This window comes from Acidovorax sp. BL-A-41-H1 (assembly GCF_051942715.1).
In genome coordinates this window covers 227,663-453,349 of the sequence record NZ_JBPVJQ010000003.1, presented here as the reverse complement: position 1 = coordinate 453,349, position 225,687 = coordinate 227,663, and the positions used below count along the sequence as shown (strand labels likewise).

The 225,687-nt window shown below is 66.7% G+C and carries 192 protein-coding genes, 2 pseudogenes and 1 riboswitch (2 of these 195 only partly in view); of the genes and pseudogenes, 95 read left to right on the top strand and 99 right to left on the bottom strand.

Annotated features, from left to right (window positions below; translation table 11 throughout):
- Nucleotides 1–3,316 carry the 3' portion of a hybrid sensor histidine kinase/response regulator gene (locus ACTPOI_RS03155; RefSeq protein ID WP_440106320.1) on the top strand. Its footprint begins 119 nt before the window's first position, so 3,316 of the gene's 3,435 nt are visible here — the last part of the coding sequence; its start codon lies beyond the left edge, outside the window; its stop codon occupies nucleotides 3,314–3,316.
- Between the two features lie 9 nt (nucleotides 3,317–3,325).
- The gene (locus ACTPOI_RS03150) at nucleotides 3,326–4,288 is read left to right on the top strand and encodes a response regulator (protein WP_440106318.1); all 963 of its coding nucleotides are present in this window, start codon (nucleotides 3,326–3,328) and stop codon (nucleotides 4,286–4,288) included.
- A gap of 81 nt (nucleotides 4,289–4,369) precedes the next feature.
- On the opposite strand, the gene ACTPOI_RS03145 is transcribed toward ACTPOI_RS03150, so the two are convergent.
- Complete coding sequence (locus tag ACTPOI_RS03145; protein ID WP_440106316.1) at nucleotides 4,370–4,834, bottom strand: PACE efflux transporter; 465 nt, start codon at nucleotides 4,832–4,834, stop codon at nucleotides 4,370–4,372.
- Nucleotides 4,835–4,906: 72 nt separating this feature from the next.
- Here ACTPOI_RS03145 and ACTPOI_RS03140 point away from each other — a divergent pair, with 72 nt between their 5' ends.
- Nucleotides 4,907–5,851 carry a LysR family transcriptional regulator gene (locus tag ACTPOI_RS03140; RefSeq protein WP_440106314.1) on the top strand — a complete coding sequence of 315 codons (945 nt, stop codon included), beginning with the start codon at nucleotides 4,907–4,909 and terminating at the stop codon, nucleotides 5,849–5,851.
- A gap of 240 nt (nucleotides 5,852–6,091) precedes the next feature.
- Here ACTPOI_RS03140 and ACTPOI_RS03135 read toward each other — a convergent pair whose 3' ends face one another.
- The gene (locus ACTPOI_RS03135; RefSeq protein ID WP_440106312.1) at nucleotides 6,092–7,360 is read right to left on the bottom strand and encodes a DUF4832 domain-containing protein; all 1,269 of its coding nucleotides are present in this window, start codon (nucleotides 7,358–7,360) and stop codon (nucleotides 6,092–6,094) included.
- 731 nt (nucleotides 7,361–8,091) lie between these two features.
- Here ACTPOI_RS03135 and ACTPOI_RS03130 point away from each other — a divergent pair.
- From ACTPOI_RS03130 to ACTPOI_RS03115, 4 genes and pseudogenes are all read left to right on the top strand, one after another.
- Nucleotides 8,092–8,136 (top strand): annotated as a pseudogene (locus ACTPOI_RS03130) (hypothetical protein); the annotation flags it as partial.
- 35 nt (nucleotides 8,137–8,171) lie between these two features.
- Nucleotides 8,172–8,509 (top strand): annotated as a pseudogene (locus tag ACTPOI_RS03125) (transposase); the annotation flags it as partial.
- Between the two features lie 474 nt (nucleotides 8,510–8,983).
- Nucleotides 8,984–9,853: a PPK2 family polyphosphate kinase gene (locus ACTPOI_RS03120; RefSeq protein ID WP_440106310.1), complete on the top strand. Its 870-nt coding sequence runs from the start codon at nucleotides 8,984–8,986 to the stop codon at nucleotides 9,851–9,853.
- 239 nt (nucleotides 9,854–10,092) lie between these two features.
- Nucleotides 10,093–11,412 carry a Glu/Leu/Phe/Val family dehydrogenase gene (locus tag ACTPOI_RS03115; protein WP_440106308.1) on the top strand — a complete coding sequence of 440 codons (1,320 nt, stop codon included), beginning with the start codon at nucleotides 10,093–10,095 and terminating at the stop codon, nucleotides 11,410–11,412.
- A 299-nt stretch (nucleotides 11,413–11,711) separates the two neighbouring features.
- Here the strand turns inward: ACTPOI_RS03115 and ACTPOI_RS03110 are convergent, their stop codons facing one another.
- A complete protein-coding gene (locus ACTPOI_RS03110) occupies nucleotides 11,712–12,824 on the bottom strand; it encodes a hypothetical protein (protein ID WP_440106305.1) in 1,113 nt (370 codons plus the stop codon).
- A 405-nt stretch (nucleotides 12,825–13,229) separates the two neighbouring features.
- Here ACTPOI_RS03110 and ACTPOI_RS03105 point away from each other — a divergent pair, with 405 nt between their 5' ends.
- On the top strand, nucleotides 13,230–13,835 hold the full coding sequence (locus ACTPOI_RS03105) for a hypothetical protein (protein ID WP_440106303.1): 606 nt from the start codon (nucleotides 13,230–13,232) through the stop codon (nucleotides 13,833–13,835).
- Nucleotides 13,836–13,948: 113 nt separating this feature from the next.
- Here ACTPOI_RS03105 and trhP read toward each other — a convergent pair whose 3' ends face one another.
- The 3 genes from trhP to ACTPOI_RS03090 all read right to left on the bottom strand — a co-directional run bounded on the left by trhP (nucleotide 13,949) and on the right by ACTPOI_RS03090 (nucleotide 17,614).
- The gene (trhP, locus tag ACTPOI_RS03100; RefSeq protein WP_440106301.1) at nucleotides 13,949–15,388 is read right to left on the bottom strand and encodes a prephenate-dependent tRNA uridine(34) hydroxylase TrhP; all 1,440 of its coding nucleotides are present in this window, start codon (nucleotides 15,386–15,388) and stop codon (nucleotides 13,949–13,951) included.
- A gap of 36 nt (nucleotides 15,389–15,424) precedes the next feature.
- The gene (gene ttcA, locus ACTPOI_RS03095) at nucleotides 15,425–16,372 is read right to left on the bottom strand and encodes a tRNA 2-thiocytidine(32) synthetase TtcA (RefSeq protein WP_440106299.1); all 948 of its coding nucleotides are present in this window, start codon (nucleotides 16,370–16,372) and stop codon (nucleotides 15,425–15,427) included.
- A 177-nt stretch (nucleotides 16,373–16,549) separates the two neighbouring features.
- Nucleotides 16,550–17,614 (bottom strand): homocysteine S-methyltransferase family protein, encoded by a 1,065-nt coding sequence (locus tag ACTPOI_RS03090; RefSeq protein WP_440106297.1) that lies wholly within the window; start codon nucleotides 17,612–17,614, stop codon nucleotides 16,550–16,552.
- Between the two features lie 24 nt (nucleotides 17,615–17,638).
- Nucleotides 17,639–17,719: riboswitch (S-adenosyl-L-homocysteine riboswitch) on the bottom strand.
- Nucleotides 17,720–17,948: 229 nt separating this feature from the next.
- Between ACTPOI_RS03090 and recQ the strand changes: the two genes are divergently transcribed.
- The 6 genes from recQ (at nucleotide 17,949) to ACTPOI_RS03060 (ending at nucleotide 25,334) form a co-directional block, all read left to right on the top strand.
- The gene (gene recQ, locus ACTPOI_RS03085; RefSeq protein ID WP_440106295.1) at nucleotides 17,949–19,826 is read left to right on the top strand and encodes a DNA helicase RecQ; all 1,878 of its coding nucleotides are present in this window, start codon (nucleotides 17,949–17,951) and stop codon (nucleotides 19,824–19,826) included.
- Nucleotides 19,827–19,930: 104 nt separating this feature from the next.
- Nucleotides 19,931–20,776, top strand: coding sequence for a hypothetical protein (locus ACTPOI_RS03080; protein ID WP_440106293.1), 846 nt, complete (start codon nucleotides 19,931–19,933; stop codon nucleotides 20,774–20,776).
- A 77-nt stretch (nucleotides 20,777–20,853) separates the two neighbouring features.
- Nucleotides 20,854–22,053 carry a threonine ammonia-lyase gene (locus tag ACTPOI_RS03075; protein WP_440106291.1) on the top strand — a complete coding sequence of 400 codons (1,200 nt, stop codon included), beginning with the start codon at nucleotides 20,854–20,856 and terminating at the stop codon, nucleotides 22,051–22,053.
- A gap of 98 nt (nucleotides 22,054–22,151) precedes the next feature.
- Complete coding sequence (locus tag ACTPOI_RS03070; protein WP_440106289.1) at nucleotides 22,152–22,298, top strand: hypothetical protein; 147 nt, start codon at nucleotides 22,152–22,154, stop codon at nucleotides 22,296–22,298.
- A gap of 110 nt (nucleotides 22,299–22,408) precedes the next feature.
- A complete protein-coding gene (queC, locus tag ACTPOI_RS03065; protein ID WP_440106287.1) occupies nucleotides 22,409–23,110 on the top strand; it encodes a 7-cyano-7-deazaguanine synthase QueC in 702 nt (233 codons plus the stop codon).
- Between the two features lie 352 nt (nucleotides 23,111–23,462).
- The gene (locus ACTPOI_RS03060) at nucleotides 23,463–25,334 is read left to right on the top strand and encodes a phosphoenolpyruvate carboxykinase (GTP) (RefSeq protein ID WP_440106285.1); all 1,872 of its coding nucleotides are present in this window, start codon (nucleotides 23,463–23,465) and stop codon (nucleotides 25,332–25,334) included.
- Nucleotides 25,335–25,521: 187 nt separating this feature from the next.
- On the opposite strand, the gene ACTPOI_RS03055 is transcribed toward ACTPOI_RS03060, so the two are convergent.
- Nucleotides 25,522–25,962, bottom strand: a complete 441-nt coding sequence (locus ACTPOI_RS03055; RefSeq protein WP_440106283.1) for a hypothetical protein — start codon at nucleotides 25,960–25,962, stop codon at nucleotides 25,522–25,524.
- Nucleotides 25,963–26,189: 227 nt separating this feature from the next.
- On the opposite strand from ACTPOI_RS03055, the gene ACTPOI_RS03050 reads away from it, so the two are divergent.
- The 5 genes from ACTPOI_RS03050 (at nucleotide 26,190) to ACTPOI_RS03030 (ending at nucleotide 30,252) form a co-directional block, all read left to right on the top strand.
- A complete protein-coding gene (locus ACTPOI_RS03050) occupies nucleotides 26,190–27,149 on the top strand; it encodes a LysR family transcriptional regulator (RefSeq protein WP_440106281.1) in 960 nt (319 codons plus the stop codon).
- 71 nt (nucleotides 27,150–27,220) lie between these two features.
- The gene (locus tag ACTPOI_RS03045) at nucleotides 27,221–28,069 is read left to right on the top strand and encodes a metallophosphoesterase (RefSeq protein WP_440106279.1); all 849 of its coding nucleotides are present in this window, start codon (nucleotides 27,221–27,223) and stop codon (nucleotides 28,067–28,069) included.
- Nucleotides 28,070–28,200: 131 nt separating this feature from the next.
- A complete protein-coding gene (locus tag ACTPOI_RS03040; RefSeq protein ID WP_440106277.1) occupies nucleotides 28,201–28,623 on the top strand; it encodes a universal stress protein in 423 nt (140 codons plus the stop codon).
- 174 nt (nucleotides 28,624–28,797) lie between these two features.
- Nucleotides 28,798–29,253: a fasciclin domain-containing protein gene (locus ACTPOI_RS03035; protein WP_291516140.1), complete on the top strand. Its 456-nt coding sequence runs from the start codon at nucleotides 28,798–28,800 to the stop codon at nucleotides 29,251–29,253.
- A gap of 51 nt (nucleotides 29,254–29,304) precedes the next feature.
- On the top strand, nucleotides 29,305–30,252 hold the full coding sequence (locus ACTPOI_RS03030) for a fasciclin domain-containing protein (protein ID WP_440106274.1): 948 nt from the start codon (nucleotides 29,305–29,307) through the stop codon (nucleotides 30,250–30,252).
- 87 nt (nucleotides 30,253–30,339) lie between these two features.
- Here ACTPOI_RS03030 and ACTPOI_RS03025 read toward each other — a convergent pair whose 3' ends face one another.
- Nucleotides 30,340–30,957: a TetR/AcrR family transcriptional regulator gene (locus tag ACTPOI_RS03025; protein ID WP_440106272.1), complete on the bottom strand. Its 618-nt coding sequence runs from the start codon at nucleotides 30,955–30,957 to the stop codon at nucleotides 30,340–30,342.
- A gap of 93 nt (nucleotides 30,958–31,050) precedes the next feature.
- Nucleotides 31,051–31,965: a LysR family transcriptional regulator ArgP gene (locus ACTPOI_RS03020; RefSeq protein ID WP_069104349.1), complete on the bottom strand. Its 915-nt coding sequence runs from the start codon at nucleotides 31,963–31,965 to the stop codon at nucleotides 31,051–31,053.
- 133 nt (nucleotides 31,966–32,098) lie between these two features.
- Between ACTPOI_RS03020 and ACTPOI_RS03015 the strand changes: the two genes are divergently transcribed.
- On the top strand, nucleotides 32,099–33,436 hold the full coding sequence (locus ACTPOI_RS03015; protein WP_440106270.1) for a D-amino acid dehydrogenase: 1,338 nt from the start codon (nucleotides 32,099–32,101) through the stop codon (nucleotides 33,434–33,436).
- A 24-nt stretch (nucleotides 33,437–33,460) separates the two neighbouring features.
- On the opposite strand, the gene ACTPOI_RS03010 is transcribed toward ACTPOI_RS03015, so the two are convergent.
- Nucleotides 33,461–34,075 carry a hypothetical protein gene (locus tag ACTPOI_RS03010; RefSeq protein ID WP_440106268.1) on the bottom strand — a complete coding sequence of 205 codons (615 nt, stop codon included), beginning with the start codon at nucleotides 34,073–34,075 and terminating at the stop codon, nucleotides 33,461–33,463.
- 174 nt (nucleotides 34,076–34,249) lie between these two features.
- Between ACTPOI_RS03010 and ACTPOI_RS03005 the strand changes: the two genes are divergently transcribed.
- A complete protein-coding gene (locus tag ACTPOI_RS03005) occupies nucleotides 34,250–34,918 on the top strand; it encodes a TetR/AcrR family transcriptional regulator (protein WP_440106266.1) in 669 nt (222 codons plus the stop codon).
- Nucleotides 34,915–35,490, top strand: coding sequence for a flavodoxin family protein (locus ACTPOI_RS03000; RefSeq protein WP_440106264.1), 576 nt, complete (start codon nucleotides 34,915–34,917; stop codon nucleotides 35,488–35,490). Before ACTPOI_RS03005 ends, ACTPOI_RS03000 begins: the two co-directional genes overlap by 4 nt.
- 50 nt (nucleotides 35,491–35,540) lie before the next feature.
- On the opposite strand, the gene ACTPOI_RS02995 is transcribed toward ACTPOI_RS03000, so the two are convergent.
- Both ACTPOI_RS02995 and ACTPOI_RS02990 read right to left on the bottom strand, forming a co-directional pair.
- Nucleotides 35,541–36,785 (bottom strand): M14 family zinc carboxypeptidase, encoded by a 1,245-nt coding sequence (locus tag ACTPOI_RS02995; protein WP_440106262.1) that lies wholly within the window; start codon nucleotides 36,783–36,785, stop codon nucleotides 35,541–35,543.
- A complete protein-coding gene (locus tag ACTPOI_RS02990) occupies nucleotides 36,782–37,570 on the bottom strand; it encodes an alpha/beta fold hydrolase (protein WP_440106260.1) in 789 nt (262 codons plus the stop codon). The genes ACTPOI_RS02995 and ACTPOI_RS02990 overlap by 4 nt, the downstream gene beginning before the upstream one ends.
- Before the next feature lie 259 nt (nucleotides 37,571–37,829).
- On the opposite strand from ACTPOI_RS02990, the gene ACTPOI_RS02985 reads away from it, so the two are divergent.
- Nucleotides 37,830–38,351, top strand: a complete 522-nt coding sequence (locus ACTPOI_RS02985) for a flavin reductase family protein (protein ID WP_440106258.1) — start codon at nucleotides 37,830–37,832, stop codon at nucleotides 38,349–38,351.
- Nucleotides 38,352–38,374: 23 nt separating this feature from the next.
- Nucleotides 38,375–38,950, top strand: coding sequence for an MOSC domain-containing protein (locus ACTPOI_RS02980; RefSeq protein ID WP_440108252.1), 576 nt, complete (start codon nucleotides 38,375–38,377; stop codon nucleotides 38,948–38,950).
- Between the two features lie 39 nt (nucleotides 38,951–38,989).
- Here ACTPOI_RS02980 and minE read toward each other — a convergent pair whose 3' ends face one another.
- The 5 genes from minE to ACTPOI_RS02955 form a co-directional block, all read right to left on the bottom strand.
- On the bottom strand, nucleotides 38,990–39,256 hold the full coding sequence (gene minE / locus ACTPOI_RS02975; RefSeq protein ID WP_092951564.1) for a cell division topological specificity factor MinE: 267 nt from the start codon (nucleotides 39,254–39,256) through the stop codon (nucleotides 38,990–38,992).
- Nucleotides 39,257–39,259: 3 nt separating this feature from the next.
- Nucleotides 39,260–40,075 (bottom strand): septum site-determining protein MinD, encoded by an 816-nt coding sequence (gene minD / locus ACTPOI_RS02970; protein ID WP_440106256.1) that lies wholly within the window; start codon nucleotides 40,073–40,075, stop codon nucleotides 39,260–39,262.
- A gap of 47 nt (nucleotides 40,076–40,122) precedes the next feature.
- The gene (minC, locus tag ACTPOI_RS02965) at nucleotides 40,123–40,887 is read right to left on the bottom strand and encodes a septum site-determining protein MinC (protein ID WP_440106254.1); all 765 of its coding nucleotides are present in this window, start codon (nucleotides 40,885–40,887) and stop codon (nucleotides 40,123–40,125) included.
- Nucleotides 40,888–41,073: 186 nt separating this feature from the next.
- Complete coding sequence (locus ACTPOI_RS02960) at nucleotides 41,074–41,445, bottom strand: proteophosphoglycan ppg4 (RefSeq protein ID WP_440106252.1); 372 nt, start codon at nucleotides 41,443–41,445, stop codon at nucleotides 41,074–41,076.
- A 152-nt stretch (nucleotides 41,446–41,597) separates the two neighbouring features.
- On the bottom strand, nucleotides 41,598–42,476 hold the full coding sequence (locus ACTPOI_RS02955; RefSeq protein ID WP_440106250.1) for a hypothetical protein: 879 nt from the start codon (nucleotides 42,474–42,476) through the stop codon (nucleotides 41,598–41,600).
- Between the two features lie 245 nt (nucleotides 42,477–42,721).
- Between ACTPOI_RS02955 and ACTPOI_RS02950 the strand changes: the two genes are divergently transcribed.
- Nucleotides 42,722–43,645 carry a DMT family transporter gene (locus ACTPOI_RS02950; RefSeq protein WP_440106248.1) on the top strand — a complete coding sequence of 308 codons (924 nt, stop codon included), beginning with the start codon at nucleotides 42,722–42,724 and terminating at the stop codon, nucleotides 43,643–43,645.
- Between the two features lie 89 nt (nucleotides 43,646–43,734).
- Here ACTPOI_RS02950 and pssA read toward each other — a convergent pair whose 3' ends face one another.
- Nucleotides 43,735–44,361 carry a CDP-diacylglycerol--serine O-phosphatidyltransferase gene (pssA, locus tag ACTPOI_RS02945; protein WP_440106246.1) on the bottom strand — a complete coding sequence of 209 codons (627 nt, stop codon included), beginning with the start codon at nucleotides 44,359–44,361 and terminating at the stop codon, nucleotides 43,735–43,737.
- A 248-nt stretch (nucleotides 44,362–44,609) separates the two neighbouring features.
- Between pssA and ACTPOI_RS02940 the strand changes: the two genes are divergently transcribed.
- Both ACTPOI_RS02940 and ACTPOI_RS02935 read left to right on the top strand, forming a co-directional pair.
- Entirely contained in the window at nucleotides 44,610–46,559 is a 1,950-nt protein-coding gene (locus ACTPOI_RS02940) for an acyl-CoA synthetase (RefSeq protein WP_440106244.1), read from the top strand.
- A 76-nt stretch (nucleotides 46,560–46,635) separates the two neighbouring features.
- On the top strand, nucleotides 46,636–47,637 hold the full coding sequence (locus tag ACTPOI_RS02935) for a Bug family tripartite tricarboxylate transporter substrate binding protein (RefSeq protein ID WP_440106242.1): 1,002 nt from the start codon (nucleotides 46,636–46,638) through the stop codon (nucleotides 47,635–47,637).
- A 57-nt stretch (nucleotides 47,638–47,694) separates the two neighbouring features.
- Here ACTPOI_RS02935 and ACTPOI_RS02930 read toward each other — a convergent pair whose 3' ends face one another.
- Together ACTPOI_RS02930 and ACTPOI_RS02925 are read right to left on the bottom strand one after the other, a co-directional pair.
- Nucleotides 47,695–49,773 carry an acetoacetate--CoA ligase gene (locus ACTPOI_RS02930; protein ID WP_440106240.1) on the bottom strand — a complete coding sequence of 693 codons (2,079 nt, stop codon included), beginning with the start codon at nucleotides 49,771–49,773 and terminating at the stop codon, nucleotides 47,695–47,697.
- A gap of 111 nt (nucleotides 49,774–49,884) precedes the next feature.
- A complete protein-coding gene (locus ACTPOI_RS02925) occupies nucleotides 49,885–50,124 on the bottom strand; it encodes a DUF6139 family protein (RefSeq protein ID WP_440106238.1) in 240 nt (79 codons plus the stop codon).
- Between the two features lie 311 nt (nucleotides 50,125–50,435).
- On the opposite strand from ACTPOI_RS02925, the gene glgB reads away from it, so the two are divergent.
- The 6 genes from glgB (at nucleotide 50,436) to ubiM (ending at nucleotide 61,025) form a co-directional block, all read left to right on the top strand.
- Entirely contained in the window at nucleotides 50,436–52,385 is a 1,950-nt protein-coding gene (gene glgB, locus ACTPOI_RS02920) for a 1,4-alpha-glucan branching protein GlgB (protein ID WP_440106236.1), read from the top strand.
- Nucleotides 52,363–54,522 (top strand): alpha-1,4-glucan--maltose-1-phosphate maltosyltransferase, encoded by a 2,160-nt coding sequence (locus ACTPOI_RS02915; RefSeq protein ID WP_440106234.1) that lies wholly within the window; start codon nucleotides 52,363–52,365, stop codon nucleotides 54,520–54,522. The genes glgB and ACTPOI_RS02915 overlap by 23 nt, the downstream gene beginning before the upstream one ends.
- Nucleotides 54,523–54,538: 16 nt before the next feature.
- Nucleotides 54,539–57,904: a maltose alpha-D-glucosyltransferase gene (gene treS / locus ACTPOI_RS02910; protein WP_440106232.1), complete on the top strand. Its 3,366-nt coding sequence runs from the start codon at nucleotides 54,539–54,541 to the stop codon at nucleotides 57,902–57,904.
- A gap of 80 nt (nucleotides 57,905–57,984) precedes the next feature.
- Nucleotides 57,985–58,701, top strand: a complete 717-nt coding sequence (locus ACTPOI_RS02905) for a mechanosensitive ion channel family protein (protein ID WP_440106230.1) — start codon at nucleotides 57,985–57,987, stop codon at nucleotides 58,699–58,701.
- A gap of 248 nt (nucleotides 58,702–58,949) precedes the next feature.
- A complete protein-coding gene (locus tag ACTPOI_RS02900; protein ID WP_440106228.1) occupies nucleotides 58,950–59,378 on the top strand; it encodes a hypothetical protein in 429 nt (142 codons plus the stop codon).
- A gap of 357 nt (nucleotides 59,379–59,735) precedes the next feature.
- A complete protein-coding gene (ubiM, locus tag ACTPOI_RS02895; protein WP_440106226.1) occupies nucleotides 59,736–61,025 on the top strand; it encodes a 5-demethoxyubiquinol-8 5-hydroxylase UbiM in 1,290 nt (429 codons plus the stop codon).
- Nucleotides 61,026–61,322: 297 nt separating this feature from the next.
- On the opposite strand, the gene ACTPOI_RS02890 is transcribed toward ubiM, so the two are convergent.
- Both ACTPOI_RS02890 and ACTPOI_RS02885 read right to left on the bottom strand, forming a co-directional pair.
- On the bottom strand, nucleotides 61,323–61,652 hold the full coding sequence (locus tag ACTPOI_RS02890; protein WP_440106224.1) for a hypothetical protein: 330 nt from the start codon (nucleotides 61,650–61,652) through the stop codon (nucleotides 61,323–61,325).
- A 26-nt stretch (nucleotides 61,653–61,678) separates the two neighbouring features.
- The gene (locus ACTPOI_RS02885) at nucleotides 61,679–62,059 is read right to left on the bottom strand and encodes a hypothetical protein (RefSeq protein WP_440106222.1); all 381 of its coding nucleotides are present in this window, start codon (nucleotides 62,057–62,059) and stop codon (nucleotides 61,679–61,681) included.
- 365 nt (nucleotides 62,060–62,424) lie between these two features.
- Here ACTPOI_RS02885 and ACTPOI_RS02880 point away from each other — a divergent pair, with 365 nt between their 5' ends.
- The gene (locus ACTPOI_RS02880) at nucleotides 62,425–62,592 is read left to right on the top strand and encodes a hypothetical protein (protein WP_440106220.1); all 168 of its coding nucleotides are present in this window, start codon (nucleotides 62,425–62,427) and stop codon (nucleotides 62,590–62,592) included.
- Between the two features lie 436 nt (nucleotides 62,593–63,028).
- Here the strand turns inward: ACTPOI_RS02880 and ACTPOI_RS02875 are convergent, their stop codons facing one another.
- Both ACTPOI_RS02875 and ACTPOI_RS02870 read right to left on the bottom strand, forming a co-directional pair.
- On the bottom strand, nucleotides 63,029–63,940 hold the full coding sequence (locus ACTPOI_RS02875) for a class I SAM-dependent methyltransferase (RefSeq protein ID WP_440106218.1): 912 nt from the start codon (nucleotides 63,938–63,940) through the stop codon (nucleotides 63,029–63,031).
- Nucleotides 63,941–64,185: 245 nt separating this feature from the next.
- Nucleotides 64,186–64,938, bottom strand: coding sequence for a zf-TFIIB domain-containing protein (locus tag ACTPOI_RS02870; protein ID WP_440108251.1), 753 nt, complete (start codon nucleotides 64,936–64,938; stop codon nucleotides 64,186–64,188).
- A gap of 141 nt (nucleotides 64,939–65,079) precedes the next feature.
- Here ACTPOI_RS02870 and ACTPOI_RS02865 point away from each other — a divergent pair, with 141 nt between their 5' ends.
- Together ACTPOI_RS02865 and ACTPOI_RS02860 are read left to right on the top strand one after the other, a co-directional pair.
- On the top strand, nucleotides 65,080–66,366 hold the full coding sequence (locus ACTPOI_RS02865) for a solute carrier family 23 protein (RefSeq protein WP_440106216.1): 1,287 nt from the start codon (nucleotides 65,080–65,082) through the stop codon (nucleotides 66,364–66,366).
- A 119-nt stretch (nucleotides 66,367–66,485) separates the two neighbouring features.
- On the top strand, nucleotides 66,486–68,006 hold the full coding sequence (locus ACTPOI_RS02860; RefSeq protein ID WP_440106214.1) for an acetyl-CoA hydrolase/transferase family protein: 1,521 nt from the start codon (nucleotides 66,486–66,488) through the stop codon (nucleotides 68,004–68,006).
- Between the two features lie 375 nt (nucleotides 68,007–68,381).
- On the opposite strand, the gene ACTPOI_RS02855 is transcribed toward ACTPOI_RS02860, so the two are convergent.
- Nucleotides 68,382–69,536 carry an ABC transporter substrate-binding protein gene (locus ACTPOI_RS02855; RefSeq protein ID WP_440106212.1) on the bottom strand — a complete coding sequence of 385 codons (1,155 nt, stop codon included), beginning with the start codon at nucleotides 69,534–69,536 and terminating at the stop codon, nucleotides 68,382–68,384.
- A gap of 210 nt (nucleotides 69,537–69,746) precedes the next feature.
- Between ACTPOI_RS02855 and ACTPOI_RS02850 the strand changes: the two genes are divergently transcribed.
- Nucleotides 69,747–70,190 carry a hotdog fold thioesterase gene (locus ACTPOI_RS02850; protein ID WP_440106210.1) on the top strand — a complete coding sequence of 148 codons (444 nt, stop codon included), beginning with the start codon at nucleotides 69,747–69,749 and terminating at the stop codon, nucleotides 70,188–70,190.
- Nucleotides 70,191–70,484: 294 nt separating this feature from the next.
- On the opposite strand, the gene ACTPOI_RS02845 is transcribed toward ACTPOI_RS02850, so the two are convergent.
- Together ACTPOI_RS02845 and ACTPOI_RS02840 are read right to left on the bottom strand one after the other, a co-directional pair.
- On the bottom strand, nucleotides 70,485–71,054 hold the full coding sequence (locus ACTPOI_RS02845; protein ID WP_440106208.1) for a cob(I)yrinic acid a,c-diamide adenosyltransferase: 570 nt from the start codon (nucleotides 71,052–71,054) through the stop codon (nucleotides 70,485–70,487).
- A gap of 270 nt (nucleotides 71,055–71,324) precedes the next feature.
- Nucleotides 71,325–71,768, bottom strand: coding sequence for a hypothetical protein (locus tag ACTPOI_RS02840; protein WP_440106206.1), 444 nt, complete (start codon nucleotides 71,766–71,768; stop codon nucleotides 71,325–71,327).
- A gap of 323 nt (nucleotides 71,769–72,091) precedes the next feature.
- Between ACTPOI_RS02840 and ACTPOI_RS02835 the strand changes: the two genes are divergently transcribed.
- A complete protein-coding gene (locus ACTPOI_RS02835; RefSeq protein ID WP_440106204.1) occupies nucleotides 72,092–72,478 on the top strand; it encodes an EF-hand domain-containing protein in 387 nt (128 codons plus the stop codon).
- Nucleotides 72,479–72,650: 172 nt separating this feature from the next.
- Here the strand turns inward: ACTPOI_RS02835 and ACTPOI_RS02830 are convergent, their stop codons facing one another.
- From ACTPOI_RS02830 to ACTPOI_RS02810, 5 genes are all read right to left on the bottom strand, one after another.
- On the bottom strand, nucleotides 72,651–73,454 hold the full coding sequence (locus ACTPOI_RS02830) for an amino acid ABC transporter ATP-binding protein (protein WP_440106202.1): 804 nt from the start codon (nucleotides 73,452–73,454) through the stop codon (nucleotides 72,651–72,653).
- Nucleotides 73,438–74,091 carry an amino acid ABC transporter permease gene (locus ACTPOI_RS02825; RefSeq protein WP_440106200.1) on the bottom strand — a complete coding sequence of 218 codons (654 nt, stop codon included), beginning with the start codon at nucleotides 74,089–74,091 and terminating at the stop codon, nucleotides 73,438–73,440. Before ACTPOI_RS02825 ends, ACTPOI_RS02830 begins: the two co-directional genes overlap by 17 nt.
- Nucleotides 74,092–74,097: 6 nt before the next feature.
- Nucleotides 74,098–74,772, bottom strand: coding sequence for an amino acid ABC transporter permease (locus ACTPOI_RS02820; protein ID WP_440106198.1), 675 nt, complete (start codon nucleotides 74,770–74,772; stop codon nucleotides 74,098–74,100).
- Nucleotides 74,773–74,852: 80 nt separating this feature from the next.
- Nucleotides 74,853–75,686 (bottom strand): transporter substrate-binding domain-containing protein, encoded by an 834-nt coding sequence (locus ACTPOI_RS02815; RefSeq protein ID WP_440106196.1) that lies wholly within the window; start codon nucleotides 75,684–75,686, stop codon nucleotides 74,853–74,855.
- A complete protein-coding gene (locus ACTPOI_RS02810; protein ID WP_440106194.1) occupies nucleotides 75,683–76,471 on the bottom strand; it encodes a GntR family transcriptional regulator in 789 nt (262 codons plus the stop codon). Before ACTPOI_RS02810 ends, ACTPOI_RS02815 begins: the two co-directional genes overlap by 4 nt.
- 166 nt (nucleotides 76,472–76,637) lie before the next feature.
- Here ACTPOI_RS02810 and ACTPOI_RS02805 point away from each other — a divergent pair, with 166 nt between their 5' ends.
- The 3 genes from ACTPOI_RS02805 to ACTPOI_RS02795 all read left to right on the top strand — a co-directional run bounded on the left by ACTPOI_RS02805 (nucleotide 76,638) and on the right by ACTPOI_RS02795 (nucleotide 80,270).
- On the top strand, nucleotides 76,638–78,062 hold the full coding sequence (locus tag ACTPOI_RS02805; RefSeq protein WP_440106191.1) for an FAD-binding oxidoreductase: 1,425 nt from the start codon (nucleotides 76,638–76,640) through the stop codon (nucleotides 78,060–78,062).
- 261 nt (nucleotides 78,063–78,323) lie between these two features.
- Entirely contained in the window at nucleotides 78,324–79,283 is a 960-nt protein-coding gene (locus ACTPOI_RS02800; RefSeq protein ID WP_440106189.1) for a diguanylate cyclase domain-containing protein, read from the top strand.
- A gap of 246 nt (nucleotides 79,284–79,529) precedes the next feature.
- Nucleotides 79,530–80,270, top strand: a complete 741-nt coding sequence (locus tag ACTPOI_RS02795) for a metallophosphoesterase family protein (RefSeq protein WP_440106187.1) — start codon at nucleotides 79,530–79,532, stop codon at nucleotides 80,268–80,270.
- A 14-nt stretch (nucleotides 80,271–80,284) separates the two neighbouring features.
- On the opposite strand, the gene ACTPOI_RS02790 is transcribed toward ACTPOI_RS02795, so the two are convergent.
- Together ACTPOI_RS02790 and ACTPOI_RS02785 are read right to left on the bottom strand one after the other, a co-directional pair.
- Nucleotides 80,285–80,629 carry an antibiotic biosynthesis monooxygenase family protein gene (locus tag ACTPOI_RS02790; protein WP_440106185.1) on the bottom strand — a complete coding sequence of 115 codons (345 nt, stop codon included), beginning with the start codon at nucleotides 80,627–80,629 and terminating at the stop codon, nucleotides 80,285–80,287.
- Complete coding sequence (locus ACTPOI_RS02785; RefSeq protein WP_440106183.1) at nucleotides 80,626–80,970, bottom strand: NIPSNAP family protein; 345 nt, start codon at nucleotides 80,968–80,970, stop codon at nucleotides 80,626–80,628. Before ACTPOI_RS02785 ends, ACTPOI_RS02790 begins: the two co-directional genes overlap by 4 nt.
- 79 nt (nucleotides 80,971–81,049) lie before the next feature.
- Here ACTPOI_RS02785 and ACTPOI_RS02780 point away from each other — a divergent pair, with 79 nt between their 5' ends.
- Nucleotides 81,050–81,796, top strand: a complete 747-nt coding sequence (locus tag ACTPOI_RS02780) for an ArsR/SmtB family transcription factor (RefSeq protein WP_440106181.1) — start codon at nucleotides 81,050–81,052, stop codon at nucleotides 81,794–81,796.
- On the top strand, nucleotides 81,793–82,116 hold the full coding sequence (locus ACTPOI_RS02775) for a YnfA family protein (protein WP_440106179.1): 324 nt from the start codon (nucleotides 81,793–81,795) through the stop codon (nucleotides 82,114–82,116). The genes ACTPOI_RS02780 and ACTPOI_RS02775 overlap by 4 nt, the downstream gene beginning before the upstream one ends.
- A gap of 125 nt (nucleotides 82,117–82,241) precedes the next feature.
- Here ACTPOI_RS02775 and ACTPOI_RS02770 read toward each other — a convergent pair whose 3' ends face one another.
- Entirely contained in the window at nucleotides 82,242–83,834 is a 1,593-nt protein-coding gene (locus ACTPOI_RS02770; protein ID WP_440106177.1) for an ABC transporter substrate-binding protein, read from the bottom strand.
- Between the two features lie 384 nt (nucleotides 83,835–84,218).
- On the opposite strand from ACTPOI_RS02770, the gene ACTPOI_RS02765 reads away from it, so the two are divergent.
- The 5 genes from ACTPOI_RS02765 to ACTPOI_RS02745 all read left to right on the top strand — a co-directional run bounded on the left by ACTPOI_RS02765 (nucleotide 84,219) and on the right by ACTPOI_RS02745 (nucleotide 93,056).
- Nucleotides 84,219–85,286, top strand: coding sequence for a ligase-associated DNA damage response exonuclease (locus ACTPOI_RS02765; protein WP_440106175.1), 1,068 nt, complete (start codon nucleotides 84,219–84,221; stop codon nucleotides 85,284–85,286).
- Complete coding sequence (locus ACTPOI_RS02760) at nucleotides 85,283–86,974, top strand: ATP-dependent DNA ligase (protein ID WP_440106172.1); 1,692 nt, start codon at nucleotides 85,283–85,285, stop codon at nucleotides 86,972–86,974. Before ACTPOI_RS02765 ends, ACTPOI_RS02760 begins: the two co-directional genes overlap by 4 nt.
- Nucleotides 86,971–89,685, top strand: coding sequence for a ligase-associated DNA damage response DEXH box helicase (locus tag ACTPOI_RS02755; protein ID WP_440106170.1), 2,715 nt, complete (start codon nucleotides 86,971–86,973; stop codon nucleotides 89,683–89,685). The genes ACTPOI_RS02760 and ACTPOI_RS02755 overlap by 4 nt, the downstream gene beginning before the upstream one ends.
- A gap of 77 nt (nucleotides 89,686–89,762) precedes the next feature.
- The gene (gene pdeM, locus ACTPOI_RS02750; RefSeq protein WP_440108250.1) at nucleotides 89,763–90,446 is read left to right on the top strand and encodes a ligase-associated DNA damage response endonuclease PdeM; all 684 of its coding nucleotides are present in this window, start codon (nucleotides 89,763–89,765) and stop codon (nucleotides 90,444–90,446) included.
- A gap of 375 nt (nucleotides 90,447–90,821) precedes the next feature.
- Complete coding sequence (locus tag ACTPOI_RS02745; RefSeq protein ID WP_440106167.1) at nucleotides 90,822–93,056, top strand: NADP-dependent isocitrate dehydrogenase; 2,235 nt, start codon at nucleotides 90,822–90,824, stop codon at nucleotides 93,054–93,056.
- A 196-nt stretch (nucleotides 93,057–93,252) separates the two neighbouring features.
- On the opposite strand, the gene ACTPOI_RS02740 is transcribed toward ACTPOI_RS02745, so the two are convergent.
- Both ACTPOI_RS02740 and ggt read right to left on the bottom strand, forming a co-directional pair.
- Nucleotides 93,253–94,671 (bottom strand): hypothetical protein, encoded by a 1,419-nt coding sequence (locus tag ACTPOI_RS02740; RefSeq protein WP_440106165.1) that lies wholly within the window; start codon nucleotides 94,669–94,671, stop codon nucleotides 93,253–93,255.
- Between the two features lie 178 nt (nucleotides 94,672–94,849).
- Nucleotides 94,850–96,727, bottom strand: a complete 1,878-nt coding sequence (gene ggt, locus ACTPOI_RS02735; protein ID WP_440106163.1) for a gamma-glutamyltransferase — start codon at nucleotides 96,725–96,727, stop codon at nucleotides 94,850–94,852.
- A gap of 202 nt (nucleotides 96,728–96,929) precedes the next feature.
- Between ggt and ACTPOI_RS02730 the strand changes: the two genes are divergently transcribed.
- Entirely contained in the window at nucleotides 96,930–97,391 is a 462-nt protein-coding gene (locus tag ACTPOI_RS02730) for an Lrp/AsnC family transcriptional regulator (protein ID WP_440108249.1), read from the top strand.
- Nucleotides 97,392–97,496: 105 nt separating this feature from the next.
- On the opposite strand, the gene ACTPOI_RS02725 is transcribed toward ACTPOI_RS02730, so the two are convergent.
- A complete protein-coding gene (locus tag ACTPOI_RS02725; protein WP_440106161.1) occupies nucleotides 97,497–98,009 on the bottom strand; it encodes a DUF1993 domain-containing protein in 513 nt (170 codons plus the stop codon).
- A 115-nt stretch (nucleotides 98,010–98,124) separates the two neighbouring features.
- Entirely contained in the window at nucleotides 98,125–99,390 is a 1,266-nt protein-coding gene (locus ACTPOI_RS02720; RefSeq protein WP_440106159.1) for an MFS transporter, read from the bottom strand.
- Between the two features lie 65 nt (nucleotides 99,391–99,455).
- Here ACTPOI_RS02720 and ACTPOI_RS02715 point away from each other — a divergent pair, with 65 nt between their 5' ends.
- Complete coding sequence (locus ACTPOI_RS02715; protein WP_440106157.1) at nucleotides 99,456–100,520, top strand: AraC family transcriptional regulator; 1,065 nt, start codon at nucleotides 99,456–99,458, stop codon at nucleotides 100,518–100,520.
- Here the strand turns inward: ACTPOI_RS02715 and ACTPOI_RS02710 are convergent.
- Nucleotides 100,507–101,487: a hypothetical protein gene (locus ACTPOI_RS02710; RefSeq protein ID WP_440106155.1), complete on the bottom strand. Its 981-nt coding sequence runs from the start codon at nucleotides 101,485–101,487 to the stop codon at nucleotides 100,507–100,509. The genes ACTPOI_RS02715 and ACTPOI_RS02710 overlap by 14 nt on opposite strands.
- 521 nt (nucleotides 101,488–102,008) lie before the next feature.
- Between ACTPOI_RS02710 and ACTPOI_RS02705 the strand changes: the two genes are divergently transcribed.
- Together ACTPOI_RS02705 and ACTPOI_RS02700 are read left to right on the top strand one after the other, a co-directional pair.
- A complete protein-coding gene (locus tag ACTPOI_RS02705; protein WP_440106153.1) occupies nucleotides 102,009–103,568 on the top strand; it encodes a hypothetical protein in 1,560 nt (519 codons plus the stop codon).
- Between the two features lie 219 nt (nucleotides 103,569–103,787).
- The gene (locus ACTPOI_RS02700; RefSeq protein WP_440106151.1) at nucleotides 103,788–104,423 is read left to right on the top strand and encodes a flavin reductase family protein; all 636 of its coding nucleotides are present in this window, start codon (nucleotides 103,788–103,790) and stop codon (nucleotides 104,421–104,423) included.
- A gap of 35 nt (nucleotides 104,424–104,458) precedes the next feature.
- Here the strand turns inward: ACTPOI_RS02700 and ACTPOI_RS02695 are convergent, their stop codons facing one another.
- The 14 genes from ACTPOI_RS02695 to mnmG all read right to left on the bottom strand — a co-directional run bounded on the left by ACTPOI_RS02695 (nucleotide 104,459) and on the right by mnmG (nucleotide 120,818).
- The gene (locus ACTPOI_RS02695; RefSeq protein ID WP_440106149.1) at nucleotides 104,459–107,317 is read right to left on the bottom strand and encodes an EAL domain-containing protein; all 2,859 of its coding nucleotides are present in this window, start codon (nucleotides 107,315–107,317) and stop codon (nucleotides 104,459–104,461) included.
- A gap of 56 nt (nucleotides 107,318–107,373) precedes the next feature.
- Nucleotides 107,374–108,204, bottom strand: a complete 831-nt coding sequence (locus ACTPOI_RS02690) for an alpha/beta fold hydrolase (protein WP_440106147.1) — start codon at nucleotides 108,202–108,204, stop codon at nucleotides 107,374–107,376.
- Nucleotides 108,205–108,335: 131 nt separating this feature from the next.
- Nucleotides 108,336–109,400, bottom strand: coding sequence for an alpha/beta hydrolase (locus ACTPOI_RS02685; protein ID WP_440106145.1), 1,065 nt, complete (start codon nucleotides 109,398–109,400; stop codon nucleotides 108,336–108,338).
- Nucleotides 109,401–109,426: 26 nt separating this feature from the next.
- Nucleotides 109,427–110,389: a hypothetical protein gene (locus ACTPOI_RS02680; protein ID WP_440106143.1), complete on the bottom strand. Its 963-nt coding sequence runs from the start codon at nucleotides 110,387–110,389 to the stop codon at nucleotides 109,427–109,429.
- 189 nt (nucleotides 110,390–110,578) lie between these two features.
- A complete protein-coding gene (lpoB, locus tag ACTPOI_RS02675; protein WP_440106140.1) occupies nucleotides 110,579–111,193 on the bottom strand; it encodes a penicillin-binding protein activator LpoB in 615 nt (204 codons plus the stop codon).
- Nucleotides 111,194–111,396: 203 nt separating this feature from the next.
- Nucleotides 111,397–111,816: a YcfL family protein gene (locus ACTPOI_RS02670; RefSeq protein ID WP_440106138.1), complete on the bottom strand. Its 420-nt coding sequence runs from the start codon at nucleotides 111,814–111,816 to the stop codon at nucleotides 111,397–111,399.
- Nucleotides 111,817–111,864: 48 nt separating this feature from the next.
- Nucleotides 111,865–113,406 (bottom strand): COG3014 family protein, encoded by a 1,542-nt coding sequence (locus ACTPOI_RS02665; RefSeq protein ID WP_440106136.1) that lies wholly within the window; start codon nucleotides 113,404–113,406, stop codon nucleotides 111,865–111,867.
- Between the two features lie 369 nt (nucleotides 113,407–113,775).
- Nucleotides 113,776–114,528 (bottom strand): class I SAM-dependent methyltransferase, encoded by a 753-nt coding sequence (locus tag ACTPOI_RS02660; RefSeq protein ID WP_440106134.1) that lies wholly within the window; start codon nucleotides 114,526–114,528, stop codon nucleotides 113,776–113,778.
- Between the two features lie 481 nt (nucleotides 114,529–115,009).
- Nucleotides 115,010–115,927, bottom strand: coding sequence for a ParB/RepB/Spo0J family partition protein (locus ACTPOI_RS02655; RefSeq protein ID WP_440106132.1), 918 nt, complete (start codon nucleotides 115,925–115,927; stop codon nucleotides 115,010–115,012).
- Nucleotides 115,928–115,938: 11 nt separating this feature from the next.
- A complete protein-coding gene (locus ACTPOI_RS02650; protein ID WP_440106130.1) occupies nucleotides 115,939–116,481 on the bottom strand; it encodes an RBBP9/YdeN family alpha/beta hydrolase in 543 nt (180 codons plus the stop codon).
- A gap of 48 nt (nucleotides 116,482–116,529) precedes the next feature.
- A complete protein-coding gene (locus tag ACTPOI_RS02645) occupies nucleotides 116,530–117,351 on the bottom strand; it encodes a ParA family protein (RefSeq protein ID WP_440106128.1) in 822 nt (273 codons plus the stop codon).
- A 33-nt stretch (nucleotides 117,352–117,384) separates the two neighbouring features.
- The gene (locus tag ACTPOI_RS02640; protein WP_069104286.1) at nucleotides 117,385–117,999 is read right to left on the bottom strand and encodes a LysE family translocator; all 615 of its coding nucleotides are present in this window, start codon (nucleotides 117,997–117,999) and stop codon (nucleotides 117,385–117,387) included.
- A gap of 147 nt (nucleotides 118,000–118,146) precedes the next feature.
- Nucleotides 118,147–118,845, bottom strand: a complete 699-nt coding sequence (gene rsmG / locus ACTPOI_RS02635) for a 16S rRNA (guanine(527)-N(7))-methyltransferase RsmG (RefSeq protein ID WP_440106126.1) — start codon at nucleotides 118,843–118,845, stop codon at nucleotides 118,147–118,149.
- The gene (gene mnmG / locus ACTPOI_RS02630; protein ID WP_440106124.1) at nucleotides 118,842–120,818 is read right to left on the bottom strand and encodes a tRNA uridine-5-carboxymethylaminomethyl(34) synthesis enzyme MnmG; all 1,977 of its coding nucleotides are present in this window, start codon (nucleotides 120,816–120,818) and stop codon (nucleotides 118,842–118,844) included. Before mnmG ends, rsmG begins: the two co-directional genes overlap by 4 nt.
- 225 nt (nucleotides 120,819–121,043) lie before the next feature.
- Between mnmG and ACTPOI_RS02625 the strand changes: the two genes are divergently transcribed.
- Nucleotides 121,044–121,646 carry an NADPH-dependent FMN reductase gene (locus tag ACTPOI_RS02625; protein WP_440106122.1) on the top strand — a complete coding sequence of 201 codons (603 nt, stop codon included), beginning with the start codon at nucleotides 121,044–121,046 and terminating at the stop codon, nucleotides 121,644–121,646.
- A 90-nt stretch (nucleotides 121,647–121,736) separates the two neighbouring features.
- Nucleotides 121,737–122,009, top strand: a complete 273-nt coding sequence (locus ACTPOI_RS02620; RefSeq protein WP_440106120.1) for a YkgJ family cysteine cluster protein — start codon at nucleotides 121,737–121,739, stop codon at nucleotides 122,007–122,009.
- A gap of 20 nt (nucleotides 122,010–122,029) precedes the next feature.
- Here the strand turns inward: ACTPOI_RS02620 and ACTPOI_RS02615 are convergent, their stop codons facing one another.
- From ACTPOI_RS02615 to ACTPOI_RS02605, 3 genes are read right to left on the bottom strand one after another with little or no spacing between them, the layout of a single operon-like run.
- On the bottom strand, nucleotides 122,030–122,518 hold the full coding sequence (locus ACTPOI_RS02615; RefSeq protein WP_440106118.1) for an NUDIX hydrolase: 489 nt from the start codon (nucleotides 122,516–122,518) through the stop codon (nucleotides 122,030–122,032).
- A 47-nt stretch (nucleotides 122,519–122,565) separates the two neighbouring features.
- A complete protein-coding gene (locus ACTPOI_RS02610; protein ID WP_440106116.1) occupies nucleotides 122,566–125,076 on the bottom strand; it encodes a YbcC family protein in 2,511 nt (836 codons plus the stop codon).
- Nucleotides 125,073–126,770: an NADH-quinone oxidoreductase subunit L gene (locus ACTPOI_RS02605; RefSeq protein ID WP_440106114.1), complete on the bottom strand. Its 1,698-nt coding sequence runs from the start codon at nucleotides 126,768–126,770 to the stop codon at nucleotides 125,073–125,075. Before ACTPOI_RS02605 ends, ACTPOI_RS02610 begins: the two co-directional genes overlap by 4 nt.
- A 119-nt stretch (nucleotides 126,771–126,889) precedes the next feature.
- Here ACTPOI_RS02605 and ACTPOI_RS02600 point away from each other — a divergent pair, with 119 nt between their 5' ends.
- From ACTPOI_RS02600 to gstA, 3 genes are all read left to right on the top strand, one after another.
- Nucleotides 126,890–127,804, top strand: a complete 915-nt coding sequence (locus tag ACTPOI_RS02600) for a LysR family transcriptional regulator (protein WP_440106112.1) — start codon at nucleotides 126,890–126,892, stop codon at nucleotides 127,802–127,804.
- A 196-nt stretch (nucleotides 127,805–128,000) separates the two neighbouring features.
- Nucleotides 128,001–128,771 (top strand): class II aldolase/adducin family protein, encoded by a 771-nt coding sequence (locus ACTPOI_RS02595; RefSeq protein ID WP_440106110.1) that lies wholly within the window; start codon nucleotides 128,001–128,003, stop codon nucleotides 128,769–128,771.
- 86 nt (nucleotides 128,772–128,857) lie between these two features.
- Complete coding sequence (gene gstA / locus ACTPOI_RS02590; protein ID WP_440106108.1) at nucleotides 128,858–129,466, top strand: glutathione transferase GstA; 609 nt, start codon at nucleotides 128,858–128,860, stop codon at nucleotides 129,464–129,466.
- Nucleotides 129,467–129,577: 111 nt separating this feature from the next.
- Here the strand turns inward: gstA and ACTPOI_RS02585 are convergent, their stop codons facing one another.
- The gene (locus ACTPOI_RS02585) at nucleotides 129,578–130,816 is read right to left on the bottom strand and encodes a YbfB/YjiJ family MFS transporter (RefSeq protein WP_440106106.1); all 1,239 of its coding nucleotides are present in this window, start codon (nucleotides 130,814–130,816) and stop codon (nucleotides 129,578–129,580) included.
- An 83-nt stretch (nucleotides 130,817–130,899) separates the two neighbouring features.
- Here ACTPOI_RS02585 and ACTPOI_RS02580 point away from each other — a divergent pair, with 83 nt between their 5' ends.
- The 4 genes from ACTPOI_RS02580 (at nucleotide 130,900) to ACTPOI_RS02565 (ending at nucleotide 135,872) form a co-directional block, all read left to right on the top strand.
- Complete coding sequence (locus tag ACTPOI_RS02580) at nucleotides 130,900–132,309, top strand: cytochrome-c peroxidase (protein WP_440106104.1); 1,410 nt, start codon at nucleotides 130,900–130,902, stop codon at nucleotides 132,307–132,309.
- Between the two features lie 76 nt (nucleotides 132,310–132,385).
- Nucleotides 132,386–133,909 carry an ATP-binding protein gene (locus tag ACTPOI_RS02575; protein WP_440106102.1) on the top strand — a complete coding sequence of 508 codons (1,524 nt, stop codon included), beginning with the start codon at nucleotides 132,386–132,388 and terminating at the stop codon, nucleotides 133,907–133,909.
- Nucleotides 133,906–134,661: a response regulator gene (locus ACTPOI_RS02570; protein WP_440106100.1), complete on the top strand. Its 756-nt coding sequence runs from the start codon at nucleotides 133,906–133,908 to the stop codon at nucleotides 134,659–134,661. Before ACTPOI_RS02575 ends, ACTPOI_RS02570 begins: the two co-directional genes overlap by 4 nt.
- 107 nt (nucleotides 134,662–134,768) lie before the next feature.
- Nucleotides 134,769–135,872, top strand: a complete 1,104-nt coding sequence (locus tag ACTPOI_RS02565) for an alkene reductase (protein ID WP_440106098.1) — start codon at nucleotides 134,769–134,771, stop codon at nucleotides 135,870–135,872.
- Between the two features lie 129 nt (nucleotides 135,873–136,001).
- Here ACTPOI_RS02565 and ACTPOI_RS02560 read toward each other — a convergent pair whose 3' ends face one another.
- The 3 genes from ACTPOI_RS02560 to ACTPOI_RS02550 form a co-directional block, all read right to left on the bottom strand.
- A complete protein-coding gene (locus ACTPOI_RS02560; RefSeq protein ID WP_440106096.1) occupies nucleotides 136,002–136,580 on the bottom strand; it encodes a hemerythrin domain-containing protein in 579 nt (192 codons plus the stop codon).
- Nucleotides 136,581–136,831: 251 nt separating this feature from the next.
- Nucleotides 136,832–138,493: a methyl-accepting chemotaxis protein gene (locus ACTPOI_RS02555; RefSeq protein WP_440106094.1), complete on the bottom strand. Its 1,662-nt coding sequence runs from the start codon at nucleotides 138,491–138,493 to the stop codon at nucleotides 136,832–136,834.
- A 105-nt stretch (nucleotides 138,494–138,598) separates the two neighbouring features.
- On the bottom strand, nucleotides 138,599–140,797 hold the full coding sequence (locus tag ACTPOI_RS02550; protein WP_440108248.1) for a heavy metal translocating P-type ATPase: 2,199 nt from the start codon (nucleotides 140,795–140,797) through the stop codon (nucleotides 138,599–138,601).
- Between the two features lie 274 nt (nucleotides 140,798–141,071).
- Between ACTPOI_RS02550 and ACTPOI_RS02545 the strand changes: the two genes are divergently transcribed.
- Both ACTPOI_RS02545 and cueR read left to right on the top strand, forming a co-directional pair.
- Nucleotides 141,072–141,272, top strand: coding sequence for a heavy-metal-associated domain-containing protein (locus ACTPOI_RS02545; protein ID WP_069104272.1), 201 nt, complete (start codon nucleotides 141,072–141,074; stop codon nucleotides 141,270–141,272).
- 5 nt (nucleotides 141,273–141,277) lie between these two features.
- A complete protein-coding gene (cueR, locus tag ACTPOI_RS02540; RefSeq protein WP_440106092.1) occupies nucleotides 141,278–141,799 on the top strand; it encodes a Cu(I)-responsive transcriptional regulator in 522 nt (173 codons plus the stop codon).
- A 24-nt stretch (nucleotides 141,800–141,823) separates the two neighbouring features.
- Here cueR and ACTPOI_RS02535 read toward each other — a convergent pair whose 3' ends face one another.
- Both ACTPOI_RS02535 and ACTPOI_RS02530 read right to left on the bottom strand, forming a co-directional pair.
- Entirely contained in the window at nucleotides 141,824–142,525 is a 702-nt protein-coding gene (locus ACTPOI_RS02535) for a TetR/AcrR family transcriptional regulator (RefSeq protein WP_440106090.1), read from the bottom strand.
- 85 nt (nucleotides 142,526–142,610) lie between these two features.
- Entirely contained in the window at nucleotides 142,611–143,660 is a 1,050-nt protein-coding gene (locus ACTPOI_RS02530; RefSeq protein WP_440106088.1) for a recombination-associated protein RdgC, read from the bottom strand.
- Nucleotides 143,661–144,044: 384 nt separating this feature from the next.
- Here ACTPOI_RS02530 and ACTPOI_RS02525 point away from each other — a divergent pair, with 384 nt between their 5' ends.
- Nucleotides 144,045–144,677 (top strand): Spy/CpxP family protein refolding chaperone, encoded by a 633-nt coding sequence (locus ACTPOI_RS02525; protein ID WP_440106086.1) that lies wholly within the window; start codon nucleotides 144,045–144,047, stop codon nucleotides 144,675–144,677.
- Nucleotides 144,678–146,191: 1,514 nt separating this feature from the next.
- Here ACTPOI_RS02525 and ACTPOI_RS02520 read toward each other — a convergent pair.
- Nucleotides 146,192–151,087, bottom strand: coding sequence for an EAL domain-containing protein (locus ACTPOI_RS02520; protein ID WP_440106084.1), 4,896 nt, complete (start codon nucleotides 151,085–151,087; stop codon nucleotides 146,192–146,194).
- Between the two features lie 467 nt (nucleotides 151,088–151,554).
- Between ACTPOI_RS02520 and ACTPOI_RS02515 the strand changes: the two genes are divergently transcribed.
- Both ACTPOI_RS02515 and ACTPOI_RS02510 read left to right on the top strand, forming a co-directional pair.
- A complete protein-coding gene (locus tag ACTPOI_RS02515) occupies nucleotides 151,555–152,010 on the top strand; it encodes a MerR family DNA-binding transcriptional regulator (protein ID WP_440106082.1) in 456 nt (151 codons plus the stop codon).
- Nucleotides 152,011–152,081: 71 nt separating this feature from the next.
- Nucleotides 152,082–152,498, top strand: coding sequence for a PaaI family thioesterase (locus ACTPOI_RS02510; RefSeq protein ID WP_440108247.1), 417 nt, complete (start codon nucleotides 152,082–152,084; stop codon nucleotides 152,496–152,498).
- Nucleotides 152,499–152,513: 15 nt separating this feature from the next.
- Here the strand turns inward: ACTPOI_RS02510 and ACTPOI_RS02505 are convergent, their stop codons facing one another.
- The 13 genes from ACTPOI_RS02505 to dinG all read right to left on the bottom strand — a co-directional run bounded on the left by ACTPOI_RS02505 (nucleotide 152,514) and on the right by dinG (nucleotide 166,970).
- Nucleotides 152,514–153,617, bottom strand: a complete 1,104-nt coding sequence (locus ACTPOI_RS02505) for a 3-deoxy-7-phosphoheptulonate synthase (protein WP_440106080.1) — start codon at nucleotides 153,615–153,617, stop codon at nucleotides 152,514–152,516.
- A gap of 542 nt (nucleotides 153,618–154,159) precedes the next feature.
- Nucleotides 154,160–154,663: a C40 family peptidase gene (locus ACTPOI_RS02500; RefSeq protein WP_440106078.1), complete on the bottom strand. Its 504-nt coding sequence runs from the start codon at nucleotides 154,661–154,663 to the stop codon at nucleotides 154,160–154,162.
- A 158-nt stretch (nucleotides 154,664–154,821) separates the two neighbouring features.
- Complete coding sequence (locus ACTPOI_RS02495) at nucleotides 154,822–156,813, bottom strand: putative bifunctional diguanylate cyclase/phosphodiesterase (RefSeq protein WP_440106076.1); 1,992 nt, start codon at nucleotides 156,811–156,813, stop codon at nucleotides 154,822–154,824.
- Nucleotides 156,810–157,361: a YfiR family protein gene (locus ACTPOI_RS02490; RefSeq protein ID WP_440106074.1), complete on the bottom strand. Its 552-nt coding sequence runs from the start codon at nucleotides 157,359–157,361 to the stop codon at nucleotides 156,810–156,812. Before ACTPOI_RS02490 ends, ACTPOI_RS02495 begins: the two co-directional genes overlap by 4 nt.
- Nucleotides 157,362–157,486: 125 nt before the next feature.
- Nucleotides 157,487–159,520, bottom strand: coding sequence for a TonB-dependent receptor plug domain-containing protein (locus tag ACTPOI_RS02485; RefSeq protein ID WP_440106071.1), 2,034 nt, complete (start codon nucleotides 159,518–159,520; stop codon nucleotides 157,487–157,489).
- Between the two features lie 264 nt (nucleotides 159,521–159,784).
- Nucleotides 159,785–160,318 carry a reverse transcriptase-like protein gene (locus ACTPOI_RS02480; protein WP_440106069.1) on the bottom strand — a complete coding sequence of 178 codons (534 nt, stop codon included), beginning with the start codon at nucleotides 160,316–160,318 and terminating at the stop codon, nucleotides 159,785–159,787.
- A complete protein-coding gene (locus tag ACTPOI_RS02475) occupies nucleotides 160,318–160,581 on the bottom strand; it encodes a DUF3297 family protein (protein WP_440106066.1) in 264 nt (87 codons plus the stop codon). The genes ACTPOI_RS02480 and ACTPOI_RS02475 overlap by 1 nt, the downstream gene beginning before the upstream one ends.
- Nucleotides 160,582–160,740: 159 nt before the next feature.
- Nucleotides 160,741–161,322 carry an NnrU family protein gene (locus ACTPOI_RS02470; RefSeq protein ID WP_440106064.1) on the bottom strand — a complete coding sequence of 194 codons (582 nt, stop codon included), beginning with the start codon at nucleotides 161,320–161,322 and terminating at the stop codon, nucleotides 160,741–160,743.
- A 252-nt stretch (nucleotides 161,323–161,574) separates the two neighbouring features.
- Nucleotides 161,575–162,186: a 3'-5' exonuclease gene (locus tag ACTPOI_RS02465; protein ID WP_440106062.1), complete on the bottom strand. Its 612-nt coding sequence runs from the start codon at nucleotides 162,184–162,186 to the stop codon at nucleotides 161,575–161,577.
- Nucleotides 162,187–162,305: 119 nt separating this feature from the next.
- Nucleotides 162,306–163,574 (bottom strand): extracellular catalytic domain type 1 short-chain-length polyhydroxyalkanoate depolymerase, encoded by a 1,269-nt coding sequence (locus tag ACTPOI_RS02460; RefSeq protein WP_440106060.1) that lies wholly within the window; start codon nucleotides 163,572–163,574, stop codon nucleotides 162,306–162,308.
- Nucleotides 163,575–163,806: 232 nt separating this feature from the next.
- Nucleotides 163,807–164,058 (bottom strand): hypothetical protein, encoded by a 252-nt coding sequence (locus ACTPOI_RS02455; RefSeq protein WP_440106058.1) that lies wholly within the window; start codon nucleotides 164,056–164,058, stop codon nucleotides 163,807–163,809.
- Between the two features lie 77 nt (nucleotides 164,059–164,135).
- A complete protein-coding gene (locus tag ACTPOI_RS02450) occupies nucleotides 164,136–164,639 on the bottom strand; it encodes a pyridoxamine 5'-phosphate oxidase family protein (protein ID WP_440106057.1) in 504 nt (167 codons plus the stop codon).
- A 168-nt stretch (nucleotides 164,640–164,807) separates the two neighbouring features.
- Nucleotides 164,808–166,970, bottom strand: a complete 2,163-nt coding sequence (dinG, locus tag ACTPOI_RS02445) for an ATP-dependent DNA helicase DinG (protein WP_440106055.1) — start codon at nucleotides 166,968–166,970, stop codon at nucleotides 164,808–164,810.
- Nucleotides 166,971–167,164: 194 nt separating this feature from the next.
- Here dinG and ACTPOI_RS02440 point away from each other — a divergent pair, with 194 nt between their 5' ends.
- Nucleotides 167,165–168,067 (top strand): BRO family protein, encoded by a 903-nt coding sequence (locus tag ACTPOI_RS02440; protein ID WP_440106053.1) that lies wholly within the window; start codon nucleotides 167,165–167,167, stop codon nucleotides 168,065–168,067.
- A gap of 224 nt (nucleotides 168,068–168,291) precedes the next feature.
- Entirely contained in the window at nucleotides 168,292–168,594 is a 303-nt protein-coding gene (locus ACTPOI_RS02435) for a hypothetical protein (RefSeq protein WP_440106051.1), read from the top strand.
- Between the two features lie 142 nt (nucleotides 168,595–168,736).
- Here the strand turns inward: ACTPOI_RS02435 and ACTPOI_RS02430 are convergent, their stop codons facing one another.
- Nucleotides 168,737–170,605, bottom strand: a complete 1,869-nt coding sequence (locus ACTPOI_RS02430; protein ID WP_440108246.1) for a B12-binding domain-containing radical SAM protein — start codon at nucleotides 170,603–170,605, stop codon at nucleotides 168,737–168,739.
- 194 nt (nucleotides 170,606–170,799) lie between these two features.
- The gene (gene pdxR, locus ACTPOI_RS02425) at nucleotides 170,800–172,266 is read right to left on the bottom strand and encodes a MocR-like pyridoxine biosynthesis transcription factor PdxR (protein ID WP_440106049.1); all 1,467 of its coding nucleotides are present in this window, start codon (nucleotides 172,264–172,266) and stop codon (nucleotides 170,800–170,802) included.
- Between the two features lie 107 nt (nucleotides 172,267–172,373).
- Between pdxR and ACTPOI_RS02420 the strand changes: the two genes are divergently transcribed.
- Nucleotides 172,374–172,868, top strand: coding sequence for an OsmC family protein (locus ACTPOI_RS02420; protein ID WP_440106047.1), 495 nt, complete (start codon nucleotides 172,374–172,376; stop codon nucleotides 172,866–172,868).
- Nucleotides 172,865–173,488, top strand: coding sequence for an FMN-binding negative transcriptional regulator (locus ACTPOI_RS02415; protein WP_440106045.1), 624 nt, complete (start codon nucleotides 172,865–172,867; stop codon nucleotides 173,486–173,488). Before ACTPOI_RS02420 ends, ACTPOI_RS02415 begins: the two co-directional genes overlap by 4 nt.
- 190 nt (nucleotides 173,489–173,678) lie before the next feature.
- On the opposite strand, the gene ACTPOI_RS02410 is transcribed toward ACTPOI_RS02415, so the two are convergent.
- From ACTPOI_RS02410 to ACTPOI_RS02395, 4 genes are all read right to left on the bottom strand, one after another.
- Nucleotides 173,679–175,094, bottom strand: a complete 1,416-nt coding sequence (locus ACTPOI_RS02410) for a homoserine dehydrogenase (RefSeq protein WP_440106043.1) — start codon at nucleotides 175,092–175,094, stop codon at nucleotides 173,679–173,681.
- A 523-nt stretch (nucleotides 175,095–175,617) separates the two neighbouring features.
- Complete coding sequence (locus ACTPOI_RS02405; protein WP_440106041.1) at nucleotides 175,618–176,409, bottom strand: DUF72 domain-containing protein; 792 nt, start codon at nucleotides 176,407–176,409, stop codon at nucleotides 175,618–175,620.
- 174 nt (nucleotides 176,410–176,583) lie between these two features.
- Complete coding sequence (locus ACTPOI_RS02400) at nucleotides 176,584–177,021, bottom strand: OsmC family protein (RefSeq protein ID WP_440106039.1); 438 nt, start codon at nucleotides 177,019–177,021, stop codon at nucleotides 176,584–176,586.
- Nucleotides 177,022–177,162: 141 nt separating this feature from the next.
- On the bottom strand, nucleotides 177,163–177,426 hold the full coding sequence (locus ACTPOI_RS02395; RefSeq protein WP_440106037.1) for an ATP-binding protein: 264 nt from the start codon (nucleotides 177,424–177,426) through the stop codon (nucleotides 177,163–177,165).
- A 190-nt stretch (nucleotides 177,427–177,616) separates the two neighbouring features.
- Here ACTPOI_RS02395 and ACTPOI_RS02390 point away from each other — a divergent pair, with 190 nt between their 5' ends.
- Complete coding sequence (locus ACTPOI_RS02390) at nucleotides 177,617–177,928, top strand: TIGR03643 family protein (protein ID WP_440106035.1); 312 nt, start codon at nucleotides 177,617–177,619, stop codon at nucleotides 177,926–177,928.
- A 76-nt stretch (nucleotides 177,929–178,004) separates the two neighbouring features.
- On the opposite strand, the gene ACTPOI_RS02385 is transcribed toward ACTPOI_RS02390, so the two are convergent.
- The 8 genes from ACTPOI_RS02385 to dnaA all read right to left on the bottom strand — a co-directional run bounded on the left by ACTPOI_RS02385 (nucleotide 178,005) and on the right by dnaA (nucleotide 187,006).
- Nucleotides 178,005–178,265, bottom strand: a complete 261-nt coding sequence (locus tag ACTPOI_RS02385) for a hypothetical protein (RefSeq protein ID WP_440106033.1) — start codon at nucleotides 178,263–178,265, stop codon at nucleotides 178,005–178,007.
- 101 nt (nucleotides 178,266–178,366) lie between these two features.
- Complete coding sequence (locus tag ACTPOI_RS02380; protein ID WP_440106031.1) at nucleotides 178,367–178,873, bottom strand: glycine zipper domain-containing protein; 507 nt, start codon at nucleotides 178,871–178,873, stop codon at nucleotides 178,367–178,369.
- 325 nt (nucleotides 178,874–179,198) lie between these two features.
- Entirely contained in the window at nucleotides 179,199–180,167 is a 969-nt protein-coding gene (locus ACTPOI_RS02375; RefSeq protein WP_440106029.1) for an HNH endonuclease, read from the bottom strand.
- A complete protein-coding gene (locus tag ACTPOI_RS02370; RefSeq protein WP_440106027.1) occupies nucleotides 180,164–180,550 on the bottom strand; it encodes an HIT family protein in 387 nt (128 codons plus the stop codon). Before ACTPOI_RS02370 ends, ACTPOI_RS02375 begins: the two co-directional genes overlap by 4 nt.
- 8 nt (nucleotides 180,551–180,558) lie before the next feature.
- Nucleotides 180,559–181,398 (bottom strand): DUF3883 domain-containing protein, encoded by an 840-nt coding sequence (locus tag ACTPOI_RS02365; RefSeq protein WP_440106025.1) that lies wholly within the window; start codon nucleotides 181,396–181,398, stop codon nucleotides 180,559–180,561.
- A 139-nt stretch (nucleotides 181,399–181,537) separates the two neighbouring features.
- Nucleotides 181,538–184,156 carry a DNA topoisomerase (ATP-hydrolyzing) subunit B gene (gene gyrB, locus ACTPOI_RS02360; protein WP_440106023.1) on the bottom strand — a complete coding sequence of 873 codons (2,619 nt, stop codon included), beginning with the start codon at nucleotides 184,154–184,156 and terminating at the stop codon, nucleotides 181,538–181,540.
- Between the two features lie 173 nt (nucleotides 184,157–184,329).
- On the bottom strand, nucleotides 184,330–185,448 hold the full coding sequence (gene dnaN / locus ACTPOI_RS02355) for a DNA polymerase III subunit beta (RefSeq protein WP_069104216.1): 1,119 nt from the start codon (nucleotides 185,446–185,448) through the stop codon (nucleotides 184,330–184,332).
- A 133-nt stretch (nucleotides 185,449–185,581) separates the two neighbouring features.
- The gene (gene dnaA / locus ACTPOI_RS02350; RefSeq protein WP_291517335.1) at nucleotides 185,582–187,006 is read right to left on the bottom strand and encodes a chromosomal replication initiator protein DnaA; all 1,425 of its coding nucleotides are present in this window, start codon (nucleotides 187,004–187,006) and stop codon (nucleotides 185,582–185,584) included.
- A 414-nt stretch (nucleotides 187,007–187,420) separates the two neighbouring features.
- On the opposite strand from dnaA, the gene rpmH reads away from it, so the two are divergent.
- From rpmH to ACTPOI_RS02315, 7 genes are all read left to right on the top strand, one after another.
- Complete coding sequence (gene rpmH / locus ACTPOI_RS02345; protein ID WP_005798102.1) at nucleotides 187,421–187,555, top strand: 50S ribosomal protein L34; 135 nt, start codon at nucleotides 187,421–187,423, stop codon at nucleotides 187,553–187,555.
- A 72-nt stretch (nucleotides 187,556–187,627) separates the two neighbouring features.
- The gene (locus ACTPOI_RS02340; protein WP_440106013.1) at nucleotides 187,628–188,134 is read left to right on the top strand and encodes a ribonuclease P protein component; all 507 of its coding nucleotides are present in this window, start codon (nucleotides 187,628–187,630) and stop codon (nucleotides 188,132–188,134) included.
- Complete coding sequence (gene yidD, locus ACTPOI_RS02335; protein WP_069106452.1) at nucleotides 188,134–188,433, top strand: membrane protein insertion efficiency factor YidD; 300 nt, start codon at nucleotides 188,134–188,136, stop codon at nucleotides 188,431–188,433. The genes ACTPOI_RS02340 and yidD overlap by 1 nt, the downstream gene beginning before the upstream one ends.
- Nucleotides 188,430–190,145, top strand: a complete 1,716-nt coding sequence (yidC, locus tag ACTPOI_RS02330; protein ID WP_440106011.1) for a membrane protein insertase YidC — start codon at nucleotides 188,430–188,432, stop codon at nucleotides 190,143–190,145. The genes yidD and yidC overlap by 4 nt, the downstream gene beginning before the upstream one ends.
- Nucleotides 190,146–190,214: 69 nt before the next feature.
- Entirely contained in the window at nucleotides 190,215–191,642 is a 1,428-nt protein-coding gene (gene mnmE / locus ACTPOI_RS02325; protein ID WP_440106009.1) for a tRNA uridine-5-carboxymethylaminomethyl(34) synthesis GTPase MnmE, read from the top strand.
- A gap of 95 nt (nucleotides 191,643–191,737) precedes the next feature.
- Nucleotides 191,738–192,229 (top strand): Crp/Fnr family transcriptional regulator, encoded by a 492-nt coding sequence (locus ACTPOI_RS02320; protein ID WP_440106007.1) that lies wholly within the window; start codon nucleotides 191,738–191,740, stop codon nucleotides 192,227–192,229.
- 113 nt (nucleotides 192,230–192,342) lie between these two features.
- Nucleotides 192,343–193,317: a hypothetical protein gene (locus ACTPOI_RS02315; RefSeq protein WP_440106005.1), complete on the top strand. Its 975-nt coding sequence runs from the start codon at nucleotides 192,343–192,345 to the stop codon at nucleotides 193,315–193,317.
- A gap of 71 nt (nucleotides 193,318–193,388) precedes the next feature.
- Here the strand turns inward: ACTPOI_RS02315 and ACTPOI_RS02310 are convergent, their stop codons facing one another.
- Nucleotides 193,389–193,943, bottom strand: a complete 555-nt coding sequence (locus ACTPOI_RS02310; RefSeq protein ID WP_440106003.1) for an adenine phosphoribosyltransferase — start codon at nucleotides 193,941–193,943, stop codon at nucleotides 193,389–193,391.
- 169 nt (nucleotides 193,944–194,112) lie between these two features.
- Between ACTPOI_RS02310 and ACTPOI_RS02305 the strand changes: the two genes are divergently transcribed.
- Entirely contained in the window at nucleotides 194,113–197,178 is a 3,066-nt protein-coding gene (locus tag ACTPOI_RS02305; RefSeq protein ID WP_440106001.1) for an EAL domain-containing protein, read from the top strand.
- Nucleotides 197,179–197,298: 120 nt separating this feature from the next.
- On the opposite strand, the gene dprA is transcribed toward ACTPOI_RS02305, so the two are convergent.
- Together dprA and ACTPOI_RS02295 are read right to left on the bottom strand one after the other, a co-directional pair.
- Nucleotides 197,299–198,477 carry a DNA-processing protein DprA gene (gene dprA / locus ACTPOI_RS02300; RefSeq protein ID WP_440105999.1) on the bottom strand — a complete coding sequence of 393 codons (1,179 nt, stop codon included), beginning with the start codon at nucleotides 198,475–198,477 and terminating at the stop codon, nucleotides 197,299–197,301.
- Between the two features lie 59 nt (nucleotides 198,478–198,536).
- Nucleotides 198,537–199,748, bottom strand: a complete 1,212-nt coding sequence (locus ACTPOI_RS02295) for a LysM peptidoglycan-binding domain-containing protein (protein ID WP_440105997.1) — start codon at nucleotides 199,746–199,748, stop codon at nucleotides 198,537–198,539.
- A 198-nt stretch (nucleotides 199,749–199,946) separates the two neighbouring features.
- On the opposite strand from ACTPOI_RS02295, the gene def reads away from it, so the two are divergent.
- The 12 genes from def to ACTPOI_RS02235 all read left to right on the top strand — a co-directional run bounded on the left by def (nucleotide 199,947) and on the right by ACTPOI_RS02235 (nucleotide 210,354).
- Nucleotides 199,947–200,456: a peptide deformylase gene (gene def / locus ACTPOI_RS02290; RefSeq protein WP_440105995.1), complete on the top strand. Its 510-nt coding sequence runs from the start codon at nucleotides 199,947–199,949 to the stop codon at nucleotides 200,454–200,456.
- Complete coding sequence (locus ACTPOI_RS02285; protein ID WP_440105993.1) at nucleotides 200,456–200,980, top strand: hypothetical protein; 525 nt, start codon at nucleotides 200,456–200,458, stop codon at nucleotides 200,978–200,980. The genes def and ACTPOI_RS02285 overlap by 1 nt, the downstream gene beginning before the upstream one ends.
- 217 nt (nucleotides 200,981–201,197) lie before the next feature.
- Nucleotides 201,198–202,193 carry a methionyl-tRNA formyltransferase gene (gene fmt / locus ACTPOI_RS02280; RefSeq protein ID WP_440105991.1) on the top strand — a complete coding sequence of 332 codons (996 nt, stop codon included), beginning with the start codon at nucleotides 201,198–201,200 and terminating at the stop codon, nucleotides 202,191–202,193.
- A complete protein-coding gene (locus tag ACTPOI_RS02275; protein ID WP_440105989.1) occupies nucleotides 202,190–203,026 on the top strand; it encodes an AzlC family ABC transporter permease in 837 nt (278 codons plus the stop codon). The genes fmt and ACTPOI_RS02275 overlap by 4 nt, the downstream gene beginning before the upstream one ends.
- Nucleotides 203,027–203,040: 14 nt before the next feature.
- Nucleotides 203,041–203,376, top strand: coding sequence for an AzlD domain-containing protein (locus tag ACTPOI_RS02270; RefSeq protein WP_440108245.1), 336 nt, complete (start codon nucleotides 203,041–203,043; stop codon nucleotides 203,374–203,376).
- Between the two features lie 120 nt (nucleotides 203,377–203,496).
- Nucleotides 203,497–204,693, top strand: a complete 1,197-nt coding sequence (locus tag ACTPOI_RS02265) for a phosphoglycerate kinase (protein WP_440105987.1) — start codon at nucleotides 203,497–203,499, stop codon at nucleotides 204,691–204,693.
- Between the two features lie 208 nt (nucleotides 204,694–204,901).
- On the top strand, nucleotides 204,902–205,588 hold the full coding sequence (locus ACTPOI_RS02260) for a hypothetical protein (protein WP_291517320.1): 687 nt from the start codon (nucleotides 204,902–204,904) through the stop codon (nucleotides 205,586–205,588).
- Entirely contained in the window at nucleotides 205,585–206,142 is a 558-nt protein-coding gene (locus ACTPOI_RS02255; protein WP_440105985.1) for a FlgO family outer membrane protein, read from the top strand. Before ACTPOI_RS02260 ends, ACTPOI_RS02255 begins: the two co-directional genes overlap by 4 nt.
- A gap of 143 nt (nucleotides 206,143–206,285) precedes the next feature.
- Nucleotides 206,286–207,122, top strand: a complete 837-nt coding sequence (gene pyrF / locus ACTPOI_RS02250; protein WP_440105983.1) for an orotidine-5'-phosphate decarboxylase — start codon at nucleotides 206,286–206,288, stop codon at nucleotides 207,120–207,122.
- 112 nt (nucleotides 207,123–207,234) lie between these two features.
- Nucleotides 207,235–208,131: a LysR family transcriptional regulator gene (locus ACTPOI_RS02245; protein ID WP_440105981.1), complete on the top strand. Its 897-nt coding sequence runs from the start codon at nucleotides 207,235–207,237 to the stop codon at nucleotides 208,129–208,131.
- 223 nt (nucleotides 208,132–208,354) lie between these two features.
- Nucleotides 208,355–209,347 (top strand): Bug family tripartite tricarboxylate transporter substrate binding protein, encoded by a 993-nt coding sequence (locus tag ACTPOI_RS02240; protein ID WP_440105979.1) that lies wholly within the window; start codon nucleotides 208,355–208,357, stop codon nucleotides 209,345–209,347.
- A complete protein-coding gene (locus ACTPOI_RS02235) occupies nucleotides 209,344–210,354 on the top strand; it encodes a succinylglutamate desuccinylase (RefSeq protein WP_440105977.1) in 1,011 nt (336 codons plus the stop codon). The genes ACTPOI_RS02240 and ACTPOI_RS02235 overlap by 4 nt, the downstream gene beginning before the upstream one ends.
- A 99-nt stretch (nucleotides 210,355–210,453) precedes the next feature.
- Here the strand turns inward: ACTPOI_RS02235 and ACTPOI_RS02230 are convergent, their stop codons facing one another.
- Both ACTPOI_RS02230 and ACTPOI_RS02225 read right to left on the bottom strand, forming a co-directional pair.
- The gene (locus tag ACTPOI_RS02230; protein WP_440105975.1) at nucleotides 210,454–211,422 is read right to left on the bottom strand and encodes an EamA family transporter; all 969 of its coding nucleotides are present in this window, start codon (nucleotides 211,420–211,422) and stop codon (nucleotides 210,454–210,456) included.
- On the bottom strand, nucleotides 211,419–211,862 hold the full coding sequence (locus tag ACTPOI_RS02225) for an acyl-CoA thioesterase (protein ID WP_440105973.1): 444 nt from the start codon (nucleotides 211,860–211,862) through the stop codon (nucleotides 211,419–211,421). Before ACTPOI_RS02225 ends, ACTPOI_RS02230 begins: the two co-directional genes overlap by 4 nt.
- 287 nt (nucleotides 211,863–212,149) lie before the next feature.
- On the opposite strand from ACTPOI_RS02225, the gene ACTPOI_RS02220 reads away from it, so the two are divergent.
- Entirely contained in the window at nucleotides 212,150–214,120 is a 1,971-nt protein-coding gene (locus ACTPOI_RS02220) for a methyl-accepting chemotaxis protein (protein ID WP_440105971.1), read from the top strand.
- A 91-nt stretch (nucleotides 214,121–214,211) separates the two neighbouring features.
- Here the strand turns inward: ACTPOI_RS02220 and ACTPOI_RS02215 are convergent, their stop codons facing one another.
- Together ACTPOI_RS02215 and exaC are read right to left on the bottom strand one after the other, a co-directional pair.
- The gene (locus tag ACTPOI_RS02215) at nucleotides 214,212–214,589 is read right to left on the bottom strand and encodes a DUF779 domain-containing protein (protein WP_440105969.1); all 378 of its coding nucleotides are present in this window, start codon (nucleotides 214,587–214,589) and stop codon (nucleotides 214,212–214,214) included.
- Nucleotides 214,590–214,935: 346 nt separating this feature from the next.
- The gene (gene exaC / locus ACTPOI_RS02210; RefSeq protein WP_440105967.1) at nucleotides 214,936–216,459 is read right to left on the bottom strand and encodes an acetaldehyde dehydrogenase ExaC; all 1,524 of its coding nucleotides are present in this window, start codon (nucleotides 216,457–216,459) and stop codon (nucleotides 214,936–214,938) included.
- Between the two features lie 335 nt (nucleotides 216,460–216,794).
- Here exaC and ACTPOI_RS02205 point away from each other — a divergent pair, with 335 nt between their 5' ends.
- Together ACTPOI_RS02205 and ACTPOI_RS02200 are read left to right on the top strand one after the other, a co-directional pair.
- Entirely contained in the window at nucleotides 216,795–218,801 is a 2,007-nt protein-coding gene (locus tag ACTPOI_RS02205; RefSeq protein WP_440105965.1) for a sigma-54-dependent Fis family transcriptional regulator, read from the top strand.
- 7 nt (nucleotides 218,802–218,808) lie between these two features.
- Complete coding sequence (locus tag ACTPOI_RS02200) at nucleotides 218,809–219,813, top strand: alpha/beta hydrolase (protein ID WP_440105963.1); 1,005 nt, start codon at nucleotides 218,809–218,811, stop codon at nucleotides 219,811–219,813.
- A 67-nt stretch (nucleotides 219,814–219,880) separates the two neighbouring features.
- Here the strand turns inward: ACTPOI_RS02200 and uvrA are convergent, their stop codons facing one another.
- Nucleotides 219,881–222,937, bottom strand: coding sequence for an excinuclease ABC subunit UvrA (uvrA, locus tag ACTPOI_RS02195; RefSeq protein ID WP_440105961.1), 3,057 nt, complete (start codon nucleotides 222,935–222,937; stop codon nucleotides 219,881–219,883).
- 392 nt (nucleotides 222,938–223,329) lie between these two features.
- On the opposite strand from uvrA, the gene ACTPOI_RS02190 reads away from it, so the two are divergent.
- Nucleotides 223,330–225,687, top strand: partial view of a beta strand repeat-containing protein gene (locus ACTPOI_RS02190; RefSeq protein ID WP_440105959.1) — the 5' portion only. 1,398 nt of this gene lie beyond the right edge of the window; 2,358 of the gene's 3,756 nt are visible here — the first part of the coding sequence; its start codon is at nucleotides 223,330–223,332; its stop codon lies off the right edge, out of view.

Here is a 225,687-nt window from a genome sequence, read left to right as displayed (position 1 = left end):
GCCCAAGGCCTTCCGGCGCTGGAGCGAATTCCGCGTGGCGAACACGGCGTTTGGCTCGCTGTCGTTCCTGGCGCTGGAGGCCATCGGCGGCGCCATTGCGCTGAACTACGGGTTCAGCAACGCGATGTGGGCCATCCTCACGGTGGGGCTGGTGATCTTTCTGACCGGTCTGCCCATTGCCTACTACGCAGCGCGCTACGGGCTCGACATGGATCTGCTCACGCGCGGCGCGGGCTTTGGCTACCTGGGCTCCACCATCACGTCGCTGATCTACGCGGTGTTCACCTTCATCTTCTTTGCGCTCGAGGCGGCCATCATGGCGCTGGCCCTGCAAATGGTGGTGGACTGGCCGCTGGAGTGGTGCTACATCGTTTCGTCGCTGGTCATCCTGCCCATGGCCATGCGCGGCATCACCCTGATCTCGCGCCTGCAGAGCTGGACACAGCCGCTGTGGCTGTTCCTGCTGGTGCTGCCCTTTGTCTGGATTGCACTGGCCCAGCCGCAGCTGTACCGCGACTTTGCCGGGCTGTCGGGCCTGCGCTCGGGCAGCAGCCAGTTCGACGCGCTCATGTTTGGTGCAGCAGCGGCGGTGATCTTCTCGCTGGTGGTGCAGATCGGCGAGCAGGTGGACTTTTTGCGCTTTCTGCCCGAGCGCACGGCCGCCAACCGCGTGCGCTGGTGGGGTGCGGTGCTGGTGGCCGGCCCCGGCTGGATCGTGATGGGCATGCTCAAGATGGCGGGCGGCGCCTTTCTGGCGTTTGCAGCGCTGCAGTTCGAGGTGGGCGTGCACCGCGCGGCCGAGCCCACGCAGATGTTTCTGGCCGGGTTTCAGCAGGTCATGCAGGCGCTGGGGCTGCCCGGGCTGGCGGTGGCGGTCACGGTGGTGTTCGTGGTGGTCTCGCAGATCAAGATCAACATCACCAATGCGTATGCGGGCTCGCTGGCGTGGTCCAACGTGTTTGCGCGCATCACGCGCAGCCACCCGGGCCGCGTGGTCTGGCTGGTGTTCAACGTGCTGATTGCCACGCTGCTGATGACGCTGGGCGTGTTTGGCGCACTGGAGAAAGTGCTGGCCGTCTACAGCAACGTGGCCATTGCCTGGGTGGGCGCGCTGGTGGCCGACCTCGTCATCAACAAGCCGCTGGGCTTGTCGCCCAAGGGCATCGAGTTCCGCCGGGCGCACCTGTACGACTTCAACCCCGTAGGCCTGGGCGCCATGCTGCTGGCAGCGCTGGTGGCCTGCTGTGCGTATGCGGGCCTGCTGGGCGAGGTGGCGGCAGCGTTCTCGGCCTTCATCGCGCTGGGGCTGTCGATGGTGCTGGCGCCCCTGCTGGCATGGCTGACCCGGGGGCGCTACTACCTGGCGCGCACGCCCGACACCACCTGGAAGCCCGGCGAGATGGTGCGCTGCGCGGTGTGCGAGAACCAGTTCGAGTCGGAAGACATGGCGGGCTGCCCGGCGTATGCCGCGCCGATCTGCTCGCTGTGCTGCTCGCTGGAGTCGCGCTGCCATGACCGCTGCAAGACCGGCTCGCGTGCGGCCGACCAGCTGCGCAGCGTGGTCATGGCGGTGCTGCCACCGCGCTGGGCGGCAAGGTTCAACTTTCGCTGGGGGCAATACCTGGTGGTGATGCTGTCGCTGTGCGCGGTGATGGCGTTCCTGGTCGCCGTGGTGTACGTGCAGGAATCGCGGCAGGTGCAGGCGCAGCTGCTGCAGATGCCGTTTTTGAAGGTGTTTGCGCTGCTCACCCTGCTGGCTGCAGTGTGCGCCTGGTGGGTGGTGCTGAGCACCGACAGCCGCCGCATGGCGCAGGACGAATCCGAGCGGCAGACGCAGCTGCTGCTGCAGGAGATCGCTGCCCACAAGCGCACCGACGCGGAGCTGCAGGCCGCCAAGGACCAGGCCGAATCGGCCAGCCAGGCCAAGACGCGCTACGTGGCGGGCATGACGCACGAGCTGCGCTCGCCGCTCAACAGCATCCTGGGCTACACGCAGATCCTGCTCAAGAACCCGCAGACCGAAGGCTGGCTGCGCGAGACGCTCTCGACCATGCAGCACAGCGGCCTGCACATGCACGCGCTCATCGACGGTTCGCTGGAGCTGGCCCGCATCGAGGCGGGGCGCCTGCGGCTGGACCTGGCCCCGCTGCCGCTGCCCGACCTGATCGAGAACATCGAGGCCATGCTGCGCCCGCAGGCCCAGGCCAAGGGCCTGCGCTTTGCGGTGGAGACGCTGGGCACCATGCCTGGCTGGATCCGCGCCGATGCCAAGCGGCTGCGGCAGATCCTGATCAACCTGCTGTCCAATGCCGTGCGCTTTACCGATCGCGGCGAGGTGCGGCTGCGCATGGATTTCCGGCAGCATGTCTCGCGCATCGAAGTCATCGACACCGGCATCGGCATCGAGCCGCAGGACCTGGAACGCATCTTCGTGCCGTTCGAGCGCGGCAGCGCGGGGCGCCGCGCCAGCGAGGCAGGCACAGGCCTGGGCCTGACCATCACGCACCTGCTGACCGAGCTGATGGGCGGCCAGCTCACGCTGACAAGCACGCCCGGGCAAGGCAGCACCTTCACCGTGCGGCTGTACCTGCCGGGCATTGCCGCCGACCCGAACTGGACCACCCCCAGCCGGGCTGCGCTGCGCTCGGTGATTGGCTACCTGGCGCCACGCCGCACGCTGCTGGTGGTGGACGACCAGCCCCTGCAGCGCCAGCTGCTGGCCGGGCTGCTGGTGCCGCTGGGCTTTGATGTGCGCGAGGCGGCCAGCGGCCGCGAGTGCCTGGAGATCGTGCGCCAGACACCACCCGACCTGGTGCTGCTCGACATCAGCATGGACGACCTCGATGGCTGGCAGACCGCCGCGCTGCTGCGCGAACTGCGGCCCGCATCCGAGCTGCCCATCGTGTTCGTGTCGGCCAACCTGTTCGAGCACGAGGCGGCACGCCTGGCAGCCCAGCAATGCCAGGGATTTGTGGGCAAGCCGGTGATCGAATCAGAACTGCTGCTGGCGCTGGAACAGGCGCTGCAGCTGGAATGGGTGCGGGACAACACGCCCCTGGCGGCTGCCGCTGCCGCGGGGGCCGCCCCGCCCGACCCGCATGACAGCGTGGCCACCCTGCCCGACGACCTGCGCGAAGACCTGACCCGGCTGGCGCGCTCGGGCCAGGCCGCTGCCTTGCGCGAGCGGCTGCGCAGCGCACGCGCCGAGCTGCCCCGTCACGCTACCAGCCTGGCGCTGCTGCAGGGCTGCGCCGACCGTTTCGACTTTGACGCCCTGGCCGCGCAGCTGCGCGGATCACACGCGGCGGACGCCTGAAGGAGCCTTATGCCCGCCCCCTTCCATGCCACCCCGAATAGCGCCCTGGCGGGGGCGCTGCCGACCCCCCTGCCACCCCAGCCGCCTCAGCCACAGCAACGCGTGATCCTGGTGGTGGACGACGCGCTGGACACCCTGCGCATGCTGTGCGACGCGCTCGCCGCAGAGGGCTACGCCGTGCTGGCCGCGCGCGACGCCGACGAGGCCCTGCAGCGCTTTGACATCACCGTGCCCGACGGCGTGCTTCTCGATGCCGTGATGCCGGGCATGGACGGCTTTGCGCTGTGCCGCCAGCTCAAGGCCACGCCGCCGTGGTCGCACGTGCCTGTGGTGTTCATGACCGGGCTGTCCGACACCGAGCAGATCCTGCAGGGCTTTGCCAGCGGCGGGGTGGACTATGTCGTCAAGCCGCTGCGCATCCCGGAAGTGCTGGCGCGGCTGGCCACGCATGTGCGCAACGCGCAGGCCACGCGGCTGGCCCGCGAGGCGGTAGATGTGGCCGGGCTGGGCGTGGTGGTGCTGGACGGCCAGGGCCGCGTGGCCTGGCGATCACCCCAGGCGCTGCGCTGGCTGGAGGCCGCTTTTGCCGCCGAGCCCGCGCCGCAGGACGCGGCGGCCGCGTGGCTCAACCGCGCTCAAAGTACCGGCGGCCAGACGCTGGCCCTGCCCGACGGCCGCCAGCTGCTGGCCCGCCACCTGGGCGCCAGCGGCCTGGCCGAATCGATGCTGCTGCTGAGCCAGGCCGCCGCCGAGGCCGCCGCGCCGCGCCACCTGCAGCAGGTGGCACTGACGCCCCGCGAAACCGAGGTGCTGTCGTGGATCAGCAAGGGCAAGACCAACCGCGACATCGCCGACATCCTGGGCATGAGCCCGCGCACGGTGAACAAGCACCTGGAGCACATTTTTGAAAAGCTGGGGGTGGAAACACGCACGGCAGCCGCCGCCATCGCCGGACAGCTGCTGCAGGCATGATTTCAGGCGAAATCGGCTCGGAGTCCAGTTTTTAATTGCCTGTGTTGCTATTATTTCAATAGCTAATGCAGTGGACGGCGATCAGCCGCCCTGCGCCGAGGCCGGCAAGCCGAACACCCGGTCGAACCCCCAGTTGAAGACAAACGTGTAGCAAAGGAAGAACACGATCAGCGCCAGGTCCATCACAAAGGCCTGCCACAGGCTCACGTCGAACCACCAGGCAAACAGCGGCACCAGCGTGAACACCAGCCCCCCCTCAAACCCGATGGCGTGAGCGATGCGGCGGCGCACGCTGCGGCCCCGCACCACCTGGCGGGCCTCCCAGCGCTCGAAAGCCCAGTTGAACAGCAGGTTCCACACCACGGCGATGGCCGATGCCGCCACCGCCACCACGCCGGAATGCCCGGCACCCTGCCCCGTGAGCGCTGCCAGCCCCAGTGTGGCGGCGGCGATGGCAATGAGTTCGTACAGGGTGACGTAGATCACGCGGCGCCAGGGGCCCTGCAGGCTCAGAAACAAGGGTTCGGCAAAAGAAGTGGCAGACATGCGGCCGACTTTATGTGCGTGCAGCTGATATATAAAGTCAGCTTGTTTCAGCTTTACTGACAGGACGTGGCCTTGGCTTTTTCATCCGACAGCGTGCAGGTATTTCTGGCGGCGCTCGACCACGGCTCGTTTTCCGGGGCAGCACGGGCGTTGTCGCGCGTGCCCTCGGCCGTGAGCATGACCATTGCGCACCTGGAGGCCGAGCTGGCGGTGCAGCTGTTTGACCGCAGCGGACGCGAGCCACGGCCAACGGCGGCCGCGCGCGCTCTGGAGCCCCAGGCCCGCCTGCTGGCCGGGCAGCTGCGGCAGCTCAATGCCCAGGCGCTGGCGCTCACGCAAGGCCTGGAGGAACGCCTGACCCTGGCCATTGCGCCCGAGCTGCTGGCCGCCCGCTGGACAGCACCGCTGGCCGCGCTGGCGCACGAATACCCGCTGCTGCAAGTGGAGGTGCTGGCCGCACCGCAGGTCGATGCGCTGGCCCTGCTGCACAGCGGCCGCGCGCAGCTGGCGCTGGTGTTCGAGCGGCCCAGCATCGACGGGCGCGAAGGCTTTCAGGAAGTGGGCACCGAAACCCTGGTGGCCGTGATGGCGCCCGACCACCCCGTGCTGGCTGCGGCGCGTGCAGCCGCCCAAGCACGCGGCGAAGCACCCGCCAGCGCCATGCTGCGCGAGGAGCACCTCACCACCACGCGCCAGATCGTGGTGGCCAGCCGCGACCTGGCGCAGACCGACCCGCGCTTTGTGTTTGCCCGCCACCACTGGCGCACCGACAACCACCTGGCCGCCCTGGGCCTGATCGAAGCCGGGCTGGGCTGGGGCTGGCAGCCCCGCGCGCTGGTGCAGCCGCGCATCGAATCAGGCCGGCTGGTGGAGATGCCGTTTGAGAACCTGAGCAACGGTACCGCGCTGTGGGTGGACGTGGTGTGGTCCAAGGAGCGGCCGCTGGGGCTGGGGGCACGGCGTTTTGTGGCGCTGATGAAGGATACGACGGCGGATCGTTCCAACGAGAATGATTGATGGGACCGTGGGCGCAGTTGTCGAGCCGCATTGAACTGAACGTTCAGCCAGTGCGAGACAGGAGCTGCGCAAACAAACCGGCAGCATGGCCCTTGTCATAAAGCCCACAATGAGTAGGGGCGTACCAACCGGTGCCCCTCACAGTGGACCGGGGTGCGACCCAAGCACGCGCGCATGGATTTCCTACATGCCCGGTACACCATGTCCCTGCGCCGGTGGCATGAAGCATCGCATCATGGCTCAACGGATCTCTAAGTCGCCAAGTACCGCCCAACCGCCATTCAGCCCGACGCTGGAGTCCCAACGTCCGGATATGACCGGCAAGTCGTTTGAAAAGACGACGTAGGCATTTCGGGCATTCAGCAACCACCCTGCAGCCTCTGGCATGTCCGATCGCGGCTGGATAATCCGGACGCCCAGTCGATATTGCCCGCGTGAAAAGCTGTTCACATCAAGGCCGGCCGTCAAATCCGCTGCGCTGCCTTCCCGGAGAGTGCGCGGATCGAAAGCAGACTTGAATATCGTCACCACGCTATCATCATTACGCAACAACGCAAATTGCACTTGCCATGGATAGTACATCGGTGCGACACCGATATTTTCCACAGCGAGCGAGACATTCAAACGCTGACTTGTGGAAAGGCTGCGAGCGAATGTGGCTGACTTGATCTGGAAGTTATAACCCATCCTCTTGTGCATTGCCATGTATTCCGCATAGTACTGCTGGCCACTGGTTTTTCGATAGCCTGGAGCCATGGTGCTGTAGTGACCATCGTCCAACATTTTCCGGCCCGTATCTGTTGTGTACATGAGCACGGATTCTTGAGCCTGTTGTGTAGCGTCTCGGGGCGGCGCTTCCCCACCGATGGGACCTTGAAGCCATTTGAGGCCATCTTTTATGGACTTGTCAAACTCAAGACTGTGCCCATTGCCTGGAACAAAATAGTCGTTATGAAATCCGATGTCGGCAGCCTGATTTAAAACATTTTGCCAGGGGTATCGGCCCACTATTTTGGCATTCTTGAAGTTTGATTTATACGCGCTCAATATTTTGGTGCGCGATGCATCGGATATTTCATAATTCTTCGAGCCCACCTTGAACCCGAATGTGTGCCACTCGCCCCAATAACCCAGAAGCCCGAGCTGCACAGCGAACGCTCGCGGATCGTTGTCATACATTCCCGCGAAGGCCTTGATTGCATTTTCTGCCTCCGAAAGGAAAACCGAATTGTTAAAGTCAAATATCCGTTTACCGTCGTCGCTTACCAAGCGCGGCACACCCTTTCCTTGAAGCCAAGAAGGACAAGCGGTTTCTGCGACACCATCCCATTCGCAATAAAGACGCAGCACAACGTGACGACCGCGCGAACCAGGCCGGTTGATTATTCCCTCTACAGCAGCCTTCGAGAACTGCTCGTCTGCAGGTTCAAAATCTTTCCAGGGAACATACTGGAAGCCCACTGAAGACTCGCTGTAGTCATTCCACCATGAGGCATTCCAGCCTTTCATCGGATTGATGTCAGGGCCGCCATTTTTGGGGTAGGTGCTTTCTACGGGGCTCGGCTGCCCGGGAGCCGGAGCCGGAGCCGGAGCCGGAGCCGGAGCCGGAGCCGGAGTCGGAGTCGGAGTCGGAGTCGGAGTCGGAGTCGGAGTCGGAGTCGGAGTCGGAGTCGGAGCCGGAGCCGGAGCCGGAGCCGGAGCCGGAGCCGGAGCCGGAGCCGGAGCCGGAGCCGGAGCCGGAGCCGGAGTCGGAGTAGGCGCTGGGGAAGGCGCTAAAACTGGGGGCTTGTCTGTCCCGTCGCCCCCCCCGCAACCAGCAAGCACGAGGAAGAATGCGAGAGTGCATACAGATCGACCGGGGACAAGGGTTTTATTCATTTAAATTGACCTTAGGGACGCGCTGTAAGCCCGTCCGGCATGGCTCCTGTTAAAAAAATTTCGGTACTGTCAGGCAGAACTTGTGCCAAGCACACCCAACAGTCGGCGGTGTACTTGCCACCCGATCGGGTGGCAAGTACACATTCCGGGCGACCAAGGTTTGAACCGAGCCTCGACAGTGGCGTATCTATCTGGGCCGGGAAGATCGCTCTTGCGAATTTATTAACGCATACGTTAACGAATCCCAAAGTCGAATCTACTGGTGGATACCCTTTGTTTGGCAAAGGCTGCAATGCCGACGTGAGGCCAATTTCGGTGCGTCTCGGGCCGAGTTCTGCACGCATGCTGACCAGCACAGCGCCATGGAGGCGAGGATCCGCACTGTCCATGACGAGCACAAACGATGCTACGGCTACAGACAGATCACGGCCGCGTTGTGCAATGGGATGCGTTTGGTGACGCTGGCTACCAAGGGATGGACAGGCGGTCCGATCCCAACAAGAACGTACGCTGGCATGTGGCCATGCGCCCGGGGTTGCGCCGGGCTCTGGACAAAGACAAGCCTGTGGATCCGCTGATCGACCAACTTGAACGGACCAAGGCCAGCATCCGGGCCAGGGTGGAGCACACGTTCTGAGTGCTCAAGCAGCAATTTGGGTATGTGAAGGTGCGCTACCGTGGGCTCAAGAAAAACACGGCGCAGATCGTCAGGCTGTTTGCGCTGTCAACCTGTGGATGGCAAGGCACAAACTGCTGACCTGTAGGGGACAGGTGCGCCTTCAAGGCGCGGATGCCCCGCGAAACCGGGCAAATGCCCTCGCACAGCGCCTGCTGGGGAGCCTGTGCACGAACCAAGCGGTAAGTGAGCGCTGCGGATCGGGATGGGCCGCAAGGCGCAAAACGCAGCAATAGCCGCAGCTATTGCGAGTATTTGCAACGCTGCAGACCGCCCGAGACCGCAGATGCACACGGCGCGCTGATTCGTGCAGAGGCTCTCTAGGCGTGCCCAATTCTTGAAAGCAGGTGCTGTTTACTTCGGACATCGATATGGCCCAGCCAGAACCGATTCGTGCAGAGGGTCCCTGGGGCAAATACTTTACACGTGCGATGAAGCAGGGTTCTCGAGAGCACTGTGAATTGACAGTTGCGTGCCGCTTTCGATCCGAATGACGGAAACCTGGGGCAGCTTGGATTCGCTGCGAGTCCATGGCGTACGCTGATGCACCCGGCCAGCCACCCATTGCAAGGAACACCATGCCCGACAACCCGCACGCCAATGCCGCACTGTTTGCCGCCTGCGACCAGGCCCTGTCGCCGCGGTGGACGGCATGGCAGCCCACCGGCCGCAAATCGTTTTCGCTCGACGATATCGACCCCGCGGCCAAGCCCTGGTCGCAAGGCAGCAAGTTGCAGGACAAGGTCGCTGTGGAGGCCCTGGCCGAGGATCTGGATGCGCTGCAAAACCTGTTCTACGCCGACCGCCGGCACAAGCTGCTGGTGGTGCTGCAAGGCACCGACACCTCGGGCAAGGACGGCACCATCCGCGGCGTGTTTGGCCGCATGAGCGCGCTGGGCGTGCACGCGGTGGGCTGGAAGGCGCCCACCGAGGCCGAACTGGCGCGCGACTACCTGTGGCGTATTCACCAGCAGGTGCCGCAGGCGGGCGACATCACGGTGTTCAACCGCAGCCACTACGAAGACGTGCTGGTGCCTGTAGCCAATGGCTGGATCACGCCCGAGCAGCAACGCCAGCGGCTGGGGCACATCAACGACTTCGAGCGCATGCTCAGCGAGACCGGCACCGTGGTGCTCAAGTTCCTGCTGCACATCAGCTTTGACGAGCAGCGCCAGCGCCTGCAAGAGCGCCTGGACGACCCGGCCAAGCACTGGAAGTTCAGCATGGGCGACATCGCGGTGCGCAAGCAGTGGGGCGCCTACCGCAAGGCGTATGACGCGCTGCTGAACGCCACGCATACGCCCTGGGCACCGTGGACCATCGTGCCCGCAGATTCCAAGACCCACCGCAACCTGATGATCGCCAGCATCCTGCGCGCCGTGCTGCAAAAGCTGGACCTGCGCTACCCCACCGGCGACCCGGCGCTGGGGCATTTCACGGTGGAGTGAACAAGGCGGTGCGCGGCGGCTGCGCGCATTGCGGATGCGTGCGCAGGGCCGAGGCCGTGACCTAGGGCGCTGCGATTTCAGCGCATTCATAAGCGCCGCTTTTATGGTGCATTGCGGCAATTCCACGCGATGGCAACGTTATGCGTTTGGCGCATAACCCGCAAACAGACCGGCCTTAGACAGCGCCAGAGCGCAGGCATAAGCTTCGCGGCTTGCATTGATCCCACAAGGAAATCACCATGTCTTCATCCACCGGCACCCCGGGCAACGCCCACGCAGGTTCGCCCCATCCGCTGCCCTCGTACCTGCAGGCCGACAACCTCGGCCCCTGGGGCATCTACCTGCAGCAGGTCGATCGCGTCACGCCCTACCTGGGCCACCTGGCCCGCTGGGTCGAAACCCTCAAGCGCCCCAAGCGCGCGCTGATCGTGGACGTGCCGATCGAGCTGGACAACGGCACCATCGCCCACTTTGAAGGCTACCGCGTGCAGCACAACACCAGCCGCGGCCCGGGCAAGGGTGGTGTGCGTTTTCACCAGGACGTGACGCTGTCCGAAGTGATGGCCCTGTCTGCCTGGATGAGCATCAAGAACGCCGCGGTCAACGTGCCCTACGGCGGCGCCAAGGGCGGCATCCGCGTGGACCCGAAGAAGCTGTCGATGGGTGAGCTGGAGCGCCTGACGCGCCGCTACACCAGCGAGATCGGCATCATCATCGGCCCCTCCAAGGACATCCCTGCACCCGACGTGAACACCAACGGCCAGATCATGGCCTGGATGATGGACACGTATTCGATGAACACCGGCTCCACCGCCACCGGCGTGGTCACCGGCAAGCCCGTGGACCTGGGCGGCTCGCTCGGCCGCGTCGAGGCCACCGGCCGCGGCGTGTTCACCGTGGGCGTGGAAGCTGCCAAGCTCACCGGCCTGACGCTGGACGGCGCACGCCTGGCCGTGCAGGGCTTTGGCAACGTGGGCGGCATTGCCGCCAAGCTGTTTGCCGAAGCCGGCGCCAAGGTGGTGGCCGTGCAGGACCACACCGGCACCATCTTCAACGGCAACGGCCTGGATGTGCCCGCCCTGCTGGCGCATGTGAAGGCCCGCGGCGGAGTTGGCGGCTTTGCTGGCGCCGACGTGATGAACCCCGAAGAGTTCTGGGGTGTGGATTGCGAAATCCTGATCCCGGCCGCGCTGGAAGGCCAGATCACCGAGCACAACGCCGGCCAGATCAAGGCCAAGCTGGTGATCGAAGGCGCCAACGGCCCCACCACCCCCGAAGCCGACGACATCCTGCACGACAAGGGCGTGCTGGTGCTGCCCGACGTGATCGCCAACGCCGGTGGCGTGACGGTGAGCTACTTCGAGTGGGTGCAGGATTTCTCCAGCTTCTTCTGGAGCGAAGACGAGATCAACGCACGCCTGGTGCGCATCATGCAAGACGCCTTTGCGGGCGTGTGGGAGGTGGCACAGGAGCACAAGGTGAGCCTGCGGACTGCAACGTTCATCGTGGCCTGCCAGCGCATCCTGCACGCCCGCGAAATGCGCGGCCTGTACCCTTAAGGACATCCTGCACAACTCCCTGCGGTCGGTGATCGCGCGGTCTCGGGCGGTTCGCTGCGTTGCTTTTCTTGCCAATAGCCCGCCTATTGGCTGCGAAAAGACGCCTTGCGGCCCATCCCGATCCGCACTACCACCGCCTCGCGAGGGTTATGCAGGACATCCTTAAGCCCTGCGCCCTGTCCAGTAGAACCTTGGCGACCATCGGCCCTATCGCGCCGGTGGCCCGCCCGCAAAACCGCCCGATGCCGTGACCCGGCACTGGCGGTTTTTTTGTGCGGCAAAACGCCGGGTAGCGCTGGTCAAGCCTGCGGCATCGGGCCCAGCGGCCCCACGGGCTCGGGCGGGGCGATTCCGCGCATCGCGTGGCAAAAAGGCTGCACGCACGCGGCCCGCGCGACATAGGGGCAGCCCAGGGTGTCGCACAGTTCCATGCCGCCGTTGCGCGCCCTTTCCTCTTCACGCGGCACCTGCCCGCTGGCCTGCAGCACGGCCATCTGCGTCCAGGGGTCCAGCCGCGCCTGCAGCATGTCGCGCCCGTACACCACGGCGGGCGGCAGCGGCTGAAAGTCCACCACCAGCAGCGCGCTGGTGCGCCCGCCCTGCGGTTCACCCCCCTGCAACACTAGCGCAAACACGCCCGACTGCAAGGCCTGTGGCGCGCCGGTAAACGGCAGTTGCAGAGCCCCTGAAGGTGTGCCCGCAGGCGCGGCCGGCTGCGATGCCAGCCACGGCACCGGCACGCGCAGCGTTACGGCCACTCCGCGCGGTCCGTCGGGCGTCTGCACCGTGCCCTGGCGCACCAGCCAGGTCTGCAGGGGCGGCATGTCGTCGCCCAGCGCGCCGCTCTCCAGCGATTGGGCCAGGCCCACCGGCCACGTCTGGGCAGCCACCACGCGCTGCGGCGAGGCACCTGCGGTGAGCTGTGCCACCGCCTGGCCTACCAGGCCCATCAAGGCAGCGCCCGGACCGGTAGCGGGCCAGGCCGCAGAGCCGGCTTGCGTGGCGGAACCGAGCAGCACGGCCGAGGCGGATGTGCTGGAAGGCAGCGGGCTTTGCAAGACTGGCGCAGCGCCACCCGGCGCGCCTGCGGGGCCAGAGGCGCGGGCAGCGATGCCACCGGCGCCACTACTGCCAGCACTGCGCTGCGGATCGAACCCGGCCCCCAGCTGCTCGCGCGCCTGCGGCGAAATGTGGCTGGTGTCGCCAGCGGGTGGCACCGGGGCTGCGGGCAGAGGCAGCGCCGCAGGAACGATGGGTGCCCCCTGCCCGGCAGCCGGTGGCTGCGCAGGCGTCGCACCCGGCTTGTCCAGCCCCAGCAGCGCGCTCTGACGCTGCAAAGCCGCCTCAGCCAGAAACCGTGCCACGGGCGGCAGGGCACTGGCGCTGCGGGAAGGATCAATGGGGGCGGCCATGGCTATGCGGTGTGTTGCGCGATTCTGGCGTGAATGCGGCGCCGCGCCCAGCGTGCGTGTACAAGGGCACATGCGATGGCTCGGACCACCGCGTTGTCCAAGCGGGATATTCGCTATGCTTTTTATAGCCACCAGGACAATAGCTGCTGGCGCTACAGCCGGTTTTTGCTCAAAATCCGCTTCTCAGGCGGACCGGCTGGTCGCCTTTACCGCACAGCACCGCCTTCGCAGCCCCGCCGGTCCACTTGCCAGTTGAAGGCGGGCGGCAGTCTGGTGCAGGAGGTCTGTGTGGCGAAGCCGGGCAACTGGCATCGACCGCCCACCGAACCCGTCTAACCCGTACGCACCCACAAGTACAGAAGGTACGCCATGCGCTGCTCCCGATTCCTCTTTGCATTCATCACCTTGCTGACCATGGCAATCACTGCAACTGCGCAGCCCAGGGAGTTTTCCAGTGCCGAGGCAGCGGTGGCTGCACTGTATCCAGGCCAAAAATTTTTGGAGTGGGCATCCACCACGGGTGACTGGAATGGTGATGGCATTCAGGACCGTGCGCTCGTCCTCAACGAAGTCGATGGGCGTTCCGATGGACCGATGGAGATACGGCTTGTAGTTCTGACGGGCACAAAGACTGGCCGCTACCTTCCCCTGTCTGCCTCTTCAAGCTATTGCGCGGCGCAGAAGTTCTACAACGTCGAAGCCAAGGGCACCTCGCTGTTTGTCACTGCCGTGGACAAAGCCGAAGGCGACGTGCTGGCCTCCACCACCTTGCAGTTCCGCTTCAACCAACGCCGTGGCGACTTTGAACTGATCGGCAAGGAAAACGTATGGGAGGTTGAAGGAAAGGAGTACGGCCGCAGCAGCGTCAACTACCCGGCTGGGAAACTGATCACCTACGAGCGCGTCAAGGGCCGCACCAAGTCCAGCAAGGAAAAGCGCTTTGCAGTCCCTTCCCTGGCTGTACTCAACGGGTTCAACTGCAACACCCATGACGACGGCGTGTCGCCTTGAGCAGGGGCTGACCACCCGGAACCGGCAACGCAGGTGCCTCCACGCATGCAACGGCAACCGTTGCAGCGTGCACGCCAGCATCACTCCGTGACCGCATCAGCCTCATCGAACCATCACACTGCCAACGCAGACTCAGGCGTTGCTGCAGGCGGCAGCGACTCCACCACCCGCGCCAGCAATGCCCCGCTGTACCGCGCCGGCAGCGGAATCCACACGCGCACCGGGCTGCCCTGGGCCACCTGCACAGGCTGGCCTTCCACGTTGCGCATCTGTTCCAGCCGCACGGTGATGTTGCCGCTGGGGTGCACCACTTCGATCAGGTCGCCCACGGCAAAGTGGTTCTTGGTTTCGACCTGCACCCAGTCGCCGGCCAGCCCCGCATCGGCAATGCCTTCAGCGCCCAGCACCTCGCCCACGTACTGGCTGCGCTGCGTGGCCGAGTGGCCGTTGATGTAGTTCTGGTAGTCGTTGCTGGGGCGACGCTCCAGCAGGCCGCCGGTGTAGCCGCGGTTCGATAAGCCTTCGAGCTCGATCAGCAGCTCGGGGTTGAAGGGCCGCCCGGCCACGGCGTCGTCAATGGCGCGGCGGTAGACCTGGGCGGTGCGGGCCACGTAATACAGGCTCTTGGTGCGGCCTTCGATCTTGAGCGAGTCCACGCCGATCTGCGCCAGGCGGGCCACATGCTCCACCGCGCGCAGGTCCTTGCTGTTCATGATGTAGGTGCCGTGCTCGTCTTCCATGATGGGCATCATCTGCCCGGGGCGGCCCGCCTCTTCGATCAGGTAGACCTTGTCGGCCTTGGGGTGGCGTTCGCCGTTGCCGGTGGTCGATGCGAAAGATTGTTCGGCCTTTTGCTGCGCGGCCTCGAAGTTGAAGTCGCCTTCCATTTTTTGCGCAATGGCTTCACCCGTGGTGGGGTCGATGTCGGCGTCGTGCGTGGCGTAGTTCCAGCGGCAGGCGTTAGTGCAGGTGCCCTGGTTGGGGTCGCGGTGGTTGAAGTAGCCGCTGAGCAGGCACCGGCCCGAGTACGCGATGCACAGCGCTCCGTGCACAAACACTTCCAGCTCCATGTCGGGGCATTCCTGGCGGATCTTTTCGATTTCATCCAGGCTGAGTTCACGCGACAGGATCACGCGCTCCACGCCCATCTTCTGCCAGAACTTCACAGCCGCCCAGTTGGTAGTGTTGGCCTGCACCGAGAGGTGCACCACCTGCTCGGGCCACTTTTCCTTGACCATCATGATCAGGCCCGCGTCGGCCATGATCAATGCGTCCGGTTTGCAGTCGATCACGGGCTCGATGTCGCGCAGGTAGGTGCGGATCTTGTCGTTGTGCGCAATCAGGTTGCTGGTCACAAAGAACTTTTTGCCGCGTGCGTGGGCCTCGCTGATGCCCTGGCGGATCTGCTCGAGCTTGAACTCGTTGTTGCGCGCGCGCAGGCTGTAGCGCGGCTGGCCTGCGTACACGGCGTCGGCGCCAAAGTCGTAGGCCGCGCGCATCTTGTCGAGCGAGCCGGCGGGCAAAAGCAGTTCGGGGGCTTTGAGCGTGGTCATGGGGTGGCCCAATCTAAAAATCGTCAGGAGTCAGGTTCAGCGGGGGATCAGGGGCAGGCCGCCGAGCATGCCCACGGCCTGTGCAGGCAGTTCTTCGGCATCAAACGCCTTGTCGCCATCCGCATCAGCCATGCCGTTGGGCACCAGGCCCTTGAAGTCGAACTGGCGCGGGTCCATGAAGTGCGAGGGCACCAGGTTGCGCAGCGCCACGGCCATGTTCTCGATGCGGCCGGGGTACAGCTGCTGCCAGTCGCGCAGCATCTGGCCGATCTGCTTGCGCTGCAGGTTCTCCTGGCTGCCGCACAGCGTGCAGGGGATGATGGGGAACTGGCGGTGTTCGGCCCAACGCGTGAGGTCGTCTTCAGCCACGTAGGCCAGCGGGCGGATGATGAGGTGGTCGCCCCGGTCGCTTTGCACCTTGGGTGGCATGCCCTTGAGCTTGCCGCCGAAGAACATGTTGAGGAAGAACGTCTGCAGCATGTCGTCGCGGTGGTGGCCCAGGGCGATCTTGGTGCAGCCCAGCTCATCGGCCACGCGGTACAAAATGCCCCGGCGCAAACGGCTGCACAGGCTGCACATCGTCTTTCCCTCGGGGATGTGCTCCTTGACGACGCTGTAGGTGTCCTGCGTTTCGATGTGGAAGGGCACGCCCACCTGCGTCAAATACTCGGGCAGTACATGGGCCGGAAAGCCGGGCTGCTTCTGGTCGAGGTTGACGGCAATCAGCTCGAACCTGTGGCCGTTGCGCTGCTGCAGCATGCGCAGCACGTCGAGCATGGCGTAGCTGTCTTTGCCGCCTGAGACGCACACCATGACCTTGTCGCCGTCTTCGATCAAACCGAAGTCGGTGATGGCCTGGGCCACCTGGCGCACCAGGCGCTTTTCGAGCTTGAGCGCGGCGTGGGCCGCGGCTTTCGCTTCGACTGCGGCTGCGTCGTCGCCTTCCAGGGCGGATGGGGCGGGCGGGGTAGCGGTATCAAGCATGGGTGGGCGGAGCGGAAGGCAGAAACACGGGGGCGCGTTGACTGGGGGTTGCAAGGGTGCCGCACCGGGCGCTGCCTTGCAATGGGGGGGCCGCATGGCGCCAGTGCGGCATTCACTACGTTTTTTACAGCTTCCAGTGCTTATGGGACAAGCGCCAGCAGCCGATTTGACCCAAATTCAGGCTTCTGCAGCGTAGAACATCTTGCGCGTGGGCACGTTTTCCACCGCCTGGGCAATCGCCCCGATGTGGTCAGGCGTGGTGCCGCAGCAGCCGCCCAGAATGTTCACCAGCCCCTCGGCCGCAAACTCGTGCACCAAGCGGCTGGTGATCTCGGGCGTTTCGTCGAAGCCGGTGTCGCTCATGGGGTTGGGCAGGCCGGCGTTGGGGTAGCAGCTGATGAAGGTGTCCTCGGCCACGCGGTTCAGCTCCTGGATGTAGGGGCGCATCAGCGTGGCGCCCAGAGCGCAGTTCAGGCCGATGGCCAGCGGGCGCGAGTGGCGCACGCTGTGCCAGAAAGCGGTCACGGTCTGGCCGCTCAGGATGCGGCCCGAGGCGTCGGTCACGGTGCCGCTGATGATGAGCGGCAGGCGCTGGCCGCTGTTCTCAAAGAACTCGTCGATGGCAAACAGCGCGGCCTTGGCGTTCAGCGTGTCGAAGATGGTTTCCACCAGCAGCACGTCGGAGCCGCCTTCCACCAGCGCCTCGACCTGCTCGTAGTACGCGGCACGCAGCTGCTCGAAGTCCACATTGCGCGCGCCGGGGTCGTTCACGTCGGGGCTGATGCTGGCCGTCTTGGGGGTGGGGCCCAGGGCGCCGGCCACGAAGCGGGGCTTGTCGGGCGTGCTGTACTTGTCGCAGGCGGCGCGGGCCAGCTGGGCGGACTTGAGATTCATCTCGCGCGCCAGGTCGGCCATCTTGTAGTCCTCCTGCGCGATGGTGGTCGCGCCGAAGGTGTTGGTCTCGATCAGGTCGGCGCCCGCGGCAAGATACCGCTCGTGGATGTCGCGGATCACGTCGGGCCGGGTGATGCTGAGCAACTCGTTGTTGCCCTTCACGTCGCGCGGAAAGTCCTTGAAGCGGTCACCTGCGCCGTCGGGGTCGGTGTAGCCCTCGCCGCGGTACTGCGCCTCGCCCAGCTTGAAGCGCTGGATCATGGTGCCCATGGCGCCGTCAAGGATGACGATGCGCTGGGTGAGGATGTCGGGGAGTTGCTGGGCGCGGGTGTAGATGACGGAATGCATGGTGCGGCTCACTGTGCGGGTGGGTACAAGTGAGCGCAGTTGGTGTCCCCAAGCCTGACCGGCTGCACCGTGTGGCACAACCCGGCTGCAGCGCCCCTTGGGTCGCAAGATTTTAATGCAAAGGCGCCCGGAGCCTGCCGCTGCAGGCGTGGCGCAGCCCACGGGGCGTGGGCCCCTTCATCGCATGAGCCGGCGGTGGGCCGGCCCGGAACCGGCGGGCGCACAATAAGCGCCTTTCGCCAGCGGGCCCGTGCACGGCATTTTTGCCCAAAATGCCTTGTAGCGCTTGATTCATAAGCCCCTGTTGCTATCAAATTCAGAGTATCTTTTGTCTTTGCGCTCTTCCCTTGCCCCTTCGCCCGCCCACGCCGTCCTGCAGGATGTGTTCGGCTATGAGCAGTTTCGCGGCCCGCAGCAGGCCATCGTCGAGCATGTGATTGCCGGCGGCGACGCGCTGGTGCTGATGCCCACGGGCGGCGGCAAGAGCCTGTGCTACCAGGTGCCGGCCATCGTGCGCCAGCAGCAGGGGCGTGGGGTGACCATCGTGGTGTCGCCACTGATTGCGCTGATGCACGACCAGGTGGGCGCGCTGCACGAGGCGGGCGTGAGCGCGGCGTTTCTCAATTCCACCCTGAGCTATGACGAAACGCAGGACGTGGAACTGCGCCTGCAGACCGGCGACATCACCCTGCTGTACGCCGCGCCCGAGCGGCTGAACACGCCGCGCTTTCTGGGGCTGCTGGACAGCCTGTACCAGGGCGGGCACCTGTCGCTGTTTGCGATCGACGAAGCGCATTGCGTGAGCCAGTGGGGCCACGACTTCCGCCCCGAGTACCGGGCGCTGTCGGTGCTGCACGAGCGCTATGCGGGCGTGCCTCGCATTGCGCTCACGGCTACGGCAGATGACCTCACGCGCGCCGACATCATCGAGCGGCTGCAGCTGGAAGACGCGCGCCTGTTCATCAGCAGCTTCGACCGCCCCAACATCCGCTACACGATTGTCGAAAAGAAGGATGCCACTACGCAGCTGCTGCGCTTCATCGAGCGCGAGCATGCGGGCGAGGCGGGTGTGGTGTATTGCCAGTCACGCAAACGCGTGGAGGAGCTGGCCGCCACGCTGAGCGATGCCGGTATCACCGCCTTGCCCTACCACGCTGGACTCGATACCAAAGTGCGCCAGCACAACCAGGACCGCTTCCTGCGCGAGGAAGGCATTGTGATGGTGGCCACCATCGCCTTCGGCATGGGTATCGACAAACCCGACGTGCGCTTTGTGGCGCATGTGGACATGCCCAAGAACATCGAAGGCTATTACCAAGAGACGGGCCGCGCGGGCCGCGACGGCCTGAACGCCGATGCCTGGATGGCCTATGGCCTTCAGGATGTGGTCAACCAGCGCCGCATGATCGACGAGAGCCCGGCGGGCGAGGAGTTCAAGGCCGCGCTGCGCGGCAAGCTCGACGCCCTGCTGGCCCTGGCCGAGGCCACCGACTGCCGCCGCGTGCGGCTGCTGGCGTACTTTGGCGAGGCATCCACCCCGTGCGGCAACTGCGACAACTGCATCAACCCGCCGGCCGTATGGGACGCCACGGACCCTGCGCGCAAGCTGCTGTCCACCATCTACCGCGTGCACCAGGCCAGCGGCATCGGCTTTGGCACAGGGCACATCATGGACATCCTGCGCGGCAAGAAGACCGAGAAGGTCGCGCAGTTCGGGCACGACAAGATTTCCACCTTCGGCATTGGCGCCGACCTGACCGAGCCGCAGTTGCGCGGCGTGCTGCGCCAGCTGATCGCCACCGGCGCGGTGGGCCTGCAAAAGGTGACGCTGGACAGCGGCATGAGTTTTGACACCCTGTGCCTCACCGACGGCTCGCGCGCCGTGCTCAAGGGCGAGGTGCCGGTGCAGCTGCGCGAGTCGGTCTCGTCAGCCCCCGCCAAACGCACCACCAAGGGCAGCGCCCCGCCTGCCGCCGCGGCCAACCTGGGGCCCGATGCGCAGGTGCGCTTCATCAACCTCAAGGCCTGGCGCGCCGAGGTGGCCCGCGAGCACAACCTGCCTGCGTACGTGATCTTTCACGATGCCACACTGGCGGCGATTGCCGAGCGCAACCCGGCGTCGCTGGAGGATCTGCAGGGCATCAGCGGCATGGGGGCGAAGAAGCTGGAGGCGTATGGGGTGGAGGTGCTGCGGGTGGTGTCGAACGGCTAGAGGAATCGGTTGATGATCCTCAAGGTGGCGATATTCTTTTTGTTCTGCGCGGACAACCTGGCTACATTGGATTGCTTGTGAATTTTTCATGCAAAAGGAATCCGATGTTTTTCAAGAAGCTGGCCGCATCCGCACTTTTTCTGTCTGCCATGGCCGCCCACGCGTTCTCACCCCAATCGGGCACCTGGGTAGTCAACTCCGAACTGGATGGCAAACCCGGCCGGGGGCTCGCGATCGATGTGCAAAACGACACTTTCGTGATGCAGATGTACGGCTACGAAAGCAACGGGCAACCCACTTTTTACCTCGCGACGGGAAAAGTGGTGAACGGTCAGGTCAGCGCTGCACTGAACCGCTACACCGGCGGGCGCTATCTCGGAAGCGGCCCTCTCTCCGGCTCTGCCGCAGGAAGCGCGGGAGTCGCATCGTTCAGGTTTACCAGCGGGATCACCGGGTATGTGACCCTGCCGGGAGAACCTGAGAAGGCTATTTCACGCTTCAATTTTGGCTACCCGTTTGCAGCACAGAGTCTCGTTGGCCTCTGGAGCATGCTGTCGCTGGGCTCTGAAGGTCTCTCTGCAGACGCCGTGCAACTGTCGACAAACATTGGACCGACTTCGACAGGCAATGGCCTCGTTGTCAATTCCGACAGTACGTTCGGTTGCGAACACCAGACCAGCGGCAGCCTGGCCGGCTCTGTGCTGTGCGTAAAGATCAACTCACAAGGGCAGTTACTGCGTTCGTACTATTTCGCATACAGCGTGGACGACGGCGAAGGCTATTCCCAGCGCAACGGCGGGACGCAACAAACGATGTCGGTCCGCAGACACACCAGCCCTCAGGGCGTGGGTACCGGCTTGGTGTTCAAGTCCGAAGCGCCAATGTGGGAGCACAACGTGCTGCGCGCGCACATTAGCGAAGTCGCGGCGGCAGGGCGTGCAGCGGACTAGAAGCAGCGGCAGGGATGAGCGCGGCGCCGCGTGTTAACCCTCGTAGCAGGGTTCTCGGTTCAGCCACAATCCCCCGCATGCTCACCCTCCAAGACATCCGCGATGCCGCCACCCGCCTACAAGGCCAGGTGCTGGACACGCCCTGCGTCGAATCCAGGACGCTTTCGCAAATCGTCGGCGCACAGGTCTTCCTCAAGTTCGAGAACCTGCAGTTCACCGCATCTTTCAAGGAGCGCGGGGCGTGCAACCGCCTCACGCTGCTGACCGATGCGGAGCGGGCGCGCGGTGTGGTCGCCATGAGCGCGGGCAACCATGCCCAAGGCGTGGCGTACCACGCGCAGCGCCTGGGCCTGCGGGCGGTGATCGTGATGCCGCGCTTCACGCCCGGCGTGAAGGTGGAGCGCACGCGCGGGTTTGGCGCCGAGGTGGTGCTGCATGGCGACACGCTGGAAGAAGCCCGCGCCCACGCCTATGCGCTGGCAGACGCGCAAGGGCTGACCTTTGTGCACCCCTATGACGACGAGGGCGTGGCCGCCGGCCAGGGGACGCTGGGCCTGGAGATGCTGCAGGCCGTTCCGGACCTGGACGTGCTGGTGATTGCGGTCGGTGGCGGCGGGCTGATCTCGGGCGTGGCCACGGCCGCCAAGGCGATCCGGCCCGGCATCGAGATCATCGGCGTGCAGACGTCGCGCTTCCCGGCCATGGTGAATGCGGTCAAGGGCACGCTCCATCCGCAGGGCACCTCGACGATTGCCGAGGGCATTGCGGTGGGCACCCCCGGCACGATCACGCAGGAAGTCATCAGGCGCCTGGTGGACGACCTGGTGCTGGTGGACGAAGGCGATATTGAGCAGGCCGTGCTGATGCTGCTGGAGATCGAGAAAACGCTGGTGGAGGGCGCAGGTGCTGCCGGGCTGGCCGCGCTACTGCGCTACCCCGAGCGGTTTGCGGGCAAGCGCGTGGGCCTGGTGCTGTGCGGCGGCAACATCGACCCGCTGCTGCTGGCCGCGATCATCGAGCGCGGCATGGTGCGCTCGGGCCGCCTGGCGCGCATCAAGGTGAGCGCACGGGACGTACCCGGGGTACTCGCGCGCATCACCGCCACGGTGGCAGACGCAGGTGCCAACATCGAGGAGGTGCATCACCAGCGCGCCTTCACGATGCTGGCCGCGCAGAACGTCGAGATTGAACTGGTGCTGCAGACGCGGGGCAAGGCGCACGTGGACGAGGTGTTGGAACATTTGCGCGCCGCCGGCATGCAGGCCGACCTGATCTGACCCGGCGGCCGCGTTCAGGCCCTGGTTCGCGCAGGCATTTGCAGGGATCAGGCGCTGACGCAGCTAGAATTGCGCAAGTTTTAAGCAACGGAGCCCCCATGTCTGCACCCCACACCCCGCATACCCCTGAGTCCTCGTCCAACGACCCCGTGGAAAACGTGGTGCCCCTGATGCCGGTGGTGCTGCCGGTGGTGGGTGGGATCATGATCTTCCTGCTGGCGTTCATCGCGGTCTACATGGCCTGAACGGCTGGCAACAGCCCCGGAACAGCCCCGCCCCGCGGGGCTTTTTTTCGTCCCCTGAAGGGACATGCCTGGCGGCAAGTCGGGCCCCTGCATTCACCCAAGGAGCTTTCATGAGACCCGGTCACGCACTTGTCCTGTTTTCCGGTGGGCAGGATTCCACCACCTGCCTGGCATGGGCGCTCACGCATTTTGCGCATGTCGAGACCATCGGTTTCGACTATGGACAGCGCCACCATGTGGAGTTGCAAGCCCGCCTGACGGTGCTGACGGCCCTGCGCGAGCGCTTTCCGGCCTGGAACGCGCGGCTGGGTGAAGACCACATGGTGGACCTGGCCGTGCTCGGCCAGATCAGCGATACGGCGCTCACCAGCGAAACCGAGATCCGGATGACCGAGGCTGGCCTGCCCAACACCTTCGTGCCCGGGCGCAACCTGCTGTTTTTCAACCTGGCCGCCGCCGTGGGCTACCGGCGCGGCCTGCACACCCTGGTGGGCGGCATGTGCGAGACCGATTTTTCGGGCTACCCGGATTGCCGGGACGACACCCTCAAGGCGCTGCAGGTGGCGGTGTCGCTGGGCATGGGCCAGCGGTTCACGTTCGAGACGCCGCTGATGTGGATTGACAAGGCCGAGACCTGGGAGATGGCGCAACAGCTGGGCGGCGACGCACTCACGGAGCTGATCATTGCCGACTCGCACACCTGCTACCACGGTGTGCGCGATCACTTGCACGCCTGGGGCCATGGCTGCGGCACCTGCCCGGCGTGCGAACTGCGCAAAGCCGGGTTTGAACGCTGGCGCAGCGGCCCGTAAGCGCACGCCCAAACCGCAGCGACCGCATAACCCCATGCAACTTTTGCATAGATTTAAGCCCAATCTGACAGACAGTTTGGAGCGCGATTCATAAAATCGTCATCCCAGCCGACCCGCGGATGCGTGGCCAGCCCCGGAAAGCCGGGTCTGCACTGCACGGACCGCCCGCCGACTGAGCACAGGTCAACGGGGTGTGCTGCAGCCAGGCTGATGTCTGCAACCACGCTTCGCTGCCGAAAGCCGTTTTTTCAAAGGCAGCGCTCAGCAAAGCATTCTGCGCAGGCCTCGCCGTGATCCCGCCGCCGGGGCGCTTCCTTTGAAAAAACTGTTTTTCAACTTAAGGAAGCTCCCGATGAACGCACCCACGATGCAGGGCCTGAATCTCAACGCCCCCGCTTACGTCAAAAACGCCCGGCTGCTGGCCTGGGTGGCCGACATGGCCGCACTGTGCAAGCCCGACAGCATCTACTGGTGCGATGGCTCCAAGGAGGAGTACGACCGCCTTTGCCAGCAGCTGGTGGATGCCGGTACGTTCAAGAAGCTGAATCCGGCCAAGCGCCCCGGCAGCTACCTTGCGTGGTCTGATCCTTCGGACGTGGCCCGCGTGGAAGATCGCACCTACATCTGCTCGGCCGCCAAGGAAGACGCCGGCCCGACCAACAACTGGATGGCCCCGGCCGAAATGCGCGCCACGCTGCAGCCCCTGTTTGACGGCTGCATGAAGGGCCGCACCATGTACGTGGTACCGTTCAGCATGGGCCCGCTGGGCAGCCACATTGCCCACATCGGCGTGGAGCTGAGCGACAGCGCCTACGTGGCCGTGAACCAGCGCCTGATGACCCGCATGGGCAAGGCCGTGTACGACGTGCTGGGCGTAGAGGGCGAGTTTGTGCCCTGCATGCACACCGTGGGCGCCCCCCTGGCCGAAGGCGAGAAGGACACCACCAGCTGGCCCTGCAACCCCAAGGTCAAGTACATCGTCCACTACCCCGAGACGCGCGAAATCTGGTCGTATGGCTCGGGTTACGGTGGCAACGCGCTGCTGGGCAAGAAGTGCCTGGCGCTGCGCATTGCCTCCACCATGGGCCGCGACCAGGGCTGGCTGGCCGAACACATGCTCATCCTGGGCGTGACCAACCCCGAAGGCAAGAAGTACCACGTGGCAGCCGCCTTCCCGAGCGCCTGCGGCAAGACCAACTTCTCGATGCTGGTGCCGCCCGAGGCTGGCTTTGCCGGCTGGAAGGTCACCACGATCGGTGACGACATCGCCTGGATCAAGCCCAACGCGGACGGCAAGATGTACGCCATCAACCCCGAAGCCGGCTACTTTGGCGTGGCCCCCGGCACCAACATGCACACCAATCCCAACTGCATGCGCAGCCTGGACAAGGACGTGATCTTCACCAACGTGGCCCTGACGGACGACGGCGACGTGTGGTGGGAAGGCATGGAAAAGGACACCGGCAAGCTGCCCGATCACCTGATCGACTGGCAAGGCAAGGACTGGACGCCCCAGATCGCCAAGGAAACCGGCGCCAAGGCTGCGCACCCCAACTCGCGCTTCACTGTGGCCGCCACCAACAACCCGGCGCTGGATGCCCAGTGGGACGATGCCAGCGGCGTGCCGATCGACGCCTTCATCTTCGGCGGCCGCCGCTCCACCACCGTGCCGCTGGTGACGGAAGCCCGTACCTGGACGGAAGGCGTGTACATGGCAGCCACGATGGGCAGTGAAACCACCGCGGCCGCCTTTGGCGCTCAGGGCGTCGTGCGCCGCGACCCGTTCGCCATGCTGCCGTTCTGCGGCTACAACATGAGCGACTACTTCCAGCACTGGCTGAACATGGAAGGCAAGATCGCCGCCACCGGCAAGTCGGTTCCCAAGGTGTTCTGCGTGAACTGGTTCCGCAAGGACGAGGCAGGCAAGTTCGTGTGGCCCGGCTACGGCGAGAACATGCGCGTGCTCAAGTGGATGATCGACCGCATCGAAGGCCGCGCCGAAGGCGAGCAAACGATGTTCGGCGTGGCACCGAAGTATGCCGAGATCAACTGGACGGGGCTTGATTTCAGCGCCCAGCAGTTCCAGGCGGTGACCAACATCGACAAGGCCGCGTGGAAGGAAGAGTTCAACCTGCACACCGCCCATTTCGAGCAGCTGGCCTACCACCTGCCCACCGCCCTGCTGGACACCAAGGCGCAGCTGGAGCAGCGCCTGGGAGCATGATGTCCCGCGGGCAGGCCGGCTTGGCGCTGTCTTAAGGCGCAGATGAAAAAGCAGCCTCCGGGCTGCTTTTTTTCGACCTGCGCGATCCACGCACATTCACCTGCTTGGCAGGCCGCCCGGCGAGCAGACAAAAAAGCCGTGGGGTCACCACGGCTTTGATCAGGGGCGCGGCCTGCTGGCCACGCGCTCAGTCGTACTTGCGCAGATCGTCCACGCCCGCAAGGCCCATGGCATGGTTCAGCTCCGCCATGATGCGGGGGTCGCGCATGGCCACTTGCCACGTGTGCTGGTCATCGGCAGCGCGGCGGCGGGACTCAGCCCACGACTTGGCTGCACGACGGATCACCACGCCAGCAGTACGGGCAGGCGTGGCAAACAACGCCAGCGCTGCAAACGCCACCAGCCACAGCACCATCCACGCTGCGAGCAGGTGCCCGTCGCCCCAGGTGTCAACGACCTGGTTGGCGACCACAACCAAGGCGGATACCACCGCTGCCAGCAACAGGGTGGCGGCGCCGCGTGCGCCGTCAAATTGGGCTGCTGCGCTCTTGAGCGCGGCAGCGACGTTTTCGGCGCGGACCACGCCGGGGTGTTCGGTGGGATAGTCAACGTGTGCAAAGCTGGTCATTTGGGGTGCCCCTTGTCAATCTGGACTGGCGATATGCCAGCCGATGGACGAATACTAGGGTTTACCCTTTATTGATTCAAGTTTATATTCTGAATTTGATTCATTCACATCGATGATGTATCAGTGGTGGGGGCCTTCGGTTGTTCTTGAGCACACTGATACGCGCCATAGTCGTCCCGGTTGCCCCATCCTGTTTTTTCCCACGCTACTTCCCACAAACGCCAGCCATGGCCCCCCTGAACTTTCGCTCCCTCGACCTCAACCTGCTGCGGGTGTTTGACGAGGTCATGGCCGAACGCAGCCTGACGCGCGCCGCCCACAAGCTGTCGCTGACGCAGCCCGCGGTGAGCAACGCCATGCGCCGCCTGCGCGAAGTGCTGGGTGACGAATTGATGGTGCGCAGCGGCCAGGGCGTGGAGCCCACGCCCCGCGCGCTGGCGCTGTGGCCGCCCGTGCGGGATGCCCTTTCCCAGTTGCAGCAGTCACTGGCGCCCGGCACGTTTGATGCGGCCACTGCCGAATCGACCTTTGTGCTGGCCATGGCCGATGCGACGGCGGCCACGCTGGTGCCTGCGCTGGTCGAGATCATCGAGCGCGAAGCACCGGGCATTTCGCTCCGCGTGCTCCCGCTGACCACACGCGACCCGCGGCGCCTGCTGGACGACGAGTCGGCCGACATGGCGGTTGGCTACTTCCCGGCAGCGCTTGCAGACCTGACAGCACGCGCGCAGTCAGGGGGCGTGGTGGCCTTTGAAAGCCGCCGTCTCTACGACGGCGAATACGTGTGCGTGATGCGGCAGGGGCACCCGCTGGCCAGCCAGCCCCTGACGCTCGATGCCTTTTGCGAGGCGCGCCACATGCTGGTGAGCTTTTCCGGCAGACCGTTCGGGTTCATCGATGAGGCGCTGGCCTCGCTGGGGCGCGAGCGCCGCGTGGTGCTCACGGTCAACCAGTTCTTCACCGCAGGCCGTGTGGTGTCAGGGTCGGACCTGCTGACGGTATTGCCCAGGCACTTCGTGCCGGTCACAGGCATTGCCGATGTGCTGGTACAGCGGACATTGCCCTTTGACGTGCCGCCTGTGCACGTGGACGCCCTGTGGCGCCGGCGTGGCCCCCAGCAAGAGGCCATGACGTGGCTGTTGCAGGCGCTCGCGCGGTCAGCGCGCCGAACCTTTGCCGACGATTGATGCCGCGTACCCCTGGCACTGCGGGGCCTGGCCTGGTTGGGGCATCAACGAGGCCGTAGACTGAAGTCCGCATGAACATCCAGCTCCTGTCAGACCTGCACCTGGAGGTGCATCCCCACTTTGTTCCCGAGCCCGCAGCGGGCGCTGACGTGCTGGTGCTGGCGGGCGACATCGGGTCGTACCAGCCCGGCTCGCTCCTGCAGGACGACGACTTTGGCCTGGCGCGGTTCTCGCCGCTACCGCAATATGCCGGCTGGCCCACACCCGTGCTGCTGGTGCCCGGCAACCACGAGTACGACGGGCAGGATTTTGATGTTGCCCACGTCCGGCTTCGCCGGACATGCGACCGACTGGGCATTGCCTGGCTGGAACGCGAAACGCTTTTGCTGCAGGGCGCGCGGTTTGTGGGCACCACGCTGTGGAGCGACTTCGATGCGTTGGCCGACCACGAGGGCACCACAGACCTCACCCGCCGGCTGGCGCTGCGCCACAAGGCGTTTCGGGCGGCCGACTTCTACCTGCGCAAGACCGGCACAACCCGTCTCGGTGTCCCCTTCATGGCACAAGAGGTGCGCGAACAGGCGCTGATCTGCCAGGCATGGTTGACCGAGACGCTTGCGGCACATCACCCGGCGGGACCTACCGTGGTGGTGACGCATTTCGCGCCCAGCCTGCGCAGCGCCGATCCGCGGTATGGCCTGATACCGGGAACTGCGGGCTTTTGCAACGCGCTGGATGCGCTGCTGCCCGCGACGGACCTGTGGCTGCACGGGCACCTGCACGCCCGCAGCGACTATGCGGCGCAAGGCACGCGGGCCGATGGCACTGCGTGGCGGTGCCGTGTGGTGGCCAACCCGCTGGGCTATGCACGCAAGGGCGAGCAGGATACCTTCGATCCGCAGCGTTGCGTGACCGTATGATCCCGCGCAGGCAAGCTGCTCTTGCAGCTGCCCCGTACAGCGCACGCACAAAAGCCAAAAGCATGACGAGGGTCAAGACAACAGATGTCTGCGCACGGTAGTCTGAACACGCCCTTTCCGGAGAACAAACCATGAAGATCCTGCTTGCTGTCGATGGCAGCTCCTACACCAAGAAGATGCTGGCCTACCTGGCCACCCACGAGGAACTGCTGGGTGCCACCCACGAGTTCACCGTGCTGACCGTGCAGCCGCCTCTGCCCCCCCGGGCCCGTGCGGCGCTGGGCAAGGAAGTCGTCGACAACTACCACGCCGAAGAAGCCGAGAAGGTGCTGGCCCCTGTGTGCAAGTTCCTGGCACGGCACGGTGTGGACGCACGCCGCAGCGTGAAGGTGGGGGCTGTGGGCGAAAGCATCTCCAAGCTCGCAGACTCGGGCAAGTTCGACCTGGTGGTCATGGGCTCGCACGGGCACGGCGCCATTGCCACCCTCGTCATGGGTTCGGTCGCCACCCAGGTGCTGGCCAACTGCAAGGTACCAATCCTGCTGATCCGCTGATTTCAAACTGCTCAGCAACCGCCCTGCCACAGCCGGCAGGGCTTTTTTTTGCCAAATTGAAACCAATTGGTTATTCTGAGACTGATTGGTTTACATCGAAACCGATTGGTTATATATTCGCGCCACGCCCATCCTGGCGTATGCGATTTCCCTACCAACACCCAAGGAATCACCATGAAGAAGACCCTGATTGCATTGGCCCTGACTGCTGGAGCCACCTTCTCCGCCATGGCCCAGGACATCGTCGACACCGCCGTGAAAGCCGGCAATTTCAAAACGCTGGTGGCCGCAGTGCAGGCCGCCGGTCTGGTGGACACGCTCAAGGGTCCCGGCCCGTTCACCGTGTTCGCACCCACCGATGAAGCATTCGCCAAGATCCCCAAGGCCACCCTCGACGGGCTGCTGGCCGACAAGGCTGCACTGACCAAGGTTCTGACGTACCACGTGGTACCAGGCAAGGTCATGGCCAAGGACGTGAAGGCCGGCATGGTCAAGACCGTGCAGGGCCAGGAAATCAAGGTCTCCACCACATCCGGCGTGATGGTGGACCAGTCGAAGGTCATCGCCACTGACGTGGCAGCCAGCAACGGCGTGATCCACGCCATCGACACTGTGCTGATGCCCAAGTAAGCCGCTCACCCCCGCCCATCAACCACCACCTTTGAGAGAGGAACCTCCACCATGAACAGCACCTCCCTGTTGAATCGCCGAACCATCCTGATGGCAGCCGCCGCGGGCGCCAGCGCCACGCTGCTGCAGGCGTGCGGCGGCGGCGACGATGAGCCGCAGCGCAACATCGTCGAGCTGGCCCAGTCCAATCCGGATCTGAGCATTTTGGTGGAGGCCGTGGTGGCTGCCGGGCTGGCACCGACGCTGAGCACCGGAAGTCTGACGGTGTTCGCACCCACCAATGCGGCCTTTGCCGCATTGCTGACCGAGCTGGGCGTCACCAAGGAGGCCCTGCTGGCCAACAAGACGCTGCTGACCGCCGTGCTGACTTACCACGTGCTCGGCACCACCGTGCCCCGCGCCAGCGTGCCGCTGGGCAAGGCCATCACGCCGGTGGGCGGCGGCTTCTTCAAGGTGGAGGCTGCAGGCACCGGCCTGCGCATCACCGACGGCCGCAACCGCACCAGCAACATCACCGCCACTGACATTCAGGCCAGCAACGGCGTGGTGCATCTGGTCGACAAGGTGCTGCTGCCTGCCGACAAGAACATTGTGGCAACCGCGTCCGCCCTGCCCGACTTCAGCATACTGGTCGAGGCCGTCGTAGCCGCCGGCCTGGTGCCCACCCTGCAGGGTACCGGCCCCTTCACGGTGTTCGCGCCTACCAATGCAGCGTTTGCAGCACTGCTGACGGAGCTGGGTGTCACCAAGGAAGCCCTGCTGGCGAACACGGCTTTGCTCACATCCGTCCTCACGTACCACGTCGTGCCGGGCCGGGTTCTCAAGGCCGACGTACCGGTGAACACCGCGATCACCACGGTGCAGGGCCAGACTTTCACCATCAACGCCAGCCTGGCCATCACCGACAGCCGCGGTCGCCAGAGCAGCATCGTGGCCACCGACGTGTTCACGAGCAATGGCGTCATCCACGTGGTGGACAAGGTCCTGTTGCCCCGCTAAGAGAACGCCGCGTTCCACGGACGCGGCCTTTCAAAGCAGAAGCCCGGCAGTGCCGGGCTTTTTTGTGATTCACAGGTGGACGAAAGATCAGGACCTTGCAGCCAAGCCTTCAAAGCACGTGCGCACTACCAGTTCGACGATCTCCTCGTCCGAATACTGCCCGCCTTCCTTGAGGAAGCTCACCACCGGGTCGCAGGCACGGGCGTACAGCGTGTACAGCACCACCAGGGGCGGCAGCGTCGGCGCAATGACGCCCTGCTTCTGGGCTTCCTCGATCCAGCCACCGATCTGGTCGCTGACTGCGACCAGCCCGTTGAGGTAATCCTTGTTGGCCATCAGCACGGCGCGCAGCGTGGAATTGCGGCTGGGCAACAGCGGCATCTCGTTGGTCAGCAGGCGCTCGAGCGACCAGCGCACCAGCGCGTGCAGCTTTTCGAGTGGCGGCATCTCGTCAGGCAGGCTACCCAGGTACGCTTGCACGCGCCCCAGGATCTGCACCATGGCGGCGCTGCACAGCTCTTCCTTGCTGCAAAAGTGCTTGTACAGGCTGGCCTTGGCGATGCCCACGGCATTCGCGACATCGTCCATGGTCATCGCGTCAAAGGCCTTTTCGCCCAGCAGCCGGCACGCCGACTGAAGGATGGCCTCCTCGCGCGCCTGGTGCATCTGTTCCTTGAAGGAAACTTTGGGCTGGAGGGTTTGCATGCCTCTATTTTATACAGGCCGGTAGAAAATTAAATGGTCAAGTTGCGAAATAACCATTTCGTTCACATTTTGCAGACGCCGGGCTGTGCCTTGTCAGGCGGGTTCCAGTGCCGCCTCCGCGGTGGCCGTGAGCGCAGCCGTCAGCGAATCCAGCACCGCTGATTCGAGGTTCCAGCAGTGCCAGTAAAGCTGCACGGGCAGTGAGTGGCCCGGGGCCAGGTTGACCACGCTCCCATCGGCCAGTGCGCTGCGCGCCAGCAGCTCGGGGATCACGCCCACGGCCCAGCCGGCCGACACGGCGCGCATCTGCGCCTCGGACCCCGGCACGAAGATATGGTTGAGCGCCACCCGCTTGAGCCCGAATGCCCGCGCCACAAACTCTGCCGCCATGTCGTCCTTGCGGTTGAAGGACAGGAACGGAACCTCTCGAAAATTGTGCGGTGTGAGGCCGTGCGGCAGGTGCTGAGCGGCATAGTCTGCTTGCGCCACGGCCACGTAGTGCATGGCCCCCAGCGGCACCATCTTGCAGCCGCGCAGTGCCTGCTTGAGGGTGGTCACGCAGCCCAGCACCTGGCCTGAGCGCAGCCACTCCTGCGTGAAGTCCTGGTCGTCCACGATGATCTCCAGCGGCAGCCGCTGGCGCACCAGGTCGTGCAGCGCGCCCATGGCCCAGGTGGCAATGCTGTCGGCGTTGATGGCGATGGCAATGCGCTCGTCTTCGCGGGCACCGCCTGGAGCGCTGGGCGCCAGCTCACGCAGGTCGCGCTCCAGATCAGCGCGCAGAAGTCGCATCTGCTTGGTGTGCTTGAGCAGCAACTGCCCCGCCGACGTCGGCCGCAGCGGGCGGCTGCGCACAATGAGCACCGAGCCCACCTGCGCCTCCAGCGCCCGAAGACGCTGCGACACGGCCGACTGGGTGACATTCAGGCGCTGCGCTGCACGTTCAAAACCGCCCTCTTCCACAATGGCGGCAAGGCATTCGAGGGCGGCGGGATCGTAGGTACTCATGGTGTGTGCCAGTGGGGTGCGCGCGGCAGGTTGAACAGGAAACCAGAAGCGGGCTTTCATTAGCCCCGCTGATGTTTTTGCATCAAGTTTAATTTTGCTTTTAGTGAAAAGCAATGTCGCGCACACTGCAATCATGAAAACGATTGTCCTGGGCGCCGGCATCATCGGCATCAGCACCGCCTGGCATCTGCTGGAGCGCGGCCACGAAGTCACCATTGTGGACCGGCAGGCCGACGCAGCGATGGAGACCAGCTTTGCCAACGCGGCGCAGATCTCGGTGAGCTACTGCGAGCCCTGGGCCAACCGCGAGGCGCCGCTCAAGGCGCTCAAGTGGATGTTCGACAACGAAGCCCCGCTGCTTTTCCGGCCGCAACTGGACTGGCAGCAGTGGCGCTGGGGGCTGCAGTTCCTGGCCCAGTGCAACGATGCTGCGTTCGAGCGCAACGTGCAGCAGATCGTGGCGCTGGGCGCCTACAGCCACGCCGCGCTCAAGGATCTCGTGAGCGCCACCGGCATCGAATACAACCGGCTGGAGCGCGGCATTGCGCACTTCTACACCGACCAGAAGTCGTTTGACGCCGCGGGCCACGCAGTGGAGCTGATGCGCAAGCACGGCGTGCAGCGCCGCCTGGTCAGCCGCGAAGAGCTGCTGGCCATCGAACCCGCGTTCAAGGCGTATGGCGACCGCATCACCGGCGGCACCTACACCAGCACCGACGAAAGCGGCGACGCACGCGTCTTCACCCAGGAGCTGGCGCGGCGCTGCGCGGCACGCGGGGCGCGCTTCCTGTACGGGCACGACGTGCTGCGGCTGAACAAGATTGGTGATGCTATTGATTCTGTAGCTGTCATACCAAATCAAGCGGGCGCTAGAGGCCAAAAAGACTTCATATTGAAGGCGGATGCCTTTGTGGCGGCCTGCGGCTCGTACACGGCACCGCTGCTGCGCACCGTGGGCGTCGATCTGCCGATTTACCCGGGCAAGGGCTACAGCGCCACGTTCCCGCTGCTCCGGCCCGAAGGCGCGCCCATGGTGTCCACCATCGACGACGGCAAGAAGATCGCCATGAGCCGCCTGGGCAACCACCTGCGCGTGGCCGGCACCATCGAGCTGTCGGGGTTCGATCTGAGCCTGGACAGCCCTGTGGCCCGCGCACGCTGCCACATGCTGTCGCGCCGCATCGAGGAGATTCTGCCCGGCGTGTGCGACACCCGCACGCCCGAGGAAGGTGGCGACCCGCAGTACTGGACCGGCCTGCGCCCAGCCACGCCGACCAACATCCCGTTCATCGGCCGCACCCGCGTCGGCAAGCTCTGGGTGAACGCAGGCCACGGCACGCTGGGCTGGACGCACGGGGCGGGCTCGGGCAAGGCGCTGGCAGAACTCATCAGTGGCCGCACACCCGCCATGGAATTCGGGTTTTGCGGCATGCCGGGCAGCCCGCGCGCGCTGGCAACCCGCACCGCCTGACCCGGCAGGCGCTTTTGCGGCAGGTCAGGCCGGGCCCGTGAGCACCATGCTGGCGGGCGTGGCGCGCTGGCAGCCGGCAAGCACCAGGTCCACCGGCCCCAAGCCACCGGCCAGCATGGCAACCAGGCATGCGCCCAGCACCAAGCCTGCAAGCAGCGCGCCCGCCAGCACGGGCCCCCGCACACGCTCCGCGAGATGCCAGTACAGGGCGCAGCCGACATGCGCGCCGATGGCCGCCACCGCCATGAAGTAGTACGGACCGAAGAACCATTGCCACGGCGGCGTGTGCAGGCCTGCCGCCGCAAACTGCAGATTGGTGTCGACCCCCACGCTGCGCCCGTGCAGCACTGCGGCCACGTGTACCAGGAGGAACACGCACAGGTAGGCCCCGGACACGGCCTGGAGCGAGGTCACGGCCCCACGGCGCTGCCTGTGGCCGCGCCACAGCAACATGAGCCCGCTGCCCATCTGGAAGGCGACGCAGCCCAGGAGCAATACCTCCAGCGCCGGCTGGCGGTACACCACGCGCAGCGCCTCCAGTACGGTCTGGTGCGCCGCCGCGCCAGCCAGCCCGGCGAGATGTCCCGCCAGATGCACGACCACGAACAGCGCCACCACCAATGCGGAGGTGCGGTGCATCGCGCGCAACGGGAACCGGGCGCGCGCAAGCCCTCGGGCGGGCACAGGGGGCGGGGCGCTCAGGGCAGCAGGTGAGACTTCTTGCATGGCGAATCCAGGGGGCGGAGGTGGAAACTGGCGGCAGAATAGGCAGCCGCACATTGGCTGGCTACTCGCATTGCGCTCAGGTTTTGCATGTCCAACCCACCGTCCAACCGCCCCGCCGCCCGGCGCGCACCGCGCCAGGAACGCTCCCAGTTCACCGTGGACGCGATCTTTGAAGCCGTTGCGCGCATCCTGGCGACGCAGGGCGAATCCGCACTCACCACCAACCGCATCGCAGAGCTTGCAGGGGTATCGGTCGGCTCGCTCTACCAGTACTTCCCCAGCAAGGACGCCATCCTGCTCGCCATGCTCGACAAGCACTGCGACCAGCTGATGCTGGGGCTTGATGCCATGTTTGCGCAGGCACTGGCCGAGGGCTGGACCGCCGAGCAACAGGCGCGCGCCTATGTCCGCCAGTACCTGCAGGGCTTTGGTGGCGGCCCGCCCGAGGGCCGGGCACTGGCGCGCCTTTCATGGAAGCTCGACTACCGGGCATCGATGCTGGTGTCGGTGCGCGGCGCCAGCGAGCGGCTGGCGCTACACCTGCAGCGCATGGCCCGCGACAACCAGCTCAAGGACCCCACCGCAGCCCAGCTGTTCGTGCTGACCCGCGCCTTCATGGGCGCCGTTCGGGCCGCGTCGCTGGAGCAGTCGCCCCTGCTCGACAGCGGCGAATTCGAAGAAGCACTCGTCGAGCTGTGCCTGGCGTACCTCATTCCCCGCCCGGTTGCGCCGGGCCACCACGCGACACCGTCATGACCGAACCACAGCCACCTGCATCTGCCCACTACCTCTTCCTGACTACGTCCACCCGCGAAAGCGGCCACCTGGGCAACACCGAATGGCTGGCCCGGCAGGCGGCCACCGCTCTGCCTGCAGGCACGTTACAAACCTGGCACCACCTGGCCCGCATGCAGTTGCCACCGTTTGTGGACCTACGCCACACCGTAGGCAGCTACCCTGCGCCCGAGGGCGACCTTAAAACACTGCTGGACGCCACACTCGCGGCCACGCACATCGTGTTCGTGTCGCCGGTGTATTGGTTCAGCATTCCGTCGCCGCTGAAGACCTACCTGGACCACTGGAGTGCCTGGATGCGCGTGCCGGGCCTGGCTTTCAAGGAGCAGATGGCCGCCAAGCCGCTGTACCTCATCACCACCAGCGGCGACCGCGCCAAGGCCCAGCCCATGATCGACTCGGTGGAGCTGTGCGCGAGGTTCCTCGCCATGACGTGGGGCGGCGCCCTGTGGGGCAAGGGCGGGCCGCCCGGGGCGGTGCAGGCGGATGCGGAAGCCGTATCGCAGGCTGGCAGCTTTTTGCTATCAAAATAGCAGCTATCAGTGCTTTCAGGACATGCGCCAGGGCTGCTTTTACCTAAACCTCACTCACCACCGCCACCTCGACGTTGGGCGCCGGGCGTTGGTAAGCCCGCCACAGCGTCGCCACCCTCCAGCAAACGGGTGTTCATCCACTGGCGCAGGTCGCGCCACATGGCGCGCACCTCGGCTTCGGCGGGCATGATCAGGGCGTGCTCCAGCTCGATGGTGACCACGGGCACGCCGCGGTGGAGCCCGCCGTAATGCCCCAGCGAGCCGGGGAACACGCCCAGCTTGTCCATGCGCAGGCGCCCCAGGCGGGCGGGCGGGTCGTGCGGGCCGTCGAAGTCGAGCACACCATAGGGCGCATGGATGCTGACCACCAGCTGCGGCTGAAACTGCGCCATCTGCTGGTGCAGAAACTTTGACTCGGGCTCGGACAACGGCTCGTGGCCGGGCCAGCGGCGCGGGTCTTTGCGCGTGCGCTTTTCCCAGTACACGGGCGCGTCCTGCGCCCAGCCCGGCGTGGGGAAGTTGCGGTTCAGATCCACCCCGCCGGCGTTCACACGGGTGGGCTTGGGGGCCAGCAGCCCGTCAGGGTTGAGCACGGGGATGAAGCGCCAGTGCACGGGCGCCCCTGCCGTCGCAGGGAGCCCCGCAGCACCCTCGGCCGCCGCCATGCCGATCCAGCGCAGCGCCAGCGATGCGGCCGTCAGCTCGTCGCCGTGCATGGCGCCCACCACCAGCACGCGCAGTGGCTCTGCTACGGGGCGGTTGCCGGCAATAGAAGCAGGCGCGGCGCCAGGCTGCAGCACATCGCGCCAGTACAGCGGCGTGCCCTGGCGCGACTGCGCCCCGCTGGCATGCAGCTGCGTGGCCAGGCACTCAGAGCGCGACACGCCCGGCAGGCGCGGCAGCAGCAACGCGCACGCGGCGGCTGCCTCATCCGCTGCGCGCAGGGGCGCTGCCGCCGGGGCTGCGGGCGCAGCGCTGGCGGGAGTCACGGACCGGGTCGCAACCACCGCAGGTACCGCAAGCCGTTGCGCTGCGGTACCCGCCGCAGTCGTTTTGGCAGCCCCTGAGGGGTATGGCGCGCCAGGCTGCAAGCCGTGGACCCCATGGCGAGCCGGGGACGCGGGCCACAGCTGAGCGGGCACCCACAGCACACCTCCCACCACCACGGCTGCGACCAGCCCCAGCAGCGCCCCGCGCAGGGCAGGCGACGCGCCAGGAGCTACCTCGCGCTGCACATCCACCGGCGAGGCTGCTGTGGGTGCCCGGGCCTTGTCCGCCGCCTGTACGGCAGTCAATGCAGCACCCGCCGCGCAGACAGAAAGTCGAGCAGGGCGGCATCGAAAGCCTCGGGCGCCTCCAGCTGGGGCCAGTGGCCTACCTGGGGCAGGCTCACGTGCTCGGCGTCGGGCAATACCTGGGCCAGTGCTTCCAGCGCGGCGGGCGGCGTGCAGCGGTCACTGCCGCCACCCAGCACCAGCACGGGGGCCGCAAGCCGTTGCAGCGCGGGGGCGGCGCGGTCGAAGGTGGCCAGGGCCTCCAGCGCGCGCCGGTAGGCGCCCGGGTACACGCGGGCCAGGGCGTGCACCGCCAGCTGTACCCCCTCGGGGAGCGCCCCGGTACCGATGTAACGGGGCACCAGCGTCTGCGCCAGCTGCTCCATGCTGCCGCCCGCCTCCAGGGCTTCCAGGGCGGCCTGCCGCGGGGCGATCCAGTCTTGCACGGCCTGGGCGTCCAGCGCCGGCCCGCCTGCGCACAGCACCAGCCGCCGCACCTGCTGCGGCCGGCGCACGGCCACCTCCAGCGCCACCATGGCGCCCATGCCGTGGCCCATCAGCACCACGGGGCCGGCCTGCAGGCCGTCGATCAGGGCCGAGCAGCTGGCGGCCAGCGCCTTGAAGGTGTAGGGCTCCACCGGGGCACTGTGCCCGTAGCCCGGCATGTCCCAAGCCACGGCGCGGTAGCCTGCGCCTGCCAGGCTTTCCACCTGCGGAGCGAATGTGAGGTGGTCACCGTCGGCATCGTGCAGCATCAGGACCACGGGCCCGGAGCCCAGGCTGGTGAAATGGGGGATGGAGGGCATGAAGGCTTGGAAGGCTTGGAAGGCTTGGAAGGCTTGGAAGGCTTGGAAGGCTTGGAAGGATTGGAAGGATTGGAAGGCTTGGAAGGCTTGGAAGGCTTGGAAGGCTTGGAAGGCTTGGAAGGCTTGGAAGGCTTGGAAGGCTTGGAAGGCTTGGAAGGCTTGGAAGGCTTGGAAGGCAGGTTAACCCCGCTGCAGCGCATCTGTGTGCGGCGCACCATAATGGTTACACAGTCCAACGCTGCCCAGCAGCCCCGCTTTTGTGAACCCCACCTTGCCGCGCCCCGCCCTCGCCCGCCCCCCCAGCTTCTCCACCCGCGAGTTCCGCGACGCACTGGGCATGTTCGCCACCGGCGTGACGATCGTCACCGCGCGCGATGCACAGGGTGAGTTGATCGGGCTCACCGCCAACTCGTTCAACTCGGTCTCGCTCGACCCGCCGCTGGTGCTGTGGAGCCTGTCCCGCGCAGCGGCCTCGATGCCGGCCTTTGCCAACGGCTCGCACTACGCCATCAACGTACTGGCAGCCGACCAGAAGACGCTGGCCGAGCGCTTTGCGTCCCGGGGCGTGGACCGCTGGGCGGGTGTGGAACACAGCCGCGGCATCAGCGATGCGCCCGTGCTGGCCGGCACTGCGGCCACGTTCGAATGCTTCAACCGCAGCCGCTATGAAGAAGGCGACCACGTGATCTTTGTCGGCGAAGTCGAGCGCTGCAGCCACCGCGGCGGCGTGCCGCCGCTGCTGTACCACGGCGGCAAGTTCTACACCGAGCACCCGCTGTAAGAGCCGGTTCTGACGCCGTGCAGTTGCACATCCGGAGCATCAACGTGGGCACCGCCCGCCGCCTGCGGGTGGGCGAGCGGTCCATCCTGACCGGCATCGGCAAGCAGCCCGTGCAGGGCCCGATCCCCGTCGGGCCGCTGGGCCTGCTGGGCGACGAGCAGGCCGACCTCAGCGTGCACGGTGGCCTTCAAAAGGCGGTGTACGCCTATCCGGCGGCCCACTACGCGTTCTGGCAGGCCCAGCGGCGCGAACACGGGGTGAGCCTTTTCGATGAAGTGCTGCCGCCCGGTTTTGTGGGCGAGAACCTCACGGTCGACGGACCGCAGGAGCATGAAGTCTTTGTGGGCGACGAGTGGCATTTTCCGCACTGCGTGCTGCGCGTGACCGCCCCGCGCGAGCCCTGCTTCAAGTTCAATGCCGTGATGGGCTTTGCGGGCGCAGGCCGCGCCATGGCCCTGGCGGGCAACTGCGGCTACTACCTGTCGGTGGATACGCCCGGAACGCTGGAGGCAGGCGACTGCGCAACGCTCGTGCCCGGCCTGCGCTCGCTGAGCATTGCGCAGGCGCTGGCAGGCAAGTGGGCCAAACACCGGCGCTGAGGGCGGCACACACCCCCAGCCCGCGACGCGTCTGCGCGTTCAGCGCACCGTATCCGGCAGTTCGATCTTGACCTCCAGCACCTCCAGGTTGTCCTGGCGTTCCAGCTGCACCTTGAGGTCTTCAGGATTGATCTTGACGTACTTGGAGATCACCGCCACCAGTTCGCGCTGCAGGGCGGGCAGGTAGTCGGGCTCCGAGGCGTTGCGGCCGTTGCGCTCGTGCGCCAGGATGATCTGCAGGCGCTCCTTGGCGACGCTGGCAGTCTTTTTCTTCTCGCCGAGAAGGAAGGAGAGGAAGGAAGCCATGGCTTATTTGCTCCCGAACAGGCGTTTGAAGAAGCCGGGCTTTTCCGCCTCGATGAAGCGCAGGGGTTTCTCCTGGCCCAGAAAGCGGTCGATCACGTCCTTGTAGGCCTCGGACACATCGGTGTCCTTGGCGTGGATGGCGGGCGTGCCCTGGTTGGACGACTGCAGCACCACTTCGGATTCGGGGATCACGCCGATCAGCTTGATGCGCAGGATGTCCTGGATGTCCTCCAGGCTCAGCATCTGGCCGTCCTGCACGCGGCTGGGGTTGTAGCGGGTGATGAGGAGGTGTTCCTTGATGGGATCGCCGCCTTCAATGGCGCGCTTGGTCTTGCTGCCCAGCATGCCCAGGATGCGGTCGGAGTCGCGCACGCTGGAGACTTCGGGGTTGGTCACCAGCAGGGCCTCGTCGGCAAAGTGCATGGCCATCAGCGCCCCGCTTTCGATACCGGCGGGCGAATCGCACACGATGTATTCAAAGCCCATGTCGGAGAGGTCCTTGAGGACCTTTTCCACGCCGTCCTGCGTCAGCGCATCCTTGTCGCGCGTCTGGCTGGCGGCCAGCACGAAGAGGTTGTCGCACTGCTTGTCCTTGATGAGGGCCTGGTTCAGGTTGGCCTCGCCATGGATCACGTTGATGAGGTCGTACACCACGCGGCGTTCGCAACCCATGATGAGGTCCAGGTTGCGCAGGCCGACGTCAAAGTCGATCACGGCAGTCTTGTGGCCGCGCAGGGCGAGGCCGGTGGCAAAGCTGGCGCTGGTGGTGGTCTTGCCCACGCCACCCTTGCCGGAGGTCACGACGACGATTTTGGCCATGTGTTGCAGTTCTTTTGTGGAGGGTGAAAAAGGATGGGGAAAATCGGTCAGGCCAGGGGCTCGATGATGAGCTTCTCGCCGTCCAGGCGCACCTGGGCGGGCTTGCCGCGCACGGCTTCGGGCAGCTCGGTTTCGGTGGTGCGGTAGATGCCGGCAATCGACACCAGCTGCGGCTCCAGGCAGGTGCTGAAGATACGCGCATCGGCATTGCCCCGCGCACCGGCAATGGCACGGCCGCGCAGCGGGGCATAGACGTGGATGTTGCCGTCGGCAATCACCTCGGCGCCAAAGCTCACCACGGCCATCACCACCAGGTCGGCGCCGCGGGCATACACCTGCTGGCCCGAGCGCAGGGGCTTGTCGACCACCACGGTGCCCGGCCCGGCCATGGGCACTTCGCGCACCACCTCGACCTCGCGCACCACTTCACGGACGACTTCACGCACTTCGGCATGGGCAGCGGCTTCGGCTCGGGGGGCGGGGGCATCGGGCGCCGCGGCCAGGCCTGCGCTGCGCGCGGCTTCCATCTGGGCGGCACTGCCGCCGCGCACGGCCACCGGTAGCGTGCTGTGGCTGCGCAGTGCGGCCACGATGGCGGCAAAGTCGATGGCTTCGGGGGCGTCGCGCACGGCGCTCAGGTCGATGAGGACGGGATCGTTGTCAAAGAATCCCGGTGCATCGGCCACACGCTGGGCCAGATCGCTGACAAACAGCGCGGCGTCGGTGGCCTTGAGCATCACGGCCACCACGGGCAGAGAGGCGCTCTTGAGGTCAAAGCTGGTGCGGGCCTGGGCCGCCGTGGTAAGGGCCATGAACGGTGGTGTGGGTACGCTGGGAACCGGTTTGGGAAGGCGCAAAGTGTACCGTGGGGTGGCGTAAGCACCTGTTGCCCGGCGCGGGGCTGCGGCGCGGCATGGCCCGGCGTGGTCACGATGATGCAGGGCGCAGCAAAAAGCCGGGCACTGGCCCGGCTTTCAGGGGAAGCGTGGCAATGCCGCTCAGTTGCGGTCAGCGCGCATGGGGCGGCCCGAGGTGCTGCTGCGCGTGTCGGTGCTGCCCGAGCCCATGCTGGTGCTACCACCGGAGCTGGTCGACCCCATGGAGCTGGAGGAACCGGCAGCGCCGGTGGAGCCCATGGTGGAGCCGGACGAACCGCTCGTGCCCGAGGTAGCACCCGTGGTGCCGCCCGTGTTGCTGCCGGGTGTGCCCGTGCTGCCCATGGGGGTGCTCTGCGAGCTTTGCTGACCGGCGCCTGTGGCTGCGTTGGGGCTGGTCGTATTGGGCGGGTTGCTCTGTGCGATGGCGGTGCCGACAACCGCGACGGTGGCCAGGCCTGCCAGCAAAGTCTTCAGTGGGTTCGATGCGTTCATTTCGGGACTCCTAGATCTGTGGATGGAACGGATATCGCCGGCAACGTCGCCAGCTGTTTACACCCTATGGGTTCCCGGGCGTGCCACCGTCGGCCCGTGGCTGCAGGGCGTGTGGGACATGGGCGATGCGCAACGTCAACCGCGGCGCTCCGCTACGGGCGGGCCGCCGCAGGCGACCGTTCCGCGGGCGGCGAATCGCTGTCGGGCACCGGGTAGGCACCGAACAGCGGCGCGGCCGGTTGCGTCTCGGGCAGCACATACACCACGGCGCCCGTGCCGTGCACCAGCGGGCTCAGCACGTTCTCGTAGAACGACACCGGCAGGTTGATGCAGCCAAACGAGATGCGGTTGTCGGCAGGCGTGGCCGACGCCAGGCGCTCCAGCCGGCGTTCGGCTTTCACGTTGGGGCGCACCCGGTGCATGGAGACCGCTGCGTCGTAGTCGACCCACACGATGTCTTCGCCGTTGGCATTGCGCCCCGCCTCGGCCACAAAGCGGCCGGCGGGGGTGGTGCGCTCCTCGGGCCGCACTTGCGACAAGGGCTTGTCGCCCACACCCGGCACCGTGTGGTCGCCGATGGCGGAGCCGAGCAGCGCCGGCGCGGCACCCTTGAGCGCCCCGTCTGCGCCAAATGCGAACACCCTGGCGTTCTTCTTGTCGACCACCACCACACCCCGGCGCCCGTTGTCGCCCGAGTGCAGCGCCCACTGGGCAATGTGGCGCGCATCGGCGGACGCTGGCTCGTTCCCGAACCGGGGCTGGGGCCGTTGCGACGCGACCTCCGCAGGGGTAGAAGCTGCGACCATTGAAACGGAACTCGGAAGTACGGCGGCGCGAGCGACGGGCGGTGCCGTGTTCGGTGCGGCCTGGACCGTGACCAGATGACTGGTGGCGCGCGGCCATAAGAAAACCGGGCCCAGCCCCAGTGCAATCAACAACAGGCCTGCGCCCACCAGCCAGCCGTGCCCGTGCAGCGCCGGCCAGCGGATGCGGCGGACATTGCGAGCAGTAGGCGGCAGACCGGGGGACATGGCTTCTCCTTGGGCAATTCGATCGGAGCGCGCCACGTTGCCGCTGATGTCGTGGCACTGCACGCAGTCACGAATGCCCGTGGCGCATCCCCGTCTGCACCTTAGCCGTCGCGGTACGCGTGCCCTGTGCGCCAATGCCGCGGCGCTTGTAGGACGGGCACCGCACCCCGCACGCACGGCCCTGCCAGCAAGGTGCAGTTCCCTGCGCGACGGCGCATCCGCTGTAGCACTTTCATAATCGGCCGATGCCTCTCACCCGCAAAGCCCACCTCGACGCCCTCGCCATCTCTCTCCTGCTGGGTTGCTGCATGTTCTGGGGCTTCCAGCAGGTGCTGGTCAAGGCCACGGTGGCCGAGGTGGCGCCCGTGTTCCAGGCCTTTGTGCGCTTTGCCATCGCCAGCGCGGCGGTGGCCGCCTGGTGCATCTGGCGCGGGGTGCGGCTGTCACCCGCTGCCGAGCCGCCGGGCGCCGCGCGGGCCGGACTGCTGGCAGGCGCGTTGTTTGCGGGCGAATTTGCGTGCATCTACCTGGGCCTGCAGTACACGTCGGCCTCGCGGCTCACCGTGTTCTTGTATGCGTCGCCCTTCTGGGTGGCGCTGCTGCTGCCGCGCTTTGTGCCCGGCGAGCGGCTGCAGGGCTGGCAATGGCTGGGACTGGCTGCGGCGTTCGTCGGTGTGGGGCTGGCGCTGGGCGATGGCCTGATGGGCCCGGCCAACGCCGCGCTGCCCATGGCCTGGCTGGGCGACCTGCTGGGCCTGCTGGCCGGGCTGATGTGGGCCCTGACCACGGTGGTCATCCGCACCACGCCGCTGGGGCGCATTGCCCCGGCCAAGCAGCTGTTCTACCAGGTGGGCGTGAGCACGCTGGTGCTGCCGGTGCTGTCGCTGGCGCTCGGCGAGCCCTGGGTGTGGCAGTTCAGCACCTTTGCCTGGACGTCGCTGCTGCTGCAGGCGCTGGTGGGCGCGTTTGTGAGCTACCTGGCCTGGATGTGGATGCTGGCGCACTATCCGGCCACCAAGATCTCGGTGTTCGTGTTCCTCACGCCCGTGTTTGCGCTGCTGATCGGTGCACTGTGGCTGGGCGAGCCGGTCACCACCGGGCTGGTGGTGGCGCTGGTGCTGGTGGCGGCGGGGATCGTGCTGGTCAATCGCAAACCGGCTGGGGCATGAATTTCAAGCATTTTTGCGCCCAAGCCCTTACCAAATAATGCCGGGTAGCTATATTATTTATAGCACCGGGCGCCTTGAGCGCAGCGCCGTCAGAGCTTGGGAATGCGGATCCGGCTGATCATCAGCGAGCCCGACACCGCAAACAGCAGCACCAGCGGGTGCAGCGTGAAGCCGCCGATGAGCACCTTGCCAAACCACAGCCCTTCGCGCACGGCGCCCATCCAGGCAGCCAGCGCGAGCACGCCCACGAGCACGATGGAGGTGGGAATCGGCGTGCCCTCGAAATACTTCACCTTGCCGTCCTCGCCCGACAGGGTTTCAGCGGTAACGTTGTAGCGCGCCAGGCGCGAAACGCCACAAGCCACAAAGTACGCGAGCACGATGCGGTCGTACAGGCCCTGCATGCCGCAGCCATACGCAATGATGGCCGGGGCCACACCGAACGAGATCACGTCGGCCAGCGAATCGAGTTCGCGGCCCATGGCCGAGCTTTTCTGGCGCCAGCGGGCAATACGGCCGTCCAGCACGTCAAAAATGAGCGCGGCCAGTACCAGCGCGCACGCGTAGTACACATGGCGCACGTCGCCTGTCTCGAGGAACGTCATGGCCGAGAACAGCGCCCCCACGCCGCACACGGCATTGCCCAGCGTGAACCAGTCGGCCAGATGGAACTCGCGGATCATCGAGAAACGTTTGGGCAGCTGAGGAGTGTTCATGAAAGGGGCACGGTGACAAACAACATGGTCCATTATGGGTGTGCAGGGACAGCCCCCTGGCGCTCAGAGCCGGCTGACGGTCCCGCAAGGGGCAACGCGCCCGGTCTGACATCTGCGTGACTGCTTTTGTTCCGGTACACAGACAGACTGTGGCCACATGGCGGGCGCAACGGGGTAGGAAAAGAGCGCATACACCCCGGCGCGGAAAGCCCTTTCCCCGCCTGGCACCACAGGCCCATCGAGACCCCATGACCCTTCCCTTCCTGCCAATGCCCTACGCCCCGTTCGCCCCCGCCTTCCCGGTGCGCAGCCTGCAAGACGTGCAGCGGCTGGAGGCGCGCCCGCTGGCCGAGGCATTGCCGGTGCAAAGCACCTATGAAATCTTCGTCAATTCGGCCCGGGCTTTCGGCGACAAGCCCGCGCTGACCTTCCTGCCCACGGCAGACCCGGCGCAGGAGCCCGTGCGCTGGACCTATGCCCAGCTGCTGGCCGGCATCCACCAGGCGGCCAACCTTCTGCACCACCTGGGCGTGGGCCCGCAAGACGCCGTGGCCGTGCTGCTGCCCGGCTGCCTCGAATACCACCTGGCCCTGTGGGGCGGCGAGGCGGCCGGCATCGTGCAGCCGCTCAACCCCATGCTCACCGACGAGAAGATCGCGGCCATGATGCGGCTCGCACGCGCCAAGGTGCTGATTGCCTACGGCGCCGAGGGCGACCTGGGCTACTGGAGCAAGGCCCTGCGCCTGCGCGCCCTGGTGCCCACGCTGACCACCGTACTGCGCGTCGCCCCCTACGATGAAGCGCCCGGCGCGACTGGCCCGCTGCCCGCTGGCGTGGTGGACCTGGCCGAGCGGCTGCAGCAACCCGCCGACCGGCTGGTGAGCGGCCGCCGCATTGCAGGCACCGACATCGCCGCGTACTTTCACACCGGCGGCACCACCGGCGCGCCCAAGCTGGCGCGCCACAGCCACGGCGCGCAGGTGTTCACCGCCTGGGGCTGCGTGCAGATGCAGGGCATGACACCGCAGGACGTGGGCATCAACGGCTACCCGCTGTTCCATGTGGCGGGTGTATTGCCGGGCGCCCTGGCCGCCTTGTCGGCGGGGGTGGAAACCGTCATCCCCACCACCAGCCTGTTCCGCAACCGCGAGGTGATCGCGAACTACTGGCGGCTGGTGGAGCGCTACCGCTGCACCTATGTATCGGCCGTGCCCACGGTGCTGGCTGCGCTGGCCAACGTGCCGGTGGGCGGGGCCGACATTGCCACGCTGCGATACTGCCGCACGGGCGCGGCCATTCTTGCGCCCGAGCTGGCGGCGCGGTTTGAACGGCTGTTCGGCCTGCATGTGCACGAAAGCCTGGGCATGACCGAGATGGCGGGCATCTCCACCATCACGCCGCCGGGCGTGCACGCGCCCGCGGGCTGTGTGGGCTGGCGGCTGCCGTACACGCAACTGCGCGTGGTGGCGCTGGATGGGCAAGGCAATGCATCCGACCAGGACATGCCGCCCGGCCAGCCGGGCATGGTGCTGTTCAAGTCACCCAACCTGTTCTCGGGCTTTCTGGATGCGGCCGACACCGCGAAGGCGTTCACGCACGATGGCTGGCTGGCCACGGGGGACCTGGGCTTTGTGGACGACCAGGGCCGCCTGCACCTGAGCGGCCGCTCCAAGGACCTCATCATCCGCAGCGGCCATAACATCGATCCCAAGGTGATCGAGGACGCCCTGGGCGGCCACCCTGCCGTGCAGCTGTGCGCCGCCGTGGGTGCGCCCGATGCCTATGCCGGCGAGCTGCCGGTGGTGTACGCCACGCTGGTGCCCGGCGCGCCACCGGTGACCGAGGCTGAACTGCTGGCCTTCACCGCCGAACGCGTGGACGAAGCCGTGGCCCGCCCGCGCTGGGTGCAGGTGATCGACGCCATGCCCGTGACCAACGTGGGCAAGATCTACAAGCCCGAGCTGCGCCAGCGCGCCGCCTGCCGCACGGTGCAGGCGCTGGTGGACGGCGTGTGCGAAGCATCTCCGGACCTCCCCCGCCCCCAGGTGCAGCTCGAGGGGGACAGCGCGGTGCGCGTGGTGGTGGTCGATTCCGGCGCAGCGCCCGGGCAGTGGCAGGAGCGTCTGCGCGAAGTGCTCGCGCCACTGCCCATCACCGTGCGCATCGCCACCCCCACGGGGTGCCCCCAGACCGCATAGGCCATGGCGTGACGGCCCGCCACCCCTGCACCGCATAGCCCGATCGATTTCCAACAACCATGACAGGAGACACACCATGCCCTTTTCCCGCCTGATGAACCGCCGCACCTGGCTGGGCGCCGCTGCGCTGGCGGCTGCCGCCTGCACCGGCACCACCGCCCTGGCGCAAGCCGCCTATCCCAACAAGCCCATCAAGGTGATCGTGCCCTTTGCCGCTGGTGGCGCCACCGATGTGCTGGCGCGCGTGCTGGCCGAGAAAATGGCCGTGGGCCTGGGCCAGCCCATGGTCATCGACAACAAGCCCGGCGCGGCCGGCATCATCGGCACCGACGCCGTGGCCAAGGCCGCCCCGGATGGCTACACCCTGCTGCTGGGGCTGAGCAACTCCATGCTCACCAACCAGTTCCTGTACACCAAGCTGCCCTACAGCCCCGAGCGCGACATCGCGCCGGTCTACCAGATCGCCATTGCGCCCCTGGTGCTGGTAGCGCACCCCAGCGTGCCGGTGAGCAATGGCCCCGAGCTGCTCAAGCACATCGCGGCCAACAAGGGCAAGGTGGCCTATGGCTCTTACGGCACCGGCGCCTACCCACACCTGGCCGGTGCGTACATGAGCCAGTCGCAAAACGCCGACATGAGCCACGTGGCCTACCGCGGCGAGGCGCCCATGGTGCAGGACATGCTGGGTGGACAGATCCAGATCGGCTTTGCCAGCGCGCTGCAGGTCAAGGCGCACATTGACGCCGGCAAGCTAAAGGCCCTGGGCGTGAGCGGCGAGCGCCGCATGGGCACCCTGCCCAACGTGCCCACCCTGGCCGAGCAGGGCCTGAACGATGAGGCCTACCGCGTGGCCGGCTGGCTGGCTTTCGGCGCGCCCGCTGGCACGCCGCCCGCCATCCTGGAACGCATCGCGGCCGAGGTGCGCAAGGCCACCGAGCTGCCGGACGTGGCCCAGCGCATCGCCGCCATGGGGTTTGATGTGCAAAAGAGCTCGCCCGCGCAGTTTGCGGCGGCCATGGTGAAGGAGCGGCCGGTGTGGGAGCGCCTGATCAAGGCCTCCGGCGCCACGCTGGACTGATCGGGCCGGGCCGCCAGGCGGCCCATGCGATACGCCCGTCGGGCCAGGGCGCTGCGCTCAGCCCTGCGCCGCTGCAGCCCGCTGCGTCGCAAACGCCACATACCAGTCCAGGCAGCCCGGATTGGCCATGGCGTCGCGGTTGACGACCTTGTCGATGGGCTGGCCCAGCAGCAGCTTCTTGATGGGCAGCTCCTGCTTCTTGCCGGTCAGGGTGCGCGGCACCTCGGCCACGGCAAAAATGTCGTCGGGCACAAAGCGCGGGCTGAGCGCCGTACGCACCGCGGCGTTGATGCGGCCGCGCATGGCATCGTCCAGCGCCACGCCGGCGCGCAGCACCACAAACAGCGGCATGTAGCTTTCGCGGCCCAGGTATTCCAGGTCCACCACCATGCTGTCGAGCACTTCGGGCAGCGATTCGACCGCGCTGTAGATCTCGCTGGTGCCCATGCGCAGGCCGTGGCGGTTGATGGTGGCATCGCTGCGGCCGTAGATGGTGCAGCCGCCGTTGGCCCCCACCTTGAGCCAGTCGCCATGCCGCCACACCGCACCCATGCTGGCCGGGCCGTCCCCGCCACCGGGCTGGCGGCCGTGGCCCGCCGGGTACATGTCGAAGTAGCTCGACAGGTAGCGGCTTCCATCCTTGTCGCCCCACAGGTACAGCGGCATCGACGGAATCGGCTGCGCGCACACCAGCTCGCCCACCTCGTCGGTCACGGGCAGGCCTTCGGCATTCCACGATTCCACGGCGGCACCCAGCATCCGGCACTGCATCTCGCCCGGCACCTGGGGCAGCTCGCGGTTGCCGCCAATGAAGGCGCCGCAAAAGTCGGTCCCGCCTGAAATGTTGTTCCACCAGATATCAGGCGTACCCAGTGCCTCGAACTGCGCCGTGCCCCACTGCTGCACCTCGGGCGACAGGGGCGAGCCGGTGGTGCCCAGCGCGCGGATGCGGGTGAGGTCGCCGCAGTCGGCCAGCTGCAGGCCCGACTTCATGCAGTTGGCAAAAAACGCCGCGCCTGCGCCAAAGAAGGTGACGCCCGTCTCGGCCGCAAAGCGCCACAGCACGCCCCAGTCGGGGTGGTCCTTGCTGCCGCCGGGGTTGCCGTCATAGATCACGCAGGTGGTGCCCGACAGCAGGCCCGACAGCTGCGCGTTCCACATCACCCAGCCGGTGGAGCTGTACCAGTGGTAGCGCTCGCCAAAGCTGTTGGCCGCGTAGCTGCAGCCGATGTCGTTGTGCAGCACCTTCAGCTGCAGCGCCACCAGCAGCGTGCCGCCATGGCCGTGCACGATGGGCTTCGGTAACCCGGTGGTGCCGCTGGAGTAAACGATCCACAGCGGGTGGTCAAACGGCAGCCACAGGGGCTCGAAATTGGCCGTTTCAGCATCATTTCGGCCTGTAGCGCTGGTCCAATCTGCCCATTCAGCTATTGAATTTGTAGCATCCAGATTGCTGAGCAGCACCGCGTGCTTCACGGTGGGCAGTGCGGCGCGCAGCTCCTGCAGGACGCCGGTGCGGTCGTGGTCGCGGCCGCCATAGGTCACGCCGTCCACGCCGATCAGCACGGTGGGCTCGATTTGCTGGAAGCGGTCGAGCACCGCAGCCGTGCCCATGTCGGGCGCGCAGATGCTCCACACGCCGCCAATCGCCACGGTGGCCAGCAGCGCCACCATGGCTTCGGGCACGTTGGGCAGGTAGGCGGCCACGCGGTCGCCGGGTTGCACGCCCTGCGCCTGCAGGTGCAGCGCCAGCGCCGCCACCTGCCGGCGCAGCTCGGGCCAGGGCATCTCGCGGTGCTGGCCTTTTTCGTTGCGGCTGATGATGGCCGGCAGGCCAGCGGCGTGGGCTGCATCCACATGCCGCAGGGCCTGACGCGCGTAGTTGACCTGCGCGCCCGGGAACCACTGGGCGCCCGGCATGGTGTTCCTGGCCAGCGCTGCCGTGTGCGGCGTGGGCGACTCGATTTCGAAGTAATCCCACATGGTCTGCCAGAAGGCGTCCAGCTCGGTGATGGACCAGCGCCACAGGGCGTCGTAGCTGTCGAACTGCAGGCCGCGCTGGTCGCGCAGCCAGTCCTGGTACAGGCGGATCTGCGGAATGTACGGGGGCTGGGGGGTGTTGTGGTTTGTCTCCATGCGGGTCAGGTTACCAGCGCATGGGCGCCCCTGCCAGCGGGGTCGTCCCGCAATTGACAGGGCCTGCCGGTAGCGCGCCAAGGCTGCGCGCCCTGGCGCATCTTCGCGCGGTCAGCCCGGGGTGGTCTGGTCCACGCTGGTGATGGCGTAGCCCTTGCGCTGCAGCTGCTCGCCCGGCCGCTCGATGCCGTATTCGTCCCAGCGCTCCAGCGCCTCGTCCAGCTCGGTGCCGGCTGCCTCGCCCACCCAGTCGGTGTTGGTCGCTTCCTCGGGAATGGGCTGGCCCTCGGGCACGGCCAGGTGAGAGAACTTGCCGCCGTTTTCGGGGCGGCGGTAGATGTCTACAAGCATGCAGGGGTCCTTTGAATCCGGTGAAGAAAAAGCGGACGTCTCGACACAGATGGGCGTCCACCCGACCTTCCCACTCTAGAGAAGCGTACTGCGCGCCAGCGTAGGAAAAGAGCGCCTAGGGACCACGGGACACACCCCGCCAGCGCATTCCTACAGCCCTGCAAGGCGCTGTCCCACCGGCCGTTGCGCGGCTGCCGCGCGGCCACCCACGGCCCCGCTGTGCGCCAATGAAATGGACGACGCGACCCCCACCGGCAGCGGCCACAAACAAGGCCGCCTGCATCCGGCAGAACAACGCCCGAGGAACCCCAGTGCATGCATCACCCCCACAGAACCCGGCTTTAACGACGCATGCGTTCACCGCGCATGACGCCTATCTTTTCAGGGAGGGCACGCATTCGCGCCTGTACCAGAAGCTCGGTTGCCACCTGTGGGCCGATGGGCCGGGCGCGGACCTGGCCGTGTGGGCACCCAACGCCGCGGCGGTATCGGTGATTGGCGACTGGAACGGCTGGAACCCCGACGCCGACCCGCTGCGCCCGCGCGGCGATGACAGCGGCGTGTGGGAGGGCGCTGTGGCCAGTGTCGCGCACGGCCAGGCCTACAAGTTCCGCATCGTCACGCCGGATGGACAGGTACTGGAAAAGGCCGACCCCTTTGCCCTGTGCGCAGAACTGGCCCCTGCCACCGCCTCACGGGCCTGGGCGCTGGACTACACCTGGGGCGACGATGACTGGATGGCCACGCGCGGCGCGCGCAATGCGCTCGACGCCCCCATGTCCATCTACGAGGTGCACCTGGGCTCATGGCGGCGCGAGGGCGGCGAGTTCATGGGCTACAGGGCGCTGGCCCACGCACTGGCCGACTATGTGACGGACCTGGGCTTCACGCATGTGGAGCTGATGCCCATCACCGAGCACCCGTTCTACGGATCGTGGGGATACCAGACCACCGGCTACTTTGCGCCCACCGCCCGCTATGGCACGCCGCAGGACTTCATGTACTTCGTGGACCACCTGCACCAGCGCGGCATTGGCGTGCTGCTGGACTGGGTGCCCTCGCATTTCCCGGCCGACGCACACGGGCTCGACCGCTTTGACGGCACGCACCTGTACGAGCATGCGGACCCGCGCCAGGGCTACCACCCCGAGTGGAACTCCAGCATCTTCAACTACGGCCGCCACGAGGTGCGCAGCTTTCTGGTGTCGTCGGGCATGTTCTGGCTGGATCAGTACCACCTCGATGGCCTGCGCGTGGATGCGGTGGCCTCGATGCTGTACCTGGACTATGCGCGCAAGCCGGGCGAGTGGATTCCCAACCGCCACGGCGGGCGCGAGAACCTGGAAGCCATCGAGTTCCTGCGGCACCTCAACCGCGCGCTGTACCGCGACCACCCCGACACCGTGAGCATTGCCGAGGAATCGACCGCGTGGCCGATGGTGTCGCGCCCCATCGAGATGAACGGGCTGGGCTTTGGCATGAAGTGGAACATGGGCTGGATGCACGACAGCCTGTCGTACATGAAGGAAGACCCGATCAATCGGCGCTACCACCACCACAAGCTCACGTTTTCGATGGTGTATGCCTTCAACGAAAACTTTGTGTTGCCCCTCTCGCACGACGAGGTCGTGTACGGCAAGGGCTCGCTCATCGAGAAGATGCCGGGCGACGACTGGCAGCAGTTTGCCAACCTGCGCACGCTGTTCGGCCTGATGTGGGCGCACCCCGGCAAGAAGCTGCTGTTCATGGGCTGCGAGTTTGCCCAGCGCCGCGAATGGACGCACGAGGGCCAGCTTGAATGGGACAGCGCCGGCTGGGACCGCCATACGGGCGTGCAGCGGCTGGTGCAGGCCCTGAATGGCGTGTACCGCGCCCATCCAGCCCTGCACGCGGTGGATTTTTCGGCCGAAGGTTTTGAATGGCTGGAGGCCGACGATGCCGCGCAAAGCGTGATCGCCTTCCTGCGCAAGCCCCGGCACGGCAGCGCAGATGCGCCGGTGATGGTGGTCTGCAACATGACGCCGATCCCGCGCGAGAACTACATCGTCGGCGCACCCGAGGCCGGCTACTGGCGCGAAGTCCTCAACTCCGACGCGCGCGAATTCGGCGGTGCAGGCTGGGGCAACCTGGGCGGCGTCGATTCCACACCCGTGCGCTCGCGGCGCTTCAGCCACTCCCTGTGCCTCACGCTGCCTCCGCTGTCTGTCCTCTACCTCTCGCCCACGCGGCCGCACGCCCATGACGATGATGACCACGCCTAGCCCCACCCCCATCCTGCTGCAGCCCGCCGAGGCCGCGGGCCGCACACCGCCGCGCTGGCCGCAGGACGGCCGTGCGCGTGCCGTGGTCGAAGCCGTGCTGCCCGCGGTGGACGGCGGCCGCTTTGCCGCCAAGTGCATTGCAGGCGAATCCTTTGCGGTGACGGCGCACTGCTTTACCGACGGCCACGACGCACTGCGCGTGGTGCTGCAGTGGCGCGCCGAGGGCGATGCAGTGCCCACTGAGCCCGCCGAGTTGCCCATGCAGCTGCTGGGCAACGACGAATGGCAGGCGTCCTTTGTGCCGCCCGTGCCCGGCCGCTACCACTACACGGTGGTGGCCTGGGTGGACGCGTTCGACTCGTGGCGGCGCGAGCTGGTGCGGCGCGTGGACCCCGATGACATCCGCATCGCGGCCCGTGTGGGCGCGCTGGAGATCGCGGCCGCCGCCATGCGGGCCGAGAGCGCCGACCGCGCCGCGCTGGTGGACTGGGCGCAGGCGCTGGAAGACGGGGCGCTGGCGCCCGCACCGGTGGCCCGCAACGAGGTCGGTGACAGCACCATCGACGCGGACGCAGAGCAAGCCGACGCGCTGAAGGCGCTTGCTTTGAACGAGGAATTGGCCGAACTTGCCAACCGCTACCCCGACCGTCGCCACGCAGTACGCTTTCGCACCGAACTGCCCCTGGTGGCCGACCCGGAGCGCGCGCGCTTCAGCAGCTGGTACGAATTGTTCCCGCGTTCGGCCGCGCCCGAGCCGGGCCGCCACGGCACCTTCCGCGATGTGCTGCAGCGCCTGCCTGCCATCGCGGGCATGGGCTTTGACGTGCTGTACTTCCCGCCCATCCACCCCATCGGCCGGGTGCAGCGCAAGGGCCGCAACAACGCGCTGGTGGCGCAGGAGGGCGACGTGGGCAGCCCCTGGGCCATTGGCGCGGCCGAAGGCGGGCACAAGTCCATTCTGCCCGCACTGGGCACCGCGGCCGACTTCCGCGAGCTTGTCACTGCAGCACGCGCACAGGGCCTGGAGGTGGCGCTGGACATTGCCTTCCAGTGCGCGCCCGACCACCCCTACGTGACCGAGCACCCCGACTGGTTCCGCTGGCGGCCCGACGGCACCGTGCAGTACGCCGAGAACCCGCCCAAGAAGTACCAGGACATCTACCCCTTCAACTTCGAGTGCGACGACTGGCAGGGCCTGTGGGCAGAACTCAAGAGCATCTTCACGCACTGGATCGGCGAGGGCGTGCGCATCTTCCGCGTGGACAACCCGCACACCAAGGCGTTTCCGTTCTGGGAATGGGTCATCACCGAGATCAAGCGCGAGCAGCCGGATGTGCTGTTTCTGTCGGAAGCCTTCACGCGGCCCAAGGTGATGCACGGACTGGCCAAGCGGGGCTTTTCGCAGTCATACACGTACTACACCTGGCGCAACACCAAGGAAGAACTCACCGAGTACTTCACCGAGCTGTCGGCAGGGCCGGGCACGGACTACTTCAGGCCCAACGTGTGGCCCAACACGCCTGACATCCTGCACGAACACCTGCAGGGCGGCGAGCCCGCCGTGTTCATGTCGCGCCTGGCGCTGGCAGCCACGCTGGCGGCCAGCTACGGCATCTATGGCCCGGCGTACGAGCTGCTGGAGCACCTGCCGCGCCATGCGGGCAGCGAGGAGTATCTGGACTCTGAAAAGTACCAGCTACGCCACTGGAACCTCGATGCGCCCAGCAGCCTGGCGCCCTTCATCACGCGCATCAACCAGATCCGCAAGGAGAACCCGGCCTTGCAGTCTGACGGCAGCCTGCGCTTCCTGCAGATCGACAACCCGCACCTGATGGCCTACGCCAAGCGCTCGGCCGATGGCCGCAATACCGTGGTCACCGTGGTCAACCTGGATGCGCACAACACGCAGTCGGGCTGGGTGAACCTGGATGCCAGCTGGGTGGCCGATAGCGGGGCCGACGGGGAAGCGGCTGCGCCAGCCGAGCACTGGCAGATGCACGACCTGCTGAGCCAGCAGCGCTTTGTGTGGCAGGGCGACTGGCACTTTGTGCAGCTCGATCCGCACCGCATGCCGGCCCACATCTTCGTGGTGCGCCGGCATCTGCGCCGCGAACACGACTTTGACTATTTCGAGTGAACCCGAGCAAGCACCCATGAGCGCCATTCCCGCACCCACGCACCCGCTGCCCGAAACCCAGCCCGGCATCACGCCCGAGAACCCCGAGATCGACATCAGCGACGACCCGCTGTGGTACCGCGATGCGGTGATCTACCAGCTCAATGTGAAGGCGTTTTTTGACACCAATGGCGACGGCGTGGGCGACTTCAAGGGCGTGACGGCCAAGCTCGACTACGTGAAAGAGCTGGGCGTCAACACCATCTGGCTGATGCCGTTCTACCCCTCGCCGCTGCGCGACGACGGCTACGACATCTCCGAGTACGACAACGTGCACCCGCAATACGGCACGCTCGATGATTTCAAGGAAATGCTCGACGCCGCGCACGAGCGCGGCCTGCGCGTGATCACCGAGCTGGTCATCAACCACACCTCGGCCGACCACCCGTGGTTCCAGGCCGCGCGCCGTGCGCCGCCCGGCTCGCCCGAGCGCAACTTTTATGTGTGGAGCGACACCGACCAGATCTACCAGGGCACGCGCATCATCTTCACCGACACCGAAACGTCGAACTGGAGCTGGGACCCGGTGGCCAAGCAGTACTACTGGCACCGCTTCTTCAGCCACCAGCCCGACCTGAATTTCGACAACCCGGCGGTGATGGAGGCGGTGCTGAAAACCATGCGCTTCTGGCTGGACATGGGCGTGGATGGATTCCGGCTCGACGCCATTCCCTACCTGATCGAGCGCGACGGCACCAGCAACGAGAACCTGCCCGAGACGCACGCCGTCATCAAGCAGCTGCGCGCCGCGATTGATGCCGAATACCAAAACCGCTTTCTGCTGGCCGAGGCCAACATGTGGCCTGAGGATGTGCGCGAGTACTTTGGCGATGGTGACGAGTGCCACATGGCGTATCACTTCCCGCTCATGCCGCGCATGTACATGGCGATTGCGCAGGAAGACCGCCACCCCATCGTCGAGATATTGCAGCAGACGCCCGAGATTCCCGATGGCTGCCAGTGGGCGATCTTCTTGCGCAACCACGACGAGCTGACGCTGGAGATGGTGACCAGCAAGGAGCGCGACTACATGTACACCATGTACGCCGCCGACACGCGCGCGCGCATCAACTTAGGCATACGCCGCCGGCTGGCGCCGCTGATGGAAAACGACCTCGACCGCGTCAAGCTCATGAACGGCATGCTGCTGTCCATGCCGGGCTCGCCCATCATCTACTACGGCGACGAGATCGGCATGGGCGACAACGTGTTTGTGGGCGACCGCAACGGCGTGCGCACCCCCATGCAGTGGAGCCCCGACCGTAACGCCGGCTTTTCGCGCGCAGACCCGCAGCGCCTGTACCTGCAGCCCATCATGGATGCGATGTACGGCTACGAGGCGCTGAACGTGGAGACGCAGGCGCGCGACCAGAGCTCGCTGCTGAACTGGACGCGCCGCATGCTCGCCGTGCGCAAGACCAGCCACGCGTTCGGCCGTGGCAAGCGCATATTTCTGAAGCCCGGCAATCGCAAGATCCTGGCGTACCTCAGCGAATACGAGGACGACGTGATCCTCACGGTGTTCAACCTCTCGCGCGCGGCGCAGCCGGTGGAGCTGGACCTCACCGCCTACAAGGGCCGCGCGCCGGTGGAGATGCTGGGCCGCACCACCTTCCCGCCCATTGGCGAGCTGCCCTACCTGCTCACGCTGCCCTCGTACGGCTTCTACTGGTTTCGCCTGTCTACCGACGCCGAGATTCCGCCCTGGCACCAGGACGGCCTCGATCTGCAGGAGCGCCCGGTGCTGGTGCTTTTTGACGGCTGGACCAGCTTCTTCCGCGACCAGGTCATGCCCTGGCGCATGTCCATGGCCGAGCGCATGCGCACCCAGCTGGAGACCGACACCCTGCCCCGGTTTCTGGAGGTGCAGCGCTGGTACGCGGACAAGGGCACCAGCGTGCAGCGCGCGCGGCTGGACGACCATGCCATCTGGTCGCAAGACGGTAACGAATGGATGCTGCCCCTGCTGTCCATCGACGGACCCGACGAGCCCGCTACGTACTTCGCACCGCTGGCCCTGGCCTGGGAAGATGCCGACGAAGAACGCATGAAGCGCCTGGCCCCTGGCGGACTGGCGCGGGTGCGCCAGCAGGCCAACGTGGGTGTGATGGGCGACGCCTTCCACGACGAGACCTTTTGCCGCGCCGTGGTGCGCGCGATGGGCGACAACCTCGAGCTGGGCACCGCACGCGGGCGCCTGCGCTTTCGGCCCACGGCAGAGTTTGCGGCCATCGCCAGCAATCTGGATGCGCTGCCCGTGAGCCGCCCCAGCGCGCAAAGCAGCAACACGGTGGTGACGTTTGACGACACGCTGTTCCTCAAGGGCTACCGCCGCCTGCGCCCGGGGCTCAACCCCGAACTGGAGATGGGCCGCTTTCTGACCGAGGTGGCGCGCTTTCCGCACTGCGTACCCGTGGCGGGCGCGTTGGAATACACCGCCACCGACGGCACGCAGATGACGCTAGCGCTGGTGCAGGCCTACGTGGCGAACCAGGGCGATGGCTGGGACTACACGCTGGGCTACCTGGAGCGGTTTCTGGAGGACGCCCGGATTGCGCCGCCCGATGAGATACCGGCAGCCGATGTGCACGGCGGCTACCTCGCACTGGCCAGGATGCTGGGCACGCGCACCGCGCAACTGCACCAGGCGCTGTCGCTGCGATCGGGCTACCCGTCTTTCGACCCCGAGCCGCTGACCGCGCAGGACGTGCTGAACTACCGCCAGCGTGCCGCCACGGAAGCCGCCGACACCCTGGCGCAGCTGGAGCAGCGCCTTACCGAGCTGCCCGCCGCCGCACAGGCGGACGCGCAGGCCCTGCTGGCACGGCGCGGCGCCCTGCTGGAGCGCATCCACGCAGTGCCGGGCGGCGCGCCGGGCGGTCTCAAGACGCGCTTTCATGGCGACTACCACCTGGGCCAGGTGCTGGTCACGGGCAACGACTTCATCATCATCGACTTCGAGGGCGAACCGGGCCGCAGCTTCGAGCAGCGGCGCACCAAGGGATCGCCACTGCGCGACGTGGCCGGCATGCTGCGCTCGTTCAACTATGCGCGCTGGGCCGCCCTGAAACACACCACGCAAACCACCGAAGAAGTGCTGCGGCTGGACGCTGACGTGCAGCAGTGGGAGCAGGCCACGCGTGCAGCCTTCCTGGGCGCCTACACCGCGCAGATGGCCGGCACCGAGGCCGAGCGCCGCACGGCCGAGGGGCTGCTGGCGCTGTTCGAGATCGAAAAGGCCGTGTATGAGCTCCGCTACGAGCTGGGCAACCGCGTGGACTGGGTACAGGTGCCGCTGCAAGGGCTGCTGGCGCTGGCAGGCGCCACGGCCGACGGTGCCTGACCCGCGGGCGGCTCCCTCTCTGCAGCTCACTCCTCGTCCCATCCTTCACCCCTCCTCCCCTTATCTACCGAGAGACCTTCATGGACAACTTCGGAATTCACCTGGAGCCAGCGCGCGCCATGCTCTTTCAGGTGGGCGCTTACCTGCCCCGCCTGCTGATCGCCATCGTCATCGTGGCGGGCGGCTGGCTGCTGGCCAAGGCAGCGCGCTTCGCCGTCACGCGCGGGTTGCGGGCCATCAACTTCCGCGTGCTCACCGAGCGCTCGGGGCTGGACGGCTTTTTGCGCCAGGGCGGCATGGCGGGCGACACCACCGACATCTTCGGGCTGCTGGCGTACGGGCTGGTGATCCTGGCAGCGCTGCTGGTGGCCTTCAACGGGCTGGGGCTGAGCTACGTGACCGCACTGCTCAGCCAGGTGATGTGGTTTGTGCCCAACCTGTTTATTGCGCTGCTTATCCTGGCGTTTGGCAGCTACTTTGCGCGGTTTGTGGGCAACACCGTCACGTCGTACGCACGGCGCAGCAAGCTGCAGGACGCCGCCCTGCTGGGCACGCTGGCGCAGTACGCCATCGTGGTGTTTGTGGTGCTGATCGCGCTGGACCAGCTCAAGGTGGGCGGCGACATCGTGCGCCAGAGCTTCCTCATCATTCTGGGCGGCCTGGTGTTTGCGGTGGCGCTGGCCTTTGGGCTGGGCGGCAAAGACTGGGCGGCAGAGCGCATCGAGAGCTGGTGGCCGCGTGTGCGCAAGCCGGGCCCGACGCCCGAAGCGCCGGTGGACCGCGAGCCGTTGCGCTGAGGGCCCCAGGCCCGGGGCTGGTGGCGGCCGGTGGAAGGCTGCTTGCGGCCCGCCAGGGTGCCCCAGCGGCACTTTCCAAGCATTTTTACGCGTAAGTCCAGTAAATATCATCGCCTTCAGCTATCAAAACAGGAGCGTTTGCATACCGTTGCGGCCCGGGGGTGCGCGGGGTCTATGATCCGCAGCCACCACCGCTCCCGGCCACTGCAGGCCGGGTCCCTTTCGAGCCAACCCGCGTTCCCTGCCCGATGCAACTGCTCCTGTCCGCCTGGCCTGCACTGACTTGGGCGCTGCCCGCACTGGTGCTCCTGTCCGCCGTCGTCTTTCTTGCCAAGGGCAACCGCAGCGCCTTCGGTCACCTGCTGGCCTTGCTGGCCTGCTTTGTGATCGCGGCATTGCTGATGGAATTTTTCACCTTCATGGCGGCGCGCATGGCCCGCGCCGGCAGCACCCAGGCCGACCCCGTGCTGGGCAGCGGCACGCGCCAGCTGCTGGCCACCATCGCCAACCCGCGCTCCCTCATGGCACCGCCGCTGTCGCTGCCGTGGGTGGCCGCATGGTCGGTGCCCGTGGCCTACCTGTGGCTGCTGGTGGCGTGGGTGCTGCACCTGCGCGGCAAGCGCGGCGGCAGCAAGAAGGCAGGCAAGGCACCGCGCAAGAAGGCGGCCAGGGGCTGACCTGGCTTCAAGGCAACGCTGAACCAGCATCACGCGCACGGCGCATGCATGGCTCAGCGCGGTCGCGGCGCTGCACATCCTCGTCATAGCGACGGCCGTCCCTGTGGTTTGCGCATTGCAACCCATCCCGGTCCAGGGGCCGCTCCAGCGCGGAGACTTGTTCCGCTTGGCCTCAAGGCGTTTTTGGCTGGTGGCGCTTGATTCATAAGCACTGACAGCTCGCTTTTTGATAGCACTGGCGGTGCCGCGGGTTGACCCACGGCAAAACCCGCAGGGGCGGGCGCCAGCACAATGGCCGTCCGCTCAAAACTCCTGCGGGCTGGCGCAGCGCCCGTGCGTGCCGCCCGCGCTGCTGCCATGACATCCCCTGACAGTGACGTCCTCATCGTGGGCGCCGGCCCGGCCGGACTTTCGCTGGCCATCGCACTTTCACAGGCCGGGTTCACCGCCACCGTGGTCGAGCAACTTCCCGCCGCCACGCTGGCCGACCCGGCCCCCGACGGCCGCGAGATCGCCCTGACCCACCCCAGCCGCGCCACGCTGCAACGGCTGGGCAGCTGGAGCGCGCTGGCCCCGCACGAGGTGAGCGAGATCCACGAGGCCCAGGTGCACGATGGCCCGCTGGGCCAGCACGGCGCGCTGCAACTGAACGCGGGCAACGCCGGTACGCGGACGACGCCCGCCGCGCCCGCGCCCGGCCCGCTGGGTTTCATCGTGCCCAACCACGCCCTGCGCCGCAGCGCCTTCGCCGTGGCGCAGCGCATGCCGGGCGTGCGCATCCTCACCGGCGCGCAGGTCACACGGGTGTCCACCCACGGCCCTCTGGCCGCGCTGGACTACGTGACTGATGGCGAGGCTGGACCGCAGCGCCTGCACGCCCCGCTGCTGGTGGCCGCCGACAGCCGGTTTTCTGCCACGCGCCGCCAGCTGGGTCTGGGCGCGCAGATGACCGACTTTGGCCGCACCGTGATCGTCTGCCGGATGCGCCACACGCAGCCGCACGGCAATGTCGCGCACGAATGCTTTGGCTACGAACGCACGCTGGCCGTGCTGCCGCTGCCCGATGACCCCGAACACGGCCACGCGCTGTGCTCGGTGGTGGTCACCGCCGGTGCGGCCGACGCCGCAGCGCTGATGGCGCTGGACCCCGCAGCCTTTGCCGCCCAGGTGCAAGCGCAGTTTGCCCAGCGCCTGGGCCCCATGGCGCTGGAGGGCGAACGCCACGCCTACCCGCTGGTGGCCGTGTACGCCGACCGGTTTGCAGCCCCCCGCTGCGCCCTGCTGGGCGACGCCGCCGTGGGCATGCACCCGGTCACGGCGCATGGCTACAACCTGGGGCTGGCGGGCGTGGAGCGGCTGGTGGCGGCACTGGTGGCCGCGCGCCGGAAGGGGCAGGACATTGGCGCGGCCGACGTGCTGGCCGGCTATGCCAGCGCCCATCACCGCCACGCCTGGCCCATCTACCAGGGCACCAACGCCATCGTGCGGCTGTACACCGATGCCCGGCCCCTACCGCGCCTGCTGCGCCAGCTGGTGCTGCAGGGCGCCCGCCGCCTGCCACCGCTGCAGGCGGCCATCGTGGGGCAGCTTACGGGCAAGCCGCCTGTGTGGGCGCGTTGGGCAGCGGGGCCAGCGGCGCTTCGCTGAATGGGCTGTGGCTTGATCGTTCGGGGAAGGTTGGCAGCAGTCAACTGTGAGGCGGAGGCGCTTGCGATATTGGAATCTCGGTGCGCGCGACACGGGAAATTGATCTGCGAGGGTTTCGCGTCACTGACCTTTAGACTTTGCTCGGGGCAGGGCCTGGGCGCTTGGCGGACGATAGTGACTACGCTGAAACCATGACCGAGATCGGCTATGAGAAGCCTGCAACGGCCGATGAAAGCGGACGCTCAACGGCAAAGGCAGGCCCGCTTGACTACTGGGTTAGGCCCAGCGAGTTGAGGCCTACTTTGCAGATTCATCGAAGTACGGTTCGCCAGAAAGCCAGTAAAACTCGTACTTCCCCTGAAGCTTGACTAGAAATCCATCAAGATCAGATGCCAGACTGAGTGCCTGAAGTTCATCAATGCCCTTTGAATCCGCGAGTTCGGAAAACATCCCATCGAACTCCACCGGGCACGAAGCAAATTCTTCCCCTGATGCCCAATAGGGAACTCCCACGCGATATGTGACCTCTTTGCGCTCGCCGGTGTCCCTGCGTACAGCGATCAGTTTGCGCTCTGCGATAAATTGAGACATTCGCTTGTTCGAGAGATTGTGCGAAATGGCGTTCAAAACGACTAACGTAGATGAACGGCCCGTTAGATTGCAGCCGCCAGGAATGCCGTCGAGCCCACATAGGCCTCCATGCTACGCAGATCTTTCACAAAAGCATCGATCTGAGCTGGGACAGCCTGCAGGACAACGGACACCGTCTCTCGGCCTCCCTGCTTTGATTCGTCCCAGATCTCCACCGTCACAGCCAAATGCCCGGAACCGTCGATGCACTTGAACCGGAGTGAAGCTCCGCCAAGAAGCAACCCAGGAAGGTCGCCGCCGAACTTGTACTCCCTCGCGTCAGTCAGGTCTCGAGGGAACCCCTCGAGGTGGTCCGCAAACTTCTCTGCCTCGTTCAGAGCAGCGTAGCAGGACGTTCCTCCCGAGAAGCGACCACTATCCGCGCGCAAGCCGAGCTCGAGCATGTGCCCGTCGACCCAAACGATCTCGAGTTTTAACCCTGGCTTGTCCACTGCAATCTAACGTTGAAAGTAACCGGCACCGGAGCGCCAGCGGAGGGTACCCAAACTGCGCAGCGGTTTGGGTGTCCGGTTGACTGACCTGTTGGGCGGGGCGCATGCGGTCATTGTGCGTGCCATTGAATTTGTGAGACCCCGGGAATGCCCTCCACGATGGCACCCACGTTGCTTCTAAGGGTCGAGAAAGCCGGCGCTACGTCGGTACGGCGAAGGCGACCAAGCAGACCTAGCTCCGCCGACAAGAGCAGCTGCCAGTTTGTGGTGCTGCCCTCTTCGTTCGCGCAACCGACCCACAGCCTGAACGGCTTGCGATGGACGACAACGAGGCGAGCAAAGTCTTCTTCGATGACGCCCTCGACCGGCATGCCGCATTCAGGGAGCTGCGCCGCAACGTATTGCGCAAGCGCCTTGCCGTAGATGCCCGGGTTAATGTCTTCGTCCTCGCCTGGTTCAATCGCGAAGTGGCTGCTAGTGAATGAGACTCTCGCTCTCATGGCGCCCAACGTAATTTAGACCGCAAAACCTGCGGGATAAACTGGACCATGCGGGATATTCTGGACACCGATTCCTCCTGAAAGTGGCTTGCAGCATAGGTTTGCGAGGGATGTCCTGTTTAAACATCCAGGTATAAAAGTTCCGCTAAACCCGGCAGGCATCAACTCGGCAAACTATAGCTCTCCAGTGGGCAGACACCGGGATTTCCAACAGCCGCTACAGCAAGTCAATGGCGGCTTCCGGGCGGCGCGTCTGAACGGCGGCTCAGGGCCCAAAGCAGTCGATGACTAGCTTCCAGCTGGCTTGCAGTCCAAACCCGCACGGGCTAAGCGTCCGGTGCCAGCCTGCTGTCGCGCGGTGCTTCACAGGCTCCGCACGAACAGTCTCTTATGGCTGACGGCGACAGCGCAAACGCCCCGGTCACCCGCCCCCGTCCCTCACCCCCAGCGTCACCACCCCATACAGCGGCGCGCCCAGCCAGGGCCGCCATAGCGCATCCAGCGCAATGCCGCTCCACCCGTAGCAGTCGGCCACGCTCTGCTCGCGCAGCACCACCAGCCGCGGATGGGCCTGGGCCAGCTCGGCCACGCGGCCCACGCCCCAGCGGAACTCGGCGCCGGTGGGTGCCATGCTGGCGTGGCGTGATGCGTGGCCCACGGCGGCGCGGGTGAGCACGTCCAGCACCATGCGCGAGCCGGGTGGCGCGTGCTGCGCAAACTCGGCCAGCACGGCCTGCACCTGCGCGGGCTCCAGGTACATGAGCACGCCTTCGCACACCAGCAGCACGGGGTACGCGGTGTCGTGCCGCTCGGGCAGGCGCAGGCGCTGCCACCAGCCGGGCTGCGCCAGGTTGACCACGGCATGGCGCGCACGCGGGCCCAGGGGCGCCAGCAGGCGCTGGCGCAGTGCCATCACCTCGGCCAGGTCGGCGTCGAGCCAATGGTTGTGGCCGGTGTCGAGCCACTGAAAATGCTGTGCCAGCCCGCAGCCCAGGTTGACGCCCAGGCCCTGCCCGTTCGCGCTGAAAAACGCGCGCCCGGCGTCCTTGATGGCGCGGGTGCGCCACAGCACGTTGAGCACGGTGAGCAGGTCGTTCAGGGTGGCAGTCACGTCCGCCCCCAGCTTGTCGAGCAGGCCGCTGGCTACGGCGTCGTGGCAATCCAGCCACGGGAAGTACCGGCCGCCATGTGCCCGCGCAGCCAGCGGGATGAGCAGGGTGCTGGGCACGGCGTGCAGCTGCGCGCGGTCGAGCAGGCACGCGGCAGGTGGCGTGGCCCCGCGCGGGGTGCGGGGGGCCTGGGAGCGGCGGGAACGCGAGGTCGGGTGCTGCACGGTACTCTCCTCGTGTGGCGTACGGGGCCACGGGGGTGGATGCCGGAAGGCCTTGCTACCGGCACCATTGTGAGCGCCCTGTGTGGCTGCGCCTTGACTTGGCCACACCCTCCATGCAGATAAGCGAGCGCGGCGCCACCGATGGCTCGGCACCTGCCGACCCGGCATTTCCGTACGGGCCCGTGCGATACCGGTGCACTACCCTGCCGTACGCGGCGAGGTGCCTTTGCCCCGCCGCAGCCGTGTCAGGACGCCTTGATCATCGCCCACACCAGCCCCACGCCCACCGCCAGCAGGTCGCCGGTGATGGCGCTGTCGTCGTCATCGCTGGTGCTGGTGAAGGCCTTTTTCTGGCGCTCGCGCTCGGCGCGGGTGCGGTCGCGCTCCAGCGCCACCAGGGCGTCGCCGATGTCCACCGGCGCGGCCTGGGCCGCCTGCAGCTTTGCGCGCGCGCCGGCTTCGGCATAGCCCTCCATGGCGCGCGCCACGGCCTGGGGGTCGATCAGCGAGAACGCGGCGCGGCAGTACGGGCAGGCGTGGTCCTTGCGGATGTCCACCGGCGCGCCGCAGCTGGTGCAGTAGATGGCGCCCACGCGCTTGGCCATGTCGTCGATCTCGGGGCGCGTCATGTGGCGCACAAAGCCCTTTTCGGTCATGAACGACGAGAACGTGCTGAACCGCCCGTGCTGGCGGCCGCAGCGGTAGATCATGTAGCGGCCGCTGCGCACCACGTCAAAGCCCTTTTGCAGCGGGGCCACGCAGCGCGGGCAGGCCATGCTGGTTGCCAGGGGCAGGTGCTGGTCTTCGCGGTGCTCGTGCAGCAGCTTGAAAAGGCCGACCACGGCGGCAGGCGCGAGCTTGAGGTTTTCGTGCCGGTCAAACCACATGCCCTGGCAGGCAAAGCAGATGTCCAGCTCCAGCTCGGGCCCGGCATGGCTGGCAAAGCGGTGCACCTCCATGGGCTGGCGGCAGGATGGGCAGGACGGAACGGACGACATCATTGTTAGAACCTGTTCAAGATCTCAGGGGCTCCCTTTACAGGCTCCCTCCCCTGCGGCCGCCATCGTAACGTCACCCCCGGAATAGACCGACGGCATCGCTTCCACTAGCATCGGCGCCTTCAACCAAAAGGAACCAACATGGGATTCATGAACTGGCGGGCCAAGAGTGCCGACGTGCTGCAGCAGGGGGGTGTGATCGGGCCGGACGAGCGTCTGCCGTGGCCGCAGACGGCGGCGATGGGCGTGCAGCACGTCATCGCGATGTTTGGCGCCACGGTGCTGGCGCCCATCCTGATGGGCTTTGACCCCAACGTGGCCATCCTGATGAGCGGCGTGGGCACGCTGATCTTTTTCTTCATGACGGGCGGCAAGGTGCCCAGCTACCTGGGTTCGAGCTTTGCCTTCATCGGGGTGGTGATTGCGGCCAGCGGCTATGCGGGCAGCGGGGCCAACGCCAACATCGGCGTGGCGCTGGGCGGCATCATTGCGTGCGGGTTGCTGTACACGCTGATCGGGGTGCTGGTGCAGGTCATCGGCACGGGCTGGATCGAGCGCTTCATGCCGCCGGTGGTGACCGGATCGGTGGTGGCGGTGATCGGCCTGAACCTGGCGGGCATTCCCATCAAGAACATGGCGGCCAGCAACTTCGACAGCTGGATGCAGGCTGTGACTTTTGTGTGCGTGGGCCTGGTGGCCGTGCTCACGCGCGGCATGGTGCAGCGCCTGCTGATTCTGGTGGGCCTGATTGCCGCCAGCATCATCTACGCGGTGCTGACCAACGGCATGGGCCTGGGCAAGCCGATGGACCTGAGCGCACTGGCCAACGCCGCGTGGTTTGGCATGCCCAACTTTGCAGCGCCCGTGTTCAGCGGCAACGCCATGCTGCTGATTGCCCCCGTGGCCATCATCCTGGTGGCCGAGAACCTGGGCCACATCAAGGCCGTGACGGCCATGACTGGCCAGGACCTGGACCGCTACATGGGCCGCGCATTCATCGGTGACGGCGTGGCCACCATGGTCAGCGGCGGCGTGGGCGGCACGGGCGTGACGACCTATGCCGAAAACATCGGCGTGATGGCGGCCACCAAGATCTATTCCACCGCCGTGTTCCTGCTGGCAGGGCTGTTTGCGCTGGTGCTGGGCTTTTCCCCCAAGTTCGGCGCGCTGATCCAGACGATTCCGCTGCCGGTGATGGGCGGCGTGTCCATCGTGGTGTTCGGCCTGATCGCCGTGGCCGGGGCCAAGATCTGGGTGGACAACAAGGTCGACTTCTCGCAAAACAAGAACCTCATCGTGGCCGCCATCACGCTCATCATTGGCACGGGCGACTTCACGCTGAAGTTCGGCCAGTTCGCGCTGGGCGGCATCGGTACCGCCACGTTTGGCGCCATCCTGCTGTACGCCTTGCTCAATCGCAAAGGCTGAGCAGATTGATAAGGGTTAACCCTTGGTCGTCTCGCAAGAGTCGCTAGGATGCCTCCTTTGACCGGGGCCTCCCGTCCGAATGGCGGGAGGCCCTTTTCCTTTGTTGCGGAGCGTTTTGCATGTCCCTCGCTGACCGGGTGCTCTACCCTGACTTCCTTTCCCGCACCATGTCGGCCGACGAGGCCGCGGCGCTGATCCCCGCAGGCGCCCATGTGGGCATGAGCGGCTTTACCGGCGCGGGTTACCCCAAGGCGGTGCCCGGCGCGCTGGCCCGACGCATTGAGGCGCTCAACGCCCAGGGCCACGGTTTCAAGATCGGCCTGTGGACAGGCGCCAGCACCGCGCCCGAGCTCGATGGCGCCCTCGCGCAGGTCGACGGCATCGAGATGCGCCTGCCCTACCAGTCCGACCCCACAGTGCGCCGCCAGATCAACGCCGGGCACATGCAGTACGTGGACATCCACCTCTCGCACGTGGCGCAGTTTGTGTGGTTTGGCTTTCTGGGCAAGCTCGATGTGGCGGTGGTCGAGGTGGCGGGCGTGCTGCCGGATGGGCGGCTGATCCCGTCTTCATCCATCGGCAACAACAAGACCTGGCTGGACCAGGCCGACAAGGTCATCCTGGAGGTGAACGCCTGGCACAACCCGGGCCTGGAGGGCATGCACGACATCTACTACGGCACCGACGTGCCGCCGCACCGCAAACCCATCCCCATGACGCGACCCGACGAGCGCATTGGCGAGCCCTACCTGCGCTGCGACCCGGCCAAGGTGATTGCCGTGGTGGTCACCAACCAGCCCGACCGCAACAGCGTGTATGCCGCGCCCGACGAGGTGTCGAACCGCATCGCGGGCCACATCATCGAATTCCTGCAGCACGAGGTGAAAAAGGGCCGCCTGCCCGCAGACCTGCTGCCGCTGCAGTCGGGCGTGGGCAACATTGCCAACGCGGTGCTGGCGGGGCTGAACAACGGCCCGTTCAGCAACCTCACGGCCTACACCGAGGTGCTGCAGGACGGCATGCTGGACATGCTGCGCTCGGGCAAGCTGGCCAGCGCATCGGCCACGGCGCTGTCGCTCAGCCCGGCGGCCATGGAAGATTTCAACCGCAACATCGACTTCTACAAGCAGCGCATCGTGCTGCGCCCGCAAGAGATCAGCAACCACCCCGAGCTGATCCGCCGCATGGGCCTGATTGCCATGAACGGCATGATCGAAGCCGACATCTACGGCAACGTGAACAGCACGCACATCATGGGCTCGGCCATCATGAACGGCATTGGCGGTTCGGGCGACTTTGCGCGCAATGCGTACCTGTCGATCTTCATGACGCCGTCACTGGCCAAGAACGGCGCCATCTCCAGCATCGTGCCGATGGTTTCCCATGTGGACCACACCGAGCACGATGTGCAGATCATCGTGACCGAGCACGGCCTGGCCGACCTTCGCGGGCACTCGCCCACGCAGCGCGCGCAGATGATCATCGAGCAGTGCGCGCACCCCGACTTCCGCCCTGCGCTGCAGGACTACGTGGCGCGTGCCAAGAAGACGGCCGTGGGCCAGCACACGCCGCACCTGCTGACCGAGGCGCTGTCGTGGCACCAGCGGTATGTGGAGACGGGGACCATGCGCACGGCCTGATGCCGCCAGCCGCCCCCGCCGCAGGGCACGCCTTGCGCCGGCGCAGGCAGCAGGCGCGCAGGTCCGGTCATATGCTATTTAATTAATAGCAATATAACCAATCAAAACGAGCGCTACAGGCCATTTTTACCCATATTTCGCCCCGGGAGGGGCTGCAAGCCGCCCGCGGCGCATGCGCTGCGCAGCGGGCGCGCGCCCGGGGACCCTCAGCACGGATCAAGCGGCAAGTGGGCGCTGCGGATCGGGATGGGCTGCAAGGCGCACAAAGCAATACGTTCGCCGCAGCAATAGCCCAGCTATTGCGGGTATTTGCTTGCGCGGCAGACCGCCCGAGCCCGCAGATGCGCACGGCGCGCTGATTCGTGCGGAGCGTCCCTAGCCCAGGAAGCGGCCCGAGGTGCCCAGCACCGAAAGGTCGATGTAGCGCGAACCCACATACGGCGCGTTGCCCGCGTAGTCCACCACAAAGCCGCCCAGGTCCAGATTGCGGATACCCGCGAGCGCATTGCGCAGCTTGCTGCGCGTGGGGTCGCTGCCCGCGCGCTCCAGGCCCTCGGCCAGCACGCGCAGGTTGACGTACGCCTCCAGGCTGCCCAGGGTGAAGTCCTGCACACCGCGGGCGCGCAGCGCGGCCTGGTAGTCGCGCACCAGCTGGTTGCGGGCGCGTTGCGGGTCGGGCATCACCATAGTCAGCGCGATGCCGCTGCCGGCTTCGCCCAGCTGCTTGATGCCGTCGCTGGTGAAGGTGGCGCTCACGCCCGCCAGCAGCACGCCGGGCGCGGCCTTGCGCAGCTGCCCCACAAACGCCACCGACACGCTGCCGGCGGTGGCCAGGATCAGCGCCGCGGGGCGGGTTTCAGCGGCCTTGGCCACGGCGGCGGCCACGTTGCTGCCGTCGGTGGCCACGGTGACCATCAGTGCGGGCTTGAGGCCGCGTGCAGCCAGCGCACGGGTGGCGTCTTCGGCCAGCTCGCGGCCGTAGGGGTTGTCCATGGCGACGATGCCCACGCTTTTGAGGCCCATCTCGGCCAGGCGCTGCACCAAGCGTTGCACTTCGTCGGCATAGCCGGCGCGCACGTGGAACACGTTGCGCACGCTCTTGCGCACCGATGCTGCGCCGGTAAGCGGCGCCACGTAAGGCAGGCCGGATTCTTCCACCAGCGGCAGGATGGCCGCGTTGTTGGGCGTGCCCACGCACGACAGCAGGGCAAACGCGCCGCCCTGCGACAGCATGGCGCGCACGTTGTCGGCGGTGCGCTGGGCCACGTAGCCGTCGTCCACCATGTTCAGCTGCAGCTGGCGGCCGTGGATGCCGCCGCGGGCATTGATCTGGGCCATGGCGGCCTCGGCGCCGACCTTCACGTCCTGCCCGAAGCCCGCCAGCGGGCCGCTGAGCGCGCCCGAACAGCCGATGGAGATGGTCTTGCCAGCCAGCCCGCCCTCTTGGGCGAAGGCGTGGCGCAGCACCGCCGGAGCGGCGGCCAGGACGGCGGTGTTGCGGGCAAGGGTGACAAACTGGCGACGGTGCATGGAAACGGGACTCCGGCGAAATACGGACAATGGATGGATGAAACAGGGGGGTTCCCGGACTGCGGCCACGGCTGGATGGTGGCGGCAGGGCGCTGCGGCGTACGGGAAAACCCTGATTATTGATGAACTATGGCGTGCTTCGGTAGAGCCGCGCCCCTACGCGCGCCCCGGAGCGCACCGCCGGCAAGCCGCACCCACAAGGACACCCCGATGCCCACACCGATCTGGAAAAAACAGGCCTCCCTTGCAGCGCTCAACGGCGCCAACCAGCAGACCGCTGCCCAGCACCTGGGCATCGAGATCATTGAGCTGGGCGACGACTTCGTGCGCGGCCGGGTGCCGGTGGACCACCGCACCAAGCAGCCCTTTGGCCTGCTGCACGGCGGCGTGAGCGTGGTGCTGGCCGAGTCGCTGGGCTCCATCGGCGCCTACTACGCCAGCCCGGAAGGCCACCACGCGGTGGGCCTCGATATCAACGCCAACCACCTGCGCTCTGCCACCAGCGGCTGGGTGACGGGCACCGCCCGGCCGGTGCATATCGGCCGCACCACGCATGTGTGGCAGATCGAGATGGTCAACGAGGCGGGCGAGCTGACCTGTGTGTCGCGGCTGACGATGGCGATCCTGGCGCCCAGACAGGGTGTAACCCCCTGAGCGGCTGCGCCGCTTCCCCCTCCTCTCGCATCGCTGGCGCGATGCGGGAAGGGGGACGATGCCAGCGCGGCGGGGCGGCCCTTGCGCGGCATCCCTCGCGTTGGCGCCTCGCCCGTTTTTACCGACAGGCGTCCTGGAGAGCGTGCTTCGCCTTCGCGTCTCGCCGTTCGTGCTGAGCCTCGTCGAAGGCAAGGCAGTACGTAAATACCACCGGGGCCGGCGCCTTGGCCGGCCAAGGCCGAAATTTCAGCCAAATAGCGCTGTAGCGCTTGTTTTGATTGCCTGGACAGCTATCTATTCAGTAGCACCCTGCTTCGCCATCCGCTCGCTCTTCCAGTAGACGTCATCTCCGCCGTCCATGCGGTTGAGCACGCGGGCCAGCACGAACATCAGGTCGGACAGGCGGTTGAGGTACTGGCGCGGGGCGTCGTTGATGGCTTCTTCGTTGCCGAGGGCCACCACCACGCGTTCGGCGCGGCGGGCCACAGTGCGGCAGACGTGGGCTTGCGATGCAGCGCGCGTACCGGCGGGCAGGATGAATTCCTGCAGCTTGGGCAGGGCCGCGTTGTGGTGGGCCAGAGCGTCGTCCAGCGCCAGCACGGCCTCGGCCTTGAGCAGCTCGAAGCCGGGGATCGACAGCTCGCCGCCCAGGTTGAACAGCTGGTGCTGCACTTCCACCAGCAGGCTGCGCACGTCATCGGGCAGGGGCTCGCACAGCAACAGGCCGATGTGCGAATTCAGCTCGTCCACATCGCCCATGGCGTGCACGCGCAGGCTGTTCTTGGAAACGCGCTGGTTGTTGCCCAGGCCGGTGGTGCCGGCGTCGCCCGTGCGCGTGGCGATCTGTGTGAGTCGGTTGCCCATGGTGGTACTGGTGTGGTGGCGCTGCGGGCCTCGCGTGCATGGAGGACGGCGCAGCGCACAGGTTTGGAATGCAGCGCATTTTGCGCCATGGGTTCCATCACACGCTGATCTGGGGGCTTGGGGAAAAGCGGGCGCGCTGTGCGCCCCTGAAAACGGCTTCGCCTGCACGCTCCGGTAGTTCCGGGGCGTGCAGGCGAAGGAGGCACTGCGTGGAGCGCTATGCACCTCAGTGGCATAAGGCCCCAGCGGCAAGCGCCGCAGGCCACGCCATCAGTTGGAATGCATGCGGTTCATGCGGTCAACGTCGGCGGTGGACACACCGGAGGCCGTGGGCTTCATGCCGTTCCAGGCCGTCGAATGGTAGGTGTCCCATTCCGAACGCGACACCATGCCATCGCCGTTGGTGTCCATCAGGCGCGCGTTCACGCGGGTCTCGGCCTTGGCAGCGGCTTTGCCGCCAGAGCGGGTGGGATCGATCTCGGCCACGGGCGCTGTGCGGCCGCCGGGTGCTGCGGCGGCATCCGCAGGCGCTGCGCTGCTGCGTGCCGAGCGGTCGTCCACCTTGTTCTGGGCCCGCGTGGCGGCGGGGCCACCCGATGCGGCAGGCGCGACCTCTGATGGGGGACGCGTGTTCTGCGACACGGGGGCCTGGGCCAGCGCTGCGGTGCAGGCCAGGGCAGCAATGGCGGCGAGAGCGGTGTGCTTGTTGATCATTCAGAACTCCTTGGAAGTAGTTGGCAAAAACGCGTCGGACCCGCCATGGCGGCAGGTACGTACTGCATCGTCTGTCCCCCGGCTGAGCACAGGTGTAGGACGTGCGCGGCCGCATGGGTCAGCGATGCACGGCAATGCACGCTGTGGCCTGCAGGCGCCTACTTCTGGCTACATCCACGCGACCTTCCTACACAAAAGCGGCCTCTGTGGTTACACCGCGAACGCAGATGTTGGTGAGGGAAACAGCGGGCAAGAGTGCTGGTGCGCACGCCATTGCTGCGGTGCAATGAAGTCCTGTTCAACTTTGAAGGAGCTCAGCTTCCATGAAAGCAATGCAACGACGCACCTATGCCTTCGACACGCGCAGCGTGATGCTTTTTGCGGCCCTCTCGCTGGGTGGCGCAGCCGCCCTGCATGCACAGACCACCCCTTCTTCACCCCAGTTCGGCCCCGCGGAAAAAACTGCGCCCCAGGCCGGCACAGGCTTTACCGTAGGCCCCGGCAGCGCCCCTGCAGCGCCCGCAACAGGTACGCAGGCCCAGGCCGGTGCCGCCGTTTCCTTTGACCGCGCCGACACCAATCAGGACGGCAAACTGAGCGTGCAGGAAGCCGCTCGGCTGCCCGCCATCGGCCAGCGCTTCAAGCAGCTCGATACCGACAAGGACGGCTCGCTGTCCCGCACCGAATTCGAGAAAGGCGCGAACTCCTGACCCTGCTTCTGACAGCTGACACCCCGGCCGCCACGCCACTGCCAGCTGCTACCACCGTTTGACGGGCCGCAAGGTCCGTGAGCCCGCCCGCGCTGGAACTCCAGGGCGTGGGCGGGCTCTTTGCATGGTGCTGGCGCAGTACGGGCGCATGGAGGGCCCGCTTCGTGCGATGTCAGTCGTGCAGCGACGACAGGAACTGCTGCAGCTCGGGCGTCTGCGGGTTGCCAAACAGCTGCGCTGGTGTGCCGGTTTCATGCACGCGGCCCTGGTGCATGAAGATCACGCGGTCGCTCACCTTGCGGGCAAACGCCATCTCGTGCGTGACCATCATCAGCGTCATGCCCTCTTGCGCCAGTGACTCCACCACCCGCAGCACTTCGCCCACGAGTTCAGGGTCCAGCGCCGAGGTGATCTCGTCGCACAGCAGCACCTGCGGCTCCATGGCCAGCGCCCGCGCAATCGCCACGCGCTGCTGCTGCCCGCCCGAGAGCTGGTCGGGCATGGCATCAAACTTTTCGGCCAGGCCCACGCGCTCGAGCAGCTTGCGCGCCTGCGCCTGCGCATCCGATGGGCTGCGCGCCTTGACCAGCGTGGGCGCCAGCATCACGTTGCGGCCCACCGAAAGGTGTGGAAACAGGTTGAAGCTCTGAAAAATCATGCCCACCTGCTGGCGCAGGTCGCGCATGGCGGCGGCGCTGTCGTGCAGCAGCTTCTTGCCGTTGACGCTCAAGGCGCCCTCCTGGAACACCTCCAGCCCGTTCACGCAGCGCAGCAGCGTGCTCTTGCCCGAGCCGCTCTTTCCGATGATGGCCACGACCTCGCCGCGCGCGACCTTGAGGTCGATGCCCTTGAGCACCTCGTTGGTGCCGTAGGACTTGCGCAGCGCAGTGATGTCGACGATGGGTGGCTCGCCCACCGCAATGCCGTCGTGGGCGGGTGTAGGTGTGGCGACAGGGGCTTCAGCGGCTGTGGGCATGGAGTTTCCTTTCAAGCGACTGCGCCATGAGGCTTACCGGGAAGCACAGCGCAAAGTAAAGCAGCGCCACGCAGGCGTACACGAGAAATGGCTGGTAGGTGGCGTTGGAGATCATGCTGCCGGCCTTGGTCAGCTCGACAAAGCCAATCACAGAGGCCAGCGCCGTGCCCTTGATGACCTGCACCAGAAAACCCACCGTGGGCGGCACCGCAATGCGCAGCGCCTGGGGCAGCACCACATGGCGCAGCTGCTCGCCAAAGTTGAGCGCCAGACTCTGCGCGGCCTCCCACTGCCCCTTGGGGATGGCCGCCACACAGCCGCGCCAGATTTCGGTGAGGTAGGCGCTGGTGTAGAGCGTGAGCGCAAAGGCCGCTGCCGTCCAAGGCGATGTCTTGATGCCGAACAGCGCAATGCCGAAGTACGCCAGGAACAGCTGCATCAGCAGCGGCGTACCCTGGAACACCTGCACATATGCGCCCACGGCGCGGTCTGCGCCGCGCACCTTGGACAGCCGCAGCACCAGCAGCAGCAGGCCCACCAGGCCGCCGCCGATGAAGGCGATGAGTGAGAGGGACACGGTCCAGCGCGCTGCCATCAGCAGGTTGCGCAAAATATCCCAGAGGGAAAATTCAACCATCTCGATTTACCTCCCCACCAAGAATCGCGCCCCCGCCCACATCAGCAGGCGGCGGGTGAGCATCGACAGCGCCAGATACACCGCCGTGGCCAGGATGAAGGCCTCAAAAGCGCGGAAGGTGTTGCTGGAGATCAGGTTGGCGGCGTAGCTCAGCTCGGGCGTGGAGATCTGCCCGCACACCGCCGAGCCCAGCATCACGATGATGATCTGGCTGACCATGGCCGGCCACACCTTGAGCAACGCGGGCGGCAGCACCACGCGCCGGAAGGTCTGGCCCGGCGTGAGCGCCAGGCTCTGCGCGGCTTCGATCTGGCCGCGCGGCGTGGCCTCGATCCCTGCACGGATGATCTCGGCCGAATACGCGCCCAGGTTGATCACCATGGCCAGCACCGACGCCAGCTCGGGCGTGAGCTTGACGCCCATCGCCGGCAGGCCGAAAAACAGGAAGAACAGCTGCACGATGAACGGCGTGTTGCGCACCAGCTCCACATAGCTGGCCACAGCCCAGCGCAGCGGCGCGGGCCGGTGGCCCAGGTTGCGCGCACGCGCCCACGCACAGGCAGTACCCACCAGCAGGCCCAGCACGGTGCCCACGATGGTGAGACCGATGGTCCACGCCACGCCGCGCACCAGCAGCGGCCAGGCCGCCAGCACGGCAGAAAAGTCCAGTTGAATCAGCATGGTGGGCAAACCCTGCGGCGCTTGTCACGCCGCAGCCCTGTGCAATTGGATGAGAACGGTATTGCGTGCTTACCGCGCGCTTATTGCGGCAGGTCGCCCGCAGGGCGGCCCAGCCACTTGCTCGACAGCTTGTCGATGTCGCCCGACTTGCGTGCCTCGGCAATGATTTCGTTCACCCGCAGGCGCAGCTTGTCCTCGCCCTTGGCCACGCCGATGAAGTTGGGGCTGTCTTTGAGCAGCAGCTTGTATTCGGTCTGCAGGTTGGGGTTCTTCACCATGATGGTGCCGGCGGTGGATGCGCTGGTGGCAATGGCCTGCGTCTGGCCCGACACAAAGGCCGAGATGCTGGCGGCGTGGTCTTCAAAGCGCTTTACATCCACACCGGCGGGGGCCACCTTGGCGAGTTCCTGGTCTTCCATGGCGCCGCGCGTCACGGCCACGGTCTTGCCGGCCAGGTCGCCAAAGCTCTTGATGTTCAGGCTCTTGCTTGCAAACACGGCCTGGAAGAACGGTGCATAGGCCGCGGTGAAGTCGATCACCTTCTCGCGCTCGGGGTTCTTGCCCAGCGTGGAGATCACCAGGTCGGCCTTCTGCGTCTGCAGGTACGGGATGCGGTTGGCGCTGGTCACGGGGATCAGCTCGACCTTCACGCCCATCTTGGTCGCGATGTATTGCGCCATTTCCACATCGAGCCCCTGGGGCTTGAGGTCGGTGCCGACAAAGCCATACGGCGGGTAGTCGGTGGGGATGGCGATCTTGATTTCCTTGGCCTTGAGGATGTTGTCCAGGGCGTTTTGCGCGTGGGCAGCGGGTGCCAGCAGTGCGGCCCCCAGGCCGGCGGCGGCCAGCAGGGCCAGGGTGCGGCGGCGGGCGCCCGTGTGAACAGAGGCGGAAGAACTCAGCGAGGCGGTCATAGCAAGGCTCCTAGGTAGGCAGAACCGTCGTCCGACGGTGAGGGGGTGGAACGGGAGGGTGAACGGGTGCGGCGGCCGGCCTTGGCGGGTGCGGCGGATGCGGGCTGTGCGGTGGCCACCGGTGCAAGCGCATCGCGCAGGCCTGCCAGCGGGTCCGCAGTGGCCTGCAGGCGCAGCGCGGCCTGCACGGTGCCAATGTGCGCGGCCATCAGTGCCTCGGCGCGGGCGATGTCGCCGGCCTCCAGCGCTTCGACAATGCGCACATGGTCTTCGCAGCTTTGCGCCGCGTCGTGCGAGGACTGGTAGAGCATGGCGATCAGCGTGGTGCGCGCCGTGAAGTCGCGCATCGTGTCGGCCAGCAGCGCGTTGCCCAGGCATTCGGCCAGGCACACATGAAAGTCGCCCAGCAGATAGGTGCGCAGCCCCACATCGGTGCCTGCCAGAGCTGCCTTTTCGCGCTGCAGGTGGTGCTTGAGCTGACGCAGCGCGCCCTTGTCCAGCGCCTTGTCCTTGAGCTGGTGCAACAGGCCCAGCTCGATCACGCGGCGGGCCTCGAAGGCCTCGCGGGCCTCGTGTTCCGAAGGCTCCACCACATACCAGCCGCGCCGCGCGCTCACGGTGACGATGCCGCGGGTGGACAGCCGCGTGAGCGCCTCGCGCACGATGGTGCGGCTGCAGTCGAACAGCATCGCCAGCTGCTGCTCGCCCAGGCGGGAGCCCGGCGCAAGCTTCTGCGCCATCACGGCTTCCATGATGCGGTTGCTGATGTCGGTGGCAGTGGTCATTGCCAGCCTACTCGCAGGTTCCGTGCCAACTGGTATACAAGATGGATGCACCACGGTGGCGCACCAGCAGTTGCCGCTGGTGCGCTTGATGGCTGCCGCCCCGCAAAGACAGCAGCGGCGGCGGTGCCTAGAATCAGTTCCCTTGCCGACCCACGGAAAGCCTGCCATGAACGCACCCACCGCCGCCGCCCACCTGATGCCCGAGATCAACCTGCGCAACGTGCCGCAGGCCCTCATCGATGCGCTGCAGTCCCGTTTTGGTGCGCAGTGCTCGCTGGCCCAGGCCGTGCGCGAGCAGCACGGGCGCGACGAGGGCTCCCTGCAGGCACCGCCGCCCAGCGCCGTGGTGTTTGCCGAAAACACCCAGGACGTGGCCGACGCCGTGAAGCTGGCCAGCCAGTACGAGGTGCCGGTGATTCCCTACGGTGCCGGCTCGTCGCTCGAAGGCCACCTGCTGGCAGTGCAGGGCGGCATCAGCATCGACGTGAGCCGCATGAACCAGGTGCTCAGCATCAACGCCGAAGACCTCACGGTGACGGTGCAGCCCGGTATCACGCGCAAACAGCTCAATGAAGCCATCAAGGACACTGGCCTGTTCTTCCCCATCGACCCGGGCGCCGACGCCAGCATTGGCGGCATGAGCGCCACCCGCGCCAGCGGCACCAACGCCGTGCGCTACGGCACCATGCGCGAGAACGTGCTGGCGCTGGAGGTGGTGACGGCCAGCGGCGAAGTCATCCACACCGGCACCCGTGCCAAAAAGAGCAGCGCAGGCTACGACCTCACCCGCCTGATGGTGGGCAGCGAAGGCACGCTGGGCATCATGACGCAGATCACCGTGCGCCTGTACCCCTTGCCCGAGGCCGTGAGCGCTGCCATCTGCTCGTTCCCGAGCATCGAGGCCGCCGTGCGCACCACCATCCAGATCATCCAGCTGGGTGTGCCGATTGCGCGCGTGGAGCTGATCGACCACCACACCGTGCGCATGGTCAACGCCCACAGCAAGCTCACCCTGCGCGAGGAACCCATGCTGCTGATGGAGTTCCACGGCTCACCCAACAGTGTGAAGGAGCAGGCTGAAACCGTGCAAGACATCGCCAGCGAGTTCGGCGGCAACGCCTTTGAATGGGCCAGCACCCCCGAAGAGCGCACCCGCCTGTGGACGGCCCGGCACAACGCCTACTTTGCTGCCGTGCAAAGCCGCCCCGGCTGCCGCGCCATCAGTACCGACACCTGCGTGCCCATCAGCCGCCTTGCCGACTGCCTGCTCGAATCGGTGGACGAGGCCGAGGCCAGCGGCCTCCCCTACTTCCTCGTCGGCCATGTAGGCGACGGCAACTTCCACTTTGGCTACCTGCTCGATCCCAACATCCCGCAAGAACGCATCACCGCTGAAGACCTGAACCACAAGCTGGTGGCCCGCGCGCTGAGCATGGGCGGCACCTGCACTGGCGAGCACGGCGTGGGCCTGCACAAGATGGGCTTCTTGCTGGACGAAACCGGCGCTGGCGCGGTGGACATGATGCGCGCCATCAAGCGCGCGCTGGACCCGAAGAACATCCTGAACCCGGGGAAGATTTTTGCGATGTGAAGAACCCCTGCGTTCATTTGCTATTTATTCAATAGCATCACAGGCAGACGGAAAAAGCGCTACAACCCTGTTTTGTCGGAAGCCGGACACCGCGCGCCTGATGCATGTCGCCCGCTACGGTGACCGCTTCCGGCGCCTGCCGCATCGCCAGATGGGTGGGCTCCGATACGGGCTGACGCCCCCAGGCCGGTCCGGAGCGTGCGCGGCGGGCTGCAGCCGTGCGGCGATGATCCGCGCTAAAGTCGTCCCAAGGAGCAATTCGTGAAGACACCCGACGTCCCGCCAGATGAGGTTTCGCGCCTGGCGGCGTTGCGGTCGCTCAACGTGCTCGACACCATCGCCGAAGAGCGTTTTGACCGCCTCACCCGCATTGCCAAGCGACTGTTTGGCGTGCAGGTCGCGCTGGTGAGCCTGGTGGATGAAAACCGGCAGTGGTTCAAGTCGTGCATCGGAATCGACGTGCGCGAGACACCCCGCGCCATATCGTTTTGCGGTCACGCGATCCTGGGCGAGACGCCATTCGTCATCCCCGATGCGCTGGATGACCCGCGCTTTGCCGACAACCCGCTCGTCACCGGCGAACCACACATCCGTTTCTATGCCGGCTGCCCCCTGCGCGGCCCGGACCGCCGCAAGCTGGGCACCCTGTGCATCATCGACTCGCAGCCGCGGGCGTTTGGCCGTGAAGACATCGGCATGCTGGTGGACCTGGCCTCGCTGGTGGAGCGCGAATTTGCGGCGCTGGAATGGGCCACCGTGGACGAGCTCACGGGGTTGTCCAACCGCCGGGGCTTCATGCTGCTGGCCCAGCACGCTATCCAGATGTGCCTGCGCCAGCAGGTGCCGTCTTCGCTGGCGTTCATTGACCTCGACCACCTCAAGGCCATCAACGACCGCTTTGGCCACGCCGAGGGCGACCGCGCGTTGGTCACTTTTGCCGAGCACCTGCAGCGCGGCTTCCGCCACTCGGATGTGCTGGCCCGGCTGGGCGGCGACGAGTTTGTGGTGCTGCTGACCGACCACAGCCAGGCCACCGCCGAGACCACGATGGCCCGCCTGCAGGGTCTGCTGGATGCAACCAACGCGCAGTCTCCACATGGCTACCCGATCGCTTTCTCATACGGCGTAGTGGAGTTCGATCCGGCACGGCATGGCACCATCGACACGCTGCTCGACGAAGGCGACCAGGTCATGTACGAGAAGAAAAAAGCCAAGCGCTGAACGCCGGTCCGCAGCCGGGCCTTGCCCGCCGCGGCGCGATGTTGCTGAAGGTGAACCGCTTGCGAGAGACCCGCCCGGCCTGGCGGCATCGCGTCCAGACCCGACAGCGCCCACCTTCAAGCGCGGTCTGGATATCGTGCTGCAATGACGTGCCGGCGATGGGCGCGGCACGGCCCCACTGGCCGTCACTGCGGGTTCAGCGCCCTGTTGTTGCGCCCGACACCCAACCCTTCATGTCTTTCAACCATGCGAATTGCCCTTGTTTCCGATATCCATGGCAACCTGGCCGCACTGGAGGCCGTGGCCGCTGACATTCGACGCCGCGGTGCGGACCAGGTGGTGAACCTGGGCGACAACCTCTCGGGCCCGCTGCTTCCGCGTGAAACAGCGCAGTGGCTCATGGCCTCGGACTGGCTCTCGCTGGCGGGCAACCACGAACGCCAGGTGCTGCGGTTGCGCCCAGGCACCGGCGGCGCATCGGACCAATTCGCGCACGCGCAGCTCACGGAGGCGGAATTTGCCTGGATGCGCAGCCTGACCCACACGCTGCGCCTGAACGAAGACGTGCTGCTGTGCCACGGCTCGCCGCGCAGCGACCATGAATACCTGCTCGAAACGCTGGACGGCCACACGGTGCGCGCCGCCACCCCGGCCGAGATCGATGAGCGCCTGTCAGGGCAATACGCCCCACTGATTGCCTGCGGCCACACCCATGTGCCGCGCCAGGTGCGGCTGGGGGCAGGCGCCTTGCTGGTCAACCCCGGCAGCGTGGGCCTGCAGGCGTATGGCGACAACCACCCTGTGGCCCACAAGGTCGAGAACGGCACGCCGGATGCGTGTTACGCGATCGCGGAGCGCACCGCGCAGGGCTGGCAGGTGGCACACCACCGGGTGCATTACGACCACGAGTCCATGGCGGTGCGGGCGCAAGGCCATGGCAGGCCGGAGTGGGCCCATGCACTGCGCACGGGCCTCATGCCGGCGTGAGCAACTGCGCGCGGTCAGCCGTGCACCGCGCGGGAATCGGCGGGCGCCTGCGCCCGGCTATCCATGCCGTAGTCACGCACCACTGCCGCCACCCGCAGCCGGTAGTCGGCAAACACATGGTCGCGCCCGGCCTCCTGGGTGCTGCGGTGTGCTTCCTGCTGGCGCCAGCGGGCCCCAGCCTCCTCGTCGCGCCAGAAGGACAGCGACAGCAGCTTGCCAGGCTCGCTCAGGCTTTCGAAGCGCTCGATGGAAACAAAGCCGTCGATCTGCGCCAGCAGCGGCCTGAGCGCTGCGGCTGCATCCAGGTAGGCACCGCGCTGGTCCGGCGCGGGTGTCACCTCGAAGATCACGGCCATCATGCGGCGGGCTCCTGCGAATGGGCGGGCAGGCCCAGCGTGCCTTCCACGCCCTGGGTGAAGGTACGTTCCTCGCGCAGGATGAAGCGTTTCTCCTGTGCCATCGCAAAGTTGGCGCGGCCTTCGGGGTCGGCGCGCAGGCGGGCGCGGTAGGTCTCGTACGCGGCCAGCGAATCAAAGCCGATCAGGCCCCAGGCCTCGTAGTTGGTGCCCTCGTGTGGCAGGAAGTAGCCCAGCAGGTGGCCACCGCAGCGGGGGATGATCTGGCCCCAGCGGCGTGCGTATTCGGCAAACGCCTCGCGCTGGAAGGGGTCGATGTCATAGCGGATGAAGCAGGTGATCACGGGGTTCCAAAGTCTGGGGTGGGCAAGGGCTTCACGATAGGCCGTTGACGGGCAGAGATGGTTCGCCCAAGATCGAACCATGAAAGACGGCCCCCACATTGCGCGCATTGCCGCGCTCATCGGCGACAGTGCGCGCGCCGAAGTTCTCACCGCGCTCATGGCCGACCGCGCGCTCACGGCCACCGAGTTGGCCGACATCGCGGGTGTGACCAAACAGACCATCAGCTCCCACCTGGCCAAGCTGCTGGACGCCGGTTTGCTGGCCGTGGAAAGCCAGGGCCGGCACCGCTACTTCCGGTTGGGAGACCGGGACGTAGCCCAGCTGCTGGAATCGCTGATGAACGTGGCCTTCCGCGCAGGTGCCGTGCGCCTGCGCAGCAGCCCGCGCGAACCCGCGCTGCGGCGCGCCCGCGTTTGCTACGACCACCTGGCGGGCGAAGTGGGCGTGCAACTGCACGAGGCGCTGCTGCGCCAGGGCTACCTGCACGCGACCGATGACGGCCTGGCCGTGACACGGGCGGGCACCGAGTGGTTTGCCCATCAGGGTATCGACACGGCGGTGATGGCACGCCAGCGGCGCATGCTGTGCCGCCCTTGCCTGGACTGGAGCGAGCGGCGCCACCACCTGGGCGGCGCACTGGGTGCGGCAGTGCTGCAGCGCCTGCTGGAGCGCGGCTGGGCCCGGCGCGAAAAAGATTCGCGTGTGCTGCATTTCTCGGCCGAGGGCGAGCTGGCCCTGCGTGCATGGCTTGCACCCGCCGCTGGCGAGACCGCCAGCAAAGAGCCCCGCACAGCCCTCCCGGCCCGGGGCCACTCCAGCCCATGAAAACCCTGCTCCTTTTCACCGCCACCGCCCTGGCCGAAATCATCGGCTGCTACCTGCCCTGGCTGTGGCTCAAGCAGGGCAAGCCGGTGTGGCTGCTGCTGCCCGCAGCGGCAAGCCTGGCGCTGTTTGCCTGGCTGCTCACGCTGCACGACACCGCTGGCGCAGGCCGCGTGTATGCGGCCTACGGCGGCGTCTACATTGCCGTGGCGCTGGCGTGGCTGTGGGCGGTGGATGGCATACGCCCCACGGCGTGGGACGTGGCGGGCGTGCTGGTGGCACTGGCAGGCATGGCGATCATCATGTTTCAGCCGATGAAATGAATGCCCCCTGAGTCGCCTCCGGCGCCTTCCCCCCCGGGGGACGCACCCGGTGGCCCGGCAAAGCCGGTTCCACGGGTGCGCTGGCCTGGGCTACGCCCGTCTCAAAGGCAGCGGTGCCCAGGGCCTCAGTTCACCTTGATCAGCCGCCAGTCGATGCGGTTGTCAGGGCGCTGCACCAGCTCCACGTTTTTCTTCATGGCCCAGGCCAGCATCTGGTTGTGCAGCGGGATGTGGGCCACGGTGTCGTTGTGCAGCTGCAGGCCTTCGGTGAGCAGGCGGTTGCGCACGGGCAGGTCGGTCTCGGTCTTTACGCGGTCCACGATGTAGTCCATGCGCTCGTTGGTGTAGCGGCCCAGGTTGTAGCTGCCATCGGCCCCCGTGGTCTTGGTGCGCACCAATGACTGCAGGGTGTAGAGCGCGTCGAACGTGGGCACGCCCCAGCTGAGCATGGCAATGCTGGCCTCGTGCCGCTGGGCCATGGGGTAGTAGGTGACGGCGGGCAGAGTGCGCAACCTGGCCTTGACCCCTATGCGCGCCCACATTGACGTGATGGCTTGGCACAGCTCTTCGTCCTGCACGATGGCGTTGTTGCTGCAGGCAAAGTCCACCTCGAAGCCGTCCTTGTAGCCCGCCTGGGCCAGCAGGTCCCTGGCGGCGTTGGCGTCAAAGGGCAGGCGCTTGTCCACCGCTTCGGTCCAGCCGTTGACCAGCGGCGACACGATGGCGCCCGTGGGCTTGGCCATGCCGCGCATGGTCACGCGCTGCAGCGTGGCGCTGTCGATGGCCTGGTACAGCGCCTTGCGCACGCGCAGGTCTTTCAGCGGGTTCTTGCCCTTGATGTTGCTGCCGGGCAGCTCGTCGCGGAACTGGTCAAGCGCCAGGTACACGGTGCGGTTTTCCACCATCTCCATCACCTTCAGATTCGGGTTGGCCTTCAGGCGCCCCAGGTCCTGGATGCTGGTGTCGCGCACCATGTCCACCTCGCCCGAGAGCAGCGCGGCAATGCGCGTGGCTTCGGACTTGATCGGCGCGTAGGTGATCTCGGTCACGTTGCCTTCGGCCTTGCCGGCATTCCACCAGTTGGGGTTGGCGGTGAAGACGATCTTCTGGTCGGGCACCCATTCCTTGAGCACGAAGGGCCCGGTGCCCATGGCGTTGCGGTGCGAATAGGTTTCGTCCTTGGCCTTGATGTCCTTGGGCTCCACCGCGTTGTGTTTTTCAGCCCAGGCCTTGCTCATCACGCGCAGCTCGGTGAGCTGGTTCAGGATGACCGGGTTCGGGTTCTTCAGAAAGATGTCGATGGTCTCGCCGTCGACCTTGGCAATGCGGTCCATGCCCTGCGTGTAGATGGCGTAGGTGGACGTCTTGCTCATCGCCCGCTGCAGCGAATACACCACGTCGTCGGCGGTCATGGCCGAACCATCACTGAACTTCACGCCCTGGCGCAGCTTCAGGCGCAACTGCGTGGGGCTGACCTGCTGCCAAGACGTGGCCAGCAGCGGCTCGACCTTGAGCGTGCGGCTGTTGAACATGACCAGCGACTCGTACACCGCCGCGTGGATGCCATTGCCCAAGGCGCTGTTCTGCGAGTGGATGTCCATGGTCTGGATGTCGCTGGAGCCCGCCCACTTGAAGGGCTTGGCCGATGCGGCAGGCGCCGCAGCAAAGGTGAGCAGCGCCAGGGCGGCGGCAACGGGGGTAAAGCGCGAAAAGGCCATGGCCGTAGATCCTTGTGAATGGAAAACGGCAATATGCCGCAGCGGGCACGCGCCACAAAGCAGCGCAGCCCCGAACGTGGCGCGTTTGCGTCAGTGTCCCTGCCGAGTGGGGCTCATCAGCGGGCGACGCGACAACGCGGCTTTGGCCTGCACACCGCCCGCGTCCCCGTGGCGATCATGGCGGGCGGTTCGTGCGGGTGGATGACGGCGAACACCGGGAGACCTGTACCAGGCCTCCATACAAAACGCTACGTTATTTATAGCAACAAGTGCATATCAATCAAGCGCTACAGGCCACTTTGACCCCAAAACCACCTTGGAAGGCACCCAAGGGATGCCCGGGGGCCAGCGCAGTCTTTGGCGGCCCCCTACGATCCCGCTCACATGCCGTCTGCCACTGACCTGATCGTCCACCGCCCCGAGGGCCTGTACTGCCCGCCCGGCGACTTCTACATCGACCCCTGGCGGCCGGTGGAGCGGGCCGTGATCACGCACGCGCACTCCGACCACGCGCGCATGGGCTCGGCCCACTACCTGGCGCAAGAGGGCAGCGAGGGCACGCTGCGCAACCGGCTGGGGGCGGGCATTGACCTGCAGACGCTCGGCTATGGCCAGGTGATCAATCACCATGGCGTGAAGCTGTCGCTGCACCCGGCCGGCCATGTGCTGGGCTCGGCCCAGGTGCGCATCGAGCACGGCGGGCAGGTGTGGGTGGCGTCGGGCGACTACAAGCTCGAAGACGATGGCACCTGCCCGCCGTTCGAGCCGGTGCGTTGCCACACCTTCATCACCGAATCGACCTTCGGCCTGCCCATTTACCGCTGGCCGTCACAGCCCGCGCTGTTTGCCGACATCAACGCCTGGTGGGCCGCCAACGCAGCCGCGGGCAAGGCCAGCGTGCTGTATGCCTACGCGTTTGGCAAGGCGCAGCGGCTGCTGCACGGGGTGGATGCCAGCATTGGCCCGATCGTGGTGCACGGCGCGGTGGAGCCGCTGAACGCCGTGTACCGCGCCGCCGGTGTGCCCCTGCCGCCTACCCATCGCGTGACCGACCCGGCGCTCACCAAGGCCGACCTGCGCCGCGCGCTGGTGCTGGCCCCGCCCTCGGCCGCAGGCACACCCTGGCTCAAGCGCTTTGGCGAGCACTCTGACGCGTTTGCCAGCGGCTGGATGCTGGTGCGCGGCGCACGGCGGCGCCGGGGCGTGGACCGGGGCTTTGTGATGAGCGACCACGCCGACTGGCCCAGCCTGCAAAAGGCGATTGGCGCCACCGGGGCCGAGCGCGTGATCGTGACGCATGGCAGCACTGACGTGATGGTGCGCTGGCTGTGCGAGCAGGGGCTGGATGCGCAGGTGTTTGCCACCGAATACGGTGCGGATGACAACGAGGACGACACCGCCGCCGCACCCGAGGTCGCCAGCAGCGCGCCGCCCACCGAGACCGCGCCATGAAGCAGTTTGCCGCCCTCTTCCAGGCGCTCGATGCCACCACGGCCCAGTCGGCCAAGCTGGCCGCGCTGGTGGCCTACCTGCGCGTGGCGTCAGCGGGCGATGCGGCGTGGGCCGTGTACTTCCTGGCCGGTGGCAAGCCGCGCCAGATGGTGCCCACCAAGCGCCTCAAGGCCCTGGCGCAAGAGGCCGCCGGCCTGCCCGAGTGGCTGTTCGACGAAAGCTACGAAGCCGTGGGCGACCTGGCCGAAACCATCGCCCTGCTGCTGCCCCCGCCCACGGAGCCGGCCGACCTGCCCCTGGCCGAGTGGATGGCGCTGCTGCTGCCGCTGCGCGCGCTGCCCGCCGACGAGGCCGATGCCCGCCTGCGCGCGCAGTGGAACATGCTGGCGCCCGGGCAGCGCTTTGTGTACTTCAAGCTCATCACCGGCAACTTCCGCGTGGGCGTGTCGCGCCTGCAGGTCACACAGGCCCTGGCTACGGTAAGCGGGGTGGACCCCAAGCGCATCGCGCACCGGCTGATGGGCTACACGCAGATCGGCCGCCAGCCGTTGGCCGCCGACTACGCCGCGCTGGTGGCCCCTGCCGGGGACGATGCAAGCCAGCCGGCCGCCGATGGCGCCGCCGGCCACCCCTACCCCTTCTTTCTGGCGCACCCGTTCAACCAGGCCGTGGCCGACATGCCCGCGCTGCTGGGGCCGGTGGCGGACTGGCAGGTGGAGTGGAAGTGGGACGGCATCCGCGCGCAGATCGTGCGGCGCGCCGGGGCTGCGTGGGTGTGGTCGCGCGGCGAAGAGCTGGTGACCGACCGCTTCCCAGAACTCGCCGACGCCGCGCTACAGGCGCTGCCCGATGGCACGGTGATCGACGGCGAGATCCTGGTGTGGTTGCCCGGCGAAACCGGCCCGCGCCCCTTTGCCGACCTGCAAAAGCGCCTGGGCCGCAAGACGCTGGGCGCGAAGCTGCTGCGCGAACTGCCCGTGGTGCTGGTGGCGTATGACCTGCTGGAACACGCGGGGCAGGATCTGCGCACGCAGCCGCAGCATGCGCGGCGGGCGCTGCTGGAGGCCGTGTTGCAGCCGAACCCTGCAGCCATCGTGGCTGCACCTGCGGGCGCCCTGCGCCTGAGCCCCCTGTTGCAGGGCCCCGACTGGCCCGACCTGGCCCGCCAGCGCGAGGCCGCGCGGGGCATGGGCACTGAGGGCTTCATGCTCAAGAACCGCCACGCCCACTACGGCGTGGGTCGCACCAAGGACGTGGGTGTGTGGTGGAAGTGGAAGATCGACCCCATGAGCGTGGACGCGGTGCTCATCTACGCGCAGCGCGGCCATGGGCGGCGCGCCAGCCTGTACACCGACTACACCTTTGCGGTGTGGAGCGGCCCGCCAGAAGACGCTGAACGCCTGCTGGTGCCCTTTGCCAAGGCGTATTCGGGTCTGACCGATGCCGAGATCGCGCAGGTGGACGCCATCATCCGCAAGACCACACGCGAGAGCTTTGGCCCCGTGCGCAGCGTGGAGGCCACGCAGGTGTTTGAACTGGGCTTTGAAGGCATTGCCAAAAGCCCGCGCCACAAGAGCGGCATTGCGGTGCGGTTTCCGCGCATGTTGCGCTGGCGTCAGGACAAGCCCGTGACCGAGGCCGACACGCTGCAGACACTGGCGATGCTGCTGCCGGAGTCTGCGCAGTGAGCACCACCCCAGCGCGCGCACCCGCTGCGCCGCGCAAGCGCAAGAGCGCTGCTCCCACGAGCAGCGCTGCGCCCTCGCAAGAAGCGCCGGGTAGTCCTGCCGCGCAGTGGCTGCAGGGCCGCGGCTGGCAGCCCTTTCCGTTCCAGCAGCAGGTGTGGCAGGCCATGGCCGAGGGCCGATCGGGCCTGCTACACGCCACCACCGGCGCGGGCAAGACCTATGCGGTGTGGCTGGGCGCGCTGCAGCACCTGGCTGGCCCCGGCGGGGTGCCCGAGGCAAGCCCCAGGGCGCGCCGTGCAGCGGCCCCGCCGCTCACCGTGCTGTGGATCACCCCCATGCGCGCCCTGGCCGCCGACTCACTGCGCGCCCTGCAAGAGCCTCTGCCCGCCCTGGCCCCGCACTGGACCAGCGGCTTGCGCACCGGCGACACCGCCAGCGGCGAGCGCGCGGCACAAGACAGGCGCCTGCCCACCGTGCTGGTGACCACGCCTGAAAGCGTGTCGCTGCTGCTGGCCCGCGCCGATGCGCACGAGCGCCTTTCCAGCGTGCAGCTGGTGGTGGTGGACGAGTGGCACGAGCTGGTGGGCAACAAGCGCGGCGTGCAGGTGCAGCTGGCACTGGCCCGCCTGTCGGGCTGGAACCCGCGCCTGCAAGTGTGGGGCATGTCGGCCACGCTGGGCAACCTGCCCGATGCGCTGGCCACGCTGGTGCCCGCCCTGCCCCCGCGCGCGCCGCGCCGTGCCAGGCCGCTGCTGGTGCAGGGCCGCATCGACAAGGCGCTGCAGGTGCAGGTGCTGCTGCCCGCGCGGGTGGAGCGCTTTGCGTGGGCGGGGCACATGGGCCTGTCGCTGCTGCCGCAGGTGGTGCAGTCCATCGAGGCCAGCGCATCCACCCTGGTCTTCACCAACACCCGCTCGCAATCCGAGCGCTGGTACCAGGCGCTGCTGGAGGCGCGGCCCGACTGGGCGGGCACGCTGGCGCTGCACCACGGCTCGCTCAGCGGCGAGGTGCGCGGCTGGGTCGAGGCGGGGCTCAAGGCCGGCACCCTGAAGGCAGTCGTCTGCACATCGAGCCTGGACCTGGGCGTGGACTTTTTGCCGGTAGAGCAGGTGCTGCAGATCGGCTCGGCCAAGGGCGTGGCGCGGCTGGTGCAGCGCGCGGGCCGCTCGGGCCACGCGCCGGGGCGCACCAGCAGCATCACGCTGGTGCCCACGCACAGCCTGGAACTGGTGGAGGCCGCTGCCGCCCGCCAGGCGCTGGCCGAGGGCCGCATTGAAGACCGGCACACACCCCGCGCACCGCTGGATGTGCTGGTACAGCACCTGGTGACCATCGCCCTGGGCGGCGGCTTTGTGCCTGATGCCTTGCTGGCCGAGGTGCGCCGCGCCCCGGCCTACGCACAGCTGGCCGACAACGACTGGCAGTGGGCGCTGCAGTTTGTGCGCCAGGGCGGCGCATCGCTGGCCAACTACCCAGACTTTCACCGCGTGGTGCCCGATGAAGACGGCGTGTGGCGCATGCCCGACGCGCGGCTGGCGCGGCGCCATCGCAGCAACATCGGCACCATCGTGAGCGACGCCAGCATGCAGGTGCAGTTTGTGAGCGGCGGGCGCCTGGGCTCGGTGGAAGAAAGCTTCATTGCGCGCCTCAAGCCCGGCGACGTGTTCATGTTTGCGGGCCGCCTGCTGGCGCTGGTGCGCACGCAGCAGATGACGGCCTATGTGCGCACCGCCCCCAAGGGCAGCGCCGCGCTGCCGCGCTGGAACGGCGGGCGCATGCCGCTGTCGAACACGCTGGCCGACGCCATGCTGCGCCAGCTGGAGCAGGCCGAGCGCGGCGTGTTTGCATCGCCCGAAATGCGCTGCGCGCAGCCGCTGCTGGCGCTGCAGCATGCGTGGTCGGCCCTGCCCACGCCCGGCCGGCTGGTGGCCGAGGTGCTGCACACGCGCGAGGGCTGGCACCTGTACCTGTACCCGCTGGCCGGGCGGCTGGTGCACCTGGGGCTGGCGGGCCTGCTCGCGTGGCGCGCATCGCAGCAGGTGCCCAACACGTTCTCGATTGCCGTCAACGACTACGGGCTGGAGCTGCTGTCGGCCAAGCCGGTGGACTGGCCCGCGCTGCTGCCGCACCTGATTGGCGCGGCCACGCACAGCAGGCTGGGCGAAGGAGTGGATGGAGGGCTGGAGGCCGAGGTGCTGGCCAGCCTGAACGCCACCGAAATGGCGCGCAGGCGCTTTCGCGAGATTGCGCGCATTGCGGGACTCATCTTCCAAAGCCACCCCGGCGAGCAGCGCAGCAGCCGGCAGCTGCAGGCATCGTCGTCGCTGTACTACGACGTGTTTGCCCAGTACGACCCCGACAACCTGCTGCTGGCCCAGGCGCGCGCCGAGCTGCTGGTGCAGGAGCTGGACATGGAGCGCCTCGCGCAGACGCTGCAGCGCATGAAGGGCCAGCAACTGTCGGTGCATGCACTGGAGCGCCTCACACCGTTTGCCCTGCCGCTGATGGTGGAGCGCTTTCGCGAGCGGCTGAGCACCGAAAGCCTCGGCGACCGGCTGCTGCGCATGGTGCAGGCGCTGGAGGTGGCCGCCGATGCCACCATGGGCACGGCGCTGGCGCAGGGGCCAGCCACGCCCGTCATGCTGGAGCCCGCCGATACACCCGCCCCGCGAAAACCCCGCCGCGCCAGAGGCCAACGCGCTGCGCGATGATGCAGCCCGTGACGACCGCCGCCGCTGCCCTGCCCACCCCTTGCGTTGCCCCCGCAGCGCCCGCCGCAGGCTCCGCCGTGCCCGCCCCTGCAGGCTGGCAACCCATTGCGCTGCCCTGCGGCACCGCACTGTGGCTGCTGCCCCAGCGCGCCGTGTGGTGGCCTGCGCACGGCATCGTGATGGTGGCCGATGTTCACTTTGGCAAGGCCGCCACGTTCCGCCGCGCGGGCCAGCCGGTGCCGCACGGCACCACGGGCGACAACCTGGCGCGGCTCGATGCGCTGCTGCAGGCCACGGGGGCACAGCACCTCGTCTTCCTGGGCGACTTCCTGCATGCCCGCAGTGGCGCGGCCGATGCACTGTGGCAGCAGCTGCAGCCATGGCGCGAGCAGCACGCCGCCGTGCGCATGACGCTGGTGCGCGGCAACCACGATGCCCATGCAGGGGACCCGCCCGCCGCGCTGGGCATTGCCCTGGTCAACGAGCCGTGGGCGCCCGTGCAGGGCGCGCCCGTGCTGGCCTGCCATCACCCGCAAAAGGCCGACGGCGCCACCGTACTGGCCGGCCACCTGCACCCCACCGTGACGCTGCGCGGCATCGCGCGCGACCGGCTGCGACTGCCCTGTTTTGCCTGGAGCCCCAGCCTGCTGGTGCTGCCGGCGTTCGGCGCGTTTACGGGCACATCCAGCGTGCCGCTCGTGCCGGATGCACTGTGTTTTGCGGTGGCGGCCGACCGGGTGCAACTGGTGCCACCGGGCTGAAATTGCACACGCTGCAGGCGGCCCGGAGCTTGTGGCAGCGAGCAACGCACGAAAAATTTGACCCTACCGCGCGGTAAATTTTGTATTGTGAGATTCGATTGCAAAAACGCCGTGTCAAGACAGCCCCAAGCAAGCAGAATCGTGGAGCATTTGCCATGGGAGCCGCTGCACGAATCAGCGCGCCGTGCGCATCTGCGGTCTCGGGCGGTCTGCGGCGTTGCAAATACTCGCCATAGCGATAGCTATGGCTGCGTTTTGCGCCTTGCAGCCCATCCCGATCCGCAGCGCGCACTAAACGCTTGATTCGTGCAGAGGCTCCCCCGCCCCGCCGCGACCCGTTTGGGGCCTTTACAAACTCTGTTCGTGAGACAAGCCATGACGACCCAGCAACCCACCATCATCTACACCCTGACCGACGAGGCACCCCGCCTGGCCACGGCTTCGTTCCTGCCCATCATCCGCACGTTTGCGGCGCCGGCAGGCATCAACGTGACCGAGAGCGACATCTCCGTGGCAGCGCGGGTGCTGGGTGAGTTTCCCGAATTTCTGAGCGAGAGCCAGCGCGCTCCCAACACGCTGGCCGAGCTGGGCAAGAAGACGCTGCAGCCCGACGCCAACATCATCAAGCTGCCCAACATCAGCGCATCGGTGTCGCAGCTCAAGGCAGCGATTGCCGAGCTGCAGGCCAAGGGCTACGCCCTGCCCGACTACCCGGACCAGCCCAAGGACGACAAAGAGAAAGAAATCAAGGCGCGCTACGGCAAGTGCATCGGCTCGGCCGTGAACCCCGTGCTGCGCGAAGGCAACTCCGACCGCCGCGCGCCCAAGGCCGTCAAGGAGTACGCCCGCAAGAACCCGCACAGCATGGCCGAGTGGAGCCAGGCATCGCGCTCGCATGTGTCGCACATGCACGCTGGCGACTTCTACCACGGCGAAAAGTCGATGACGCTGGACAAGGCGCGTGACGTGAAGATGGAGCTGATCACCAAGAGCGGCAAGACCATCATCTTGAAGCCCAAGGTCAGCCTGCTCGATCGCGAAGTGATCGACAGCATGTTCATGAGCAAGAAGGCGCTGCTGGAGTTCTACGAAAAGGAAATCGAGGACGCACGCAAGACGGGCGTGATGTTCTCGCTGCACGTGAAGGCCACGATGATGAAGGTGTCGCACCCCATCGTGTTCGGCCACTGCGTGCGCATCTTCTACAAGGACGCGTTCGAGAAACACGCCAAGACCTTTGAAGAGCTGGGCGTGAACGTCAACAACGGCATGGTGGACCTGTTCACCAAGATCGAGACGCTGCCGCAAAGCCAGCGCGACGAGATCAAGCGCGACCTGCACGCCTGCCACGAGCACCGCCCCGAACTCGCCATGGTCGATTCGGCCAAGGGCATCACCAACTTCCACTCGCCCAACGACATCATCGTGGACGCATCGATGCCCGCCATGATCCGCAACGGGGGCAAGATGTGGGACGCCAACGGCCGCCTGAAGGACGTGAAGGCCGTGATGCCCGAGTCGACCTTTGCCCGCATCTACCAGGAGATCATCAACTTCTGCAAATGGCACGGCGCGTTCGACCCCAAGACCATGGGCACGGTGCCCAACGTGGGCCTGATGGCCCAGCAGGCCGAGGAATACGGCTCGCACGACAAGACGTTCGAGATCGCTGAAGACGGCGTGGCCAACATCACCGACCTGGCCACGGGCGAAGTGCTGCTCTCGCAAAACGTGGAAGCCGGCGACATCTGGCGCATGTGCCAGGTCAAGGACGCCGCGATCCGCGACTGGGTGAAGCTGGCCGTGAACCGCGCCCGCAACTCCGGCATGCCTGTGGTGTTCTGGCTCGACTCGTACCGCCCGCACGAAAAGGAACTCATCACCAAGGTGAAGATGTACCTGCACGAGCACAACACCGTGGGCCTGGATATCCAGATCATGAGCCAGGTACGTGCAATGCGCTACACGCTGGAACGCGTGATCCGCGGCCTGGACACCATCAGCGCCACCGGCAACATCCTGCGCGACTACCTGACCGACCTGTTCCCCATCATGGAGCTGGGCACCTCGGCCAAGATGCTGTCCATCGTGCCGCTGATGGCCGGTGGCGGCATGTACGAAACGGGTGCGGGCGGCTCTGCGCCCAAGCACGTGCAGCAGCTGGTGGAAGAAAACCACCTGCGCTGGGATTCGCTGGGCGAGTTCCTGGCACTGGCCGTGTCGCTGGAAGACCTTGGCATCAAGACGGGCAACGGCAAGGCCAAGGTGCTGGCCAAGACGCTGGACGCCGCCACAGGCAAGCTCTTGGACAAAAACAAGAACCCCAGCCCCAAGACCGGCCAGCTGGACAACCGCGGCAGCCAGTTCTACCTGGCGCTGTACTGGGCGCAGGAGCTGGCCGCGCAGACCGACGATGCCGAACTGGCAGCCAAGTTTGCGCCCCTGGCCAAGCAGCTGGCGGCCGACGAGCAGACCATCGTGGACGAGCTGGCTGCGGTGCAGGGCCAGCCTGCCGACATCGGCGGCTACTACCTGCCCGACGTGGCCAAGCTCGACGCTGTGATGCGCCCCAGCGCCACGCTGAACAAGGCACTGGCCTCCGTCAAGTAAGGCACGCCCTGCACCGCGCTGCGCGGCGGCAGGGGCCGCCCGCAAGGCATTCCAGACAGGCATTTCGGGCTAAATCAGGCGCTAGCGCTTGTTCCAATTGCCTGTAGTGCTATCACTTTTGAAGTGACATGAAAAAGGCCCCGCTTCACGGCGGGGCCTTTTTTTCGTGGGGCGGTACAACGCGGTTCGATGCAGGTCAGGGCCGCTGGCGCTCGTACACCCGGCTGCCCAGCGGTGCGGGCACATAGGCGGGCAAGAACGCACAGCCTTTGCCGTACCGGGCTTCCTGCGCAGCGCAGGCGCTGGCAATGCCCTCGGGCGTGGGCTTGGCGCCCTCGTCCACCCAGCGCAGCAGGGCGTTCATCAGCGTGGGGTAGGTCGGGTCGCTCAGGTAGCTGTGCGTGTTGTGCTGCGTGAAGGTCTGCACCAGGCGCGCAGCGCTGCCGCCGCGCTCCATCGTGGCCTTGAACTGCGCATCCAGCTCGACAAAGGCGGTGGGGTCATCCACGCCCTTGACGGTAAGCACCGGCACCGGGATGCGGCCCGTGGGGTCGGTGTCCGCGGCAAAGCGGGCCACGGCCTGCGGGTCGGCCCGGTAGCGCAGTACGCCGGCGTTGAGCGCAGCATCGTCGGCAGACCCCTTGTAGACCACGCCCATATTGCCAAACGGGCTGGCGCCGCCCGTGCGGTGCTGCACCACATCGCGGAAAAGGAACGTGGCCCAGTTCATGTGGCCCTGGATGGAGCTCGCCGGGATGCGGATCACATCGACGATGGTCTTGACCTTGCGCTGCTGCTCGGGGGTGCGCTCGGCGGCGGGCTTGTTCAGGCCCAGGCATTCGTTCAGGCGCGCGGCCAGGTCGGCCTGCGTCATCGCTGCGTCGGCAGGCAGGCCGATGTGGAGCGGGTACTGCGCCTCGGTCGGGCGCGGATGGTTGTTGCACAGGTACTGGTAGACCACGCGCAGGTCGGTGCGGAAGTCGTACGAGCGCGTGCCCCCGGCCAGTACGCCGCTGGTGAGCAGCACCGCGTCGTACGGGCGCTTGCCATCGGCCGTGCGCTGGAACATCTCGGCCCCCTTGGCGGCCACGCTGGCACCCCACGACTGGCCGTGCAGGATGGTGCGCCGGGGCTGGGCCACATGCTGCACAAAGATCTGGCGCAGGCGCTCGGTGTCTTCAGCGGCAGCGCGCACTTCCACGCCGCCCTGGCGGAAGGTGCTGCCGGCCCAGGCATAACCCGCCCGCACCATGATCTGCCAGCGCTCCAGGTCTTCCACCGACCGCTCGGCCTTGGGCGTGCCCAGCGTCGGGCCGCCGTGGGCGTGCAGCACCAGGTGCTGGTTCCATTGGGTGGGCACGGCGATCAGGTAGTAGGCCCCAGCGGTGTCCTGGCCGGACAGGCAGCGCGCGATGGCCGCGATGTCTTTGGGGCAGGGTGTCGCCACCGGTGCCGCTTCGGTCGCGTGGGCTACCGCTGCAGACCGTGCGGCAGGCGCTGGCGGGGCCGATGCGCAGCCGGCCAGCGTTGCAACCGCCAGGATGGCCAGCAGTGCGCGTGGCGGGGTGATGGCAACGCGCGGCGGCCGCGCTGCTGGCAACGGGAATTCGGGCATGGTCAGTCTCCTGGGGTGCGGATGAAGCGGCGGCGGTGCCGGGCCATGGCGTCACGGGCTTTTCAGTCCGATGTCGGCCGCCGCACGAGTATCGGCCGGAAACGAAAAAAAAGGCGTGGACGGAAACCCGCCCACGCCTTCACGACAGACAGCGCCTTGCGCGCGCCGCTGATGGCGATCAGTTATTGCCCTGGGCAACCCCTTCGCGGCGGGGGTCGGCGCCACCGGCGTACGTGCCCGCGCCGGGGTTGCGCGAAAGCAGGCCGGCCTTGCCGTCGGCACGCAGTCCGTTGTAGACCACGCCGTGCAGGCCGCTGGTGAAGCTGTCGGTCTGCGCCACGGTGTGGCCGCGTGCCTTGAGGCCGTCGCGGATGGTGGCGGTGTCGATCAGCGAGCCCTTTTCGATCGAAGTGGTGGCGTTGGTCTGCGCGCCAAAGTTGGGCAGGTTGATGGCCTGCTGGACGTTCAGGCCCCAGTCGGTCATGCCCAGGATGGACTTGGTCGTGTACTGGATGATGGCGCTGCCGCCGGGCGAGCCGATCACGCCTTCCACGTCACCCGTCGATGCGTTGAAGATGATGGTGGGCGCCATGGAGCTGCGTGGGCGCTTGCCCGCCTGCACGCTGTTGGCAATCGGTAGCCCTGCTGCGTCGGTGGCCGTGAACGAGAAGTCGGTGAGCTGGTTGTTCAGCAGGAAACCGCGCACCATCTGCAGGCTGCCGAAGCCGTTTTCGATGGTCGTCGTCATCGATACCGCATTACCCGCGTTGTCGACGATGGACAGGTGCGTGGTCGATGGCAGGGCCAGCGAGGTGTCCTTGCCCGGCACGGCCGCTACCCCGGGTGGCGTACCCGCCACCGGCACGCCGATGGTCTTTTGCATGCTGATGAGCTTGGCGCGTTCCTTGAGGTAGTCGGCATTGATCAGGCCGGCCTGCGGCACGCTCACGAAGTCAGGGTCGGCCACGTACAGGGCGCGGTCGGCGTAGGCCAGGCGGTAGGCTTCAGACACCACATGCACCGAATCGAGCGTGTTGGGCTTCATGGCCGCCAGGTCAAATTGCTGCAGCATGCCCAGCGTCTGCAGCACGGCAATGCCGCCCGAGCTGGGCGCCGGCATGCCGCACACGCGGTACTGCACGCGGTAGGTGCCGCACACCGGCTCGCGCACCTTGGGGGTGTAGCCGCTCAGGTCATCGAGCGCCAGCTTGCCAGGGTTGGTGGGGTGCGTAGTGACCTTGGCGACGATGTCGCGGGCGATGTCGCCCTTGTAGAAAGCGTCGGCACCCCCTGCGGCAATCGCGCGCAGTGTGGCCGCGAATTCGGGGTTCTTGAGGAGCGTTCCCGCGGCCTTGGCCGTGCCGTCGGTGTTGAGGAAGTAGCTTGCGCCTGGCTCGCCCTGGGCCTTGATGCGCGCGGCCGATCCGGCGATCGAGATGCTCATGCGCGGCGAGATGGCAAAGCCGTCTTCGCTGAGCTTGATGGCGGGCTCGAACAGGTCCTTCCATGGCAGCTTGCCGTGGGCCTTGTGCGCGGCTTCCAGCATGCGCAGCACGCCAGGCGTACCCACCGACAGGCCCCCATCCACCGCCGCCAAAAAGGCGAGGGGCTTGCCGTCAGCTCCGATGAACAGGTTGGGCGTGGCGGCCTTGGGCGCAGTCTCGCGGCCGTCATAGGCCAGGAGCTTGTTGGCGCCCTTGTCGTAATGCAGCATGAAGGCGCCGCCGCCAATGCCCGAGGACTGCGGCTCCACCAAGTTCAGCACCATCTGCACGGCAATGGCCGCATCGGTGGCCGTGCCACCCTTGGCCAGAATGTCGACCCCGGCCTTCACCGCCAGCGGGTTGGCCGCGGCCACCATGTCCTTGTTGGCATACGCAATGGCCTTGGGCGTGTAGCCCGACGGCGGCTCGGGCGGCACGAACTGCTCGGGCGGTTCGGGCGTGGCCACGGGGGTCGCCGGGCCATCGTTGCCGCCGCAGGCCGCCAGCACGGCCAGCGCCGCGATGCTCAGACCCATCAGGTAAGGTTTGCGTTGAAAGACAGAAGCGCTCATGGATGAAGATCCTTGAAGGGGTGGTGAAAAACCGTGCGGGCCGGGTTCAGCAAAGGGGCCTTGCCCGCCACACAAGGATGGGTGCATGCGGGCTTGCAGGTCAATCAAGTATGTGACGAAGTGATGAAAATCGTTTTGCTTTTATTGCCGGTTTCGCGCCCAATAAGAGAAAGCATTTCTTCAAATCGCCGTGAAACAGAATCTGGATCCCATCGACCGCCAGCTGCTCCATTTGCTGCAACAGAACGCCGAGACGCCGCTGGCCGAACTGGCCGATGCGGTGAACCTGTCGAACACGCCGTGCTGGCGGCGCATCCAGTGGCTGCGCGAAAAGGGCTACATCACACGGCATGTGGCCCTGGTAGACCCGAACAAGGTGAATGTGGGGGTGACGGTGTTCGTGGCCGTGAAAACCAACCAGCACCACCAGCAGTGGTTCGAGACCCTGCGCGACGTGGTGATGGGCATCCCCGAAATCGTGGAGTTCTACCGCATGAGCGGCGATGTCGACTACCTGCTGCGGGTCGTGGTGCCCGACATCCGCGCGTACGACGCGGTGTACAAGCGGCTCACGGCAGCGGTGGCGCTGTCGGACGTGAGTTCGAGCTTTGCGATGGAAGAGATCAAGTTCACCACCGCACTGCCGCTGAGCTACGCACAGTAGCCAGCGGCGCAAAAGGCCCGGTGGCGCCCGCCAGCGGCGGCGGGCGCAGGCCCCGCACGGGCAAAGGCGCTGCGGCGCGTTTGCGCCGAGGCAGCCCGGGATCTATCAGTACTTGCCCATGTAGTCGCGCTTGCCCAGCTCCACGCCGTTGTGGCGGGCAATGGCGTACGTCGCGTTCACATGAAAGAAGAACTGAGGCAGCCCGTAGTGCAGCAGGTAGTGCTCGCCCACAAACTGCTTTTCGCGCGGCGTGCCGGGCTGGATCGTGATCTGGCGCGTGGCGGCGTCGGCAAAGGCCTCTGCGGGCAGGCCCTCGATAAAGGCCAGCACGGTGTCGATGCGTTCGGTCAGGTCGGCAAAACCGGGGCGATCGGTATCGGGGAACGAAGGCACTTCCACACCGGCCAGCCGGGCGGCCACGCCCTTGGCAAAGTCGCAGGCGATCAGCACCTGCCGGGCCAGGGGGAACATGTCGGGGAACAGGCGGGCCTGCAGCAGCGCGTCGGGCTCGATCTTGCGGGCGGTGACGTGCGCCTCGGTCTTGGCGAGCACGTCGTTGAGGGAGCCCAGCATCTGGCGGAACACGGGAATGCTGGCGTTGTAGGTGGCAGAGGTCATGGAAGGTGGTTCCTGGAGAAAGAGTGGCGATGCCCACGCGGAGCGCGGGCAGCATCGGCGCTGGGCGATTGCAACACAACGCCGCCAACCGCGCAGGGCGTGGTGTGACCTGCCTTCAGGCCGCCGATGGCACCGGCCGCGATGCCCGTGACGCCACGCCCACGCCCACCAGCGCAGCCGACACCACGCTCAGCGCCAGCGTGAAGGCCGAGCCGTAGAAGATGCCTGCGGTCATGCCCTTGTCGAGCATGGCGCCGAACACCGGGGCGGCCAGGCAAAAGCCCAGGTCCAGGCCCGAATACACGGTGCCGTACACGCGGCCCGTGGCGCCGGGCGGGGCTGCGCGCTTGATGAGCATGTCGCGCGAGGGGCCGGCCAGCCCGGTGCCCAGGCCCGCCAGCGACGCCACCACCAGTGCGGCCACGCCGGGCAGCACGCCTGAGGCCACCACCACCAGCAGCGCGGCCGAGCCCAGCAGGCACACCGAGATGATCTTCTCCAGCCGCTGCACGCGCCCCACCAGGAAGCCGCCCACCAGCATGCCCAAAGCGCCGCACAGCATGTAGCCGGTGACGACCATGGCCGTGAGGCTCAGGGGCAATCCGTACATGGTCTGCAGGGCCGGGCTGGCAAAGCTCTGGATCGCGCTCAGCGCGCAGGTGCTCCAGAAGAAGAACGAAAAGCACAGCCACACCGACGGCAGCTTCAGGAAAGCCATGGGGTGCTCGGGCGTTGCGGTAGCCGCACCACCCTTGGCCTGGTGCGCCCAGGCGCCCTGGCGGTCGTCCAGCGCATCGCGGTTCCAGACCATGACGGCCAGCACCGTGACGGCCAGGGCCGCACCGCACAGGCAGGCCATGCGCCACGAACCCGTGGCCGTGGCGATGCCCGCCATGAACACCGGCGCGGTGGCCCAGCCCAGGTTGCCGCTGATGCCATGCACCGAGAACCCGTGCCCCAGCCGCTGGGGCGACACGCGCTTGTTGAGGATGGTGAAGTCCACCGGGTGGAAGGGCGCATTGCCCAGCCCCGCCAGCGCCGCCGCCAGCAGCAGACCGGTGTAGCCCTGCGCCGTGCCTGCCGCCACGCCTGCCGCGGTAAAGCACGACAGCGCAAAGAACATCACCGGCCGTGCACCCACGCGGTCCACCAGAAAGCCCGACAGGGCCTGGCCCACGCCCGAGATCACGAAGAACACCGACACCAGCAGGCCCAGTTCGGAATACGAAAAGCCGAACTCGCCGATGAGCCACGGAAACAGCGGCGGCAGCAGCATGTGAAAAAAGTGCGAGCTGCCGTGGGCCAGGCCGATGAGGCCAATGGTGCGCGCGTCCTGCCGCAGGGGGACAGCGCCGGCGCTGCTGGGGTGAGAAGCATTCATGCGCCTGATCTTAGGCAGCCACGCCCCGGCAGGTTTACGATAGACAGCCAAACTTTGTCGCAAACATGCCAACCCCCGCACCCCAGCACTTTGCACCCGATGTAATGCCACCCGCACGGCGCGAGCGTGCCTACGTGGGCTCGCTCACGCCCGAGCTGTTTGTGCCCACCGCCGCGCGGCCCGTACGGGCCAAGCTGCGCATGCTGGCCGCCGACACGCAGGTGATGCCGCACAGCCACCCGTGGGCGCAGGTGGCCATATCGACGACGGGCGTCATCCGCCTCACGGTGAGCAACGGCACCTTCATCGTGCCGCCGTCGCGCGCGCTGTGGATACCGCCCGGCGTGGAACACGCGGTGACCATGGTGGAAGACGCCGATCTGCGCACGCTGTACTTCCACCAGCCGCCCGGCCGGTGTGGGCCGCAGGCACTGGGCACGGCAACGGGCCACGAGGACAAGGCCGGCACGGCAACGGGCCACGATGGTAGGGCCAGCACGGCAACGGGCCACGATGGCAAGGCCAGCGCGGCTACCGGCCACGACGGGGCGGGCAGCGACGCCTGGCGCCAGTGCAGGGTGCTGGAGGTGTCGGACCTGCTGCGTGCCCTGGTGCGCGAGATGCCCACCGAGCCCGATGGCGACACCCCGCCCGCCGCGGCCGCACTGCTGCGCGAGCAGCACCTGAGTGCGCTGGTGCGCGACGAGCTGGCCCGCGCCGCCGCCGTGAAGCTGGGCGTGGACCTGCCCCACGACAAGCGCCTGCGCCACCTGTGCGAATCCGTGCTGGCCGACCCCACCCGCCACGACACGCTGGCCGCCTGGGCGCACGACACGGGCGCCAGCCCGCGCACCGTGGCGCGGCTGTTCCGCTCCGAGCTGGGCAGCACCTTCACGCAGTGGCGCCAGCAGGTCATCCTGGCCAAGGCGGTGTCGCTGGCGGCAGGCCGCATGCCCATGGGCCAGATTGCGGCCGAGCTGGGCTACAGCCCGAGTGCCTTCAGCGCCATGGTGCGCAAGTCGGTGGGGCAGCCGCCCGGGCGGTTTCTGGGGCAACAGGAGTCCAACGCATCCGCAAGTGGCCGACCTGCAGAGGCTTCACTCCAAAGGATCCATGTCATCCAGCGTTGAGCAACTTATCGACCTGCGCAAGGAACTGGTCACCAGCAATCCAGTTGCCTTTTAGCTTCTTGCCGACGCCAGCTTCTGCAAGGTCACACTTGTATGCCTTGGAGCGCAGCTGTTCAAGGGTCATGAGGGGGAGCACTGCGCGCCAGTTCTTCAGTCCGACAACCCAAGTCCCCTCCTCCGTGCGACACCGCTTCACAAGGGCATCAAAATCGAGCACATCCCGGTAGTTCCTTGCCCCAGGGGCTAGGGGCGCATCACCATTGCGCAACCGGCGAGTGAGCGCGTCCAGTGATATGAGACTGTTTCTGACAGCGGGCCATTGTTCGGCATAGACATGCGCCTCCAAGGACTTTGGCAGGTCCGAGAACGACAGCCATGCCCAACCTTCCTCGCTGGTTGGCCATTCGAGAGGCTTGCTTACCTGCGGGGCGAGATAGATGACCCTCGCACGCTTGCACTGGCCAAGCGCCTCACGCAGCCCATCTCCGTCAGCGGCCCCAAATCCTTGCGCCAACAAATTTCGAACGTTCTGGTACTTGCCACGCTCCTGGGAGGCAGCTCCGATCGCGTCCAGATCGTCCAATAGGAATGCAGCAGAGCCTTCGCGAGCGATCTTGCTCTGGAGCTCCCGATAGATGGCGGCCTGCTCTGGGCGAAAGGTGGTGTCCGTCGTCTTGAGTTCCACCAACAACAGTTCTTTCGTAGCGAGATTGAGCATCAGCCAATCAATGTTGGTGGACTGGTTGCTACCTGCTTTTTGGATAGGAAATTCAGGGCACAGCATCACGATGTCATCGTCTGGCGAGGTTGCAAGCGCATCTGCCAGAAAGAACCCGATGATCGGGCCGATAGAGCGCTCTACCTGCACCTTGGGAATCATCGTGCCCTGCATTAGATGCTGCATGAGTGCCGTAAAGAACGGGGTACCGCTTGCAGGCTCGGAAGGCTCTTGGGATTGCTTTGACATAGTTTTTTCTCGTTGGGTGTTGTCTGCGGGGGAGATGCCAGACGGTTTTGTGAAAATTTTTTCCAGATCTCCACCATTGCCCGTGTGTCCAGTGCGCAATAGGCCAACAGTTCATCGCAAATCAGGGCCTTGCGCGGCGGTGATGTGGCCGGTGCGATGGCTTCAAGGTACGCCTGTCATCGCGATGCCGCCATCCCGTACATCCGTGAGCGCGTCGTACCCCAAGTGGGTCGCGATGGTGGGCAACACTTTCTTGATGCTCCAGCTCCCTTGCTGGCGCGGGTTGTCGTACCTATGCGCCCCGACACGTGGTGTCGCAACGCGGCGTATGCGGAGAAGAATGTAACTTTTTTCTACTCCTCTCACGTCGTCTGAGGCGGTAAAGATGCAAGCGCCATGGTGCGCAAGTCGGTGGGGCAGCCGCCCGGGCGGTTTCTGGGGCAGCAGCAGCCAGTACCTTCGCACTGACCCGCGCTCTGACATGCGCCCCGCCCGGGCTTGCCCGTACCATGGGCGCCAGCATGACCCCCCTTCGCTCCCTCCTGGCCGGCGCCCTGCTCTGCGCCACCGCCGTGCATGCCAGCGCCGCGCCGCTGGACGTGACGCCCGACACGCTCATCGAGCGCGCCAACCTACTGCGCGATGCGCGCGAGCGGCCGTGGGACCCGGCCACGGGCCGGCTGGGGAACCTGCGGCATGTCCACATCATTGCCAACGGCTGCACCGTGCGCGTGGTCTCTGGCGCTGAAAACCGGCTCTTCCTGGGGCGGGGCCCGGCCTTCAGCGTCACGGAGGACACCCCGATGGCAGACCGCAACGGCAAAAACCGGCCGCCACCACGCGACGTGACGATCGCACCCGGGCCTGCCGTGTCGGCCATTCCGCGCCTGCCGACCGACGCGGACGGCCCCTGCTTCACGCTGCAACTGGCCACGGCGCACGACATGCTCCTGCGTGGCGACCGGCTGACGGTGCTGTTTGATCGCGTGGAGCTTCCGGCGCTGCGCATGTACGTCAACCCCAGCCACAGCGTGAAGCTGTGGTTCCATGACGTACGCATGGGCATGCTGAGCCTGGCCGTCAACGCAGCCGCAAGTGCCGGAGGCACGGGCCAGGTGGAGTGGCTGCAACTGGAAAGCACGCAGCGCACCAGCGCACTGCTGTTTCACGACATGGACGCGCGCCATGCCCGCGTGAGCGCCCTCACCACCGGTGCGCGGTTTTCCGTTCGCATCGGCAAAGACAGCGATGCGGGCTACTACCAGCCCGCCCGCGCACCCGGCCCGATTGCGCTTGAGTACCCCATCTGGATCGACGGCCCGGTGGAGGCGCTGAAAGTGCCTGCGGGCCGCGTGAACCCCATGCCCCTGACCAGCGCACTGCGCGACGAAACCCGGGCGCTGCGGCAGGCGGTGATGGACAGCGCCGGCCCGGCGCCCGTGCTGCCGTCGCCCGACACGGCGGCGCCCCCGCCGTCGATGCGGGCCGTGGGCGGCGAGCCCGTGTCGGCACGCCAGCGCGTGGCCGACGTGCTGCAGCCCCTGCTGCGGCCTGGCATGACGGTAGGCAAGGTGGACCTGTGGAACGGCGGCGGTGCGCTGGAAGGCCGCGCGCCGGACGAGGTGGCTGTGCGCGAATTTGCGCGGGACCTCAAGCAGTCGGGCGAGGTGCGCAGTGCGCAGGTGGCCCGCATCCAGCGCAACGAATCCGGGGTGGCGGAGTACCGCGTGATGGTGAACTTCCTGTGCGCCGCGCCGGGCGAGCGCAGCGTGTGCCTGCCGGCCGCTGGCAGCAGCTACACGCAACAGCAGATCGAGGCCGCGCTGCGGCCCGTGCTGGCGCCTGAAGTGCAGGTAGCGCAGATCGAGCTGACCAGCGATGCCACGCGGGTGCTGGTGAAAGGCCGCGCCAGCGAAGCCGATGCTCGGGCCGCCCTGGAGCGCGTGCGCACGCAGCTCCCCTGGCTGGAGGGCTCCAGCTCCAGCATGGGCAAGGACGAATTCAGTGCGCGGTTTCGCATGGCGTGCACGGTGCCGCCCCGCAGCCAGGGCATCTGCACCACGGAAGGCGGCGGGCGCTGAGCACGGCGTGGCGCCAGCGCCGCCAGTGCCCACACCTGCTCAAGCCTGCCACCCCTGCCCGCAGCGCTCCCAGAGGGCCAGATTTGCATCAAAACAGCCGCAAGCCCATACATTTATTGCCCTTATAGCTATAAATAAAATAGCAACATGGCAGGCATGCGACTGCAGCCCCGGCCAGATGCCGCTAAGGTGGCGTGCTGCACGACACTAGCCGCCGCCATGACGCCCCCAGCCCCCCACCGCACCCTCCACAGCTACCAGCCCCGCCAGGGCCACGGCCTGCCGCACGACCCGTTCAACGCCATCGTGGGCCCCCGCCCCATCGGCTGGATCTCCACGCAAAGCGCAGCGGGCGCCACCAACCTGGCGCCCTACAGCTTCTTCAACGCCTTCAACTACGTGCCGCCCATCGTGGGCTTTGCCAGCATTGGCTACAAGGACACGGTGCGCAACGTGCAGGAAACCGGCGAGTTCGTGTGGAACTTGGCCACGCGCGACCTGGCCGAGGTGATGAACCAGAGCTGCGCCGCTGTGCCGCCCGAGGTGAGCGAGTTCAACCTGACAGGCCTTACGCCGCTGGCCTCCACCCTGGTCGCGCCGCCGCGCGTGGCCGAGAGCCCCGTCACGTTCGAGTGCCGCAGCACGCAGGTGCTGCAGCTGCAAGGCGCCGATGGCGCGGCGGTGGACACCTGGCTGGTGCTGGGCGAGGTGGTGGCGGTGCACATCGACACGGCGCTGCTCAGGGACGGCGTGTACGACACGGCGAATGCGGGCCACATCCTGCGCGGCGGCGGGCCGGCGGATTACTTCACGGTAGGGCCGGAGCAGCTGTTCAGGATGTACCGGCCGCGCTGAGCGCCCGGGCCGCGCTGGCCGCGCCACGCCCTAGGTCAAGCCGCTGCCGGTACGCCAGGCGCCGCCCGGGATTCCAGCAACAGGGACAGAGGCTCGGGGCGATGCAGCAGGTAGCCCTGCGCGTAGTCCACGCCCATCTCCTGGAGCCGCGCCAGCACATCGGGGCGGTCCACAAACTCGGCCACCGTGCGCACGCCCACTACCTGGGCCACGTCCACGAAGCAACGCACAGCCACATCATCGAGCGGGTCCGTCATCAGGTCGCGAATGAACTGCCCATCGATCTTCAGGTAGTCCACGGGCAGGTTCTTGAGGTAGCCAAACGATGAGGCGCCCGCCCCGAAGTCATCCAGCGCCACGCGCACGCCCGCCCCGCGCGCCTGCTGGATGAACGCCACGGCATCCGCCAGGTTGGTCACCGCCGCCGTTTCGGTGATCTCCAGGCACAGCTTGGCGCAAATCACGGGGCCGGCCGCACGCAGCTTCTCGCCCGCCCAGGCATGGAAGGCCCGGTCACCCACCGACTGGCCCGACAGATTGACGCTCAGGGTCTGCAGCGCGCCAATGGAGGGCTGCGCACCCACCCAATGGATCACATGCTCCAGAACCCACCGGTCGATGCGGGAGGCCAGGTGAAAACGCTCAGCCGCCGGCAGGAAGGCGCCTGGCAACACCAGGGCACCATCCTCGCCGCGCATGCGCAAGAGCACCTCGGCATGCAGCCCGGCCAAGCCGGTGCGCTGCGCCACGATGCGCTGGGCAAACAGGACAAAGGCGTCCGTGTCCAGTGCTTGTTCGATGCGCGACGTCCACTGCACTTCAAACTGCCGCGCACTGACCGCCGCATCCGTGTCAAACCACACATGCACGCGGTTGCGGCCACCATCCTTGGCAGCGTAGCAGGCCGTGTCTGCCGCCTGCTGCAATGCGGCGGTGCTGCTCCAGCGGGCGTCCAGGGGCACCATGCCGATGCTGACCCCGATGCGAAAGCGCTTGTCCTCATGCACGAAACGGAACTGGTCCATGCGGTCACAGATCTTCTGCGCCACCCGTTGCGCCTGCTCCGGGTCGCAGTCCTCCAGCAGAATGCCGAACTCATCGCCACCGAGGCGGGCCAGCGTGTCCCGCGAGCGCACGGCATCCGCCAGCAGGCGGCTGACCTGCTTGAGCAGGTGATCACCCACAGAGTGGCCGCAGCTGTCATTGACCAGCTTGAACTGGTCGAGATCCATGAACAGCAGGCCGTGCGTGGAGGCGTCGCGCCGCGCACGGGCCCACAGCGCCTGCAGCCGGCTCTCGAACTCGCTGCGGTTCACCAGGCCGGTCAGGGGGTCGTGGGTCGCGCGGTAGGTCATCTCGCCTGACAGGCGCCGCTGCTCGGTGACGTCGTGGAAGACGAGCACCGCGCCCAGCACTGTGCCCTCGTCGTTGCGAATGGGGGCCGCGGTGTCCTCGATACCGAACTCGCCACCACCGCGCGACACCAGCAAGGCCTGATGGCCCGGGCTCACGGTTTCACGGCGTTCCAGGCAGGCCACTACCGGGCTGTCCATGCGCTGGCGTGTCATCTCGTCGACGATACGGAAAACCTCGTCCAGGGGCCGGCCCAGCGCCTCGCTGGCGGGCCACCCGGTCATGCGCTCAGCCGCGGGGTTCAGCCACATCACGGTTTCCCGGGCATCGGTGGTGATGACCGCATCGCCGATCGACTGGAGGGTCACGCGCAGCAGTTCGTGCTGCCCCTCCAGCTCGCGCGCCATGCGACGGCGCTCGGTCACGTCCTGGAAGGCACCCACCAGCCGCTCCAACTGGAGGCTTGGCCCGCGCTCGACCATGCCCACCGCACGGACGCTGTGGACCTGTCCATCCGGACGGGGCATGTCCAGCTCCAGGTCAAACGCATCACCGGCTTGCAACGCGCAGGCCAGAGCCTGCTCCATGCGCTGGCGCGAGTCGCTCGTGTACAGCGACATCCATTCCTCGCGCCGTGGCTGGTAGCCCGAAGGCTGGCCGTGCACGTGGCAGGCGCCCTCTGACCAGAGCAGCTGGTCGGTACGCGGGTCCAGCTCCCAGCCGCCCACGCCCGCCAGCGCGCCCGTGCGCTGCAAAAAGGCCTGCGAGGTCCGCAGCGCCCCCTCCACTGCCTTGAGCCGGGTGATGTCGCTGATCTGCACGAAAAACCCGTTCACCTGGCTTGCGACCACATCGGGGACGTAATACACCAGCGTATGGGCCTTGCCGCCACCGGGCAGTGACACGGTGCGCTCGAATTCCTGGGGCTCTCCTTTCAGCACTGCGTCAATGTGCACGAGGGATTGCTCCAGGATCTCGGCAGAAAGCACACGCTGCAGGGGCTGGCCCAGCACGGCCTCGGACTCCAGCCCGAGGGCATCCAGGTAATGCCTGTTGGCAAACTGGCACAGGCGCTGGGCATCCCAGTAAGCAACCTGCCCCGGAATGGTGTCGGCAATGTTGCGGATGAAGCGCTGGCTCTGGGCTAAGGCCGTCGCAGAGGCTTCGGCCTGGCCGCGGGCCTGCACCAGGGCGGCCTCGAAATGGTGGCGCTCCTGCGCGACGAAAAGCACCCAGAAACACGCGGGTGCGCCGTCCCACGCACCGGGCTGGGCATTGACCATGACCGGGACACGTCCGCCGCGCGCATCGATGACATGCAGATGGATCTCGCTGACCCGGCCATCACGCAGCAGCGTGGGCCACACGTGGGTCTGCAGAAAAATCCGGCTCGCAGGCGGGAACAAGGCGTTCATGGGCTGGCCCGTATCTTCGCCGTCCTTGCGCCCCACCAGCTCCCGCAGGGGCGCGTTCAACGCGAGCACCGTCCCGAACATGTCCGTGACCAGGACCGGACAGGGCAACTGGTTCATGAATTGCATGGACAGCACCGGATCTTGGGCAACGCCGGGGCAGATGCTGTGCGCCGCAGAGCTGGCTAGCCCTGGACCACCCCGGAGGCCGACGGCCCTGCGAGATACCGCTGCATGGCATCGATCACCAGGGCCGGGTCGCTCATGTGGGCACAGTGACCTGACACATCCAGTATCTCAAGGACGCTGTGGGACAGATGTTCGGCAAGGTACTTGCCGACTGCCAGCGGTGCCAGGGCGTCATCACGATGCTGCAGGATCAGGCTGGGACGGGTCACTCGCGCGAGATCCGCACGGTTGTCGGCAAAAAACGTGGCGCGGGCGAATACCTTGGCCACCAGCGGATCGGTGGAACAGAAACTGTTGGACAGCTCTCCGGTCACCCCTGCGCCGGAAGCACCCGTCACAACCGGAGCCAGGTAGTTGGCCCAGCCCATGTAGTTCTGGTCCATGAGCGCCAGCAGGCCCTCCAGATCTTCGCGCTCGAACCCGCCCAGGTAGTCCGGCGGGTGGTTCAGGAAACACGGCGAAGGCCCCAGCAGCACGAGGCGGTCAAAAAGTTCTGGCCGGGCAATGGAGGCCAGCAGCCCGATGCTGGCGCTGACCGAGTGACCCACGAACGTCACACCACGGGTCAGACCCAGCGCATCGCAGACATCCAGCAGATCCTGGGCATAGCCATCGAGCCGGGAGTACCGCACGGGATCGAAAGCCGAAAGCTCGGATTGCCCGCTGCCCACGTAGTCAAAGAGGACCTGGCGGTGGGTCGCTGCGAAAGCAGGCGTAACCCGGTCCCACATGTTCTGGTTGCACCCGAAGCCGTGTGCATACAGCAGCACCGGGCCATCGCTGCCCTGCACTGTGACGTTGTTCCGCTGAATGATGTTTTCAGACAAGGCAGTCCCCTCCAGCCGTTTTGATCGTTTTCGCCGATGGTATCTGTTTGTGACGCTGGCGGGGAGTTCGTTGGCTGGAGGAGACGGACATTGCGGCCGGCGTCGCGCCATGGTGCCAAAGCCCCGGCGACTCAACGCTCCATTGGCGCGCAGATCCCTGCGTGCGGAGCCCGCGCCCACTGCTCCAGCCACGCCCAGGCCAGCTGCACACCATCCATCGCATCCTGTCCGGGCAGCGCCGGGCGCTGCAGACCATGGTCTGCGCCCTCGATGCGCCGCGCACACCAGGCAGCGGGCGCATGCCCTGCCCCGCGCTGCTGCGATGGCTGTACCTGACTTGCAAACTGCCCATACGCCGCCGCGGGCACGAGCGCGTCGTCGCTGCCCCACACCTGGAGGACCGGCCAGGGGCTATCCAGCAACGGCCGGGCCACAGGCCAGTGCCACAGGTCGCGCCAGTAACCGAGGCTGCGGCCCTGCACCACGGTGCTGTCGGGCAAACTGCCCCCGACCTTCGCGCCCAGGGCCTCCCAGTCGGCAGCTGCGCCCAGGCGCTGCGCCTGCAATGCACCGGCATCCCGCGGGTCGAGCCCGCTGGCCGCGAGCAGCACCAGCCCGGCCAGGCGGGGCACGTGCGGCGCAAGACCCGGCAGCAGCTCAGCCCCTTCCGAGATGCCTACCAGCACCTGGGGCAGCGGCGCGGAGCCCCGCTGCTGCTGCGCCAGCGCATCCGCCTGCAGGGCAGCTCGGGCGTGGGCCAGCCAGGTGGAATGGCGATCTTGCTGCACAAAGCTGCGCGCACAGTCGCCGGGGGCCGTGCGGGCGAAGGGGTCCACCCCGGGCTTGTGCAGCACCAGCACCGGCGCGTGCAGCAGTCCGGCAAAGTATCGCTCGGCCAGCGGACCCATGCCCGCACAACCGGAGCCTGGCACCACGATCACGCGAAAGCGCGCGGGCACCGTGCGTTCAGGCCGGGCAAGCACCGCCAACGTGGCACCGGCTTCGCCCGGCAGGTGCTCCACGCGCCACGCGCCCAACGCCGCGGGCGGTTCGCTGGCCAGGGGCGGCGGGGTCACAGGGCACTGCGCAGTCGTACCGCAACCTGCGACGAACATCAGCGCGCCCAGAAAAAAGGCCAGCACGGGGCTGGCCTTGCGGCAGGGCGCGGCGCTGGCGCCAGCGGGAATGCGGCGCATGGTGCCGCCGCCTGCCGGAGTCATCCTCACTTGAGGATGATGACCTGCTCGGGCTGCTGCGGCTGTGGCACCGGCATGGGCTGGCCGCCCTGCTGGTACACCACGGGCGGGCGCACGCCGCGGGCCAGGTTGGCGTCGGTGTAGCCCAGTTGCATGGCGAGCTGCTGGTACACGTCCTGCGCCAGCGACAGCGAGGTCTCGCGCATCACCTTGGCGCGGTTGGGCGGGGCGACGTCGCCGCGCACCGACAGGATCTTGGTGTCGTTGCCCGCGCCCTGTGCCGAAAACGCGGCCTTGATCTCGTACGTCTTGGTGTTGATGAGCGAGAAGTCGGCCAGCAGCTGCAGGCCGTATTGGCGCGTGGCGCTGCTGGTGCCCTGCAGCGGCGAGAGCGCATCGGTGAAGTCGATGGTGGAGACCACGCCAAACAGCACGTAGTCGGCGCCGTTGAACTCGCCCTTCTTGATGCGGCTGATCACGTCGGCCACCTGGGGCTGCGCCTGGGGCGTGGCCATCTTGCCGCCCTGCACCTGGTTGAGCACCTGCTCGGCCTTGGACGGCTGGGGCTTGCCCGCGTCAAAGCCCTTGCCCTGCACCAGGCGGAAGTAGGTGCCCTGCAGGATGGCGCCCTTGATGTCGTTGGTGTAGCCACCCAGCTCGCGCTGCTCGATGTAGCTGTAGCGCCCGGCCACAAACGTGCCGCTGGCCTGCTCGGACGCCTGCATGGACTGCTGGCCCGAGTACGAGCCGCCGCCGCCATACATGCCATGGCTGTGGCTGCCGCCCTGGCTGCCCTGAGCGCTCATCTGGCTGCTGCGCTGGTAGGTGCCCGCCATGAAGTACTCGGACACGCGCTGGGCGTAGGCCAGGTCGGTCACGGCGATCTTGGGCGCCGCGCCCGACTGCTGGGCGTGCGCCGTAGCGCCCCAGGCCAGCGTGGTGGCCGCGATCACGGCCAGGGCCGTGTGCAATGTGGTTCTGCGTTGCATGTGATGCTCCTTGTGAGCTAACGGGAATTCATGAATCAATCGACCGACGCAGGTACTGCCCATCAACGTCGATACTGGCGCACCCAAAGCGCGGGACGCCGAGCAAGGGCCGCCCCGCAGCGAGGGCGTCGTCCCCCTTCCCGCGCGCAGCGCGAGAGAAAGGGGGAAGCGGCGCAGCCGCTCAGGGGGTTATCTCTTACTCGTTTTTCTAATTTCCTTTTCGTCCTGCCACTCGATCGTGCCTTCCTGCACATCAAACAGCTTGAGCGTGAACTTGTAGTACACGTCCTTGGTCGTGTTGTTCTGCTTGACGATGCTGGTCAGCTCGCCTTCCATGCTGTATTTGGCCGCCGTCATCTGGCCGACCTTGGCGGTGGTGCCCTGCTTGTACAGGCCGCTCTGGTTCTGGCGCTGCAGTTCGTCCACACCGGCCTGCATTTCGTTGATGGAGCGCACAAAGCGCACCTTGCCCGACTTGACCAGCGAGGTCTGGATGGAGTTCATCACGTTGGTGGTGTCGATGTACTCGCTGGTCTTGTTCTTGACGGTGGAGATCGTCACCGTGGGGCGGCCCTGGAAGATGCCGGTTTCGAGCAAACCGCCGGTCATCTTTTCGGCAATCATCTGCAGGTCCGTCGAGCCGAATTCGTTGGTCACCAGCTCCACAGCCTTGGCGTCGCCGTAGTTGACCTGGCGGTCAAAGCGCACGGTGGGCGAAGACAGGTTCTGGCAGGCCGACAGGGCCAGGGTGCTGGCTGCGAAAGCCAGGATGAGCGCAGTGCGCTGGATGGGATGGTGGTTCATGGTGTTGGTTTCCTACGGTCTTATCGAAAGCGCTTCGTGGAGCCTACTGCGCTGAAAACTGGCGCGCTCCCGACGCGGGCCGCTGCGCAAGGGCCGCCAAGCCGGATGTGCGGCGCTTCGCTGGCGTGCGCTGGCTGCGTCCCCCTCCCACGCGCAGCGTGAGAGAGGGGGACGGCGCGAAGCGACTCAGAGGGTGCTTCATCTCAACGGGGCTCGACATTCATCTCAAGGCGCAGGTCGACTGCGGCGCTGGTCGGGGCCACGCTCTTGACGGTCTGCTGGCCCAGGCCGAGCACGCTCATCTGCTTCCACGACTCGCCATCGCCGACCTGGTTGCCCACGTTGTCCAGCCACTTGAAGCGGTAGAACACCGTGCGGTCGGTGCGGCCCATGTTGGCCATGTCGGCCTGCACGGTCAGGATGTCGTTCTTGCGCACGATGCGCATCTCGCGCACGGCAATGCTGTTGGCTTCGCCGCGCAGTGCGATCTTGCCGGCCACGGCCAGCGGCGTGGCGGGGTCGTGCATCTGCGCGTGGGCTGCGCTGGTCGCCAGCGCCAGCGCAAGGGCTGCGCACGCCAGGGCAGGCGCAGCAGCAGCGGCAAGGGCAAATCGGTTCTTCATGCCAGAGGCTCCTTCCATTTCATTCGACATCGGGTCTGCAGCCGCACGTCACTTCTTGACGGCTGGCGCGGGGGCGGGGGCGGCAGAGGTAGGCTTGACAGCCGACTGCGGCACGGTACGCGACCGGTTGGTGCTGGTCGTACGCACCGGCGCGGCAGGCGCCGGGGCCGCAGCGGGCGCAGGTTCGGCCACCGCCACGGCGGGCAGCTGGCCCAGCATGGCCACATCGCCGGTCAGCACGCTGTTTTCGTACATGCGCAGGGGCACCAGGGCGTACTGCCCGTCGATCTTGATGGGCGCGGGCAGCTGGCGGCCGTTGATGGTCACGGTGTGCTCGCCCGGGGGCAGGTAGCCGCGGGCCACGTACACGCGGCCTGGCAGCATGCGCCACATGCGGTCGTCGGCCTGCTCGGTCGCCACAGAGGCGGCCGCGCCGATGATGCCGCCGATCAGGCCGCCACGCTTTTGAAGCTCGTTTTGCAGCACGCCCTTGGCCACGGCGCGGGTAAAGCCGCGCAGCACCATGCCGGGCATTTCGTCCTTGAGGGCGCGGCGCGCCATCACGTTCACGTCCACCACTTTTTCCAGCTTGAGGTCGGTACCGGCGGCGGAAATCGTGGTCAGCAACGGGTCGCGCGAGGGCTCAATCACGGGGTAGGAGATGCTGGCCGTGACCATCCCGCGACCCGTCGGCACCGGGATGGTGAAGGCCTTGGGCTTGCGCGCCGGGGCGTCGCCCGCCTCCACGATGAACAGCACGTCGGTCATGCGCTGGCGGCGCTTCCAGGTGAAGCTGGTGCGGTTGTCCAGGCCGCGCAGGCCTTCTTCGAGCACACCGGTTTCGGGCTTCAGTTCAATCGCCTTGCGGTAGCCGGGCGCAGCCAGGCCGGGCTCGTTGAGCATCTCGTACAAAAAGCCGGCCAGGTAGTGCGACAGCGCGTTCTGGTAGCCGTTCTTGAGGGCCAGCACCTCGGGGTCGTTGAGCGTCTCGACCGGGTAGCCGTTGAGTTCCTTGCCGCCCGATGTGGCGCCCTTGGACTTGGCTTCCTCTTCGGCCGCCAGCGTTTCCTTGGAGCGGAACTCGGCAATGATGGCCTCACGCTCGTGGGTGCGCTTGATGTCGACGCGGGCGTTTTCAAAGTCGCCCACGGCCATGCGGTTGAGCGCCAGGCGCGTGGTCACCCACACCTTCTCGTAATCCTGGCCCTCATAGACCTTCAGGCGCTCGCTGATCAGCGCTGCACCCATGGTGCCCATCAGCTTGGACGGATTGGTCTTGGCGGTCTCTTCCCATTCCTTGACGCGGTTGTCGGCCAGCAGGAAGGCGTTGGTGCTGTCGGGGTAGCGGCGGTCCATGCGCAGCAGCTCGCCGCGTTCCATGTTGTAGAGCAGCGCCGTCTTTTCTTCTTCGGTCTTGGCCGTAGCCTCCAGGCTGGCCAGCGCGGCAGGGATGCCGCCGCTGCGGCCGGCCGTCTGCATGTCGGTGGCCAGCTTGTCGTGGCTCTGCATGGTGGCGCAGCCGGTGAGCGCAGCGCTCAGCGCCAGCACCCACAACAGGCGTGGGCGGAATCGGGAAAGGGGTGGGGTCATGGTTGCTCCTTGCAGGTCGTTTGTGTGTGCACCAGAAAACCGAGGCCTGTCCGCTTTCCGCAACGCCGCAGGCGCCCACGGCCCCGATCACGGGAACGGCGGGCAGCAGATCAGCAAGCGTGGAATGGGAAGACCGGATGAGGTGGATGCTGGCGGCACGTGCGCCCCCTCCTGGCGCTGTTACGTGTGGGCTCGCTATCCCCTCTGGCTGTGAGTTTTTTGGTTCTTGTGTATGCGTTTGTAGCCAGCCACGCAATGTAGCAAAAGCCGGTGATATTCCTGTAACGCTGTGTTCGCGCGCGCCATGCGGCAACCCGCGTCCAGCCAGCCCGAGGGGCCGCGTGGTCCATGCCTGGCGATGCCCGCATTTCAGGCTCCAGGTGCAGCCGCACCGGGCATGCGGTACAGCCACACCACCCGCCCGCTGGCAGGACGCAGCTGGGCACAGGGCAGCACGCCAGGCACCGCAAATTCGAGGCTGACCAGCCAGGTGCCGGGCGCCATCTCGGCCTGCGCCTTGGCGGCGGCGCGCGCCATGCTTTCGGGGCGCTGGAACAGATAGACCAGCTGGTAGCCGCTCCAGTCGGCCGCCCACATGTCGCCCCGGCGCACGCGGGCCCAGGGGCAGCGCAGGGCACACAGCAGGCGCAGCGGCCAGCTCCACTCCAGGCCCTCCAGCTGCGCGGCCGGATAGGCATGCCGCAGCGCCATCAGGCCATCGCCCAGACCGCTACCGGCATCCAGCACGCGCGCACCGGGCGCCAACGGTGCCTGCGCAGCCAGTGCATGCAGCGCGCGGTGCGGCGTGGGAAACAGCGGCGCGTCGCGCCACGCATTGAGCGGATAGACCAGCAGCAACAGCGCCAGCGGTAACAGCCAGGCCCAGGTGGGCAGGCTGGCCGCGCCCAGCAATGCCAGCGACAGCGGAAACCCCGCCGCAATCAGCCCGCGGCGCCACCAGCTGCCACCCAGCACGCTGGCTACCGTGCCGACCAGGCAGGCCAGCAGCAGCGCCGCCACGGGTGGAAAACCCGGGATGCGCTGCAGCGCCACGAACACAAGCCACGCGCACGCCCACGCCGCCAGTGCAGGCAGGGGCCAGGAGATGCGCGTCAGGGCCATTGCGGATCAACCGCCCTGCCCGCGGTGCAGGCACCCCGTTGCGGGGCCGTCCATACCGCAGCACCCGGGGAGCCCGGCGGACACGGAAACGTAGATCACATCAGCCGGGAGATCAGCCTGGAAAAACGAACGCGGCGGGTTCATGGGGTTCCTGTGGAAGATCGCTGCACCGAACAATGAGGCACCGCCCTGCCATGGCGCAACGGACCCGATACCGCTTGGCCGGGCGGGCAGCGAGCCTGCGCATCGCAGTGCGACACCCCGTATTTTGCCCCTTCGAGTTACGGATGGAAACATTTTGTGCATGCGGGACAGGCGCCACATGTCAGCGCGGGCCCCTCGCAGCCGTGCCACCGGGGACCAGGCCACTGCGCCGGCACAAGAATGATCGGCTGCAACGTGCGACAAAACGGGCCCGCACGGCGCCTTGATGCCCCGGGGCACGCTGCGGAGTGCGCGCGCTGGCACCCCACAGCCGCAATCAGCGGCGCAGGCGGTCGATCAGCCCGTTGAGCGCTTCGAGCGAGCCGAACTGGATCGCCAGTTCGCCCATGTCTTCCACGCGGCCGTGGCGCTTGACGCGCTTTTTCACCCGCACTTCGACCTCGGCCATGAGCAGGTCGGATAACTCCTCTTCCACGCGCTTGAGGTCGCGCGACTTTTCCTTCTGGGGCTTTTGCGGCACCAGGCTGAACTCGGCCCCGATCTTCTTGACCAGCGCCTCGGCCTCGCGCACCGACAGCTTTTTGGCCGCGATCTGGTTGCCCGCCGTGATCTGCGCGGCGCGGTCGAGCGAGAGCAGTGCGCGCGCGTGCCCCATGTCGATATCGCCAGCCATCAGCATGGTCTGCACCGGCTCGGCCAGATTCAGCAGGCGCAGCAGGTTGCTGGCCGCGCTGCGCGAGCGCCCCACGGCCTGCGCGGCCAGCTCGTGCGTGAGCCCAAACTCGCGCACCAGGCGCTGCAGGCCCTGGGCTTCTTCCAGCGGGTTCAGGTCTTCGCGCTGGATGTTCTCAATGAGCGCCATGGCCGCAGCGGCCTCGTTGGGCACATCGCGCACCAGCACCGGCACCTCAGCCAGCCCCGCCAGGCGCGATGCACGAAAGCGCCGCTCGCCCGCGATGATTTCGTACTTGCCCGCGTTCTCGCCCTCGGTCAGGCGCCGCACCAGGATGGGTTGCATGATCCCCTGGGCCTTGATGGACTCAGCCAGCTCGTACAGCGCGCCTTCGTCCATGCGGGTGCGCGGCTGGTACACACCCGGCACCAGCTCGCTCAGCGGCAGGCTGCTGGGCAGCCCCGCCTCGGCGGCCTGGGCCTGCTCCACTTTGTCTTCGACCTTGGGGCCGAGCAATGCTTCGAGGCCGCGGCCGAGGCCCTTGGGTTTTTTGGTGACCATGTTCTCGTTCTTCAGTCTTGGAAAAGGGTTTCGAGCAGGGCGTGGCCCGCGGGCCAGTCGCCCAGTCCCGACTCGGCATTGATGTGGCCGCGATCGCCGTAGTCCACAAATCGCGCCCCCCACGCCTGCGACAGCCCTTCAGCGCGGTCGAAGCTGCAATACGGGTCGTTGCGACTGCCCACCAGCACCGCCGGGAACGGCAGCCGCTGGCGCGCAATCGGCGCCCAGCCGTGGATCTGCGCGGCGATATCGGGCCGCTCCACATCGCCCGGCGCCACCAGCAGCGCACCGCGCACCTTGGCGGCGTGGCGGGTGTGCGTGGCCCACCAAGCGGTCAGGATGCAGCCCAGGCTGTGGGCCGCCAGCACCACCGGACCGTCGGCGTCGGCCACGGTTTCTTCCAGGCGGGCCGACCAGTCGCCGCGCAGCGGACGCATCCAGTCGTGCTGCTCCACGCGGTGGTAGCCATGCTGCGCCTCCCACAGGCTTTGCCAGTGGCCGGGGCCGGAGTTCTGCCAGCCGGGCAGCAGCAGGATGCGGGGGGATGCAGCCATGTGCAGACTCAGATTACTATTAAATTGATAGCTATGTAGGCAATCAAATCAAGCACCCGGGGCTGATTTGGCTTGCAAAGTTGCCGCAGGAGCCACGGTGGGCATGGTCTGCACGCGCTCGACCATTTCCTTGGCAAACGCCACAAACGCCTGGCTGCCGCGCGCGGCCGGGTCGAACACCACGCCGGGCAGGCCGTAGCTGGGGGCTTCGGCCAGGCGCACGTTGCGCGGGATCACGGTGTCGAACACCTTGTCGCCAAAGTGGCCCTTGAGCTGGTCGCTCACCTGCTGCTGCAGGGTGATGCGCGGGTCGAACATCACACGCAGCAGGCCGATGATCTGCAGATCAGGGTTGAGGTTGGCGTGCACCTGCTTGATGGTGTTGACCAGATCGGTGAGGCCTTCGAGCGCAAAGTATTCGCACTGCATGGGCACGATGACGCCGTGGGCGCTGCACAGGCCGTTGAGCGTGAGCATGCTCAAGCTGGGCGGGCAGTCGATGAGCACGAAGTCGTAGTCAGCTTCCACCTCGGCCAAGGCGGCCTTCAGGCGCTTTTCGCGGTGGTCCAGTGCCACCAGCTCCACCTCGGCGCCGGCCAGTTCGCGGTTGGCGCCCAGCACCCAGAAGCCGCATTTTTCAGCCAGCACCGCCGCTTCTTTGACCGAGGCGGATTCGAGCAGCACGTCGTACACCGTGAGCTCCAGGCTGCGCTTGTCCACACCCGAACCCATGGTGGCGTTGCCCTGCGGGTCCAGGTCCACCATCAGCACGCGCTGCCCTACCTTGGCCAAGCCTGCGGCCAGGTTGACGGTGGTGGTGGTCTTGCCGACGCCACCCTTCTGGTTGGCGACACAAAAAATCTTGGCCATGTGGTGCTGCAGTCCGTGCGGTGGGGGGGTCGATTATTTGGAGATGGCCAGCTTGATGCCAAAGCCGATCAGGAACACGCCCGCCAGCTTTTCCAGCACGCGGCCGATGCGCGGATTGGCGCGCATGCGCTCGGCCAGGTGGTGCGTGAGCAGCACCACGATGAGGCCGTAGGCAAAAGTGAGCGCGGCAATGGTGGCCGCCATCACGCCGAAGGTGACGAGGCCCTGGTGACGGGCCGGGTCGACAAACAGCGGGAAGAACGCCATGTAGAACACGATGGCCTTGGGGTTGAGCAAGGTAATGAGCCCGGCCTGGCGGAAGTACTGGCGCGGCTGGATGTTGAGGATGGGCTGTGCGCCGGGCTTGGCCGTGACCATCTTGAAGCCGAGCCAGGCCAGGTACACGGCGCCGATCCATTGCACCGCGTTGAAGGCTGCCGGGTAGGTGGCCAGCAAAGCAGCCACACCCGCTACGGCGGCCCACATCAGCACCTGATCGCCAGCGATCACGCCCAGCGTGGCCGCCAGCCCGCCGCGCACGCCGCCCTTGCTGGTGGAGGTGATGAGCGCCAGATTGCCAGGGCCCGGAATGGCCAGGAACAGCACGATGGCGGCTACAAAAGCGCCGTAGTCAGCAATGCCAAACATGGAATCCCCCCGAGCTTTGGACACCCGCGGCGCATTGCGCGCCCGGTTGGTGAGGGGCAGAGTTTAAGCGACGCCCCTGCCCCGGCGTTGCGCGGCAATGCAATGAATCGGCTGCCCTTCGCGGCAACCGCATCCCAAGCCTCGAGGCTACTGTGCTGCGCCGGGCTGCGGGCGCATCCACACAATGCAGCGCTCGGCATCCAGCCCGGGTACGGCCAGCTGTTCCACGTGAAACACGTCCACGTCACCCGGCAAGGCTGCAATTTCGTCATCGGGCCGCTTGCCCTTCATGGCCAGCCACACGCCGTGCGGCACGGCCAGCGCGCTGCGCGACCAGTTCACGAAGTCGGGCAGCGAAGCGAATGCCCGGCAGCTCACCACGTCAAAGGGTGTGGTCAGCGTTTCCACCCGCGCATGAATGCCGTGCAGGTTGCGCAGCCTCAGCACGGCCGCCGCCTGCTGGATGAACGCCGCCTTCTTGCCCACGGTGTCCACGCAGCTCACGTCCACACCAGGGCAACAGATGGCAAACACGACGCCAGGCAGCCCGCCGCCCGAGCCGACGTCGAGCAGGCGCACGGGCGATGCCCCCCCGCCCTGCCCGTTCAGCCCAGTCACATGCCGGCGCAGCGGCGCCACCGCCGCCAGGCTGTCGAGCAGGTGGTGCGTGAGCATTTCCTGCGGGTCGCGCACGGCCGTCAGGTTGTAGACCTTGTTCCACTTCTGCAGCTGGGCCATGAACTCCATCAGCTGGTCCAGCTGCGCGGCGGTCAGATGGAGCCCCAGGGCGACGGCCCCGGCGTCAAGGCGGGCGCGCATGTCGGTGTTGCTTGGCACGCTGGTCATGCTGCCACTTCGCCTTCTGCCTTGGCGGGCACCACTGCAAACTCGCGGAAGCCGCCCTTCTTGAGGTGCACCATCAGCAGCGAAATCGCCGCAGGGGTGATGCCGGTGATGCGTGAGGCGTGGCCCAGGGTTTCCGGACGGTGGCGCGTCAGCACCTGGCGGGCCTCGATGCTCAGGGCTGTTACCTGCATGTAGTCCAGGTCCGCCGGGAGCCGCAGCTTTTCGAAGTGGGCGGCGCGCTCCACCTCGCCCTTTTGGCGGTCGATGTAACCGGCGTACTTGGCGGCAATCTCCACCTGCTCGACCACCGGATCAGCCAGCTCGCCCAGCGTTTCACGTGAAACATCGGCGCTGGCGTACTTGCCGCCGTCCAGCGACACCAGCCCGGCGTAGCTCACATCGGGGCGGCGCAGCAGCTCGAACAGGTTGTACTCATGCTCAATGCTCTTGCCCAGCACGCGTTCGGATTCGGCGGCAGGCAGGTTGCGCGGGTTCACCCAGGTCGCCTTCAGGCGCTCTGTTTCACGTGAAACAGCGTCGCGCTTGCGGCTGAACGCATCCCAGCGCGCGTCGTCCACCAGGCCCATCTTGCGGCCCGCTTCGGTCAGGCGCATGTCGGCGTTGTCCTCGCGCAGTTGCAGGCGGAACTCCGCCCGGCTGGTGAACATGCGGTAGGGCTCGGTCACGCCCTTGGTGATCAGGTCATCCACCAGCACGCCCAGGTAGGCCTCATCGCGGCCCGGCAGCCAGGGTGCGTCGCCACGGCATTGCAGCGCAGCGTTGATGCCCGCGAACAGGCCCTGCGCCGCCGCCTCTTCGTAGCCCGTGGTGCCATTGATTTGCCCGGCAAAGAACAGGCCCTGGATCTGGCGCGTTTCAAAACTGCTCTTAAGCGAGCGGGGGTCAAAGTAGTCGTATTCGATCGCGTAGCCGGGGCGCAGGATGTGCGCGTTTTCCAGCCCGGGCATGCTGCGCACCAGGTCGTACTGGATGTCGAACGGCAGGCTGGTGCTGATGCCGTTGGGGTAGTACTCGTGCGTGGTCAGGCCTTCGGGCTCCAAGAAGATCTGGTGACTGTCCTTGTCGGCAAAGCGGTTGATCTTGTCTTCCACGCTCGGGCAGTAGCGTGGTCCCACGCCCTCGATCTTGCCGGTGAACATGGGGCTGCGGTCAAAGCCGCTGCGGATGATGTCGTGCGTGCGCTCGTTGGTGTGGGTGATCCAGCAGGGCACCTGCTGGGGGTGCATGGCGGCATTGCCCATGAAGCTGAACACCGGCACCGTGCCCTCGTTCACACCGCCGGGCATGCCGTCGCCAGGCTGCTCGGTGCACTTGCTGAAGTCGATGCTGCGCCCGTCGATGCGTGGCGGCGTACCCGTCTTCAGGCGCCCTTGGGGCAGCTTCAGCTCCTTGAGGCGTGCCGAGAGGGATACCGCAGGCGGGTCCCCCGCCCGGCCAGCGGCGTAGTTGTTCAGGCCCACATGAATCTTGCCGTCCAGGAAGGTACCCGCCGTGAGCACCACCGTGCGCGAGCGGAAGCGGATGCCCACCTGCGTCACGGCGCCCACCACGCGGTCGCCTTCTACCATCAGGTCATCGACCGCCTGCTGGAACAGCCACAGGTTGGGCTGGTTCTCCAGCATGCGGCGGATGGCGGCCTTGTACAGAATGCGATCAGCCTGCGCCCGCGTGGCCCGCACCGCAGGGCCCTTGGAGCTGTTGAGAATGCGGAACTGGATGCCGCCCTCATCCGTGGCCAGCGCCATGGCACCGCCCAGCGCATCCACCTCTTTCACCAGATGGCCCTTGCCGATGCCGCCAATACTGGGGTTGCAGCTCATCTGGCCCAGGGTCTCGATGTTGTGGGTAAGCAGCAGGGTTTTGCTGCCCATGCGCGCAGCGGCCAGCGCAGCCTCGGTGCCTGCATGGCCACCGCCAACAACGATCACATCAAATTCCTGGGGGTACAACATGGGGAACACTCCGGGGCCTCGTAAGGCCCGATGGTCAAAACTGCACGCTACGCCGGACACGCCGTCCGCGAGGGCAACCCCGGATTTTCCCACGGCGCGCCCAGACCGTGACACACCCGCCCCCTACCCCCCTCTTGACCGCGCGGTTGCGCCCGCGTGTTTCACGTGAAACACGGTCGCCGCCGCGCAGGAAAATTGAGCGGACCCTGTGATTCAATCGCACCCATGTCTACCACTGCACCCTCCCTACTCGTCTTTGCCGGCAGCACGCGCCAGCAGTCGTTCAACCGCAAGCTGGCCCAAGCCACCGCCGCCATCGCCCGCGAGGCCGGCGCCTCGGTCACGGTGCTTGAACTGGGCGAACTGGACATCCCGCTCTACAACGCCGACCTCGAAGCCCAGGGCACGCCGGCCGATGTGCTGCGGCTCAAGGAAATCCTGTTCCAGCACCCGGCGTGGATCGTCTGCTCGCCCGAGTACAACGGCAGCTACACCGCCCTGCTCAAGAACACCATCGACTGGGCATCGAGCCCCGTCAAGGGCCACGCCGAATGGCAGGACGGCACGCGGAGCTTTCGCGGCAAGGTGGTGGGCATGCTCAGCGCATCGCCCGGCGCGCTGGGCGGCCTGCGCTCGCAAAGCCACCTGGGCCCGCTGCTGACCAACCTGGAATGCTGGCTGGCGCCCAAGGCTTTTGCACTGGGTGGCGCAGGAACGGCGTTTGACGACAGCGGCGCCCTGGTGCAGCCGGCACACCGCGACCGCGTGCGCGCCGTGGTGGACCAGGTGCTGTGGGCCGCGGCCCGCCTGCAGCACGGCGACGCGTGATGTACGGCATCAGAATGGCAATTTCAAGCAAAAGTGGCCTATAGCGCTTGATCTACTTGCCCTGATAGCTACCAATTCAATAGCAAACCTATGGATTGCCGCCCCGGCTGTGGTGCCTGCTGCACAGCGCCCTCCATCAGTTCGCCTATTCCCGGCATGCCCGGTGGCAAGCCGGCGGGCGTGCGGTGCGTGCAGCTGGGTGACGACGCGCGCTGCCTTATTTTTGGGCAACCCGGGCGACCGGCGGTGTGCGCGGGGCTGATGCCGTCGGCAGAGATGTGTGGTGCCAGCAAGGAGAGCGCAATGCTCTTCCTGACGCGGCTGGAAGTGCTGACGCAACCGGCCGGAAGCACCTGCGGCTGACCTCGCAGAACCGGCCGGGTTCAGGCCCGGTGCACGATGTGGCGGAAAGCAGGGTCCGGGTCACGCAGCAGGTCATGCAGAAAAGCCGGGCGCAGGTCCAGCAAGGCCAGCGCCTGTGGCGTGAACCACGCGAACCCCAGCCTGCGGTCTGGTTCCACACCCGCATACGGGCCAGGCGTCGAGACCAGCCCACTGCCCGGCGCAGGCGCGGCCATGAAATACAGGCCCACTTCGTGTTCAGCAGCCTCTTGGTGCACGAAGAAGTTCTCGGCCACACAGACCAGGCGGCCCACGGTGATGTCCACCGCCAGCTCTTCACGAAACTCCCGCACCAGCGCCTGGGCCGCCGATTCGCCCGGTTCAACCTTGCCACCGGGCAGCGCCCAGAAGCTGTCGCCCGCCAGCCTGTGCAGAAGCACGGCGCCGTCCCGCACCAGCACAGCGGCAGCGCGCAGGCGGATGCGTGGTGCAGGTGCAGGTGCAGGTGCAGCGGCGGGATCGGAGGTCATCGCGGCGACTGTAGCGGTACGGCTGGCCTGCAGACGGCGAGCGTCGTCTACGCCGCCGCCACCCATTTCCCTTTCCACCACTGCGCCACGCCCGCGCCCTGCGGCTCCAGCCAGAACAGGTGCATCCACCCATTGCCGATCAGGTGCCGCACCACGGCGTGCTGGTCTATCACGGCGTCGATGGCCTCGCGTGGGGCTTCGATGAAAACGCTCAGGCGGAGCGGCGTGTGGCGCAGCGTCTCGCCGTCGTGCAGCGACTGCAGCGGCAGGCCGATGCGCAGGTCGCCGCCGTTGCCCTCGAACACCCCGAGCCGCCCGCCCACCACGTTGTGCAGCAGCTTGTTGCCGCTGCCGTAGCGCCGGTTGTCCACGGTGGAGGCGTGGTACTGCATGTTGATCCAGTTGGTGACCACCATGGGCGCGGTCATGATCAGCGTGAGCACGCCGTTGTCGGGGTCCAGCCGGTGGTCGTAGTCGTGCAGGAACGAGCGGCCCGACAGGTTCAGGTGCTGGCTGCGCGCGCGCGGCGCGACGATGAAGGCGGCGTTGTTGGCCAGGCCCCATTCAGGCCGCACCTGGGCCCAGTCGTTGGCGCGTTCGCGCAGGGCCTGCTCCAGCGCGGCCGGTTGGCCGGCCAGCGGGGCCAGCCCCAGCGTGGGCGCGCGCTCGGCCCGGGCGCGGTCGCTGGCGGCCTTGAGCGATGTGCGCAGGCGTTGCAAGTGGCCGGTGTGGCTGGCGGGTACCAGATGCGTATCGAACAGCACCACGTCGTCGGTGGTGGTGTTGTGCAGGCCGGGCACAAAGTGCACACCTGCACCCAGGGTGATGCCCAGCGGCGCCAGGTGCTCGCGCACGGCGGGGGTGTTGAGCAAGTCGGCCAGCGCGCGGGCATTGACCTCGCCGGTCTGGCCGCCGCAGGCACCGCAATCCAGGCCGGCGGCGTGGGCGTTGTTGGCGGTCTGGCTGCCGTGGCCGGCCAGCAGCACCAGCGGGGCGAAGTCGCGCACCATGCCCATGGCGGTGAGCACCTTGTGGGCGATGGCGGCGCCCTCCTGCGGCGCGCTCACGGCCTGGGGCATTTGCGGGCGCAGGCTGGCAGCGTCTCCCGCGGCCAGGCCGGTGTCTTCCCACCGGGCGGGCGTGGCGGTGTCGGGCAGGCTCTGGCGCACCAGCTTGCCGGCATACAGCAGCCCCAGCGATTCGACAAAGCTGAAGCCCGACGATGGCGCGGCGCGAAAGCGCTCCCACTGGCCCGATGCCGCCAGGGCATTGCGCCTGCGCTGGGCCAGCACCTGCGAGAGATTGGCGTCGCCGGTGCCTTCGGTCACGCACAGCGCGGGTGAAAGCAGGCCCGGCAGCTGGGGCCGCACCATGGCGCTGCCCACCGGGGCATAGGCAATGGGCAGGCCGAAGAAGCCGGCAAAGCCGCGCGTCTGTACGCCGGGGTCTGAGGCCTCCAGCGCGCGGCGGTAGACCTCGGAGCGCACGTCGATGCAGAACACGGCCTGCACGTCCGGCACGGCCGTTTGCCGCGGCGCAGGCCGGGCCAGGCCCGCCACCAGCGGCTGCTGCCAGGCGATCTCCAGCGCATGCTGCAGTAGCCAGTCGTCGCGCCGGGCCTCCTGCCGCTGGGCGGTGACCACATTGGCCACGCTCCAGCGGTGCGCCCAGCCAGCGGGCACGGTGCCGGGCGGGGCATCGTCGTGCAACAACCAGTCCCAGGTGATGCGGATGGCCAGCAGCTGCTCGATCTGATCGTCGTCCTTGCCCCCCAACCGGGCCTGCCAGCGCTCGTATGCACACCAGGCCGCCCAGCCGCCCACCGACATCAGCAGCGCGCTGAGGTAAGCCAACTGACCTGCCGGGCCGACGCCCAATCCGCCCAGGGCAGCAGCCACCACATCGCGTGGTGCTGCAGGCAGCGCCGCCAGGCGGCGGGACAGCGCTGCGTGGCCGTGGTGCCAGGGCAGGCCGTGGTCTGCCGCCAGCTGGCCGCGCCAGCTTTCGTACAGGCCCGCCGAGTCCTGCATGCCCCAGCTGGCCTGGTGGCCGTCAAAAAAGGCTGCGCAATGCTGGCTGATCTGGTGCGTGACCATGTCAGCCCACGAGACACCGGGCCGCGGCGGCGCCGCCACATCGCGCAGGTCGGTGACCAGCGCAAAGCGCTGCCCATCCCCATCAGGGCTCGGACGGCCGGCCCGTTCAAGCTCGGACACCAGTGCGTCCACATGCGAGGCCAGCGCGATGGGGGGCGTGACGTCGCTCACAGCCCGGCGCAATGCGGCCTCCAAGTGCGGGCGCTGCAGGTGGCCCGCGCGCCACTGGGCGGCAAACCATTCGCGCGGCATCGTCAGGCGCGTGCCGCCCAACGATTCAAGCGCAGCTGCCGCCTGGGGCATGGGCTGGTCCACCCAGCCCCAATAGGGGTTGACGGCGATGAACTGATCCAGCGGCCAGGTGGGTGCCATGCGGGCGCAGGCGGTATCGATGGCTTCGGCCAGCGTAGTCATGTCCGCAACGGGTGCGTCCATCGGGGCAACAAGGGTGCTCGGGTTCATGGCTGGGCTCCGGGGGCAATGGATGAAAGGGTGGCGGCGTCAGGCCGGGCCGGGGATGGGGTCAGGGGCGAAGCCACGGGCGCCACCACCGGCAGCGATGCCATGGCAGCAGGGTGCGCCGTGGGCGACGGGGGCGCCCAGATGGCAAAGGCCAGGCTGTTGAACTTCTCGTCCAGAAACAGCCCGCCGTAAAACCAGGGGTACAGGCGCAGGGCCAGCGCCCCGCGCGGGGCAGCGGCCAGCGCGGCCTGCAGCACAAACAGGGCCACAAATGCCGCCGCCACGCCCATCCACAGCGCAGCGGGCGGCTGCGCTACCGGCGTGCCCAGCCAGCCGCCCAGCAGGGCGTGCAGGCCCAGGTACACCATCACCACCGCCACCGCACCGGCAAACTGCCGCAGCCAGAGCGCGGGGCCCTGCCCTGCGGAGCTGCCCACCAGCGGTACCACGGCGAGTGCCACGATGCCCGCCAGCGCCCACATCGCGGGCGATACCGCCATGCCCGGCACCCAGGCGCCCCACAGCGCCAAGGCTGCGGCCACCACGGCCAGGCCTGCCAGTGCGCCCGCCGCCGAGGCGGCCAGCCCAGCGCCAGCCGGCGGGCCGGCCAGCTGCGCCACCTGCGCGCGGCGTACGGCACCGCCGGCGCCCAGGAAAGCGTGGGCCTTGTACAGCGAGTGCGCCAGCAGGTGCAGCAGGGCCATGTCCCACGCACCCAGGCCGCACTGCATCAGCATGAAACCCATCTGCGCGCAGGTGGACCAGGCCAGCATCACCTTGATGCTGATGCGCGTGGTCATCACCAGCGCGGCCAGCACGGCCGTGGCCGCGCCCACCACCACCAGCAGCACCTGCGCGGCGGGCACATCCGACACCAGCGGTGCAAAGCGCAGCAGCACAAAGCCGCCCAGGTTGACCACGCCCGCATGCAGCAGGGCCGACACCGGCGTGGGCGCCTCCATCACCTGGATCAGCCAGCCATGGAAGGGCAGCTGCGCGCACTTGAGCACCGCCGTGCAGGCCAGCAGCACCACCGCCGCCTGCACGCTGGCGGGCAGTGCGCCCTGCGCCGCAGCGGCCTTGGCCAGCATGGCCTGGATGGATGGGGTGCCGTAGGCCAGCCACAGCAGCACGGTGGCCAGGCCCATGCACAGGTCGGCCAGACGCGCCACGATGAACTTCTTGTGCGCAGCGACCACGGCGGCCGGGCGCTCGTTGAAGAACGTGAGCAGGTGGTGCAGCGTGAGGCTGGTGGCCATCCAGGCCAGCGCCAGCACCAGGATGTGGTCGGTGGCCAGCACCACCTGCACCGCCGCCAGGGTGGCCATCAGCCAGCGCAGGTAGTGCGCCTGCTTGTGCTCGCCCAGCAGGTAGGTGTGCGAATAGCGCACGATCACCCAGCCCACCAGTGCCACCAGCACCATCACCAGCGCTCCCACCCGGTCGGCCCGCACGCCAAAGCCGGCAGCGCCGCCCGCAGGCACCGCGCCCAGCAGCGCGGCGCCCAGGCTGGCCACGGCGGCTGCCATCACGGCCAGGCACACCCCCTCGGCCACGCGCCAGGCCGCACCGGGCCGCACCGCTGTGACCGAGGCCCACACGGCCGCTGCCGCCGCCAGCAGCGCGGGCGCCCACACCAGTGCCGCATGCCAAAGCGGCAGGCCGGCACCGGGTTCAACATTCAGAACATTCATCGCAACACCCTTGCAAAAACAGATTGCCGCGACTTTGCCGGTCGCCAACCATTCTGTAAAATGCATTTTTCAGCACCTATTTGTGCTGTTTAAAAGAACGTTTCGGAGGGCTCGGCAGCATGTCCCGCCTCAACTTTCACCACCTGCACTACTTCTGGGCCGTGGCCCGCGAGGGCAACCTCACCCGCGCCGCCGCCCATCTGCACGTGTCGCAATCGGCCCTGTCGGCGCAGATCCGCCAGCTCGAAGACCAGCTGGGCCAGCCCCTGTTTGCCCGGGTGGGCCGCAGCCTGCAGCTGACCGAGGCCGGGCAGCTGGCGCTGGGGTATGCGGATTCGATCTTTGCCTCGGGCAACGAGCTGATGGCGCTGCTGCGCGAGGGCCGGCGCGAAGAGCGGCAAGTGCTGCGCATCGGCGCAGTGGCCACGCTGTCGCGTAACTTCCAGGAGAACTTTTTGCAGCCGCTGCTGGCGCGCGACGATGTGGAGCTGGCCCTGCACTCGGGCAGCCTGCTGGAGCTGCTGGCACGCCTGCGCGTGCATACGCTGGACCTCATCCTGTCCAACCAGCGGGTGCATGCCAGCACCGACAACCCCTGGCGGTGCCAGCGCATTGCGCGCCAGCCCGTGAGCCTGGTGGGCAAGCCGCGGCCGGGCGGCAAGGCCTTCCGGTTTCCGCAAGACCTGGAGACCACGCCGCTGCTGCTGCCCGGGCGCGACAACGACATCCGCGCCGGGTTCGATCTGATGTGCGAACAGCGCGGCATCCGCTACCGGCTGCGCGCCGAGGTGGACGACATGGCACTGATGCGTCTGCTGGCACGCGACTCCGACAGCATCGCACTGCTGCCCAGCGTGGTGGTGCAGGACGAGCTGCGCAGCGGCCGCCTGGTGGAACACGGTGTGGTGCCCGACCTGTACGAAAACTTCTACGCCATCACCGTGCGCCGCCACTTCGAGCCGCCGCTGATCAAGGGCCTGCTGCAGCGCCCAGAGGCCGCGGTGCTGGGGGGCGTGGTGGGCGGGGCCGCCTGAACGCCCCATAGGGCCACCAGCAGGCAAAAATGAGGCAAACCAGCCTTAGGCCTTTGTCCTATCACCCCCTATAGCTATGCTTTTAATAGCATCAGCAAGATGATCATGTCACGACCTGTGTAGCCTGCCTGACAGCCAGCATCGCCGCGCGGGCCTACATTGGCTGCTTTCACAGCCACCCCGCGGAGACCACCCCATGCTCAACATCCCCTCGCTGCAAGCCAGCGTCAGCCCCGAAGAATGGCAACTGCGCTGCGACCTGGCCGCGTGCTACCGACTGGTGGCGCTGTACGGCTGGAGCGACCTCGTCTTCACCCACATCAGCGCCAAGCTGCCCGAGTCCGTCTCGGGCCCTGACCACCAGTTCCTCATCAACCCCTATGGACTGATGTTCGACGAGATCACCGCATCGAGCTTGGTCAAGGTGGACATGCAGTGCAACAAGCTGCACGAGTCGCCCTTCCCCGTAAACCCGGCCGGCTTCGTGATCCACAGCGCCGTGCACGAGGCCCGGCCCGAAGCCGGCTGCGTGCTGCACACCCACACCCGCGCCGGCGTGGCCGTGAGTGCGCAGCAGGGCGGCGTGCTGCCCATCAGCCAGCAAAGCACCTTCGTGCTGGGCTCGCTGGCCTATCACGCGTACGAAGGCGTGGCGTTTCGCGACGAGGAAAAGCCGCGCCTGCAGGCCGACCTGGGCGAGGCCAACTTCCTCATGCTGCGCAACCACGGGCTGCTCACAGTGGGCAAGACGATTGCGGATGCCTTCCTGTCGATGTACACGTTCGAGAACACCTGCCGCATCCAGATCGACGCGCAGGCAGGCGGCGAACTCACACAGGTTGACCCCCGCATCGTGAGCGGCGTGGCCCAGGCCATGCGTGTGCAGACCGGTGGCCTGGGCGGCGCGTTTGCCTGGCCTGCGCTGCTGCGCAAGGTGCAGCGCGAGGCGCCCGGATTCGACCTGTAAACCCGCAGGGCCGCACCGCCCTCTGCAGGAAACCGCCACAGCGCATAGCATCGCGGCTTCGACTTCTGCCAAGGACCTTTCTCACCATGAAGCTCTACTACTCCCCCGGCGCCTGCTCGCTCTCGCCCCATATTGCCCTGCACGAGGCGGGTCTCGCCTACACCCCCGTGCTGGCCAGCACCAAGAGCCACAAGCTGCAGGACGGCACCGACTTCTACACCATCAACCCGCTGGGCTACGTGCCCGTGCTGGAGCTCGATGACGGCACCCGCCTGCGCGAAGGCCCGGCCATCGTGCAGTACATCGCCGACCAGGTGCCGCTGAAGATGCTGGCACCGCAAAACGGCAGCCTGCAGCGCTACCGCCTGCAGGAATGGCTGTCGTTCATCGGCACCGAGCTGCACAAGGGCTTTTCGCCCCTGTTCAACCCCGCCACGCCGGAAGACTACAAGCCCATGGTGCGCGAGAAACTGCTGCAGCGCCTGGCCTGGATTGATAGCCAGCTGGCCGACAAGCAGTACCTGATGGGCGACCAGTTCACCGTGGCCGATGGCTACCTGTTCACCGTGTCAAACTGGACAGCGCCGACCAAGCTCGACATCTCGGGCCTGGCCAATCTGGCCGCATACCGTGAGCGCGTGGGCGCACGGCCTGCGGTGCAGGCGGCGATGAAGGCTGAAGGGTTGATCAAGTAGGCACACACCCCTGAGGCGCTGCGGGGCGGCCCTTGCTGGGCGTTTCTCGCACAGGCACGGCCAGTGTCAGACGCAGTGCGCAGAGCTGCGCACTGCCCAAGCACGGAAGCCCTACAGCGGCTTCTGCCGCCACGCCACCAGCGCCCCCACCCACAGCGCGCAGGCCGAAAACACCAGCCCCCGCGCCAGCCCGCCAGGCCCATCCGCAATCCAACCGACCACGGTGGGCCCCACGATCTGACCGGCTGCAAACACGATGGTGAAGGCACTGATGCCGCTGGCCCACAGCGCCTGCGGCAGGTTGTGGCGCACCAGCGCGGTGGTGGATGCCACCACCGACAAGAACACCCCGCCAAACAGCAGCCCCGAGGCCAGTACCACAGGCCATGCCGACGTGAGCGCCGGCAGCACCGTGGCCATGCCCAGCAACCCGTTGAGCAAGGCCAGCGCGCCGCCGCCCCGGCTGCGGTCCAGCAGGCCCGCCCAGATGCGCGACGACAGCACCACCGCCAGCCCCAGCAGCGCGTAAAAGCCCGTTACGGCGGCCGGGCTGCTGCCCTGCTCGCGCAGCAGCGCCACCACGAAGGTCATGTAACCGATGTAGCCCACGCCAAACAGGCCGTAGCCCAGCAGCGCTGGTATTAGGGCCCGCCAGCGCACGCGTTCGGCGGCAGGCGCACCGGGCGCAGCGGGCTCTCTTTCAAGAGCACTTGCGGGCGCAGCAGGCGAGGTATTGGCCACGTGTGCGTGCAGGGCCCGGGCCGGCCACAGCAGCACCGCCGTCGCCAGCACGCACGCCGCCGCCAACGCCCACCATGCCCAGGTCCAGGCGTGGGGCTGCGAGGCAGCCGCACCCAGCACGGCCGGCACCAGCAGCGCCGACAGGCTGATGCCCCAGCCCGTACCGCCGTAATAGAGCCCCAGCAGCAGGCCACTGCGGCCCGGGTCCTGCAAGCCCAGACGGGCGGCCAGCAAACCTCCAGTGACGAACACCAGCGCACTGGCCACACCCGCGAGCAGGCGCTGCGCCAGCAATGGCACCGTGTCCACAAAAAACCCGCTCAGGGCCATGAACACCGTGGCCAGCAGCGCCCCCGCAATCAGCACCGTGCCGGGCGCTACACGGCGCAGCAGCATGGGCGTGGCCAGCGCGCCCAGCAGGTAGCCCAGGGCGTTCAGCGTGTTCATGCCGCCGGCCAGCGTGTAGCTCCAGCCCAGATCCTCGCGCATGGGTGGCAGCAGCAGCGCATACGCAAAGCGGGTGATGCCCAGCGACACGGCCGCACCCATCGACAACGCCACCGCCAGCCACAGGAGATTCCAGCGCCGCGCGCCCACTTGTGTTTGCATCGTGCGATTGTGAACTGCGCTCCCCACAATTTCTCCACATTTGGTCGCCACAGTCACTGCACCCATCTTGCAGGAGACCCGCGATGCCCCTCCCACCATTCCTTTCAAGAACGCTTGGCGCACCGGGCCTGGCCTTGTTGTTGACGCTGGCCGGATGCGGGGGTGGCGGTACGCCGGCCGACAGCGCAGCGCTCTCCGATACGGCCAACACCCAGGCAGCGCCTGCAGGCCCGCAAGCTGCACCAGCACCCCCGCCGCCGCCCCGCGCGCTGCCTGCCGCGGGCCCTCAGACCCCACCGCCGCCCGCAGCTCTTACGCCGCCTGTCACTGCCAGCCCCAACCGCATCCAGCTCGGGCGCCTCATCTTCAACGACCCCAACCTGTCCGAACCGCGGGGCACGGCCTGCGTGGCCTGTCACCAGCCCGGCCAGGGGTTTGCCAGCAACCATGGCAGCCGCACCGGCGTCGCACAGGGCAGCACGCCCGCAGCCATAGGGCTGCGCAACGCCATGGCCAACGCTTACGGCAGCTTCGTGCCGCCGTTCGGCTACCAGACGGTCGACGGCGAAACCGAAGCCGTGGGCGGCCACTTCTGGGATGGCCGTGCCAACACGCTTGCGCAGCAGGCACTGGGCCCGTTGCTGAATCCGCTGGAAATGAACAACCCGACCATGGAAGCGGTGGTGCGCAAGATCGCGGCTTCTGGCTATGCCGCACAGTTCCGCCAGGAGTTTGGCGCCAACGTGTTCAACAACATCCCTGCGGCCTTCGTGCAGATCGGCGTGGCCATCGAGGCTTTCGAACGCTCGCCGCAACTGGAGCCGTTTGATTCGCGCTACGACGGCATGGTGCGCGGGCAGCTGCAGTTCACGCCTGCCGAGGCCCGCGGCATGGCCCTGTTCCGCGACCCGGCCAAAGGCAACTGCGCCGCCTGCCACACGATGAACCCCACGTCGGGCAACCCCCGCGACTCGCTATTCACCGACTTCACGTACTACGCTACCGGTATTCCGCGCAACCGCGACATTCCGCGCAATGCCGACCCGGCCTTTTTCGACCTGGGCCTGTGCGGGCCCGAGCGCACGCCGCCCGCACTGCCGGCAGCAGGTCAGCCCAGCCCGACAGCGGACAGCCTGTGCGGCAAGTTCCGCATCCCCACGCTGCGCAATGTGGCCGAACGCACGCGGTTCATGCACAACGGCTTTTTTGGCGACCTGCGCGAAGTGGTGCGCTTTTATGCCACCCGCGACAGCAACCGCGAGCGCTGGTACGGCCCTGCAGGCGTACCCGACGACCTGCCCGCACGCTACCGTGCCAACCTGGAAACCGGCAAGGCACCATTCAACCGCCCCGTGGGCGCTGCCCCTGTGCTGACCGAATCCGAGGTCCTCGATATCGTCGCCTTCCTGCGCACCCTGAGCGACAGCAGCGTGCTGGCCGCAGCGCCTCGCCCCGCCGGCCCTGCCGGCCCAGCTGCCCTGGGCGCACCATGACCTGCGCCCACCTGACGGGCGGCGACGCGCATTGATCAGCCTGCCCGGACGCGCGGCCGCGCCTTACCATCCCACCATGCCCCGGCCCCGCATGCTCCTTGCCCACCAGCTGTCGCTGCTGCTGACCGCGGCGGTGGTGCTGGCGGTGCTGGTGGTGGGTGGCGTCACGCTGTGGAACCTGCGCAGCGGGTTTACCGACTACCTGCGGTTGCGCGACGAAGAGCAGCTCACCCGCCTGATGGAGATCGTGGAGCGCCGGGCCGCGCTCGACCCGAGCATGGAGTGGCTGCGCGGCAATCGAGAGGCATACAGGTCCCTGGTGGACGAGCTGGTGGGCCGCCCCCGGGCAGAACGGCGGCGCCCTCCGCCCGGGCCAGGCGCTTGGCCAGGCGGTGGCGAGCCGCCCCGCGAAGGACCACGGGACCGGCCCCCGCCACCCCCCCCACCACCGCCGCCGCCGGGTGGGCCGACGGGCAACCTGGGTGACCGCATCGTCATCACTGACGCGCAAGGCCGCTGGCTGGCCGGGCGCGAGCAGCCTGCCCACGCTGCCCGCGTCACGCGCGCCGTCAAGGTACGTGGCGAACCTGTTGCTCTCATCGAACTGGTGGCCGAGCCCACCCCCGAAGGCCTGGATGCGCGCTTTCTGCAACGACAGACGCGCGGGCTGCTGATGGTTGCCATGGCCACCGTGCTGGCTTCACTGCTGCTGGCCTGGTGGGCGAGCGGGCGCTGGAGCCGCCCGTTGCGCGCGTTGCAGAGCGCCACCCGCGACATTGCCAGCGGACGGCGCAGCACGCGCCTGGTGCCAAAGGGCGCCCGCGAAATTGCCCAGCTGATGGACGATGTGAACGCCATGGCGGCCGAGCTGTCGCGCCTGGAAACCGCGCGCCGCCTGTGGCTGGCGCAGGTATCGCACGAGCTCAGAACGCCGCTGTCGGTACTGCGAGGCGAGCTGGAATCCATCGAAGACGGCATTCGCCAGCCCACGCCGGCGGTGATGGCTTCGCTGCGCGAAGAAGTGATGCAGCTGCACCGTCTCGTGGACGATCTGCACACCTGGTCCACGGCGGAACTGGGGGGGCTGCCCTGCACATTTGCGCCGCTGGATGCGCATGCACTGCTGCTGCGGGTGGCACGGCGCTTTGCCCCGCTGGCCAAAGCCCAGGGGCTGCAACTGCACATGCCGCAGGCCGACAACGCCGCCCTGCCTGTGCACTGGGACGCAGGGCGCATCGAGCAGCTGGTGTCCAACCTGCTCACCAACAGCCTGCGCTACACCCATGCGCCGGGCGTGGTACAGATCGGCTGGACGGCCCGCCCCAGCGCCGTCGAGATCACGGTGGAAGACACGCCCCCGGGGGTGAGCCGGGAAGACATGGCACAGCTGTTTGAACCCCTGTTTCGCGCCAGCCGCGCACGCCAGCGCAGCACCGGCCCCGGCAACGCCCACAGCAGCGGGCTGGGTCTTTCCATCGTGCGCAGCATTGCCCAGGCCCATGGGGGAGAAGCCCGCGTTGACAGCTCGGCGCTGGGCGGGCTGCGCTTTACCGTCGTGCTGTCAACACGCCCCGGCAGCTCCCGCAAAACCACGCCATGACGCCCACGCCGCCCACCATCCTGCTGGTCGAGGATGACGCCAAGATCGCCGACATGCTCGCGCACTACCTGCGCGCCCAGCCCTTTACCGTGGACTGGTGCACCGACGGGCTGGACGCCGTGCGGCGCGTGCGCGAGGCCCCCCCGGCGCTCGTACTGCTGGACCTGATGATCCCCGGCCTGGACGGGATCGGTGTGTGCCGTGCCATCCGCGAATTTTCGGCCGTGCCGCTCATCATGGTGACGGCGCGGGTGGACGAAACCGACCGGCTGCAAGGGCTGGACCTGGGTGCCGACGACTACATCTGCAAGCCCTTCAGCCCGCGCGAGGTGGTGGCGCGGGTGCGTGCGCTGCTGCGACGGTCTGCCCTGGGTGCGCCCCCGCCCGACACCGGCGCCGCCTCTGCACCCGGGCTCACCGTGCATGAGGGCCCCCAGCAGATCCTGTGGGCCGGCGCACCGCTGCCGCTGACCGGTGTGGAGTTCCGGCTGCTGCGCATGCTGCTGCAAAGCCCGGGCCATGTGTTCGACCGCGCGCGTCTGCTCCACAGCCTGCACGATGACTGGCGTGACGTGAGCGACCGCACCATCGACAGCCACATCAAGAACCTGCGCCGCAAGCTGGAGCAGGCCGGAGTGCACGACATCGCGATCACCGCGGTCTACGGCACCGGATACCGGCTGGATGCGCCCCCCCCACCGCCGGGCCTTGCGCACGGCACGCAACCAGCGGCGCCCGGCAAGCGCGCTTAACACGAAACGTATTCCTCGACTGACGCACGGGCGCTGCACGTTTTGCGCTGCAGCATTAAGCTGCCGGGTTGCTTTTTTTGCACACAGCCCATCAGGACCGCTTACCCATGACTTCCTTGTTCGAACCCACCCACGCGGGTGACCTCCAGCTTGCCAACCGCATCGCCATGGCGCCCCTCACGCGCAACCGCTCGCCCAACGCCGTACCCACCGACCTGGTGGCCACCTACTACACGCAGCGCGCCGGCGCCGGGCTGATCATTTCCGAAGCCACCGCCATCTCGCACCAGGGCCAGGGCTACGCCGATGTGCCCGGCCTGTACGCGCCCGAACAGATCGCCGGCTGGAAGAAGGTCACGTCATCCGTGCACGCTGCGGGCGGCAAGATCGTGGTGCAGCTGTGGCACGTGGGCCGCGTCTCGCACACCGACCTGCAGCCCGGCAACGCCGCACCCGTGGCACCCTCAGCCATTGCGGCCAAAACCAAGACCGTGCTCATCAAGGACGGTGTGCCCACCTTTGTCGAGACCTCGATGCCTCGCGCGCTGGAGCTGGCCGAGATCCCCGGCATCGTGGCCGACTACCGCCGCGCCGCCCGCGCGGCCATCGACGCCGGCTTTGACGGCGTGGAAGTGCACGCCGCCAACGGCTACCTGATCGACCAGTTTCTCAAGACCGGCAGCAACCAGCGCACCGACGCCTACGGCGGCAGCATCGAGAACCGCGCGCGCCTGCTGGTCGAGGTGATGGCCGCCGTCACGGCCGAAATCGGTGGTGGGCGCACGGGCATTCGCCTGTCGCCGGTGACCCCCGCCAACGACGTGGTAGAAGCCGACCCGCAGCCGCTGTTCGAGCACGTGGTGCGCCAGCTCGGCCCCCTGGGCCTGTCGTACGTGCATGTGATCGAAGGCGCCACCGGTGGCCCGCGCGAGGTGGAAGGCCGGCCGTTTGACTACCCCGCACTCAAGGCAGCGTATACGGCCGCAGGCGGCAAGGGCGCGTGGATGGTGAACAACGCGTACGACAAGGCCCTGGCCGAAAAGGCGATAGCCGAAGGCGCCGACGTCGTGGCGTTTGGCCGCCCGTTCATTGCCAACCCCGATCTGGTCGAACGCCTGAAAGCCAACGCCCCGCTCAATGAAGTGCACCGCGCCACGCTGTACGGCGGTGGCGTCGAGGGCTACACGGACTACCCGGCACTGAACGCCTGAGTTCGCACCCGCGGGTCACTGCGTCTCCGGACCGCGCGGCTTGAACGTCGCGCAGCCAAAGCGCAGCACGCGGAGGCAGGTGCCGCCTGGCATTGGGCGACACAGCCGCTCAGAGGGATGTGAGCGCCTTCACCCGAGCCCGATGGGGCTGGGCGCGCGCTGCACGATGCGTGTGAAAAGCCGGTCGTAGGCCGGGTCTCGTGCCTGGCCGGATGCCAGCGGGTTGCTGTTGCCCGCAAAGGCGGCGTCCAGCGCAGCCCAGTCCTGGGCCGTCAGGTGCTGCTGGGCGGCGGGCAGCACCACCGTTTCTTCCAGCCGCATGTGCTCCAGGTAGAAGTCGATGTAGCGCAGCAAGGCCGTGGAAAAGGCCTCGCGGCGCACGTCGCCCATCAGCTCCCAGGCCAGCAGCAGGTGCTGCAGTTCGCGCACGGCAGCCTCGCCGCCGGCATGGTCCCGTTCAAGCCGCTCGATCGCCTGCGCCGCCTCGGGCGAGCGCTCGGCCACCTTGGGGAACAGCCACTCGGACTCCTTGGGGTGGTGCTGGCGCTCGGGCACCTCGTCGATGTAGAACAGCATGGCGCGCATCACATCGAAGAACGCGGCAGGCTCGTCACCCGGGCCGCGGTCGAGCATGAGGCGCAGGGACTGCAGCACCGCCGCCAGGGACGAGTGCTCTTCGCGGATGACCCGCAGACTGGACGGTGACATGGCGGGCTCCCGCAGGGTGTGGCGAAGCCCCGAGCTTGCCACGCAGCCTAGGGCGGCCACTGATGCAGGTCAAGAAAACACGCGGCGCACCGCGCATCACGGCGCCCTGCACACCGCTCAGCTTTTACCGTTCACCTGCCCATAAAAAAAGCCCCGCTGCATGGTGCGCGGGGCTTGCGGGTGAGAGCGTTGCCGGGGCACCCCAGGCATAGCCTCCACACCACTGCTTACGATCTGCGTTGGAAGCGCGTTCAGCGCGACAGCAGCGCCTGGCTGGAGCCCTGGCGGGCAGCGCCCAGCGACGGCCGGGCCGAAGCCACCTGCTGCACGCCGCTATCGTGCCCGCGGCTCAGCGAATCCGACAGGCGGAACTGCTGCACCACTTGCGACAGCAGCGCTGCCTGCTCGCGCAGCGAGGCGGCGGCGGCGGCAGATTCCTCTACCAGCGCGGCGTTCTGCTGCGTCATGCGGTCGATCTCGCCCACCGACTGGTTCACCTGGCCGATGCCGGCCGACTGCTCGGACGCAGCGGCCGAGATCTCGCCAATGATGTCGCCCACGCGCTGCACGCTGGAGACGATCTCGTTCATGGCCGCACCGGCCTCTTCCACATGCTTCACGCCGCCACCCACGGCCGCCACGCTGTTGCTGATCAGGCCCTTGATGTCGCTGGCCGCTGCGGCCGAGCGCTGGGCCAGGCTGCGCACTTCGCTGGCCACCACCGCAAAGCCGCGGCCCTGCTCACCTGCCCGGGCGGCTTCCACGGCGGCGTTGAGCGCGAGGATGTTGGTCTGGAACGCGATGGAATCGATCAGCCCGATGATGTCGCCGATCTTGCGGCTCGAGGCCGAGATCTCGTGCATGCTGGCCACGGCCTGCTGCACCACCGAACCGCCGCGCGTGGCCGTTCCCGATGCCGAAGCGGCCAGCTGGTTGGCCATCTGTGAGGACGATGCCGTCTGCTGCACGGTGGCCGTGAGCTGGGTCAGCGACGACACGGCTTCCTGGGCGTTGCTGGCGGTCTGCTCGGTGCGCTGCGAAAGGTCCTGGTTGCCGCTGGCAATCTCCTGGCTGGCCGTGGCAATGTTGCCGCTGGCATCGCGCACCTGCGCCACCAGCGTGCCCAGGCCCTGCTGCATTTCGCGCAGGGCGCGCTGCAGGTCGGCCACTTCGTCCTTGCCATCGGCAGCAATGTTCTGAGACAAGTCGCCCCCGGCAATCGCCTGCGCCATCCTGCGCGCGTCTTCCAGCGGCCTGCAGATCGAGTTCATGTTCATCAGCGTGGTGGGCACCACCACAATCACCGTGATGACCACGGCCAGCACAAAAAGCCACTTGGTCTGGTTGGAGACGTCCTGCTGCTCCAGCGTTGACTTCTGCACTTCGGACTGCAACACGGCATCGAGTTCCTGCATGAGCTTGTCGGCCTGGTCGAACTCGGCCACCGCCTTTCCGCTCATGCGGTTGGCAATGGTGGCCGTGTCATACCCGCTGGCTTCCAGCTGGCGCGCCACATGCCCGAACAGGTCGCGGTAGCTATCGAGCTTGGTGACAATGTTGCGCACCACGGGGTTGTCCGAGTCCTCATCGCCTGCGAGGAACTTCTCGGCAATCTTCTTGGCCTGCGCCAGGCTGGCTTTCCACTTGTCGTGCGCGGCCTTCACGGCCTCCGGCTTTTCGTAGCCGATGATCATGTCCTTTTCGTGCTGGCGGATGGCACCCATCTCGCCGCGCAGCTCGGCCATGTAGCCCACTTCGGCAAACGAGTGCGCCATGAACTCGTCGCTCATGGCGTGGATGCGGAACATACCCAGCATGCCCGCGCCGCCCAGCAAGCCCAACAGGCCCAGCACCACACCGATCGCTCCCAGCATCCGCATCCGGATGGTGAACTGCCTCATGAAATTCTGCATGACCTGTCTCCTCAACTGTCTGCGGTGCACACCCGCATTTGCACGAAAACGCTACAAAATGTTTGACAGTCTGACAGAGATCGGGGCACGGTCAACTACGTAGTTTCACAGGCGCCAGCGCTTGAGCAACAGTGCGTTGGCCATCACGCTCACCGAGCTGAGCGCCATGGCCGCACCCGCCACCACCGGGCTCAGGTAGCCCAGCGCCGCCAGCGGAATGCCTGCCACGTTGTACGCAAACGCCCAGAACAGGTTCTGGCGGATCTTCATCACCGTGCGCCGCGAGATGTCGAGCGCAGCGGCGACCAGCATCGGGTCGCCGCGCATCAGCGTGATGCCGGCGGCATGCATGGCCACGTCGGTGCCGTTGCCCATGGCCATGCCCACGTCGGCCGCGGCCAGTGCGGGCGCATCGTTCACACCATCGCCCACCATGGCAACTGTGTGATGCGCGGGGTGGCCCACAGAGTTCCCCTGTTGCAGCGCACGCACCGCGGCCGCCTTGTCGCCGGGCAGTACCTCCGCCATCACTTCGCCGGAATCGGGGTCCAGCCCCAGGCGGCGGGCCATCACCTCGGCGGCGCCGCGGTTGTCGCCCGAGATCATCACCGTGCGGATGCCGCGGTCCTTCAGCGCGGCCAGCGCCTCGCGCGCGCCGGGCTTGGGCTCGTCGCCAAAGGCCATGATCGCGCGCAGCACAAGGCCCTGTGCCGTGCGCTCAGCCACGGCAGACACCGTGGCGCCTTCACGCTGCAGGGCGGCGGCACGGTCGGCCAGCGGTCCGTCCTTCAGGTCCGGCACGCCCAGCTCGTCCATCCAGCGCAGGCTGCCCACCAGCCAGCCCTGGCCCTGCACCTCGCCTTCGGTGCCACGGCCGGGCACGGCGCGCACGGCGTCGGGCGGCTGCACCGCCAGCTTCTGCTGCGCTGCCGCAGCCGCCACCGCACGCGCCAGCGGGTGTTCGCTGCCGCTTTGCACCGATGCCACCGCCGCCATCACCACGGCGGCGTCCAGCCCCGGCACGACTTCAAAGGCCGACAGCCGCGGCTGGCCCACGGTGAGCGTGCCGGTCTTGTCAAACGCCACGGTATCGACCTTGTGCGCCAGCTCCAGCGCCTGCGCGTCCTTGATCAGAATGCCGTGCCGCGCCGCCACGCCGGTGCCCGCCATGATGGCTGCGGGCGTGGCCAGCCCCAGCGCGCAGGGGCAGGCAATCACCATCACGGCCACCGCGTGGATCAGCGCGCTCTCCAGCCCCACGCCCATGGCCAGCCAGCCGCCCAGCGTGATGAGCGCAATGCCCAGCACCACGGGCACGAACACGGCTGACACCTGGTCTACCAAGCGCTGTATGGGCGCCTTGGCGGCCTGCGCGTCTTCCACCAGGCGAATGATGTGGGCCAGCACGGTCTCGCTGCCCACAGCCGTCACCTCGATCACCACGCGGCCATCACCGTTGATGGAGCCGCCCGTCACCGGCGCGCCCACGTCGCGCGGCACCGGCAGCGGCTCGCCGGTCAGCATGGATTCATCGACCTGGGTGTGGCCCTCACGCACCACGCCGTCCACCGGAAAGCGTTCGCCCGGGCGCACCACCAGGTGGTCGCCTGCCATCACCTCGGCCACGGGCACGTCCACCTCGCCATCCTTGCCCAGCAGGTGCACCACATCGGGCCGCAGTGCGTGCAGGGCGCGGATGGCGGCGGTGGTCTGCTGCTTGGCCCGGGCCTCCAGCCACTTGCCCAGCAGCACCAGCGTGATCACCACGGCCGACGCCTCAAAGTACAGGTGCGGTGTGTGCCCTGCGTGTGCCGTGAGCCACAGCCACACCGACAGCCCCCAGCCCGCGCTGGTGCCCAGCGCCACCAGCAGATCCATGTTGCCGCTCAGCGCTTTGGCCGCGTGCCAGCCCGCCTTGTAAAAGCGCGCCCCCAGGATGAACTGCACCGGCGTGGCCAGCGCAAACTGCACCCACGCGGGCAGCATCCAGTGCTGGCCGAACAGGTCCCCCAGCATGGGCAGCACCAGCGGGGCCGACAGCAGCAGCCCGATGGCCACCGGCATGAAGCCCGCCCAGGGCGATGCATCGGCGGCAGCCTCTGCCGCTGCGGCCGTCCGGGGCTCGTAGCCCGCGTTGCGCACCGCGCGTCGCAGCAGCGCATCCATGGCGGCGGTGTCGGCCGCGCTGGATGCCGCAAACGCAATGCGCGCCGATTCGGTGGCCAGGTTGACCGATGCCTCCTGCACGCCCGGCACCTTGCGCAGTGCCCGTTCCACGCGGCCCACGCAGCTCGCGCAGGTCATGCCGCCGATGCCGATATCCAGGGCCTGGGCCGGTGCGTTGCCGGGCAGGGAAGAGGGGTTGGTGGGGGTGGAAGAAATGTTCATGGCGGTGATGGTGATCCTTGACGCGATGGCAAGGTCAAGCATTGACATGGGTCAACCCTGATCGCGAGAGTGTCTTGCACCGCGCTTGACTCTGCCACGATGTCAAGCTTCATCATTTGCCCGGACCGCAGCCATCGGCACCTGCAGATGGCCCGCAGCCGCCAATAACCCCCACTGAAAGGACACCACCATGCAGACCACCACATTCCAGGTACAGGGCATGACCTGCGGCCACTGCGAGCGCGCCGTCACCCAGGCCGTGCAGCAGGTCGACCCCGCAGCCACCGTGCGCATCGACCGCGCCAGTGGCAAGGTCGACGTGGACAGCACCGCCCCGCGCGAAGCCCTGGCAGCCGCCATAGCTGAAGAAGGCTACACCGTAGCGGCCTGAGCGCCATGCCTGTGCCCCAATCAGCCACCCTTCCCCACGCAGCCGCAGCGCCCCAAATCCGGGCCACCGGCTGGCCGGTGGCCATCGGCACGGCAGCACAGCGCGCAGGGGTGTCGGCCCGCATGGTGCGGCACTACGAATCGCTGGGCCTGCTGGCCGACGTGGGCCGCACCGACAGCGGCTACCGCCAGTACACCGAGGCCGATGTCCACACCCTGCAGTTCATCCGCCGCAGCCGCGACCTGGGGTTTTCGATGGAAGAGATCGCCGAGCTGCTCACCCTGTGGCGCGACCGCAGCCGCGCCAGCAGCCAGGTCAAGCGCATCGCGCAGCAGCACATCGACGACCTGAGCGAACGCATTGCGCAGATGCAGGCCATGCAGCGGTCCCTCCAGACCCTGGTGGCCTGCTGCAAGGGCAACGACCGGCCGGACTGCCCCATCCTGGATGACCTGGCGGCGCCGGAAGCGTTGGTGCGGACACAGCCAGCGGCGCGCATGGCTGGCCAAACGCTATTGAAAAAATAGCAATCAGGGCAATCAAATCAGGCGCTACACGGCAGGAGGCGCCATTGACTTCGCGTCGGCTGCAGGTCTGCGCAGCACCCCGTTACACAGCGTGGCAATGCACTGCTGCGCCACCTGCTCCGGCGTGTACTTGCCGCCCGGCTGGTACCAGCGGCCAATCCAGCTCAGCGCACCCGCAATCACAAAAGCGGTCATCTTCGGGTCGCAGGGCTCTATGGAGCCCTCAGCCACGCCCTCGGTCACCAGTCGCCTCAGCTCCTGGTCGATGGCAGCCTTGAGCCGGCGCAGTTCCTTGCGGCTATCGGGGGGCAGCTGCTCGTCGCCGACGCGGATCACGCACATGCCGAAGTCCTGCGTGACCACGCAGGCATACACCTGCATGCATGCGATCAGCTGATCGATGGCCTTGCCGCCAGCTGCGCGCGATGCATCAATGCCTTCGAGGATCATCGCCAGGCCCTTGCCTACGCACTGCAGCAGGATCTCATCCTTGCTCTTGACGTAGTAGTAGAGCGTGGGCTTGGTCACCTGCAGCCGCGCCGCAATGTCGTCGAGCGACGTCGCGTGAAACCCCCGCTCGTTGAAAAGCTGGGCGGCAGCCTGCAGCACCGCGTGGCGCTTGGCTTCACGCTGGCGCTCGCGTGTGGACAACGGGGGCAACTCCGCCGCTGGCCGGGCCGGAACGCGCTCTGACGGGGGTGGTGGTGCTGTTCTGGAACGGGGCATGGAAGGCATTTCCCTGAGAATGCACGCAAAAAGCGCGCCGGCAAAAGCCTAGCGAACCCAGAGGTTCGCCCGACCGATCCATCCTTCAGAACGGCGCCGATTCCGGATCGGTATCCACCGGCGCCTGGGCAGGCCCCGTCACCGCACGCCCGACCACGTCCTTGCCCCGGGGCGGGGCAGGCACGGCGGCATCCAGGCCTGCGGGGGCTGCATTCGATGGCACCGCCTGCGCCGCGCTGGCAACCCCGCTTTCACCCTCGCCACCCAGCGCCTCGATCAGGTCTGGGATCAGCTTGCTCAGCTCGCCCGTGGCAATGGCCACGTCGGTGTCAAAGCCGCCGTCGTCGGCCTTGGTGCCTTCAAACACGGTATCGAGGAACGCCACCTTCTTGATCTGCAGGCCTTCGGTCAGCATGAAGCTCACGCGGTCGTCCCAGGTGAGGGCCAGCTTGGTGGGCAGCTTGCCGGCATCAATGTGGGCCTGCACTTCCTCGATGTCGAGCGGGTGGCGGGCATAGCGCACCACGGCCTTTTCCTCGGTGGCGCTTTTCAGTTCGCACTCGCGGTCCACCGTGAAGCCCACGGGCGGCTCCTGCTCCTTGAGCCAGTGCGACATCGCCGCCTGCGGGCTGGTCTGGGTGTTGATGAGGGATACAGACAGGCCGGGCAGCGCTTCGACCAGCAGCGTCACCACTTCATCCGCGCGGCCCTGACTGGAAGTGTCCAGCACCAGCAGGCGCGATGCGGTGTCGATCCACACCCACATCGAACCCTGCTTGGTGAACGCCATGGGCAGCAAATCAAGCTTGGCCTCGTCCTTGAGCTCCTTGCTTTCCTTCTTGCCGGGCTTGCGGCCGGTTTCCTGCTCGATGCGCTCGGCCTTTTCCTTCACGCGCCGGGCCAGCACGCTGCCGGGCAGCACCTTGGACTCGACCATGAAGCGCAGGATCCACTGCCCGCCCACCGATTCGGCCAGCGGCCCGTGCGCATCGCCACGGGGCGGCACCCAGCCCAGCGACTTTTCCTGCGTGGCACCGCATTCCATGAACGGGGCCTTGGCCAGCGCCTCTTCAACCTGCGTCAGTTCGACCTGCCATTGCGGAGCAATGCGGTACACGATCATGTTCTTGAACACGGAAAAACCTCTTGGATCTGGAAAGGGGGGTGGGGTGGAGCGATGGACGCCGGCGTGGCGCCGGCCCGCTGCCCCTGCAACCCGCCATTGTCGGGCTTGCTGCGGGCGCCAAAGGCGCCCGCGCTGGCGGCAAGAAACACCACGCCAGATACACGCCGTCAATTCACTATATTTTTAATAGCTATAGAGGCAATCAAAACGGTGGCTTACAGCACTTTTGGCAGCAAATCGGGCCTGCAGGGCCCTGCGGGCGCCAAAGTTCTTGTCACAACTTTACACAGCGGCATTCATGCGCCACCGCACCGATACATGCGCGGCCGACACTGGTTGCCAATCGCCTCAACGGTCGTTCTGGCGAAACCACCACTGCACAAGGAAACCACCATGGCCCGCTCCCTCACACAACGACTTGCCGCCACCGCCACCCTCACCGCCCTGGCCGCTGCACTGGCACTGCCCGCCCAGGCACAGCCGGCACCCGCTGTAGCTCCATCGGCAACGCCCGGCGCCACTGCCGCACCCGGCCAACCGCACCGCATGGGCCAGCACCGCAGCGACGCCGACGGCAAAGATCGCCAGCAGCAGCGCCAGGCCTACATGGCAGAGCGCATGACCCAAATGAAGACCCAGCTCAAGCTGACTGCCGCCCAGGAACCCGCATGGACATCGTTCACGGCCGCCATGCAGCCCGGTGAACGCAAGGCACGCCTGGACCACGCCGACATGGAAAAGCTGACGACCCCGGAGCGCATTGACCGCATGCGCGCCATGCGTGCCCAGCACGCCGCCGAGGCCGACCGCCGCGGCGAAGCCACCAAGGCCTTCTACGCCGCGCTCACGCCCGAACAGCAGAAGACCTTTGACGCCCAGCCCCACTACGCTCGCCACCACGGCATGCAGGGTAACGGCGGCCGCCACGGTGACGGCGACCGGGCACAGCACGGCGCGCACGGTGCTGGCATGCGCAGCGGAGCCATGGGGCATCCAGCGCCCGCAGCGGCACCCACCCAGAAGTAACGGCTCCCACGGCACGGCGGCCTGGCAGGCCGCTTTCAGTTTCGCGTCTCGAGGTCCGGCACTCCCCAGGGGTGCCGGACTTTTTTGCATGGATGGCCACAGCCGAGAGCAGCCAAGGTCTGGACAGCTCGCACGGTCATCCAGGCGTAATCGACCACCCCTCTGTGGACAACCCTGTGCGCACTTTTGGCACAACTGCATGGTTATCCACAGAAGGCGACCCGTGCGCAAAGTTGTTGTATGCCAGGGTGCGTGCTTTGTGCGCAGCGCCGCACAGGGTTGAAGCCCCTGTAAGTGCGCACCAGCGTTGGAGAAAACAGGCTTGTCCACACAAAACGCCGCCCTCTACTACTACTGCTATTTATTTATAAAGATATAGAAGAACAACCAGTACCCGGACCCCGCAACGCCAGTGCACGCGGATTCGCTCGCCGGATCACGGCGTGGATGAGCAGCTTGCAGAGATGGCAGCCAACGAAGATGTGTCGGATGAAGCTCGATTCGGAGCCGGAAAGGAAGCGTGCCTGCGTCCATCGAGGCTGCCTGTGGGGCGGCCAGGGTCTGGCCAGGGTCTGGTGAGTGAGGAGAGGCGTTCATCGTCAGCGATGCCCCTTCCCTCAAGCGACACCCACGAAAACAGCATGACCTGCGCACAGGCAAACGCCGGACCAGGCAGCCATTGACCGTGACTGCTATGGAATAGATAGCTGTCAGGCATTTAAGTGCCTGGGCTACCGGCCAGTTCTACTCATTTTTTAGGCCTGACGGCTGCAGGTGGGCAACCCTGTGGAGAATTTTTGCGCAACACCATGGTTATCCACAGAACAAGGCAGTGTGGCGCTTTTGTCCCCGCCGGTGCGACAGCAGGAAAAGGGCTGGGTGCACAGGGTTTGGCGCCACGCAAGTGCGCGCCCGCACTGGGAAAAACTGGCTTGTCCACAGCGAGGGGCCGCCTCTACTACTACGACTATGTATTTATAAAGAAAGATAAGGAGAAGACAGGGGACAACATCCACGCCCGGGCCAGCGCCCTGAAGGCGTGACGAAACAGAGGTCTATGGGAAGGGTCCAGCACCCAGGTGCGTTGAGGGCATGGGCCTGGTGACTGCCTGTGGCCGCACCGCCGTTTTTGGATTCAATGCACTCGGTCTTCCCCCGCCGAGGGAAGCGACACCCCGTAAAAACGGGTCAGTGCAGGCTGAAATGACAGAAATGCGCCGCAGGCTGTGGAAAACCTGTTGGTGAACTGTGTGCAAAGTCGACCGCCGATGGCAGCACGGTTTCAACCCTCTGCCATCGCTCGGCAGATGTGCTGGTCTGGCAGGGGCACAAAGTACAGGGCCAGATTCCGCCAGACCCGCACAGCCCCGCAGGCCCTCTGCAGTCAGCTGGTACCACCCTGGGGCCACCCAGGCATGCGCCTTGGCCTCTGCGGGGTTCTGGCAGGCCTTCCCGGGGGTTCAGGCGTGGGGGTCAGGCGCAGCATCCGGTGTGCGGGTGCGCCAAGCCGCAGATCAGGCCTCTGTCCGATCCCCGCACAGGGGCCGTACAAAAGCCTCCAGCACGTCGCCCGCCAGCGGACGGCTGCACAGGTAGCCCTGGTAGTGGATGCACCCGGCTTCGGCCAGCATCTCGCGTTGCTCGGTGGTTTCCACGCCTTCGGCGATCACTTGCAGCCCCAGGCTGCGCGACAGGCCCACGATGGTGAGCACGATGGCCGCATCGTTGGGGTCGGTGAGCAGATCGCGGACAAAGCTCTGGTCGATCTTGAGCTGGTCCAGCGGCATGCGCTTGAGGTAGCTCAGGCTCGAATAGCCCGTGCCAAAGTCATCCAGCGCAAAACCCACGCCAAACGAGCGCAGCGCCGTCATGGTGGCGATGGTGGCCTCCATGTCTTCCACCAGCACGCTCTCGGTCAGCTCCAGCTTGAGGTGACTGGCGCGGGCGCCCGTTACGGCCAGCACGCGTGCCACGTCGTCCACAAAGCTGGCGTGGCGGAACTGGCGCGAGCTCACGTTCACGGCCATCGTCAGGTGCGTGAGTTCCGGGTCGTCCTGCCAGCTGGCCAGCAGCTTGCACGCGGTGTGCAGCACCCAGCGGCCCAGCGGCAGGATGAGGCCAGTGTCTTCGGCCAGCGCGATGAACTCGCCCGGCGCAACCATGCCGCGCTGCGGGTGTGCCCAGCGCACCAGTGCCTCCACCCCCACACAGCGGCCCGACTGGTGCAGCTGCGGCTGGTAGTGCAGCAGGAACTCTTCCTGCGCCAGGGCTGAGCGCAGGTCGGTTTCCATGCCGGCGCGGGCCGTCACCACGGCCTGCATGTCGGGGTCGAAAAAGCGCAGCGTATTGCGGCCGGCGGTCTTGGCCTGGTACATCGCCAGGTCGGCCTGCTTGAGCAGTTCGCCCACGCTGGTCTCATCGCCCGTGAAAGGTGCGACGCCAATGCTGGGCGTGCTGCGGTACTGGTAGCCCTGCAATGCATAGGGCACGGCCAGCAGCGTCAGGATTTTTTCGGCCACGCCGCGGGCGTGCATGGCCAGTTCCTGCGGCCGGGCACTGAGCTCCTCCAGCATCACCACGAATTCATCGCCGCCCAGGCGCGCCACGGTGTCCACCGAGCGCACACAGGTGTTCAGACGCTGCGCCACCTGCTGCAGCAGCAAGTCGCCCTGGTCGTGGCCCAGGGTGTCGTTCAGGGTCTTGAAGTTATCGAGATCGATGAACAGCAGCGCACCGCCCTGGTGGCGCCGCTGCGCCGTGGCCAGGGCCTGGTGCATGCGGTCCATCAGCAGCATGCGGTTGGGCAGGCCGGTCAGTGCGTCGTAGAAGGCCAGGCGCTGGATCTCGCGCTCGCTGGCCTTGCGCTGGCGGATGTCGGTGTTGATGGCCAGGATCGACTGGGGCTGGCCGTCGTCACCGCGCACCAGGGTCCACCGGCCTTCCACCTCAATGGTGCTGCCGTCGCGGTGGCGCTGCACGATCTCCCCCGTCCACTCGCCATGTTCCAGCACGGCCTGGGTGGCATGGCGGAAATGCGTGGGCTCGTCGTACAGCAGCGTTTCGACCGACTGGCCCAGCACCTGCAGCTGCGTCCAGCCATACAGCCGCTCGGCGCTCTTGTTCCAGAAGATGACGCGGTTGTCCAGGTCCCGCACCAAGATGGCGTCCTGGGCCTTGTCCAGCAGCGAGGCCTGGTGGCGGATACGGGCGTCGGCCAGTTGCCGGTCAATCTCGGCCGAGGCCCGAGCCGCAAAGATCTGCAGCGTCGATGTGACGAAGTCGGTATCGGCAATGGCCTGGCGGAACAGCACGAAGACGATACCCACGACCTCGCCATCGGCATTGCACAGCTGCTGTCCGGCATAGCCCTGGGCCCCCACCTGGCGCAGCACGGGCGCCGCGGGGTAAAGCTGCTGCACTCCGTCAGTCACCGCATATTCGCGCTGGCTCAGCAGCAGCAGGCTGGGGGTGCCCGTCAGGTCGTACTCGGCATTGGGCAGCATGTTGCCGTCCAGCACGGCGGCCAGTGTGGTGACCCGGGGGGGCTTGCCCTCCACCTGCGGCAGCAGGCGCACCACGCAGCCACCCTGTGCACCCAGCGCGTCAGCCATGTTACGCACCAGCTGCACGAAGAACTCGGTGCCGGTGCTGGCCGATACGGCCGCTGCCACCTTGAGCACCGACGCCTGCAGCTTTTGCTGTGCCTTGTGCGCGCGCAGGCTCATGATGCCGAAGGCCACGTCGTTGGACAGCTCCTGCAGCAGTTTGGCCTCTTCCCCGCTGATCTGCAGGATCTCGGGGGCATACAGGTACAGCAGGCCAAAGGTGCGGTCACGATCCCGGTCGCGCAGCGGCAGGCAGATCACGCCATGGAAACCGTTTTGCAGCATGCGCTCGGTCCATCCCGCAAAGTCGCCATCGGTGCGGATGTCCTGCACGATCACGGGTGTGCCGGAGCGCACCGCCGTGCCTGCCGGTCCGCGACCGTAAGGGTGGTCCTCGCTCCACGACAGGTGCAGGCTCTCAAGGTAGTGCGGGTTGTACCCTGCATGCGCCACGGGCTGGATGGTCTTGTCCTCGTCATCAAGGGCGAATCCCACCCATCCCATGCGGTAGCCGCCAATGTCCACGGCGATCTGGCAGATCGCATGCAGCAGGGCCGTCTCGGATGTGGCGCGCACCAGCGTTTCGTTGCAGGCGCTCAGCAGGCGCTGCGCGCGGCCCATGCGGGCCAGTTCTGCTTCGGTGCGCAGGCGCTCGGTCACATCGGTGGCCAGCACCTGGCGCGCCGGGCGGCCGTTGAAACTGATGCTGCCCGCGGTGATCTCCACATCCATGAAGCTGCCGTCCTTGCGGATATGGCGGCTGACCACCGGCCGGCTGCGCTGGTCCATGTCCACGGCGTCGATGGCGATCTTGATCGCTGCCCGGCGTTCCTCGGGCCAGAGGTCGGTCATGCACATGGCCAGCAACTCGGCTTCCGAGTAGCCGTAGTGCACCACCATCGACTGGTTCACGGCCTGCAGCTTCAGGGTTTCCTTGTCGTACACCCACATCGGATGTGGATGGTCGTTGAACAGCATGCGGTACTGCTGCTCCGAGACATGGAGCCGGTCGGTGATGTGGCGCAGCTGGACCATGGCCCCCAGCGACTCGGCAAGGATCTCCAGATGCGCCATGTCGCGGCGCGAAAACGCATCGGGCCGGCGTGACGTGACTACCAGCGTGCCGACGATGGCATCGCCCGTGCGCAGCGGCACGCCCATCACCGATTGCACGCCCTGTCGGTGCGCAAGGGCGCGCATGTCCCATCCGCGCGCAGCAGTGTCGTTGCACAGCACCGTGCGGCCTTCGCACAGCTCGGTCCAGAGCAGGCTATCGCTGGCTGGTAAATGTTGACCTACTGGGCGCACGTTGCTCCCTGCAGATGCCTGCACCACAAGCGCGTCACCCTGCAGTACTTCCACCATGGCGCCACAGCCCTGCGTCTGGCGCAGCACGGTATCTGCCACCAGTTGCAGCACCTCGGGCAACGCCATCGTCAGGGACGAAATGCGTTGCTGCACCTGCAACAGCTCGGCATGGTTCTGGGCATCGCGCACGGCATCCAGATCCGCTTCCTTGGCTGCGCTGATGTCGGTCATGCCACCCACCATGCGCACGGCCTTGCCGGCAGCATCGCGGATCACGAACCCGCGGTCCAGCACCCACGCATAGCTGTCGTCGTAGCGGCGAAACCGGTATTCGGCCGACCAGTGGTGGGCTTGCCCGTCGATGGCCGCGTGAATGCTGCCCACCGCGTGTTCGGTGTCGTCGGGGTGCACGCGCAGCGTCCATGACGTGCTGTCGGCAGGCAGCTCGGTGGCGGGCACGCCAAAGAGGCTTTGCATGCCCTCGTTCCACCACATTTCGTCGGTGCGCAGGTTCCAGTCCCAGATGCAATCGGCCGTGGCGCGCGAAACCAGGTGAAAGCGCTCCTCGCTCACGCGGCTCGACTCGCGGGCGAGGTGCTGCGCCGTGATGTCCTGCAGCGCACCCTGGATGCGCACGATCTGGCCCTGGGCGTTGCGCGCAGCCTGCCCGGCGGTTCGCACCCAGAAGCGCTGTCCGTCCGGCATTGCAATCTCGCCTTCCAGGTCAAACGGTACGCCCTCGCTCAGGCATGCGTTCAGTGCGACACGGATTTGGCTGCGGTGCGGCTCGGCGTACAGCAGCAGCACGTCATCCACCGGGCTGGTGCTCTGGCCCAGCCGGTAGGTGCTTGCGATCTCCTGCGACCAGTTGAGCAGCATGTCTGGCAGCTCGATCGTCCAGCCGCCCACGCGAGCGATCTGTCCGGTCACGCGCAGTGCCTCGCTATGGGCCAGCACTTCGCGGTGCATGTCGTTGCGTTCCTGGGCCAGCTGCGCCAGCAGCATGCGTTGGCGTCGCAGCTCCAGTTGCGCCATGGCCTGGTCCCCGAGGATCTTCAGGGCCTCCAGCTGCTCGTCCGACAGGGTGCGCGGCACGGTGTCGAGCACAGCGATCGTGCCCAGTGCCTGGCCGTTGGGCGTGACCAGGGGCGCGCAGGCATAAAAGCGGATGTGGGGCGGCCCCACCACCATTGGATTGCCCGCGCAATCCGGGTGCTTTGTTGTGTCGGGAATGACCAGGGGGCGGGGCGTCCCGGTGATTGCATGCGTGCAGAAAGACAGTGCCCGGTCAGTGTGGTCAAAATCAACACCCACCGCTGCCTTGAACCACTGTCTTTCGCTGTCGAGGAAATTGACCACCGCCATCGGGCAGCCGCACGCGCTGGCTGCCAGGCGGGCGAGCTGGTCAAACCCTTCTTCGCGCGGGGTGTCCAGGATGGCGTACGAGTCCAGCACGCGCAGGCGATCGGCTTCGTCGGGCACCAGAACGGTGGACATGCTTCAGACGGCTGTTGTCAGGTGGGCGACGGGTGCCGTGCCGTGCAGTGGCAGCATCGACAGCAAAGCCGGTGCTGCCTGGGAGGCATGTGCGTGGAGCGGGGGCAGCATCGTCGAAAAGGGGGCGTGCGGTGAAGCTGATGAACGGTCTGAAGCTATGCCGGGCGAGCAGCGACGGAGTTTCAAGACATGACTGTACGGGTCGCAGCCTTGAAACGCCAATGCTGTTTGCGCGCGCATCCATGCGGGCTGTTTATATCCGGATTTGTCGTGGCAAGGGTCCGCTCGGCAAGGCGGTCTGGACAGGTTCCTGCGGTGTGCCTGAGTACCGGTCCGCGCAGGCGTGCGTCAAGGCGCGAATGCTACACCGCCAACGACCGCGCGTTTGTCAACGGCAGTGAGGGTTTGCCCGACGCTGCGTCACGCAGGCAACCCTGGTGCAGCGCTAGCCTTGCTACGCTGGGCACATGCAAATTTCCGAACTGGCCGGTCGCACCGGGGTCTCTGTGCATGCACTTCGCCACTACGAACGCCTGGGGCTCCTGAAGCCGCTTCGGCGTTCCAACGGCTACCGCGACTATCCCGAAACCGCCCAGCGCGAGGTGGTGTTCATTGCCATGTCGCGGCAACTGGGCTTTGCCCTTGCCGACATCGGGCCGCGCCTGTTGCAGTACCGGGCGGGCCGGCTGCCGGTGCAGGAGATGGTCGAGGCGCTGCAGGAACGCGCCCGTGAGTTGCAAACCCAGATCGATCTGCTGCAGGCCCAGAAACAACGCGTGGTGGACCATCAGGCCTGGCTGCGCGAGCGCCTTCAAAAGCCTGCCTCGCGCAGGCCGGGCTCCGGAGAACCCGCTGCCTGGCCTGGCGTACGGTCAACCACCGCGCCGCCTGAAGATTCCCGACACCCCCGGAGACCACGATGAATCCACTGTCCCCCTCCCCGTCCGATGCGGCGGCTTTTGCGCCAGCACCTGCCAGCGACACACACCGTGCCATGCAGGCGCTCAAAGCCGTGGTACTGGCCATGCCCATGGCGCAAACCCTCGGGCTGGAGTTCATCCGCGCCGACCCCGGCGCAGTGGAGATCGCCATCCCCGTGAAAGACAGTTTGTGCCACCGGCACGGCAAGCTGCAGGCCACCGCAGTGTTTGCTGCCGCAGACTTTGCTGCCGTGGCCGCAGCGGGCAGCGTGCTGCCGCCCGGCTGGGTGAATGCCACGGTGGACGCCACGCTCAAATTGGTGGCGCCCGCGCGCGGCGCCAGCTTGCGCGCCCGTGGCAGGGTCGTGCATGCCGCACGGCTGCTCACGGTGTGTGCTGCCGACGTGTTTGCAGTGGACGCCAGCGGTACCGAGACCCTGTGTGCCACGCTGCTGGCCACGGCCCGCAACATCGACATGACCCGCGGCTAGCCTGGCACCCTCGCTTTAGCCGCTTATGGCGCGGCGCGCGCGCACCGCTGCCGCCAGGCCCTCCAGCACGGGCACAGTCTGCGCCATGCTGATGCAGGCATCCGTCACCGAGACGCCATATTCCAGGGGCTGGCCGGGCACGATGTCCTGGCGGCCTTCCTGCAGGTGGCTTTCGATCATCAGGCCCGTGATGCGGGCATCGCCCGCTGCAACTTGCAGGGCCACGTCTTCTGCCACCGTGATCTGGCGCTGGTGCTGCTTGCTGCTGTTGGCATGGCTCACGTCAATCATCACCTGCTCGCGCAGGCCGGCAGCCCGCAGCACCGCGCAGGTGGCGTCCACGTCGGCCTTTTGGTAGTTGGGCTGCTTGCCTCCGCGCAGGATGACGTGGCAGTCATAGTTGCCACGGGTTTCAAAGATGGCGGCCTGGCCCATCTTGGTCATGCCCATGAAGGCGTGCGATGCCTGCGCGGCCTGGATGGCGTCGCTGGCCACTTTCACACCGCCATCGGTGCCGTTCTTGAAACCCACGGGGCAGCTCAGCCCGCTGGCCAGCTGCCGGTGGCTCTGGCTCTCGGTCGTACGCGCGCCAATGGCGCCCCAGCTCACCAGGTCACTGATGAATTGCGGCGACAGCAGGTCCAGGAACTCGGTACCCACGGGCAGGCCCAGCGCCAGCACATCCAGCAGCAGCTGGCGGGCCAGCTCCAGCCCTTCGTTGATGGCAAAGCTGCCGTCCAGGTGCGGGTCGTTGATGTAGCCCTTCCAGCCCACGGTTGTGCGCGGCTTTTCGAAATACACGCGCATTACCACCAGCAGGTCATCCTTGAGCGCATCGGCCTGCATCTTGAGCTGCCGGGCGTATTCCATCGCCTGGCCGTGGTCGTGGATGGAGCACGGCCCCACCACCACGATAAGCCGGTCGTCCCGGCCATGCAGGATGCGCGAGATGGCAGCGCGGCTGGTCTCCACCAGCATCTGCGCGGAGAGCGACGCCGGCAGCCATTCCTGCAGCAGGGCAGGCGTGATCAGCGGCCGCACGGCGCTGATGCGCGTGTCGTCGATGCGCGTGGTGTCGTTGGTGGAAGCGAAGGCGGCGGTTCGGTGTGCGTGGGTCATGGTGGCCCCGATTGTCGCGGAGCCGCTCAGCAGGTGTCCCAGCGAACATCAGCGGCAACACCGCATGCCGATCTGCGATGCGGGCGTGACCCGGACGAAGGACGCAGAGCAAGGGCCGCCCCGCAGCGAGTGCGTCGTCCCCCTGCCCGCGTCGCACGGCGATGCGAGAGCGGGGGGAAGCGGCGCAGCCGCTCAGGGGGAGTCCGAGCAGACCTCAGCGGAAACACTGCGTGCCAATCTGCGATGCGGGCGTGATGCGGACGAAGGACGCAGAGCAAGGGCCGCCCCGCAGCGAGTGCGTCGTCCCCCTGCCCGCGTCGCACGGCGATGCGAGAGCGGGGGGAAGCGGCGCAGCCGCTCAGGGGGGTGTCCGAGCGCCCATCAGCGGCAACATTACGTACCGATCTGCAATGCGGGCGTGACCCGTGCGAGGGACGCAGAGCAAGGACCGCCCCGCAGCGAGTGCGTCGTCCCCCTGCCCGCATCGCACGGCGATGCGAGAGCGGGGGGAAGCGGCGCAGCCGCTCAGGGGGGTGTCCGAATCAAGGCCGCCGGAACGACGCGTTCTGCCGCACCCAGTGGCGCGACTGCAGGTGGTCCATGCGCACCTCGCCGCCGGTGGAGGGGGCATGCACAAAGCGCCCTTCCCCCACGTAGATCCCGGCGTGCGATGCGACGCGGCCGGTGCCGAACACCACCAGGTCGCCTGTGCGCAGGTCGGCAATGTCAATGGGCCGGCCCCAGCCACTGAGCTGTGCCACGGTGCGGGGCGGTGCGGTGCCCACGCGGTGGCGGTACACGTAACCAATGAGGCCGCTGCAGTCAAACCCCGACTCGGGGGTGTTGCCGCCAAAGCGGTAGGGCGTGCCCACCAGGCCCAGGGCGTGGATGGCGATGTCATGCGCCTGTTCGTCGGTCAGGGGCGAGTACACCGGGGCCCGGGCCGGTGCCGTCGATGTGGGGACGGAAGGCGACGGAGTGGTGCTGCAGCCGCCCAGCACCAGCAGGGCAGCAGCACACGTCAGACAGGAGAGGGCGGCACGCATGGGTGCCAAGGGTAGCGGATCAGCAGCGGTGCGTGCCAGTGGGCCCGCTGGCGTTGGGGATATGCCGAAAATAGCCTGTGGTCCAGGTAATCATTTCCCCTAGTGCTATATAAATAATAGCAAAACGGTAGCGGGTCTCGGGCGACCAATCGGTGGGTTCAGGCAGGCCCGGCTGCCTGGTCCTTCTGCAGCAGGGTGTGCAACTGCTCCACCGGCATTGGCCGCGCAAAGTGGTAGCCCTGCAGCATGTCGCAGCCCTGGCGCACCAGATAGTCGGCTTGCTCGGGCGTCTCCACGCCCTCGGCGGTGATCTGCAGGCCCAGGCCGTGTGCCAGTGCCACGATGGCGGTCACGATGGTGCGGCTGTGCTCCTGGCCGGGCAGGTCGCGGATGAAGCTGCGGTCGATCTTGAGCCGGCGCATGGGCAGCTGGCGCAGATAGGCCAGCGACGAGTAGCCGGTGCCGAAGTCGTCAATCGCCAGATGAATGCCCAGCTGGCTGAGTCGGTGCAGCGTCTGGGCACCCGCCTCCATGTTGTCCATGAGCACGGTTTCGGTCAGCTCGATCTCCAGCAGGTGCGCGGGCAGGCCGGTCTCGCGCAGGGTGTCCATGACGCGTTCCAGAAACAGGGGGTCGGCAAGCTGGCGGGCCGACACGTTGACCGACACGCGCATCGCCTTGCCCATGCCCTGCCAGCGGGCCGCATCGGCGCAGGCCGTGCGCATCACCCAGTAGCCCAGCGCGGTGATGAGGCCGCAGTCCTCGGCCACCGTCACGGCTTCCAGGGGCGAGACGGCACCCAGCTCGGAATGCGTCCACCGCAGCAGCGCCTCGGCGCCCACCAGCGATGTGTCGCGCGCCGCATACAGCGGCTGGTAGTGCAGCGCCAGGCCCTCACCGTTCTGCAGTGCTGCGCGCAGTGCATGCTCGATGGTCTGTCGCCGCGCCACGGCCTGGTTCATGGATGCGTCAAACCGCACGCAACGGTTCTTGCCCATTTCCTTGGCGCGGTACATGGCGGTGTCGGCGTGGCTGATGAGGCCGTCCATGTCGGACGCATCACCCGGATACGCGGCAATGCCTGCGCTGCAGGTCACCGTGAACTGGTGCCCCACCTCGGTGAACGGAGCGCGAAACACGCCCACGATGCGCTGGCCGTAGCTCTGCAGCGCCGTATCGTCCAGCTCGGTGCGCAGGATCACTGCGAACTCGTCCCCGCCCAGGCGCGCGATGGCGTCGGTGCTGCGCACCACCGACTGCAGCCGCCGGGCCACCTGGCGCAGCAGGCCGTCGCCGGCCGCGTGGCCAAAGGTGTCGTTCAGCGACTTGAAGTTATCGAGGTCGATGTAGACGAGCGCCAGGCGGGTCGAAAGCGTGCGCGCCCGTTGCACCTCTGTGGACAGCCGCTCGTTGAACGCGTGGCGGTTGCCCAGGCCGGTGACGGCGTCGGTGTGGGCCAGCGCGTGCAGGCGCCGCTCGGCATCGCGCACGGCGGCGCGGCTGCGCAGCACCATCGCAGCGGCCAGACCCATCACCACCATGGCGATGAGCAGCGCCGTGGCAAAGCGGATGGCCAGCCGCGTGTACACAGCCTGTTTCGACTTGCGCACGTACAGCGTACCGGATGCCTCTCCCGCCACCATCACGGTGCGGGCCAGCTCCAGAACCATGAGCCCGTGCCGTTCGGGCAGGCCGTACATGCCGGTGTCTGCCAGCGTGGTGGCCAGCGGCTGGTCGACATCCCGCCGGTACTGAGCCAGCAACGTGCCGGTGGCGTCATAAGCTGCGGCTGCCTGCACCATGGGCGATGCGCGCAGCGCGCCCAGGATCTCGTTCGCTGTGTTGGCATCCCGAAACATCACCGCAGCCGAGATGTTGTCGGCCACGATGGCGGCTTCTACCCGGCTGTCCTCCAGCATGGACTGGCGGGCGGTCCAGTGGTCCACCGCCGTCAGCGCCAGCACCACGGTCATCAACGCCAGGCCTGCGGCCAGGATGCCCGTGAACACCAGCCGTGACGACAGCAGCGGCGTGGCGTTGTCGTCTGCAGCCTGCGCAGCGGTATCGGGCCCGGTGTCGGGCACGGCTTCGGGCTCTGCGGCCGCCAGACCCGCGCGCCGCTTCTCAGGCCGTGTTTCGCGCGTGTTCATCGGGCTGCCTTGGCCAGCCGCAGCAGGCGCGAACTCACTGTCAGGCCGCCGCGCGTGGTGGCGTCGGTGTTGATGGAAAACACCACGCGGCCGTCTTGTGGTGCCAGCGAAATCATCACATCGGCGTTGCCCGGCGGGACCACCGCGCCGTCGGCCACCGTGAGTACGCCGTGCTGCGGTGGCAGCGTGCGCAGGGCGCGCAGCACCGCTTCGGGTGTGCCGGTGTGCAGCACCAGCACCTGGCAGTCGTCCAGCGCCGCGGGCTCTGCCAGCCGGACCTGGATGGGCCGCCCCTTGCGTGCGGGCCGCCCTTGCAGCGCTGTCAGTGCGCGCTTGAGCGGGCTGAACGGAAGGATGCACACCGTCCAGTCAGCCGCTGCGACGTTGTCGTTCTCGGGCCACTCGATGAACTGGATGAAATTGAACACGTAGGCCGCCTTGAGGTCTGCCTCTTCCACCGGTTCGCCCGCATGCGTCGGCATGGCCGCCAGCAGCAGCCACAGCACCGACCACAGCAGGGTTTGCAGGAGGCGTGGCGCAGCGTGCATGGTGGCGGTCCGTGGCCCTCAGCCGGCGCGGCCCGACATGGCAGGGCCGGGGTGCGGCGCCGGCCGGGCCGGTTGCTGAGCGCGGGTGGGGAGTGGATGGCTGCGCATGGGAGGGGCGGTGCTGGCTAGAACGCGTAGGTCAGCTTGGCTCGGAACGTACGGCCGTCCTGGCGCACCGTGCCATCGCGGATGTCAAACGATGCCGGGTCTGCGTACTGGCGGTCGAACACGTTGTACACACCCAGCAGCAGATCGGCGCTGCCCAGCCGCTGCGTGTAGACCAGGTTGGCCACCAGCTGGCCGGGCAGTCGTGCGCCGGTCACGGTGTGGCGCGGCCCCACGCCAATCGCTTCCAGCCCATACCGCCCGGGCTGCCCGGGCTGCCCGGGCATGCGCGTGGGCAGTGCCAGCGTGTCGGACCACTGCAGCTTCAGCAGGTGCCGTGGCGAGTTGGCCAGTGGCATGGCGGCGTCGCCGGCGGCCTGCGCCTTTTGCCAGCCGTAGGCCACGCGAAGGCGTGCGCCGCCTGACCAGCGGCGTTCCATTTCGGCTTCCATCCCCTGTACCCGCACCGCCTGTGCGTTCAGGAAGGTCAGCCGGTCTGGCACCCGTGTATCGGTTGCCAGTGCGAGCAGATCGCTCACGTCAGAGCGGAACACCGTGACCAGCATGCGCATGGCAGAGGTGGGCGAATGCTCCAGCGCCAGCTCAGTGGTGCGAATCTTTTCGGAGCGCAAGGTGTCGGTGCTGGCAATGCCGCCGGGCAGGTCCACACGGTAGTCGCGTTCGTAGGCGTTGGGTGGCCGGTACGCGGTACCGTGCAGCAGCTTGATGGCGGTAGACGGGTTGAGCAGGTACACCAGCCCCAGGCGCGGATTCACGCTGCCCGCGCTGCCCGACTGCTTGCCCCACCGTAGGCCCGTGTGCAGCGTGAGGGTGGGCGCCAGCGCGTATTCATCCTGGAAGTACACGCCCACTGCGTCACCCTGCCGGCTGACATCGAGGTAGCGCACCGGCGTGGGATCCACGTCGTCGTTGACTTGCCGGATGCGGGTGTCGCGCCGGTAGTCAACACCCCACGAAAGCTTGTGTCGCGCCACCGCGGTGCTGACCCACTGCAGTTCCGTGCCCCACCAGCGGCCGTTGCTCTCGTCGCGGTTGACCGTGAGCGGCGGGTAGTCGTACACATAGTCGCCCATAAAGCGGTACTGGCCTGCATGCAGGCGCCCCGTGAACTCCAGCGCGGGAGCGATCTGGCGCGTGTACTCGGCACCCAGCCGCGTGCTGTGGTCGGCAATGCGCGAGCGCGGGTCGTTGAACACTTGCGAGAACGATGCGGTGGGTGTGCCCTTGCTGCGCTCGCCATGGGCCAGTGTCAGCGCCAGGCCCTCGCGCTGCATGCGCGCAAAAAACTGGGTGCCGCGGTCGAAATCGAGCCCATGGGCGACGCCATGGTGGTTAGCGGGTGTGTCAAAGGCGGCCATGTACAGGTCGTCGCCCCGCTTGTTGCTGCGCGTGGCCGACAGCAGCCAGTCGCTGCCAAAGCTGTCCCTGGTGCCCAGCGAGAAGCGTGCCCGGGTGGCGCCGTGGCTGCCGGCCTCTACGCTCGCGTGCGGCCCGGCCAGCTGCCGCCCGTTGCGCGTGATCACGTTGACCACGCCAAAAAATGCGTTGGCGCCGTACACCGCCGAGCCGGGGCCGGGCACAAACTCCACGCGCTCCACCAGGTCCAGGTCAATCGGGAAGTCGGTGCCGATGGTGGCCTGGTCGTACACGCTGTCGTTAAAGCGCGTGCCGTTGACCAGCAGCAGCACCCGGGTGTTGTAGTCGCCCGGCGTGGAAAAGCCGCGCGTGCCCAGGTAGTGGTAGCTGCGGTCGTACGACACATACAGCCCGCGCATGCTGCCCAGCACCTCGGCCAGGGTGCGGTAGCCAAACGTGCGGATGTCCTCGGCCGTGACCACGCTCACCACAGCGGGCGCCTCCAGCGCGGTCTGGGCATAGCGGCTGGCCGTGGTCACTTCCATCTGCATCAGCTGCTCCAGCGGCAGGTAGGCGATGTTTGTCTGGGCCAGTGCGGCAGACGCCGCCAGCGCCGTGCCCACGGCCATGCCCACATGCCGTGCAGTGCGCAACAGGGGGCTGGGTTTTTCGGTCATGTGGCGGGGTGGAGAAACGGGTTGCAACATCACACAACCAATACGGCCATATGGGAAATTTGTTTACAAATTGTATCAATTGGTGGGGTGTCAAAGGGCTTTCACCCATGCTCCGCATGTGTAACGGCGGCAGGGGTTTTGCCAGAGTGGCCGTTGCCCGGGAACGCGCGGGCAGCCGTGGAAGATAGTCGTACGCGGCATGCAAAAAACGCTGCAACCTCCGCACTCCCAGCCCGGCCAGGTCGGCCATCCTGCGCGGTGCGATCAGGCCGCCGGCCTCTTCTGCAAGCGTTGCTTTTTGCGCTTGCGACCACCCGCCGAAGCAGGTCGCGCATGCGGCTTGGGTGCAAGTCCCACGGCCGCGCGGGCCAGCGCATCCGCTTCGGCATTGCGGTGGCGTGGCACCCACGTCCACTGCACGGCTGCAAACTGCCCCAGCGCGCTGCGGGCGTCTTCAAACAGGGGCGCCAGGCGCGCAATCGGTGGCACCGCCGCAGTGCCACTGGCGGGCACGGCCAGTTGCTCCAGCAGCACCCTGCTGTCGCTGAAGAGAGCCACGGCGGGAGCGCCCTGCTGGCGTGCCTCGGCCAGCGCCAGCAGCAGGGCGCGCAGCTCGGCCTCGTTGTTGCAACCGGTGCCCGGGGCTTGCAGCGAAAGGGCGGTACGCGCGCCCTGTGGCGATATCAGCACGGCGCCCAGCCCCATGCGGCCGGGGTTGGGCAGTGCGCTGCCGTCGCAGTGGATGACCCAGGCGCCCGGCTGCGCCACGCCGCTGCTGCCGGGCGAGAGGCCGGTCATCAGCGGTAGAACGCTTCCACCGTGCCCTTGAGCTTGATCATCAGCGGCTGGCCCTTGCGGTCCACTGTCTTGCCGGCGGGCACTTTCACCCAGCCTTCGCTGACGCAGTATTCCTGCACATCGAAACGTTCCTTGCCGTTCAGGCGGATACCGATGTCGTGCTCGAACACCGCAGGGGCGTGGTGGGGGCTGCGCGGGTCCACCGACAGGTGGTCGGGCAGTGCGGGGCGTGTGTCACTGGCAGGGGCGTGGGATTCGGTCATGCGGATGGCGTGGTGATGGAGTAGGTGCAGATGGGGTGGCAGCGGCATCGTCCCCGGTGATGGGGATGGCCTGCAGCCGCATCAGGAAGGCCCGGATTGTCCGGGATTTATGAACATCGGGCCTGGGCGTCCGAGGCCCCGGCGGGGCCTTTGGCGCCTTTAGCGCCCCAGCGGCGCCACCCCGATCAGCCAGGCGTGGGCCCAGAAGGCAAACGCAACCCAGGCGGCCGCGCCCACCACCACCGTGATGCCCGTGGCCGCCCAGGAGCCGGGCGCGTAGACGGTGCCCTGCGCCCGGTCGCGCTGGCGCGCCGCGCGAAAGCTGGCCACCGCCCAGAGCAAAAAGCCGCCAAACAGCAGCACATCAGCCACGGTGCCGTTGGACAGCAGGTGCGCCAGCGCCCACACCTTCACGCCCAGCACCATCGGGTGGTGTAGCCGTGCGCGGATGCCGTTGCGCGGCACGTACGTGGCGGCCAGCAGCACAAAGGCCACCAGCGTGAGCAGCGCGGCCCCATGGCGCATGCCCACCGGTGGCACCCACAGCACCACCGGCTGCTCACGCGCCAGGCCGTAGCCCCACACGATGAGCCCCAGCCCCACCGCCGAGACCAGGGAATACAGCCCCTTCCAAGGCCCTTCGCCCAGCCGCGCCAGCGTCTGGCTACGCCAGCCGTCCGACACGATGCGCACCGAGTGCACGCCCAGAAACAGCACAAGTCCAATCACCAGGAACAGCATGGAATACCAGCCTTTCAGATACCGCAAGAGAGAGGAGCCCGGACGTGGCCCAGTCCGCAAGCACCGGGCAGCGGGTTGCCGCAATTATTCGGCAAAGCGCGGGTTGCGCGCACCGGGCTACTGATGCAGCTAGACAACTGCCGGTGACGCAAGCGTTCCAGCGTTGCACCACGGAAAAAATCTAGCAAAAACTGTCGCTGGCGCTTGATTTGATTGCCTATGTAGCTATCACATCAATAGCGTTTCTGGCTGTCACTCCACCGCATGCTGCGCCAGCAGCGCCCCCACCTTGGGCTTGGCGCAGCGCTGTACCAGCTGCAGCAGCGCGTGGCTGGGCTCACCCACGCCCCAGCGGGTGCGCAGGTCGTGCTGCATGCGCGCCAGCAGGGCGGCGGCCATCTCGGCATCGGCCAGCGCACGGTGGGCCTGGCCGGTGCGCGGCAGGCCATGAAAGTCCACCAGCGTGCCCAGCTTGTGGCTGGGCGCGTGCGGGTACAGGCGGCGCGACAGCAGCACCGTGCAGGCAAAGGGGTGCGGTGCGGGCAGGTCGGCACGTGCCAGCTCGGCCTGCCAGAACTTGCTGTCAAACGCCGCGTTGTGCGCCACCATGGGTGCGTCCCCCACAAACCGCGCGGCGTCGTTCATGACGCTGGCTGCTTCGGGCGCGGCATCCACCATCGCGTTGGTGATGCCCGTCAGCTGCGTGATGAAGGCCGGAATCCACGCCCCGGTTTTCATCAGGCTCTGAAAGCGGTCCACCACCTGCCCGTTCTCCAGCAGCACGATGGCCACCTCGGTAGCGCGCGCGCCCTGGCCGGGCGAGATGCCGGTGGTTTCAAAGTCGATGACGGCGATGGGAGACATGAACGCGATGTGCCCTGCAGGGGGCGGTGCTCGGATGCGCCAAGTATCGCTGCCCGGCCGCCGTGCTCGCCTGGCGGACGCGAGCAGGCCGCGTGCCCCACGCCGGGGCTGCGCGACCGTCAGCGGCGGTGTTCCAGGAAAAATCGCAGCATCTCGGCCGTGGCGCTGACGCCGCCGGGGTCGGTATGGCTCCCCTGCGCACTGCCACCGGCCCAGGCGTGGCCGCCGCCGTGCAGCACCCAGTGTTCGGCCATGGCGGGCCCCGCCGATGACGAAGCAGCCTGGCGGTACACCGTGCGTGTATAGGCTTGCCCGGCGGCCGAGCGGCCCTGCTCCACGCGCTTGTCGACTGGGCCCTGCGCGCTCGCCCCCGCGCCCAGCGTTGCCGCCACCACCTGCTCGCCATTGCGCGCGTGCACCGTGGCATCGGCATCGCCGTGAAAAACGATCAGGGGCACCACCCGCTGACCCGGGGCGGCCACTGGCGTGCCACGTGCGTTGGGCTTGGCGCCGCTTTTCATGGCTGACAGCGCTGCCATCACGTTGTGCGCCGCGCCCGCCTGCAGGCCCGAGTGCACGCCCACCGCAGCAAACACATCGGGGTACTCGCGCCCCAGCAGCGCAGCCATGGCGCCCCCGGCCGACAGGCCCGCCGCATACACGCGCGCCTCGTCCACGGGGTGGCGTGCCATCACGTCACGCACCATGGCCACCAGCAGCCCCGGCTCGCCGCGGCCGCGGTGCTGGTCTTCGGGGCGAAACCAGTTCCAGCAGCCGTTGGGGTTGGCGCTCTGGGGTTGCTCGGGGTACAGCACCAGGGTGTTGGCAGGCGCTGCGGCACTGTTCATGCCGGTGCCCGTGGCGAAGTCCACCGGGTTCTGGGTGCAGCCGTGCAGCATGAGCACCAGCGGCATCGGCGTGCCCGCGCCCGCCCCCGGCGGTACGTACAGGTGGTAGTGATGCACACCCTGCCCCACGCCCGGGTAGCGGAATGCCACGCGCGTGAAGCTGCCCGGTGCCTCAGCATGGGGATGCGCCGCGGCCTTGCCGGCGGTGGGCTGCTTGGCCGCTTCCGCAATGGGTGGTGGCGATGCCGATGCGGCGGGGGTGGGAGTGGGCGCAGCTACGTGCGCCGCTGTTTCTTCGTTGGCAGCGTCCTGGCGCGGCTCCACCAGTACGGCGTCTTCGATGTCGGGAACCACCGCAGGACGCCAGCGCGCGGGTGCGGGCGCAGCGCCCGGGGCTGCCGCATCTGGCGGAGCCTGTGGAGCTGGCGTGGGGTTGCCCAGTGCCTGCTGGATGGCGTGGGTGGCTTCGGCCAGGCGGCCGTTGCGCACCAGCTCGGTGGCTTTCCCCATGAGCTGTTTCATGGTGTCGTTCCATTGCATGGGCTTGTCCTTGGTGCGTGGGCCGGGGCCGTTGGTGTGGGGGGTGCCGGGCTGTTGCAAGCATCTTGCACGCCACGGGAGGGGGACTGGCCAGCCTGTCGATGCTGTCGACCATGCCAGTGTCGGCGCAAAGTCTGCTTGCTGCACGGCAAGAACCTCTGCTCCAAAAAAATGGAGCCCGCAGGCTCCATGCAGCTTACGCGGCGCATGAAGGCGCCCCGGTGTGGATGCGTCAGCCCGCGCCGCGTCCGCCAGCGCCCCCTGCGCCGCCGCCACTGCCAGCACCACCCTTGCGTGACTGTGACTGGTTGCCGCTGCCGACCTGCGATTCGCGATCGTGGCGGCTATGGGGCGTGCGCTGGTCCTGGTGAAGCTGCGTGGTGGGCTGCTTGCCGGCGCTGTTGCGGTCATTGGCCACCTTGCCGGACCCCTGGTCATTGTTCTGGCCGTCGTCCTTGTCCGATGTGTTGTGCTTGTCTGCCATGGTTCGCTCCTTCAGGTTCAAAAGATGGCCGATGCCCCACCGGGGCAGGCCCGCAGGCTGTGCCCTTCCGGCCGATGTCACGAAATCGACAATTCCTTGTGCTCGCCCATGCTGCGGGGCGGCTCGCCGGTCACGGCGGCCTTGGCCATCTTGAACAGCTGCACCATCTTGGTTTCCTTCACGTCCCAGTACTCGGCGTGGCGGATGCGTACGGCCAGCAGGGCCAGGTCGGGGTCGGTCACGCCACCGGGAAACCAGGCTTTGGCCATGGGCGACCACAGCGCTTCCTTCTGGGCAGGGTCTTCCACAAAGCGGGCCTGGCCCGACAGGGAGACATAGCTGTCTTCGCCGGGGTCCGAATACGACACGTTGACCTCGCCGTCGGTCAGCAGCCGTTCGTACAGCTCGCCCGAGCGGGAGATGAAAAAGTACAGTTCGGTGTTCTCTTGCAGACGCTTGTTCTGCGTGGTGAGGGGGTGCGAATGCAGCATGCCCGAGGCCGTGCGGTGCGTCACCATCCCGAAGCGGATGTCCTTGATCAGCTTCCACAGGGTTTCGTGGGCGGGTGTGTCGTGTTGCATGGGGGCCTCCGGCTAGGGTGAACAGTTGAATTCAATCGAAACGGATTGATGCAGTCACTGTAGGCAGCCGCTGCCCCGCGCGGCGTCGGCTGGCCCCGCAGATGGGTGTGGGCGTTTGTCTGACACGGCGGTTTGGCCCCGTGCCGCTGGCGCTGTGGCGCCAGCCCTTCAGAGCGGTGCGCGTTGCTCCAGCGCAAACGGCGGCAGGCCCTTGAGCAGCCGCTGCCCGTAGCTGGTGCGCGTCAGGCGCTTGTCGTAGCAGTACACATGGGCCTGGTCTTCTTCGGTGCGTATGGCGCGGCCCACCCATTGCGCCAGGCGGATGGCGGTGGCGGGCACCACCAGTTCGCTGAACGGGTCGCGCCCCACGGCGCGCAGCCATTCGGCACGCGCCTCGCCCACGGGGTCGTCGGGCGACGCAAAGGGCAGCTTGGTGATGAAGACCGATTCGCACAGGCGCCCCGGCAGATCCAGCCCCTCGCCAAACGACTGCATGCCGAAGATGACCGAGGGCTCGCCGTTCTCCACCCGCTCGCGGTGGCGCTTGAGCAGCTGCGTGCGCGGCAGCGCGTTTTGCACCAGCACCACGCTGCGCATGGCGGTGGGCAGCGCATCCACGGCCTGGCGCATCTGGTCGCGCGAGGTGAACAGCACCAGCGCCCCGTATTCCACGCGCGCAATGTCGTGCAGCAGCGCGTCGACCATCTCGACAGTGAACTGCGCGGCGTTCTTGGGGTCGGCCCGTGTCTCGGCCGCAATCAGCGTGCCCTGCGCGGCGTAGTTGAAGGGGCTGGCTACTTCCAGCGTGGTGGCCGCTTCATCGCCATGCAGGCCCGCCTCGCGCATGAAAAAGTCAAAGTGCCCGCAACTGGTCAGCGTGGCCGACGTGAGCACCGCGCCGCGCACCGCGCTCCACAGGTGGTTGCGCAGCGTGGTGCCGGGCAAGATGGGGCTGGCGTGCGCCTTGACCACGATGAAGTCGCCATCCACCTCCAGCGTGAACCACTTGGCAGCGGGTACCGCACCTTCGGGCGCATCCTGCAGCAGCAGCTGCGCGGTGGCGTGCAGCTCTTCCAGGCGCGGGGCGAGCATGCCGATCTGCGCGTACAGCGTGGACAGTCGCTTGGCCTCCTCGGGCTTGTCGCGCATCTCGGCGCGCAGCGCCTTGCTGATGGCGCGCAGCGCGTCCAGAAAGCCCTCGGCGCTCGCGGCCAGCAGGCCCAGCGGGGCAAGCAGCTGGTCGGGCAACTCACCCCGCGGCACGCGCACGCGCGCCGGGCCCCAGGCGTTGGGCTGGCTTTTGAGCTGCGCGCCATACACATCCATCACGATGCGCGCCAGATCCTGCAGCGTCTGCCGCAGCTGCGCCGCGTGTTTGGGGATGTCTGCAATCTCTTCCACCTCGAGCAGCGCGCCAATGCGCAGGCCTCGACTCGACAGGCGTTCGATCCAGGTGATGCGCGACAAATCCATGCTGCACGCAAACTGGTCGAGCGCGGTGGCGGGCAGGTGGTGGGCTTCGTCCAGCACCAGCAGGCAGTTGTCCAGCTCGGGCAGCACGCGCGCGCCCAGGGACGACAGCAGCAAATCGTGGTTGGCCACGATCACCTGCGCGCCCACCAGCTCCTTGCGCTTGTCGTAGTAGGTGCACTGGCTGAAGGCCGGGCAGTGCTTGCCGGTGCACGACGCGCCCTCGGCCGCCACTGGGCTCCACACCTCGGGCTCGGGGGGCGTATCGAGGCTGTCGCGGTCGCCATCCCACGCGCCTTTGGACAAGGTCTGCGACATGGTCGAATAGAACTGCATGCGCGCCTCGGTCTCGTGCCGGGGGCGCTTGGCGCGGGCGGCGGCTTCCTCGTCGGCAAACAGGTCGTCCTCGCCGTCTTCCTCGGCCTCGCCGGTGCCGGCCAGGCGGTCGAGCTTGAGCTTGCACACATAGCGCCCGCGCCCCTTGGCCAGCGCAAACTTGAAGGGCTGCGGCATGCGCGCAGCCAGCGCGGGCAGGTCCTTGTTGACCAGTTGCTCCTGCAGCGCCACCGTGGCGGTAGAAATCAGCACCCGCGTGCCGCGCGACAGAGCCAGCGCAATGGCCGGTGCGCAGTACGCCAGCGACTTGCCCACGCCCGTGCCCGCCTGGATGACCGCAATGGCGCGCGTGGGCGCGGCCTCGCCGCTGTCTTCATCCACCTTGCCCAGCGTGGCCGTGCTGAACGTGCGCGCCACCTGCTCGGCCATCAGCCGCTGGCCGGGCCGGCCACGAAAACCTTCGGTGGCGTTCACCACCGCATCGAACGAATGCAGGGCCGCTTGGGCCCACTCACTGGAAGACATGGGGGGAGTGTGGCACGGGTGGTGGCCTGACTTTCTGGATGAAAAGTGGCTCTGGCGCTTTAAGGAAAAGCGCTAGCAGCTATTCATTTTGTAGCAAATGAATGGGGAGGTTGCTCGGTGGAGCCGTGGCGGCTATGCTCAAGAATAGCTGATTTTTTATACAGCTTATTCTTGCGCATGAAGGTGGAACGCCTATGAAAATCCTGCCCGCTGAATTCGATGGTCAAGCCATCCGCCGTACGTACGACGAGAGCACCGAGACGTGGTGGTTCTCGGTGGTTGACGTGGTGCAGGTGCTGACGCAACAGGCTGACTATCAAACCGCGCGGAAATACTGGAACCAGCTGCGGCGGCGCCTTTCTGCCGAGGGCAGTCAGTCGGTGACAGCGTGTCACCGACTGAAGTTGCCTGCTGCCGACGGGAAAAACTACCTCACTGACGTTGCCACGGCAGAAATCTTGCTGCGCCTGGTTCAATCCATCCCCAGCCCCAAGGCCGAGCCCATCAAGCTGTGGCTCGCCAAGGTGGGCTACGAGCGCATGCAAGAGATGGCCGACCCCGCCCTGTCGCTCGACCGTGCCCGCCAGACCTGGCAGCAGCATGGCCGCAGCGACAAGTGGATCCAGCAGCGCATGACGGGGCAGGAAACCCGCAACAAGCTCACCGACTACTGGAGTGAGCACGACATCAAGGCGGGCAGCGAGTTCGCCATCCTCACCAACATCATTCACCAGGAATGGTCGGGCCTGAGCGTGGCGCAGCACAAGGAAAAGAAGGGGCTGGCCAGCCACAACCTGCGAGATCACATGAGCGAGGCCGAGCTCATCTTCACCGCCCTGGCCGAGCTATCGACCCGCCAGATTGCCGAGAGTGTGCAGGCCAGGGGCATGGTTGAAAACAAAACCGCCGCCAAGACCGGCGGAAGCATTGCGCGCCAGGCCCGCAACCAGCTGGAGGCACAGACGGGCAAATCGGTGGTGACCGGGGCCAACTACCTGCCCCCGCCGGTGCCTGAGGCGCCCAGATTGACCCGGGTTACCAAGGCCGACAAAGCAGCAAAACCGCCCCAGGTCAACAAGGCACCCAGGAAGACGTAGCGGGTCGCCGACCTTGCCAAACGCCACGGGCTTGCCAAGAGTGGATTGCGAAGCCGCTGCCATCTTGAGCCAGAGCATCCAGCCGCCCCGCCGTTTGGGGATGAAGGATTGAAACAAAGCGTCGGTACCGCATCGGTGTGCGGCCTGGGCCTACAGCGGGCGGCGATCTGCGGAACTAGGGTGGCAGGACACCACCGTCCCCACATCGTTCTTACAAGGCCCGCATGACATCAACCCCACCTGGTCGCCGCATAGAAGAGGAAAACGTCGTCCCCTCTGCCCCCGTGCCCGCCCGTACCGAGCGCCGCACCGACACCACCAGCCGGCCGCAAACGCCGGGCAGCGGGCCCGAAGACCTGTCGGGCCCCGAAGGCCGCCTGCCGCACGAGCGCGATGAGGCCACCGCGATGACGGGCGGCATCCAGTCTGAAGATGGGAAGCAGGCTTTCAAGGACCTGGAGCGGGGCTTGAAGGACACCGACAAGGGCCCGGCGATGGACCGTGCTTATCAGCAGCAAAAGACCTAGAGCGCCGGTGGGTGCGAGCCCACAGTGAGCATCAGATTGCTATAAATTGCATAGCAATGTAGGCAAATGAAACAAGCGCCTCCGACCGATTTGGCCTGATTTTCATGCTGCGGGCGCTGCGGGCCAGCCCTGCGGCAGGCGCCTACCCCCGCTCGCGCAGCGCCCGCTCAATGCGGTCGCGCCGCACCGTGGTCTTGGGCACCTTGAACGGGAACCACGTGCGCACGTCTTCTTCCAGCCCGATGCCGTGCATGTAGTTGTAGATCGCCTTCTTGAGCGCGCCGCCCAGCGCGTCGTGGTCCACGCCCGTGGGGTCGATGAAAGCCACGTCGTTCTTGGCAAAGTCGCCCGGCGGCAGCGGGGCTAAGGTCACACCGTATTCCTCGGGGTTCTTGCCGACGGGTGAGTGCACGGTGCAGGCAAACCGGTGGAAGAACCCGCTCTGGATGCAGCCGTTGGCAAACAGCTGGCGCACGTATTCGAGCGCGTCCACCGTATCTTGCACTGTCTGCGTGGGAAAGCCGTACATCAGGTACGCATGCACCAGGATGCCCGCGTCGGTAAATGCCTTGGTCACGTGCGCCACCTGGTCTACCGACACGCCTTTTTTCATCAGCGTGAGCAGCCGGTCAGATGCGACTTCGAGCCCGCCCGAAATCGCGATGCAGCCGCTGTCGGCCAGCAGCTCGGCCAGCTCGGGCGTGAAGGTTTTTTCAAACCGCACATTGCCCCACCAGCTGATGCCCGCATTGCGTGCGATCAGCTCGGTGGCAAGCGCCTTCAGCGCCTTGGGCGGCGCGGCCTCGTCCACAAAGTGAAAGCCCGTCTGCCCCGTTTCGCGCACGATCTGCTCGATGCGGTCGGCCAGCACCTCGGCGCTGGCGCCTTCGTAGCGGCTGATGTAGTCCAGGCTCACGTCGCAGAAGCTGCACTTCTTCCAGTAGCAGCCGTGCGCCACGGTGAGCTTGTTCCAGCGCCCGTCGCTCCACAGGCGGTGCATGGGGTTGAGCATGTCCAGCAGCGACAGATACCGGTCTAGCGGCAGGCCGTCCCAGGTGGGCGTGCCCACCTCGGCAAAGGCGATGTCGGCTTCCATCATGTTGATGTACTGGACCTGCCCTTCATCGCTGCGCGCAAACGTGCGCACCAGCCGCTGCCGCCCGCGCTCGCCGCGCAGGTGCTCCAGCAGCGCCAGCAGCGGGCGTTCGCCCGCGTCCAGCGTGACGAAATCAAAGTAGTCGAACACGCGCGGGTCGGCCAGCTCGCGCAGCTCGGTGTTCACAAAGCCGCCGCCCAGCAGCAGCGCCACGCCGGGGTAGCGCGCCTTGATGGTCTGCGCAATGCGAAACGCCGCATACACCGAGCCCGGGAACGGCACCGACAGCAGCACCACGTCGGGCCGGTGGCGCTCCATGGCCTCCAGCGTGAGCAGGGCCAGCATGTCGTCCACCAGAGTGGGCGGCGCGGCGAGTGCATTCGCCAGCGGGTCGAACGTGGGCTGGCTGCCCGCCAGCGACTCGGCGTAGCGCACAAACTCAAAGCGCTCGTCCACCGCATCGCGCAGCACATCGGCCAGGTCGTTCAGGTACAGCGTGGCCAGGTGCTTGGCTTTGTCGTGCAGGCCCAGGGCGCCAAACGCCCAGCCCAGCGGGTCGCCGCCTTCGTCGTCCACATACACATCCAGCGTGGCAAAGCGCGGGCCCTCGGGCAGGTAGTTGCGGCCCACGATGCGGTGCGCCAGGGTGCTGTCGCGCCCCTGCAAAAAGGCGATGGCGGGGCCGATGGTGGCGAGGTAGCGGTCCTTCTGTGCCGCAAAGCTTTGCACGGCGGGGCTGCGCTTTTTGGGCAGCAGCGCATCCACCGTGGCAGCCACGGCGCGCAGGCCTTCGGGTGACAGCAGGCGCAGCACGAGCGCCAGCGCCAGGTCCTCCTGCACGGCATCTACCCCGCGCGAACGCAGGAAGCCCGTCAGGTAGGCGGTAGACGGGTAGGGCGTGTTCAGCTGCGTCATCGGCGGGATGACGGAGAGAACGCGCTGGCTGGGAACGGGGGCTAAGGCGGCGGCAGACATGGTGTGGGCGGGGGCAGTGCGGTGCCGCCGCGGGGCCGGGGGCAGGAAAGGCCCTGATTATCCGGGCGAGGCGGTATCCCTTGCCCGCGTGCGCCACGGCGCGATGCCATCGCTGGCAGTGCTGATGTGCCCTGTCAGCGCCTGAGCAGGCCGCCCACCACACGGGCGGCAGCGCGGATCTCGCCATCGTCGTACCCCGCATAGCCAAAAAGCCAGCCCCGGCGCGGCGACTGCATCACGTAGCGCGACAGCGGGGCCAGCATCACGCCCGCCGTGTGGGCGCGGCGGCTCAGGGGCTCGTCGTCGATGCCTTCGGCCACCTCGTGCAGCAGCTGCATGCCGCGGTCGCTCGGCTGCAGCTGCAGCGCGCCGTCGCTGGCATCGGCCAGGGCGTCGATCAGCACGGCCTGCCGGTGCGGGTACAGCTCGCGCATGTGCCGCAGGTGGCGCAGCAGGTGGCCTTCGGCAATGAAGCGGGCCAGCACGGCCTGCGTGTCGCCGGGGGCGTGCCGGTCGGTGATGGCCCGGGCCATCGCGAAGGCATCGACCAGCGCGGGCGGTACCACCACAAACCCCAGGCGCAGGCCGGGGTGCAGCGTCTTGCTGAAGGTGCCTACGTACAGCACGCGCTCGGAGCCCGGCAGGCTGCACAGGGCAGGCACGCGCTGCGCAGCACCGCCGTACTGGAACTCGCCGTCGTAGTCGTCCTCCACCACCCAGGCATCGTGCGCGCGGGCCCATTGCAGCAGCGCCTGCCGCCGCGCCAGCGGCATGCCCACGCCTGTTGGGAACTGGTGCGTGGGCGTGACCACGGCCATGCGCGCAGCGGGCCACAGTGCTGCACCTTCGTCAACGCGCAGGCCCTCGCCATCCAGCGGCACAGGCCGCGCCAGCGCGCCGTGGCCCAGCAGGCTGGCGCGGATGCCGGGGTAGCCCGGGTCTTCCACCAGCACCTCGTCGCCCACGTCCAGCAGCAGCCGCGCAATCAGATCAATGCCTTGCTGCGAGCCCGAGCACACCACCACCTGCGCTGCGTCGCAGCGGATGCCGCGCGAGGCCCACAGCCACTGCGCCACGGCACTGCGCAGGTCGGGGTTGCCGGCAGGGTCCAGGTACTGGGCGCAGTCGCTGCGCTGGCGGGCGCTGGCCTGCCGCGCCAGGCGGTCCCACAGCGCAAACGGAAACGTGGCTACCTCGGGCGCGCCGATGCGAAACGCCCGCGCCGCCACATGCGGCGGGCGCCAGCGGGCCGCCGTGTCGGCAATGAGCTGCCCGCGGCGCGACAGCCCGCGCGGCGGGGCCACCAGCCCCTGCGCCTGGCCCGCCGTGGCCGTGGCGGTGACGGCCTGCGCCACGTAGGTCCCGTCGCCCACGCGGGCCTGCACATACCCCTCGGCCTGCAGGCGCTGCACGGCCCACAGCACGGTGTTGCGCGACACGCCCAGCGCACTGGCGTGCTCGCGCGAGGGCGGCAGCCGCGTGCCCGCGCGCAGGCTGCCCTGCTCGATGGCGCGGCGCAGTTGCTCGTACACCTGCTGGCGCAGCAGCGGGGCTGCCGCGGTGGTGTTTTTGCTGTGAGGATTGGCTCCGGCACGCGGCATCGATTGGCCCTCTCGTTCGCTGAATTCGATCCTAGACTGGAGGGCCATTCTAGGCAGCTTGCCCCCGGCAGGCTGCATTCCTTCACGCATCTACACCGGTATTGCCCATGGCCTCCACCCACACCGCCACCGTTTCCTGGCAACGCGGCAGCGACGATTTTCTGGACAAGCGCTATCACCGCGGCCACCAGTGGCAGTTTGATGGCTGGGCCACGGTGGCCGCGTCGTCGTCGCCGCATGTGGTGCCCGTGCCGTATTCCGACCCCGCCGGGGTCGACCCGGAAGAAGCGTACGTGGCCGCGCTGGCCAGCTGCCACATGCTGTGGTTTCTGGACCTGGCCAGCCGCGCGGGCTGGCGGGTGGACGACTACACCGACGATGCGGTGGGCACCATGGGCCACGACGACCAGGGGCGCCTGGTGGTCACCCACGTACAGCTGCGCCCCGTCACGCGTTTTGACGCCGCCCATGCCCCGACGCAGGCGCAACTGCAAGACCTGCACCACCGCGCCCATGCGGCGTGTTTTCTGGCCAACTCGGTGCGCACGCATATCGACTGCGCACCCGTGCTGGCCATCACCGCCACCGAAAGCCAGGCATGACCATTGCCAACCGCCAGTTCCAGGTAGCCGACCCCGCCGTGCTGCACGCCCTGGTGCGCAGCCAGCCGCTGGCCACGCTGGTCATTGCGCACGAAGGCGCCCTGCACGTCAACCATGTGCCGCTGTACCTCGACCCCACGCGCGGCCCGCACGGCACGCTGGTGGGCCATGTGGGGCGCGGCAACGGCGTGTGGCCGCTGCTGCCGCAGCACGCTGTGGCCGTGTTTCACGGGCCGCAGGCGTATGTATCGCCCTCGTGGTACCCGTCCAAGGCCATCGACGGCAAGCGGGTTCCCACCTGGAACTACGCCACCGTGCACGCCCACGGCAGCCTGCACGCCTTTGACGACGCCACGCGCCTGCGCGCCGTGCTGCACACGCTGAGCGAGCACCACGAGGCACACCGCACGCACCCCTGGCGCGTTGACGACGCCCCGCCCGACTACATCGACAAAATGCTCGGCGCCATCGTGGGCGTGGAGCTGGCCGTGGAGCGCTGGGAGGGCGTGTGGAAGATGAGCCAGAACCGCAGCGACGCGGATCGCGCGGGCGCGGTGCAGGGGCTGCTGGATGAAGGCACGGCGAGGGCTGCAGAGGTGGCGGGGCTGATGCGGGGGTGAGGCGACAACACCCGTTGGATTGCTATGTTTGTGATAGCTGTCCGGCATTGATTTGCAAGCGCTACCGGCCTGTATGACTTGAAAAAGCGCGGTGCAGGGCTGCGGCCACCCTCCGCACCGTTCGGGCTGGGCCTGTCGAAACCGTGCGCAACGCTTTCGCAGGATCAGCCTGAACGGGCGTTCACGCCAATCACCCCTCCAGCATCTCCACCCGCATCGACACCACAGGCCCCGCCACCGCCGGGTGCGCAGCCAGCGCATGCACAGCCAAATCCACGGTGGCCTGCGCAACGGCATCCGTCAGCACCAGCACCTGCGGCCCGGCGCTGGCGGGCAGCGCCTTCTCGCACGCCAGCTCCGCACGGGCCACGGGCAGATTCTGCGCGGCAAGCCACGCCCACACCTCGCTGACCTGCTGCGCGCTGTGCACCGGCACGCGCAGGTAGTGGCGCGTGTGCACGGCAGCGCGGGGCAGCACGGCCAGCTGCTCGTCCACCGCGTGGGCATGGAAGCCCAGGTGCGGCACGCGTTGCGCGGCGTGCGTGCCAGCCAGCCGCGCCACGTCCACCAGGTCGGCAATCACGGCCGATGCCGTTTGCTCCGACCCCGCGCCCGCGCCGTAGAACATCGTCACGCCTGCCGCGTCGCCCTTCACCATTACCGCGTTCATCGAGCCGTGGACCTGCGCCAGCAGGTGCGTGGCTGGCAGCAGGGCGGGCTGCACGCGCAGCTCCACGCCGTCCACGTCACCGTCATGGCGGCGCCGGGCCACGCCCAGCAGCTTGATGCGGTAGCCCAGCTGCTCGGCGCAGGCCACGTCCAGCCCTTGCAGGCGCGTGATGCCTTCGACCTGCGCCTCGGCAAAGCGCACCGGCATGCCAAACGCATTGGCTGCCAGCAGCGTGATCTTGTGCGCGGCGTCGATGCCTTCGATGTCGAAGGTGGGGTCGGCCTCGGCGTAGCCCAGCGCCTGGGCTTGTGCCAGCGCCTCGGCAAAGCCCAGCCCTTCATCGCGCATCTTGCTCAGGATGAAATTGGTGGTGCCGTTGATGATGCCCGCCACCCATTCGATGCGGTTGGCCGTGAGGCCCTCGCGCAGCGCCTTGATGATGGGGATGCTGACCGCCACCGCGCCCTCGTACGCCACGGCCACGCCGTGCTGGCGGGCGGCGGCAAAGATCTCGTTGCCGTGTGTGGCCAGCAGGGCCTTGTTGGCGGTGACCACATGCTTGCCCGCGCGGATGGCGGCCAGCACCCAGTCGCGCGCGGGGCCAGTGCCGCCGGCCACTTCCACCAGCACGTCCACCTCGGGGTGGGTGGCGACCTGCATGGGGTCGTTGGTCAGGGCCACATCGGTGCCCACCACGCCCATGGCGCGCGACAGGCTGCGGGCGCACACCACCACCAGCTTGATGCCACGCCCGGCGCGCGCCGCAATCAGCGCCTGGTTGCGCGCCAGCACACGAAAGGTGCCTGCGCCCACTGTGCCAATGCCGATCATGCCCACGCGCAGCGGGCGCGTGGCGCCCATGGGGGCCGCATCAGCAGCTACGCAAGCGTTGATGGGGGCAGCATCAGCCAAGGGCTGGACGGGATCGCGGTACATGGGCTTCTCCAGACAGTGAACAGTCAGACAAAACGGACGACAGAAAAACAAAAACCCAGCTGCCAGAGCTGGGTTTCATTCGGTCATTCGTCTTGCGGAGAAGAGAGAGCGATCACCAGGTGGCTGCCGGAACGGCCACCTGCGCGTGCTCAGGTGGCCGCGGTGGTAATGGTGGTAATCATTCGTGCACCCATTGCCCGTTTTGCCCGCGAGAACGCAGACAGCATCATGCCCATGCCCTGGGGGGCTGCGGCGTGTGCGAAGGGTGTGGAATTGAACGACATGAGGGGCGCAGTCTACCCGAGCGCCCCGGGTGGCCGTCAAGCGCGGTGGCCGGGGTGTTGCGCGCAGGTACCCTGGCGGAGATGGGTGCGTGGCTTGTCGTAGATGTGTTGCTATGCATGTAATAGCTAAACAGGCATATGAATCAAGCGCTGCAGGGCTAAAACGCTTCAAATCAGCTGTTGCGAGGCACTTTCCAGTGCCTTGCAGGCTGCGCATGCCGCTGTGCTCGCCCCGTCCTTCAACCCTGCCCGGGCCCGATGCCCAGCTCGGCCAGCAACGCCATCGCCCCGGCGGGCGCGCGCTCCTTCGCGCCGTTGATGAAGTACACAAACACATCGCGCGGCCGCTCGCCGCCCGTCCAGCTGCGCACACCCTGCGCCCACGCCGCCAGCGCATCAGCCGGGTAGCCCGTGGGCACTTCGGCCTGCCCGCGCATCAGCCGCAGGTAGGCAAACTCCGCCTCGGCATCGGCAATGGCCGGGAATGTGTCGGAATCGCTGCACACCGGCACGCAGCCGTAGCGGCGCGCCAGCGCGATGAAGGCGGGCGTGGCAAAGCTGGCGTGCCGCACATCCAGCGCATGGCGCAGCGTGCGGCCGTCTACCGTGCGCGGCAGCAGCGCCAGAAAGGCCTCGAAGTCCGTCGCATCGAACGCCTTGGTGGGCATGAACTGCCACACGATGGGGCCAAGCTTGTCGCCCAGCGCGGTGATGCCACTGTCGACAAACCGCCGGATCGAATCGCCTGCCTCGGCCAGCACGCGCCGGTGTGTGGCATAGCGCGGTGCCTTCAGCGAGAACATGAATCCATCGGGCGTTTCACTGTGCCACCTGGCAAACGTAGCGTGCTTGAAGGTGCTGTAGAACGTGCCATTGACTTCAATGGATGTGAGCTGTCGGCTGGCGTAGTGCAGCTCCTGGCTGTGCGGCAGGCCTGGCGGGTAGAAGTGGCTGCGCCAGGGCTCGTACGTCCAGCCGCCAATGCCGATGCGGATGCGTGTTGGCTGAGAGGGATGCGCGGTGGGTTCCACGGTCGTGCTCCTGGTGGGCGGGCTCACGCGGTCATTCTGGCAGCGGCCTTTGGCAGGCACGGCGCTGGTGCGCGGCCCGCGCGGTGATGCGCCTGCCGCGTCAGCCTGCGGGCGAAGTCAAGTCGATGCAGGTGCCGGGCGCACTGGCGCCAGCGCCGCACGGCCCACCTGCTCTCAGCTTGCCAGTGTCGCGCTGAGCGTGATCTCTGGCACGGCCGCGAGCGCTTTTGACAGCGGGCAGTTGGCCTTGGCATCTGCCGCCATTTTCTGGAACGTGTCTTCGTCCATGCCCGGCACCTTGGCCGTCAGCGTGAGCGCAATGCGGTCGATCACAAACCCGTCGCCATCCTGCGCGAGCCGCACGCTAGCGGTGGTGTCCACCATCTCGGTGGCAAAGCCGGCCTTATCGGCCGCAAACGAAAACGCCATGGTGAAGCACGCCGCGTGCGCCGCGCCCAGGATCTCTTCGGGGTTGGTGCCCTTGCGGTCGTCCGCAAAGCGGCTGGCAAAACCATACGGGTACTGTTGCAGCGACCCAGTCTCGGTGCTGATCTGGCCCTGGCCGGCCTTGCCGGCGCCTACCCAGTGAACACTGGCCTTTTTCTCTGACATGCGGGGCTCCTTGATGCGTGTGCTTGCGGGAGTGCAAAGCCACTGTGCATCACACCATGCGCACCGGGCCCTGCGGTGTGGGACAAAACCGTTTTGGGTGACCGGCTGTCCACCAGTGCATAGCCCGCATTGCGCCCCTCTTCAATCCTCGTCGGCCCCGTCTGCACCCGCAGCGCCCGGCTGCCGCACCATGCTGATCGCATGAAACGGGCACCGCATGGCGCACAGCGCGCACCCGGTGCAGCCACCCGCGTCATGCAGCTGCGACCGCTTGGGCCCCCAGCGGCCCTCGCCCAATACCTGCAGCGACAGCACATGCGGCCCGCAGACGGCCACGCACCAGCCGCAGCCGGTGCAGCGGGCGGGATCTATGCGGGGCAGCGCCTTGGCGCGTGGGGCAGACATGGGTGGTGGTGGGTAATGGCTTGCGGCTTGCGCATCGCACACCTGCTGGCTGGGCAGGCATGCATGCCAACGTGCCGCAAGCGTAATGCCGCCCGGTGCTACATGCCAGCCCGGGTGTGTTGCCCGCCCACAGCGTAGCGCCATTGGCCCCATCGCTGCGAAGGTGCCGCTCGCCCGGCAGAATTGCTGCATGCCTGCCACCTTGCCCCAGCCCGAGCCCAACGCGCAAGGCCCCGCCGTTGCATCCGCCAGCGGCACCACGCCAGCGCCGCGCACACCACAGCCGCTGAGCGCAGGCGACATCTCGCGCATCGTGGAAATGGCCTGGGAAGACCGCACACCCTTTGAAGACGTGGAACGCGAATACGGCCTGCCCGAGGCCGAAGTCATCGCCCTCATGCGCCGCACCATGAAGCCATCGTCGTTTCGCATGTGGCGCAAGCGCATGGCCGGGCGGCAGACCAAGCACCGCGGCCTGAACGAGGCGCGCCGGGCTGGCTGAAGGCTGGGATTTGCGAGGCCCGCAACCGCAGCGCGCCGGGTAAGCTACCCCGCTGGTTGCAAGCCCCCTGATCGCGTTAGCGCGTGCCGCCCGCAGCGGCATTGCCCATCTGCCCCTGCAGCACCGCCACCAAGTGGTGCCTGGCCTCTGCCAGCTGGGCCTTGTCGGCATCGTGCACCTTGCGGAAAAACGCCGCGCACTCTGCCGAGCCCGCTGCCTCGGCATCCTTGATGTACTGGTCGTAGGCATTCAGCGCCTGGGCCTTGTTCTGCATCAGCGCAATCCAGTCATAGGCCAGGTTGCTGAGCGGGTGCGAATCGGTGGTGTGTTCGTTCATGAGAACCTCTGTGTGAAGGCGCGCACCGAAGCGCGCGCAATGGAATAAACAAAAAAGGGGCCCGACAGTGCTTGCCGGCCCCTTTGCGCGCAGTCGATCGGTTAACGGCCGTCGCGGTCTGAATCGCCCGGAATCGCGCGCTCGGCCGCGTTGCCCACGCGGTGCCATGCATCGCGGGTGGCGTGCTTGGCGTGCTCCCATTCCATCGAAGAGCTGCCCCGCGCCGTGCTCCAGTCGCGGCTCAGCTCGGGCTCCACCTCGTCAAAAGAACGGTCGGGGTACTTGGTATACGAGTCAGCCCCATAGCGGTAGGCCGGCTGGTACTCGTCATACGTCTTGCCGCCGGTCACGTAAGGGCGCGACGAATAGTTGTCGCGCCAGTAGTTGTCCTCGACCACCGGGTCTACCTTGGCATTGCGGCCCATCACGGCCCCGGCCACTGCGCCCACCACGGCACCCACGGCCGCGCCCACAGGCCCGGTCATGCCGCCCGCCAGCGCCCCTGCGGCCGCGCCGCCTGCTACTCCACCCACTGCGCCACCGGCTACAGCGCCCATGCCAGTCTTGCCCGCGGTGGGGGTTGTGTTGTTGTCGTTGCGATCACTCATGGTGTGTCCCTTTCAAAAGTGCCAGCCATTGCGGCTTGAGGCCGCTGCAGGCTTGGCGTGTTGCAGATGGGATCACCGTACAGGTGGGGCGCGCTGTGGGGATGCGGCGCAGTTCCCGTTTGGGTGCGGGCGAAGGACTACAGGTGTCGGCGGGGGATGACAGAGCGTGTGTACACGATGCGCGGACCATGAAATTCGAAAATGGCGTTTTCGAATTTCATGGTGGAGTTGGCGGTAGGACGCACCGTTGCGCGGCGCCTTGGCGCTCTGGGCAATTAGCTGTGCTCGCTTCTTCTCGCTCGCTGTTGCGAGCGTTTTGCTGCCGTCAGGGCTCGTCCGACAAGCGACGACGCAAGCGGGAAAGCCGCCACGCCAGTGCGTCCTGCTTGGGAATGAAGCGCGGCTCGTTTGGTAGCAGCAGACTCTTGCCGCTGAGTGCGGTCAGGCGGCCATGGTCGGCAATGCGTTCATCCAGCAGCGGGCTGACATGCCAGCGATAGTCCGGACCCGGAGCAATGAGGTGCCGATCCATTGCCCAATGAAAATCTGGCGTCAGTGCGAGCCCGTTGCGCGGATCGTCGTCCCCTGCCTCACTGAACGGGTGGATGTGGGCTGCTTCGACCATGGTTTCACCGGAGTCCAGAACAAAGCGAACGCCACTCGCTGCGCAACGGTAGTCATAGATCTCGGTGACCACGCGGCGGAATGCGGGATTGCGCACATACAGGGGCGGCGGCGCCTCTGCTGCAATCAGGGGTGACGATTGACGCAGCCGCTGCTCATATCGGCTGACCTCGCCTGCGTGCGCGACCACTTGCCGAAGCTCCTGCAGGCCACGGTCAAACCAGTGCGTTGCGAGCGTTGTGGACAACACTTCCAGCGAGCCTGGTTGGTGCAGCAGGCAAAACAAATCATCGTCCAGCTCCGCCCAGGCAAAGTTGTTCGTGATGTCTGCCATGCTCCTCGCCGTGGTCATCGTCCCGGCCACCGTTTCACGGCCCGGCAACGGCTTCAGATGCCAGAAGCTTGGCTGCCCGCCACGCAACTTCCCGCCCAGATGAAAGAAGGGAAAGTATGGGTTTGCGTGGTCAGTCGGCGTGCGCACCGCGTCGAAGAACTGGTGATAGCGTTCCAAGAGCGTAGGGCCGAAAACCACGCGGTTTTCCGTCAGTACCCCGGCGCGGGCCAAGTCGAAAACGGCGAGCAACATGCACAACTTGTGCGGGCTGGCCCGGCCGTCGCGCACGTTGACGTTGAGCCGCTTCAGGGCCTCTTGGTACGACGAAAGACTCATGGCCAATACTTCGCGCGCTCGGGCAATATCCAACGCACGCCGCCACGCGGGTCGGGCATATCGCCCTCGTACCGTGGAATCAGGTGAATGTGTAGATGCGGCACGGTTTGGCCTGCCATCGGCCCATCGTTGACGCCAACGTTATAGGCAGCGGGCGCAAATTCCCTATGCAGATCCCCCTTCGCAGCCGTCAGCAGTTCAAACAACGCGCTCCACTCGGCTGGTTGCAGATCGAACATCGACCCGACGTGCCTGTGCGGAATGACTAATGTGTGCCCCGGTGAAATCGGAAATGCGTCCCGCACGACCTTGCCGCAGTCGTTCGAAAGCAGGATGCGGCCCTCGGACAGCATGCAAAACGGACAGGGGTTCGACGCTTGCATGGCAGTCGTCATCCGAAACTGGCGCGATAGGTGACGGGGTCCAGATAGCAGTGCTGCGAGATTTCCCCCGCTAGGTCGAACAGGCGCGGCTGCTTTCGGAACTCGAACAGTCGGTACAGGTGAAATTGCTCGGACGCCGTCTTTGAAAACGCCAGCTCGTTGCGCGATACAAAGAACGGAGTGTCTTTCCCGAATGATGTTGTCTTCACCTCGATGAAGCGTTCCTTGCCATCGGATTCGAACGACAACACGTCGTAGCCCAATCCGTCCCCTTTGGACTGGGAAACGTGTTCCACCTTGTCGGCCAGGCGGCTTTGGCCCAGCGCATTGAGCCGCCAGTGCTCGAACTGCAGCACGAATTCCTCACCGGCTAGGCCAAGCGACTGGTTTTGCGCTTCGCGCTGGAGGTAGTCCCGTTTGCCGGGATGACCACTCCAGACCAGCAGCTCTTCCTCGACCTTCAATTGCCTTGCGGGGGGATACACCGATGTCTTCGAAAAGTCATCCATCGAGGGCACTGCTGCGGGGCATTGCACGGCAGCTAGCACGGTCTGGTCCAGCAAGGGATGCGATTGCAACTGAGCGGCTACGGCTTGGGCCAACAAAGCCTGGAAGTTCCACCGCGGCTGGTAACCGCGAATATTTGGCCGGCCCAGGTGGATCAGGATGGCGCTGATGTTGCAATGCTTGAACTCGATCGACCCGTCGCTGCGCCCGTTCAGCTTGCGTTGCAGATTGCGCCGATGCGCGGCCTTGCTGTATGTCTGCCCAGCCAGTTCCAGCGTGAGCATCTGCAGATGATCCGCAACGATCAGTTCAACCTCTTCACGGGACCAGTTCGAGGACATGCTGTCGTACTTTGAGCGGAATTCGTTCAGACCGATATCACTGCTACGAAATCACCCGAAGGCTTTGCGCCCCATGCCCGTGCGATAGCGCCACAACTTGACGATCAGAACGCACGGAAGGGCGCCAATTGCTACGACGTCAAACGTCGATGTTGCCCGCCCGCAGCGCGTTGGTCTCAATGAAATCCCGCCGCGGCTCCACCTCATCGCCCATCAGCATCGTGAACACGCGATCTGCCTCGATCGCATCGTCGATCTGCACGCGCAGCAGGCGGCGCACGGTGGGGTCCATCGTCGTTTCCCACAGCTGCTCGGGGTTCATTTCGCCCAGGCCCTTGTAGCGCTGGCGGCTGGTGGTGCGTTCGGCTTCGGTGATGAGCCACTTCATGGCCTGGCGGAAATCGCCCACCTTTTCTTCCTTTTGCTTCTCGCCCTCGCCGCGCAGGGCCTTGGCGCCCTCGGCCAGCAAGCCGCGGAAGGTTTCGGCGGCTTCGGCCAGGGCGGCGTAGTCGGCGCCGTGCACAAAGTCTTGGGTGATGACGCTGCTCTTGACGTTGCCGTGGTGGCGGCGGCTGATGCGCAGCAGGGGTTTGTCGGTGCGCACGTCAAATTCGCCGGCCACTTCGGCGGGGGCGCCGGTGGTGTTCAGCTCGCGCAGCTTGGCCTGCAGGGCCACGGCGCTGGCTTCGGCTTCGGCCACGGTGTCCAGCTTCAGGCTCACGCCGTCGGCAATGGCGCGCAGTGCCTCGGCGTCCATGAAGTTGCCCAGGCGGGCAATCACGCTTTCGGCGATCTGGTGCTTGCGCGCCAGTTCGGCCAGGGTGTCGCCGGTCAGCGTTTGCGGGTTGGCGCCGCCGGTGGTCACGCTGGCGTGGTTCAGCGCAATGCGCAGCAAGAAGCCGTCGAGCGCGGGGGCGTCTTTCAGGTACAGCTCTTCCTTGCCGGCCTTGACCTTGTACAGCGGTGGCTGGGCAATGTAGATGTGGCCGCGCTCGACCAGCTCGGGCATCTGGCGGTAGAAGAAGGTGAGCAGCAGGGTGCGGATGTGGGCGCCGTCCACGTCGGCGTCGGTCATGATGATGATGCGGTGGTAGCGCAGCTTGGCCACATCAAAGTCGTCGCCGCCGGTGGTGCCACCGGCCTTGCCGATGCCCGTGCCCAGGGCGGTGATCAGCGTCAGGATTTCGTTGCTGGTCAGCAGCTTTTCGTAGCGGGCTTTTTCCACGTTCAGGATCTTGCCGCGCAGGGGCAGGATGGCCTGGAACTTGCGGTCGCGGCCCTGCTTGGCAGAGCCGCCGGCGGAGTCACCCTCGACGATGTAGATCTCGCACATCGCCGGGTCTTTTTCCTGGCAGTCGGCCAGCTTGCCGGGCAGGCCCATGCCGTCGAGCACGCCCTTGCGGCGGGTCATTTCGCGGGCCTTGCGGGCGGCTTCGCGGGCGCGGGCGGCTTCCACGATCTTGCCGCAGATGATCTTGGCGTCGGCCGGGCGCTCTTGCAGGTAGTCGGTCAGCAGCTTGCCCACAATGTCTTCCACGGGGGCGCGCACTTCGCTCGACACGAGCTTGTCTTTGGTCTGGCTGCTGAACTTGGGCTCGGGCACCTTCACGCTCAGCACGCAGCACAGGCCTTCGCGCATGTCGTCGCCGGTCACTTCGACCTTGGCCTTCTTGGCCAGCTCGTGTTCTTCGATGTACTTGTTGATGACGCGGGTCATCGCGGCGCGCAGGCCGGTCAGGTGGGTGCCGCCGTCACGCTGGGGGATGTTGTTGGTAAAGCACAGCACCTGTTCGGTGTACGCGCTGTTCCACTGCATGGCCACTTCCACGCCGATGTGCGTGCCGGGGATGCCGCCATACGTCTCGGCCGGGCGCTCGCCTGCGGCGTAGAACGACGTGGGGTGCAGCACCGTCTTGCCCTTGTTGATGAACTCGACAAAGCCGCGCACGCCACCGGCGCCCGAGAAGTCGTCTTCCTTGCCGCTGCGCTCGTCCTTGAGGCGAATGCGCACGCCGTTGTTCAAGAACGAGAGTTCGCGCAGGCGCTTGGCCAGGATCTCGTAGTGGAAGTCGTTGTTTTCTTTAAAGATGTCCGTGTCGGGCAAGAAGTGCACTTCGGTGCCGCGCTTTTCGGTGTCGCCGGTCACCTTCATGGGGCTGACTTCAAAGCCGTCCACGGTGGACAGCAGGCGGTCTTGTACAAAGCCGCGTGCAAACTCGATCTGGTGCACCTTGCCTTCGCGGCGCACCGTCAGGCGCAGCCATTTGCTGAGCGCATTCACGCAGCTCACGCCCACGCCGTGCAGACCGCCCGATACCTTGTAGCTGTTCTGGTTGAACTTGCCGCCGGCGTGCAGTTCGGTCAGGGCAATTTCGGCTGCCGAGCGCTTGGGCTCGTGCTTGTCGTCCATCTTCACGCCGGTGGGGATGCCGCGGCCGTTGTCAGTCACGCTGATGGAGTTGTCGGTGTGGATGGTGACGACGATGTCATCGCAGTGGCCAGCCAGGGCTTCGTCGATGGAGTTGTCCACCACCTCGAACACCAGGTGGTGCAGGCCGGTGCCGTCGCTGGTATCGCCGATGTACATGCCGGGGCGCTTGCGCACGGCCTCCAGGCCTTCCAGGATGGTGATGGCGCCTTCGCCGTAGCTTTCGCTGGCCCCTGCCTGGTTGGTGTCGATCTTGGCAACCGTGGGCTCCACATGGCCGGAGACGCCGGTGTCTTCGGGCTCGGAAGGAATGCTGTTCTCAACGGTCATGGTGGGCCTTGGGATCCGTGGAAACCGGGGTTTCCAATGTTTTCAATGTCAAATCACGCTGTAGCGCTTGATTTATAAGCACTGACAGCTATCAAAAGCGTAGCGTTTGGGCGTGGCCGGCAAGGTGCCGCGCGCCATGCTAGCCGCAGCCCCCGCACCCCGCCGCAGCGGGCCTAGATGCGCATCGGCATCACGACATACTTGAAGCTGTCGTTGTCGGGGATGGTCATCAGCGCAGAGCTGTTGCCGTCCGAAAGCTCCACCTTCACCATGTCCTGGCCCATGTTGGCGAGTGCGTCGATGAGGTAGGTCACGTTGAAGCCGATCTCGATGGTGTCGCCACCGTAGTCGATGTCCAGCTCGTCCACGGCTTCTTCCTGCTCGGCGTTGTTGGACGCCACGCGCAGCGTGCCGGGCTCCAGGTTCAGGCGCACGCCCTTGAACTTGTCGCTGGTCATGATGGCGGTGCGCTGCAGGCTGGCCAGCAGCGGCGCGCGGCCCAGGGTCACGCTGTTCTTGTGGTTCTTAGGGATCACGCGGTTGTAGTCGGGGAACTTGCCCTCGACCAGCTTGGTGACGAACTCCATGCCGCCAAAGGTGAACTTGGCCTGGTTGTTGGCAAACTGCATCTCGATGTGCGGCTGGTTCTCGCCACCCGCGTCGCTCAGCAGGCGCTGCAGTTCGATCACTGTCTTGCGCGGCAGGATGACTTCCTGCTTGGGCACTTCCACATCCAGCGTGGCGCTGGCAAAGGCCAGGCGGTGGCCGTCGGTGGCCACCAGGCTCAGCTGCTTGCCCTCGGCCACAAACAAAATGCCGTTGAGGTAGTAGCGGATGTCCTGCACCGCCATCGCAAAGCTCACCTGGCCCAGCAGGTCCTTCAGCGTCTTTTGCGGCACGGCAAACACGGGGCCGAAGGCGGCAGATTCCTGCACCAGCGGGAAGTCTTCAGCCGGCAGGCTTTGCAGCGTGAAGCGGCTCTTGCCGCCCTTGAGGATCAGCTTGGACTGGCTGGACTCCAGGCTTACCGTCTGGTCGCCGGGCATGGTGCGCAGAATGTCGATGAGCTTGCGCGCGCCCACGGTGGTGGTGAAGTCGCCGGTGTCGCCGCCCAGCTCGGCCGTGGTGCGGATCTGGATTTCGAGGTCGCTGGTCGTCAGCTGCAGGGCATTGCCCGTCTTGCGGATCAGCACGTTGGCCAGGATGGGCAGGGTATGGCGCCGCTCCACGATGCCCGCCACGGACTGCAGTACCGCGAGAACCTTGTCTTGTGTTGCCTTCAGGACGATCATGTCTTCAACCTCTTGTGGTTTTTGGGACGGTGCTTGGACAGCAGCTGCGCAGGTGGTGCCTCCCCCCGCTGCCTAACCCGCCATTTTGCCCGTTTACCGGGTACTTCCCGCTCGGTGTCTTTCCCACGCGCCGTCAACCCTTCAGGGTCTGTTCCAGCACGTGCAACTGCTGGTTCAGCTCGGTCAGCTGCTGGCGCTCGCCCGATATCTTTCGCACTGCATGCAGCACCGTGGTGTGGTCGCGCCCGCCAAACAGCTCGCCGATCTCGGGCAGGCTCTTTTGCGTCAGCTCCTTGGCCAGGTACATCGCAATCTGGCGCGGGCGGGCAATGCTGGCCGGGCGCTTCTTGCTGTACATGTCGGCGACCTTGATCTTGTAATAGTCGGCCACCGTCTTCTGTATGTTTTCCACGCTGATCTGCCGGTTCTGGATCGACAGCAGGTCGCGCAGCGCCTCGCGGGCCAGCTGGATCGAAATCTCTTTCTGGTTGAAGCGCGAGTACGCCAGGATCTTGCGCAGTGCTCCTTCGAGCTCGCGCACGTTGGAGCGCACGTTCTTCGCCACGAAGAAGGCGACTTCCTCGGGCATTTCGGTGCCTTCGACGCGGGCCTTGTTGATCAGGATGGCCACGCGCATTTCCAGCTCGGGCGGCTCGATGGCGACCGTCAGGCCCGAGTCAAAGCGCGACACCAGCCGCTCGTGGATGTTGGCCAGACCCTTCGGATACGTGTCCGAGGTCATCACGATGTGCGACTTTTTGGCCAGCAGGGCTTCAAAGGCGTTGAAAAATTCTTCCTGCGTGCGGTCCTTGTTGGCAAAGAACTGCACATCGTCGATCAGCAGCAGATCCAGCGAGTGGTAACGCTCCTTGAATTCATCAAAGGTGCGGCGCTGGTAGGCCTTAACCACATCCGACACAAACTGCTCGGCGTGGATGTAGAGAACTTTGGCGTCGGGCTTGTCCTGCAGCAGGCGGTTGCCCACAGCGTGCACCAGGTGGGTCTTGCCCAGGCCCACGCCGCCATAGATGAACAGCGGGTTGTACAAATGGCCTGGCATGCCGGCCACGTGCATTGCGGCAGAACGCGCCATGCGGTTGGCCGTGCCTTCCACCAGGGTCTCGAACGTCAGGGCGGCATTCAGCCGGTTGCGGAAGGCGCCGGCAGAGGCATCGTCGCTGCTGCTGGCGGGGGCGTCGGACTGCTGCTGGGTATTGGAAGCCTCCGGAGCGGCAGGGCGCACATAAGTACGCGCAACGGATTCGCGCTGAGCAAGCGCTAACTCCAGCGTAACGGGCTGGCCGTACAGGCCTTCGAGCAGTGCGGCAATGCGGCCCGCATACTGGGCGCGGATCCAGTCGAGCTTGAAGCGGTTGCCCACCAGCAGCGTCACCTTGGAAAAGTCTTCGGCCACCTGGGCGATCAGCGGCTTGATCCAGGTGTTGAACTGCTGCTCGGGGAGGTCTTGCGCCAGTTGCTCTACGCACGCCTGCCACAGGCCCTGGCCTGCGTCGGAGCCAGTCGATGGAAGGGGGCTGCGGGAGTGTTCCTCGGTCATTTCAGGGAGATTCTTGTTGTGGATAGAGGAACTTGGCTGGGCCGCGGATTGTAGCTTGTCAAGGAGTTATCCACATGCTGGCTGCGCAGGTTGCAGGGCCTGGCGGCAGGGTCTTTTGCCCTGCTGCACGTAGCTTGGCAGCGCGCTCATTGAAGCCCGGTAGCACCCGCACCGGGGCAGCATTGCGGAGTGGACCGGACTTGTAAATTGGGCCCTGGATCCGAAAGGCATTGCCAGCCCGTGTCAAGCCTGCGATAATTTTGGGTTTCCCTGAATGTGTTCAGGGTGATTTGACCCGGCGCGCCGATATTTGCGGCCCCTTCAGGTCTGCCGCCGACGCTGCCATGCAGCGTGTGCAAGCAGCCCCGGGGTTCAAGAGCAGCAGTCCGGAACTGAACCTCAAGGAATAGCATCATGAAACGTACTTACCAGCCTTCCAAGACGCGCCGCGCGCGCACCCACGGTTTCCTCGTCCGCATGAAGACACGCGGCGGCCGTGCCGTTATCAACGCACGCCGCGCCAAGGGCCGCAAGCGCCTGGCTGTCTAAGGCCAACCGGTCTACAGCCTGCTCCCCGCCTGCTGCCGGTCTCTACCGACAGATGACAAACGGGGTGCCTGCATGCAACGGCTGAAAACCCGTCCGCAGTTCCAGGCCGCCATGGCGGGAGGCACTGTCTCCCGCACTGCGCACTTTGCGCTGCACCGTCTGGTGCTGGATGCGGGCAGCGGTGCACACCGTTCCCCAGCCAGCGAACCCACAGGGCCCGGCTCCTTGCCTTCACAGCAAGGGCCGCAGGCCCTGTTTGCCGTGCAGGGCGTGTGGCTGGGTGCCATGGTTCCCAAGCGGTGGGCCAAGCGTGCGGTGACGCGCAATGCCATCAAGCGGCAGATCTACACGGTAGGCGCAACATTCGAGGCACGGCTTCCGCAGGCAGCGCACGTGGTGCGCTTGCGTACGGGCTTTGACCGCAAGCAGTTCAAAAGCGCCGTTTCCGACCCGTTGAAAGACGCGGTGCGCGCCGAACTACTGCAGCTGTTTGACCATGCAGCGCGCCGTTCGGCAGGCCCTGCGCCATCGCAGCCTGCTGCGCCCCGCGCCCCAGCGGTAGAGGCACCTGCGCCATGATGATGCAGCGCCTGCTGATGGGCGTGGTCAAGGGCTACCGCCTTTTTCTGAGCCCTTGGCTGGGTTCGGCGTGCAGGTTCGAGCCCACCTGCTCTGTGTATTCGCTGCAGGCGCTTGAAAAGCACGGCGCGGCTGCGGGCAGCTATCTCACGGTGCACCGGCTGGTACGCTGCAATCCCTGGTGCGATGGGGGCCATGATCCGGTCCCGCAACATCTGCCGCGCGGCATGCGCCTGTTCTCGCGGCTCTCCGATTCCGACACCACCACCCAACCATCTTCACCAAAGAAGTCTTCATGAACGACATTCGCCGCACCATCCTGTGGGTGATTTTTGGCTTTTCCATGGTTCTGCTGTGGGACAAGTGGCAGTTGCACAACGGCAACAAGGCCACCTTCTTCCCCACCACACCCGCGGTGACAGCCCCCGCCGCCAATGCGCCTGCGTCTGGCGCCGCAGGTGCAGCCAGCGTGCCGTCGGCATCGTCGGCCAGCGTTCCGGCACCGGCTGCGGTGGCTGCTGCAGCAGGCGCTTCGGCAGTGCCGGGCCAGGCTGCACCCGCTGCCAAGCGCGAGCGCGTGGAAGTGAAGACCGACCTGTACCGCCTCACCTTCGACACCGAAGGCGGCTCGCTGGTGCACGCAGAGCTGCTGCAGCACATCGACATGGCGGACAAGACGCGCAACTTCCTGCTGCTCGACGAAAGCGCACAGCGCGTGTACGTGGCGCAGACCGGCCTGGTGGGCGGCACCTTCCCCACCCACAAGACGGCCATGACGGCCGTGCCCGGCCCGCGCGAACTCAAGGACGGTGAAGACTCCATCAGCATCCGCTTCGAGTCGCCCGAGCAGGGCGGTGTCAAGCTGGCCAAGACCTGGACGATCAAGCGCGGTGCGTACGACATTGCCGTGAAGCACGAGGTGGTCAACACCGGCAGCACGGCCGTGTCGCCGCAGCTGTATCTGCAGCTGGTGCGTGACGGCAACAAGCCGCCAGGCGAGTCGTCGTTCTATTCCACCTTCACGGGCCCTGCCGTCTACACCGACGCCAAGAAGTACCAGAAGGTCGAGTTCAAGGACATCGAAAACGGCAAGGTCGACATCCCCAAGGATTCGCCCAACGGCTATGTGGCCATGGTGCAGCACTACTTTGCCACTGCCTGGCTGCTGGCCGACGGCGTGCAGCGCGAGCTGTTCACCCGCAAGGTCGACACCAACCTGTACTCGGTGGGCATGCTCACGCCGCTGGGCAGCATCGAACCCGGCGCCACCAAGGCCATTGACGCGCGCCTGTTCGCGGGCCCGCAGGTCGAGACCATGATGGAAAAGCTCAGCCCCGGCCTCGAGCTGGTCAAGGACTACGGCTGGCTGACCATCCTGTCCAAGCCTTTGTACTGGCTGCTCGACCAACTGCACAAGATTCTGAACAACTGGGGCTGGGCCATCGTGGCGCTGGTGCTGCTGCTCAAGATCGCGTTCTACTGGCTCAACGCCAAGGCCTACGCCAGCATGGCCAAGATGAAGGCCATCAACCCCAAGATCATGGAGATGCGCGAGCGCCTCAAGGACAAGCCGCAGCAGATGCAGCAGGAGATGATGCGCATCTACCGCGAGGAGAAGGTCAACCCCATGGGCGGCTGCTTCCCCATCATGATCCAGATCCCCGTGTTCATTGCGCTGTACTGGGTGCTGCTGTCCAGCGTCGAGATGCGCAACGCGCCCTGGATCGGCTGGATCAAGGACCTGTCCACGCCTGACCCGTTCTTCATCCTGCCCTTGCTGATGACGGTGAGCTCGCTGGTGCAGACCGCGCTGAACCCCGCGCCACCGGACCCGCTGCAAGCCAAGATGATGTGGTTCATGCCGCTGATCTTCAGCGTGATGTTCTTCTTCTTCCCGGCCGGCCTGGTGCTGTACTGGCTGACGAACAATATCTTGTCGATTGCGCAGCAGTGGATCATCAACACCCGCATGGGTGTTCCCCCGCAGTTCAATCTGCCCAAGTTCAAGTGACCTTCGCCACTGAACACCAAGGCCGCGCAAGCGGCCTTTTTCATTCGCGTCCCCGTTAAAGTCACGCCCATGCTTGCACGCCACCACGACCCTGTTGTTGCCATTGCTACTGCGCCAGGTCGTGGTGCCGTGGGCATCGTTCGCGTGTCGGGCCGCGGGCTGGGTGCGCTGGTGCAGGCGCTCTGCGGCCGCTCCCTGAAGCCCCGCGAGGCCACTTATCTGCCGTTTCGCGATGCGCAGGGGCAGCCTATCGACCAGGGCCTTGCGCTGTACTTCCCCGGCCCGCACAGCTACACCGGCGAAGATGTTCTGGAGCTGCAGGCGCACGGCGGCCCGGTGGTGTTGCAGTTGCTGCTGGCCCGCTGCCTGGAGGCCGGTGCCGCCATCGACGCCGCCACCGGCCAGCCGACCTTGCCCGGCCTGCGTGTGGCCCAGCCGGGCGAGTTCACCGAACGCGCCTTCCTCAACGACAAGATCGACCTGGCGCAGGCCGAGGCCATTGCCGACCTGATCGATGCCAGCACCGAGGCCGCGGCGCGCAGCGCCAGCCGCTCGCTCACCGGCGCGTTCTCGGAAGAAATCCACGGCCTGCGCGATGCGCTCATCCACCTGCGCATGCTGGTGGAGGCCACGCTGGACTTCCCCGAAGAGGAAATCGATTTCCTGCGCAAGGCCGACGCGCACGGCCAGCTGTCCAGGCTGCAGCAAACGCTGGCGCGGGTGATGCAGCGTGCGCGGCAGGGTGCGCTGCTGCGCGAAGGCATCAAGGTGGTGATTGCGGGCCAGCCCAATGCGGGCAAGAGCTCGCTGCTCAATGCGCTGGCGGGGGCCGAGCTGGCCATCGTCACGCCGATTGCCGGCACCACGCGCGACAAGGTGCAGCAGACCATCCAGATCGAAGGCGTGCCGCTGCACATCATCGACACAGCCGGCCTGCGCGACAGCGACGACGAGGTGGAGCGCATTGGCATCGCCCGCGCGTGGGACGAGATCGCAGGGGCTGACGCGGTGCTCTTCCTGCACGACCTGTCCCGACAAAATGCTATTGAATACATAGCAGATGAGGCAAATATTGAAAGGGCTCTGGCCCAAAAAGTACCCAAATCGGTTCCTGTGATCGATGTATGGAACAAGCTTGATTGCGCCGGACCGGCCGGGAAGAACGATCAGGCCACGGAGCCGCGGCCTGCAGTGCGGCTGTCGGCGCGCACGGGAGAGGGGCTCGACGCCCTTCGCCGTCTGTTGCTGCAAGTGGCGGGCTGGCAGTCTGCCCCGGAAGGCCTGTACATCGCCCGCGCGCGACACGTTGAAGCCCTGCATGCCGTGGCGGCGCACCTGGACGAAGCGCAAGCGCAACTGCAGGCCCTTGGGCCAGCGCTGGACCTGCTGGCGGAAGAATTGCGCCTGGCCCAGAACGCGCTGAGCGCGATCACTGGCGAATTCACTTCCGATGATCTCCTGGGCGTGATCTTCTCCAGCTTTTGCATCGGAAAGTAGCCTTGCCCCCCGCCGGCCCGCCGTGCGAACGATGTTGTAAACGGAAGTAAACAGTGCTTGTGCGGTATCTGTAACAAGGGTACTTTCGGCGCACCATGAATCTTCCCTCCCCCGTTGCTTCCAAGGTAGACCTCAGCGGGCTCCTTGATGCCATTGCCCAGGCGAGTGCCGACGACAGCATGACCAACCCGCTGGCGCCCGCACAGTGGGACATCCTGTCCTCGTACCTGCTGCCCGTGGTGCTGCCTGCCGGGCAGGTGCTGTTCAGCCAGGGGGCGAACGACCGCACCCTGTACTTCGTGGAAAGCGGCAGCCTCAGCGTGCACTACCAGGACGAGAAAGAGCGCCTGCGCCTGGCCATCGTCGGTGCCGGTTCGGTGGTCGGAGAAGGCGCATTCTTTTCGCACCGGTCGCGCAGCGCCACCGTGCAGGCCAGCGCGCCCTGCAAGCTGTGGAGCCTGACGGCGATCCGTTTTACCGAACTCACGAACCGCCAGCCTGCCATTGCACTGGGCCTGGCGATGGCTGCGGGCTCAGTGCTGGCAAAGCGCCTGGGCAATCGGCGCCGCCGCGTGGCTGCCACCTGACAGGCGGCTGCCAGGGCCGTACGTGCGGGGCTTGCCCATGAGCCCTGGCAAAACCTGCGGCGTTAAACTCAAACCCGTTTTTCAGGCGCCGTTCCCAAGAAAGCAAGCAAGCCATGTCCCTGTTCAGTTGGTTCAGCCGCAAGCCGGCCCCTGCCAAGCCCCGTTCCGTCGCTGAACCCTCAGGTTTGCTCAACGCCGATGCCACTGTTCCCCTGAACCCGGGTCGTCAGGGCCGGCCGCTGTCGGAACAGCTGCCACCCGAACACGCGGCCAACCGCAAGAACGAGCGCATGGAGCGCCGCGAGTTGCTCTATACGGTGGTGCGCGACGCCATGGTGCGCGCTGGCGTGCTTTCGGCCAGCTACAAGTTCAAGGTGCTGTCGCTGGACCAGCGGGGCCGCCAGTTTCTCGTGATGATGGACCTGGCCCGCGAGTACGGTGGCGAGACAGTGCGCCTGAGCGAGATCGAGGCCCTGATCGCCCAGACTGCGAAAACGCGCTACGACATCCTGGTCACAGCCGTGTACTGGCGCATCAATGATCACGTCGCGGTGGGCCTGCCCCAGAAGGGTGTGAGCCCCCAGGCTGCGGCCTTGCAGAGTGCGGCGCAGTCATTGCGCCGCCCGCCAATGGCCGCCGCTGCGCTGGGTGCGCAGGCGGGTACGCCCCCGGGCGTGCCCGCCATGCCGGTCGCAACCGGCGCGGCCATGCGCCCCGTAACCACCGCCCCCGCTCCGCTGTCTACCCCAGCGCCGTTGTCGCGCCCTGCGATGGCAGCTGCCGCTGTTGCCGTAGCGCCCGCCGCAGCGGCGGTGGCGCCTTCTGCGCCGGCCTCACGCACAGCTTCGACCCGGTTCGAACCGATTGAGGCAGACGAGGTGGCGGCCTTCAAGCGCGCACTGGCTTCCGCTGCAGTCGCTGGTGGCGCGGCGGCCGCCGTGTCTGCGGCCGCCCGCCCCGGTGTGGCGGTGCGATCGGGTCCCATCCTTGCGCCCTCGGCGCCCACAGGTTTCGAAGACACCCAGACGCCGGGAACCGACGGCCCCTCGCCGGACCTCAGTACCACGCAGTACGGCGAGCTGAACTGAGCCGCGCCTGGCCTGGGTGACGGCCGGTTCTTCTTCGCCTTGAGGCCTGGCTCACCGCCGCGCCCGCTCTTTCAGTGCCCCGCGAAGTCGACCAGGGTAAACAGCGGCAGGCCTGAATCGCGCAGCTTCTGGGAGCCACCCAGCTCCGGAAGGTCGACGATGGCGGCACCCTCCGTCACGGTGGCGCCCAGCTTTTCGAGCAGGCGCCGGCCTGCCATCATGGTGCCGCCCGTGGCGATCAGGTCATCGATCAGCAGCACCCGGTCACCTGCCTTGACGGCATCGGTGTGCAGCTCCACCGTGGCGCTGCCGTACTCCAGTTCGTACGTTTCTTCCACCGTTGTGAACGGCAGCTTGCCCTTCTTGCGGATGGGCACAAAACCCACGTTCAGCTCGTAGGCCACCACGGCGCCCAGGATGAATCCGCGCGCATCGAGCCCGGCCACGATGTCTGGTCGCAAGGCCTTGTCCATGTACCGGTGCACAAAGGCATCAATCAGTACCCTGAAGACCTTCGGATCCTGCAGCAGGGGCGTGATGTCGCGAAACTGCACACCGGGCGCAGGCCAGTCGGGCACGGTACGGATGTGCTCGCGAAGGTAGTCGTTGATGCTTTGGGAATGCATGGGCGGCAAAGGGTTGTGAAAGGACCAGGAGGCCGAAGGACCGAAAGTGTAAACACCGCCGGCTGGGTCGTTTGCGGCACGGTGCGGGACCGCAACGCATAATGTTTCATTCCAGTTACGTCTCCCGGTCGGCTTGGTCGACCTGAGTGAGGCCCGCTACAAGCCGTTCATGCCCATCACTATCCTGTTTGTTGAAAGTGATCCGCGCCATGCGCAGGCGGTCAAGGACGCGCTGGCCGATCCCTGGTCGGGCTGGACGGTGGACGTGGCCACAACGCTGGCCGACACCCACTCCTATCTCACCACCCGTCGGCCGGATGTGGTGCTGGCAGCCGAACGGACCATGGGCGGCTCCGCCTTCGATCTTCTGCAGGCCCTGCGCGGCATTCCGTCGATCATCATGGTTGGCATTGGCCACGAAACACGCGCAGCCCAGGCGCTGCGCCACGGTTTCGATGATTTCGTGGTGCAGGATTCGCAGCTGGGCTACCTGCTTGAACTGCCAGCCCAGATCGATGCAGTGCTTGAGCGCCACGCCGGCAAGCGCGTGCGGGAAGAAGCAGAGGCCATGCTTGCCCGCCAGCACCGGCTGCTGCAGGCCATCTCGCAGGCGCAGGCCATGTTCATCGCCAGCGCCGGGCCGCGTGCTGCGTTCGAGGCACTGCTCGGTGAACTCATGTCGCTCACCCAGAGCGGCTTTGGCATGGTCGGGCAGGTCGAACGTGCCGAAGACGGCCATCCGTACCTGCGTGTGCATGCACTCACCGACATCAGCTGGGACGACGCATCGCGTGCGCGCTATGCCCGCCATTCCGAAGAGGGCATGGTGTTTGACAACCTGGGGTCGCTGGTGGGCACCGCCTTGCTGTCAGGGCAACCTGTACTGACCAACGACGCGCCTGGCGACCCGCGCACTGGAGGGATACCGCCCGGCCATCCAGTCATCCGGTCCTATCTGGGCCTGCCCATACATGCCTCAGGCGAACTGGTGGCCATGGTCGGTCTGGCCAACTGCCCGGCTGGCTATTCCGACGCGGACATCCGTTTCCTGCAACCCCTGCTCAGCACCATTGGGCAGATGGAAATGGCCCGCCGCGCCGAGCTGGCCCGTCGCTCGGTGGAGCAGCAGCTCGCGCGCACCAGCGAACTCCTTGCCGAGAAAACGCGTGCACTGGAGGGCACTCTCGCCAGCGTGTCGCAGGGCATCTCCAACGTGGATGCCGAGGGCCGCATCCGTGTGTACAACCGACGTTATCTGGAGGTGCTGGACCTGCCCGAGGAGCTTTTGGCGGCCCAGCCTCGTGTCGAGGAGGTGGTGCGCTTCCAGCAGGAGCGCGGCGACTTCGGACCCGGGTTCGAGCTGATCGAGCCTTCAGCCCGCGCCTACGTGGCCTCGGAGTACCCGCCCAGGGGCAGGGACATCACCATGCCGCCCCAGTACATTCGCAAGAATCCGCATGGTCGGTACATCGAGGTCCGCACGCACCCGCTGCCCGAGGGCGGACGCGTGAGGACCTTCACCGATGTGACGGATTACCTGAGTACCCTGGAGGCGTTGCGCCAGAGCGAGGCGCGCTGGCGCAGTCTCACGCAGCTGTCCTCCGACTGGTATTGGGAGCAGGACGCGCAGTTCCGCTTTGTAAGGATTGATGGCAACGTGGACAAGGTGCCAGGATCGTGGGAGGCCCATCAGGGCCTTACCCGCTGGGAGCTTCCGCGCACCTTTGCCACCGAGTCGCAGTGGGCCGAGCACCGCGCGCAGCTGCAAGCGCACCAGGTGTTCCACGATTTCGAGATGCGGCAGCAGGCAGATGATGGCAGCATGGTCTGGGTGTCGGTGAGCGGCGAACCGATCTTTGATCTCGACGGCCGGTTCACCGGCTACCGGGGTGTGGCCCGCGATGTCACCGATCGCAAGCGCGCCGAGGCCGAGATCGAACGGTTGGCGTTCTACGACGAGCTGACAGGTCTGCCGAACCGCAGGCTGCTTGCGGACAGGCTCGACAGAGCCGTTGCGGTCTGCGCGCGCGACGCAACCCACGGCGCGCTGTTCTTCCTGGATCTGGACGACTTCAAGGGCGTGAACGACACGCTGGGCCATGACTGGGGCGATCAACTGCTGATCCAGGTTGGCGCACGGCTACGCGGCTGCGTGCGCACCATCGACACGGTGGCCCGTCTGGGTGGCGACGAGTTTGTCGTCGTGGTCAGCGGGCTGAGCGGGCAGGCGCCCGCAGCCGCAGCAGAAGCGGAAGCCATCGGCTGCAAGCTGCTGCAGGCGCTGAACCAGCCGTACCGTATCCAGGATTCTGACGTGCACAGCACCCCCAGCATTGGCATTGCGCTGTTCTCCAGTCTGGAACAGCCCGTGACCGAACTGCTCAAGCGCGCGGACCTTGCCATGTACCAGGCCAAGTCGCAAGGGCGCAACACGCTGTCGTTCTTCGACCCCGCCGTGCAGGCCGCGGCGTCCGAGCGTTCTGCCCTTGAGGCCGCCATCCGCCACGGCATCGGCCGTGAGGAGTTCGTTCTGCATTTCCAGCCCGTGGTGAACGAACGCGGCGCGGTGCAGGGGGCCGAGGCGCTGGTGCGCTGGCAGCATCCGCAGCGCGGCATGGTGCCGCCCGGAGAGTTCATTCCCTTGGCTGAACAAACCAGCCTGATCCTGCCCCTGGGCCGGCTGGTGCTGACCATGGCTTGCCGGCAGCTCGCCCGGTGGGCCAGCGCCGGCGTGCAGCCTCCGGCGTCGTGGACCGTGGCGGTCAATGTCAGCGCACGGGAGTTCAGGCAGGCCGACTATGTGGACCAGGTCAAGGCCGTGCTCCAGGCAACTGGCGCCGATCCGCGCCGCCTGAAGCTCGAACTGACCGAAAGCCTGCTGCTGCATGACGTGGAGGAGAGCATCCTGAAAATGCAGGCCTTGCGCGCACTGGGCGTCGGCTTTTCGCTGGATGACTTTGGTACCGGTTATTCATCGCTGAGCTACCTCAAGCGGCTGCCGCTCGACCAGCTCAAGATCGACCAGAGCTTCGTGCGTGACGTGCTTACCGACCCCAATGACGCCACGATCGCGTGCACCATCATCGCCCTGGCACGCAGCCTGGGGCTGGATGTGGTGGCAGAGGGCGTGGAAACGGAGGGGCAGCGCGCTTTCCTCCTGCAAAACGGCTGCCGCAAGTTCCAGGGCTACCTGTTCGGCCGCCCCGGTGCAGCCGACCTGTTGCACGCCGCATAGGGATTTGCCAAAGCGTTGCGTCCGCCGGTGGCCTTTGGTCTCAGTGCAGTTACGGCGGATGCTGCTTTTGTTTGCGCGTGGATCCTTGTCTGGTAAGCGGACCTTGGCGTGGGTATCCCATCACGAGCGTTCCAGGCGCTGGAACAGCCCGCCTGCCAGCCTCGCCACCCGCCCATCCAGTTCCAGCGTCAGCAGTTCCACCTGAAGCGCCGCAGCATCCATACCCGTGCGTGCGACCAGGGCGTCAATGCCCATGGGGTCAAAGCCCAGTGCCGTGAGGAGCGGGCCCTCGGGCAGGCCCGTCTGGCCGGTTTCCGCAGGCGAGGCGCCATCCGGAGCGCTGCTTTGCGCGGCTGTGGACGGAAGCCGAAGCTCTTCCAGAACGTCCTGCGCCGATTCCACCAGCTTGGCCCCTTGGCGGATGAGTGCGTGGCAACCCCGCGACTGCGGGGAATGGATGGAGCCAGGAATGGCAAACACTTCACGTCCCTGTTCGACAGCCGTCCGTGCCGTGATCAGTGACCCTGAGGCGAGAGCGGCCTCAACCACCAGCGTACCCTGCGACAGGCCCGAGATGATCCGGTTGCGTTTGGGGAAGTTGGGCGCCAGCGGTGGCGTACCCAGGGGGTACTCGCTGATCAGAAGGCCTTGCGCCGCTATACGCCGCGCCAGGTCCAGATTTCTGCGGGGATAGACACGGTCGAGGCCTGTGCCCACGACCGCGATGGTAGGGGGCGTGCCTGGCGCCCCCTCGGTTTGGCCCGGCGCCTCCAGCGCGCCCTCATGCGCCGCTGCGTCGATGCCCAGTGCCAGCCCCGAGACAATCACGAGGCCCGCTTCCCTCAGTGCGCGGGCAAACAGACGGGCGTTCTCCGCACCCTGAGCGGTGGGGTTGCGGCTGCCCACCATCGCCAGGCTGGCCGCGGTCGGGAAAGGGTTGTGTGCCAGCCACCGCTTGGCGCCCATCATGTAGAGCACCAGCGGGGGATCTTCGGTATCCAGCAGCGACTGCGGGTATCTCGGGTCGCCCAGTGTGATCACTGCGCGGGCCACCCCATCTGCAGTCCCATCGTGCTGAAGCCACGTCCATGTGGTTTCGACGAGTCCGGCCAACGCCTCGGGCACTTGCCCCAGCGCTTTGGCCTGTGCTGGTGTGGTGACCTGCGCCAGTGCGGCTTCAGATTGAGCGAAGATGGATTGTGGCAGCCCGAAGCGCGCCAGCAGACGCCTTGCGGCAGTGTTGCCCACCCCCGCCGTGAGCGTGAGGCGCAACCATGCAGCAAGCTCCAGGCGATCCATCAGGTGATGTGGACGGCTTTGTCAGCGCGCAGCCAGCGCGGGTGCGCGGGCAGTGCAGCTTACTTGGGGTTGACCAGCCGGTCACCCACGCGCACGCCGTTGCGGATCTCCAGCAGCAGCGCATACGACACACGGTCGAACGTGCGGAACACCATCGCCGTGCCGTTGTCTTCATTGGGCAGCTTGATCGTGACGCCCTTGCCGTCGGTGCTGTCCTTGACCCGACTGTCCCTGGACAGCAGGGACAGAACGTGGCCGGGTTCGACCCCATCCTGCGTGCCCACGCTGATGGCGACCACCTGGTTCTGGGCTGCAAAGGCTACCGCCGAGCTGCCGTAGATCGACACGACACGCGCCTCCACCTCGAACTGCGGCGTACGCGGCGTGTAGGTCGTGAAGGCCCGGGGCGGGGTGGGTAACAGGCGGTCACCGGCCCGGATCTCTTCCTTGGTGGCCGTGAGATCGACCGTGGCCGGTACGTACTCGACCGTGTAACCGCCCCGGCCGTTGGGTACGTCTTCAAATCCTTCGCCGCGAACCAGTTCGGCCCTGCCGAGATACTGCGCTTCGTAGCCGAGGATTTCGCCCGTGGCTGGGTGCTTCAGGGCCACGGCATCACGGAACACGCGGAACTGGCGCTGCTCGCCCAGTTCGGCCTTGAGTTCCGAGCCCTGCTGGCTGCGCACATAGGCCCGGTCCCCGCTTGCCATCAGCACCCGCTCCTCGGTGGTTGCCACGATCCGCGGTGCCTGCTGCAGCAACGCCGCGTCCACGACCAGCGGCTCCACCAGGAACGGTTCGATCAGATGGGGCTTGAGCGTGGGGAGTGCGGTGTCGCCCAGGCTTTCCGTGCGCGTGCGCGGGGAGACACGCACGGTTTCGGGCTCGGTGGAGCCCGGGCGCGTGGTGCTCAGGCGTGCATAGGTGCCGTCCTTGTCCAGGTACAGCGTCTGTCCCGGGAAGATGAGGTGCGGGTTGGGAATGGCCTTGAGGTTCATCCCCCACAGTTCGGGCCAGCGCCAGGGGCGCTTGAGGTACATGCCCGAGATGCCCCACAGGGTGTCGCCGCGCTTGACGGTGTAGGTGTCCGGGGCATTGGGAGCGAGCTCGGACAGCGGGATACCGCGTTCGGACACCTGTTGCGCCGTAGCGCGCTGGTCTCCCGAGACGGGGTAGCCTTGTGCATGGGCCGACAGCGTGCACAGCGTTGCGCCAGCAAGGATGGTGAGTGCGCCCAGAGCGTTCCGCCGCATGCTGGTGAATGCTGTCATGTTGTTCCTCTTCTCATGCATTGTGAAACGCCCCTCGCGCGCGCCGCAGTCCTTGCGGCATGCGAACCACCGGGCACGTTCGTTACAAACCTTCTTAGATTCTCTGCTCAAGCCCTTGATTCGGCAACGATTATTGCCCTGCAGGTCTGCCAGCAAGGCCAAAAGTGGCGAAAATAGCGACAGCTAATCCCGATCTCCATGGCAATCCTTCCCATTCTCTGTTACCCCGACCCGCGCCTTCACAAGGTCGCCCAGCCTGTGAATACCGTGGACGATCGCGTCAAGGCGCTGGTGTCTGACATGCTCGCCACCATGTACGACGCCCACGGCATCGGGCTGGCGGCCACCCAGGTTGACGTTCACGAACGTGTGGTCGTGATCGATGTCTCGGAAGAGCGCGACCAGCCTCTGGTGCTGATCAACCCCGAGATCGTCTGGGCCAGTGAAGAGACCCATGTGAACGAGGAAGGCTGCCTGTCGGTGCCCGGCATCTATGACGGCGTCGAGCGCTTTGACGCAGTGCACGTGCGGGCCCTCGATGCGCAGGGCCAGTCGCGTGTGATCGAGGCGGACGGGCTGCTGGCCGTGTGCATGCAGCACGAGATGGACCACCTCCTGGGCAAGGTGTTTGTGGAGTACCTCTCGCCGCTCAAGCGCAACCGGATCAAGACCAAGATGATCAAGCAGCAGCGCGGAGCGCGCGACTGATGGCCGCTGCTGCTGCGCCTGGCGCGTCGCGCTGCCCAGCAGTCCGGCCGTTTGCGCTTGCGGGTGTGGTTGCTGCCGTGCTTCTTGCGGGTTGCGCGCTGCCGGCACGCGAGGCCCCGGGCGCGCTCAAAAGCGACGTGGTCGCCAGGTTGGGCCCGCCAAATGCCGTGCATGCCCTGCCCTCGGGTGAGCGGCTCCTCTACACCGAGCTGCCGGCAGGTTTTGCAGCCTACAACCTCGACTTTGACGCCGCTGGGCGGCTGGTGCGCAACGAACAGGTGCTCACACAGTCCCGCTTCGAGGCCCTTGCGGCCAGCGGCTGGACAGCCCAGGACGTGCAGCGCACCTTCGGCCCCCCCGTCCTTGTGGAGCGGGTGGCACGCTTTGACGGTGACATCTGGACCTACCGCTTCCGGCAAAACTCTGATTCCCGCCTGGCGCACGTGCACCTGGACCGCCAGGGTGTTGTGCGGCAGGTCATCTTCACCGACGAGCTGCCCAATTTCGACAACGCGCGCGACTGAGGGCGGGTGACGGATGTGCGGCAGCCAGGCAACGCCCAGGGGGACCCGCCCGGTGGGTGGTGACCACAGCCACCGCGACGTGCCCGCGCTGCGGGTCTGCCCCTTGGGTACCCCTTGCCATGGGTTCACTGCCACCAGCCCCGCGGTGGCATCGTTTGCCCGCCGTGCCGCGCACCACAATTTGCCTTCCTGTTGATCCCCCGTACGGACCCCGCCCATGAAAGTGATCTTTGCCGGAACCCCCGAGTTCGCCAGCGCCGCGCTGCAGGGCCTGCTGCAGGCGGGATTCTCGGTCCCCCTGGTGCTCACGCAACCCGACCGCCCCGCGGGCCGGGGCATGAAGCTGCAGGCGTCGCCCGTCAAGCAGTGTGGGCTCTCCCACGGTATTCCCGTCGCGCAGCCGCGCAGCCTGCGCCTGGACGGGAAGTACCCCGACGATGCCGCAGCTGCCCGCGAGGCGCTGGTGGCTGCGCAGGCCGATGTGATGGTGGTCGCCGCCTACGGGCTCATCCTGCCCCAGTGGGTGCTGGACTTGCCGCCCAAGGGGTGCCTCAACATCCACGCCAGCCTGCTGCCCCGCTGGCGCGGCGCGGCGCCCATCCACCGGGCGATCGAGGCGGGCGATGCCGAAACCGGCATCACCATCATGCAGATGGACGCCGGTCTCGACACTGGCGACATGCTGCTCACCGAGCGGCTGCCGATCTCGCCCACAGACACCACGGCCATGCTGCATGACCGCCTGGCGGCCCAGGGCGCGCGCCTGATCGTGCAGGCGTTGCAACTGGCCGCCAGCGGTGGCCTGCGCGCCACGCCGCAGCCGGCCGAGGGCGTCACCTACGCCCACAAGATCGAGAAAGCCGAAAGCACCATCGACTGGTCGCTTGACGCCCCGGCCATCGCGCGGCGTGTGCGCGCCTTTGATCCGTTCCCAGGCGCCAGCACCGGGTGCGCCGGTGAGACCATCAAGGTATGGGCTTGCGAAATTGATAGCACTACAGGCAATGAAGACGTGCGCCCCGGGCAGATTTTGTCTGCAAACGGCCATGGGGTGACGGTGGCGTGCGGCCAAGGTGCCCTGCTCCTGATCACGTTGCAGCGCCCGGGCGGCAAGCGCCTTTCGGCAGCGGATTTCCTGCGCGGCTTTGATCTGCAGCCCGGCATGCAGCTGGGCGCGATGGCGGGGGCGGCGCCGGGCCAGGCCAGCGCATGAGCCAGCGCTCTGGCGCGATGGCCGCAGTGCGGTCCACGGTGCAGCATCCCTCCTTTCGCCAGGCCATGCAGGACATGGCCGGTACGTCCCTGGGCATTGCCGCCTGGGGCCTGGTCACGGGCGTGGCCATGGTCAAGAGCGGCATGCCGGTGGGCATGGCGCTGTTCATGTCGCTGGCGGTCTACGCGGGCAGCGCACAGCTGGCGGTGATCCCGCTGATGGCGGTGGGCGCGCCGCTGTGGGTGATCTGGCTCACGGCAGCGTGCGTCAACCTGCGCTTTGTCATTTTCAGCAGCATGTGGCGCAGCTACTTCGCGCACCTGCCGCTGCGCCAGCGTCTGACGGTGGGCTATTTCAGCGGTGACGTGATCTACGTGGCGTTCATGAAGCGCTTTCCCGAGCCGCGTCCGCAGCCGGAGCAGATCCCCTACTTCTGGGGTGCCGCGTCCACCAACTGGCTGGCATGGCAGGTGCCCTCCATTGCGGGCATCCTTCTGGCCAATGCCGTTCCGCTGTCATGGGGGCTGGGTTTTGCGGGCGTGCTGGCGCTGCTGGGCGTGCTGCTGTCGCTGCTGTTCGACCGTGCCACGTGGCTGGCCACGGGTGTGGCCGCCACGGCGGCCATTGCTGCCTTTGCCCTGCCGCTCAAGCTGAACATTCTGGTGGCCATTGCGGCTGCCGTGGCGGCCGGGCTGCTGATGGAGGCGGTGGACCGCCGCCGCCGGCACCCACGGGTGGTGCTTGTACCGCCCGACAGCACGCTGCCGCCCCAGGAGCGCGCCCATGTCCAAGATGGCGAGGCAGTGCCCCTGCGCGAGGAGCGTCATCCATGAACACCCTGGTGAACATGGACTGGTCCTGGGTCGAGCCCGCCATTGCCATTGCCGGGCTGGCGGTCATCACCGTGGTCTCGCGAGCGTTCTTCATGATCCCGCAGCGCGAACTGCCCCTGCCCGACTGGCTCAAGCGAGGCCTCAAGTACGCGCCCCTGGCGGCGCTCACGGCCGTGATCGCACCCGAAATCCTGATGGCGCACGGCGAGCTCATCGGCACGTTCAGGGATGCGCGGATACCCGCCGTGCTCTGCGCCGCGGCCTACTATTTCTGGCGCCGGGGCATCCTGGGCACCATTGTGGTGGGCATGGCGGTGTATCTGCCGCTGCACATCGGCTGGGGCTGGTAGCCAGGGGACGGGGCCTCGGTCACTGGGGTCCAACGCACCGGCGGCGGTGGCCGCGCGTCAGGTCCAAGGAATTGCGGTCACTAAAATGGCGGCCCCCAAGCCTCCTTTTTCCCTTCTGCCATGAACATCCTCCGCTTCTCCGACCTGTGCGCCCAGGGCAAGGCCCAAGGCCAGCGCGTTTTCATCCGTGCCGACCTCAACGTGCCACAGGACGATGCGGGCCGCATCACTGAAGACACGCGCATTCGCGCCTCGGTGCCCTGTATCCGCATGGCGCTGGACGCGGGCGCGGCCGTCATGGTCACCAGCCACCTGGGCCGCCCTACCGAGGGCGAGTTCAAGGCCGAGGATTCGCTGGCCCCCGTGGCGGCGCGCCTGTCGGAGCTGCTGGGCCGCGACGTGCCCCTCGTCAGCAACTGGGTGGACGGCGTGACGGTGGCCCCCGGCCAGGTCGTGCTGCTGGAAAACTGCCGCCTGAACGTGGGTGAAAAGAAGAACAAGGAAGACCTGGCACGCAAGCTCGCCGCGCTGTGCGACATCTTCGTGAACGACGCGTTCGGCACCGCCCACCGTGCCGAGGGCACCACCTACGGCATCGCGCAATACGCGCCCGTGGCATGCGCCGGCCCCCTGCTCTCGGCCGAGATCGACGCGCTGACCAAGGCGCTGGCCCATCCCCAGCGCCCGCTAGCCGCCATCGTGGCGGGCTCCAAGGTCTCGACCAAGCTCACCATCCTCAAGAGCCTGGCTTCCAAGGTGGACCAGCTCATCGTGGGTGGCGGCATTGCCAACACCTTCATGCTGGCCGCCGGCCTGCCCATCGGCAAGAGCCTGGCCGAGCCCGACCTGCTGGAAGAAGCCCGCGCCGTGATGCAGGCCATGAAGGCCCGCGGCGCCGAGGTGCCGATCCCCACCGACGTGGTCACGGCCAAGACCTTTGCGGCCGACGCCCCTGCCACCGTGAAGGCGGCCACCGACGTGGAGCCCGACGACCTCATCCTGGACATCGGCCCGCAGACCGCGGCGCGGCTGGCAATGCAACTCAAGTCGGCCGGCACCATCGTCTGGAACGGCCCGGTCGGCGTGTTCGAGTTTGCCGCCTTTGAGAACGGCACCCGCGAGATCGCTCACGCCATCGCTGAGTCTCCTGCCTTCAGCATCGCCGGCGGTGGCGACACCCTGGCCGCCATTGCGAAATACGGCATCGACAATCAGGTGGGTTACATCTCCACCGGCGGCGGCGCGTTTCTGGAAGTGCTGGAAGGCAAGACGCTGCCGGCCTTCGAAATCCTGGAAAAGCGATTTGTTACGCTTTGATTAATCTGATTGCAATTGCTTAAATCGCCTGCCTGGCGCTTTGCGCATGGGCAGCAGAAGTTGTGACCAAAAACAACGAAATGTGTGTGCTGGTCGCCACTTGAATCAGGTTTCTCTTGTTTTTGTTGTGTATCCCGCCCAGAATAATTTTTAAAGTCGGCGGGATGCAATGGCATTTCTGCCTCTCTTAGGTCCGTAGGAGGGAACCATGAAGTTTTCAAAAGCAGTCAGCCTGGCGATCCTCGCCGGCGCTGTCGCCACCTTGACTGGCTGCGCATATCGCTCGCCAATTCCCCTTGCGGAAAATTTCCAGCTGACTGTGCAACCCAAGGTCCGCTCGGCAGGGCACTGGGAGATCCTGTCGCAGGACGTGGTTTCGCAGACCCTCGGCACGCTTGAGAAGGCCGGCATTGCACCCGGTACGCAGCTGCATGTGGCCCTGCCGCCCAACCCCAGCGCGTTTGACCTGGCGTTCCGCGACTTCCTGATCACCCGCATGGTCCAGAGCGGCGCGCCGGTGCTGCAGAACCCTGGCCAGGCCCTGGACGTGACGTATCACACCCAGCTGGTCCGCCACAACAGCCCGCGGCCGCATTTTGTGCCCAACCAGCTCACCATGATCGCCGTGGGTCTGATGGCTGCTTACGGGCTGCGCCATGAGCATCTGGACGCACAGCTTCTGGCCACGCTGGGCTTTACCTCGCTGGCCGACTACGGCTTGAGCGTTGGCTCTGGCGGTCCGACAAACACCGAAATGATCCTCACGACCACGGTCACCCGTGGCGGCCAGTACGTAGCGCGCAAGACAGACGTGTACTACCTTGAGAACGCGGATACCCCGCTTTTCATGCGCCCCTCGTACAGGAACGTCAACATGAAGGTAGTTTCCCAATGAAAGTCACCGCATCCCTGACGGCGCTGGCCGCAGCCGCCCTGTTGGCGGGCTGTGCGAACACGGCAGCGCCTGTGCGCACCGAGCCCACCTACCAGGAGGCTGCCAGCAACCCCTTCCTGAACAGCAGCCGCGAAGCCGTGGGCAAGCTGACGGCAGGCTTTGACCTCAACACCCTGGGTGGCGGGCCCGTGCTCGTTGCCACGGTCGTGAACGTGAACGATCTGAGCCGTTCTGCACCGCTGGGCCGTACGCTGTCCGAACAGTACGCGTCGCAGATGGCCAACAGCGGTTTCAACGTCAAGGAAATCAAGCTGCGCGGCGATGTGTTTGTGCGCGAAGGCGCGGGCGAGCTCCTGCTTTCGCGGGAAATCAAGGACATTGCCCGCAGCCACAACGCGTCGCTGGTGATGGTGGGTACCTACTCTGCCGCTGCCAACTTCACCTACGTAAGCCTGAAACTCGTGCGCACCGAGGACAGCCGCATCGTGGCTGGCCACGACTACGCGCTGCCCAACGACCGCGACGTGATGCGCCTGCTGGCAGTGCCACGCTGACGCATCGCACCAGCGGATTGCTGCCGCAATCTCCTCCCAAAGGCCGTCTCGACGGCCTTTTTTCATGCCCGGCGCATCCTCACCGGGCCCGCTGACCGCTCTGGCAGCCAGCGCCAGCCAGCGCCCACCTAAAATCACGCCCCATGACCTTTACCGACATGCTGCGCAGCGCCACGGCGCAGAACCAATCCCTGCTGTGCGTGGGCCTGGACCCGGAGCCGACGCGGTTTCCCGCAGGGATGCAGGGCGACCCGCGCAAGATCTATGACTTCTGCGCGGCTGTGGTCGATGCCACGGCAGACCTCGTGTGTTCCTTCAAGCCGCAGATCGCGTACTTTGCCGCCCATGGCGCCGAAGACCAGCTGGAGCGGCTGATGCAGCACATGCGCTGCAATGCGCCGCATGTGCCGGTGATCCTGGATGCCAAACGCGGCGACATCGGCTCCACCGCCGAGCAGTACGCCAAGGAGGCGTTCGAGCGATATGGTGCCGATGCAGTCACGCTCTCGCCTTTCATGGGCTTTGATTCGATCGAGCCCTACCTGGCCTACCACGGCAAGGGCGCGTTCCTGCTGTGCCGCACGTCCAACCCCGGCGGTGACGACCTGCAAAACCAGCGCTTGGCCAGCATCGAAGGTCAGCCGCTGATGTACGAACACGTGGCCCGCCTGGCGCAAGGCCCCTGGAACAAGAACGGCCAGCTCGGCCTGGTGGTGGGCGCCACGTACCCGCAGGAGATCGAGCGCGTGCGCAGCATTGCGCCCACGCTGCCGCTGCTGATTCCGGGCGTGGGTGCCCAGGGCGGCGATGCAGCGGCCACGGTGCGCGCAGGCCTGCGCAGTGATGGGCCGATCATCGTGAACTCGTCGCGCGCCATCCTGTACGCATCGCGCGGTGACGACTTTGCGGCGGCTGCGCGCGCAGAGGCCCTGCGCACCCGTGCGGTGCTGCAGGCCGCGCAGGCAGCGGCCGGGCACTGACGCCTGGCACGCCCGCCGGAGCCGGCGATGCTGCGGGTGCACCGGTGGGGGCCCGCGGATTTTTATCTGATGGCGCGCACCGCCCCGCGCACTTTGACCCCGGAGCCCCGCGATGCAGCTCAAATGGCTCGAAGACTTCATCGTGCTGGCGCAGGAGCGCAGCTTCACGCGCGCCGCCGAGCTGCGGCATGTCACCCACCCAGCCTTTGGCCGGCGCATCCGCGCGCTGGAGGCCTGGGCAGGTACGCCGCTAGTCGAACGCGGGGGCGGGCCCGTCACCCTCACCCCGGCGGGCCAGAGCTTTCTGGAAACGGCGGGCAATCTGGCGCGCAGCCTGAGCCAGTCGCACGAAGAGCTGCAGAGCCTGGCCGGGCGCCAGGGCCGCACCATCACGCTGGCCACGGGCCGCACGCTCGCGCGCACCGTGGTGGCCGACTGGCTGGTGCGCCTGCAGCCGGTGCTGCAGGGGGCGGAGGTCTGCGTGCGCACGCGGGCGCTGGCCGACACGGTGGCCATGCTGGAGCGCAGCGAGGCAGACTTTTCGCTTGTCTACCACCATCCCACCTTGGCCGTGCGGCTCGATGCCCGGCAGTTCAGCCACGTCACCGTAGCGTCTGACCGGCTGGTGCCCGTGTCGCGCGCCACGGCCCAGGGCACGGCGCAGCACCGCTTTGGCCAGGGCACGGCGCTGGTGCCTTATCTGGCCTACGCGCCGCAGCTGGCGCTGGGGCGGCTGGTGGAAGACCATCTGGCGCAAAACCCCCACGCCCCGCGCCTGCAGCGGGTGGTGGAATGCGACTCGGCCGACGCGCATTACGAATACGTGCAAAAGGGCCTGGGCGTGGCATGGCTGCCATGGTCCATGGTGCATGCCGACTGCAAGGCCGGGCGCCTGGCCCCGGCCGGCGATGCGCGCATGGAAGTGCGTTTTGACGTGCGCCTGTATCGCCCCAAGCGGCGGCTGGGCCCGCTGGCCGAAGTGTTCTGGAAAGCCATGGCGCAGCGGTGAATGTGGCGTTGCCGCGCGGGCGGTGCCACCCTGCGCAGCCTGGGGTCAACCCGTAGCGGCGCAGCCTAAACAGCACGGCTTGGTGCCGTTTCGGCACAACGTGCAGCCCGCGCGCTTTTGACAATCAGGCATGGCTGCTGCGTACCAATGAGCCGATGCACTGCTCGCACTCCCCGTGTGTGCTGTACCGGCCGTGTCTGCGCCTTCACATCCAGGAAACCCCATGTCTACCACCCGCCTGTTGTCCGCCCCCCGCCGCACCGCACTGCTGTGCGGCCTTGCCCTGCTGTCCACCGCCGCGCCCGTGCTTGCCCAGGATGCCGCCTGGCCCTCCAAGCCCATCACCATCGTCGTGGGCTACCCGCCCGGCGGCAGCACCGACCTGACCGGCCGCACCGTGGCCACCGAACTGAGTGCCAAGCTCGGCGTGCCCGTGGTCATCGAGAACATCGGCGGTGCCGGTGGCGCCATCGGCGCGCAGAAGGTGGCCAGCGCCGCGCCCGATGGCTACACCCTGCTGGTGGGCGCCAGCAACGAGATCGCTATCAACAAGCTGGTGACCAAGAAGGTCAAGTACGACATCAAGGACTTCACGGCCATCGGCCTGATTGCCTCGCAGCCGCTGGTGCTGGTGGCCTCGCAGGGCGCGGGCGTGAAGAACCTGGCCGAGTTCACGCAGAAGGTGTCGAAGAACCCCGGCAAGTTCAGCTATGGCAGCTCGGGCGTGGGCACCTCGCTGCACCTGGCGGGCGAGATGGTCAAGGAGCAGGGCAAGCTGTTCATGACGCACATCCCCTACCGCGGCGTGGCGCCGCTGACCAACGACCTGATGGGCAACAACCTGGAGTACGGCGTATTCGTGCTGTCCAGCGGCCTGCCGCATATCAAGAGCGGCAAGGTCATTGCGCTGGGCACCACCGAGGCCAAGCGCTCGGCCACCACGCCCGAGATTCCGGCGCTGGCCGAAACCGCGCAGTACAAGAACGTGGACATCGGCGTGTGGTTTGCGCTCATGGGCCCTGCCAACCTGCCCAAGCCGGTGTTCGACAAGCTCAAGAAGGCGCTCAACGACAGCCTGCAGTCGCCCGAGTTCAGAAAGAAGATGGAATCCAGCGGCTCCACCGTGGCGGCTACCACGGTCAACCTCGACCAGTTCCTGGCCACCGAAGTGGCCAAGTACAAGAAGATTGTGGACTACGCAAAGATCGAAGAATGAGCCAGCACGACAACCATCAAGACAACAACCGCACCGTGCAGCCCCTTGTCTTTGACCTGCCCGCACCCGACATCAGCGCCTGGCGCGCGGGCAATACCGGCACCGAAGGCGTGTGGCATTTCGACTCCGGCGTGCCCGGCCGCCGCGTGATGGTCAGCGCGCTGGTGCATGGCAATGAACTGTGCGGTGCGTGGGCACTGAAGGGCCTGCTCGACGCCGGCGTGCGGCCCCTGCGCGGCTCGCTCACGCTGGCGTTTTGCAACCTCGATGCCTTCGACCGGTTTGACGCGACCCACCACGATGCCTCGCGCTTCACCGACGAAGACCTCAACCGCCAGTGGCTGGACGAGCGCATCGACGCCGCCGATACGCGTGAACGCCGCCGTGCCGCCGCGCTGCGGCCCTGGGTAACGCAGGCCGACTGGCTGCTGGACATCCACTCCATGCACGAGCCGTCGGCACCGCTGCTGCTCACCGGCATGCAGCCGCGCAACCTGCAGCTGGCACGCGCCATGCGCTCGCCCGAGCACATCGTGGTCGACGCGGGCCACAAAGACGGCGTGCGCATGCGCGACTACGGCCGCTTTGGTGCGCTGGCCGATGCGCCGGGCGATGACACGCGCTCGCTGCTCATCGAATGCGGCTTCCATGGTGACCCGGCGAGCCGCGCCGTGGCGCAGGACCAGTGCGTACGCTTCATCGAACAGGCGGGCGTGCTGGACGTCGATGCGCTGGCGCAGCAGCTGCCCGGCTGGCGCCTGCCGGACGCCCCGCGCCAGTGGGCGCTGGAGGTGACGGGGCCGGTGGTGGCCACCAGCAGCGCCTTCCGGTTTGTGGCTCCGTTCACGGGGCTGGAGGTGTTCGAGAAAGCCGGGACCGTGATCGGCGACAACGATGGGGTGCCGGTGGCCACGCCGTACGACGACTGCGTGCTGGTGATGCCCTCGGTGCGCCAGGCACGGGCAGGCGTGACGGTAGTGCGCTTTGCGCGGCGCAAGATGCTGTAGCAGCCCCCGGCTACGGCGATGCACGCTTTCGCCCTGGCACCGCCGCTGCGTGGCTGGCGCCGTATTGCTATTGAATAAATAGCAATGCGGGCAAATAAATCAAGGGCTTGAGGCCGTTTTTGCCTGAAATCGGGGCCCCAGAACCACGCAGGCCAGCGCCACCACAATGAAGCCGATGCCCGCCCATTGCCAGGGCGCCACCGTCTCGCCCAGCACCAGCCATCCCGCCGTGAGCCCCACCACCGGCACAGCCAGGCTGAACGGCGCCACGCGGTTGGCTGGGTGGCGCTGCAGCAGTTGCGTCCACAGCGCATAGCCGACGATGGTGGCGGCCCAGCCCAGGTAGGCCACCGATGCCCACGCGATCCACGGCACGCTGGCCAGCGCCTGCCAGTGCAGCCAGCGGGCAGCATCGGCATCGAACAAGGCCGACAGCGCCACAAACGGCAGCACTGGCACTGCACTGCTCCAGATCACAAACGCCAGCGGGTCGTAGCCCGGGCTGCGCTGCTGCGCCAGCCGCGCCACGATGTTGGACGAGGCCCACATGGCTGCGCCGCACAGCGTGAGGAAAAGACCCGCCAGCGTGGTGGCCGAGCCGGCGCCCATGCCGCTGCCTGCAGCCGGGCCTACGTAGTTCATGACAAAGCACACGAGGCCTGCCGCGGCCAGCGCAAGGCCCCACACCAGTGGACGCCCGGGCCGCTCGCGCAGCAGTGCGAAGCCGAACAGCGCGGTGAAGAACACCTGCGTCTGCAGCAGCACGCTGGCCAGCCCGGCCGTCATGCCCACCTTGAGCGCAAAGAACAGAAAGCCGAACTGCCCGATACCCTGAAACAGCCCGAACATCACCACCCACCGCCAGTGCACGCGCGGCGGGCGCACCAGCAGCACCAGCGGCACGGCCGCAAACAGGTAGCGCGCGGCGCCCAGCTGGAAGGGGCTGAAGCTCTCCAACCCCCACTTCATCGCCACAAAATTCACGCCCCACAGCACCACCACCAGCAGCGCAGCCAGCAGGTCGCGTGGGCGAAAGGGGGTGGCCGATGCTGCCGCGGGCGCCGTCACTGCGCCGCCCGCGCGGCTTCCAGGTGTGCCTGCACGCGCTGCGCCAGCGCGATGTCGCCCGGGGTTTCGGGCACCCACTTGTCCACGGTGCGGGGCAGCTCGTCGGCATCCACCGCGGTGTAGGCCGCCACGCAGTGCACCACGTCGTGCAGCGGGCCGCCCTGCACAGTGCCGCTGCGCACCTCCACCGCCAGGCTCAGCGTGGATTCGTGGGTGTAGGCCAGCTTTGCATGCACTTCCACCAGGTCTCCTGGCCGGATGGGCTGCGTGAAATCGGCACCGCCCAGAAACTGCGTGATGCAAGGCCCGCGCGCCCAGGCGCTGGCGCAGGCAAAACCCGCCTCGTCCACCCAGCGCAGCACCGTGCCGCCGGGTATGCGGGCCGCCGATGGTGATGTGGTGTGGTGCGATGCAAGAAAGCGCAGCGTGATCGATTGCATGGGCGGGCTCCTGGCGGTGTGGGCGCATTATGACCAGCACTGCCGTGGTGCCACCGGCGCGGTTGTCCGGCGGCGTCACGCGGGGCACGGCCGGCGCCAACGGCTGCAGACGCGCCTCGGTCACGGCAGCTCGCCGGCAGTGGCGGCCCGGAACATATGGATGTGTAAAAGCCATGCCTGCTGCGGCCGGAATTGACGCCGGTCAAATCCCTGCTGCACGCAGGCCCTTACATTTCGGGGCTACTTTTGCTTACTTTCCCCCTCACGCCTCGGCGTCCGCGTGCCCCATGTCCTTGCTCCACCGCCTGAACCTGCTCCAGAAGTTCCTCATCCTGGGCGTCCTCGGATTGCTGATGAGCGCCCTGCCCACCGGGCTGTACGTGGCGGATGCGCTGCGGACCATCGAACACGCACGGATGGAGGCTGCGGGCATTGGTCCGGCGCAGGCGATCACCCGGCTGGTGCAGCGGGTGCAGGTGCATCGGGGGTTGTCGGCCGGCATGCTGGGGGGCGATGAATCGCTGGCCGGGCGCCGCCCCGGTGCGCGCGATGCGGTGGAAACGGTGATCGCCGAAACCACCGAAAAGCTCAAGGATGCCCGCATGCCCGCAGCGGAGATGGCAGCCTGGGCGGAGGCGCTGAGCACCTGGCGGGCGCTGGAGCAGGCCGTGGGCGCGCGCAGCGTGGATGCGCCGCAGAGCACGGCACGGCATACCCAGCTCATCGCATCGCTGCTGCGCCTGAGCGAATCGGTCGTGCACACCTATGGGTTGCAGATTGACCCGGATGCGGAGACCAACGCGCTCGTGCAGGCCTCGCTGATCCAGGCGCCCATGCTCGGCGAAAAGCTCGGGGTGCTGCGCGCCCAGGGCGCCGGCGCGCTGGGCCGCGGCGAACTCACGCCCCAGGCCAAGGGGCAGATGCTGGTGCTGCAGCAACGCGTGGCCGAGCTGCAAGGCGACACCTTCCGCGGGCTGGACCGTGCCCTGCAGTCCAACCCCGCGGTGCGCAAGGCACTGGCCGAGCCTTCGCAGGCCGTCCAGGCGAGCATTGCGCAGTCGCTGCAGCTGGCCGAGCGTGAGGTGATCAACGCCACCGAGTTCAAGCTCAGCTCGCGTGACTATTTCGATGCGCTCACCCGTACCATCGACGCACTGAACAACCTCAACGGCAGCGCCCTGGGCGTGCTGGACAGCGCACTGCAGCAGCGCGTGGCCGAAGAACAGCGCAGCTTGGGGCTGATCGCTGCAGGCTTGTTGCTGGTGCTGGTGCTCACTGGCACCATGGCGCTGGTGTTCGTGCGCTCCATCACCGTGCCGCTGTCGCAGGCGGTGGAACTCTCGCGCGCCGTAGCGCAGGGCGACCTGGGCGAGACGCGCGTGCAGCACGGCACCAACGAGGTCGGCCAGTTGCTGCAGGCCCTTTTGCAGATGCGCGGCCAGCTCACGCAGGTGGTGCGCCGGGTGCGCGACGGCTCAGAGGGCGTGGCCACGGCCAGCGTGCAGATTGCACAGGGCAACACCGACCTGTCGGCCCGCACCGAGAGCCAGGCCAGCGCGCTGGAGCAGACCGCGGCGTCGATGGAGCAGCTCAACGCCACCGTGCGCCAGAACGCTGACAGCGCCCTGCAAGCCAGCCAGCTCGCCGCCAGCGCCAGCCAGGTGGCCGTGCAGGGCGGCGAGGTGGTGGCCCAGGTGGTGGACACCATGCATGGCATCAATGCCTCGTCGCAAAAGATCGCCGACATCATCGGCGTGATCGACTCCATCGCCTTCCAGACCAACATCCTGGCGCTGAACGCCGCGGTAGAAGCCGCCCGCGCCGGCGAGCAAGGCCGCGGTTTTGCCGTGGTGGCCACCGAAGTGCGCTCACTGGCCGGGCGCAGCGCCGAGGCTGCCCGCGAGATCAAGACCCTCATCAACGCCAGCGTGGAGCGCGTGGCCGAAGGCAGCGCGCTGGTGGACCGCGCCGGTGCGACGATGAAAGAGGTGGTGGGCTCCATCCGCCGAGTGACGGACATCATGGGCGAGATCAGCGCCGCCAGCCGCGAGCAAAGCCAGGGCGTGGCGCAGGTGGGCGAGGCCGTCACGCAGATGGACCAGGTCACGCAGCAGAACGCGGCCCTGGTCGAGGAAATGGCCGCCGCTGCCGGCAGCCTGCAAAACCAGGCCCAGGAGCTGGTGCAGGTGGTGTCGGTGTTCCGCCTGGGCAGCGAAAGCCAGGTAAGCAGCCGATCTGGAATGCTACAGGTTCAATAGCAATACAGGCATTTAAAACAAGGGCTACAGGCCGATTTGGCCTGAAAATGCCCCCAGAAAGCCTCAGAAGGCCCCAGTGGCCTTGCGTGGCTCAGCCCGCCCCGGGCCGCGTAAGCCCCAGCGCCGCCAGCTCTTCATCGGTGAACACCCGCGAGCGCGTATGGAAAGCCCGGCCCTCGGGCCCCTCCAGCGAAAACGTGCCGCCAGTGCCCTCGATCACATCCAGGATCAGCTGCGTGTGCTTCCACGTCTGGTACTGCGCGCGGCCGATGTAGAACGGGCACCCGCCCACATCGCCCAGGTACACGTCCCCCGCGCCCATCGTGATCTCGCCTTGCAGATAACAGTTGGCCGCGCTGTTGTCGCAGCAGCCGCCACTCTGGTGAAACATGAGCCCGGGCCCGTGTTTCGCTTTCAGGAAAGCCACGAGTTCAAGCGCGGCCGGCGTGGCAATGACTTTGTCGACCATGCATGTCTCCAGCAAACCAAAAAGACGCAAGCGCGGCAAGTTGGAACAACGAGCCGCGCCCTCAGGGACCCTCTGCACTAATCAGCGCGCCGTGTGCATCTGCGGCATCGGGCGGTCTGCTGCGTTGCAAATACTCGCAATAGCTGCGGCTATTGCTGCGTTTTGCGCCTTGCAGCCCATCCCGGTCCGCAGCGCTCACTTACCGCTTGATTCGCGCAGAGGGTCCCTAGCTCATCCAGCGGTTCACAAACCGTTCCTGGCTAGGCGTCTCCGTCGCAGACAGTAGCAACGCTACGGCAAGACGGAGCAACGACGCCAGGGACGTTCTGCGGACCGCCACCCCAAATCAGAAGAAGCCGAGCTTGTTTTCGGAGTACGAAACCAGCAGATTCTTGGTTTGCTGGTAATGGTCCAGCATCATCTTGTGCGTCTCCCGCCCGATGCCCGACTCCTTGTAGCCGCCAAACGCCGCGTGCGCCGGGTATGCGTGGTAGCAGTTAGTCCACACCCGCCCGGCCTTGATGGCACGGCCCATGCGGTAGGCCACATTGCCGTTGCGGCTCCACACGCCGGCGCCCAGGCCGTACAGCGTGTCGTTGGCAATTTCCAGCGCCTCGGCCTCGTCCTTGAAGGTGGTCACGGCCAGCACGGGGCCGAAGATTTCTTCCTGGAAGATGCGCATCTTGTTGTGGCCCTTGAACAGCGTGGGCTGTACGTAGTAGCCGCCTTCCAGGTCGCCGCCCAGGTGGGCCTGGCCGCCACCGGCCAGCACTTCGGCGCCTTCCTGCTTGCCCAGGTCGAGGTAGCTCAGGATCTTGGTGAGCTGCTCTTTGGATGCCTGCGCGCCCATCATGCTGTCGGTATCGAGCGGGTTCTGGTGCTTGATGGCGGCCACGCGCTTGAGCACACGTTCCATGAACCTGTCGTAGATCGATTCCTGGATCAGCGCGCGCGATGGGCAGGTGCAGACCTCGCCCTGGTTGAAGGCAAACAGCACCAGGCCTTCGACGGCCTTGTCGAGGAAGGCATCGTCTTTGTCCATGATGTCGGCAAAGAACACGTTGGGGCTCTTGCCACCCAGTTCCAGCGTGGCGGGGATCAGGTTGTTGGCGGCGGCCTGCGCAATCACGCGGCCGGTGCTGGTGGAGCCGGTAAAGGCAATTTTGGCGATGCGCTTGCTGGTGGCCAGCGGCATGCCTGCCTCGCGGCCATAACCGTTGACGATGTTGAGCACGCCGGGCGGCAGCAGGTCGGCAATCAGCTCGGCCAGGATGAGGATGGAAATGGGCGTGGACTCTGCAGGCTTGAGCACCACGCAGTTGCCCGCGCCAATCGCAGGGGCCAGCTTCCACGCGGCCATCAGGATGGGGAAGTTCCACGGAATGATCTGGCCCACCACGCCCAGTGGCTCCTGGATGTGGTACGCCACTGTGTTCTCGTCGATGTTGGAAAGCGCCCCTTCTTGCGCACGCACGCAGCCCGCAAAGTAGCGGAAGTGGTCCACGGTGAGGGGGATGTCGGCGTTCAGCGTCTCGCGGATCGCCTTGCCGTTGTCCACCGTTTCGGCATAGGCCAGCAGTTCCAGGTTCTGCTCGATGCGGTCAGCAATCTTCAGCAGGATGTTGCCGCGCGTGGCGGCGTCGGTCTTGCCCCAAGCGTCGGCGGCGGCGTGGGCGGCGTCCAGCGCCAGCTCGATGTCTTCCGCAGTGGAGCGGGCGGCCTGGGTGTAGACCTTGCCGTTGACGGGCGAGATCACGTCAAAGTACTGGCCCTTGACCGGCGCCACGAACTGGCCGCCGATGAAGTTGTTGTACTGGGGCTTGTAGGCGATCTTGGCGCCTGCGGTGCCGGGGGCTGCGTAAACGGTCATGTGCTTGTCTCCTGCGGATGGATGCGGGTGTTGTGGTCATCGGTGCGGCCTGCACGGCAAGCCGCCCGATGCACACCACTACTCAAGAGGCGTGCCAGCCGTGCCACGCCATGCAGGGCGTTGAATTCATTGGGTTTTCTGGCTGCAGCACCCGTGCGCGCAGCGCTCTGCGTCCGCCGGCGGACACTGCTGCGGCGCGACACCTGTCACACAATGGAACAGTCGGACAGTGGCGGCGCCTGTATTTGCCCATCGTGCTTGCCGCGCTTCCCCGGGCTTGCCATACTCGTTCGCAACGACAAGCGGGGCACCATGACCCTGCACGGAGACAACGCGTGCGAAGCACTTCATCCCATCCCCCAGGCCTTGCCCCGGGCGGCCCGCTGGCCCTGCGGCAGGCGCGCCAGCACCTGCTGGAGTTCGGCCATTGCCCCAGCGGCCTGCTGGACGAGCGCCTGGCCCGTTCGTGGGCGCGCAGCGTCGCCGCAGGCCTGGCGCCCACCGGCCGCGCCGCCGCCACCGACCATGCCAGCACCGGCACGCTGCGCCAGGCGCTGGCGTACAACCATGCGTTGCTGGCGCATTCGCGCCCCGTCATGGAATACCTGTTCGAGCAGGTGCGCCACAGCCAGAGCGTGGTGGTGCTGGCCGACCGCAGCGGCATGCTGATGCACACCCTGGGCGACCCGCACTTTGTGGGCAAGGCCGAGCGCGTGGCGCTGACCAGCGGCGCGTCGTGGCACGAGGAGCACCGCGGCACCAACGCCATCGGCACCGCGCTGGCCGAAGGCACGGCGGTCGAGGTGCACGCGGGCGAGCACTACCTGGAGCGCAACGGTTTCCTCACCTGCGCCGCCTCGCCCATCCTGTCAGCCACGGGCGAGCTGCTGGGCATCCTGGACATTTCCAGCGACCACCGCAACGGCCACGCGCACACGCTGGGCCTGGTAAGCACCGCTGCCCGCATGATCGAAAACCGTCTGCTGGTAGCCACCTGCAAGCGCCACATCCGCCTGCACCTGCACCGCGAGCCCGAGGGCATCGGCAGCGTGGCCGAAGGCATCGTGGCCGTGTCGGCTGATGGCTGGATCGTGGGCGCCAACCGCACGGGCCTGGCGCTGCTGGGGCTGCATGCAGGCGACGTGGGCGCCACGCCGCTGGAGCGCGTGGCGGATGTACGGCTGGACGATTTGCTCTCCCACCACCGCCGCCGTCCCCAGCAGCCGCAGGCCCTGCGCTCGCGCGGCGGGGCGCTGCTGTTTGCGCAGGTCCAAGTGGATGTGACCGCGTGGCCGGCGGCGCCCGCGCGCACCACCGCGATCGCAGCCACCGCCGTGCCCACTCACAACGACGCCCTGGCCCGGCTGGACACCGGCGACGCCCGCTGGCGCGCCGCGGCTGACAAAGCCCGCCGCGTGGTGGCCAAGCCCATCCCCGTGCTCATCCAGGGCGAATCGGGCGTGGGCAAAGAGGTGTTTGCGCGCGCCCTGCACGCCAGCGGCCCGCGGCGCGATGCGCCGTTTGTGGCCATCAACTGCGCGGCCATCCCCGAGAACCTGATCGAATCCGAACTCTTCGGCCACGTAGCCGGCGCCTTCACCGGTGCGCGCAAGGAGGGCCACCTGGGTCGCCTGCGCGAGGCCCATGGCGGTACGCTGTTCCTCGACGAAATCGGCGATATGCCGCTGCCCCTGCAGACCCGCCTGCTGCGCGTGCTGCAAGAGCGCAGCGTGACGCCCGTGGGCGCCAGCCGCGCCGTACCGGTGGACTTTGCGCTGGTGTGCGCCACGCACTGCCAGCTGGCGCAGGCGGCCGAGCAGGGCCGCTTTCGGACTGATCTGTACTACCGCATCAATGGCCTCACGGTGCAACTGCCCGCCTTGCGCGAGCGCACCGATTTCGCAGCGCTGGTGCTGCGCCTGCTGGCTGACCTGGCCGCGGAGCAGGGATTGCCTGCTGATGTGCAGGTGGCGCCCGACCTGCTTGCGCGCCTGGCGGCCTACCCTTGGCCCGGCAACCTGCGCCAGCTGGCCAGCGTGCTGCGCACGGCCTGCGCGATGCTGGGCGAAGGGGAGGACGTGCTGGACTGGCAGCACCTGCCCGATGACATGGCGCAGGCGCTGGACGGTGCGGGGGCCGAACCTACCGCGGCCCTGCCGACCCAGGCGCGGGGTACAGCTGTGCCAACGCAGAGCCTGCAGCAGCTCTCGCGCAACGCCATCGACCAGGCACTGCAGCACGCCCACGGCAATGTCTCACAAGCCGCCCGGCAGCTGGGCATCAGCCGCCAGACCCTGTACCGCAAGCTGGCCGGGCGCGCCGTTTCCACTGCACCGCAATGAGGTCGCCGTGACGCATGCACTACTGTCCCTGCGCATGCCCTGCCGGTTGCGCTGGTTGGCGGCAGCCGCCGCGCTGCTGGCGCTGTTCCCCTCGCTGGCCATTGCGCAGGTCGATGGATCAGCCCCAGCTCCGCTGCGCAACGCCGCGCCGCCCGCGCACAAGCTGGCCGACATACCCTACGGTGCCGACCGCCGCCAGCGCCTGGACGTCTACCTGCCCGCCGCGCCTGCCGTAGCCGTCCCGCGCAGTCCCGCTGCACCCGTACTGCTGATGGTGCATGGCGGCGCCTGGAGTATGGGCGACAAGGCCCATGGCCGCGTGGTGGAGGAGAAGGTGGCTCGCTGGGTGCCACGCGGCTGGGTGGTGGTGTCAACAAACTATCGGCTGCTGCCCTCGGCCGATGTGCTGCAGCAGGCGCGCGATGTGGCCAGTGCGCTCGCCTTCGTGCAGCGCAGCGCCGCCCAGTGGGGCGCGGACGCTTCGCGCGTGGTGCTGATGGGCCACTCTGCCGGCGCGCACCTGGCAGCGCTGGTCAGCACATCGCCCGTGCACGCGCAGCAGGCGGGCGCCGGGCCATGGCTGGCCACCGTGGCGCTCGACAGTGCCGCGCTGAATGTGCCCGCCATCATGGAAGCGCGTCACCCGGCTTTTTACAACGGCGTGTTTGGCGCCGACCCGGCCTTTTGGCGCGCCGCATCGCCCTACCACGGCCTGCCCGATGCGTCCGATGCACCGGGTGCACCGGGTGTGCCCAATGCGCCGCGCGGGACAGCGCCTGCGCCGGTGCCGTTTCTGCTGGTGTGCTCATCGCTGCGGTCCGATGGCTCCTGCCGCCAGTCCGATGCCATGGCCCGCCGCCTGCAGGCCCATGGCGGGCGTGCCGAGGTGCTGCCCCAGGCGCTCTCGCACGGCGACATCAATGCGCGGCTGGGGCTGGAGGGCGACTACACGCGCGCGGTCGAGGCTTTCCTCGCGTCGCTCGACCCGGTGCTGGCCCGGCATCTGCCGTGAACTGATGGTCTAAAGCTATTGATTTGATAGCTATGGATGCAATCAAATCAAGCGCTAGTGGCCATTTTCACGTTGAACGGGCCTTGAGATAGGGCGCCAGGTACTGCCCCGTATGGCTGGCCGGGTTGGCCGCCAGCTCTTCGGGCGTGCCCACCCCCACCACGGTGCCGCCGCCCGCGCCGCCCTCGGGGCCCATGTCGATGAGCCAGTCGGCGGTTTTGATCACATCGAGGTTGTGCTCGATGATGACGATGGTGTTGCCTGCATCGCGCAGCTGGTGCAGCACCTTGAGCAGCAGGTCGATGTCGGCAAAGTGCAGGCCGGTGGTGGGCTCGTCCAGGATGTAGAGCGTGCGGCCGGTGTCGCGTTTGCTCAGCTCCTGCGCCAGCTTCACCCGCTGCGCCTCGCCGCCCGAGAGCGTGGTGGCGGCCTGGCCGAGGCGGATGTAGGAGAGGCCCACATCCAGCAGCGTCTGCAGCTTGCGCGCGATGGTCGGCACGTCCTTGAAGTAGGCCGCAGCGTCCTCCACCGTCAGCTCCAGGATCTGCGCGATGTTCTTGCCCTTCCATTGCACTTCCAGCGTCTCGCGGTTGTAGCGCTGGCCGTGGCACACATCGCAGGGCACGTACACGTCGGGCAGAAAGTGCATCTCCACCTTCACCACGCCGTCGCCCTGGCAGGCCTCGCAGCGGCCACCGCCGGATGACTGCGACACGTTGAAGGAAAAGCGCCCCGGGCCGTAGCCGCGTTCCTTGGCGGTGTTGGTCTCGGCCATCAGCTCGCGGATGGGCGTGAACAGGCCCGTGTACGTGGCCGGGTTGCTGCGGGGCGTGCGGCCAATGGGGCTCTGGTCTACGTTGATGACCTTGTCGAAATACTCGATGCCCACGATCTCGTCGTGCGCGGCCGGTTCCTCGTGCGCACGGTGCACCTGCCGCGCCACGGCGGCATAGAGCGTGTCGTTGACCAGCGTGCTCTTGCCCGAGCCCGAAACGCCCGTCACGCAGGTGAGCAGCCCCACCGGGAAGTCCACCGTCACGCCCTTCAGGTTGTTACCGGTGGCACCCACCACGCGCAGCGCTTGCACGGCGCCCTGGCGTGCGTGATGCTCTGCCATGCGCTCGGCGCGGCGCTTGCTGGCCTCGGTCTGTGGAAAGCGAGATTTGGCCTTGGCCTCCACCATGGGCGCGGGCTGGTCCAGCACCGGCAGCCACGGCGTGAGGCGCTTTGGCACGGCAATGGTGCGCGCGCCCGACAGGTACTGGCCCGTGAGCGACTGCGCATTGGCCCGCACTTCGTCGTACGTGCCCTGCGCCATCACGCGCCCGCCGTGCACACCCGCGCCGGGGCCCATGTCGATCACATGGTCGGCAGCGCGCATCATGTCCTCGTCGTGCTCCACCACGATCACGCTGTTGCCAATGTCACGCAGGTGTTTGAGGGTGGCGATCAGACGGTCGTTGTCGCGCTGGTGCAGACCGATGCTGGGCTCGTCCAGCACATACATCACACCCGTCAGGCCCGAGCCGATCTGTGACGCGAGGCGGATGCGCTGCGCTTCGCCACCGCTGAGCGTTTCAGCGCTGCGGTCCAGGCTCAGGTAGCTCAGGCCCACGTCGTTCAAAAACTGCAGGCGCGTGGCGATCTCGCGCACCACCTTGTCGGCAATTTCGGCCTTGGCACCCGTCAGCTTCAAATCGTTGAACCAGGCGTGGGCAGTGTTCAGTGTGGCGTGGCTGACCTCAAAGATCGCGCGGGCCTGCTTGCCTTCACCCAGACGCACATGGCGTGCCTCGCGGCGCAGGCGTGTGCCCTGGCATTCGGGGCAGGGCTGCGTGCTGCGAAAGCGCGCCAGGTCCTCGCGCACCACCACCGAATCGGTCTCGCGGTAGCGGCGGGCCATGTTGGGGATGATGCCCTCGAACGGGTGCTTCTTGGTGTGCACCTTGCCCTTGGAGGCACCGCTGTCCATGATGTAGCTGAAGGCTATTTCTTCCTCGCCCGAGCCATGCAGGATGGCGTGCTGCACCGGTGCGGGCAGTGATTCAAACGGCGCCTCGATGTCAAACGCGTAGTGCCGCGCCAGGCTCTCCAGCATCGCAAAGTAGTAGCCATTGCGCCGGTCCCAGCCCTTGATGGCGCCGCTGGCCAGGCTGAGCGTGGGGAAGGCCACCACGCGCGCTGGGTCGAACACCTCGCGCTGGCCAATGCCGTCGCATGCCGGGCACGCGCCCATGGGCGAGTTGAACGAGAACAGGCGCGGCTCCAGCTCGGCCAGCGAATAGCTGCACACCGGGCACGCAAATTTGCTGCTGAACAGGTGCTCCTGCCCCGTGTCCATCTCCAGCGCCAGCACGCGCCCATTGCCCTCGTTGCCGCCCACGCGCAGCGCGGCCTCGATGCTCTCGGCCAGGCGCTGCTGCAGGTCGGCCCGCACCTTGATGCGGTCGATCACGACGTCGATGCTGTGCTTCTCGGTTTTCTTGAGTGCCGGCAGGTTCTCGTGCTCGTAGATCTGCCCATCCACCCGAAACCGGATGTAGCCCAGTGCCTGCATCTGCGCGAACACTTCGGTGAACTCGCCCTTCTTCTCGCGCGCCACCGGCGCCAGGATCATCAGCTTGGTGTCTTCCGGCAGGGCCAGCACGGCATCCACCATCTGGCTCACCGTCTGCGCGGCCAGCGGCAGGTGGTGGTCGGGGCAAAACGGCGTGCCCGCGCGGGCGTACAGCAGGCGCAGGTAGTCGTGGATTTCTGTCACCGTGCCCACGGTCGAGCGCGGGTTGTGGCTGGTGGCCTTTTGCTCAATGCTGATGGCGGGCGACAGTCCTTCGATCAGGTCCACATCGGGCTTGTCTAGCCGTCCCAGAAACTGCCGCGCATAGGCCGACAGGCTCTCCACATAGCGCCGCTGCCCCTCGGCATACAGCGTGTCAAACGCCAGGCTCGACTTGCCTGATCCCGAAAGCCCCGTGATCACCACCAGCTGGTTGCGCGGGATGTCCAGGTCGATGTTCTTGAGGTTGTGCGTGCGCGCGCCGCGGATGCTGATGCGCTGCTCGCGCAAGGCGCGGGCGAGGTAGGTGCCGTCGGGGGAGGGGACAAGGTCGTCTTGGCGGGTCACTGCAGCAGCCGAAAGTAAACTGCGCATCATATGCCGCGGTGTCGAAACACGCTCTTGGCCCTGAGTTGCTGCGGTTTAGCGTGTATCTGACGTCACCAAACGCATTGGTTCATCGCTTGCACCTAGGTGATGTTCACGGTAGCGTAGGGCCATCGGCATGTAGGACGCATCCGCCTGCGGAAGCCTTGTTGTATGCAAATACGGGATTTCGCGTATGTGGTTCGTGAATCCGTTCATCAGTGAGGCTTTTTAAGTGCATTCGCTTTGACTGGGCCGTCCTTCTGTTATCTCGCATCTTATGCAAGCGCTAAATCGCGAAAAACACGCTCTTTATACGGGCGCCCCAGCAATTGACCAGGTTGCGGTGCCAATGAATAGCCGGAGTTTTAAACATGTCACGAATTAATCTTGGTACGAACGTCCTCGCTCAATTACATGTGGCGTGGCGTGTCGTTGTCACCGGGCTTGTGGCGGCGACGATCTCCCTTTCGATAAATGCTGCGCCCGCCGATCAAAACTTCAATGCTCAGAGCGTTGGGTCCAAAGGAAGTAACTCGGTAACCATTGATGGCGTGATTTATAGCAATAACGATATCGTGAACATCCAGATCGTTAACGATGGAGATATTGCCACCGGTGCCGATTTTGCGCTTGGTTTCCGAAGCTCAGGTCCTAATACATCCACTGTCGTAGGCTTTAAAACCTCCGACGGCAGCGAATTTAAGTTAAACAGCTTTGTCGTTTCGACCGGATTGGGCGGGACGACCAACCTGACAATCAAGGGCTATCGCGATACAGTGGAGGTTGTTAGTACCAATTATAATCTCGACGGCATATTTTTTGGAACCTTTATTGCGCCTGCCAATTGGGAATATATTGATGAGGTCAGAATATTGGGGTCTGACTTGGACATTGATATTGATGATATCGATTTTTCGCCTGCAGTCGTGCCCGACACTACGCCGCCAACTGTGTCTTCGGTTTCGTCGAGCACCGCTAATGGCGTCTACAAGGCAGGTGATGTCATCAGCATCCAAGTGAACTTCACAGAGATAGTGAACGTAATCAGTACTCCTCAGTTGACATTGGAGACAGGTGCTACGGATCGGACTATTAACTATGCCAGCGGCTCCGGCAGCACTGCGTTGACATTTAATTACACCGTGCAGGCGGGGGACAGCACCAGCGATCTTGATTACACGGGAACCGGGGCATTGAACACCAACGGGGGCTCTATACGCGATGGAGCGGGCAACAACGCCACCCTCACACTGGCTTTGCCTGGAGCCGCCAATTCGCTTGGGGCCAACAAAAACATCGTGATTGATGGAGTTGCGCCAACCGTGACTTTCGTCAGTGGCAGCACAGCCAACGGCATCTACAGGCTCGGTGACGTCATCAGCATCCAGGTCTATTTCAGTGAGGTAGTCACCGTTACCGGTACGCCGCAACTCACGCTGGAAACCGGCGCGACGGATCGCATCATCAATTACGTCAGCGGCAGCGGTACCAGCACCCTTACGTTCTCCTACACCATTCAGGCGGGCGACAACTCCAGTGATCTGGACTATGCAGGCACCAGTTCTCTTGGGCTCAATGGCGGCACCATCCGTGATGCAGCGGGAAACAACGCTACCCTGACCTTGGCCATACCCGGCGCAGCCAACTCGTTAGGAGCCAACAAGAATCTGGTGATCGACGGAGTAATGCCAACCGTAGTTAGCACCGCACCCTCAGGCGGGGCCGTGTCGACCGACACCAGTGTCGACTTCATCGTCAATTTCAGCGAGTCGGTCAGCAACATTTCTACCGATGACTTCGCGTTGGGGACCACCGGCGGAGCAACAGGAACAATTGCCAGCGTGTCAGCCAGTTCCGGCTCCAGCGTGACGGTGACAGTCAGTGGTATCGCTGGTAGTGGCACCATCAAACTCAACGTGAACGCATCAACCAACATCAGTGATGCTGCCGGAAATAGTGGCCCTGCTGCATTTACCAGCGGCACGGCACACGCTGTTGCGATCCCTACCGCGCCTTCGGCGCCAACAATCGGCACCGCCACGGCCGGTGACGGACAGGCCAGCGTGACCTTCACCGCTCCGGTAAGCAACGGGGGCTCGGCGATCACCACGTACACCGCTACCGCTAACCCTGGAGGTGCGTTCGGCACCTGTGCGGGGCCCGCTGCCTGCACTGCCAGTGTCACAGGCCTGACCAACGGGACGGCCTATACCTTCACCGTCACTGCGACTAACAGTATCGGCACTGGTCCGTCGTCTGGTGTATCCAATTCCGTGACCCCGAAGGGCAGTCAAACAATTAGTTTTGCTAATCCCGGTGCACGGAATTTTGGAACGACGCCCACGCTCACCGCTACAGCAGCCTCCGCCACCGGCACCAACGGTCTGACTGTCAGTTTCACTTCGTCAACCACCGGGGTCTGCACGATCACCAGTGGCGGTGCCCTCACGTTTGTGACGGCGGGCTCGTGCACGATCAACGCGGATCAGGCGGGTGACGCGGCCACCAGCGCAGCGCCAACCGTGGCACAAACGTTCACCGTCAATGCGACAGTGCCCGGCGCTCCCACGATCGGTACGGCAACCGCCGGCAACACCCAGGCAACGGTCACTTTCACACCACCAGCCAGCACCGGCGGTGCGGCCATCCTTGCTGGGGGCTACACCGCGACTGCCAACCCGGGCGGCGCAACGGGCACGGGCTCAGGCTCGCCCATCACCGTGACCGGC

What these genes read in the sequence shown, in the direction of transcription:
- ACTPOI_RS02880 (WP_440106220.1), top strand. Translation starts at nt 62,425, where the DNA reads ATGGACGACAACGAGGCGAGCAAAGTCTTCTTCGATGACGCCCTCGAC.
- ACTPOI_RS02770 (WP_440106177.1), bottom strand. Translation starts at nt 83,834, where the DNA reads ATGGCCTTTTCGCGCTTTACCCCCGTTGCCGCCGCCCTGGCGCTGCTC.
- ACTPOI_RS02545 (WP_069104272.1), top strand. Translation starts at nt 141,072, where the DNA reads ATGCAGACCACCACATTCCAGGTACAGGGCATGACCTGCGGCCACTGC.
- ACTPOI_RS02605 (WP_440106114.1), bottom strand. Translation starts at nt 126,770, where the DNA reads ATGAATGTTCTGAATGTTGAACCCGGTGCCGGCCTGCCGCTTTGGCAT.
- ACTPOI_RS02745 (WP_440106167.1), top strand. Translation starts at nt 90,822, where the DNA reads ATGACGACCCAGCAACCCACCATCATCTACACCCTGACCGACGAGGCA.
- ACTPOI_RS02825 (WP_440106200.1), bottom strand. Translation starts at nt 74,091, where the DNA reads ATGGTTGAATTTTCCCTCTGGGATATTTTGCGCAACCTGCTGATGGCA.
- ACTPOI_RS02850 (WP_440106210.1), top strand. Translation starts at nt 69,747, where the DNA reads ATGCCCACACCGATCTGGAAAAAACAGGCCTCCCTTGCAGCGCTCAAC.
- ubiM (WP_440106226.1), top strand. Translation starts at nt 59,736, where the DNA reads ATGACATCCCCTGACAGTGACGTCCTCATCGTGGGCGCCGGCCCGGCC.
- ACTPOI_RS02830 (WP_440106202.1), bottom strand. Translation starts at nt 73,454, where the DNA reads ATGCCCACAGCCGCTGAAGCCCCTGTCGCCACACCTACACCCGCCCAC.
- ttcA (WP_440106299.1), bottom strand. Translation starts at nt 16,372, where the DNA reads ATGCTTGATACCGCTACCCCGCCCGCCCCATCCGCCCTGGAAGGCGAC.
- ACTPOI_RS03150 (WP_440106318.1), top strand. Translation starts at nt 3,326, where the DNA reads ATGCCCGCCCCCTTCCATGCCACCCCGAATAGCGCCCTGGCGGGGGCG.
- ACTPOI_RS02845 (WP_440106208.1), bottom strand. Translation starts at nt 71,054, where the DNA reads ATGGGCAACCGACTCACACAGATCGCCACGCGCACGGGCGACGCCGGC.
- yidC (WP_440106011.1), top strand. Translation starts at nt 188,430, where the DNA reads ATGAACGACATTCGCCGCACCATCCTGTGGGTGATTTTTGGCTTTTCC.
- ACTPOI_RS02595 (WP_440106110.1), top strand. Translation starts at nt 128,001, where the DNA reads ATGCTCAACATCCCCTCGCTGCAAGCCAGCGTCAGCCCCGAAGAATGG.
- ACTPOI_RS02505 (WP_440106080.1), bottom strand. Translation starts at nt 153,617, where the DNA reads ATGACCCACGCACACCGAACCGCCGCCTTCGCTTCCACCAACGACACC.
- lpoB (WP_440106140.1), bottom strand. Translation starts at nt 111,193, where the DNA reads ATGAACCACCATCCCATCCAGCGCACTGCGCTCATCCTGGCTTTCGCA.
- ACTPOI_RS02220 (WP_440105971.1), top strand. Translation starts at nt 212,150, where the DNA reads ATGTCCTTGCTCCACCGCCTGAACCTGCTCCAGAAGTTCCTCATCCTG.
- ACTPOI_RS02935 (WP_440106242.1), top strand. Translation starts at nt 46,636, where the DNA reads ATGCCCTTTTCCCGCCTGATGAACCGCCGCACCTGGCTGGGCGCCGCT.
- mnmE (WP_440106009.1), top strand. Translation starts at nt 190,215, where the DNA reads ATGCTTGCACGCCACCACGACCCTGTTGTTGCCATTGCTACTGCGCCA.
- dnaN (WP_069104216.1), bottom strand. Translation starts at nt 185,448, where the DNA reads ATGATCGTCCTGAAGGCAACACAAGACAAGGTTCTCGCGGTACTGCAG.
- ACTPOI_RS03110 (WP_440106305.1), bottom strand. Translation starts at nt 12,824, where the DNA reads ATGGCCGCCCCCATTGATCCTTCCCGCAGCGCCAGTGCCCTGCCGCCC.
- ACTPOI_RS02810 (WP_440106194.1), bottom strand. Translation starts at nt 76,471, where the DNA reads ATGACCACTGCCACCGACATCAGCAACCGCATCATGGAAGCCGTGATG.
- ACTPOI_RS02465 (WP_440106062.1), bottom strand. Translation starts at nt 162,186, where the DNA reads ATGTCTCCCATCGCCGTCATCGACTTTGAAACCACCGGCATCTCGCCC.
- ACTPOI_RS02260 (WP_291517320.1), top strand. Translation starts at nt 204,902, where the DNA reads ATGAAGTTTTCAAAAGCAGTCAGCCTGGCGATCCTCGCCGGCGCTGTC.
- ACTPOI_RS02640 (WP_069104286.1), bottom strand. Translation starts at nt 117,999, where the DNA reads ATGTTTGGCATTGCTGACTACGGCGCTTTTGTAGCCGCCATCGTGCTG.
- ACTPOI_RS02680 (WP_440106143.1), bottom strand. Translation starts at nt 110,389, where the DNA reads ATGCAACGCAGAACCACATTGCACACGGCCCTGGCCGTGATCGCGGCC.
- ACTPOI_RS02410 (WP_440106043.1), bottom strand. Translation starts at nt 175,094, where the DNA reads ATGTACCGCGATCCCGTCCAGCCCTTGGCTGATGCTGCCCCCATCAAC.
- ACTPOI_RS03060 (WP_440106285.1), top strand. Translation starts at nt 23,463, where the DNA reads ATGAACGCACCCACGATGCAGGGCCTGAATCTCAACGCCCCCGCTTAC.
- ACTPOI_RS03040 (WP_440106277.1), top strand. Translation starts at nt 28,201, where the DNA reads ATGAAGATCCTGCTTGCTGTCGATGGCAGCTCCTACACCAAGAAGATG.
- ACTPOI_RS02650 (WP_440106130.1), bottom strand. Translation starts at nt 116,481, where the DNA reads ATGGCTGCATCCCCCCGCATCCTGCTGCTGCCCGGCTGGCAGAACTCC.
- ACTPOI_RS02495 (WP_440106076.1), bottom strand. Translation starts at nt 156,813, where the DNA reads ATGAACACGCGCGAAACACGGCCTGAGAAGCGGCGCGCGGGTCTGGCG.
- ACTPOI_RS02660 (WP_440106134.1), bottom strand. Translation starts at nt 114,528, where the DNA reads ATGGCCCTGACGCGCATCTCCTGGCCCCTGCCTGCACTGGCGGCGTGG.
- ACTPOI_RS03045 (WP_440106279.1), top strand. Translation starts at nt 27,221, where the DNA reads ATGAACATCCAGCTCCTGTCAGACCTGCACCTGGAGGTGCATCCCCAC.
- ACTPOI_RS02695 (WP_440106149.1), bottom strand. Translation starts at nt 107,317, where the DNA reads ATGCAATTCATGAACCAGTTGCCCTGTCCGGTCCTGGTCACGGACATG.
- ACTPOI_RS02440 (WP_440106053.1), top strand. Translation starts at nt 167,165, where the DNA reads ATGAAAATCCTGCCCGCTGAATTCGATGGTCAAGCCATCCGCCGTACG.
- ACTPOI_RS02500 (WP_440106078.1), bottom strand. Translation starts at nt 154,663, where the DNA reads ATGCGTGCCGCCCTCTCCTGTCTGACGTGTGCTGCTGCCCTGCTGGTG.
- def (WP_440105995.1), top strand. Translation starts at nt 199,947, where the DNA reads ATGGCAATCCTTCCCATTCTCTGTTACCCCGACCCGCGCCTTCACAAG.
- ACTPOI_RS03015 (WP_440106270.1), top strand. Translation starts at nt 32,099, where the DNA reads ATGAAAACGATTGTCCTGGGCGCCGGCATCATCGGCATCAGCACCGCC.
- yidD (WP_069106452.1), top strand. Translation starts at nt 188,134, where the DNA reads ATGATGCAGCGCCTGCTGATGGGCGTGGTCAAGGGCTACCGCCTTTTT.
- ACTPOI_RS03075 (WP_440106291.1), top strand. Translation starts at nt 20,854, where the DNA reads ATGCTCACCCTCCAAGACATCCGCGATGCCGCCACCCGCCTACAAGGC.
- ACTPOI_RS02740 (WP_440106165.1), bottom strand. Translation starts at nt 94,671, where the DNA reads ATGCCCGAATTCCCGTTGCCAGCAGCGCGGCCGCCGCGCGTTGCCATC.
- ACTPOI_RS03090 (WP_440106297.1), bottom strand. Translation starts at nt 17,614, where the DNA reads ATGCATTCCGTCATCTACACCCGCGCCCAGCAACTCCCCGACATCCTC.
- mnmG (WP_440106124.1), bottom strand. Translation starts at nt 120,818, where the DNA reads ATGTTGTACCCCCAGGAATTTGATGTGATCGTTGTTGGCGGTGGCCAT.
- queC (WP_440106287.1), top strand. Translation starts at nt 22,409, where the DNA reads ATGAGACCCGGTCACGCACTTGTCCTGTTTTCCGGTGGGCAGGATTCC.
- ACTPOI_RS03135 (WP_440106312.1), bottom strand. Translation starts at nt 7,360, where the DNA reads ATGAAAGGCTGGAATGCCTCATGGTGGAATGACTACAGCGAGTCTTCA.
- ACTPOI_RS02385 (WP_440106033.1), bottom strand. Translation starts at nt 178,265, where the DNA reads ATGAACGAACACACCACCGATTCGCACCCGCTCAGCAACCTGGCCTAT.
- ACTPOI_RS03070 (WP_440106289.1), top strand. Translation starts at nt 22,152, where the DNA reads ATGTCTGCACCCCACACCCCGCATACCCCTGAGTCCTCGTCCAACGAC.
- ACTPOI_RS02480 (WP_440106069.1), bottom strand. Translation starts at nt 160,318, where the DNA reads ATGACCGGCCTCTCGCCCGGCAGCAGCGGCGTGGCGCAGCCGGGCGCC.
- ACTPOI_RS02310 (WP_440106003.1), bottom strand. Translation starts at nt 193,943, where the DNA reads ATGCATTCCCAAAGCATCAACGACTACCTTCGCGAGCACATCCGTACC.
- ACTPOI_RS02575 (WP_440106102.1), top strand. Translation starts at nt 132,386, where the DNA reads ATGCCCCGGCCCCGCATGCTCCTTGCCCACCAGCTGTCGCTGCTGCTG.
- minD (WP_440106256.1), bottom strand. Translation starts at nt 40,075, where the DNA reads ATGGCCAAAATCGTCGTCGTGACCTCCGGCAAGGGTGGCGTGGGCAAG.
- ACTPOI_RS02560 (WP_440106096.1), bottom strand. Translation starts at nt 136,580, where the DNA reads ATGTCACCGTCCAGTCTGCGGGTCATCCGCGAAGAGCACTCGTCCCTG.
- ACTPOI_RS02625 (WP_440106122.1), top strand. Translation starts at nt 121,044, where the DNA reads ATGTCTACCACTGCACCCTCCCTACTCGTCTTTGCCGGCAGCACGCGC.
- ACTPOI_RS02705 (WP_440106153.1), top strand. Translation starts at nt 102,009, where the DNA reads ATGACCCCCCTTCGCTCCCTCCTGGCCGGCGCCCTGCTCTGCGCCACC.
- fmt (WP_440105991.1), top strand. Translation starts at nt 201,198, where the DNA reads ATGAAAGTGATCTTTGCCGGAACCCCCGAGTTCGCCAGCGCCGCGCTG.
- ACTPOI_RS03055 (WP_440106283.1), bottom strand. Translation starts at nt 25,962, where the DNA reads ATGACCAGCTTTGCACACGTTGACTATCCCACCGAACACCCCGGCGTG.
- ACTPOI_RS02885 (WP_440106222.1), bottom strand. Translation starts at nt 62,059, where the DNA reads ATGCTCGAGCTCGGCTTGCGCGCGGATAGTGGTCGCTTCTCGGGAGGA.
- ACTPOI_RS02645 (WP_440106128.1), bottom strand. Translation starts at nt 117,351, where the DNA reads ATGGCCAAGATTTTTTGTGTCGCCAACCAGAAGGGTGGCGTCGGCAAG.
- ACTPOI_RS02485 (WP_440106071.1), bottom strand. Translation starts at nt 159,520, where the DNA reads ATGACCGAAAAACCCAGCCCCCTGTTGCGCACTGCACGGCATGTGGGC.
- ACTPOI_RS02295 (WP_440105997.1), bottom strand. Translation starts at nt 199,748, where the DNA reads ATGACAGCATTCACCAGCATGCGGCGGAACGCTCTGGGCGCACTCACC.
- ACTPOI_RS02370 (WP_440106027.1), bottom strand. Translation starts at nt 180,550, where the DNA reads ATGCAAGCGTCGAACCCCTGTCCGTTTTGCATGCTGTCCGAGGGCCGC.
- ACTPOI_RS02655 (WP_440106132.1), bottom strand. Translation starts at nt 115,927, where the DNA reads ATGGTCACCAAAAAACCCAAGGGCCTCGGCCGCGGCCTCGAAGCATTG.
- pssA (WP_440106246.1), bottom strand. Translation starts at nt 44,361, where the DNA reads ATGAACACTCCTCAGCTGCCCAAACGTTTCTCGATGATCCGCGAGTTC.
- ACTPOI_RS02600 (WP_440106112.1), top strand. Translation starts at nt 126,890, where the DNA reads ATGTCCCGCCTCAACTTTCACCACCTGCACTACTTCTGGGCCGTGGCC.
- ACTPOI_RS02245 (WP_440105981.1), top strand. Translation starts at nt 207,235, where the DNA reads ATGCAGCTCAAATGGCTCGAAGACTTCATCGTGCTGGCGCAGGAGCGC.
- ACTPOI_RS02815 (WP_440106196.1), bottom strand. Translation starts at nt 75,686, where the DNA reads ATGACCGCCTCGCTGAGTTCTTCCGCCTCTGTTCACACGGGCGCCCGC.
- ACTPOI_RS02620 (WP_440106120.1), top strand. Translation starts at nt 121,737, where the DNA reads ATGGATTGCCGCCCCGGCTGTGGTGCCTGCTGCACAGCGCCCTCCATC.
- ACTPOI_RS02585 (WP_440106106.1), bottom strand. Translation starts at nt 130,816, where the DNA reads ATGCAAACACAAGTGGGCGCGCGGCGCTGGAATCTCCTGTGGCTGGCG.
- ACTPOI_RS02570 (WP_440106100.1), top strand. Translation starts at nt 133,906, where the DNA reads ATGACGCCCACGCCGCCCACCATCCTGCTGGTCGAGGATGACGCCAAG.
- ACTPOI_RS03115 (WP_440106308.1), top strand. Translation starts at nt 10,093, where the DNA reads ATGTCTTCATCCACCGGCACCCCGGGCAACGCCCACGCAGGTTCGCCC.
- ACTPOI_RS02775 (WP_440106179.1), top strand. Translation starts at nt 81,793, where the DNA reads ATGAAAACCCTGCTCCTTTTCACCGCCACCGCCCTGGCCGAAATCATC.
- ACTPOI_RS02610 (WP_440106116.1), bottom strand. Translation starts at nt 125,076, where the DNA reads ATGAACCCGAGCACCCTTGTTGCCCCGATGGACGCACCCGTTGCGGAC.
- ACTPOI_RS02665 (WP_440106136.1), bottom strand. Translation starts at nt 113,406, where the DNA reads ATGACCCCACCCCTTTCCCGATTCCGCCCACGCCTGTTGTGGGTGCTG.
- ACTPOI_RS02820 (WP_440106198.1), bottom strand. Translation starts at nt 74,772, where the DNA reads ATGCTGATTCAACTGGACTTTTCTGCCGTGCTGGCGGCCTGGCCGCTG.
- ACTPOI_RS03000 (WP_440106264.1), top strand. Translation starts at nt 34,915, where the DNA reads ATGACCGAACCACAGCCACCTGCATCTGCCCACTACCTCTTCCTGACT.
- ACTPOI_RS03035 (WP_291516140.1), top strand. Translation starts at nt 28,798, where the DNA reads ATGAAGAAGACCCTGATTGCATTGGCCCTGACTGCTGGAGCCACCTTC.
- ACTPOI_RS02865 (WP_440106216.1), top strand. Translation starts at nt 65,080, where the DNA reads ATGGGATTCATGAACTGGCGGGCCAAGAGTGCCGACGTGCTGCAGCAG.
- dprA (WP_440105999.1), bottom strand. Translation starts at nt 198,477, where the DNA reads ATGGATCGCCTGGAGCTTGCTGCATGGTTGCGCCTCACGCTCACGGCG.
- pyrF (WP_440105983.1), top strand. Translation starts at nt 206,286, where the DNA reads ATGACCTTTACCGACATGCTGCGCAGCGCCACGGCGCAGAACCAATCC.
- ACTPOI_RS02940 (WP_440106244.1), top strand. Translation starts at nt 44,610, where the DNA reads ATGACCCTTCCCTTCCTGCCAATGCCCTACGCCCCGTTCGCCCCCGCC.
- pdxR (WP_440106049.1), bottom strand. Translation starts at nt 172,266, where the DNA reads ATGCCGCGTGCCGGAGCCAATCCTCACAGCAAAAACACCACCGCGGCA.
- ACTPOI_RS03025 (WP_440106272.1), bottom strand. Translation starts at nt 30,957, where the DNA reads ATGCAAACCCTCCAGCCCAAAGTTTCCTTCAAGGAACAGATGCACCAG.
- ACTPOI_RS02490 (WP_440106074.1), bottom strand. Translation starts at nt 157,361, where the DNA reads ATGCACGCTGCGCCACGCCTCCTGCAAACCCTGCTGTGGTCGGTGCTG.
- ACTPOI_RS03080 (WP_440106293.1), top strand. Translation starts at nt 19,931, where the DNA reads ATGTTTTTCAAGAAGCTGGCCGCATCCGCACTTTTTCTGTCTGCCATG.
- ACTPOI_RS02430 (WP_440108246.1), bottom strand. Translation starts at nt 170,605, where the DNA reads ATGACGCAGCTGAACACGCCCTACCCGTCTACCGCCTACCTGACGGGC.
- ACTPOI_RS02795 (WP_440106187.1), top strand. Translation starts at nt 79,530, where the DNA reads ATGCGAATTGCCCTTGTTTCCGATATCCATGGCAACCTGGCCGCACTG.
- ACTPOI_RS02840 (WP_440106206.1), bottom strand. Translation starts at nt 71,768, where the DNA reads ATGATCAACAAGCACACCGCTCTCGCCGCCATTGCTGCCCTGGCCTGC.
- ACTPOI_RS02925 (WP_440106238.1), bottom strand. Translation starts at nt 50,124, where the DNA reads ATGCTTGTAGACATCTACCGCCGCCCCGAAAACGGCGGCAAGTTCTCT.
- ACTPOI_RS02240 (WP_440105979.1), top strand. Translation starts at nt 208,355, where the DNA reads ATGTCTACCACCCGCCTGTTGTCCGCCCCCCGCCGCACCGCACTGCTG.
- ACTPOI_RS02760 (WP_440106172.1), top strand. Translation starts at nt 85,283, where the DNA reads ATGAAGCAGTTTGCCGCCCTCTTCCAGGCGCTCGATGCCACCACGGCC.
- ACTPOI_RS02450 (WP_440106057.1), bottom strand. Translation starts at nt 164,639, where the DNA reads ATGCAACACGACACACCCGCCCACGAAACCCTGTGGAAGCTGATCAAG.
- ACTPOI_RS02265 (WP_440105987.1), top strand. Translation starts at nt 203,497, where the DNA reads ATGAACATCCTCCGCTTCTCCGACCTGTGCGCCCAGGGCAAGGCCCAA.
- ACTPOI_RS02535 (WP_440106090.1), bottom strand. Translation starts at nt 142,525, where the DNA reads ATGCCCCGTTCCAGAACAGCACCACCACCCCCGTCAGAGCGCGTTCCG.
- ACTPOI_RS02235 (WP_440105977.1), top strand. Translation starts at nt 209,344, where the DNA reads ATGAGCCAGCACGACAACCATCAAGACAACAACCGCACCGTGCAGCCC.
- ACTPOI_RS02905 (WP_440106230.1), top strand. Translation starts at nt 57,985, where the DNA reads ATGGACAACTTCGGAATTCACCTGGAGCCAGCGCGCGCCATGCTCTTT.
- dinG (WP_440106055.1), bottom strand. Translation starts at nt 166,970, where the DNA reads ATGTCTTCCAGTGAGTGGGCCCAAGCGGCCCTGCATTCGTTCGATGCG.
- ACTPOI_RS02525 (WP_440106086.1), top strand. Translation starts at nt 144,045, where the DNA reads ATGGCCCGCTCCCTCACACAACGACTTGCCGCCACCGCCACCCTCACC.
- ACTPOI_RS02780 (WP_440106181.1), top strand. Translation starts at nt 81,050, where the DNA reads ATGAAAGACGGCCCCCACATTGCGCGCATTGCCGCGCTCATCGGCGAC.
- ACTPOI_RS02670 (WP_440106138.1), bottom strand. Translation starts at nt 111,816, where the DNA reads ATGAAGAACCGATTTGCCCTTGCCGCTGCTGCTGCGCCTGCCCTGGCG.
- ACTPOI_RS03005 (WP_440106266.1), top strand. Translation starts at nt 34,250, where the DNA reads ATGTCCAACCCACCGTCCAACCGCCCCGCCGCCCGGCGCGCACCGCGC.
- ACTPOI_RS02460 (WP_440106060.1), bottom strand. Translation starts at nt 163,574, where the DNA reads ATGCAATGGAACGACACCATGAAACAGCTCATGGGGAAAGCCACCGAG.
- ACTPOI_RS02225 (WP_440105973.1), bottom strand. Translation starts at nt 211,862, where the DNA reads ATGCAATCGATCACGCTGCGCTTTCTTGCATCGCACCACACCACATCA.
- ACTPOI_RS02765 (WP_440106175.1), top strand. Translation starts at nt 84,219, where the DNA reads ATGCCGTCTGCCACTGACCTGATCGTCCACCGCCCCGAGGGCCTGTAC.
- ACTPOI_RS02835 (WP_440106204.1), top strand. Translation starts at nt 72,092, where the DNA reads ATGAAAGCAATGCAACGACGCACCTATGCCTTCGACACGCGCAGCGTG.
- ACTPOI_RS02520 (WP_440106084.1), bottom strand. Translation starts at nt 151,087, where the DNA reads ATGTCCACCGTTCTGGTGCCCGACGAAGCCGATCGCCTGCGCGTGCTG.
- ACTPOI_RS02860 (WP_440106214.1), top strand. Translation starts at nt 66,486, where the DNA reads ATGTCCCTCGCTGACCGGGTGCTCTACCCTGACTTCCTTTCCCGCACC.
- minC (WP_440106254.1), bottom strand. Translation starts at nt 40,887, where the DNA reads ATGGCCCTTACCACGGCGGCCCAGGCCCGCACCAGCTTTGACCTCAAG.
- ACTPOI_RS02475 (WP_440106066.1), bottom strand. Translation starts at nt 160,581, where the DNA reads ATGACCGAATCCCACGCCCCTGCCAGTGACACACGCCCCGCACTGCCC.
- ACTPOI_RS02950 (WP_440106248.1), top strand. Translation starts at nt 42,722, where the DNA reads ATGCCTCTCACCCGCAAAGCCCACCTCGACGCCCTCGCCATCTCTCTC.
- ACTPOI_RS02305 (WP_440106001.1), top strand. Translation starts at nt 194,113, where the DNA reads ATGCCCATCACTATCCTGTTTGTTGAAAGTGATCCGCGCCATGCGCAG.
- exaC (WP_440105967.1), bottom strand. Translation starts at nt 216,459, where the DNA reads ATGACCGTTTACGCAGCCCCCGGCACCGCAGGCGCCAAGATCGCCTAC.
- ACTPOI_RS02515 (WP_440106082.1), top strand. Translation starts at nt 151,555, where the DNA reads ATGCAAATTTCCGAACTGGCCGGTCGCACCGGGGTCTCTGTGCATGCA.
- ACTPOI_RS03020 (WP_069104349.1), bottom strand. Translation starts at nt 31,965, where the DNA reads ATGAGTACCTACGATCCCGCCGCCCTCGAATGCCTTGCCGCCATTGTG.
- ACTPOI_RS02615 (WP_440106118.1), bottom strand. Translation starts at nt 122,518, where the DNA reads ATGACCTCCGATCCCGCCGCTGCACCTGCACCTGCACCTGCACCACGC.
- ACTPOI_RS02340 (WP_440106013.1), top strand. Translation starts at nt 187,628, where the DNA reads ATGCAACGGCTGAAAACCCGTCCGCAGTTCCAGGCCGCCATGGCGGGA.
- ACTPOI_RS02710 (WP_440106155.1), bottom strand. Translation starts at nt 101,487, where the DNA reads ATGTCAAAGCAATCCCAAGAGCCTTCCGAGCCTGCAAGCGGTACCCCG.
- ACTPOI_RS02565 (WP_440106098.1), top strand. Translation starts at nt 134,769, where the DNA reads ATGACTTCCTTGTTCGAACCCACCCACGCGGGTGACCTCCAGCTTGCC.
- trhP (WP_440106301.1), bottom strand. Translation starts at nt 15,388, where the DNA reads ATGACCACGCTCAAAGCCCCCGAACTGCTTTTGCCCGCCGGCTCGCTC.
- ACTPOI_RS02725 (WP_440106161.1), bottom strand. Translation starts at nt 98,009, where the DNA reads ATGACCTCTGCCACCTACAACGCCAGCATTCCCGTGTTCCGCCAGATG.
- rpmH (WP_005798102.1), top strand. Translation starts at nt 187,421, where the DNA reads ATGAAACGTACTTACCAGCCTTCCAAGACGCGCCGCGCGCGCACCCAC.
- ACTPOI_RS03120 (WP_440106310.1), top strand. Translation starts at nt 8,984, where the DNA reads ATGCCCGACAACCCGCACGCCAATGCCGCACTGTTTGCCGCCTGCGAC.
- dnaA (WP_291517335.1), bottom strand. Translation starts at nt 187,006, where the DNA reads ATGACCGAGGAACACTCCCGCAGCCCCCTTCCATCGACTGGCTCCGAC.
- gstA (WP_440106108.1), top strand. Translation starts at nt 128,858, where the DNA reads ATGAAGCTCTACTACTCCCCCGGCGCCTGCTCGCTCTCGCCCCATATT.
- ACTPOI_RS03010 (WP_440106268.1), bottom strand. Translation starts at nt 34,075, where the DNA reads ATGCACCGCACCTCCGCATTGGTGGTGGCGCTGTTCGTGGTCGTGCAT.
- ACTPOI_RS02900 (WP_440106228.1), top strand. Translation starts at nt 58,950, where the DNA reads ATGCAACTGCTCCTGTCCGCCTGGCCTGCACTGACTTGGGCGCTGCCC.
- ACTPOI_RS02320 (WP_440106007.1), top strand. Translation starts at nt 191,738, where the DNA reads ATGAATCTTCCCTCCCCCGTTGCTTCCAAGGTAGACCTCAGCGGGCTC.
- ACTPOI_RS02990 (WP_440106260.1), bottom strand. Translation starts at nt 37,570, where the DNA reads ATGCCCTCCATCCCCCATTTCACCAGCCTGGGCTCCGGGCCCGTGGTC.
- ACTPOI_RS02435 (WP_440106051.1), top strand. Translation starts at nt 168,292, where the DNA reads ATGACATCAACCCCACCTGGTCGCCGCATAGAAGAGGAAAACGTCGTC.
- gyrB (WP_440106023.1), bottom strand. Translation starts at nt 184,156, where the DNA reads ATGACCGTTGAGAACAGCATTCCTTCCGAGCCCGAAGACACCGGCGTC.
- ACTPOI_RS02930 (WP_440106240.1), bottom strand. Translation starts at nt 49,773, where the DNA reads ATGGAGACAAACCACAACACCCCCCAGCCCCCGTACATTCCGCAGATC.
- ACTPOI_RS02375 (WP_440106029.1), bottom strand. Translation starts at nt 180,167, where the DNA reads ATGAGTCTTTCGTCGTACCAAGAGGCCCTGAAGCGGCTCAACGTCAAC.
- minE (WP_092951564.1), bottom strand. Translation starts at nt 39,256, where the DNA reads ATGGCTTCCTTCCTCTCCTTCCTTCTCGGCGAGAAGAAAAAGACTGCC.
- ACTPOI_RS02275 (WP_440105989.1), top strand. Translation starts at nt 202,190, where the DNA reads ATGAGCCAGCGCTCTGGCGCGATGGCCGCAGTGCGGTCCACGGTGCAG.
- ACTPOI_RS02395 (WP_440106037.1), bottom strand. Translation starts at nt 177,426, where the DNA reads ATGTCTGCCCCACGCGCCAAGGCGCTGCCCCGCATAGATCCCGCCCGC.
- ACTPOI_RS02420 (WP_440106047.1), top strand. Translation starts at nt 172,374, where the DNA reads ATGGCCTCCACCCACACCGCCACCGTTTCCTGGCAACGCGGCAGCGAC.
- ACTPOI_RS02315 (WP_440106005.1), top strand. Translation starts at nt 192,343, where the DNA reads ATGTCCCTGTTCAGTTGGTTCAGCCGCAAGCCGGCCCCTGCCAAGCCC.
- cueR (WP_440106092.1), top strand. Translation starts at nt 141,278, where the DNA reads ATGCCTGTGCCCCAATCAGCCACCCTTCCCCACGCAGCCGCAGCGCCC.
- ACTPOI_RS02255 (WP_440105985.1), top strand. Translation starts at nt 205,585, where the DNA reads ATGAAAGTCACCGCATCCCTGACGGCGCTGGCCGCAGCCGCCCTGTTG.
- ACTPOI_RS03050 (WP_440106281.1), top strand. Translation starts at nt 26,190, where the DNA reads ATGGCCCCCCTGAACTTTCGCTCCCTCGACCTCAACCTGCTGCGGGTG.
- ACTPOI_RS02955 (WP_440106250.1), bottom strand. Translation starts at nt 42,476, where the DNA reads ATGTCCCCCGGTCTGCCGCCTACTGCTCGCAATGTCCGCCGCATCCGC.
- ACTPOI_RS02470 (WP_440106064.1), bottom strand. Translation starts at nt 161,322, where the DNA reads ATGCTGTTCCTGGTGATTGGACTTGTGCTGTTTCTGGGCGTGCACTCG.
- ACTPOI_RS02720 (WP_440106159.1), bottom strand. Translation starts at nt 99,390, where the DNA reads ATGAATGCTTCTCACCCCAGCAGCGCCGGCGCTGTCCCCCTGCGGCAG.
- ACTPOI_RS02270 (WP_440108245.1), top strand. Translation starts at nt 203,041, where the DNA reads ATGGACTGGTCCTGGGTCGAGCCCGCCATTGCCATTGCCGGGCTGGCG.
- ACTPOI_RS02510 (WP_440108247.1), top strand. Translation starts at nt 152,082, where the DNA reads ATGCAGGCGCTCAAAGCCGTGGTACTGGCCATGCCCATGGCGCAAACC.
- ACTPOI_RS02380 (WP_440106031.1), bottom strand. Translation starts at nt 178,873, where the DNA reads ATGAGTGATCGCAACGACAACAACACAACCCCCACCGCGGGCAAGACT.
- rsmG (WP_440106126.1), bottom strand. Translation starts at nt 118,845, where the DNA reads ATGACCAGCGTGCCAAGCAACACCGACATGCGCGCCCGCCTTGACGCC.
- ACTPOI_RS02915 (WP_440106234.1), top strand. Translation starts at nt 52,363, where the DNA reads ATGACGATGATGACCACGCCTAGCCCCACCCCCATCCTGCTGCAGCCC.
- ACTPOI_RS03030 (WP_440106274.1), top strand. Translation starts at nt 29,305, where the DNA reads ATGAACAGCACCTCCCTGTTGAATCGCCGAACCATCCTGATGGCAGCC.
- ACTPOI_RS02415 (WP_440106045.1), top strand. Translation starts at nt 172,865, where the DNA reads ATGACCATTGCCAACCGCCAGTTCCAGGTAGCCGACCCCGCCGTGCTG.
- treS (WP_440106232.1), top strand. Translation starts at nt 54,539, where the DNA reads ATGAGCGCCATTCCCGCACCCACGCACCCGCTGCCCGAAACCCAGCCC.
- ACTPOI_RS02215 (WP_440105969.1), bottom strand. Translation starts at nt 214,589, where the DNA reads ATGGTCGACAAAGTCATTGCCACGCCGGCCGCGCTTGAACTCGTGGCT.
- ACTPOI_RS03145 (WP_440106316.1), bottom strand. Translation starts at nt 4,834, where the DNA reads ATGTCTGCCACTTCTTTTGCCGAACCCTTGTTTCTGAGCCTGCAGGGC.
- ACTPOI_RS02855 (WP_440106212.1), bottom strand. Translation starts at nt 69,536, where the DNA reads ATGCACCGTCGCCAGTTTGTCACCCTTGCCCGCAACACCGCCGTCCTG.
- ACTPOI_RS02715 (WP_440106157.1), top strand. Translation starts at nt 99,456, where the DNA reads ATGCCAACCCCCGCACCCCAGCACTTTGCACCCGATGTAATGCCACCC.
- ACTPOI_RS02455 (WP_440106058.1), bottom strand. Translation starts at nt 164,058, where the DNA reads ATGGCAGACAAGCACAACACATCGGACAAGGACGACGGCCAGAACAAT.
- ACTPOI_RS02685 (WP_440106145.1), bottom strand. Translation starts at nt 109,400, where the DNA reads ATGCGCCGCATTCCCGCTGGCGCCAGCGCCGCGCCCTGCCGCAAGGCC.
- ACTPOI_RS02790 (WP_440106185.1), bottom strand. Translation starts at nt 80,629, where the DNA reads ATGATGGCCGTGATCTTCGAGGTGACACCCGCGCCGGACCAGCGCGGT.
- ACTPOI_RS02400 (WP_440106039.1), bottom strand. Translation starts at nt 177,021, where the DNA reads ATGTCAGAGAAAAAGGCCAGTGTTCACTGGGTAGGCGCCGGCAAGGCC.
- ACTPOI_RS02390 (WP_440106035.1), top strand. Translation starts at nt 177,617, where the DNA reads ATGCCTGCCACCTTGCCCCAGCCCGAGCCCAACGCGCAAGGCCCCGCC.
- ACTPOI_RS02805 (WP_440106191.1), top strand. Translation starts at nt 76,638, where the DNA reads ATGAACGCACCCACCGCCGCCGCCCACCTGATGCCCGAGATCAACCTG.
- ACTPOI_RS02365 (WP_440106025.1), bottom strand. Translation starts at nt 181,398, where the DNA reads ATGTCCTCGAACTGGTCCCGTGAAGAGGTTGAACTGATCGTTGCGGAT.
- ACTPOI_RS02550 (WP_440108248.1), bottom strand. Translation starts at nt 140,797, where the DNA reads ATGACCTGCGCGAGCTGCGTGGGCCGCGTGGAACGGGCACTGCGCAAG.
- ggt (WP_440106163.1), bottom strand. Translation starts at nt 96,727, where the DNA reads ATGAGCGCTTCTGTCTTTCAACGCAAACCTTACCTGATGGGTCTGAGC.
- ACTPOI_RS02285 (WP_440105993.1), top strand. Translation starts at nt 200,456, where the DNA reads ATGGCCGCTGCTGCTGCGCCTGGCGCGTCGCGCTGCCCAGCAGTCCGG.
- ACTPOI_RS02870 (WP_440108251.1), bottom strand. Translation starts at nt 64,938, where the DNA reads ATGTCGTCCGTTCCGTCCTGCCCATCCTGCCGCCAGCCCATGGAGGTG.
- ACTPOI_RS02555 (WP_440106094.1), bottom strand. Translation starts at nt 138,493, where the DNA reads ATGCAGAATTTCATGAGGCAGTTCACCATCCGGATGCGGATGCTGGGA.
- ACTPOI_RS02700 (WP_440106151.1), top strand. Translation starts at nt 103,788, where the DNA reads ATGACGCCCCCAGCCCCCCACCGCACCCTCCACAGCTACCAGCCCCGC.
- ACTPOI_RS02960 (WP_440106252.1), bottom strand. Translation starts at nt 41,445, where the DNA reads ATGAACGCATCGAACCCACTGAAGACTTTGCTGGCAGGCCTGGCCACC.
- ACTPOI_RS02580 (WP_440106104.1), top strand. Translation starts at nt 130,900, where the DNA reads ATGCCCCTCCCACCATTCCTTTCAAGAACGCTTGGCGCACCGGGCCTG.